This window comes from Microbacterium sp. BLY (assembly GCF_017939615.1).
Classification (GTDB): domain Bacteria; phylum Actinomycetota; class Actinomycetes; order Actinomycetales; family Microbacteriaceae; genus Microbacterium.
Window position 1 is genome coordinate 1,278,003 of sequence record NZ_JAGKSR010000001.1, and the last position, 228,940, is coordinate 1,506,942.

Genomic DNA, 228,940 nt, shown 5'->3' on the forward strand with positions numbered 1-228,940 from the left:
GCGCCAAGATCACCTCGGTCGACGAGATCGCCGCCCTGCCGCTGGTCGGCACGGAGCTCACGATCGGAGACGTCGCGAGCGTGGCCCAGGTGTCCGACCCGGTGACCTCGATCTCCCGCGTCGACGGCGAGGACGCCCTGTCGATCTCGATCACCAAGCTCCCCGCCGCGAACACCGTCGAGGTGTCGCAGGGGGTCATCGCGGCCCTCGGCGAGATCGGGGAGGCCCTGCCGGACGCCGAGTTCACGGTGGTGTTCGACCAGGCGCCGTTCATCGTGCAGTCCATCGACACCCTCGCCACGGAGGGCCTGCTCGGCCTCGTGATGGCCGTCCTCGTGATCCTCGTGTTCCTGATGTCGGTGCGCTCGACCCTGGTCACCGCGATCTCGATCCCGACCTCCGTCCTCATCACCTTCATCGGGCTGCAGGCGTTCGGCTACTCCCTGAACGTGCTGACCCTCGGGGCCCTCACGATCGCGATCGGCCGCGTGGTCGACGACTCCATCGTGGTGATCGAGAACATCAAGCGCCACTACGTGGGCGACGCGGACAAGGGCGATGCGATCCGCCTCGCGGTGCGCGAGGTCGCCGCCGCCATCACCGCGTCGACCATCACGACCGTGGCCGTGTTCCTGCCCATCGTCTTCGTCGGCGACATGGTGGGCGAGCTGTTCCGTCCGTTCGCGATGACCGTCACCATCGCGATGGTCGCCTCGCTCTTCGTGGCCCTGACGATCGTGCCGGTGCTCGCGTACTGGTTCCTCAAGCCCGGCAAGCCGCTGCTCGACGAGGACGGCACCGCGATCGACCCGGAGGACCCGGCCGCCCCGCCGACGCGGCTGCAGCGCGGCTACCGCCCGATCCTCGGCTGGACCCTCAAGCACTCGGGCCTCACCGTGGCGCTCGCCGTGGTCGTGCTCGTCGGGACCCTCGCCGCCGCCCCGCTGATGAAGGTCAACTTCCTCAGCGACTCCGGTCAGAACACCATGACCGTGACGCAGGACCTCGGTCCGACCGCGAGCCTGCAGGCGAAGTCCGACGCGGCCGCCCCCGTCGAGGAGGCGCTGCTCGACATCGACGGCGTCGAGCACGTACAGGCGTCGATCGGCTCGAGCGGCTTCGCCCTTCGTGACGCGTTCTCCGGCGGGGCGGGGATCACCTACTCCGTGCTGACCGACGGCGACGCCGACCAGGAGAAGCTGCGCGCCGAGGTGCAGGACGCGATCGACGGTCTCGGCGACGAGGTGGGCGAGGTCACCGTCGCCGCCTCGGCCGGCTTCGGCTCCAGCGACATCGAGATCACCGTGTCGGCGGCGAACGGCGACGACCTCGCGACGGCGACCTCCGCGGTGGTCGACGAGCTCGACGGCCGGGAGGGCATCGGGCAGGTAACCGACAACCTCGCCGAGGCACTGCCCTACATCGCCGTGGTCGTGGACCGCGACGCCGCCGCCCGGGTCGGGCTGTCCGAGGTCGCCGTCGGGTCGATCGTGTCGAACACGATGCGTCCGCAGCAGATCGGCTCGGTCGAGATCGACGACACCGCGCTGACCGTGTACCTGGTCAACCCGGAGCCGCCGACGACCGTCGCCGCCCTCCAGCAGCTCGCGATCCCCACCGCAGCCGGCATCGTGCCGCTGCAGGACATCGCGACGGTCGAACAGCGCAACGGCCCCACCTCGATCACGACCGAGCAGGGACGCCGCACCGCGACGATCACCGTGCCGCCCGCGTCGGACAACCTCGCGGTCGCCACCCAGTCGGTCACCGAGGCGCTCGCCGCGGCCGACCTCCCGGACGGTGCCTCGGCCGAGGTCGGCGGCGTCGCCTCGCAGCAGGCCGACTCGTTCGCGCAGCTCGGCCTCGCCATGCTCGCCGCGATCCTCATCGTGTACGTGGTGATGGTGGCGACGTTCAAGTCGCTGCGCCAGCCGCTGCTGCTGCTGATCTCGGTGCCGTTCGCGGCGACCGGCGCCATCCTGCTGCAGATCGTGACGGGCGTGCCGCTCGGCGTCGCGTCGCTGATCGGTGTGCTGATGCTGATCGGCATCGTGGTCACGAACGCGATCGTCCTCGTCGACCTCGTCAACCAGTACCGCGAGAAGGGGCTGTCGACCGTCGAGGCGGTGAAGGCGGGAGGGGAGAAGCGTCTGCGCCCGATCCTCATGACCGCGCTGGCGACGATCCTCGCGCTCACGCCGATGGCGCTGGGGATCACCGGGCACGGCGGGTTCATCTCCCAGCCGCTGGCCATCGTGGTGATCGGCGGGCTCGTCTCCTCCACGGTGCTGACGCTCATCGTGCTGCCGACCCTCTACAACCTCGTCGAGGGGGCGCGGGAGCGGCGCCGGGCGCGTAAGGACGACCCGCAGGCGGACGCGGGACCCGTCCCGGTGCACGCGGACGGCACTCCGGTCAGCCGCCGGGAGCTTCGGGAGCAGCACGGCGAGTAGCCGCGCGTTCACAACTCAGGAGAAAGGCCCCGGTCCCGTCCGCAGGACGAGGATCGGGGCCTTTCGGCGTCGGTTCTCCGGAGTTGTGAACCGCGGTCAGGCGAAGGTGAGGCCCCACTCCAGGGTCCAGGTCTCGCCGGGAGCGAGACGGCGCAGGCCCCGGCCGCTGTTGAGCGCGTCGGCCGGCGCGGTCATCGGCTCGATCGCGACCGCGAGCGGGGTACCGGGGTAGTTCGTCGCCGTGTAGACCTGCACGAAGTCGAAGCCCTCGCCCTGCCAGAGGGTGATCGCGCGGCCGTCGGGAGCGGTCAGCGTGTGCCGCACCCGGCCGTCGGCGTCGCGTTCGAGGTCGGTGAAGCCGGTGTCGAGCGCGATGTCGCCGACACGGACGCCCTCTCGCAGGGCGGACTCGGCCGGACGGGTGCCGACCGGCAGCATCCGGTCGTCCGTCTCGAAGGCGGTGTGGGCGGGGACGCGGAGGACGAGGTCGTGCGGATCGACGTCGCCGATCGTCGGGAACGGGTGCGTGCCGAGCGCGACCGGCGCCGCGGAGTCGGACCAGTTCGTGAGCGTGTGCGTCACGTCGATCCCGTCCGCGGTCAGGACGTACGCGACGGACGTCTCGATCAGGTACGGATACCCGGTCTGCGGGAAGACGGTCGCGCGCAGGGTCGCGGCGCCCTCCGTCTGCTCGATCGTGTACGCCGTGAAGCGCAGCAGGCCGTGGCTGGCGTTGTTCGTCTTCGGCTCGGTGACGGCGAGCTGACGGACTGTGCCCTCGTCGTCCCAGCGGCCGTCGCGCACCCGGTTGGGCCACGGCGTCAGCACCACTCCCGAGCAGGAGGGCGTCGGGATGTCGAGCGGGTAGGGCGACACGAGATCGACCTCGCCGATCCGGAGGGCACGCAGCGAGGCGCCGACCTGGGCGATCTGCGCGGTCACGTCGCCGAGGCGGAGGTGCACCTGGGTGCCGGTGGGGGAGACGGAGTTCACCCCGACATCGTAGTGCCGCCGGTGGGCGGCCTGCGGGGGCCTCTCAGGCTCTCCGGGTAGACTGGTGAGGTCGGCTTCGGACGCCCGCGCAGGGCGCGGACGTTTTTCAGTGTGTGAAGTGTGAGTCCAGGGGCCGATGGTGCACGTCGCTCGACGTGAATCAACCATCACAGGAATGGCCCCGGCCGCAGATCGTCCGGACTCCGCTGGATCGGAGTGCTTGCGCGTGCGCGCAGCGCTGTTCTCGTGCGAGAACGCAAGAAGGACACCCGAATGCCCAAGAACAAGAAGCCCCGCGGCGGTCGTGCCGCCGCGAACTTCGAGCCGCGCTACGGCGCGAAGAAGACCTCGTTCCACGACCGGCACCGCCCGGCCGGCGGCCGCGACACCGCCCGTGACGAGCGGCCCGCCCGCGACGGCGACGACCGGCGCGCGAGCAGCGGCTACGACCGTCGCCCCGGCAGCCGCAGCCCCGGGCACCGCGGCTATCGCCCGGAGGAGGCCGAGTCCGGCGCCCCGAAGCGACGCTGGAGCTCGCAGGAGCGTGCCGGCCGCGACGAGGCCCGCGGCATCCGCACCCGTGCGGAGTCGGGACGCCGCGAGGCCCCGCACCGCCGGGACGACCGTGCGGGTGGCGCCCGGTTCGACGAGCGCCCGCGGTCGGGTGACCGCGCCGGGGCCGGTCGGTTCGACGACCGTCCGCGCCGTGACGACCGCGGCGGCTCGCAGCGGCAGGGCTTCCGCGACAACGACCACCGCGACGGTGGACGTCCGCGCTTCGACGACCGTCGGACGGAGCGCCCGCGCTTCGACCGCGACGACCGCCCGCGCTTCGACGACCGCCGGACCGAGCGTCCCCGCTTCGACCGCGACGAGCGTCCTCGCCGCGACGACCGCGGCCGTGCGGGTGACCAGGGAGGCGAGCGTTCGTACGACGCCGCCCGTGCCCGCCGCGCCTTCGACCGCGACCGCACGCAGCGCTCCTTCGAGGGTGGGCGTGAGCGGCCGTCGACCGGAGGTGCCTACCGCACCGAGCGCCCGCGCCGGGACGAGCGGCCTCGGCGGGACGAGCGTCCGACCCGCAACGACTGGAATGCCAAGCCGAAGGCCGCGTTCGAGCAGGCCGACGACGTCGTCCACGAGCGCCTCGAGGCACAGGCCGTGCAGGCCGTCGAGGTCGAGGGTGTCACGTTCGCGGACCTCGGTCTCGGCTCGAACATCACCGAGACCCTGAACAACATGGGGGCGGCGACGCCGTTCCCGATCCAGGCGGCGAGCATCCCCGCCGTCCTCGAGGGGCGCGACGTCCTCGCCCGCGGCCGCACCGGCTCCGGCAAGACGATCGCCTTCGGTGCGCCGCTCGTCGAGCGCGTGCTGCAGTCGCAGGCCGGCAAGCGGCGGGAGTTCGGTCGTGCGCCGCGTGCGATCATCCTCGCCCCGACGCGCGAGCTCGCTCTGCAGATCGACCGGACGATCCAGCCGATCGCCCGCAGCGTCGGTCTGTTCACGACGCAGATCTACGGCGGCGTGCCGCAGGGCCGCCAGGTGGGCGCGCTGAAGAAGGGCGTCGACATCGTCATCGGCACCCCGGGTCGTGTCGAGGACCTGATGAACCAGGGCAAGCTCGACCTCTCCGACTGCCGGATCGCGGTGCTCGACGAGGCCGACCACATGTGCGAGCTCGGATTCGTCGAGCCCGTCCAGCGCATCCTCCGCCGCACGGCCGAGGGCAGCCAGAAGCTCCTGTTCTCCGCGACGCTCGACCGCGAGGTCGCGGCGCTGGTGGACGAGTTCCTCGTCGACCCCGCCGTGTTCGAGGTCGCGGGCGAGGACCAGGATTCCAGCACGATCGAGCACCGCGTGCTCGTGATCGAGCACCGGGACAAGGCCGACATCCTCACGTCGCTCGTCGACCGCGAGGGCAAGACGCTCGTCTTCGCCCGCACCCGTGCGTACGCCGAGATGCTGGCCGATCAGTTCGACGACGCGGGGATCCCCGCGGTGTCGCTGCACGGCGACCTCAACCAGGCGAAGCGCACGCGCAACCTGGAGAAGCTGACCTCGGGTCGGGTGAACGTGCTCGTCGCGACCGATGTGGCTGCGCGCGGGATCCACGTGGACGACATCGATCTCGTGGTCCAGGCCGATGCGCCGGACGAGTACAAGACCTACCTGCATCGCTCGGGTCGCACCGGGCGCGCGGGTCGCTCGGGCCGGGTCGTCACGCTCATCACCCGGCAGCGTCAGCGCCGGATGACCGAGCTGCTCGGTCGCGCCGAGATCGAGGCCCCGTTCGAGCAGGCGCGTCTGGACGACGACGTGATCGAGGAGATCGCCGGGCGCGTGCCGTCCGCGGCCGAGCTCACCTCCTGACCCGTTCGGGATCAGAAAGGCCCCGGAGACTTCGGTCTCCGGGGCCTTTTCGCACTCCGCACCGGGGGGTCAGGGGAGGGTGTGCTCGTGGAGGGACGTCGTCAGGGACGTGCCGTTGAGGTCGAGGTAGAGGACGCGCTCGGTGACCGTGAGGGTCAGGGTGTTGCGGCGGGCGAGGTGCGGTGTGGCGCTGTCGATGAACCCGGGGTCGAAGCTGTAGACCCGGATGTCCTCGGAACGGTGGATGCGCTTGTCGGCCCACGGTGCCATGACCTTGGCCGGGTCGCGGTGTGTGTAGACGACCGTCCGGTCCGCGAGGCGCGAGGCGTGATGCAGCCGCGCGGCGTCGGGAGCGCCCACCTCGATCCAGACCGTCACGCGCCCGGTGAGGTCGCGCACGAGCACCGCGGGCTCCTCGGTATCGGAGACGCTGCCGCCGAACGCGATGCCCTCCGCGAACGCGAGCCCGTAGGCGAGCACCCGCGTGAGCATGTACGCGTCGGTCTCGGAGGGATGCCGGGCGGCCCGGAGCGAGACGTCGTCGTAGACCCCGCGATCGGTGTCGGCCAGCTGCATCTCGAACGTGTGGACTGTCGAACCGATCGCCATGATCCTCGAGCCTACGCGGCGCGGCGGCCTCCGCCCGACCGGGTCAGAACAGCATCGGCTGCGGCGGGGCGGCGGCCGCGCGCCCGCTGGGGGTGAACAGCACCGGACCGCTCGTCGGCGCACCGGTCTGCACATGCCCCTGCCCGGGGCGGAACCCGCGCCGCGGATAGTCGTCTTCGTGCCGGCCGTCGAGACCGTGCATCCGGATGAGGGGACGGGCTCGCTTCGCCAGCCATTGCCGATACGGCTTCGGCGCCTCGACCGATGCTCCGGGATACAGCCCCCGATACGACGACACGAGGTCGGGACGGTTCTCGCCGAGCCACTGGAAGAACCACGGCTTGACGCCGGGACGCAGGTGCAGCGCCCCGTAGATCACGTTCCGCGCCCCGGCGGCCTTGATGCGACGGAGGGCGTCGTCGATCGCGGCGAGGGAGTCGGTGAGGTGCGGCATGATCGGCATGAGGAACACCGTGACGGGGAACCCGGCGTCGGACAGCGCGCGCACGGTGTCGAGACGGGCCTGGGTGTTCGGGGCGCCCGGCTCGATGGCCTTCTGCAGGGCGTCGTCGTACATCGCGATCGACATCTGCACGTCGACCGGGACGCGCCGGGCCGCCTTCTTCAGCAGCGGGATGTCACGCCGAATGAGCGTGCCCTTCGTCAGGATGGAGATCGGGGTGCCGGAGGCGGCGAGCGCCTCGATGATCCCGGGCATCAGCGCATAGCGCCCCTCGGCACGCTGGTACGGGTCGGTATTGGTGCCGAGGGCCACCGTCTCGTGCTGCCAGCTCCCGCGCCGCAGTTCCTTCTCCAGGACCTCGACGACGTTGACCTTGACGACGATCTGCGTATCGAAGTCGGCGCCGCCGTCGAGGTCGAGGTACTCGTGTGTCCCGCGGGCGAAGCAATAGGTGCAGGCGTGCGAGCAGCCGCGATACGGGTTGATGGTCCAGGCGAACGGCATGCGGGAGGCACCGGGGACGTGGTTCAGCGCGGACTTCGACAGGACCTCGTGGAAGGTCATGCCGGCGAACTCCGGCGTGGTCACGGTGCGCAGGACGCTCGACCGGTTCTCGAGTCCGGGCAGCGCCGCCTCGTCGGCGTCCGCGAGCTTCTGTCCCTGCCATCGCATCCTGCTAGTCGAACAAAGAATCGAACAACTGTCAAGCGAGTGTGGGAGAAATGTTCGAGTGGAAGAATGGGGGGATGCCCTCCTCGCCGTACGCTCAGCATGCGGCGCCGCGCTCCCCGATCTTCGGTCCTGCCCTGCCGGTCGGGCTGGCGGTGACCGCGCTGGGCGTGGTGCTCTCGCTCACCGGCGCGGCGGCGACCCCCACGGCCCCCGAGGCCCTGCCGCGTCCTGCCGCCGTGCTGCAGGTGCCCACGATCGAGAACGCGGCGACGCCCGCCGCCGACCCCTGTGCGGAGCCGGCGGTGCAGGCGGCGCTGGACGCGGGCGATGACGACGCCGCCGTCGCCGCGTTCGGCGGGGGTGCGGCCTTCCGCGCCGCGGTGGTCGCGGGGAACGCGCCGTGCATCTCGCTCAGCGACCCCGCCCGGATCTGGGTGGTCGTGAACAAGGGGCGGCCGCTCGATCCGGCCGACTACGAGCCCACCGGTCTCGGGCAGGTGCCGCTGCAGATGACGACGCCGTCCGGCCGGGTGCGTGCGGAGGTCGCGGACGCCGTCGGCCGCATGGCCGACGCGGCGGAGGCGGCCGGGGTCGGACGCCTCGGTGCGAACAACGGCTATCGCTCCTACGGGCTGCAGGTCGCGACGTACGACGCGCACGTGCGGGATCAGGGGCAGGCCGACGCCGATGCCGGCTCCGCGCGCCCCGGCCACAGCGAGCATCAGACCGGTCTCGCCCTCGATGTCGTGGCGTGCGATGCCGGATGCGGGGGTCTGGACGGCTTCGGCGCGACCCGGCAGAGCGAGTGGGTGGCCGCGCACGCCTGGGAGTTCGGGTTCATCGTGCGCTACGAGCAGGTGGGGACGCCGGTCACCGGCTATGCGCCGGAGCCCTGGCACCTGCGCTACGTCGGCCCGGCGCTCGCGCAGGCGTATCACGAGGGCGGCCATCACACCCTCGAGGACTTCTTCGGTCTGCCGGCGGCGCCCGACTACGGTCACTGAGGCATCCCACAAACGCGGAACCCAGTCCCACCGTTGGTGGGATGCATTCTCACAATCGCCTGTCCTGCCCCGTGTTCCCGCCGTAGACTCGCCGGAGCAACGACGCACGACACGTTCGGGAGGACGGCATGGAACGCGACATCTACGAAGAGGATCACGAGGCCTTCCGCGACCTCGTCAAGGACTTCGTCAAGCGCCACGTGACGCACGAGGCGATCGAGAGGTGGGACGCCGCCGGCGAGGTGGACCGCGCCACGATGCGCGCCGCGGGTGAGGCCGGCATCATCGGGCTCTCCGTGCCCGAGGAGTTCGGCGGTGCCGGAATGCTGCAGGACTACCGGTTCCGCGCGATCGTCAACGAAGAGGTCATCGCAGCTGGGGCCGGTTCGCTCGCCGGGGCCTTCGGCATCCAGGACGACCTCGCGGTGCCCTACCTGGTGCACATGGGCACGCAGGAGCAGAAGGAGAAGTGGCTGCCCCGCATGGCCACCGGCGAGGTCGTCGGTGCGCTCGCCATGACCGAGCCCGGTGCGGGCTCCGACCTGCGGGGCATCAAGACCACCGCGAAGAAGGTCGACGGCGGCTACCTCGTCAACGGCGCCAAGACCTTCATCTCGTCCGGCGCGACCGCCGACCTCGTCGTGACCTTCGTCAAGACGGGCGAGGGCAACCGCCCCGACGCGTTCAGCCTCGTCCTCATCGAGAAGGGGATGGAGGGGTTCGACAACGGCAAGAAGCTCTCGAAGATGGGCTTCCACGGCCATGACACCGCCGAGCTGTCGTTCAGCGACGTGTTCGTGCCGGAGGAGAACCTCATCGGCGGCGTCGAGGGCAAGGGCTTCATCCAGCTGATGATGAACCTCCCCCTCGAGCGCCTCTCGATCGCCGTGGCCGGAGCCGCCGCCGCGCAGGCCGCCTTCGACTGGACGGTCGCGTACACGAAGGACCGAGAGGCGTTCGGCGAGCGCATCATCGACTTCCAGAACAGCCGCTTCACCATCGCGGACATGTCGGCGACGGTCGACGCGCTCTGGGCCTTCATCGACCGCGCGCTCCTGGCCTACAAGGACGGCCGGCTCTCGGCCGAGGAGGCCGCGAAGGTCAAGTTCTGGGCGACGGAGCGCGAATGGGACGTGCTGGACGCCGGTGTGCAGCTGCACGGCGGGTACGGCTACATCACCGAATACCCGATCGCCCGCGCCTTCCTCGACGCCCGGGTGCACCGCATCTACGGCGGCACGAACGAGATCATGCGCGAGATCGTCGGACGGCAGATCGCCGGCAAGCGCTGACGTCGGGCCCGCACGGCGGGCCGCAGGAGAGACGCACCCCCGGGACACCCCGGGGGTGCGTTTTCCGTCCGGGGCGGGTGCGCGCGGCCCCACTTGTATCGACGAGTGGCGCCGATCGGGGCGATCCGCGGCGGTGTGCGCCGCCGTCTGCGCAGCACCGCGACAAACAAAAGCCTGGTCGGAAGGGCTAATCCGAAAGTCCGGTCCGGGGGTGGACTTTCTTCCGACTTGTCTCTTCAGGGGATACATGTGCTGGTCCATGATCGATACATGTCCGGACAGGCGATGTCCGGCTCGAGGACGCCGACGTCCTCGCACCCGCTCACCGAAGAGGCCGGAATGTCCACGCTCTCCCTGCCGCAGCTCGACCGCACGTCGACGGCTCCGATCTGGTTCCAGATCATGCGCGCCGTCGAGGGGCAGATCGCCCAGGGTGCCTGGGCGCCGGGCGACCGCCTGCCGAGCGAGAGCGAGCTGCGCGCGCACTTCGCCGCCTCCCGGACCTCGGTCCGCGATGCGCTCTCCCGTCTCGAGAGCGCCGGGATCATCTCCCGGCAGCAGGGCAAGGGCGCATTCGTGGAGCGTGCGCAGGGACCGTCCGCCTGGACGCTGCCCTCCGCGCCGAGCCTGCTCGGCGAGTACAGCGAGGACGGACGCAGCGCCCTGAGCTCCGAGATCCTGCGCGGAGGGATCGAGCCGCTGCCGTCCTGGGCCGCCGCGGTGGTCGGTCGCGACTCGCCCGACGGCATGGGCTTCGTGCTGGAGCGCGTGCGCGCGGTCGGCGCCCGCACCGCCGTCCACGTGATCAACTACCTGCCCACGCGCTTCGTCGGCGTCCTCCCCGACCTCCGCGACCCCCGGGCCAGCCTCTACGCCGCGATCACCCGCGTCACCGGCGTGCGGATCGCGCGCATGCACCGCACGATCGAGGCCGTCTCGGCCGACCGCATGCTCGCGGGACTGCTCGAGGTCGAGCCGGGGCATCCGATCGTCGTCGTCGAGGCCGTCGCCTACGACCAGAGCGGACAGCCCATCGACATCTCCCGCGCCTCCGTGCGGACCGACCGCCTGCGCGTGAGCGTCGACACCGGCTTCGACGCCGCCGGCATCTCGAACGAGACCGCGTCCGGCCGGTATCCGGCCGCGCTCCGCTGACCCCTTCTCCGTCCCTCGATCCCCCGGGAGCCCTGCATGACCGACCACCGCATCCTCGTCATCGGCGACAGCTACATGACCGCCGAGGTCTTCACCCGCGCCTTCCGGGAGCGGGGCATCGACACCGACGCGGTCACGATGACGATCGCGGAGCCCACCTGGGACACCGCCGCGATCCGCGAGTTCGAGGGCGACCCGGCCGAGGTCGCCCGTCTCGCCGCGGGGTACGACGTCGTCGCCTTCCACGCCGCCCCCGTCACCGCCAAGGTCATCGCGGCCCTTCCCGACCTCCGCCTCCTCGGCTGCGCGCGGGGTGGCCCCGTGAACGTCGACCTCGATGCGGCGCGCGGCGCGGGCGTCCGCGTGACGACCACGCCGGGCAAGAACGCCGACGCCGTGGCGGACCTCACCATCGGCTTCCTCATCTCCCTGGTGCGCAACGTGCCGGCCTCGCTGCGGGACGTGGACGAGCGGGTGGCGGACGGACGTCCGCTCGCCGAGTCGACGTTCGAGGGCGCCCGGTGGTTCGGACGCGAGGTCAAGGGGCTGCGCCTCGGGCTCATCGGCTACGGCAACGTCGCCCGGCTGGTCGCCGCCCGCGCCCGCGCCCTCGGCGCCGTCATCACGGCGTACGACCCCTTCGTCGATCCCGCGACGGTGACCGACGCGACGATCGTGGGCGACCTCGACGCGCTGCTCTCCGCCAGCGACGTGGTCAGCGTGCACGCCAGGGCGACCGCCGAGAACCGGCACCTGATCGGCCGGGCGCAGATCGAGCGGATGCCCCGCGGGGCGTTCCTCATCAACACCGCCCGCGAGTCGCTCGTCGATGAGCACGCACTGCTGGACGGGCTGCGCTCCGGACACCTCGCGGGCGTCGCGCTGGACGTCAACGAGCCCGACGGGCCGTGGCGCGAGCTGGTCGCGGAGCCGAACCTGGTCCTCACCCCGCACCTGGCCGGAGCGACGCACGAGACCCTCGCCCGCGGGGCGGACATGCTCGCCGCGGAAGTCGAGCGGTTCCTGGCGGGAGGTGACCTGCGATGGGAGCGCTGACCGACGTCTTCCTGGCGATCGACGCCGGGACCGGCTCCGCGCGCGCCCTCGTCTTCGACATCGAGGGACGGCTCGTGACGCACGCCGCCCGGGAGTGGACCCACCGCGCGATCCCCGGCCACCCGGGCGGCACCGCCTTCGACACCGTGAACGGCTGGGAGGCCATCGCCGGTGCGGTCGCCGAGGTCGTCGCACGGCTGGACGGCCGCCGCGTCGCCGCGGTCGCCGCGTCCAGCATGCGCGAGGGTTTCGTGCTGTTCGACGAGGCCGGCACGGAGATCTGGGCCTGCCCCAACACGGACGGCCGGGCCCGCGCCGAGGCCGACGAGCTCGTGGCGGAGGGCACGGCCGACGAGATCTACCGCACCGCCGGGGACTGGGTGTCGATCACGGCACCGTCGCGGCTGCGCTGGATCGCCCGCCACCAGCCGGAGGTCCTCGCCCGCGCGCGCCACCTCGGCATGCTGAGCGACTGGGTCACCGCCCGGCTCACCGGCGTCTTCGTCACCGAGCCGACCTGCGGGTCGAGCTCCGCCCTCTTCGACCTCCGCGCGCGGGAATGGTCTGCCGAACTCGCCGGCCTCGTCGGCATCGACCGGCGCATCCTCCCCCCGGTCGTCGCGGCCGGCGAGGTCGTCGGCGCCGTGACGCCGGCGGCCGCCGCCGCGACGGGGCTGCCCGTCGGCACCCCGGTCGTCACCGGCGGCGCGGACACCCAGCTCGCCCTCCACGGCATCGCGGCGCGAGAAGGCACCCCCACGATCGTCGCCGGGACGTTCTGGCAGACGACGGCCGTCGTCGCCGACCCCCTCATCGATCCGGACCGTCGGCTGCGCACCCTCTGCCACGTCGACCCCGGCACCTGGATGATCGAGGGCATCGGCTTCCTGTCGGGACTCGCGATGCGCTGGTTCCGGGACGCGATGTGCCCCGACGCGACGGCGCTCGGACGCGCGGAGGGCCGCTCCGCCTTCCGCATCATGGAGGAGTGGGCCGCCGAGGTCCCGGTCGGCGCGAACGGCGTGGTCGCCACGATGGCCAACGTCATGCAGGCCGACGCGTGGCACCACGCCGCGCCCGCGTTCGTCGGATTCGACATCAACGACGCCGCCGGCTCCTCCCGCGGCGCGTTCATCCGGGCGATCGAGGAGTCCGCGGCCATCGTCGCCGGCGCGCACCTCGAGATCCTCTCGGCCCTCACCGCGGGCCGCGCCGTCGCGGACGGCACCGTCACCTTCACCGGCGGGTCGAGCGCCGGGGCGCTGTGGCCCCGGATCATCGCCGGCGTCACCGGACTGGACACGCGCGTCACCCCCGCCCCCGAGGCCACCTCGTACGGGGCCGCCCGGCTGGCCGCCGCCGGCGTCGGCGCCACGCTCCCGCCCATGGGCGACGCCGAGCGGGTCGAACGCGTCGACCCCGCCGAGCACGAGCAGTACCGCGCGGTGACCGAGCGGTGGCACCGCATCTACCGCGACGTCCTGACGATCTCCGGCCCCGACCTCCCCCCGCTCTTCACCCCGCCCGGGGCGGCCCGCGGCCCCCTCGACCCCTCCACCCCCCGCCTCTCGCCCGTGGGCCACATCGGCTGACGACAACACGAAGGAGACCTCCATGGCAGACCTCGACGGCAACGCCGACGCCAAGCAGTTCCACGTCGGGACGCCCGGCGTCCGTTTCACGCAGAACATCCGTGGCGCCGCCAACCTCGACTGGGGCATGCAGAACCGCCTGTCGCGCATCCTCGACCCCGAGACCGGACGCACGGTCATGCTCGCCTTCGACCACGGCTACTTCCAGGGGCCGACGTCGGGACTCGAGCGCATCGACCTCAACATCGCGCCGCTCGCCGCGCAGGCGGACGCGCTGATGGGCACGAGAGGCGCGCTGCGCACCTCCCTCCCGCCGGCGACGCGCGCCGGACTCGTGCTCCGCGCCTCCGGGGGCCCGTCGATTCTCAAGGACCTCTCCGACGAGTACACGGCGATGGCGATGGAGGACGCCGTCCGTCTCAACGCCGACGCCGTGGCCGTGCAGGTCTTCGTCGGCGGCGAGCACGAGAGCCGCAGCATCCGCAACCTCACCACCCTCGTCGACCAGGGGTACGCGGCCGGGATCCCCGTGCTCGGCGTCACCGCGGTGGGCAAGGAGCTGGTGCGCGACGCCCGATACCTCGGACTCGCGACCCGCATCATCGCCGAGCTCGGCGCGCAGCTGGTCAAAACCTACTACTGCGACAAGGGCTTCGAGGATGTGGTGGCCGGATGCCCCGTCCCGGTCATCATGGCGGGCGGCAAGAAGCTGCCGGAGCTCGACGCGCTCACCATGGCCTCCCGCGCCGTGCGAGCCGGGGCGGCCGGCGTCGACATGGGGCGCAACATCTTCCAGAGCGCCGCCCCCGCCGCGATGATGACCGCCGTCCGCGCCGTCGTGCACGACGACCTCGACCCCGCCGACGCGTACGAGCTGTTCCGCGCGGCCACCGAGGCCCCGGTGCCCGCATGAGCGCCGACGTGCTGCGGACCGCCGACGCCGCACTGCGGTTCGGCGACTGGGGTCCGGGATACCTCGCCCAGGCGGAGGACGCGGCCTTCGGCGTCGTCGTGCTCCGCCCGGGAGACGAGTTCGCGAACCACCTCCACGAGCACCACACGGAGTCGTTCGTCGTGATCGAGGGCCGCGCCGAGATCTGGCTGGACCGCGACACGTGCCGTGTCGTCTCCGCCGGGGACGTGCTGCGCGCCGAGCCGCACGAGGAGCACTTCGTCCGCAACCCCTTCGACGAGACCTTCCGTGCGGTCTTCGTCAAGACCCCCTGGGTGGACGGCGACAAGGTCGACCGCCCCTGGACGCCGGACCCCCGATCCGGCGCCTGACGTTCCCCCCCTCTCACCCGAGAAGAACCATCGAAAGGACACCACCATGAGCAGGCAACGACGCCCCTCTCCGACCGCGCGCCTCGTGCGCCGTGCCCTTCCCGTCATCGCCCTGGCATCCACGGCGGGCCTCGTGCTCGCCGGCTGCGGCGGGGACGCGGGAGGCCCCTCCGGCGACGGAGGGGACAAGACCCTGAAGGTCCTCATCGCCGCACCCCAGGAGGGCGCGGGGGCCATCCTCGAGAAGGACTTCGAGGCCGAGACCGGCGTCGAGGTCGAGGTCGAGGTCGTCCCCTACGACCAGATCCAGACCAAGGCGATCCTCGACGCGCAGTCCGGCACCAACAACTACGACGTCATCCAGTACTGGTACACGTCGGTCGGCGCCCTCGCCGACGCCGGGGCGCTCGCCGACATCACCGACTGGGTCGAATCCGACGAGGACATCGACTCCGGCGACTTCATCGAGGCGATCTTCGGGCCGTACTCGCAGTACGAGGACGCCACCTACGGTCTGCCGATCGACGGCGACACGCACGTGCTCTTCTACAACAAGGCGATCTTCGAGCGGAACGGCGTCGAGGTCCCGACCACGTGGGACGAGTACATCGAGGTCTCGAAGAAGATCACCGACGCCGAGAAGGCGAACGGCGTCTACGGCAACGCGCTGCTCGGCTCGAAGAGCGCGTTCAACATCGGCTCGACGTTCTTCAACCGGCTCGCGACGATGTCTCCCGACCCCATCGACCCGCAGATGCCGCAGCTCGACACCGAGTACGCGGTGGCCGCCGCGCAGTCGATGCTCGACGCCGCGCCGTCGGCACTCCCCAGCCCGCTGGAGATCGGGTTCGAGCAGGCGCTGCCCCAGTTCCTGTCCGGGTCGGTCGGGATGATCGAGTTCTGGACCGACCTGGGTGTGTTCGCGCAGGACCCCGAGCAGTCGAAGATCGTCGACGGCTGGGGTGTCGCCCCGCTGCCGGTGGGTCCCGAGGGCAAGGTCTCCGGAGCCCTCAACGCCGGATGGGCGATGGGCATCAGCCCGAACGCGAGCGATGAGGACCTCGCGAAGCAGTTCGTCGCGTTCGCCTCGTCGAAGGAGACGAACGAGAAGCTCATCACGACGACCGGCTCCGGTGTCGACCCCACCCGTACCTCCACCCTGGAGAGCCCGGAGTACGTCGAGTTCGCCCCCGAGGTCTCGGCGGTCGCCGCCGAGGTGCTGCCCAACGCGCAGTCCTGGCCGACCTCGCCGCAGGCGCCGGAGATGATCCAGTCGCTCAGCGACAACCTGGCGCTGATGCTGCAGGGCGGCCTCACCGCCGAACAGGCGATGCAGAACACCTGGGACACCTGGCAGTCCCTGGCCGACTGATCCCCTCGTCGAACCCGAAAGGACCGCTCATGTCGCACCCCGTCACCTCCCGGCGCCGCGCCCGACGCGCGTCGTGGACGGGACGCGCCCTGCTCGCGCCCGCCGTCATCGCGATCGTCATCATCGCGATCTACCCGCTCGGCTACATCATCGCCGCCTCCTTCTCGGAGTCGTCGCTGGGACGGCCGTTCACCGAATGGGTCGGGTTCGACAATTTCGCGGCACTGCTGGGGGACGGGGTCACCCTCCCGTCCCTCGGCAGGTCGCTGCTCTTCGCCATCCCCTCCGCCCTGATCGCGCTGGTGGCGGGGCTGGTCGTCGCCCTGTCGCTGGACGCCGCCGTCAAGGGCGGCCGCGTCATCCGGGTGCTGCTGCTGCTGCCGCTGATGACACCGCCGGTGATGGCGGGCGTCATCTGGAAGCTCATGCTGGCGCCCACCGGCGGACTGCTCAACAACATCGGGCAGTCGTTCGCGCCCGGCTCCGAGCCGTTCCTGTTCCTCGGTTCCAGTCCCGCGGCGATGATCTCCGTGATCCTGGTGGACGCCTGGCAGTGGACGCCGTTCTGCGTGCTGCTCGTGTTCGCCGCGCTGCAGACCCTGCCCACCGAGGTGTACGAGGCCTCCCAGGTCGACGGGGCCGGGGTGTGGCAGACGTTCTGGCGCATCACGTTCCCGCTCGTGCTCCCGAGCCTCATCACCGTGCTGCTGCTCAAGCTCGTCGTCTCGTTCAAGGTCTTCGACCTCGTGTTCATCATGACCAGCGGCGGACCGGGCTTCGACACCACCGTCAGCAGCTTCGAGATCTATCGGACCGGGCTGCAGACGTTCGACGTCGGCGCCGCGGCCGCGCAGACCATCGCCTTCCTGGTGCTGGTCACCATCGTCATCCTGCCGCTCAACGCCGTGCGGCAGCGGCTGCACAGAGAGGGCTGACCCATGTCGCTCACACTCCGCTCCACGGATCGGGTCGACGAGAGCGCGACCGTCACGCTGGTGGTCCCCGACGCCCGGCGCCGCCAGCGACGCCCTCGGACCGCGAGCATCTCCCGACCCGGCCGGCCGTCCGCCGCGGTGACGGCGGTGAAGGCCGTCGTGATCGTCGTCGCGATCGCCCTCGCGCTGCTGCCCGTGCTGTACATGGTGAGCATGTCGTTCAAGAGCCCGGACGACATCCTGTCCACCCGCATCCTCCCGTCCCGCCTCGCGTTCGAGAACTGGGTGGCCGCATTCGAGAACTGGCCGATCCTCACCTATCTCCGCAACTCGATCGGAGCGGCGGTCGGAGCGGTGATCGTCTCCCTGCTCGTGGCGATCCCTGCGAACTACGCGATGGCCCGGTTGCGGGCGGGCGGGAAGCAGACCCTCGGGCTCATCGTCTCCGCGTACGTCGCCCCGCCGATCGTGGCGATCATCCCGCTGTTCGTCCTGGTGCGCACCGCGGGCCTCATGGACTCGGTGATCGGGCTGGGCATCGTGGAGGGCCTGCTGCTCACGCCCGTGGCGGTGTGGCTGCTGGACGGGTTCTTCCGCTCGATCCCGTTCGAGGTCGACGAGGCGGCGCAGATCGACGGGTGCGGTCCGCTGCGCACCCTCTGGGCGGTGATCCTGCCGCTCACGGCCCCCGGCATCGTCGCCGTGTCGATCATCGTGTTCATCCTCGCGTACAACGACTTCCTCATCCCGCTGCTGCTCACGCAGAGCGTGGACTCCCAGACGCTCCCGGTGGGCATCGCGCTCATGCAGGGCGGTCGCGAGGTGATGTTCGGGCAGATGGCCGCCGCGAGCCTCTCCGGCCTGATCCCGATCTACCTGCTGGCGCTGTTCCTGCAGAAGTGGCTCGTCGGCGGGCTCACCCAGGGCAGCGTGAAGTGACCCACCCCGGGACGATGTTCCGGGATCCCGTCTCCGTCTCCGGGCACGACTTCGGAGACTCCTGACGACGCGCCGGGGCGGCGCCGTCCGCCCCGGTGTGTCGTGCCGTGGCTCCGAAGTTGTGCCCGGTCAGGGCGTGAGCAGGGACCGGTCCGAAGTTGTGCCCGGCCTCAGGGGAGGGGCTCTGCGGCGGCCTCGCGGGCGGCCTTCGAGGCGGGGGAGGCCGCACCGATCTTCCAGTAGCCGCAGAAGCTGACCGCGTTCTTGTCGATACCGCGCTCGCCGACGAGGTGCTTGCGGGCGCCGGAGGCCAGGGACTGCTCGCCGGCCGCGTAGGCGTGGAACGGAGCATCCGGCAGGTCGGTGCGGGCGAGGGTGTCCAGCGCCAGGGCCCCGGGCGGGATCTCCTGCGGCCGCACGATCCACACCACCTCGAGGCCCGGCGGATGCGGGAACTCCAGGGCATCCTCCGCCGAAGGGACCTCGATGATGGCCGTGCCGGACGCCTCGACCGGCAGCGAGGCGCTGATCGACGCGATCGCGGGAAGGGCGGTCTCATCGCCGACGAGCAGCACCCGCTCCGTGCCCCGCTGCGGATTGAACGTCAGCCCCTCGTCGATGATGAGCACGTTCTCGCCGGGAGCGCAGGTCTCCGCCCAGCGGGACGCCGGACCGGCGGTGCCGTCGGCCGCGGAGCCGTGGAGGACGAAGTCGACATCGAGCTCGGCACCGCTCTCGGGCGTGGCCGGACGGAACGCCCGCACCGTGTAGTTGCGCATGACCGGGCGTTCACCGTCCGGGATGCGGAGGAACTTGAGGTAGCCGAGCATCCGGTTCGCCTTCGCCGGCACGCGCTCCAGCCCCGCCGCGCCGCCGATCGGCAGGAACAGCCGGAACCACTGGTCGTAGCCCATCGGGCGGAAGCGGTCGATCTCCCCGCCGCCCAGGGTCACCCGCACCCAGTGCGGCGCCAGCCGGGCGGTGCGGAGCACGGTGAGAGGAAGGAGCTCTGCCGACTCCGGCTTGACCATCTTGCTGTATGCCATGGGGCGCCTTTCAGGGGAGCTGCCAGGGGAAGAGGACGACGAAGATCACGGCCGACACGGCGAGCATGATCACGGTGAAGACGGTGTCCCTCGTCCGGAACGGCACGAGGTTGCGTTCGGTCCGGGTCGGATGCGCGCCGAACGCCCGCGAGTCCATCGCGAGCGCGACGCGCTCCGCATGCCGGATGGCGCCCGCGAGCAACGGGACGATGTAGCCCCACCCGCGCGCGATCCGGGCGAACGGACCGCGGCCGCCGTGGGAGCCGCGCACACGATGCGCGGCGCGGATCACGGACAGCTCGTGGCCGAACCGCGGGACGAAGCGGAACGCCGCCAGGGCCGTGTAGCCGATGCGGTACGGCACGCGCAGCTGCTGCACACTCGCGCGCACGAGGTCGGACCCGCTGGTGGTGAGGCCGCCGACGAGCGCGAGTGCGACGATGGCCCCGAGCCGCAGCGCCGTGGCGAATCCGATGCGCGGCGCGCCGCCGTAGAGGGTCCAGTCGCCGATCGTCACGACGGGGGTGGTGTCGGCGACCAGCGCCGCGTCGACCCACAGCGAGAAGCCGACGCCGATCGCGACCATGCCCACGGGCAGCCCGAGCAGGAGCAGCGCGAGCAGCCGTCCGGTGACCCGCGCGCCGACGAGGATCAGCGCGTACGCGAGCAGGAGGAACGCGGCCGGGGTGGCGAGGTCCCGCACGAAGACGAGCAGCAGCATCGCGGGGGCGAAGGCGGCCACCTTCGCCAGCGGATTCAGGCCGTACAGGAACTGCCGGCGGGAGGTGGCGGTCAGCGGCGCGTACGGATCGAGGGCGGGCATCGTCATGGTGCCGCCTCCCATCCGAGCGGCGCGAGCGCGCGCTGGAGGGCGGGCGCCCGCAGCCCCGCCGCGGCGAGGAGCCCGGGATCGGCGAACAGGTCGGCCGTGCGACCGGACGCGTGGACGCGGCCGCCGGCGAGGACGACGGTGTCCGTGCTGTGCTCGGCGACGAGCTGCAGGTCGTGGGTGACGATGACGATCGTCGTGCCGTCCGCCCGCAGGTTCTCCAGCAGCTCGAGGAGTTCGGCGGCCCGCGCCCGATCCTGCCCGAACGTGGGCTCGTCGAGGGCGAGCACCGGCGGCCGCGTGAGGAGGGCCGTGCCGACGGAGAGCCGCCGCTTCTCCCCGCCGGAGAGGAGGAACGGGTGCACGCCGGCCTTGTGCGCCAGCCCGAACCGTTCGAGCATCTCGGCCACGCGCGCGGCCACCTCATCCTCCGGCACGCGACGCAGCCGGAGCCCGTGGGCGAGCTCGTCGAACACCGTCGCCGCGATGAACTGGTGCTCCGGGTTCTGGAACACGAACCCGATGCGCGTCGCGAGATCGCGGGGGGAGGCGAGGCCCGGGTCGATGCCGGCGACGGAGACCCGGCCCTTCGGCGGCGGCACGACACCGGCGAGCGCCTGGATGAGGGTGGTCTTGCCCGCGCCGTTGGCTCCGACGATCGCGGTGAGGCTGCCCGCCGCGATGTCGAGGTCGATCCCGTGCAGGATCTCGGTGCGGCGCCGCGTGACGGTGAGACCACGCGCCCGGATGATCGGCTCCCGGTCGGCGGGCGCAGGCGGCGGCTCGGGGGTCGTCGCCGGTGCGGCCGGGCGTGGTGGCAGGGCGGCGGCGAGGGCCTCGGGGGTGAGCGGCAGCGGGTCGAGGGGCACGCCGCGGTCGCGCAGGCGCAGGGCGGCGAGGGTGGCGGCGGGCAGCCACACCCCCATCGCGACGAGCTCGTCGGCGTGGGTGCGGATGATCTCCGCGGCGGGCCCGTCGAAGGCCACCCGCCCCTCCCGGTCGAGCACGACGGTGCGGGTGACGAAGCGCATCGCGGCGTCGAGGTTGTGCTCGACGAGGAGGATGCCGCGGTCGCCCGCCGCCACGACGTCGGTCAGGGCGGCGTACACGTCGTCGATGCCCTGCGGGTCGAGATTGGCGGTCGGCTCGTCCAGCACGATCAGCGGTGAGCCCATCGCGAGCGCGCAGGCGATGGCGAGGCGCTGCCGCCCGCCGCCGGAGAGGTGGTCGGGGTTGTCGGAGCGGCGCTCCCACAGGCCGACGCGCTGCAGGGCGTCCTCGACGCGGGCGCGCACGGTGTCGAGGGGGAGGAGGAGGTTCTCGGGCCCGAAGGCGACCTCGTCGTACACCGTCCCCGTGACGATCTGGGCGTCGGGGTCCTGGAAGACCATCGCGACGTGCGTGCTGAGCGTCGCGGTGTGTGCGGCGGTGGTGTCGACGCCCCCGGCTTCGACCGTGCCGGTCATCGCCGCGGGCAGCGCGTGCGGGATGAGGCCGTTGAGGGCGAGGGTGAGCGTCGACTTCCCGGAGCCGGAGGGGCCGAGCAGGAGCACGACCTCGCCCGGGTGGATGTCGAAGGTCACGTCACGCGGAGACGGGTGCGCGGCGTCCGCGTGGGTGAGGGTCAGCTCGCGCACGCGGAGGAGGGGTGCGGATGGGCGCACGGCACGTCCCTGGATCGACGGTGGGTGTGCCTCTAACTTAGCTGAGCCTTACCTGCGTCACCAGAACGCCGTGGTCGCGATCAGCGGCGGACGACGCCGGCGGTGCGCAGCGCGGAGCCGATGGCGAGGCCGATCGCGGTCCAGGCCACCGGGCCCAGGACGGAGATCGTCAGGTACAGCAGCTGGGCCCACAGCGGCATGACCGCGAGGTTCGCGGCGAAGAACACCACGACCGCGACCACGATGCCGATGACGACCGCCGAGACGAAGAAGCGCCACGCGCCCCACGACCGGTAGCGGGTGAGGGCGGCGACGCCCTCCTGGATGAGACCGAACAGCAGGGCCGTGCCGACGAATCGCAGCGACCAGGCCGGGTTGAACGCGCTCGCGATGAGGGCCGCGAACACGTGCGTGATGAGGGCCACGAACGGCAGCCGCAGCACCTCCTGCGCGATGATGCCCGGGAGGACGTGCGAGCCGAGCACGAGGCCGTAGAGGAACAGCAGCGGACTCGCGAGCAGGACGGGCGTGACCCATCCGGCGATGCCGCCGAGGATGCCCGTGGCGACGCCGATCGCTGCGCAGATGAGCAGCACTCTGGTCGACAGGACGGAGGAGCGGGCCACCCTTCCAGCTTACTGGCGACCTTCGCCGGGTGCGGCCGCCGCCGACCCTGACCGATCGGCGCGACCGGATGCGACCATCGTTCAGTTCTCGTTCCGGCGCCGATGAGCGGGGCTATCGTGATCCGCGGTGCGGCAAGGACGCCGCACCGTGATCATCGGGAGTGAAAGATGGGTCGAACACCCCTCCGGATGACAGCGGCCGCCACCCTGGCCACGCTGTTCATCGCGTCGACGGCAACCGCAGGCTTCGCAACGACCGGGGAGGTGACGCATCCCGTTCCGGTCGGCGGCACCCCCGGGCACTACATCGTGATCATGAAAGCCGATCCCCTCGCCAGCTACGAAGGCGACGTCAAGGGACTCAAGGCGACGAAGCCCGACGAGGGCGAGCAGCTCGAGACGCAGTCGCAGGACGCGCAGCGCTACGTCAAGCACCTCGAGTCCGAGCAGTCCACCCTCATCAACGACGTCGGCGTCACGCCGGACACGACCTACCAGGTCGTGCTCAACGGATTCAGCGCCGACCTCTCGGGCGAGCAGGTGGACCAGCTCCGCGCCTCGAAGGACGTCCTCGGGGTGTATCCCGACGAGATCCGTCACCCCGATGCGCAGACCTCCACCGACTACCTCGGCCTCGGCGACGACCGCAAGGGCCGCGGCGGGGTGTGGCAGCAGACCGGAGGAGTGAAGAAGGCCGGCGAGGGCGTCGTGGTCGGCGTGATCGACACCGGCATCGCTCCCGAGCACCCCTCGTTCGCGGGCAAGAAGCTCAAGCAGCAGAAGAAGCAGAACAGCCGGCACAAGGGCACCGACCCGTATACCGACGGCACCTACGTGTACTTCGACAAGTCCGACGGCGGGCAGTTCCGTGCCGCGATGGTCGAGGGCCAGGACTGGGACGAGCGGGACTATTCGACCAAGCTCATCGGCGGACAGTACTTCTTCACGGGAGCCCGGGCCGCCGGGTTCGACTTCCAGCACGACTACCTGTCGCCGCGCGACGGCGACGGCCACGGCTCGCACACGGCGAGCACCGCCGCCGGCAACTTCGGAGTGGACGCCGCGGTGGAGGGCGTCGACTTCGGGACGATCTCGGGCGTCGCCCCCGGCGCGAAGGTCGCGGCCTACAAGGCCTGCTACGTCGGGCCGGACACGACCGTGACCACCGATGACATCTGCGCGCTGAGCGACCTCGTGGCCGCGATCGACCAGGCCGTCGCCGACGGCGTCGACGTGATCAACTACTCGATCGGCGGCGGCGCCGCGAGCACCGTGATGGCTCCGGAGGACCTGGCGTTCCTCAACGCCGCCGCCGCCGGCGTCTTCGTCGCGACCAGTGCCGGCAACGACGGCCCCGATCCGGTCACCGCCGACCACGCGTCGCCGTGGTACACGACGGTCGCCGCCTCCACCATCCCGACGTGGGAGGGGACCGTGCAGTTCGACGGCTTCGCGCAGGCCGGGGCCTCGGTGAGCGTGCCGTTCGGCGAGAGCGTCTCTGGGCCCTCCATCGCCGCGGTGGATGCCGCCGCGCCCGGTGCGGCGGATGCGCAGCTGTGCCTGCCGGGCACGCTCGATCCGGCGAAGGTCGCCGGACACATCGTCGTCTGCGACCGCGGCGGCAACGCCCGCGCCGAGAAGTCCCAGGTCGTGAAGGACGCCGGGGGCATCGGCATGGTGCTGGTGAACGTGCCCGGTGGTGCGGACTCCCTCGACAACGACTTCCACGCGGTGCCGACCGTGCACCTGAACGCCGTGCACCGGGAAGCCGTGCTCGCGTACGTGCAGGGCGGCGTCGATCGGCCGATCACCCTCGTGGGCGAGAACACCACCGGTGTGACCACGCCGACGCCGCAGATCGCGGGCTTCTCGAGCCGAGGGCCGGTCCTGGCCGACGGCACAGACGTCCTCAAGCCGGACATCGCCGCTCCGGGCGTCGCGATCCTCGCCGCGACGCACAACGCGCCGGGCGAGGACCCGACCTTCGGAATCCTCTCCGGGACGTCGATGGCCTCCCCGCACATCGCCGGCCTCGGCGCGCTGTACCTGGGGGAGCACCCGCGGGCCACCCCGGCGGAGATCCGGTCGGCCCTGATGACCACCGCGTACGACACCGTGCTCCCCGACGGCTCGAAGAACACGAACCCGTTCGAGCAGGGTGCCGGACAGGTCGACGCGACGCGCTACCTGAACCCCGGGCTGCTGTACCTCAACGGCTTCAAGGACTGGGCGGCGTTCCTCGACGGGAAGGGGCTGTCGGACTTCCCCGGCATCGACCCCATCGACGGCAGCGACCTGAACCAGGCGTCGATCTCGATCGGCTCCCTGGCCAGCGCGCAGACCGTCACCCGCACCGTCACGTCGACCGAGAAGGGCGTGTTCACCGCGAAGGCGTCCGTCCCTGGTGTGAACGTCACCGTCACTCCGTCTCAGCTCGCCTTCGACAAGCCGGGGCAGACGAAGACCTTCACGGTCACGTTCGACAGCACCACCGCGCCGGTCGAGCAGTGGGCCACGGGTTCGCTCACCTGGACGAGCAAGAAGAACACGGTGCGCTCGCCGATCGCGGTGTTCCCGGTCACGGCGGATGCCCCGGCCGAGGTCACCGGCAGCGGCGTCGACGGCAGCACGACGGTGGACATCGTCCCCGGCCTCGACGGCGACCTGGCGCTGGGCGTCTCCGGTCTCACCCCGTTCCAGCTGCTCAGCGACCCGGACAACCCGGTCGAGGGGCACTCCGGGAACGAGAACTCGGGCGACGCGAACAAGGACGTGTCCTGGATCGTCGACGTGCCGGAGGGCGCCACGCTCTCCCGGTTCGACCTCGACTCCTCGGACGACGAGGGCAGCGATCTCGACCTCACCGTCTACCGGGTCGTGAGCCCCGACGACCTGCGCTATTACGAGCGCTGGCAGTCGGCGACGGGCTCGGCCGACGAGCAGGTGACGATCCCCGCACCGACCGCCGGCACGTACCTGGTCGTGGCGAACGTGTACGCGACCACCGGGCCGATGACGTGGGACATGACCTACGCCACCGTGCTCCCGGACGGGGAGGGGGCGTTCACCGCCACGCCGAATCCGATCGCCGCGGTCCGCGGGGAGAAGACGAGCTACGAGCTGAGCTGGTCCGGCCTGACCGCCGGCACCCGCTACCTCGGACTCGTCCAGTACGGCGACTCGGCTGTGCGCACCGTGGTGACGGTCACGACACCCGCGGCCGTCGCCCCGGCCCCCGCGCCGACCCCGGACCCGACCCCGGATCCGGATCCGACGCCGACTCCGACCCCGGACCCGACTCCGGCCCCGACGCCGGATCCGGCTCCGATCCCGGACCCGACCCCGACCCCGGAGGCCGACACCGCCGGCTGATCCCGGAACGGATGCACGACACGGTCACGGCCGCACGAGGGAATCCCTCGTGCGGCCGTGCCGTCGTCTCCAGGTCGTGCAACCGTGCCGACGTGCCGTCGTCTCCAGGTCGTGCAGCCGTGCCGACGTGCGGGCGGTCCGTTCGTCGCACGACCGCCGCCGCTCGTCGCAACGTCCCCCGATCCGGGCGCGACGGCGGGGCGCACTCCCTACCGTGGGGAGACGCAATGATGCGCCCCCAGAGGAGAACCCCATGACCGCACCTTCGTCGCGCCGCCGCGACGGCGCCGGACTCGTCGACGACGAGCCCGTCATCGAGACCGACCCGAACCTCCCACCCGTCGCCCTCTCCGCGGAGCACGAGGCGAAGAGCCGCCGCTGGACCCTGCCGAAGATCCTGCTGTGGACGGCCATCGCCCTCCTCGGCGGTGTCGCCTGGGTGATGCTCGCCATCGTGCGCGGCGAGACCGTGAACGCGATCTGGTTCGTGTTCGCCGCCGTCTGCACCTACCTGATCGGCTACCGCTTCTACTCCAAGGTCATCGAGCGGTACATCACCCGCCCCGACGACCGCCGCGCCACGCCCGCGGAGGTGAAGCAGGACGGCAAGGACTACGTCCCCACCGACCGGCGGGTGCTCTACGGACACCACTTCGCCGCCATCGCCGGCGCCGGACCGCTCGTGGGCCCCGTGCTCGCGGCGCAGATGGGCTACCTCCCCGGCACCATCTGGATCATCGTGGGCGTCGTGCTCGCGGGAGCCGTGCAGGACTACACGGTGCTCTTCTTCTCGATGCGGCGCGGCGGCCGGACCATCGGCCAGATGGCGCGGCAGGAGCTCGGCAAGATCGGCGGCACCGCGGCGATCATCGCCTCGCTGCTCATCATGCTCATCATCGTCGCGATCCTCGCGCTCGTCGTCGTCAACGCCCTCGGTGAGAGCCCGTGGGGCGTCTTCTCCGTCGCGATGACCATCCCGATCGCCCTCTTCATGGGCGTGTACCTCCGCTATCTGCGCCCCGGCAAGGTGACCGAGGTCTCGATCATCGGCTTCGTGCTGCTCATGGCCGCGATCATCGGCGGCGGCTGGGTGGCCGGCACCGAGTGGGGCCAGGCGATCTTCCACCTCGACCGCACCACGATCGCGTGGGGCATCATCGTCTACGGCTTCATCGCCGCGGTGCTGCCGGTCTGGCTGCTGCTCGCGCCCCGCGACTACCTCTCCACGTTCATGAAGATCGGCGTCATCGTGATGCTCGCCGGCGCGATCGTGCTCGTGCGTCCGGAGATCTCGGTCCCCGCGGTCAGCATCTTCGGTGAGAACGGCATGGGGCCGGTGTTCGCGGGTCCGCTCTTCCCGTTCCTCTTCGTCACCATCGCGTGCGGCGCGTTGTCCGGATTCCACGCGCTGATCGCGTCGGGCACCACGCCGAAGCTGGTGGAGAAGGAGCGCCAGACCCGCTTCATCGGGTACGGCGGCATGCTCATGGAGTCGTTCGTCGCGATCATGGCCCTCGTCGCCGCGATCTCGATCGACCAGGGCATCTACTTCGCCATGAACGCCCCGGCCGCCGCGACCGGCGGCACCGTGGAGGGCGCGGTCGCCTTCGTGAACTCGCTCGGCCTGACCGGGGTGAACCTCACCCCCGACATGCTCACCGGCACGGCGGCGGCGGTCGGCGAGGAGTCGATCGTCTCGCGTACCGGTGGTGCGCCGACACTCGCGCTCGGCCTCGCGCACATCATGCAGCAGGCCCTCGGCGGGCAAGCGCTCATGGCGTTCTGGTACCACTTCGCGATCATGTTCGAGGCCCTGTTCATCCTCACGGCGGTCGACGCCGGCACCCGGGTCGCGCGCTTCATGCTGCAGGACTCGATCGGCGCCTGGTTCCCGAAGTTCCGCGACGTCTCCTGGCGTCCCGGGGTGTGGATCTGCACCGCGATCATGGTGGCCGGCTGGGGAGCGATCCTCATCCTCGGCGTCACCGACCCGCTCGGCGGCATCAACACCTTCTTCCCGTTGTTCGGCATCGCGAACCAGCTGCTCGCGGCGATCGCGCTCGCCGTGGTGCTGGCCATCGTCGCCAAGCGCGGGCGCAGCTACTTCCGGTGGCTGTGGATCATCGCGCTGCCGCTCGCCTTCACCGCTGTGGTCACCATCACGGCATCGCTCTACAAGATCTTCTCGCCGGTGCCGGCGATCGGATACTGGGCGAACCACTTCCGCTACCTGGAGGCACTGAACTCCGGTGACACCGCGCTCGGCGAACCGGAGGTGCTGCAGGCCGTCATCCGCAACACCGCGGTGCAGGGAACGCTGTCGATCATCTTCGTGGTGCTCGCGATCATCGTCATCGTCATGGCTGTCATCGCGACGGTGAAGGCGATCCGCAACGGCGGCGGCGAGAACACGGAAGACCCGCCGGTGCCGTCGCGTCGCTTCGCCCCCGCCGGGTTCCTCCCCGACGCGGAGGAGCGCGAGCTGGAGAAGCAGTGGGAGCCGATCCTCGCCGAGGAGCGCGCGGCGGCGCGGCACTGAGATGACCCACGCGATGGATCGGACGGATGCCGCGACCTCCCCGCTGCGGGCGCTGTGGAGCGCCCTCGGCCGGGTCGGCCGCGGCATCCGCTGGTACATGACGACGCTGATGGGCGACACCGCGTACGCCACGTACGTCGCCCATCACCGGCGGCATCATCCGGACGAGGAGCCGCTGACGGAGCGGCAGTTCTGGCGTCAGCGGATGGACGACCAGGACCGCAATCCCGGTGCCCGCTGCTGCTGACCCTTCGACAGGCTCAGGGCCCCAAGGCGGGTCGCTGAGCCTGTCGAAGCACCGAGGTGGGTCGCTGAGCCTGTCGAAGCGTGGGTCGCTGAGCCTGTCGAAGCGTGGGTCGCTGAGCCTGTCGGCGCGTCCCTAGGCTGAGCGCATGAACGACGTCGTCCTCGCCGCGGTCCTCGGCGTGCTCGGCGGCATCGCCCTCACGGCGCTGCTGCTGCTCGCGCGGCGGTTCGCGCGCGGGTCGGCCGATCTCGGCAGTGAGGCGGAGCAGGGGGCGCTGCGGGCGCTGCACCAGGCGAGCCTCGCCGCGCCGCACCTGCGCGGCGGGCTGACCGGTCCGGATGCGGTGAAGGCCGCGCGGCACCTGCGGGTGCTGCTGGGCAGCGCGGCGGTCGCGATCGTCGGTCCGGACGACACGGTCACCCTCGACGGCGCGGCGGACGGGCTCGAATCCGCCGCCGTGCGCATCGCCGCCCAGGTGCGCGCGTCGGGGCGGCGTCAGGTGTTCCCGTCGCCCTCCCGGACGGACGACCTGGAGGCGGTCGGCGCGCCCATCCTCGTCGACGGGGAGACGGTCGGGGTGGTCGTCGCGTTCGCGTCCCCCGTGCGGGCCGCCCTCGTGCGGGCGGCGGAGGAGGTGGCCGACTGGTGTGCGGCGCAGGTCGCCCTCGGTGGGCTCGAGGCCTCGCGCACGCAGCTGGCGGAGGCGGAGCTGCGGGCCCTGCGCGCGCAGATCTCCCCGCACTTCATCTACAACGCGCTGACCGCGATCGCCTCGTTCATCACGACCGATCCCGACCGGGCGCGCGACCTCGTGCTCGAGTTCGCCGACTTCACCCGCTACTCGTTCCGCCGGCAGGGGGAGTTCACCACGCTGGCGGAGGAGCTGGGCAGCATCCACTCGTACCTGGAGCTGGAGCGGGCGCGGTTCGGCGACCGCCTGCGGGTGACGCTGCAGATCGCGCCGGAGACGCTCGCGACGGTCATCCCCTTCCTCTCGGTGCAGCCGCTCGTCGAGAACGCGGTACGGCACGGCCTGGAGCCGGGGGAGGGCGGCGGAGAGATCCGCATCACCTCCCGCGACGACGGCACGCACACCGAGATCCTCGTGGAGGACGACGGTGTCGGCATGGACCCGGAGGGCCTGCGCGCGCTGCTGACAGCGCGCGACGAGGGCGGGCACGTGGGCCTGCGGAACGTCGACACCCGGCTCCGCCAGGTCTATGGCAGCGGGGGCGGTCTGGTCGTCGAGACCAATGCGGGCGCGGGTACCCTGGTGCGCATGCGAGTCCCGAAATCGCAGCCCCTTCATGACCCGGACGACGACTGAGGAGCGGCATGATCGACGTCCTCGTCGCCGACGACGAGCAGCCGGCCCTCGATGAGCTCGTCCATCTGCTGCGCGCCGATCCGCGCATCGGCGAGATCCGCACCGCCGGCAACGGCGCCGATGCGCTCCGGATGCTGTCGGAGCGGGCGGTGCGCATCGCGTTCCTCGACATCCACATGCCGGGACTCCTCGGCACCGACCTCGCCCGCGCGCTCCTCGGGCTCGCAGAGCCGCCGGCGGTCGTGTTCGTCACCGCCGACGAGGCGCGCGCGGTCGAGGCGTTCGAGCTGCGCGCGGCGGACTACCTCCTGAAACCGGTCCGTCGGGAGCGCCTGCGCAGCGCCGTGGACCGGGTGATCGAGCAGGAGGCCGCGCCCCGCGGCGACGACGAGGTGCTGCCGGTGACCGTGGGCGCGTCCGTGCGGTTCGTCCGGCGCAGCGACGTGCGCTGGGTGCGCGCGCAGGGCGACTACGCGCGATTGCACACCGACGACGACGGACCGGGGCACCTCGTGCGCATCCCGATCTCGGAACTCGAGACGCGGTGGGCGCCCGCCGGGTTCCTGCGCATCCACCGGTCCACCCTCGTCCGGGTGGACGCGGTCACCGAGGCGCGGCTGTCGGGAGGGGAGCCCACGATCGTCGTCGGCACGGCGGTGCTGCCCGTGAGCAGACGGCTCGTCGCTGCCGTGCGGGAGGCCCTCGTGCGCGGGGAGGCCGGATGACCGAGGCGCCGAAGCGGGTGCGGGTCACCGCCGACGCGCCGCCGCGTCGCCCGGCGGCAGCGACGCGGGGGATCGCGCTGCCCGGCGCCCCGGTCGCGGAGGCCGACGCCGTCTACGCCCGGGCGCTGATGCGCAGTCAGCTCCGCCTCGCGCTCGGCACCGTCGCCGGGTTCGTCGTGGTCGTCGTCGCCCTGGCACTCGCGATCGCGCTGATCCCCGAGATCGACGCCGTGGTCATCGGCGGGCTCCCGCTGTCGTGGCTGCTGCAGGCGTTCGCGTTCTACCCCGTCATCCTCGTCTTCGCCGTGCTCTACGTGCGCACCGCCGTCCGCAACGAGCGCCGGTACCGCGCGCTCCGGGACCGCGAATGAACGCCGTGCTCGACCTCGTCGGCGTCGCCCTGGTCGTCATCGCCACGCTTCTCATCGGCGTGTACGGGCTGCGGGTGTCGCGGACGACGAGCGACTTCTTCGTCGCGTCGCGGACCGTCCGCCCGGTCTGGAACGCGTCGGCGATCAGCGGCGAATACCTGTCGGCGGGCACCTTCCTCGGACTCTCCGGGCTGGTGCTGCTGGACGGTGCCCGCGGCTTCTGGTTCCCCATCGGCTACGCCGCCGGCTACCTGCTCGTCCTCGTGTTCGTCGCCGCCCCCCTGCGCCGCAGCGGGGCGTACACGATCCCGGACTTCGTCGAAGCCCGCCTCGACTCGACGGCCGCGCGCCGGGTCACGAGCCTCGCGGTGCTCATCATCGGCTGGCTCTACATCGTGCCGCAGCTGCACGGCGCGGGCATCACGCTCGTGGTGGTGGCCGGACTGCCGGAGTGGGTGGGGGCGGTGACCATCGCGGTGCTCGTGGCGGCGGCGGTCGCCGCGGGCGGCATGCGGGCGATCACCTTCGTGCAGGCATTCCAGTACTGGCTCAAGCTGACCGCGCTGCTCGTGCCGGTGGTGTGCATCGCCTTCGCGCTGAGCGGCGGCCCGCACGACTTCGATCCCGCCCTCGTCTTCCCCGCCGAGGCCGGACCGTCCGGGTTCGACGCCTACGAGACCGCGTCGCTGCTGCTCGCGCTGCTCCTCGGCACGATGGGGCTGCCGCACGTCCTGGTGCGGTTCTACACGAGCCCGACCGGAGCGTCCGCGCGGCGGACCACCGTGATCGTCATCGCCATGGTGAGCGCGTTCTACGCCGTGTCGAGCGCGATGGGGCTGCTGGCGCGGATCGCCGCCCCCGACCTCGCGCAGCCGGGGATCGCCGACACCGTGGTGCTGCAGCTCCCGTCGCGGGTGTTCCCCGGACCGGCCGGCGAGCTGCTGACGGCCCTCATCGTCGCCGGGGCCTTCGCCGCGTTCCTGGCGACCTCGGCCGGACTCGTGGTCTCGCTCGCGGGGGTCATCAGCCAGGACGTCTTCTCCGGCTCCGTGCGCTCCTTCCGGCTGTCCGCGGTGCTGTGCGCACTCGTGCCGCTGGGGGTCGCGCTCCTCACGGTTCCGGCGGGACTCGTGTCGAGCGTGGGAGTGGTGTTCGTCGTGGCGGCGTCGACGCTCTCCCCCGTGGTGCTGCTGGGCGTGTGGTGGCGAGGCCTCACCGCGCGCGGGGCGGTCGCGGGCATGGTGAGCGGCGGCGTCGCGACCGGGCTCGCCCTGCTCGTGCACGCCGCCGTGGACGGGGTCGGCGTCGCCGCTCCGTACCTCGCGCAGCCCGCCGCCTGGACGATCCCGCTCGCGACGGCGGTCACGGTCGCCGTGTCGCTGCTCGACCCTCGCGGACCCTCGCCCCGCACGGACCGCTTCCTCGCCCGCGTGCACACCCCCGACCGCGCCTGACCCTCCTTCTTCTTTCCCCTCTCCTGTCCCTCTCCTGTCCCTGTCCCGGCCCCTGCGTCCCGGAGCAGGCGATCGCGCCAAGACAGGCGTGTGGCAGCCAAAAAAGCCTGTCGCAGCGCGAGTGCCTGAGAGCGCGGGCGTGTCCGGGTGGCCGGTTCAGAGGCGCTCCCGCGCGATGCCAGGCAGTCGCGCGGAAGCAGGCAGGCAGGACCGGGAGGGCTTGAACTGGCGGGATTGCCTGAACTGGCCGGGGTGCCTGAACTGGCGGGACGGCCTGAACTGGCCGGAGTGCCTGAACTAGTGGGATTGCCTGAACTGGCGGGATTGCGTGAGCTGGGCGGAAGAGCCTGTGGTGGCGGGATGGCCTGGGCTGGCGAGAGTGCCTGTGTCGGCGGGGCACGGCAACCCGCTCGCGGATGCAGGCAGTCTCGCGAGAACAGGCGAGGAAGACCAGGAGTGCCTGTGCTGGCGGAAGTGCCTGTGCTGGCGTGGCTGCCTGTTCGGGCGCGTCAGCGAGGTCGCGCGCGAGGGCAGGCAGTGGCGCGGGAGCAGGCGGGGACGACCAGGAGTGCCGGAACTGGCGGAAGTGCCTGTGTGGGCGGGAGTGCCTGAATCAGCGGGAGTGCCTGAATCAGCGGGAGTGCCTGAATCAGCGGGAGTGCCTGTCTGGGAGTGGGGTCAGAGGGTGCGACTGCGGGGCATCAGGCGCACGGGTGGGAGCGGCGGCGCGGGGATGCGCTGGTCGTGCCCCTCGACGACGCCGAACCGGGGGGATGCGGCCTCCCAGTCCTCGCGGGCGGTGGCGATCTCATCGTGGGAGCGCCCGGCGAAGTTCCACCACATGACGATCTCGTCCTCGAACGGCTCACCCCCGAGGAGGAACAGCAGCCCGCCTTCGCTGCTGGTGACCTCGACGCCGTCGCGGGAATCGCCGAGGTAGAGCATGTCGTTGCGGGCCATCGCGTGCTCGGGCACCGCGGCGTCGCCCTCGACGAGGAGGATCGCGTGCTCCCACTCCGGTCGCAGCGGCAGGCGCACGGTGGCTCCGGCGGGCACGACGATCTCCGCCCCGACGATCGGCGTGTGCACGGTGGCGGGCGAGTGCACTCCCGCGAACTCGCCGAGCACGACGGTGGCCGTGGCGTCCGGCCCGGTCACGGCCGGGAGGGTCGTCGTCGGCAGGTCGGTGTGCCGCTCGAAGCCGCCGTCGCCGTGGCGTGCGGACTCCGGGAGCACGACCCAGAACTGCAGCGCGTCGAGCGGAACGGAGCCGTCGCCGACGGAGTACTCCGAGTGCGAGATGCCGTTGCCGGCGGTCATGAGGTTGAGCTGTCCGCGCCGGAGGTCGGCGTCACTGCCCAGCGAATCACGGTGCCGGATCTCTCCGACGAGAGGCCAGGTCACGGTCTGCAGACCGATATGCGGGTGCGGCTCGACGCGCATCCGGGTCTCGGCCGGGCCGAAGCGGTCGAGGAAGCACCAGGCGCCGATGGTGGGGAGGTTGCGATGCGGCAGCACTCGCAGCACTTCCATGCCGCGCACACCGCCGAGCGGAACCGCCCGGGGCTCGAGGACGATCCGGCGCTGTCCGATCATTCCGCCCTGCCCGTGGGGTCCTCATCCGCGCCGGACGACTCCTCCTGCACCGGAGCGTCCGCGGTCGAGCCCGGGCGCTGCGGCCAGCGGATCTCGGCGCCGGGGATCTCGTGCGTCTCGAGGTACTTCGCGATGTACGGGCAGAGCGGCACGATCGCGTCGCCCGTCCCGGCGGCATCGGCCAGCGCTGCCGCGGCCAGCTTCCCGGCGAGTCCCTGGCCCTGGAAGGCCGGGTCGATCTCGGTGTGCAGGAAACGGATCGCGCCGGGGCGGGTGTCGTACTCGGCGAACCCGGCCAGCACCTCATCGGAGCGGATCTCGTAGCGGGAGGCCTCGTCGTTGCGGCTCACGGTGATGTCGGTCATCGGATGCTCCTTCCGGCGTCTGGAACCAACCTACGCCCGGGATCGGGGGTGCGGGGCTGTGGAGGTCGAGGTGCCGGTGTCGGCCGGGGTGATTACGCTGGAGGGATGCCGCAGACTCCCCGAGACCCGTACGACGGATGGGTCCGCGAGCCGGACGCGGCAGCCGACCAGCCCTGGGATGACGGGTGGGAGCCGGCCGAGCCGCCGGAGCCGATGGACTGGGAGCCGCAGGGCGCGGGATTCGAGCCGCCGCTGGACTGGGGCCCCGGGCCCGCCACCGCCGTGGCCCCGGCGCCGACCGTCCGTCGAGCCACACCGAGCCGGTACGCGACGGCCCGCGAGGCGCTGCACACCGTCTTCGGCTACGACGACTTCCGCGGCGACCAGGCCGCCATCGTCGAGCAGGTCATCGGCGGCGGCGACGCCGTCGTCTTGATGCCCACCGGCGGCGGGAAGAGCATCACCTATCAGGTGCCCGCGCTCGTGCGCGAAGGCACCGGACTGGTCATCAGCCCGCTCATCGCGCTCATGCACGACCAGGTCGACGCGCTGCGCGCCAACGGCGTGAAGGCCGCCTACCTCAACTCGACCCAGTCGATCGAGGAGCGCCGCGAGGTCGAGCGCGCCTACGTCGCCGGGGAGCTCGACCTCATCTACGTCGCTCCGGAGCGGCTGTCGAGCGCGCAGACGACCTCCCTCCTGCAGCGCGGCACGCTCAGTGTCATCGCGATCGACGAGGCGCACTGCGTGTCGCAGTGGGGCCACGACTTCCGGCCCGACTACCTCGCCCTCGGCGACCTGGGCGAGCGGTTCCCCGGCGTTCCCCGCATGGCCCTGACCGCGACGGCGACGCGGGCCACCCACAAGGAGCTCACCGAGCGTCTGCACCTCGACGCGGCGCAGCACTTCGTGGCGAGCTTCGACCGTCCGAATATCCAGTACCGGATCGTCCCGAAGATCGATCCCCGTAAGCAGCTCGTGCAGTTCATCCGGTCGCAGCCGGAGGGGGCGGCGGGCATCGTCTATGCGCTCAGCCGCAAGTCCGTCGAGCAGACGGCGACGTACCTGGCCGCGCAGGGTCTCGACGCGCTGCCGTACCACGCGGGGCTGCCCGCCGAGGTGCGGGCGGCGAACCAGTCGCGCTTCCTCCGTGAAGACGGCGTGGTGATGGTGGCGACCATCGCGTTCGGCATGGGCATCGACAAGCCCGACGTGCGTTTCGTCGCCCACATCGATCTGCCGAAGTCTGTCGAGGGCTACTACCAGGAGACCGGTCGCGCGGGCCGCGACGGGGAGCCGTCCGTGGCGTGGATGGCGTACGGGCTCGGCGACGTGGTGCAGCAGCGCCGGCTCATCGATCAGAGTCCCGGCGATCGCACGTTCAAGATGCGCATGGGGCAGCACCTCGACGCGATGCTCGCGCTGTGCGAGACGGTGGAGTGCCGCCGGCAGAACCTCCTCGGGTACTTCGGTCAGGACTCGCAGCCCTGCGGCAACTGCGACACCTGCCTCGACGACACGGCCACCTTCGACGGGCTCGTCCCCGCGCAGAAGCTGCTGTCCACGATCGTGCGGCTCAAACGCGAGCGCAATCAGGCGTTCGGGGCGGGCCACCTCATCGACATCCTCCGGGGCGCCTCGACCGAGCGCATCCGCCAGCAGCGGCACGACACCCTGGCGACCTACGGCATCGGCGCCGACCTCTCCGACCAGGACTGGCGGAGCGTGGTGCGCCAGCTGCTGGCCCGGGGCATCCTCATCGCGCAGGGCGACTACGGCACGCTCGCACCGGGCGAGGCGGCCGCCGGGGTGCTGCGCGGCGAGACCGCGGTGCCGCTCCGGAAAGACACGATCGGTCGCGCGTCGTCGCCGTCCCGTGCGCGGAAGGCGAGTGCCGCCGACGCGCTCGACGCCGGAGACCGGGAGCTGTTCGAGGCTTTGCGGGCCTGGCGCGCAGAGACCGCCAGGGAGCAGGGCGTCCCGGCGTACATCGTCTTCGGCGACGCCACGCTGCGCGCCCTCGCCGAGCATCGCCCGGCCTCGCTCGCCGACCTCGACGGCATCACCGGCATCGGCGCCAAGAAGCGCGAGGCCTACGGCGAGGGCGTCCTCGCCGTCATCGCCGCCTCCTGACTCCTCTCGCGCCGACCCACCCCCTTCCGTCCGAGCCACCCCTCTGCGGGCTCCCGCAAGGGGCCGGGACGCACGGAAGAGGGTGGGTCGACGGGCCCGCCGAGGCGGAACCTGTCGCGAGCCGACAAGGCGGGGCGCGGACGGGGCGGCCAGGCGTTGGAGGATGCGGACAGGGCACTTCGTGCCGTTTTGTCGCACACCTACCATGAGAGGCATCCACCTTCGTCTCTCCGAGAGGAACAGTCATGGTCGACGCCGCCGTCCGCCCTTCGACGACACCCGGCCCGCGCGAGAGCGCCAGCGCTCCGCAGATCGATGTCGCCCGCCTGAACGACGCCCTGATGGGCACCTGGGGCGACGTGCGCCGCCAGGCCCGCGAGATGATCAAGGACTCCGCGTTCTGGCGGAAGGACGAGCTCGGCAAGGACGAGCACCGCGAGCGGGTGCTCAGCCAGCTCCACCTCCTCGTTGACAACAAGGCCGTGCACCGGGCGTTCCCGCAGCGCTTCGGCGGCGAGGAGAACAACGGCGGCAACATCGCCGGGTTCGAGGAGCTCGTGGCCGCCGACCCGAGCCTGCAGATCAAATCCGGCGTGCAGTGGGGCCTCTTCGGCTCCGCGATCCTGCAGCTCGGCACCCAGGAGCACCACGACAAGTGGCTGCCCGGCGTGATGGACCTCTCGATCCCCGGCGCGTTCGCGATGACCGAGATCGGCCACGGTTCCGACGTCGCCGCGGTCGGCACCACCGCCACCTATGACCCGGAGACGGAGGAGTTCGTCATCCACACCCCGTTCCGCGGGGCGACGAAGGAGTACCTCGGCAACGCGGCGCTGCACGGCATCGCGGCGACGGTGTTCGCCCAGCTCATCACCAACGGCGTCAACCACGGCGTGCACTGCTTCTACGTGCCCCTGCGCGGCGAGGACGGCGTCGACCTTCCCGGCATCGGCCGCGAGGACGACGGCCTCAAGGGCGGACTCAACGGCATCGACAACGGACGGCTCTCGTTCGACCACGTCCGCATCCCCCGCACGAACCTGCTCAACCGGTACGGCGACGTGGCCGCCGACGGCACCTACACCAGCCCGATCGACAGCCCGGGACGCCGGTTCTTCACGATGCTCGGCACCCTGGTGCAGGGGCGGGTCTCGCTCGACGGCGCGGCCTCGTGGGCCTCCGCGCTCGGCCTGCACATCGCGATCACCTACGCCACGCAGCGCCGGCAGTTCGACGGGGCGGACGGGCAGGAGGTCGTGCTCATGGACTACGGCAAGCACCAGCGCCGCCTGCTCCCGCGCCTGGCCACGACGTACGCACAGATCTTCGCGCACGACGAGTTCCTGCAGAAGTTCGACGGCGTGTTCTCCGGACGGACCGACACTCCGGATGACCGGGAGGACCTGGAGACGCTCGCGGCGGCGCTGAAGCCGCTGTCGACCTGGCACGCGCTGGACACCCTGCAGGAGGCGCGCGAGGCGTGCGGCGGCGCGGGCTTCATGTTCGAGAACCGTCTGGTGGGGCTCCGCCAGGACCTCGACATCTATGTCACGTTCGAGGGCGACAACAACGTGCTGCTGCAGCTCGTCGGCAAGCGGCTGCTGACCGACTACGCGAAGCAGTTCCAGGGCAAGGATGCCGCCGCCCTCGCCCGCTACGCCGTCGGCATGACGGCCGGCAAGGTCTTCCACGGCGCCGGACTCCGTCAGCTCGGCCAGGCCGTGACGGACTTCGGTCAGGTCGCCCGCTCCGTGGAGCGGGGGCTCCGGGAGGAGCAGCAGCACGACCTCCTCGCGGGGCGCGTGCAGCAGATGGTCGCCGACATCGCGTCGCGGCTCCGTCCGGCCGGCAAGGACAAGGTGCTCGGCGCCCGCCTGTTCAACGAGAACCAGGCCGAGCTCATCGAGGCGGCCAGGGCCCACGGCGAACTGCTGCAGTGGGAGGCGTTCACCGACGCTGTGCACGCGATGGACGACCCCGGGACGAAGCGGGTCATGACCTGGCTGCGCGACCTCTTCGGTCTGCAGCTCATCGAGAAGCACCTGGCCTGGCACCTCATCCACGGGCGTCTGTCCACGCAGCGCGCGGCGGCGGTGTCGAGCTACATCGATCGGCTGTGCGCGCGGCTGCGTCCGTACGCCCTCGACCTCGTGGACGCGTTCGGGTACGAGCCCGAGCACGTGCGGGCGCCCATCGCGAGCGGCGCGGAGAAGCAGCGGCAGGACGAGGCGCGTGCGTACTACGCCGACCTCGCCGCCACCGGTCGCGCCCCGATCCTGGAGAAGACGCTGAAGCAGCAGAAGCGCTGAGCGGTCGGCCCGGGCCGACCAGACGGCCCGGGCCCCCGGACAGCGGATTCATCGACGCAGGCGGATAGTCTCGGCGGGTACCGACCCGAGGAGCACCATGTCGACCGTCACCGCCTACGCCGCCCCCGCCGAAGCCGCCCCGCTGGGGAAAACCGTCATCGAGCGCCGGGAGCTGGGGCCGCACGACGTGCTCATCGACATCGCGTTCGCCGGCATCTGCCACTCCGACATCCACACCGTCCGCGGCGACTGGGGCCCGCAGCAGTACCCGCTGGCTCCGGGACACGAGATCACCGGAACCGTCGCCGCCGTGGGCGCGGAGGTCACGGCGCACGCCCTCGGCGATCGCGTCGGCGTCGGCTGCCTGGTGAACTCGTGCCGCGAGTGCGAGTACTGCCGCAGAGGCGACGAGCAGTTCTGCACGCAGGGCGCCGTCGGCACGTACGGCGCGGTCGACCGCGACGGCACGATCACGCAGGGCGGCTACTCCCAGCAGGTCGTCGTCACCGAGGACTTCGTGCTGCGCATCCCGGACGCCCTGCCGCTGGACGCGGCGGCTCCGCTGCTGTGCGCGGGCATCACCACGTACTCGCCGCTGCGGCACTGGAAGGTCGGCCCCGGCACGCGCGTCGCGGTGGTCGGGCTGGGCGGGCTCGGCCACATGGGTGTGCAGATCGCGCACGCCCTGGGCGCCGAGGTGACCGTGCTGTCCCAGACGCTCGCCAAGCAGGACGACGGTCTCCGGCTCGGCGCCGACCGCTACTTCGCCACGAGCGACCCGGAGACCTTCCGTGCGCTGCGCGGCTCCTTCGACGTGATCCTCAACACCGTGAGCGCCGTGATCGACCTGCGCTCCTACCTCGGGCTGCTCGACGTCGACGGCACGATCGTGTGCGTCGGGGCGCCGGCGGAAGCCCTCGCCCTGAACGCGGGGTCGCTGATCGCCGGGCGGCGTTCCATCGCCGGGTCGAACATCGGCGGCATCCGGGAGACCCAGGAGATGCTCGACTTCTGCGCGGAGCACGGCATCACCGCGCAGATCGAGGTGATCCCGGCCTCGGCCATCAACGACGCGTACGAGCGCGTCCTCGCGTCCGACGTCCGCTACCGCTTCGTCATCGACGCCGCCACCCTCTCCGACTGACCCCCGCGCGCCCTCTCGCCGCATGCGGGATGGGAAACGCGCCGGTGCCGGCCCCTCGCGGGCCGTTGGTGATCCCGCGTCCTTGCGAAGGGGGAGGGGGTCGCTACCGTGATGAGCATGACCTCGCTCCTCACGGGCCCCGACGCCCGCATCCGTTGCGCCTGGGTGGGCGACGACGCCGAATACCGCCGGTACCACGACGAGGAGTGGGGGCGGCCGCTGCACGGCGACCGCGCCCTGTTCGAGAAGATGGCGTTGGAGGGGTTCCAGGCCGGGCTGTCCTGGATCACGATCCTGCGCAAGCGTCCGCGGTTCCGGGAGGTGTTCGCGGGGTTCGAGCCCGAGCGGGTCGCGGCGTTCGACGACGAGGACGTCGAGCGTCTGATGGCCGACCCCGGGATCATCCGCAACCGCGCCAAGATCCTCGCGACGATCGGCAATGCCCGCCTCGTGCAGGACATGGCCGACGGCGAGCTGGACGCGCTCATGTGGTCGTTCGCCCCGGCGCCGACGGGGGTGCGGCCGGCGGCCTTCGCCGACGTCCCGGCCGTCACCCCGGAGTCCACCGCGCTGAGCGCGGAGCTCCGGCGCCGGGGCTTCCGGTTCGTCGGGCCGACGACGATGTATGCGCTCATGCAGTCGGCGGGGATGGTGGACGACCACATCGCGGGGTGCTGGCGCGCGTGACCGGGAGAGATGGGGAAAGCTCCCCATCGAGTGATATTCCGGTACATGGTTAGGATGTACCAGAGTTCCGTGGGCCATCGTGCCGCGGTGGAGTCAGAGGGATGTTGACCCTGGGGGGGAACCGGGAATGAAGGCGCTGTCCTGGATGCGGGCGCGACCCAAGACGCTGGCGTCCGCCGCCGGAGTGACCGTCGGCGTCGTCGCGCTCACCACGATGGCCTTCACCTATGAGGGCTTTCCGACGACGAAGGTCGATCTGAACGACGGCGGCGTCTGGATCACCAAGACGTCGAGCCTGCTCGTCGGGCACTTCAACCACGAATCGACGATCCTCGACGGCGGCCTGCGCACGACGAGCGAGGACTACGACATCCTCCAGGACGCGTCGAACGTGCTCGTCGTCGACGAGAGCGCGTCCACCGTCACCGCGGTCGATCCGGCCCGGGTGTCGCTCGGCGACTCCACCCTCATCCCCTCCAGCGCGAAGGTCGCCCTCGGCGGCAACACCGCCGCGATCCTCGATCAGGATTCCGGCGACCTCTGGGTCGTGCCGGTGGAGGGCATCGCCTCCTTCGAGATCGAGGCCGCCGAACCCGTGGTCGAGCTGGGCGACGACTCCGACGTCACGGTCGCCCAGGACGGCACCGTCTTCGGTCTGTCCGGCGAGCGCGGCGAGGTCGTCACCGTCCCGGTCGACGCGGAAGGCACGCCGGGGGACCCGTCCGCGGCCTCGGTCGGCGAGCTCGACGTGACCGCGCGCCCGTCCATCACCGCGGTCGGTCGTACCCCGGTCGTGCTCGACCCGGCGGCGGGCGTGGTCACCTCTCCCGGCGGCTTCCGCACCGAGGTCGCCAACGCGTCCGACGCGGTGCTGCAGCACGCCTCGGCCGACACCGACGCGGTCGCGCTGGCGACCCCGACCGCCCTCGTCCGCGTGCCGTTCGACGGCGGCGAGCCGGAGGAGACCTCCGCCGGTGCCGAGGGCACGGCCGCGGCCCCCGTCTGGCTGCGCGGCTGCACGTACGGCGCCTGGGCGGGATCGGCGACCTTCATCCGCGAGTGCCCCGGCGACGGCGACGATGTGAACGCGCCGATCGATGGCGCCGAGGACTCCGCGAGCCTCACCTTCCGCGTGAACCGCGACGTCATCATCCTCAACGACGCGGTCGGCGGTGCCGCCTGGCTCGCGAACGAGAGCCTGCAGCGGGTCGACAACTGGAACGACCTCACCCCGCCGGAGGGCGAGACGGAGAACCAGGAGGACTCGACCGAGGAGACCGTCGAGACCACGCTTCCCGAGCGCAGCGAGGAGAACACCCCGCCGATCGCCGAGGACGACTCCTACGGGGTGCGCCCCGGGGCGACGACCATGCTGCCCGTGCTCGACAACGACAACGACCCGGACGGCGACGTGCTCGTGGCGGCGCTCGCCGAGGCCCAGCCGTCGATCGGCACCGTGCAGGCCATCAACAACGGCGGAGCGCTGCAGATCGCGGTGGACGAGAACGCCTCGGGCACCGCGAGCTTCACCTACGAGGTCGACGACGGCCGCAAGGGCAAGGACACCGCGGTGGTCACGCTGACGGTCCGCGACTGGAGCGAGAACAAGGCCCCCGAGCCCAAGCGCAAGACCTCGCTGACGGTCGAGACCGGCGGCACCATCTCGTACAACATCCTCCCGGACTGGATCGACCCGGACGGCGACGACATCTACCTCAAGGAGGTGGTCGCCGCCCCCGGCGACGAGGTCGACTTCAGCCGTGACGGGCAGATGACCTACAAGGCGACGGCGAGCCTGCAGGGCCGCAAGGACATCATGGTCACGGTCGCCGACGCCTCCGGCGAGGTGGGCACGGCGTCGATCGCGCTCGACGTCCGGCCGCAGGGGTCGACCAACCCCAAGACAAACGCCGACCACGTCGTCACCCGCGCGGGCGAGCAGGTCACCGTCGCCCCCCTCACGAACGACACCAGCCTGAGCCGGGAGCCGCTGCGGCTGACCCGCGTGCTGGAGACCGCCGGCGCGACCATCGAGCCGAACACCCCGAACAAGACGTTCACGTTCATGGCCCCGAACCCCGGGGTGTACTACGTGCAGTACCAGGTGTCCACCGGGCCGAAGAACGGTGAGGGCCTGGTGCGGGTCGACGTCATGCCGGAGTCGGAGACCGACCTGCCGCCGGTGGCGGTGCGCGACGTGGCGCTCCTGCCGACGGGTGGGGACGTGCTCCTCGGCGTGCTGAACAACGACACCGACCCGGCGGGTGGCATCCTCGTCGTGCAGTCGGTGTCGATGGACCCGAGCACCGGCATCTCGGTCTCGGTGCTGAACCATGAGACGCTCCGAATCACCGATCAGGGCGCGCTGGACGAGCCCGTCCGCATCGGATACCGCATCTCGAACGGCTCGAAGTCGGCCGACGGCGAGGTCGTGGTCATCCCGATCCCGGCGCCGGACGAGATCCTTCCCCCCATCGCGAACCCCGACACGGCCACCGTCCGAGCGGGCGACGTCGTGACGATCCCCGTGCTGGACAACGACACCCACCCCAGCGACGACGTGATGCACGTCGAGCCGGAGCTGGTGGAGACCGTCGACCCCGAGGACGGCGAGGCCTTCGTGTCGCAGGACACGGTGCGCTTCAAGGCCGGCCCCGAGGCGAAGACGGTCTACCTCACCTACGAGGTGTCCGACTCGCGGCAGCAGAAGGCGGCCGGGTACGTCACGATCCAGATCCTCCCGGTCGATGAGGAGACCAACGCGGCGCCGCGTCCGAAGGACCTCACCGCCCGGGCGCTCGCCGGCAGCGACGTGGACATCGCGGTGCCGCTGGACGGGATCGACACCGACGGCGACTCGGTCGAGCTCCTCGGCATCGACTCCAGCCCGACCAAGGGGCGCGTCACGGCGGTCGGACCCAACTACTTCACCTACGAGGCGGGCACCGACGCCGCCGGCGTCGACTCCTTCACCTACCGCGTGCGCGACCGTCTCGGCAAGGAGGGCGTCGCCACCATCCGCGTCGGCATCGCCCCCGCCGAGCAGGTCAACCAGGCGCCGTACGCCGTGAAGGACGCCGTCGTCGTCCGTCCAGGGCGCGAGATCGCGGTGCCCGTGCTCGAGAACGACTCCGACCCCGAGGGCGACAAGATCGCGCTCGTCGAGGACGGTCTGGAGGTGCCGGACAACCTCGAGGCCCGTGTCTCCGGTGACCGGGTGATCGTGACCGCCCCGGACACCGAGATGGAGACCTCGCTGCAGTACACGGTGAGCGACGCCCGCGGCGCCACCGCCACCGCCACCCTGCAGATCACGGTCGATGAGGACGTGCCGCTGCAGGCGCCCGTCGCCAGGGACGACCGGCTGCAGCCCTCCGACCTCAAGGACGGCGGGCTCTCGGCCGACCTGGAGATCCTGAAGAACGACGAAGACCCCGACGGCACGAAGGACCGCCTGGAGGTCGAGGTCGGCGCCGGCGGCACGCTGCTCGAGAACGGCAAGGTGCGCGTCACGGTCACCGACGAGCTCCAGCTGATCCGCTACACGCTCACCGACCCGGACGGGCTGCAGGCGTCGGCGTTCATCTTCGTCCCGTCCCGTGACGGCCTGCGTCCGACGCTCACCTCCACGAAGCCGCTCGAGGTCGTCAGCGGTGAGACCAAGAAGCTGCCGCTGTCGGAGTACGTCACGGTCGCCGGCGGCGGTGACGTGCGCATCACCGAGAAGGCGAAGGTGAGCGCCAACCACGCGGACGGCTCCGACCTGCTGGTCGACGAGAGCACGCTCGTCTACACGTCCGCCAAGGGGTACTTCGGTCCCGACGCGCTGACGTTCGAGGTGACGGACGGCGACGGCCCGGACGACCCCGAGGGGCGCAAGGCGACCCTGAGCATCCCGATCAACGTGCTCCCGCCCGATAACCAGCAGCCGACCTTCATCGCCGGGCAGGTCAACGTCGCCCCCGGGGAGGACGCCAGCGTCCTCGACCTGGCCGCGCTGACCGACGACCCCGATCCCGAGGACAAGGGCAAGCACGAGTACACGTTCGTGGGCGGCGACGGCAACGGCATCTCGGCGCGGGTCGACGGTGACAAGCTGCTCGTCGAGGCGTCGTCGAACGCCAAGAAGGGCACGTCGGCCTCCCTGCAGATCCGCGTGACGGACGGCGAGACCGAACCCGTGGAGGGTACGGTGACGGCCCTGGTGACGGCGTCCACCCGCGCGATGCCGACGGCCAACACCGACACGATCTCCGAGGCCGACGCCGGGCAGACCATCCGGGTGCCCGCGCTCGCGAACGACTTCAACCCCTTCCCGGAGACCCCGCTGAAGATCGTCGGCGCGGTCACCGAGTCGGGCCGCGGGGAGGCGTCGTTCACCGCCGACGAGGTGCAGGTGACCCCGGCGGAGGGCTTCGTCGGAACCCTCGTCGTGCGGTACCGCATCCAGGACGCCACGCAGGACGTCGACCGCGAGGTCAACGGACAGATCGTCGTGACGGTGCAGGACGTGCCGTCGGCCCCGGGCACCCCGGTGGTCACGAGCGTGCAGGACCGCACCGTCGTCGTGTCGTACTCGGCGCCGTCGAACAACGGCGCCGTGATCGAGAAGTACACGGTCAAGTCGGTCGGCGGAAGCGCCTACTCCAAGGAGTGCGCCTCGACGACCTGCACCCTGGACGGCCTCACAAACAACGTCGAGTACACGTTCCAGGTGACCGCGACGAACCGTGTGGGCGAGTCGGAGCCCTCGGGTGTCTCGCAGGTGGCGCGCCCCGACGCCCGTCCGGACACCCCGAACCCGCCGACCCTGAAGTTCGGCGACAAGTCGCTCGACGTCTCCTGGAAGACGCCGAGCACCCCCGGCTCGCCGGTCGAGCGGTACACGCTCGAGATCTCGCCCGCGCCGCCGTCCGGCATCTCCCAGAAGGAGGTCACGGGCAACTCGGTCACGTGGGAGGGGCTGGAGAACGGCTCGGACTACCAGGTGCGCGTCCAGGCGCACAACCGCGCTCCCGAGCCGTCGAGCTGGAGCGGCTGGTCGGCGTCGGAGATCCCGGCCGGGCCGCCGATGGCCGCGGGTGCGCCCGCCACCAAGGAGCTCGAGCCGGTCGGCGGCCAGGCGCAGATGCTCGTGAGCTGGACGCCGCCGAACAACAACGGCGACGCGATCAGCGCCTACCAGCTCCAGGTCCTGGAGGGCGGCTCCGTGTTCCGTACCGTGACTCCCGGTGCACAGGCGCAGAGCCAGGCCGTGACCGTGCCCACCTCCGAGTCCCCGTACACGTACCGCATCCGCGCCTACAACAAGGCCGGCTGGGGGCCGTGGAGCGAGCAGTCGGCGCCGCGCCGCGGGGTCACGCCCCCCGGCGCCCCCACGAGCCTGCGTGTGACGCAGGAACTCGACCGTGCGCTCGAGATCTCGTACCAGCCGGCGTCCCGCAACGGTGCCCGCACGGACGAGATCAGCTACCAGTACCGCCTCAACGGCGGCGGCTGGACGGGCCTCAGCGGCACCCGGATCGGCGGCCTCTCGAACGGCCAGAACTACCGGGTGGAGCTGCGGGCCGTGGCCACGGTCGACGGCGTCACGTACGCGGGCGCGGTCTCGAACGCGGCGAACGGCAATCCGTACGGCCCGCCGGGCACCCCGCAGGCCTCGGCCGGCGGCGGAGCGACCCAGGTCACGCTGAACTGGAACGCCAACGGCACCGCCAACGGCCGCGACATCACCCTCGTCCAGATCTCGATCGACGGCGGCGGCTGGGAGGGCGTCGGCATCTCCGGCTCCCGCACGGTCGGCAACGGCTACAACGAGGGCCACAGCATCCGGGTGCGCGCGCAGGACGCGGCAGGGCAGTGGACGCCGGAGGCCTCGGCGTCGGCGAGCTCCGGCCCGCCGCCCGCGCCGCGCGCCTGGGTCAGCCGGGGCACCTCGGGCTACTGGCCGGGGCAGTGCACCGACGGTACCTGCGCGAAGTTCGTCATCAACACCGCCAACTTCCCCGCGGGGAAGTACCAGGTGTGGTGCAACAGCAACGCCCCGACCGCCGGTCCGCGGTTCGCCGGCGGCAGCAGCTGGAACATCCCCGCGAACGGCGCCATCGAGATCGGCTGCTTCCATGGCGCGGGCGGTCGCGGCTACCAGGTGTGGGTCACGATCGGCGGCACCGACTATGAACGAACGAACTGGTGACGGGCATCCGTCCATCCGAGAGGAAGCAGTGACTCCATGACAATGACCCCCGAGCAGGCCGCCTGGTTCCACGGCACCTTCCAGCGCCTGGTGGAGAACGTCGACAAGGCGGTGCAGGGCAAGCGCGAGATCGTCGGTCTCGTGCTCGCCTCGATGCTGGCGGAGGGGCACGTGCTCCTGGAGGACGCCCCCGGCACGGGCAAGACCAGCCTCGCCAAGGCCCTGGCCGCGACGGTGCAGGGGACGAGCGCGCGCATCCAGTTCACGCCCGACCTGCTGCCGTCCGACGTGACCGGTGTGACGATCTACGATCAGCAGTCGCACCGCTTCGAGTTCCACAAGGGCCCGATCTTCGCCTCGATCGTGCTCGCCGACGAGATCAACCGTGCCTCGCCGAAGACGCAGTCGGCGCTGCTGGAGGTCATGGAGGAGTCGCGCGTCACGGTCGACGGCGTGACGCACGAGACCGGTCGCCCGTTCCTCGTGATCGCGACCCAGAACCCCATCGAGCAGGCCGGAACCTACAAGCTGCCGGAGGCCCAGCTCGACCGCTTCCTCATCAAGACCTCGATCGGCTACCCGGACCTCGCGGTCACGGAGAGCATCCTCGCCGGGGCGTCCGACCGCAACCCGTCCGCGGGACTCTCGGCGATCATCACCACCAGCGCGGTCGCCGACATGGCCGACCTCGCCGCGACGGTGCACGTCGAGCCCGCCGTGCTCCGCTACGTGGCGGAGCTCGCGGAGGCGACCCGCGCCGACAGCGCGATCCGCCTCGGCGTCTCGGTGCGCGGCGCGATCGCCATGGTGCGCATCGCGAAGGTGTGGGCGGCCGCGCAGGGTCGTCACTACGTGCTCCCCGACGACATCAAGGCGCTTGCCCGCCCGGTGTGGCAGCACCGTCTGCTGCTCGATGCGGAGGCGGAGTTCGCCGGCACGAACAGCGAGACCGTCATCGGTCGCGTGCTCGACGGCGTCGCGGCGCCCCAGGCGCGAACGGCGGCCTGATGACCGCGGAGGCCCTGCAGACGCCGCCGGCGTCGGCGGAACGCGACGCCGGATGGCGGGACATCGCGGCCGTCGTCGGCGCGCGCGTGCAGGCGCGCCTCCGCCTCATCGCGTCGGCGGTGCGCCCGCTCGCGTGGGTGCTGATGGTGCTCGCGGTGGGCTTCTGGATCCTCGGGCAGCTCGCCGGCTGGGTGGAGTTCACCGTGGCCGCGGTCGTGATCGCGATGGCGGTCGCCGTGTGCGCCCTGTTCCTCATCGGACGGACCGCGTACGACGTGTCGCTGGACCTGGCGCGCACGCGGGTGGTCGTGGGGGAGCGCGCGGTCGGCGCCCTCACCCTCGCCAACCGCGGCACCCGCGCGATCCTGCCGTCGCGGGTCGTGCTGCCCGTGGGCTCCGGCCGCGGCGAGTTCGGCATCCAGCGGCTCGCCCCCGGGGAGGAGGCGGAGGAGCTCTTCGCGATCCCGACCCACCGCCGCGGGGTCGTGAAGGTGGGACCGGTGAGCGTCGTCCGCGGCGATCCGCTCGGCCTGTTCGAGCGCGCGCACCGGCGCGACGAGCCGGTCGACCTCTTCGTCCACCCGCGCACGGTCCTCTTCGACGGGCAGTCGCTCGGCTACCTGCGCGACCTGGAGGGGCTGCCGGCGGCCGACCTCTCCCGCGACGACGTGTCCTTCCACGCCCTGCTCGAGTACCAGCCGGGCGACGACCTCCGCCACGTGCACTGGCGCTCCACCGCGCGCACGGGCACGATGATGGTCCGGCAGTACGAGGAGACCCGGCGCTCGCACTTCGTGATCGGGTTGTCCCGGTCCGCCGCTGACTACGACACCGCGGATGACTTCGAGCTCGGCATCTCGGCCGCCGGGTCGATCGGGCTCCGGGCGCTGCGGGACTCGCAGCGCGTCGACCTGCGCGTGCAGGGACGCGAGCTGCCGTCCGGCACGGGCAAGCAGCTGCTGGACTCACTGTCCGCGATCGCGCACAGCAAGCCCAGGGAGGGCGGCATCGCCGAGCTCGCCGGTGTCGTGGCCGCCACGATGCCGCTCGCCAGCGTCGTCGTCCTCGTCTGCGGATCGCGCGTGCGTGCCGACGACCTGCGCCTCGCCTGCTCCCGCCTGCCGTTCGGCGCCCGTGTGCTGGCCGTCGTGGCCGACACCACCGCACCGACCCCGTCGCTGCGCCGCATCGGCGAGGCGGACGTCGTGACCGTCGGCGCCCTGGAGCAGATCCCGCTCGCCCTGCAGAAGGTGCTCGCATGACCGCGCCCGCTCTCGCGCCGGGCGGCCTCGCCCTGCGCCGCTGGATCCTCGACCTCGCGGCCACCGTGCTGCTCATGCTCACGGCGCTCGTCGGGTTCTGGCCGACCTTCGCCGGGCCCTCCTTCCTCCCGGCCGCGGTCGGCGGGATGCTGCTGGGCCTCGCGATCGCCGCCGTCGCCGCCTGGCGGCGCTGGGGCATCCTCATCATCGCGGGTCTGACGGTCGGCGCGTACTTCGTCTTCGGCGGCGCGCTGGCCCTGCCGCAGACCGCGCTGCTGGGCGTGATCCCGTCGCTGGAGACGCTGCAGAAGCTCGCCGTCGGGACGGTCACGTCGTGGAAGCAGATGCTGACGACCGTCGCACCGGTCGCCGCGGCCGACGGGCACCTCCTGGTGCCGTTCCTCCTCGCGCTCGTCTTCACCGTGGTGACCGCCTCGCTCGCGCTGCGGCTGGCCCGCGTCGCCTGGGCGCTCATCCCCGCGGGTGTGCTGCTCATGCTCGTCATCGCCCTGGGGACCCCGGAGCCCGCGTTCCCGCTCGTGCAGGGGCTCGTGTTCGCGGTCGCGAGCATCGCCTGGCTCGCGCTGCGCCAGCTCTGGGCTCCGCAGAACATGGCGATCTCGGTGAGCGAGGTCGACCCCGCCCGCGCCGCGCACATGCGCACCCGCCGTCTGCTCGCGGGGGTCGCCGTGCTCGCCGTGGCCGGCGGCGCCGGCATCGCGACGAGCGCGATCGCCTCGCCCGCCCAGCCGCGGCACGTCTTCCGCGACGTGATCATCCCGCCCTTCGACATCCGCGACTATCCGAGCCCGCTGCAGGCGTTCCGCAAGAACGTGCGCGACGACGCCGACAAGACGCTCTTCACGGTGCAGGGGCTGCCCAAGGGAGCCCGCATCCGCACCGCCGTCATGGACCAGTTCGACGGCATGGTCTACAACGTCACCGACGGCGGACCGACGTCGTCGAGCGCGTTCTCCCCGCTGCGGTCGAACATGGCACCCGAGGCCGAGGGCCTCCCCGTCACGCTGAAGATCGAGATCGACGGCTACCGCGGGGTCTGGATGCCCACCGCCGGCGAGCTCGCCGAGATCCGCTTCCAGGGCGATCGCGCCGAAGAGCTGCGTCGCGGCACGTACGTGAACACCGCGACGGGCACCGCCGTCGCCACCCCGACCGTCGGCAAGGGCGACGAGTACGCCGTGGATGCCGTGCTCCCCGTCCAACCCGACGACCGGCAGCTCGCCGAGGTGCCCTTCGGCCACGTCACGATGCCGAAGCCGAGCAACGTGCCGGAGGAGCTGACCTCGCTCGCGGCGGAGACCGTGGCGGGCGCCGAGACCCCGATCGAGCAGGTGCGCGCGCTGGAGAACTTCCTCTCGGAGGGCGGGTTCTTCAGCCACGGGCTCGAGGGTGAGGTGCTGTCGCGCGCCGGGCACACGGCCGAGCGCATCTCGACGCTCGTCGGGGCGGATCAGATGATCGGCGACGACGAGCAGTACGCGGTCGCGATGGCGCTGCTCGCGGGCCAGCTCGACATCCCCGCCCGCGTCGTCCTGGGCTACTACCCGGACGAGGAGCAGGCGGACGCCGTCGTGTTCGAGGCGACGGGCGACAACGTGCACGCCTGGGTCGAGGTGAACTTCGACGGTGTCGGCTGGGTGACGTTCAACCCGACACCGCCGGAGGATCAGGTACCGAACGACCAGAACACCAAGCCGCGCGTCGACCCGAAGCCGCAGGTGCTGCAGCCGCCGCCCCCGCCGCAGGAGCCGGTCGACCTGCCGCCGACGCTGCCGGACGACCGCGAGTCCGAGGACGAGACGCTGAACCTCGCGGAGATCCTCGGGGTGATCCTCCTCATCGGCGGGATCACGCTCGCGGTGATCGCCCTGCTCATGTCGCCGTTCATCGTCATCGGGGCGTGGAAGGCCGCACGACGCCGGTCGCGCCGGTCGGCGCCCCGCACCGCGGACCGCATCAGCGGCGGCTGGGACGAGCTGACCGACCGGGCGGTCGACTACGGCGCCCGTCTGGCCCCGAACGGCACGCGCGGGGAGGAGGCCGCGGTCGTGGCCTCGACGCTGACGGTGCCGCGGGTGACCGGTCTCGCCGCGCGCGCCGACGCCGAGGTCTTCGGCCCGACGGAGCCGACGCCGCAGGACGTGGACGCCTTCTGGCAGGAGGTCGACGAGATCGTCGGCGGCCTCGGTGCGGAGGCCGGGTTCTGGAAGCGTGTGAAGGCCCGCCTGAGCCTGCGTTCGCTGCTGGGCGGGAGCGCCGTCTCGCAGGGCTTCCAGAGTCTGAAGGAGGCCGCGGCCGCCCGCGTGCGCCGCGAACCTGGCACCATCGAGAGCAACAAGGACACGACGCCGTCGTCCTCCGAGAGGGAGACCCCATGACGCAGCCCGCGCTCACGCAGATCGCCCCGATCTCCCGCCGTGCCATCGCGTACCTCATCGATGCCGCCATCGCCGGCGTGCTGGGGGCTCTCCTCGTCGGCGGGCTGGTGCTGGTCGCGCAGTTCTCCGGGAGCCTGGAGGCGATGCTGGGTGTCCTGCTCATCGGCGGGCCGATCGTGGGACTGCTGCTGCTCGCCTGGTTCGTCGTGTACACGGTGATGCAGGCTGGCGCCGGCTCGATCGGCATGCGGACCCAGGCGCTCCGGCTCGTGTCCGCGGCCGACGGCGCGCGGATCGGCTTCGGCCGGGCGCTGCTGCGCAACATCGTGTTCGGGCTCGCCGGCGCGATCGTGGTCGGCTACTTCAGTCCGCTCTTCGACGGCTCCGGACGCTTCCAGGGCTGGCACGACAAAGCGGTGGGCTCGCTGATGCTCGACGCGAAGGTCCCGGCCCCGGAGCCGGAGCCGGAGCCCGCCCCCGTCGAGGAGGCCCCGCCGTTGCTGCCGGCCCCCTCGTTCGAGCGGCTTCCTCCCGCCCCGATGCCCGGGTTCGCCCCGGCGGGCACGGCTGCCGCGCCCGCGCCGACCCCTGCGGCACCCGCCGCCCCGGTCGCGGCCCCGGCGGCGCCCCCGCTCCCCGCTTCGGACTCCGGGATGATCGCGTATGTCCCCGGGATCACGCAGGACTCCCGGCCGGCGCGGACGCCGGCCCCTCCCGCCCCTCCCGCCCCGCCCGCCCCGGCGCCCGCTGCGGCGCCGGCCGCCCCGGCGGCTGCGCCGGCGGCTCCGCCCACTTCGCCCACTCCGGCGGCCGCGCCGGCGGCCCCACCCGCTCCGGTGACTCCGCCCGCGCCCGCTGCCGCTCCCGTCCCGGCTCCGGCCCCCGCCCCGGCGCCCGCGGCGACCGACGACGACGACCTCGAGGAGACGCGCATCAGCATCCCCGGGCACCGGCTCGTGTTCACGTGGGACGACGGCACGCGCATCCCGGTCTCGCGACGGACGGTCTTCGGCCGCAACCCCGCGGTGGAGGAGGGCGCGACGGTCGTGCCCGTGCGTGATGAGACGCTCTCGCTGTCGAAGACGCACTTCGAGGCCGCGTCCGAGACCTCCGGCGGCTGGGTGCTCGACCGGCATTCCACGAACGGCCTGACGATCGTCCGCGACGGGCAGCGCATCGCGTGCCCGCCCGGACAACGGGTCCCGATTCGCCTCGGCGACGTCATCGAGATCGGCGACCGGGTCGTGATGGTCGGGGGCTACGCATGAGCGCCCCGCTGCTGGTCTCCACGGGAGCCGCGACGCACTCGGGCCTGCGTCGTCCTCTCAACGAGGACTCCTACATGGCCTCCGCACCGCTGTTCCTCGTGGCCGACGGCATGGGCGGACACGAGGCGGGGGAGCGCGCCAGCGCGACCGTGATCGACGAGTTCGCCCGCTACATCGGACGGACCAACCTCGAGCTCGACGATCTGCTCGAGGCGCTGGCCCGGGCCCGACAGGCCGTCGAAGAGCTGTCCACCGCGGGGAACGGTCGCGCGGGCACCACGCTCAGCGGGGTCGTCGTCGCGTCGGTCGAGGGCATGGGCTACTGGCTGACGGTCAACATCGGCGACTCGCGCACCTACCGCTTCGCGGACGGCGAGCTGGAGCAGATCAGCGTCGACCACTCCGTCGTGCAGGAGCTCGTCGAGTCGGGCGAGCTGACCGCCGAGGAGGCCGCCACCGACCGGCGGCGCAACATCATCACGCGGGCGATCGGGGCGAGCAGCACCGGCGACGCCGACTACTGGCTGTTCCCCGCCGAGCTGGGCGACCGGATGCTGGTGTGCTCCGACGGGCTCACCACCGAGGTGCCCGACGAGCGCATCCGCCAGATCCTCGCCGCGGAGCCCGACCCGCAGCGCGCCGCCGACGTCCTCATCGACGAGGCCGTGCAGGCGGGCGGCCGCGACAACATCACCGTGGTCGTCGTGGACGCCGTCTCGGTCGCCTCGCGACCGGGGACGCGGCTGCTCTCCGACGACACCGACATTGACGCCGACACGCGCCCGCGCGAGGCCGCAGCAGGAGGGGTTCGCTGATGCAGACGAGTTACCGACCGGGACAGTGGTACCTGATCGTGATCCCCGGCGCCCTGGTGGCGCTGCCGCCGGACGTCTCCGGTGCCACCGTCACCGCGCTGTGGGAGCGTCTGCCCGGCGCGCGCAGCCTCGCGACGGTCATCGACGTGCTCACGACGCAGGCCGGCGGGTCGTTCTCCGCCATGCCCCCGTTCGTGGCGGCGGTGCTGGAGGGGGCGGATGCGCGGGTCGCGGTCCGCGGTCCGCTGACGGTCCGCGTCACGGGGTCCGAGGCGTCGGCCGCCGCCTTCTCCGGCGCTGACGTGACCACCTGGAGCGAGCGCTTCGTGCCCGGCGCCGCGAAGATCGAGCTCACCGTCGAGGAGGACGGCACCGGCACCGCGCTGCCGGTCCAGGCGGGCATCGTGCTCGCCGCGGCGGTCAGTGCCGAGATCGAGCCGGCCGACGCGGACGCGGTCCTCGACGGTGCCGGACCGGCGCCGGTGCTGGACGAGTCCGTGCGCCCGGCGCCGTCCGCTCCGGACGCTGCTCCGTCGGCCCCGGCCCCGGCCGCAGCCCCCACCCCGGCCGCGTCGGGCCTGCCCGCGGCGCCCGTCCCCGGCACCTCCGTGCCGCTGCCGCCTCCGCCGACGCCGGCCGTCGCGCCCCCGCCCTCGGCGGCGACGACCGCCTCCGACGACTCGTCCGCGCCGGAGGAGCAGCCGGACGCGGAGACGCCGGCGACCGACGACGCGGTGATCGAGGCGACGCTGGTGCCGACCGAGGCGACCTTCGCGCCCCCCGTGGACGAGTTCGACCACCTCTGGGGCGAGACCGTGCACACGCCCATCGAAGCCGCCGCGGTGCGCCCCAGCGAGGAGCCGGAGACGGCCGCCGCCGCCGCCCCGACCGCCGCTGAACCCGGCGGCGACCACGACGGCTCGACGATCTCGGCCGCCGACCTGCGCGAGCTCCGGCAGCAGCCCACCGCCGCCCCGGAGGCGGCGACCGAGGTCATCCCGGTCGCCGAGCCGGCGGCGGTGTCAGACGGACGCATCCGCATGTCCACCGGCCAGGTCGTCACGCTGGACCGCACGGTCATCATCGGCCGCCGCCCGCGCTCCACCCGAGCCAGCGGCGCCAACATGCCGCACCTGATCGCCGTCGACAGCCCGCAGCAGGACATCTCGCGCAGCCACCTGGAGGTGCGGCCGGAGGGCGACACGGTCGTCGTGATCGACCTGCACACCACGAACGGCTCGACCCTGCTCCGCCCCGGCGCCGACCCCGTCCGCCTGCACCCCGGCGAGCAGACGCTCGTGCTGTCCGGCGACGTGGTCGACCTGGGCGACGGGGTGACGGTCGCCTTCGAGGACCTCCCGTGAGCCGTCGCCCCTCCCCGCCGCCCGAACTCCCCGGTTTCACGTACGTGGAGCCGCTGGGCACCGGCGGCTTCGCGGACGTCTTCCTGTACGAGCAGGAGATGCCGCGGCGTCGGGTCGCGGTCAAGGTGCTCCTCGCCGACCGCATCTCCAGCGGCGCGGCGCAGGAGTTCGCCGATGAGGCGAACGTCATGGCCATGCTGTCGACGCACCCCGCGATCGTCACGATCTACCAGGCGGGAGTGGCAGGAGACGGCCGTCCCTACCTGGTGATGGAGTACTGCCCGCGGCCGAACCTGCAGATGCGCTCCCGCAAGGAGCCGTTCTCCGTGGCCGAGGCGCTGCGGGTCGGCATCCAGGTGGCCGGTGCCGTCGAGACCGCCCACCGGGCCGGTGTGCTGCACCGGGACATCAAGCCGGCGAACATCCTCGTCACCGAGTACAACCGTCCCGCGCTGACCGACTTCGGCATCGCGTCCACGACGGGCGCGACCGGCGAGTCCTCGGGCATGTCCATCCCGTGGTCGCCGCCGGAGTCCTTCGCGGAACCGCCCCAGAGCGGTCCCCGCACCGACGTGTGGGCGCTCGGGGCGACGCTGTACACGCTGCTCGCCGGCCGGTCGCCGTTCGAGCGCCCCGGGGAGCGCAACTCGAGCGCCGACCTCATCGAGCGCATCGAGCGGGCGGCGCTGCCGTCCCTCGCCCGTCCGGACTCCCCGGAGAGCCTGCAGCGTCTGCTGGAGCGGGCGATGGCGAAGAACCCGGACGACCGGTTCCCGAGTGCGGTCGCGTTCGCTAGGGCCCTGCAGAAGATCCAGATCGAGCTCTCCCACTCCGTCACGCCGATCGACATCGTCGACGACCACCCGCCGGCGGAGGATCTGGAGGACGACAACGACGGCCTCACGCGGGTGCGCGAGATCGTCAGCATCGACCCCGGGATGTCCTCCACCTCGACGCGTCCGTCCGCGGCCACGCAGCCGAAGGGCCCCGCGGTCGTCGTCCCCGACGCTCCGCGGTTCACGCTTCCCGCCCGGGTCGACGACGCCGTGGAGCAGACGCAGCGCCGGGGCGCCGGAGTGGCGTCCGCCGCCGCTGCCCCTGCCCCGCCGACGGCCCCGTCCGCGCCGGCCGGGCCCGGTCCGGACCGCGACGACCGGACGATCCTCCGGCCGCCGCAGGTCGTGCACCCGGAGTCGGCTCCGGCGCCGACGCCCGCACCGGCGCCGGTCGTCGAGGCGCCATCGGCGGCACCGTCCGCGGACGCCGACTCCCCCGCACCCCCGCGGTCCCGACGCGGACTCTGGATCGGCCTGGCCGCGGCGGCGGTCGTCATCGTCGTGGGCGGCATCGTGGGTCTCAACCTCCTCGTCGCCGGGCTCGCGCCGGAACCAGCGCCCGAGACCACCGAGGCGGCGGTCGACCCGCAGAACCCGGTGTCCGATGCGGTGCCGAAGGTGACGCAGCTCACCGGCACCCGCTCCGGCGCGGAGGTCACGTTCACGTGGCAGAACCCGGATCCGCAGGAGGGCGACAGCTACATCTGGACCGAGACCGGCGGAGCCTCCGACGGCGCGGTCAGTCAGGCGGCGGAGGCGACCGTGACGTTCACGCCCGCGTCGCCCGGCGAGGTCTGCGTGGAGGTGATGCTGCGCCGCGGTGACGGGCGCGCATCCGAGCCGGCGAGGGGATGCGTCGAATGAGCGCGGGGGCGCAGGTCACGGTGGAGTTCGCGGGGGAGTACTTCCCGATCGCGCAGGGCAGCCGCTTCATCGTGGGGCGCGAAGGCGACCTCACCCTCGACGACAACCTGTTCCTGCATCGGCACTTCCTGGAGATCAGCGAGAGCGACGGACTGTGGTGGCTCGTCAACATCGGCTCCCGCCTGACCGCCACGGTCACCGACTCCGCGGGCGGGGTGCAGGCCTGGCTCGCCCCCGGTGCCCGCCTGCCGCTGGTGTTCGAGACCACCACGGTGGTCTTCAGCGCCGGCCCCACGACCTATGAGCTCGTGCTGCATGCCGCCGAGCCGGCGTTCCGCGCCACCAAGCGCGACTACGACGACGACGGCATGTCCACGATCGGCGACGTGCCCCTCACCGTGAGCCAGAAGCTGCTGATCCTCGCGCTCGCCGAGCCGCAGCTGCGGCGCGACGGCACGGGCATGAGCGAGATCCCCTCGTCGGCGAAGGCCGCCGAGCGGCTCGGCTGGACGGTGACGCGCTTCAACCGGAAGCTCGACAACGTGTGCGACAAGTTCGACCGGGTCGGGGTGCCGGGCATGCGCGGCGGCCAGCGCAGCTTCGCCACCAACCGGCGGGCACGGCTGGTGGAGCACGTGATCGCATCGCGGCTCGTGACGAAGGACGACCTCCCGCTGCTGGACGCCCCGCAGCCGAGTGAGGCAGAGGGAGACAACGAGTGAAGGTACGGCTGACCCTGCTGCGTCAGGGCGCGGCATCCAGCGACATCGAGGTCACCGCCGAGAGCACCGCGACGATCGGGGAGATCGCCGCGATGATCGTCCGGGCCGATCCCCTCGGGGCGTTCGCGCACGCCGACCCCTCGGCGGTGACGCTGGAGGCCTACAGCTCGGTCGTCGCCGGGGCGGGAGACCTGCTGGCGCCGGAGTCGACGTTCGCGCACGTCGGTCTCGCCCACGGGGCCACGGTCCGCGTGGTTCCGGCCTCGTACGAGCAGCGTCCCGTCGTCGGCCGCATGGAGGTCGGCTCGGGCCCGGGGGCGCGTTCGATCGCCCTGACCCGCGGCACCATCGTGCTGGGACGGGACGAGTCCTGCGACGTCGTGATCGACGACCCGCTCGTGTCGAAGAAGCATGCGCGGCTGGAGATCGGTGACCGGGTCGAGCTCATCGACCTGAACTCCGCGAACGGGATCCTCATCGACGGGGCGTCCGTCGTGCGTCTGGTCGCGGCCGACGGGGAGCTCGCCGTCGTGCTCGGCGACACCCCGGTGCGGGTGAAGGTGGAGACGGGAGCGACCGCTCCCACGACGGCCGAGGCGTCGATCCGCCAGGTCGAATTTGTGCGCTCGCCGCGCGTCGAGGAGCGCTATCTCGGCGAGGAGCTGGACGGCACCGACCTGCCCGTCCCGGCGCGCAAGCAGCCGTTCCCGCTGCTCACGCTCGTCGCCCCGCTGCTCATGGGCGGCGCGATGTACTTCTTCACCCAGAGCATCCTCTCGATCATGTTCGTGGCGTTGTCGCCGCTGCTCATGATCGGCACCTGGCTGACGACGAAGAACCAGCAGAAGCGCGAGCTGGAAGAGGACAAGAAGCGCTTCGAGGAGCAGCTGGAGCGCCTGGACGCGCGGCTGCAGGAGGAGCGGGAGCGCGAGATCGACGTGCGCCGCCGCGAGGTGCCCCTGCTGCGCGAGGTCAGCGACGCCGCGCTCGCCGCCGGTCCGCTGATCTGGACCCGTCGGACGGAGCACTGGTCGTTCCTGCACGTGCGCCTCGGTATCGGCGACACCGCGTCCCGCAGCTCCGTGAAGGACTCGAACGGCCGCGACCGGGCGATCCCCGAGTACGTCGAGAAGCTCGATGCCGTGATCGACGCCACCCGGATCGTGCCGCAGGTGCCGATCCTGGAGGACCTCACGGATGTCGGTGCCCTCGGCATCGCCGGACTCAGCGGCCGCTCGACCGGCTACGCGCGCGCCCTGCTCGCTCAGCTCACGGGGCTGCACGCGCCGGCCGACGTCGGCGTGGTCGGGCTCTGGGGCCCCCGCTGGGGGGCGCAGCTCGCCGACACCAAGTGGCTGCCGCACGCCTGGTCCGCGCAGGCGGTGCTCGGCGTGCAGCCGATCGGCGACGGTCCCACCTCGGCCGGGCAGATCGTCGCCCGGCTGGAGGAGCTCATCGCGACGCGGTCGACCCGCAACGGCGATGCCGTGGAGCTCGGCGCGCTCGAGGCCGAGAAGGCCGCGACGAACAGCGGCTCGAAGGTCGGCGAGGACTCGCGCAGCCGCCACGACGGCGTGCCGAAGCCCGCGATCGTGGTGCTCATCGCGCCGGACGCCCCGGTCGACCGCGGGCGCCTCATCCAGCTCTCCGAGCGCGCCGCGTCACGGGGCATCTTCCCGGTGTGGCTGACGGAGGACGTCGCGACGCTCCCCGCGTCCTGCCGCACCTTCGTCGAGCTCGGTGCGACGGACAGCGCGCACTTCGTGCGTCTCGGCGAGGTCGTCGAGAACCTTGCCGTCGACGAGCTCACCCGCGAGCAGTTCGCCGTGTTCGCTCGGGCGCTGGCGCGCCTGACCGACGCCGGGGAGGTCGCCCTCGATCGCAGCGACGTGCCGCGGACGATCTCGATGCTCCACCTGCTCGGGCGCGACATGGCCACGCAGCCGGAGAGCGTCGTCGACCGGTGGACGCAGAACGACTCCCTGCACTCCCGCCGCAAGAGCGGGTCCGCACGGCGGTACCAGCCCAAGCTCCGCGCCCTCGTCGGCGCGGGGGCCGAGGGTGCGCTGCAGCTCGATCTGCGGCAGCAGGGCCCGCACGCCCTCGTCGGCGGCACCACGGGATCGGGCAAGAGCGAGTTCCTGCAGGCCTGGGTGCTGGGCATGGCGACCGAGTACAGCCCCGAGCGCTTGACCTTCCTGTTCGTCGACTACAAGGGCGGCTCGGCGTTCGCCGACTGCGTCAGCCTGCCGCACTGCGTCGGCATCGTGACCGACCTGAACGAGCACCTCGTGCGCCGCGTGCTGGTGAGCCTCCGCGCGGAGCTGCACTATCGGGAGCACCTGTTCAACCGCAAGAAGGCCAAGGACATCCTGGAGCTGGAGCGCGCGGGCGACCCGCAGGCGCCGCCCGCGCTCGTGCTGGTGATCGATGAGTTCGCGGCGCTCGCCAAGGAGGTCCCGGAGTTCGTCGACGGCGTCATCGACATCGCCCAGCGCGGGCGCTCGCTCGGCATCCACCTGATCATGGCGACGCAGCGCCCGGCCGGTGTCATCAAGGACAACCTGCGGGCGAACACGAACCTCCGCGTCGCCCTGCGCATGGCCGACGAGACGGACAGCAACGACGTCATCGGCACGAAGGACGCGGCGCTGTTCGACCCCGGCACCCCCGGTCGCGGTATCGCGAAGACGGGTCCCGGCCGCATGACGCTGTTCCAGTCGGCGTATTCCGGCGGGTGGAGCCTGGGAGAGGACGAGGGCACGGATGTGACCATCGCGGCCTTCGGCACCACCGACCAGGGGCCCTGGGAGCTGCCGATCGACGAGAACGCGGTCGTCGTGGACGAAGACCTCGGGCCCAACGACCAGCAGCGTCTGGTGAGCACGATGGTGCTCGCGGCCCAGGCCGCGCAGGTCGATCCGCCGCGGCGCCCGTGGCTCGACGAGCTCGCCCCCACCTTCGATCAGCTGAAGCTGCCGCAGCGCACCGATGCGGCGCTGCTGCTCGGCGTGATCGACGAGCCGGAGCGGCAGGAGCAGGTGCCATTCCACTTCCTGCCCGACACCGAGGGCCACATGGTCATCTACGGCACCAGCGGGTCGGGCAAGAGCGCGGCGCTGCGCACACTCGCCGTCTCCGCGGGCATCACCCCGCGGGGCGGGCCCGTGCAGGTGTACGGCCTCGACTTCGGCTCCGGGGCGCTGCGCATGCTCGAGCCGCTGCCGCACGTCGGCTCGGTCATCTCGGGTGACGACGCCGAGCGCGTGGCGCGCCTGTTCGCGACGCTGCGCAGCGAGCTCGACCGCCGGGGCGACGCGTACTCCGCGGTGGGCGCGGCGACGCTCACCGAGTACCGGGCGCTGTCCGGCAAGACGGACGAGCCCCGCATCCTCGTCCTCATCGACGGCTTCGCGGCGTTCCGCAACGACTACGAGGCGGTGATCGGCCGCACCGACACGTACAACGCGCTGCAGGAGGTGCTGTCGGACGGCCGCGCGGTCGGCATCCACGTCGTCCTGTCCGCCGACCGCTTCCAGAGCATCCCCAGCGCGCTGAACGCGATGCTGCAGCGTCGGGTGGTGCTGCGCATGGCCGACACCGACGCCTACAACATCCTCAACGTGCCGAAGGACGTCCTGACGCCGGAGTCGGTTCCCGGGCGGGCCATCGTCGGCGAGAACGAGGCGCAGATCGCGATCATCGGCGGCACGCGCAGCATGAAGGAGCAGTCGCTGGCGATCGAGCGGATGGCGGCCTCGATGTCGCGCCGCGGGGTGCCCGACGCGCCGCCGGTGCGGGCGCTGCCGCTCAGCTACGGTCTCGACGAGATCCCGGCGACGGTGGGCGACCAGCTCGTCGTCGGTCTCGCCGACACCGATCTCGGACCGTTCGGCATCGAGCCGACGGGGACGTTCGTCATCGCCGGGCCGCCCGCGAGCGGGAAGAGCAACGCGCTCGCGGCGATCACGCAGCAGGCGCTCCGGGCCCGCCCCGGCACGCCGACGCTGTTCCTGGGGTCGACGCGCTCGCCGGCGCGGAACGCGGTGGCGTGGACGGCGATGGCGACCGACGGCATCAGTGGCACGGCCGCCGTGAACGAGATCGTCGAGAAGGCCGAGCAGGGCCTCAGGCCCGTCGTGGCCGTCGAGGGCGTCGCGGAGTTCGCGTCGTCGCTGCTGGAGATGCCGCTGTCCGATCTCGTGAAGCGGGCCACCCGGGGCGAGCTCCTGCTGCTCTTCACGGGCGACACGAGCGAGTGGACGAGCAACTTCGGCCTGCTCGGCGAGATCAAGCAGGCGCGTCGGGGCGTGGTGCTGCAGCCGGAGACCATCGACGGCGAGCTCGTGCTCAAGGCGCCGCTGCCGCGCATCGGCCGGGGCGAGTTCCCGGTCGGTCGTGCCGTCCTCGCGCAGCGGGGGAAGATCGTGCGGGTGCAGTTCCCGCTCGTCATCCCGGAGACGGTGTGAGAGGCCGTCGCGGAATCATGGGGAGTTCTCCCCATAGGCAGGGCACATTCCCTTCGTTACTCTCGAAGGACAAGAACACCTCCGGCACCCGCCGGGGCGACCGGAAGGTAACACCATGACGAACCTCAAAGTCAGCTACGCCGACATGAAGGACGCTGCTGGCCGTCTCCGCACGGGCCAGCAGGAGATCGAGACCCAGCTGAAGAACCTGCGTGCGTACGTGTCGCAGCTCGTCTCGGGCGGCTTCGTGACCACGTCCGCCTCGGGCGCGTTCGACGCCTCGTACGCGCAGTTCAACCAGGGCGCGACCGCGACCATCGCCGGTATCGAGGGCATGGCCCGCTTCCTCGACGTCGCAGCCCAGTCGCTGCAGTCGACGGACGAGCAGCTCGCGGCGCAGATCCGCCAGTAAGGCCTCAGCGAGAAGAGGGGATGCCGATCCGGCATCCCCTCTTCTGCGTCTGCGGGCCGTTCAGCGGACGGCGGAGGCCGCGTCCGCGAGGTGCCGCGCGTTGTGGTTCAGCACCTTGACGATGATGCCGTGGCGACGCAGCTCGGCGACCGTCCTGGCACCCTCTTCGCTGTCCCGGCCGAGGGCGGCGATGGTCGCGACGACCAGCACGTCCCCGGGCTGCAGCGTGGCGATGAGCCGGGCGATGCGATCGCTCCAGCTCTCCAGGATGTCGGGTGCCGGGTGACGGAATCCCTCGATCGGGACGCCGAAGCGGGTGAGGTCGGCGCGTTGCTCCACGACGGACGGCATGTCGTCACGGGAGACGACGAGGCCGACGAGGCGCGAGCCATCGGGTCGCGCGAGCCAGAAGTTGCGGTTCTCCTGCAGCTCGGTGAAGCACTTGGGGCACTCGGCCGCGGCATGCGGAAGGTGCAGGGGGCTCGTCAGAGCCTCATCGACGGCGTTCTCCGCCACGGGTTCGATCGTCTCGCTCATCGCGCACCTCCATGTCTATTGTGCCCTGTCCGGGCGACCGGTGCGGCGGTGTCGCGTGTGCGGATCGGCTCAGGGAGTGCCGCCGGTGGCGGCGCTCGTGATCTCGGCCTCCTGGGTCTCGAACGCGGTCGCGGCGTCACGGGCGACGACGCCGGCACCGGCGGTCATGCTCTGCAGCTGCAGCAGCGTGCCCTTGGCCCACAGGGCCCAGGTGTCGGCGGCGGCCGAGACGGCGGAGCTGCCGCAGGCGCCGAGCGCGAGGTCCACCTCGAGGCTCATCGCCCACGCGGTGCTCTGCAGGGTGCTGCCCGTCGCGCCGACGGCACCGGAGTCGAACTGGAGATCGGTCATGACGGCTCCTTCACGTCGTCCGGGGAATAGGTCTCGGTGGGGTCCGGCTGCGGGTCGAAGAGGCCGACGCTGACACCGTCGAGGTCGCACTCCTCGCCGGTCGGAGCGGGTCCGCTGGCCCGGCGGTCGTCGGTGCCGACGACCCGGTACTCCTTGATCTCCCCGACGAGCTCTGCGGGGATCTCGGGCTGGTCGGCGCTGATCTGCCAGTTGGTCGCCTCGCAGACACGGACGACCGCTTGCGTGTCGCTCTCCTCGTCGACCGAGAGGGGGATCATCGGCGTCGGGCCGGGGAACGTCGTGAACTCCTCACGTCCGGCGCGTCCGACCTGCGCGTTGTACACCTGCTCGGGCACCAGGGCCTGCGTGGACGACTCCAGTTCCTTCGAGGAGTAATCGCGAGTCACCCACGCGGTGTTCAGCGCGAGGTCGGAGGCGCGTACGGCCTGCACCCAGGGGCTGTCCTCGAGTTCGCCCGACGGGGCACCGTCCTGCCAGGCCACTTCGGGTGCTTCCACACTCGGGGTCGGGGTGCATCCCACGAGGGCGATGCCGACGATGACGAGCGCTGTCCACGCATACTTCCGCTGCATTCTCAGTGTCCTTTTGCCCACGAGGCATTCGCTTCGACGGCCCGCTGATAGTCGCGGAACCGTTCGCCGGTGAGTTCTTCGATCTGCGATGGAGAGAGGCCCTCGGTCATCCCGAGCTGCTCCAGCATCTGTCTGAACGTCTCGCGGGCCGCCCTCTCCCGGCCGTCGGCGCTGTTCTCCTGCTCCTGCAACAGTACTTCGTGCGTGTTGCCCCACGCGGCTGTGGCCTGTCCGGACCCCCAGTCAGTGATCCCGCCGACGACAGCGCTCTGTGCGATGTCGATCGCGACGTTGCCACCGGCGACCAGCACCTCACCGACCGCGGGGATCGGGATGAGCCCGACGACGGTGCCGACGCCGTCGATCGCCGCCTGCACTGCCGCGTCATGGCGGCTGGCCTCGGCGAGAGCGGAACCGGCGGGAGAGCCGTCGAGCCATCCCTGCAGTTCGATCACGCGCTCCAGGAGGTCCGCTTTCACCTCGCTGCCGGCGGGTGCGAGGTCGGCGATCGCGATGAGGGCGTCCTGATACTGGCTCACCGACTGCGCCATGACCGCAGCGCCGGCGGACGGCGTCTCGCCATCACTCCAGGTTGCGGTGCCCAACAGCTGCGCGAGCACGTTCGGTTCCAGGTTCGGGATCGGGCGGGACACGTCGTCCGTGCCGACCATGATGTTCATCGCGAAGGGACCGTCGCTCGACGTCGCGTTGCTGTCGCTGATGGCCTCGGAGAAGTACGGCATCGACAGTGAGATGCCCTCTGCGAGCCGCACCTGGCCGATGCTGGTCAGGTTTTCCGGCAGGAAGGCATCGTTGCCGGTCAGCGCTGTGACGACCTGCGTCGTCAGGCTCGCCACGCGCTCCCACGTCTCCGGGTTGTACGTGTGCGCGGCGTCCGCGGGGCCGCCGGCGGCCTGCTGGGCTCCTGCCCACAGTGCGCTCGGGCCTTCGAAGCCGTCTCCGGTGGTGTTGGCGCTCCAGTCACGCTCGCCGAACCAGTACTCGATACGGCCGGTGCCGAGGTCGCCGTCGCCGAACGGGTCGGACTCGGTCGAGGTCAGCCAGTCGAGGGCGGCGTCCGGGTAGGTGCCGAGCGTGGAGAAGATGCGGCCGGCGAGGTCGTCGACGCGGTTGCCGTCCAGCCCAGTCTGCTCGCCCTCCAGGAACGCCAGGGTACGACCACCGGCGTTCGGGGAGAAGTCGGTCCAGTTGCCGTACTGCATGCTCGACGGGTCGCGCTCGATGCGGTCGATCTCGTCGGCCATCGCCACGGTGAGGTTCACGCCGAGCGGGTGGTTCTTCTCGTCCGAGAAGAGGAAGCCGATCGCGGCGACCGCGCCGCCGACGCTGGACGAGGCGCCGGTGAGCATGCTCTCGGCGAAGTCTCTCGAGGTGGAGGGCATCCAGATCTGGGATCCGGTCGACAGACCGCCGCGGATCGAGGTCGCCAGGGCGAGGGCGGTCGCGCCGGCGAGACCGTCGACCATCACCGCGTCACCGAGGTTGTCGATCATCGAGACGGTGTTCTCGCCGCCCACCTCGAGGAAGAACTGCGACATGACGAACGTGTCGTCGCCCCACACGTCGAAGAAGTCCTGCATGGCCTGCAGGTTCTCGTCGGTGATGTCGCCCTCGGCGATCTCGTCCGCCACGTTCGCGAAGGCGTCGCCGAGGTTGTCGTAGGTCAGCTCGTCGAGGTCCTCGATGCCGGCGAAGCTCAGCGCCGACTGCATCGCATCCCAGCGCGCCGAGGCGGGCGGGGCGAGGGCGGCGACGAGCGCGTCGTCGGCGGCCTGCCGCTGCGTGGCGAGGGCCTTGAGCTGGTTGGCGGCCTGGCGCATGTCCGCGAGACCCGGCTTGGTGCCGCTGGGCACGAAGAGTCCCGACTGCAGGGTGGGGCTCGGGGCGTTGAAGGTGTAGGTCGACAGCGGAAAGAGGCTGTCCTCCTGCTCGGCCGCCTTCCACGTGGCGTAGCCGGTGGCGTACGCCTGGTGGGCGGCGGTGGTGGCGGCCCGGATGCGGTCGACCTCCGCGGCGTATGCCGAGAGGGCGGACTGCACGGCCGCGAACTCCGTAGTCAGCTCGGTGCACAGCGCCTGCGGCTTGGTGAGCGAGGTGCGGAAGGCGGCCCCGGCGTCACCGGCCCAGATCTCCTCGGTGGTCCCGGTAGCCGCGTTCGACAGCGCCGAACGCACCGTCTCGGTGCCCGTGCTGCGGTTGCCGACGCGTGTCGCCGCATCGTTCACCGCTCCGGTGTTGCCGCGTCCCGGATGCAGATCGTCCCACTGTGCCATGTCGTCGCCCCTCCTCGACGGTGCTCCCGTCCGCAGTCAATCTACCGGGGGTCGGCAAGCCGAGGCGATGGGCAGAACTCCCCATGCGGGGCGCGAGCCGGGTCAGAGCAGGCCGAGGTCGCGGACGGCGTCGCGCTCCTCCTGGAGCTCCGCGATCGACGCGTCGATGCGGGCGCGCGCCCAGTCGTCGATCTCGAGCCCCTCGACGATGCGCCACTCGCCGTCCACGGCCTGCACCGGGAAGGACGACACGAGCCCCTCTGGCACCCCGTATTCGCCGCGGGACACGACCGCGGCCGACGTCCACTCCTCGGTGCCGCGCACCCAGTCGCGCACGTGGTCGATGGTCGCGCTCGCCGCGGAGGCGACCGACGACGATCCCCGCACCTCGATGATCTCGGCCCCGCGCTTGGCCACCCGGGGGATGAAGGTCTGCTCCAGCCAGGCGGGGACGTCGCCGACGATCCGCTCCAGGGCGTCCCGGACGGGCCCGCCCCCGACCGTCGCGTGCGACACGTCCGGGAACTGCGTGGCCGAGTGGTTGCCCCAGATCGGGACGCGGCGGACCGTGTGCACGGGGGCGCCGAGCGTCTGCGCGAGCTGGGCCCTCGCCCGGTTCTCGTCGAGACGGGTCAGCGCGGAGAAGCGGTCGGCGGGGACGCCGTCGGCTGCCGCCGCGGCGATCAGCGCGTTCGTGTTCGCGGGGTTGCCGACCACGGTCACCCGGACGCCGGGGGCGGCGTTCGCGGCGATGGCCGCGCCCTGCGGGCCGAAGATCCCGCCGTTCGCCGCGAGCAGGTCGCCGCGCTCCATGCCGGGACCGCGAGGGCGGGCGCCGACGAGCAGTGCGAGGTCGCAGCCATCGAAGCCGACCGCGGCGTCGTCGGTCACCTCCACGTGCTCGAGCAGCTCGAACGCGCCGTCCTGAAGCTCCAGCGCGGCGCCCTCCGCGGCACCCAGCCCCTGGGGGATCTCGAGCAGCCGCAGCCGCACCTTCTCGTCCGGTCCGAGCATGTCCCCGGCGGCGATGCGGAAGAGGAGCGCGTAGCCGATCTGTCCGCCCGCGCCGGTGATGGTGATCGTGGTGGCCATGTCACGAGCCTACGACCGTCGCGGTGCCACCGTGCGGAGTACCCTCGACGCATGACGTTCAATCCCGATGCCGACCTCTCGGGCAACACCACCCGGCGCCGCGGACGCACCGCCGCCATTGCGGGCGGGACCGGCATCGGCGTGCTCGGCCTGCTCGCGCTCATCGCCGGCCCCCTGCTGGGCATCGACCTCAGCGGTCTCGTGGGCGGCGCCCCCGGCGGCGGAAGCGAGCCGGCGGGAGGGTCCGCCATCGAGAACTGCGACTCCGGGGCCGACGCGAACGCGGACGTCGACTGCCGCATGGCGGGGGCGCAGGTCGCGCTCGACGCCTTCTGGGAGGACAACGTCGACGGCTACCGGGCTCCGCAGCTCATCGTCGTCGACGGAGCGACCTCCACGCAGTGCGGCACCGCCTCCAATGCGGTCGGCCCGTTCTACTGCCCGCCGGAGGAGACCGTCTACATCGACCCGACGTTCTTCCAGCTCATGCAGCAGCAGTTCGGGGCTTCGGCGGGCAACCTCGCGCAGCTCTACATCGTCGGGCACGAGTGGGGCCACCACATCCAGAGCATCATCGGCACGATGGAGCAGTACCCGAACAACGGGACGGGCCCGGGCAGCAACGGCGTGCGCATGGAGCTGCAGGCCGACTGCTACGCCGGCGGCTGGCTCGGCCGCGCGACCGAGCAGACCGACGCCGACGGCGACCCGTACCTGGAGAAGCCGACCGAGGAGCAGATCCGGGACGCCCTGAACGCGGCGGCCACCGTCGGTGACGACCACATCCAGGAGCAGGCCGGGCAGGTGAACCCGGAGACCTGGACCCACGGCTCCAGCGAGCAGCGCCAGCGCTGGTTCGCGGAGGGGTACCAGAACGGGCTCGACGCGTGCGGGCAGGTGTTCACGCTTCCCGCCGACCAGCTCGACCCGTAGGCGCGGTGGTCCCGTCGCTGTCAGATAACGTGGAGTCGGCAGGACCGCACGACCGGTGGGGAGATCGGACATGACGAACACCGAGGGGCTCTATCCGCCCATCGAGCCGTTCGAGACCGGGGTGCTCCTGGTCGGGGACGGGCATCGCGTCGCGTGGGAGGCCAGCGGCAACCCCGATGGCAAGCCGGTCGTCTTCCTCCACGGCGGGCCCGGCAGCGGCACGTCCCCGTGGCAGCGGCAGTTCTTCGACCCGGAGGTCTACCGCATCGTCCTCCTCGACCAGCGCGGGTGCGGACGCAGCACCCCCTCAGCCGCCGAGTCGGACGCCGACCTCCGGCACATCACGACGGCGCACCTCATCGCCGATCTCGAGCTGCTGCGCAAGAACCTCGGCATCGAGCGGTGGCAGGTGTTCGGGGGATCCTGGGGGAGCGCCCTCGCCCTCGCCTACGCGCAGGCCCACCCCGGCGTGGTGACCGAGCTCATCCTGCGGGGCGTCTTCACCCTGCGCCGCGTCGAGCTGGAGTGGTTCTACGAGGGCGGGGCGGCAGCGCTGTTCCCCGACCTGTGGGAGGACTTCCTCGCACCCATCCCGGTGCTGGAGCGCTCACGGCTGATCGAGGCGTACCACCGGCGGCTGTTCGATCCGGACCCGGCGGTGCACGAGCCCGCCGCTCTCGCGTGGGCGGCGTGGGAGGCGGCGACCGTCGGTCTCACTCCCGACCCCGCGCAGATCGCGGCGATGGCCGACCCCCGCCGGGCACTCGCGTTCGCCCGCATCGAGAACCACTTCTTCGTGCATCGCGGCTGGTGGGCGGACGGGCAGCTGCTGGCCGGGATCGACGCCATCCGGCACATCCCAGCCGTGATCGTGCAGGGGCGGCACGACGTCGTCACCCCGATGATGACGGCGTGGGAACTGCATCGCGCCTGGCCGGAGGCCGACTTCCGGGTCGTCGACGACGCCGGGCATTCCGCCGCCGAGCCCGGCATCCGCGCGGCTCTCCGCGCGGCGACCGACCGCTTCCGTCCCGGCGTCTGACGCGCCGTCAGGCCCGCAGGGCCTGCAGCAGGGTCTTCACCAGGCCGAGGACGCCGCCCTCCGCGCGATGGCGGGTGAGCCCCTCGCTCACGGCCGCGCCGGTGCGCGAGGAGACGAACCACGGCGGTGTCGGGAGGATGGTCAGCCGTCCGCCGCCGTTGCGACCGGGCAGGGAGCGCGGGAAGGGCCGGAACGGGCCGCGCAGCACGGAGCGTTCCACGCGGTCCAGGAGCAGGGCGTTGTGGACGACGCCGATGCCGCTGCCGACGTCGGCGATCGTGCCGCCAGGGAAGGCGCCCCACGTGAGCGTCGGGGTGATGAAGCCGAAGGCGGTCCAGCCGTTGATCGCGATCGACCCGTAGTGCAGGGCGGTGAGCGCCCGCTCGAAGCCGCTGCCCAGGGCCTTCTCGGTTGCCGGGTCGATGAGCAGGTTCGCGCCGAGGGTGCCCTGCAGCTTCTCGTTCGCGTGCGCGACGGCCGCGTCGAGGAACTCCTGGCCTGTTCCCGGCAGGCTCACCACGCCGAGCACCGGGGCGAAGTACTCCGTGTTCTCCAGGGCGGCGGCGTCGTCATCGGCGTCGAGCTCGACGAGGATCCGGTCGCCGAGCACGAGGGCGTCGGGGTAGTCGTCCGTCGCCGCGTGCAGGCGGGAGGTGCCGCCGGGGTACCAGACGGGGCGTTCCGGGGCGGTGGCATAGGCGCGGCGCAGCGCCGCACGGAAGTCGTCGGCCTGCTCCCAGTCCGCGGAGAGGAGGACGACCTGCCCGGCGATGCAGTTGTGGCCGCTGTTCTGCAGGCGCATGGTCGCGATGTGCTCGGCCTGATACGTGAGGTCGGCCGCGGTCCACTTCCCCGGCACGACGATGATGGGGGAGACCCCGCCGAGCTCCGCGGTGATGGGCTTCTTCAGCAGGGGGCGGTTCTCGCGGCGGCGTCGCTTCGTGGCCGCCGCCCCCGCGCCCGAGGAGGGGCCCCAGACGATGGTGTCGAACGTGGCGGCCGAGCCGGTGATGTGCACATGGGCGAGCCCCGGGTGCTGGGTGAGATACGCCCCGGCGGCCGGGCCGCCGCGCACGATCCGCAGCAGTCCCGGTTCGATGAGCGGCGCGAGGGCGCGCTTGTAGACGGGGACCAGCGCGTCCTGGGTGGGGTTCACCTTCAGCAGCGCCGTGCGGTTGTGCGCCAGCAGTTCGTAGAGCACGTCGAGCACCGGGATGGAGGTGACGTTGCCCGCGCCGAGCACCAGCCCCACGCCGCCGGAGACCGTGGGGGTGCGCTGCGCCAGGCCCGCCCCGGCCCGTGCCGTGTTCGGGGTGGTGCCCGGTTCGAGCCAGACCTCGCCCGTGAACCCCGACAGCAGGAAGCGGTCGATCCCGGTGAGCGGGAACGCGTGCACGCGCGCCCGGCCGCCCGGTGCCCGGTCGATGCGGACGCCGTCGAGCGGATTCGCGCCGCTCGCGATGCGCGTGAGGGTGGTGATGGAGGCGTCGAGCGCTCCCAGGACGCTGTACGGACCGCTCAGCCACTCCTCGCCGCGGAGCGGATGCCGAGCGTCCAGGCCCTTCGAGGCGGCGGCGATCGTGGCCCAGTCCTCCGCGGTCGCGGCGACGCTCGTGCGCACCTGGCGCAGCAGGGTCGCGCGCTGCGCCACGGTGAGCGCGGTCCACACCGCGGTCCCCGTCTGCAGGTCGGCGACGGCGGCGTCGAGGCGTTCCTTCTCGCCCTCGCCGAGGGCGGGAGCGGGCGCGGTCGTGGGCGCAGAAGTCATCGGCGTCTCCTTCGAACGGGCTTTCAGCTTAGGCGTCCGCGCGGAGATCCGCCGAGAGGGCGAGGACGATCAGATGATCGACAGCTCGCGCAGCTTCGCCTCCACGTCGGCGTTCGACGGCTCCACGTGGTGGGAGGCGTCGGGGTACACCACGACGGGGATATTCGTGCGGCCGGAGATGTCCCTCGCGATGTCCGCGGCGGCGGGGTCGGCGACCAGATCGACGTACGTGTACGCGACGCCGAGCTCGTCGAGCTGCTTCTTGGTGCGGATGCAGTCGCGGCACCAGTCGGCGCCGAACATCGTGATGGTGTCGGAGGCGGGGTTGGTCATGCGTCCAGCCTACGTCCGCGGGGGAGGGGTGGCGCCGAAGAATCCGGTCAGGGCCGCGGCGAGGGCACCCGGGGCCTCCTCCGCCATGTGGTGCCCGCTGTCGATGCCGTGCCCGCGGACGTCGTCGGCCCACTCCTGCCAGATGCGGAGGGGATCGCCGTGCAGGTCCGCGAGGTCGTCGCGCTCCGACCACAGCACGAGCGTCGGCATCCGGAGCCGACGCCCGGCGGCACGATCCGCCTCCTCGTGCGCGCGGTCGATCGTCAGGCCGGCGCGGTAGTCCTCGAGCATCGCCCGGACGACCGCGGGATCTCGGATCGCCCGCAGGAACTCGGCATGGTTCGCCGCGCCCATCGTCGCCGGGTCGGCCTTGGGGGCGTACCAGGCCTCCGGGTCCGCACCGATGACGCGCTCCGGGATCTCGGGCTGGGCGAAGAAGAACCAGTGCCACCAGCGGGTGGCGAAGGCGGCATCGCAGCGGCGCAGATGCTCCGTGATCGGCAGGCAGTCGAGGAGAGCGACCTGCGTGACCGCTTCCGGATGATCGAGCGTGAGGCGGAGGGCGACGTAGCTGCCGCGGTCGTGGCCGACGAGGCGGAAACGGTCGTGCCCGAGTCGTGCGGCCACGGCCCGGATGTCGGCCGCGACCGCACGCTTGGCGTGCGCGGCGTGGTCGGGGGTCGGCGCGGGACCGCGGGAGCGTCCGTAGCCGCGCAGGTCGGGACAGATCACCGTGTAGCCCTGGGCGACCAGGAGAGGAGCCACCCGGTGCCAGGTCGCCGAGGTGCGGGGATGGCCGTGCAGGAGCACCACGGCGGGGCCCGCTCCGCCGTGACGGACGAAGATCTCCGCCTCGTCGGTCGCGACCCGCGTCGTCGCGAAGCCGGGGAAGAACTGCTCGTCGCTTCCGCTCATCGGCCGGGATCCGCTTCGTCGGGCAGCTCCTCGACCGGGATCACCGCCACGTCCTGCACCTTCCAGTCCAGGTCGGTGATCCCCGCGGCGGCGGCGGTGAGGTCGGCGACGCGCACCGTGCGGTGGTGCGGCACGACGAAGGCCTCGATGTGGAACACCTGGCCCTGATCGCGCATGCGGACGGCGGCGCGCTCCACCCACGGGCGGCTGCGCAGGTACGACACGACATCGCGGGCCAGTGGGTGCGGCTCGGTGCTGTCGAAGGTCCGCGCGCGCTGGTCCATGAGGTCGACGATCGCCGTCCTCGTGTTGCGGAAGCCGTCCCAGATGATGCCCAGCGAGATGAAGAGCGCGGCGGCGCCGTCGAGCCACCAGATGCCCGCGCCGACGCCGAGCACGCCTATGATCGAGGCGACCGTCGTCTGCCAGTCGGCCTTGGCCATGTCGGCGTCGGCATAGAGGAGCTTGTTGTGCAGGACCGGGGCGAGCTTCGCCTTCGCGGGCCCGTAGAAGAACACCGGACCGACGATCACGACCGCCATGACGGCCACCATGAGCCAGCCCAGCCAGATCGACTGGCCGAACAGCTGCACGGTGCCGATCGTCGGATGCTCCGCGCGGAGGAGTCCGCCCACGGCCTCGATGGCGAGGTTGAGGCCGACCGCCAGGAGGGCGACCCCGGCGACGAGGTGGCCGACGCCCATCGCGCGGTGCAGGCCGTACGGGTGCGTCCGCGTCGGGCGGCGGCGCACGAACAGCAGCGCGAGGAGGAAGGCGAACTGCGGGATGAGCGACAGCATGTCCTCGATCCATGCGGTGCGCATCGCCTGGGACTCCCCGACGACCAGCGCGATCACCGCGATCGTGATCGAGGTGTAGACGATCGTGAAGATCTCCCAGCGCACCGCCTTCCTGATGGCCTGCGCCTGTTCTTCGGGGAGCTGGGTGCGCCCGAAGCGCGTCGTCTCGGTCATCGCCCGACCTCCTCGTCGAGGGTGGCCTCCAGGGCCGAGAGGAATGCGTTCTCTCCGAGGGGGACCAGCATGACGAGCTCCCGATCGCCCGCCCCCTCGATGCCGGGGTAGCCGCGCGTGACGCCGGCCTTGTCGATCCAGGGCGTGTCCGGGGTCAGGCCGCCGGCCACGAGGTCGAGATCGCCCTCCTCGAGCATGCCCACGAGGGTCTCCTCGGTCGCGACCGTCCACGTGACGTCGGCGTCGATGCGCGCGGCGAAGTCATCGACGAGATCCACGACGGGCCCGCGGGGCTCGCCCTCCTCGACCTCGACGAGGGCGCCGTCCGGCGATGTCCCGACCCGCAGTTCCCCGCCGGTCACGCGGTCCAGGGTGCCGTCGGGGTCGGTCGGGACGCTCATGCCGCATCCGCTGAGGGTGACGGCCACGAGGAAGGCGGTGATGGCGCCGGCGGCTCGTCGGGTGCCGGATCCCCGTCGAATCACGTTGCTGCTCATCCCGTCAGGATGGCGTGCGGCACGGGCGCCGGCAACGGTGTTGACGGGGCCTGACGCCGCGGGCTAGACCCTGATGCCCCTTGCTGGTCCGTGCGTGTGATGTACAGTGAGCTATACGCATAGTTCGCTATACATGGAGGCGTGATGGTTGTTCGCTGGTTCTTCACCGTTCTGATCGGGGTCGTCGTCGCTGCCGTCGTGGGCGTGCTCGCATGGGCACTCTCGCCCGTTGCGCCCGAGGTGTCGGGGATCGTCTTCGCGATCGCGGCCCTCCCCTTCGGGGTGATGCTGGGCTGGATCATCGCCGTGGCACCAAAGACCCTGCCGGCTTCGCCCCACCCCTCCGACACCGCTGAGAGTGCGTGGATGAGCACGGCGCTGGCCGGCACGGCAACAGACCTCGTCGTCGTCGTCGGGCTCGGGCTGGCCGCGATCTCGATCGCACGGTGGGAGCTGCCGACGCAGCTTGTGCTGCTGGGCATCCTGCTCGTCGCATTTGCCTCGACGGCGACGCGTTACTCGATCGTGCGCACCCGCGCAGTCCGGGCATGAAGAACTCGCTGCGAGAGCGCCGTCAGGAAGCCGGCTGGTCGCAGGCCCGCCTCGCTGAACTGGCCGGTGTGACCCGCCTGACCGTGATATCGATCGAGAAGGGCCGCTTCGACCCCAGTCTGCCCCTCGCGTTCCGCCTGGCATCGTTGTTCGGGATCCGCATCGAGGAACTCTTCGACCCAGAGGTCGAAGATTCCCCGCAATAGGAGGAGCCTCAGACGGCTCGCTTGAAGGTTAGGTAAGGCTTACCTATAGTGAAGACATGACCAGCGCGCACGAGCATGTGGACGATCCGGACTGGGAAGCCCTGGAAGGGGCGGTTCTCATCGCGGGCGATGCCGCCGACACGGCGGCGATCGCCCGTGTCGCGGCGCGGCTCCCGGGAGGAGCGCACGGCGTCGTCCTCATCGAGGCCGCCGCTCCGGTCCAGCGCCGACACATCGACGTCCCCGCGGGCGTCTCGGTGCGCTGGCTCGTGCGTGCCGACGGTGCGCACGCGCACACGCGGGGCGAACGTCTCGCGAACGCCGTCTACGCCTGGTGCCTGGAATGGACGTGCGCCGAGCCTCCGGAGCACTGGACGGTCTGGTTGGGCCCGCACACCCCGCCGCACGTGGCGCGCATGGCGCGCAGCCTCCTCGGCGTCGCGAACTGAGGCCCGTCGCCGTCAGCGCGTCGCGCCGACGGCCGGGACGGCGGCGTTCGCGGTGATCGCGTCGAGGGCGCGGCGCAGGGCCGAGCTCGACGTGTGCGCGGTGTACGGGAAGTAGACGACCTCGACGCCCACGGCCGCGAACTCGCTCTCCAGACGCAGGCCCTTCTCGGTGCCGCGCCAGTCGTCGCCCTTGAAGAAGTGCGTGAACTGCACGTCGCGCCACGAGTCCATCTTCGACGGCGTCGTCTCGACGTAGACGTCGTCGACGAAGGAGATGTGCCGCACGATCTCGGCACGCTCCGCGGTCGGGATGACGGGCTCGATCCCCTTGACCTGCCGCAGCATCTCGTCGCTCACGACGCCGGCGATCAGAATGTCGCAGTGCTGTTTGGCGTGCCGCAGCAGATTGAGATGCCCGACGTGAAAAAGGTCGAAAGCTCCGACGGCATAGCCGATACGTGTCCCCATGATCTCCCCAGATCGATCATTCCCCAGTCGAACGGATCCCCACCCGTTCGTCGCGACTCCCACAGCCGCACGGGACACTCTAGCAGCAAGCCGTCCCCGGCCCATAGGAACCCATGAAACGATGGACCCGGAGCAGATGGGGTCGCGGAACGAAGGGGACCACGTGGGGGCAGGGGTCACGGTCATCGTGCCGACGTTCAACGAGCGCGACAACGTCGCCGAACTCGTGCAGCGGACGGCCGCGGCGCTGGCGGGGCGCAACGCCGAGATCCTCTTCGTCGACGACAGCGACGACGACACCACGGCCGAGGTGGCACGCGTCGCCGCCGATGCGCCACTGCCGGTCCGCGTCATCCACCGGACGGACAACATCGGCGGTCTCGGGGGCGCCGTCGTCGTCGGCCTCGGCGCCGCGGACGCCGATGTCTGCATCGTCATGGACGGCGACCTCCAGCATCCGCCCGAGCTGCTTCCGGCACTGCTCGACCGCTACGCGGCGGGCGACGCGGACGTCGTGGCCGCGTCGCGCTACATCGGCGGCGGTGACACCAGCGGACTCGGGACGGCGGTGCGCTTCGGCGTCTCGCGGGCGGCGACCTGGCTCACCCGTGCCATGTTCCCGCGCCGCCTCGCCCGCAGCACCGACCCCATGACGGGGTTCTTCCTCGTGGACCGCCGGCGCCTCGACCTCTCCTCGCTGCAGCCGCGGGGGTTCAAGATCCTCCTCGAGATCCTCGCCCGCACCGACCTGCGGATCGCCGAGGTGCCGATGGAGTTCGCGGAGCGCCGGCACGGCACGTCCAAGGCGAGCCTGCGACAGGGTGCGACGTTCATCGCGCACCTCGCCCGGCTGCGCTTCGGCAAGATGTCGCTGTTCGCCGCGATCGGCGTGCTCGGTGCCATCGCCAACCTGGCGATCATGTGGGCGCTGACCGCGGCGGGCGTGCCCTACGTCTGGGCGGCCATCATCGGCGCCGAGGTCACGATCATCGGCAACTTCCTGCTGCAGGAGCGCTTCGTCTTCGCCGACATGCGCACCGACGCCCGCAGCGCCGGGGTGCGGTTCGCGGCGTCCTTCACGTTCAACAACGTCGAGGCGGCCCTGCGCATCCCCGTGATGGCGCTCATGGTCGAGTCGTGGCACATTTCCAGCGTGCTCGCCACGGCACTGTCGCTCGTCGTGGCGTTCTTCGCCCGGTTCCTGTTCCACTCGCTGGTCGTCTACGCGCCGCGCCGGCGCCGCAAGGAGCGGGAGGCGGCGGGCGAGCCGGAGCCCGACACCGCCACCCTCCGCGTCATCCGCGCGATCGACGCGGAGGCGATGAAGCCGGGCGAGCTCTAGGCGTCCGCGGAGAGATACTCCGCGAGCGCCGCGTCCGCATCCCGCGGCGTCCAGCCGGTGGACCGGATACGGGCGAGCTCGAGGACGCTGTTGCGGGGGCGGGGTGCGATCGGCCCCGCCTGGTCGGCGAAGTACTCCTCGGTGGTCACGGCGGTCACCGCCTCGGCGTCGTGGCCGGTCAGCCGGTAGACGGCCCGGGCGATGTCCGCCCAGGAGTGCGGCTCGCCGTCCCCCGTCACGTTGTAGAGGCCGAACGGCGCGGACACGTCGAGCAGGTGCCGGATGGCCGCCGCGAGATCGGTCGTGAAGGTGAGCCGTCCGATCTGGTCGCCCACCACCCGCGGGGCGATGCCCCGCTCCGCCAGCGAGGCCATCGTCCGGACGAAGTTGCGGCCGTCGCCGATCACCCAGGAGGTGCGCAGGATGTAGTGGCGGGGCACGTTCGCGACGATCGCGTCCGCCGCGGCCTTCGTCTGCCCGTAGACGCCCAGCGGGCGGACGTCGTCGGCCTCCGTGTAGGGCGCGTCCTTCGTGCCGTCGAACACGTAGTCGCTGGAGACGTGCACGAGCGTGAGGCCGTTCTCGGTCGCGATCCGGGCGAGCGCGGACACGCCCGTGACGTTCGCCGCCCACGCGTCCGCGCGTCCCTCCGGGGTCTCCGCGAGGTCGACGGCGGTGTAGGCCGCCGCGTTGATGATCGTCCCGTAGTCGCGCCAGCGTCGGGCCTCCGGCAGGCCGGGGTCGCGCAGGTCGAGGGTCTCCCGGGTCGCATACTCGATGTGCGGCGCCTCACCGAGCGCGGCCCGCAGCGCCAGCCCGAGCTGACCGGCCGCGCCGAGGACGAGGGTCTTCCGCGGACCGATCGGCGTCACAGCGGACAGCCGCGGGTGCGCGCGGTCCTTCGGGGAGATCTCGACCTGATCGAGCGAGATCGGCCACGCGATCGCCGCCGTCTCGTCCGCGAGGTTCAGGAACGAGTAGGCCGCGTCGGGGGACCAGTGGTCGTTCACCAGGTAGGTGTACGCCGTGTCCGGCTCGAGCGTCTGATACGAGTTGCCCACGCCGCGCGGGACGAGGATCGCGCGCGACGGATCGATCTCCGCCGTGAAGACGCGGCCGAAGCTCTCTCCTTCACGAAGGTCGACCCAGGCGCCGAAGATGCGGCCGGTGGCGACCGAGACCCACTTGTCCCAGGGCTCCGCGTGGATGCCGCGGGTCGTGCCGACGGCGTCGTTGAACGAGACGTTGTTCTGGACCGGCCCGAAGTCGGGCAGACCGGCCGCGACCATCTTCTCGCGCTGCCAGTTCTCCTTGAACCATCCGCGGGAGTCCCCGTGCACGGGAAGCTCGACGAGGAGCAGGCCGGGGATCGGCGTTTCGGTGACCGTGAGCGCCTTGCCGAACGCGGTCATCACTGCCCCCGGGCGGCGTAGAACGACTCCGTGGCGTCCTTGGCGGGCGCCCACCAGTCCTCGTTCTCGCGGTACCACTCGATGGTCGACGCGAGGCCCGATTCGAAGTCCGAGAACCGCGGCGCCCAGCCGAGCTCGGCCCGCAGCTTGGAGGAGTCGATCGCGTAGCGCAGGTCGTGACCGGCCCGGTCGGTGACGTGGTCGTAGGCGTCCGCCGGCTGGCCCATCTGCGTGAGGATCAACTCGACGACGGACTTGTTGTCCTTCTCGCCGTCGGCACCGATCAGATACGTCTGACCGATCTCGCCCTTCTCCAGGATCGTGAGGACGGCCGAGGAGTGGTCGTCGGCGTGGATCCAGTCGCGCACGTTCTGCCCGGCGCCGTAGAGCTTGGGCCGGATGCCGCGCAGCACGTTCGTGATCTGCCGCGGGATGAACTTCTCGACGTGCTGGTACGGGCCGTAGTTGTTCGAGCAGTTCGAGATCGTCGCCTGCACGCCGAACGACCGCACCCAGGCCCGCACGAGCAGGTCGCTTCCGGCCTTGGTGGACGAGTACGGCGACGACGGGTTGTACGGCGTCTGCTCCGTGAACCGCGCGGGGTCGTCGAGCTCCAGGTCTCCGTAGACCTCGTCGGTGGAGATGTGGTGGAAGCGGCGCCCGTGGCGCCGGGCGGCCTCCAGCAGCGTGTAGGTGCCGATGATGTTCGTGTCGAGGAACGGCCGGGGGTCGTGCAGCGAGTTGTCGTTGTGCGACTCCGCCGCGTAGTGCACGACCGCGTCGACCTTCGCGAACAGGGCGTCCACGAGTGCGGCATCGGCGATGTCGCCCACCACGAGCTCGACGCGGTCGGCGGGCAGGCCCGCGAGCGAGGCGCGGTTGCCGGCGTAGGTCAGCTTGTCCAGCACGGTCACGTGCGCGTCGGTGTGCGCGACGACGTGGTGGACGAAGTTCGATCCGATGAAGCCGGCGCCGCCGGTCACGAGCAGGCGGGTCATCGCGCGCCCCTTTCGAGGAGTCCGAGCAGGTAGGAGCCGTAGCCCGACTTCACGAGGGCCTCCGCGCGCGTGCGCAGCGCCTCGTCGTCGAGGAAGCCCTGGCGCCAGGCGACCTCCTCCGGCACGCCGATCTTCATGCCGGTGCGGCGCTCCATCGTGCGCACGTAGTCCGCGGCATCGGTCATCTGGTCGAACGTCCCGGTGTCCAGCCACGCGGTGCCGCGCGGGAGGACCTCGACCTGGAGCTTGCCCCGCTCGAGATAGGCACGGTTCACGTCCGTGATCTCGTACTCTCCGCGGGCGCTCGGCGCGAGCGTGCGGGCGATCTCGATGACGTCGTTGTCGTAGAAGTACAGGCCGGGGACGGCGTAGTTGCTCTGCGGTGCGGTCGGCTTCTCCTCGAGGGAGACCGCCTGGCCGTTCTCATCGAACGCCACGACGCCGTAGGCCTCCGGCTCGGCGACCCAGTACGCGAACACCGCGCCGCCGTCGATGTCGGCGAAGCGCTTGAGCTGCGTGCCCAGGCCGGGGCCGTAGAGCAGGTTGTCGCCGAGCACCAGGGCGACGCTGTCGTCCCCGATGAAGTCCGCGCCGATCGTGAACGCCTGGGCGAGGCCGTCCGGCGACTCCTGCTGCGCGAACGAGAGCGAGATGCCGAACTGCGAGCCGTCTCCCAGCAGACGCTCGAAGTGCGCCGCGTCGTGCGGCGTCGTGATGATCAGGATGTCGCGGATGCCGGCGAGCATGAGGGTGGACAGCGGGTAGTACACCATCGGCTTGTCGTAGACCGGGATCAGCTGTTTCGAGACCCCCAGTGTGATGGGGTGCAGCCGCGTCCCCGAGCCGCCCGCCAGAATGATGCCCTTCATGAATCCCCCTTGTGAAACATCGATGCTCGTGGCGGCGTCACAGAGAGGACGGCCATCCCCTGCCGTCCGACGACCCCCACAGTCGTACGCTCGACTCTAGCGGAGAACTCGCCCTTTACACCGCCCGCGTCGAGGTTCATAGTGGCATGGTGGGATCCGAGGACAGCCCGGCGCTGTCCGTCACCTGGGTGCATCGCGCCGAGCAGTCGGCGTCCACCTGGGCGCGCGCACACGCCAGGGGAGAGGTTCCGAGCATCTGGCCCTATGGGCTGGACGCTCTCCGCGATCACGCCCGCGTGGAGGTGGACGAGCTGCCCGATCCGGGTCGGATCGCGCGGCTCCGTGCCCGGGCCGGCGTCGGTCCCCGCCCGCGGGAGGGACTCGCCCTGGTGTGGGACGAGAACACCGCCTACCGCATGCACGTCCTGCGTCCCCGGGCGCACTTCGCCACCGGGGTCATCTGGCTCACGGATCTGGCGGCCGCCGGTGCCGCCCCCGATCGCCTGGTGGCGATGCTGCGGTCCGCCACGGCGCTCTGGGTGCTCAGCGCGGCCCAGATCGCGCCGCTGCGCCGTCTCCTCGGGTCGGACGCACCACGGGTGTTCCTGGTGCCGTTCGGGATCGACCACGAGTTCTTCACCGCGCAGCCGCCCGCGGCTCGCCCCCGGATCGTCAGCGCGGGCAACGATCGCGACCGGGATCCGGCGACCCTGTACGCCGCGCTCGCCCTCGTCCTCGCCGCTCGTCCGGAGGTCGACGTCGTCGTGCAGTCGCCGTCCCCGCTGACGCCTCCGGACGGTGTGCGGCTGGTCCGTCGCCTGCCGCACACCGAGCTGCGCGACCTCTACGCGATGGCGAGCGTCGTGGTGACGGCGACCCGTCCGAACCTGCATGCGTCCGGCATGACGGTGGCGCTCGAGGCCCTCGCGACCGCCCGGCCCGTGGTGGCCACGGACACCCCCGGCATGCGCGACTACGTCAGCCCGCAGACCGGCACGCTCGTCCCTCCCGGCGAGCCGGAGGCTCTCGCCGCGGCGCTCCTTGGCCTCCTCGACGACCCGGATCGCGCCGCCGCCCTCGGACGCCGGGGGCGGGAGGAGGTCGAACGGCGGTTCACCACGAAGACCATGGTCGACGCGCTCGTCCGGGGCGTCCGCGAGGAGCGCTGACGGCCCGGACGGGAATCAGCCGCGGCGGCGACGCTTGACCCGCGCGGCTTCGCGGAAGGCGTCCCGATGCGCGCGGCCCGCGTCCGCCCACTCGCGCCGGGAGAGATCCGGGGTCCCGGTCAGGGCCGATGCGGCTCGCCACGACGTCACGAGCGTGTCCGCGTCGAGGTCGTCGCCGTCGTACATGTGCACCCAGTCGGTGCCGACCTCGCGCGCCAGCGCCTCGTTCGCCTCGTTCCGCGGCACGAGCACCGGGCGTCCCATCGACAGCGCGGCGAGCACGCTGCCGGAGTTGTGCATGAACCGGTAGGCGAGCACGATCAGCTCGGACGACGTGGCCAGCTCCACCAGCTCCGCGTCGCTGAGGAAGTCGAGGTGCAGGTCGACCCCGGGAAGCTCGGCGGTCCGGGCACGGAGATCGTCCGCGAGTTCCGGTGTGGAGGGGCGGCCGCCGATGCGCAGGCTCAGCGCGGGCTCGATCGCCACGGCCTCCCCGTACGCGTCGATGAACCCGTCGAGGCCCTTGTAGCGGCGGATCCCCCCGAAGGAGCCGAGACGTCCGTGGACGCGTTCGGCGAAGGGGAAGGCCGCGTACCAGTCGCGGTAGTGGCCGTGCAGGATGAGGCTGTGCGGCGTGCCCGGGGCGAGCGGTGTGGTCTCGTTGATGACGATCCGGTAATCGGTGTTCCGGTCGATGAAACGCAGCAGCCACAGGCGCGGTGCGTTGTCGTCCGGCAGCTCGAGGTTGTGCACGGTGCGCACGACGGCGATCCGCCGCGAGAGCCGATGCCGGAAGACGAGCGCGGTCGTCAGCGCGAACTTGCCGGCCGACTTCCACCACGTCGATCCGTGCAGCTTGGCCTCGGGCCAGTGCCAGTGGAAGGCGTCGTAGCGCCCGAAGAGCGCGGTCTTCCACGAGAACCGGAGGTGCTCGAGGCCCTCGGTGGAGCCCAGTGCCTCGTCCAGCATCTTGTTGTACGGGTTCGTCGTCGGGCGCGGGGCGCCGAGGGACTGCATCACGCGGATGCGCGCGGTGGGTTCGGTCATCGGGTCTTCCTCCGGAGGGCGACGGTATTCGTCGTAGCGGTGGCCGAGCGCGGCGGCGATGGTGCCGCGGCCGCGGTGGATCAGGCGGGTGCCGCGGGCGTGGTGGGTGATGTTCGAGGTCACGGCGCCGAAGGCACGGCGCAGCGCCCCGACGACGATCCGTGCGATGCCGCCCACGAACGCCCGCACCCGGAGCAGGCCGCGGCGCAGGCGTCCGTTCGTGAGCTTCAGGGCGATGCGGGTGCCGGCGTTCGCCGAGCTGAACGCGCGCTGGGCCGCCCAGGCCCGGGTGAGACGCGCGGCGACCACGAGGTCTTCGGTCTCGGACTCGTTGCACCAGACGATGCGGGCGCCGCGGCCGACGAGCTCGCGGGTGAACAGCGTGTCCTCGCCGCCGCCGAGCCCGAGCGACGGGTCGAAGCGCACCCCGAGCCGGCGCACGGATCGCAGGTCGAGGAGGAGGTTGCCCGCCGCGGCGACCGGCAAAACGGTCCCGGTGGGCCGCGGCGGACGACGGAACGTGCCCGAGGCAAGCAGCCACGGGTCGACGTCGTCATCGAACACGGAGATGACGCGGCCCATGACGGCATCCGCATCGGTGGCGTGCCAGGTGCGGACGAGCTCCGACAGCCAGCCGGGCCGGGGCACCTCGTCGTCATCGATGAAGGCGAGCAGATCACGATCCGCGCATTCGTCCAGCAGACGGTTGCGGGCTGCGACGATCCCCGGCGTCGGCTCGACCACGTAGCGCACCGGAAGCGGGGCGCTCGCGGCGACCGCGCGCGCGGACGCCGCCGGGTCGTTGTCGACGACCAGCACCTCCACGTCCACGCCCAGTCCCGCGCACTCCGCGATCCGGTCGGGGAGCGCTCGCAGCAGGGCCGCCAGCAGCTCCGGTCTCCGATAGGTGGGTACGCCGATCGTCACGGCGATCGCGTCGCCCGTCTCCGGTCCCCTCGTCATCCGCCTCATCCCCATGGCAGTCCTGCGTCTGTGTCCCCGCGCCGGCTCATCGTACCGTGAACGCCGGGTGCGGTGAGCCGGCTCTGGCGTATAGTCGGTGTCCTGGGAGTCGACGCCGGTCGCGACTCTGGGGAATTCGACCGGCGACCCGAAGAGGTCCGTGAGGCGGATCCGGGGGGAGGATCGCGTGTCAATCGTGCACGGACGACTGGCCGTCGTCGTGGTGAACTATGCCTCGGCGCGGCTGCTCGAGCGCAACCTGGTGGTCGTGGAGCGGGAGGCTCGCGCGGTCGACGACGGCGTGCAGGTCATCGTCGTCGACAACTGGGCGGGAGCCGCGGAGCGCGAGGCCGCCACCACCGTGGCGCGAGCCCACGGTTGGACGCTGATCGCATCGGAGACGAACTCCGGATTCGGCGGCGGGGTCAACCTCGGGGTGACGCGGGCCCTGGCCGACGGCGCCACCGACGTGCTCGTCATCAATCCGGACGCGCACATCGACCGCGCCTCGCTGACCCGTCTCGTCGCGGTCACCGCGACCGCGCGGACGACCCTCGCCTCGCCCGTGATCACCGACTCCGATGGGCGGATCTGGTTCGCGGGCATCGACCTCATGCTCGACGACGGCACGATGCGCGCCCGCCGCAAGCGGCAGGACGATCAGCGTCCCTACGAACCGTGGTTGAGTGGCGCCTGCCTGTGGATCACCCGTGAGGTGTGGGATCTCGCCGGCGGCTTCGACGACGAGTACTTCCTGTACTGGGAGGACGTCGACTTCTCGCGCCGCGTGGTGTCCGCCGGCGGCGCCCTCGCGCTCGTCGAGGAGGCGACCGCCGTGCACGACGAGGGCGGCACCCAGCGCGCCGATCCCGAGCTCTCCCGCGCCAAGTCGGAGGGCTACTACTACTACAACATCCGCAATCGCATGCTGTTCGCGGTCCGGCACCTCGACGACGAGGCGGTGCGCCGCTGGCGCCGGACGATCCCCCGTACCGCCCGCGAGGTGATCCTCCGCGGCGGACGACGACAGCTGCTGCAGTCCCCCGCTCCGCTCCGCGCGTACCTCCGCGGCGTGCGGGAGGCGCGGCGCATCGCACGGACGGCCGGCACGGGCCGGAAGGAGACGACATGGTCGTAGACGCCTACCGACAGCTCGCCAGGGCGCAGAAGGGGCACGCGCGCGGCGCCCCCGCCTATTCGGTGTACGTGAACCGGCGGCTCGGCCGTGTCCTCGCCGCCGTCGCCTACCGTCTGGGGCTCACCCCCAACCAGGTGTCGATCATCAGCGCCGTGCATTCGTTCGCCGCGATCGCGCTCATCGCGTTCGCGCCGGTGACCGTGCCCCTCGGGCTGCTCATCGCCCTGCTGCTCGTCCTCGGCTACGCGTGGGACTCGGCCGACGGACAGGTCGCGCGGCTTCGCGGGGGCGGGAGCCCGCAGGGCGAGTGGCTAGACCACTTCATCGACACGCTCAAGATCGCCTCGCTGCATCTGGCCGTGCTCATCGGTCTGTACCGCGTGCTGCCCGACACCCCGGCGCTGCTGCTGATCCCGATCGTGTTCAGCATCGTCGCCTCGACCACCTTCTCCGGCATGCTGCTGAACGACCTCCTGAAGGGCAAGCACGCGGTCGCCTCCACGCACGAGCGCGGCGGTGGCACCCTGCGCCGATCGCTCGTGCTCCTGCCGACCGACTTCGGCCTGGTGTGCTTCGTCTTCGTCCTCTGGGGGTGGACGCCGGGGTTCCTCGTCGCGTACGGGGCCCTCTGTGCCGCAGCGGTGCTCTTCCTCGCGCTCGCCGCGGTGAAGTGGTTCCGCGAGATCGGAAGGCTCGGTGACCCGGCATGACCGACGGCTCGATCCTCATCGTGTGCGCCGCCAACGTGTGCCGTTCGCCGCTGGCCGAGCTCGCGCTGCGGCGGGGGCTGCGGGACGGCTCGGCGCTCTCCGTGCACAGCGCCGGCGTGCGTGCGCACGCCGGCGACCCGATCTGCACGGAGGTCGCGGCGCGGCATGCCGATGCGAGCTGGCAGGAGCAGACGGCCGCGCACCGGGCACGGGAGGTCACGCCGGAGATGCTCGCCGACGCCACCCTGGTCCTCGCCGCGTCGAGGGACATCCGCGGCGAGCTGGTGCGGATGGCTCCGGAGTTCCGGGATCGGATGTTCACGCTGCGCGAGGCCGCGCATCTGGGTGAGGGCTTCCGTTCCGGCGGCACGGACACGGTCCGGGACTACGTCGCCTTCCTCGACCGTGCGCGTACGCGCGCGACGCCGCTCGGGGCCTCCGCGGATCGCGGAGGACGGCTCCGGCGGCTTTTCGGAGGGCGGTCCGGGGGCGATCCGGCGTCGATCGCCGACCGACACGGCAGCCGAGGACACACCGAGACGATCCGCGAGGTCGAGCAGGCCGTCGACGCGCTCGTGGGCCAGCTCGGCGGACAGCGGCGACACTCCTCCTGATCGCGGGGTTGTGGTTTCCCGTCAGTCGCCCTAGGATTAGCCGACGCCGTGTTCTGCACGGTTGGGGGGAACCGAAGCCGAGGGGGCTTCGGCTGGGGAATCTGGGTTCTGGGGAGCTGCAGTGTTCACTGTTTCAGCATGCCGTTCTGGGGACGGCTCTTCGCACGCGAGGCGTGCACTGTTCATCGCGCCCGTCGTGGCGCTCGCGATCGTGTTCGCCGGATGCACGGCGGCACCCGATACGTCGGCCACGCCGGAGCCCGATGGCACCAGCACGACCGACTGGACGCCGCCTGCCGATCCCGACGCGCAAGGGCCCACCGCGGCCCCCGCGCTGACCGAGGAGACCGGCGCGCTGGACGCGGAGATCGCCCTGTCCACCGACATGGTCGTGACCGTCGACGACATCTCGACGACCGAGATCACGCCCAAGACGCCGGGCGAGTACGCCGGCTCCGCCGTCGTGGTCACCGTGAAGGTCGCGAACGACTCGAAGCGGACGCAGAGCATCGACTCCGCCGTCGTGAATCTCGTCACCGACGACGGCGACGTCGGGGTGGCCACCACCGCCGGGCCGAACGAGCCGCTCCACGGGGAGCTGGCCGCCGGCGACGAGGCCACGGGAACCTACGTCTTCATGCTCGACCCGACCAAGGGTCGTGCCGTGAAGATCAGCGTGAACTACGCGGCCGGCGAGCCGGTGGCGGTCTTCGCCGGCAAGCTCTCCTGAGCCGCGGGCGCGACACCTTTCATCGCGTCTCGTACGTGACATTTTCAAAGAAGAAAACTGGGGCTGGGGAGCAACATGGGTAACACATCCACTTCGAGGCGGGCGCTGAGCGCACTCGCGTCGGTCGTGACGGCGGCACTGCTGATCACGGGCATGACCACGCTGGGAGCCACCGGGGCCGCTGCGGCGGACACGCCGTCGACGCCGCCGCCGCTACTCCAGCGCAACGACGACGTCGTGACGTCCGACCCGATTCCGACCGTGCAGATCGACAACGGCTACGTGTGGGCGCAGACGACGATCGGGTCGACCGTGTACGCGGTCGGCAAGTTCGACAACGCCCGCGCCCCGCTGGCTGCACCCGGCACGAGCCTCACCGCGCGGTCCAACGTGCTCGCCTACGACATCAACACCGGGCAGCTGCTCTCGTTCGCCCCGCAGGTGAACGGCGTCATCAAGGCCGTCGCGGCCTCGCCGGACGGCACCCGCATCTACATCGGCGGCTCCTTCAACTCGGTCAACGGCCAGACCCGCTGGAACTTCGCGGCCCTGGACGCCGTGACCGGCCAGCTCGTGCCCGGATTCTCGCCCTCGATCGGCGGCAGCGGCGTGTACGCCCTCGCCACCTCGGGCTCGAGCGTCTACGTGGGCGGTCTGTTCACGCAGGGCAACGCCACCCCTCGGAAGAACCTCGCCGCGTTCTCGGCGACGAACGGCGCGCTGCTCAGCTGGGCACCCCAGAGCGACCTCCAGGTCGACGCGATGGTGATGGACCCGGCGGGTCAGAACGTCATTGCCGCCGGCCGCTTCTCGCAGGTCAACGGCGACCTCACGATGCGCGGCACCGTCGCGCTCGACAAGACCACCGGCGCGGTGGACACCGGCTGGGCGCTGCCGCAGACCGTCAAGAACGGCTCGAACACCGGGTCGAACTCGGGCAAGGCGGGCATCTTCGGCCTCGCCGCGGACGCCAACGCCGTCTACGGCACCGGCTGGGTCTACGCCGACGCCGCCACCGGCAACCTCGAGGGCACCTTCGCGGCCGAGGCCGGGAGCGGTCAGGTCCGCTGGATCGCCGACTGCCTCGGCGACCACTACGGCGTGTACTCGACGGGCAAGGTCGTGTACACGACCAGCCACACGCACGCCTGCAGCACGATGGGTCTGCACCCGGAGCAGAACCCCCGCACGCACCGCTACTCGGAGGCGTACACGGCCGACGCCCGGGGCCTGCTGGGCAACCAGCCGGCAGCCGGCAGCACCTACAAGAACTGGGCGGGCACGCCTGCACCGTCGCCCTACGCCTGGACGCCGGACTGGGCCGTCGGCGTGACGACGGGCATGGGCCAGGCCGGGCTCTCCATCACCGGTGCCGGGAACATGATCTCGATCGGCGGCGAGTTCCGCTCCGTGAACAACGGACGCTTCGAAGGACTCGTCCGCTTCTCCACCAACCCGCCCGGTGGGGCGAAGGACGGCCCTCGCCTGTCCGGGGCGAACTGGACCGGCACGGCCCAGTCCTTCATCCCCGGCCGGGTGCGCGTCGCGATCCCCGCCAACTGGGACCGCGACGACCTGACGCTGACCTACGAGCTGCGTCGCACCGGCACCACCGCGCCGGTGGCCACGACCACGGCCCGCGGCACGTGGTGGGACCGCCCGTCGGTGACTCTCGAGGACAAGACCGCCGCTCCCGGCTCGACGCAGGAGTACACGGTCGTCGCGAAGGACAGCGCGGGCAACGCGGTGTCCAGTCAGGCGATGAGTGTGACCGTCGCCGCCGGCGCCGTCTCGAACTACGTCAACGCCGTGACCGCCGACGGACCGCAGCTCTACTACCCGCTCGGCACGGCGCCGCAGGACTGGGCGGGCGCGAACACCCCGGTGTTCGACTCCGGCGTGACGGCTTCGGCCTCCGGCGTCGAGAACACGGCGACCGGTGCCTCGACCTTCACCGGCACGAGCTCCGGTCGGGTGGCTTCGGGCAGCAAGATCGCCGCCCCCACGGAGTTCTCCACCGAGCTGTGGTTCAAGACCAACACGAACAACGGCGGGAAGCTCATGGGATACGGCTCCGCGCTGTCGGGCGACTCGACGAGCTATGACCGTCATCTCTATATGACGAACAACGGGCGGCTGGTCTTCGGAACGTACAACGGCAGCACGCAGACCGTGCAGAACAACACCGCTCTGAACGACAACGCCTGGCACCACGCCGTCGCGACGCAGAGCGCGGACGGCATGAAGCTCTACGTCGACGGACAGCTCGTGTCGTCGCTGCCGGGGGCGACCACGGCGGAGAACTACACAGGATATTGGCGTATTGGTGGCGACAACCTCTCCGGATGGCCGTCCGCCCCGAGCTCCAAATACTTCAAGGGGTCCCTGGACGAGGTGGCGGTCTACCCGTTCGCCCTCACGCCGACCCAGGTGAAGACGCACTACGGCATCGGCAAGGGCTTCCAGGCCCCGACCGCCGCCTTCACCGCCACGGCGACCGACCTCGCCGTCGCGTTCGACGCCGAGGGCTCCGCGCCGGCGGGCTCGGCGACCATCGCCGGCTACCGCTGGGACTTCGGTGACGACTCCGCGACGGAGACCGGGAAGACCACGACGCACACGTACGAGGAGTCCGGCACCTACACGGTCACTCTCACCGTGACCGACAGCAACGGTCTGGCTAGCACCGCGGAGAAGCAGGTCGTGGTGCAGGCTCCGAACGTCCTCCCGACGGCGTCCTTCGAGACGACCGCGAACGGGCTCTCGGTGTCGGCCGATGCGTCCGCCTCGACGGACCCGGACGGGTCCATCGTCACCTACGCGTGGAACTGGGGTGACGGCACGACCTCGACCGGTCAGGTCGCCACGCACGTCTACGCCACGGCCGGGACCCGCACGGTGACGCTGACCGTCACCGACGACCGCGGCGGCAGCTCCTCGACGACCCGCCAGGTGGTGACGACGCACGCCGACCCGGTCGCCGCCTTCACCGCGACCGCCTCCGGGCTGAACGTCGACGTCTCGGCGGCGGGGTCGAGCGCCTCCGACGGCGCCACGCTGACCTACTCCTGGAACTGGGGCGACGGGTCTCCCGCCGGCTCCGGAGCCACGGCCGCGCACACCTATGCGCAGGCCGGCGCGCGCGACATCACCCTCACCGTGACGGACAGCCTCGGCTCGTCCTCCACCCTCACGAAGACCGTCACCCTCACCGCGCAGGTGTTCGCCGCGTCCGATGCCTTCGGCCGCGTCGTCTCCAGCGGGTGGGGTGCGGCCGACAAGGGCGGCACCTGGGCGCCCATGAGCGGGTCCGCCGCGGTGCTCTCCGTGGGTGACGGCGTGGGCAAGGTGAACCTGACGCCGGGCGAGACGAGGGAGATGCTGCTGCAGGGCACGTCGGTCCTCGACTCCTCCGCACGCATCACGTACACCCTCGCCTCCGGGCCGTCGACCGGCGTCGTCTACGAGGGACTGGGCGCGCGGCGCTCCGGATCCTCCGGATACCGGGCGCTCGCCTGGCACCGCGCCGACGGTACGACCTGGCTCGTGATCCACCGCAACGGCACCGCGATCGCCAGCACCGCCGTCTCCGGACTCACCTGGAGTGCGGGCAGCTCGTTCACGCTCCTGATGGAGACGACGGGGTCGTCGACCACGACCATCCGCGCCAAGCTGTGGACGGCCGGGGCGGCGGAGCCCGCGAACTGGCAGCTCACCACGACGGACGCGACCCCGGCCCTCCAGGTCGCCGGTGCTCCCACGGTGTTCTCCTACCGGGCCGGCAGCGCGACCGGCACCAACCTCGCGAGCTTCGACGACTTCACGCTGAAGAACCTCGGCACCCCGGCTCCGGAGCCCGAGCCGCAGCCCGAGCCCGAGCCCGCCAACGTGGCGCCGACGGCGGCGTTCACCGCGACCGCGACGAACCTGACGGTCGCCGTGGACGGCAGCGCATCGACCGACTCCGACGGCACCATCGCGTCGTACGCCTGGAACTTCGGGGACGGCACGACCGGAACGGGGGCGACCAGCTCGCACGCCTACACGGCGGCGGGCACGTACACCGTGACGCTCACCGTGAAGGATGACAAGGGCGCGACCCACACCACCAGCAAGCCGGTGACCGTGACCGCACCGCCTGTGGACCCGCAGCCCGAGCCCGAGCCCGAGCCGCAGCCGGCTCCGGTGGCGGACGACGGCTTCGACCGCACGGCGGGCCCCGGCTGGGGCACGGCGACGGTCGGCGGGGCATGGACGATCGCCGGCGGCTCGCAGGCGGCGACCACCGTCGCGGACGGCCAGGGGAAGATGAACCTGATCGCGGGGGACACCCGCCACGCGACGCTCAACACGACGTCCGTCGCGGACGCGGTGCTGGAGACGCAGTTCCGCGTCGACCAGGCGCCCGCGGCGGGTGGCGCCTACATCGGTGTGATCGCGCGGCAGTCGGCGGCCGGGAAGTACTTCGTCCGCGCCTGGCTGCGCCCCGACGGCACCGTCTGGCTGGTCGTCCACCGGGAGGGCACCGTGCTGCGCACGCAGGCCGTTCCCGGGCTCGTCTGGGCCGCGAACACCTCGTACAACCTCGAGGTGTCCGTCACCGGGACCACATCCGCCACCCTGTCCGCGAAGTTCTGGCCGACGGGCACGACGAAGCCGACGGCGTCGCAGATCACCACGACGGACGCGACGCCGCTGGCGGCGGGAGCGGTGGGTCTGAGCGGAAACCGCTCCGGCAGCTCGACCGCGCCGCTGGGCGTGTCGTTCGATTCGTTCCGCGTCACCGCACCACAGTAAGATCCTGACGCATGGCCACTGCTGTACCGATCGCGCTCCTCGCCATCGGCGGAATCGCGGCAGTGGCCATCGTCGTGTTCGGGCTCCGTTTGCTTCCTCGTACCGCGTTCGTGGTGTGGGCCTGTGTGCTGTTCTTCGTCCCCCTCTGGGTGGGGGTGAACATCGGCTTCTACTGGGCAGCGATCACTCTCCTGACCATCCTGCTCATCGTCGTGAACTGGTCGGTCGTCCCCTTGCGGGCGGGCGACGCCTGGGTCGCGGCGTTCGTCCTCGTCGTCGTCGGGCTCTACGGATTCGGGACGGTCGATCTCGCCTCCCTGGTGGCGGCGCTCCTGGAGTGGGTCGTCCCGTACATCTGGGGGCGGGTCGTCCTCGCCCGCGTGGCACCGGAGTGGGTCACGTCGACGATCGCGGTGGTGGCGATCGTGGCCGCTGCGCTCGCGGTCGTGGAGTTCGTGACCTCGTTCAACCCCTTCGTCCTGATCCCGGGTTCCGGTGTCGTCTACGAGACCTGGAGCCCGCTGCAGGAACGCGGCGGCGTCCTCCGTGCGGAGGGCGCCTGGGGCCATTCGATCGCCCTCGGTGCGGCGCTGGCGATGTCGTCGGCCTTCGTGGTCGCGACGCGATGGCGGCTCTTCCCGAAGATCGCCGGTGTCGTGATCATCGCGGTCGCGACGGTGCTCACCTTCAGCCGGGCCGGCCTGCTGACGCTCGTGCTCACGCTCGTGCTGTCCACCTTCCTCATCGTCGGAGTCTCCACCCGCTTCCGGGTGACGGTGGCGGCCGCGGGCGTGATCGGCGCGGCCATCGTGATCCCCGTCATCGACACCGTGTTCGGGGCGGCGGGGGAGGAGGCGGGTGGCAGCGCCGACTATCGGACCGATCTCCTCGTGCTCCTGGAGCAGGTGCAGCTGTTCGGCAATCCGGGTGACTGGCATTCGCTCGTCTCCGGTGACTACTACCTGGGCTACTTCGCCCGTTCGGTCGACAACGCCCTGGTCCTCACGCTGCTCCGCTACGGCTATGTGCCGACGCTGCTCATCATGGCGGCCGTCGTCTGCGCGGCGCTGATGGCCGTTCGCCGGTCGACGAGGAGTCCCGCTGCCCTCGCGGTGGTGGGCCAGCTGCCGAGTCTGGTCGTCGTCGCGCTCATCACGCAGTACAGCATGTTCCTCTGGTTCTGCGTCGGCCTCGCGATCACCTGGGCCCGGGATGCCGGCGCGCGGTCGGCGCCCGATGAGCAGCTGTTCCTCCGCGACACGCCGATGTCGACGGCTCCGACGCCGCCGACCGGAGCCGCTCCACAGGAGCGGCGGACGTGAGGGTGTCGTGCAGGTTGCTCCTCTAGAATCGAGACCTCAGGGGGAATGGGGAGTCATGGGCGAGAGCCGGGTCAGTCTGCGTATGATCGCAGGCTCACTGCGTAAGTTCTGGTGGTTGATCGTGCTGTGCGGCGTCGTTGGCGCCGCCGGATCGTACGGGTACGCGTCGTTGCAGACCCCGCTGTTCCAGGCGACTACCTCGCTGTACTTCGCGCTCAACCAGGGGACGAGCGCCTCGGACCTCAATCAGGGGTCGGTGTACACGCAGAGCCAGATGCTCTCCTTCGCCCAGCTGGCGACGAGCTCCCGGGTCCTCGAGCCGGTGATCGAGGAGCTCGATCTCGACACCACTCCGCGGGCGCTCGCTCGCGATATCGAGGTCACCATCCCGCAGAGCACCGTGACCCTGCGGGTGACCGGCATCCAGGACGACCCGGAGGCCGCCGCCGCGCTGGCGAACGCCGTCGCCGATCAGCTCATCATCACCGTCAAGGACGTCGCGCCGAAGGATCCTCAGGGGGAATCGACCATCACCGCCGAGGTGATCGACGACGCCGTCGTGCCCGAGTTCCAGTTCACCCCGAGCAAGCCGCGGGACGCCCTGCTCGGCGGATTCCTCGGCGGGGTCCTCGGTCTCGCGGCGGCCGTCCTCATCGGGGTGCTGGACACCCGGGTCCGCAACGAGGAGACCCTGGCGCAGGCCGGAGGCGACCCGGTGCTCGGCGTGGTCTCCAAGTCTCCGCTGCTGGCGGAGCGCGGGATCGCGGTGGCCCAGGAGCCGCTCGGCCACACCTCCGAGGAGTTCCGGCGCATCCGGTCCGCGCTCGCCTACGCGAACGTGTCGAGCCGCGTGAAGGTCCTGCTGGTCACATCGGGCATGCCGGCGGAGGGCAAGTCCACGGTGTCGGTGAACCTCGCCATGACGCTCGCCGCACTGCGCAACTCCGTCCTTCTCATCGACGCCGACATGCGTCGTCCGCGGGCCCACGAGCACGCGGGCATCGACGGGTCGGTGGGGCTCACGAGCGTCCTGCTGGACGAGGTGGGCTTCGAGGTCGCCAAGCACCGTGTCGCGGACACCACGCTGGACATCCTCCCGGCCGGCACGATCCCGCCGAACCCGGCGGAGCTGCTCACGTCGGCCCGCATGACGCAGCTGCTCGACTTCGCCGCCGCGGAGTACGACTACGTCGTGATCGACTCACCGCCCACCCTCAGCGTGGCGGACGCCAATCTCTTCGCCACGCAGACGGACGGGGTGATCCTCGTCGTGGATGCGACGAAGACTCGCCGTGCGGCGCTGACGAAGAGCATCAAGTCGCTGGAGTCGGGGGGCGCGCGCATCCTCGGGACCGTCCTCAACCGTGCCCGGCCCGACCGGCATCGCAGCGAGTACTACAGCGAGTGAGTGCGGCATGCACGGTGCGGGTCAGCCGCCGCGCGGGCACGTAGCATATCGGTCGCGACCGTCGAAACGTTTGCCTTCGCCTGAACTGGCGGTTATTCTTCATGGGTTGCGAGGGGGGCTCGCTCTTTGTCGCCGGGGTTGAAACTGCGGCGAAGCGTGGGTGATCGTGTAATCCGCCCCAGAAACGGTGACATCGTGTCCTTTCCGTTCCCTGCCCATCCCGTATCGCACAGCGCTCCGCGCCAGCCTCGTCGGCTCCTCGCCGCCGCCCTCGGCGTCGCGGTCGCCCTCTCCGGTGCCCTCGTCGCCACGCCCGTGGCGGCGGCGACCGGGGCCGCCTCCGTCATCCGACCGGCGGCAGCCGCCGCTCCCGCTCCTCTGCTGTCCGATCCCATGAACCGCACCGTCGCCTCCGGGTGGGGTGCGTCTCCCGTCGGCGCCTGGCGCGTCATCGAGGGCGTCTCGAGCGTCTCGAACGGCCGGGCGATGCTCGCCAGCCGCAAGCCGGGCATCACCGCCCGGGCGACGGTCGCCGGGGTGAGCGCCGCCGACGTGAACAGCCGATTCACCCTCTCGGTCCCGGCGCTGCCGGTCGGCGGCCCGCTGTATCTCGCGCAGGCCGTCCGCATCACCGGCAAGGACTCGTACGGCGTGCGCGTGCGCGTGCACCCGGACGGTTCCGCCTATGTGTCCCTGGTCCGGATGACCGACCTTACCGCGGTGCAGAGCCTGAGCGAGCGCCGACTCCCGTTCACGGTCAAGGCAGGCATGACCGTGGGTGTGGCGCTGGGCGTCACGGGGACGAACCCGGTGTCGCTCGGCGCGAAGGCCTGGGTGAACGGGGCCGCCGAACCGTCCGCGTGGCAGGTCACGCACACCGACTCCTCGGCCACGCGGATCCCGTCGGCCGGCGGCTACGGGTTCGCCCTCTACACGTCTTCGGGCGCGAAGGCCGCCGTTCCGGTGGCGATCGACGACGTGGTCGCCGCCGCTCCGGCTCCTGCTCCCGCGCCTGCTCCGGCCCCGGCGCCCGCTCCTGCTCCGGCCCCCGCTCCTGCTCCCGCTCCCGCCCCGGCTCCCGCACCGGCTCCCGCTCCGACTCCCGCTCCGGTCACGCCGACGACGCCGGCGACCCCCGCCGGCGTCCGCGGCGCGCCGGGTGCCGCGGCCCCCGGCTCGCTCTCCTATGCCGCGCCGGCCACGGCCGTCTACGCGTCGCCGACGGGCTCCGACGGTGCCTCGGGGACGAAGTCCGCTCCGGTGCGCACCATCGCCGCCGCCCTCCGGCTCGTGCCGAACGGCGGTACGGTCGTCCTCCGCGGCGGCACCTACCACGAGGAGGTCATCGTCCCCGCGCAGAAGCGCGTGACGATCCAGCCCGCCCCGAACGAGGCGGTGTGGATGGACGGAGCCAAGGCCGTCACCGGCTGGAAGCCCTCCGGCAGGACATGGGCGGTCGACGGCTGGGATGTCGCCCTCGACTCGAGCCCCACCTACACGAAGGGCGCCCCCGACAACACCCAGCCGGAATGGCGCTTCGTCGACCCGGCGCATCCGATGGCCGCTCACCCCGACCAGGTCTGGGTCGCGGGCGCGCAGCTGCGGGAGGTGCGTTCTGCGGACGAGGTGGTCGCGGGCACCTTCTTCGTCGACGATCGCGCCAAGCGCCTCGTGATCGGCACGGATCCGACCGGCAAGACGGTGGAGGCCAGCGTCCTCACGCAGGCGCTGTCGATCCGCTCCGCGGGGTCCGAGGTGCGCGGTATCGGGGTCCGCCGGTATGCGACGAGCGTCCCGCAGATGGGCACGGTGATCGCGGCGGCGAACGACGTCACGCTCACGGACGTCACCATCCGCGACAACTCGACGACCGGTTTCTACTCGTGGGCGCAGCGCACGACGCTGACGCGGGTCTCGCTGATCGGCAACGGTCTCCTCGGCGGCGGCGCGTCGCAGGCCGACGGGATGAAGGTCACCCAGATGCTCTCGGTCGGCAACAACGCGGAGCACTTCAACCACGCGCCCGTGTCCGGCGCGTTCAAGGTCACGCGCACGCAGGGCGTGACCGTGACCGACAGCGCCTTCACCGGCAATGCGGGTCGGGGTCCGTGGTTCGACGAGTCGGTCATCGACATCGTGTTCACGGGCAACGACGTCATCGGCAACGCGGGCCACGGGGTCCTCGTGGAGCTCTCGGAGCGTGCTGTCGTCGCGGACAACATCATCGCCCGCAACGGAGATTTCGGGCTGTTCGTCCTGAACTCCGGCAACGTGAAGATCTGGAACAACACGTTCGTCGGCAACGGCGACCGTAACGTCAGCATCGGGCAGGACGACCGCCGGGCCTCCGACCCGAACGCGGCCGGCCACGACCCGCGCACCCGGTTCGCGCCGCTCGCGCCGTGGATCGTGCGCAACACCGTGATGTCCAACAACGTGATGGCCGAGAGCGCCGGCAACTGCCTGGTGTGCGTGCAGGACTTCTCGCAGACGTTCACGGGTGCGCAGATGATGTCGAGCACCAACGGCAACTTGTACCACCGTGCCTCCGCCAGCGCTCCGCGATGGTTCTCGGCCTGGTCGAGGGGCTCCGTCTCGCGGGACCCGGCGGTCGCCGACACCCTCGCCGCGTTCACCGCGGCGACCGGGCAGGACCGGCGCTCGCAGCTCGTGCAGGGGGCGTCGGTGGTGTCCTCGACCTACGTGCTGATCCCCGCGCAGGCACAGCGTCAGGCCGCCATCGCGGTCCCGGTCCCGTCGGATGTGGCATCGGTATCGCGACTCCCCGGCAACAGCGCGACCCTGGGGGCCCTGCCGCGGTGACGATCTAGGTATGGGTTCTCTTCTCGCTGTCGGCGCCCGCGCGCTGACGATGGTCATCGCGCTGGTCTGCGGCGTTCTCACGACACGGATGATCATCGGGGACGCGGGCGTCGGCAGCTTCGCCCTCTATACGCTGCTCACCACCATCCCGTCGCTGCTGACCTTCACCGACCTCGGCAGCGGCGCGGTCCTCGTCAACGCGGTGGCGACCAGCGACGACGTCCGGACCGACGAGAAGCTGCGGTATCAGCTCACGTCGGTCGGTCGGGTTCTCCTGATGTTCGCCGCCTCGGCGATGGCGGTCAACACGGTGCTGCTCGCCACCGGGGCGTGGGAGGTGGTCTTCGGCGACGCCGGGGGCGAACCGGGGGCGTCCCTGGCGGCGTTCTTCTGCGTCACGATCTTCTGCCTCGGGATCCCGTTGGGCATCTGGGCGCGGATCATGCTCGGCCAGCGCAAGAACCACATCGTGATCCTGCTGCAGGGGCTCATCTCGCCCCTCACCCTGGCCGGGGTCTGGCTGCTGCTCACGTTCGGAGGCGAGAACCTCCACTCGTACGTCGCGATCGCCTCGTTCGCGGCATCGCTCATCGTGTCGATCCTGGGCGTTCTCATCACGGCGCGCACGACGTCGCCGCTCATCCCGTCGGCGGCGCGTATGGTCCTCCGGCCACGTCGGTTCCCCGGCGTTCGGGTGATGGACGTCGGGTGGCCCATGCTGGCCCAGATGGTGACCTATCCGATCGCCGTGGGGTCGCAACGGTACGTGATCGCCCAGCTCGGGGGGCCGACGGATGTCGCCGAGTACGGCGTGGCCGGACAGGTCTTCTTCGCGCTCAACGGGCTCGTGATGGCCGGTGGCCTCGCGCTGTGGCCGCACTTCGCCCGGATGCGGCACCAGGGCGACCTGCGTCGCGGGCCGTTCCTGCTCTCCGCGCTGTTCGCCATCGCGGTCGCGCTCGCCACCGTGTTCGTTTGGCTCATCGGCCCGTGGCTGTTCGGCTTCATCACGCAGGGGGAGCTGGTGGTCCGCCCGACCACCATCTTCGCGTTCGGCCTCATGATCATGCTCACTGCCGCCGTCTACCCGCTCGGGATGTTCATCATGGACAAGCCCGGCATCCGGTTCCAGGTGATTCCGACCCTCAGCATGGCGGCCGTCGGGATCACGCTGGCGTTCGTGCTCACGCCGATCCTGGGGATCGTCGGTCCGCTCCTCGGCGTCGCTTTCGCGCTGCTGGTCTGCCAGCTGATCCCGTTCTCGATCTACATCGTCCGCAACCGCGCCCGGCTCACCGCCGACTCCGCCGCCGCCGTCTGACCTGGGCTTCCGTCTCCGCATGGTCGGCGCGAGCCTGAGGACGCCCGGCCACGGGTCCGCGCCGCGCCGACGCAGGGCCGTCGGTGTGGCAGTGGGGCCCGGTCAGTCCAGGACGCCGGTGGCGACGGCGGTGCGGTAGACGGCGGGAGCGTGACGGCGCTGCGCCTCGTCGCGGCTGTCGGCGACGCCGGCCACGAGCTCGTCCCAGCGCGTACGGACGTCGTCGAGCGCGGCGGCGATCGCGGCGGGGTCATCCGGTGTGACGAGCTGGGCGGTGGCGTAACCACCCGCTGCCTCCCGGAGGCCGCTGCTGTCGCTGGCGATGACGGGGCGCAGCGCGAGGACGCCCTCGACTGCCGTGTTCCCGAACGGTTCGTCCACCCGGGACGGCACGACCAGGACATCGGCGTCGGCGAGGAAGGGCCAGATGTCCGCGTGGAACCCGGCGAAATGGACCGGGACCCCCGTCTCGTCGGCACGGCGACGAAGGTCCTGCTCGAACCACTCGTACCCCTCGAAGACGGCGCCCAGCAGGGTGACGTCGACGGCACGCCCGGCGGCGCGGAGCCTGGCGGCCGCGTCGATGATCAGGTCAGGACCCTTCCGCGGGGAGAGCCGACCGACGTAGAGCACGCGCAGGGCGCCGTCGATGCGGGGGCGCGGCGGGGTGGGCTCGGCTGGCGACGCGACGCCGTTGAACACGATGCGCGTGCGGTCGGCCAACGCGGGCAGGGCCCGCCGGATGGTGTCCAGGCTGAACCGACTGTTCACCAGCGTCCGCGTGGACGCGAGGTGAGGCGCGTAGAGCAGGCGATTCACCAGCGTGTTGCCCGAAGCCTCGGCCTCGTGCACGTGGCTGACGGCCCGGGTGCCGCGGGCCCGGGCGATGAGCGGCCACTGCGGGATGATGATGGTCGACACGTACACGGCGTCGGGGCGAAGTCGCCCGATCAGCCGCCAGGCGGCGCCGAGGCCGCGGAACATGTCGCGGAAGAGGCGGGGGAGACCACGCGGGGTGAGCAGCACCTTGCGGAGGACGAGCATCGGCACGATGACGACCTCGGCACCCGCGGCGCGCAGCGGCGCGACCAGGAGGCCCGTGCTGGGCAGGGCGACGACGACACGGGCGCCCGCATCGACGAGGCCGGCCGCGCTCTCCAGCAGCATCCGGTCGGAGCCGAACATCTCGGCACCCGGGTGGACGAGCAGCACCGTCTTCCGGCGGTCTCCGGCGGTCATCGTGCCGTGTCCGCGGGTGCGGGCGTCCAGTCCGTGCTCCGCCGACGCGCGCGCCGAGCGGATCGGTGGATGCTGGAGCCTTCCGCCAGGCGGCGGGCGAGGCTCTCGTACTCGTCGGCGACGTCGTCCCAGCGGAAGCGGGTGCGCGCGATCTCCTGGACCGCGGCGGCGTGCGCCTCACGGGTGGCGGGATCGGCTTCCGCGGCCTCCACGTGCGTTGCGACGTCGTCCGCGGCGGCGAAGAACCAGCCGTTCCCGTCGAGCACCTCCCGGTTGAACGGCACTTCGAACCCGATCACCGCGGTGCGGGCGCCCATGGCGCGCAGCAACGACGGGTTGGTGCCGCCGACGGAGTGGCCGTGCAGGTACGTCGCGGCGTGCGCGTAGAGCGCGTCGAGGAGGTCCTGATCGTAGACGCCGCCCACGAGGCGGATCCGCTCGTCGCCGGCGGCCGCGTCGTGGATCTCCTGGATGTATCCGGCGGAGTAGGGGGCGGAACCCACCACCACGAGGGGCAGCCGCGCGGAGCTCGCGCGGTAGCCGCGGACGATCTCGAGCACGTGGTTCTCCGGCTCGAACCGCGCGACCACGAGGTGGAAGCCGTCGGGCGTGAGGTCCATCTCGGCGAGACGGTCGGTCGACGGCTCGTCCAGGATCGGCGCGCCGTAGCGGATGAGCTCGGTGGGCACGTCGAACTGGTGGCGGTAGTAGTCGGAGATGCCCGGGGCGTCGGCGATGAGCGCGTCCCCGGTGCGGACGCCGAACTGCTCGGCCCAGCGGTAGTAGGCCTTACCACGCGGTCCCCACTTCGAACGTCGCCACTCCAGTCCGTCCATGTGGAGGGCGACGGGCGCCCGACGCAGACGGAGCAGCGGCAGGAACGGCGAGTTCGCCGCGTTGAAGACGAACGTGGCGTCGGGGCGACGGTGGAACAGGAGGTGCAGAGCCGACAGGCCGGTGTGACTGAGCGTCTCGACCTGCTTCACCGGGACGGCGGGAAGGTGCACCACCCGCATTCCGAGGTACTCCTTCTCGCGGTGTTCGGACCCGCGCGTGTACACGACGACGTCGTGCCCGCGGTCGGCGAGTCGGCGGCCCACCTCTTCGATGGCCGTCTCGAACCCGCCGTAGGCGGCGGGCACGCCGCGGGTCCCCACCATCGCGATCGTGAGGGGTGTCGTATTACTCATCCGCTCAGTATGCCCCGCTCGGCTGCGCCATGACCTTGGCGGTGCGCCACATGATCTGGAGGTCGTTCATGACGGACCAGTTCTCCACGTACCGGAGGTCGAGGCGCACGCTCTCGTCCCACGACAGGTCGCTGCGCCCGGAGACCTGCCACAGGCCCGTGATGCCGGGCTTGATGTACAGGCGACGGAACACCGTCCCGTCGTACGCGGTGACCTCACTCGGCAGCGGCGGACGAGGGCCCACGACGCTCATGTCGCCGACGAGGACGTTCCAGAACTGCGGGAGCTCGTCGAGGGAGAGCTTGCGCAGCACCTTGCCGACGCGCGTGACCCGCGGGTCGTCCTTCATCTTGAAGAGGAGGCCGGCGCCCTCGTTGTGCTCCTTGAGCGCGGCCAGCTGCTTCTCCGCGTCGGTGCGCATGGAGCGGAACTTGACCATCTTGAACGTGCGCCCGTCACGACCGACGCGCTCCTGGAAGAAGAACACCGGTCCCGGCGAGTCGAGCTTGATGAGGGCGCTGAGCACGGGCGTGAGCAGCGCGATCGGGATCAGTGCGATCGTGGCGACCACGATGTCCAGGGCACGCTTGAGCAGGTGCACCCCGCCCTCATAGGTCGGGATCTTCACCTGGATCAGCGGAAGGCCGTCGACCTGCCGCAGCGAGATGCGGGGGCCCGCGACGTCCGTCAGGCGGCTGGAGAGCACGAGCTCGGCGGCTGTGCCCTCGAGCTGCCAGCTGAGCTGCTTGACGAAGTCGGGGGACCCCTCGGGGCGGCTCGCCACGATGATGGTGTCCGCCCCGAGCTGTGCCGCCGCCGCGGCGACGGTGTCCACATCGCCCACGACCGGGTAGATGCTCTCCCCGATCCTGAGCGCGCCGGCCGTGCGATCCAGCAACGTCGTCCCCACGACGTGATAGCCGTTCTCCCCGCCCTTCTGCAGGGAGTCGATCACATATTCGACGTCCTCGGTGGCGCCGACCACCAGTGTCCTCGACGCGAACCGCCCGGACAGGCGCTGCCGCTGCAGCCAGCGGCGCCATGTCCAGCGGGCGAAGAGGAGGCCGAGCATGCCGACCGGAAGTGCGATGAAGAACAGCGGCTGCAGTCCTTCCCACTCCAGGAGCACGCCCGCGATGGCGGTGATGCCGAAGGCGAGACCGGCCGCGTGTGCCACGCGGCGGTACTCGGTGGCCCCGGACCCGAAGATGGCGGCGGCTCGGCTGTTGAGCGCCGACAGCATCAGGTACCAGGCGAGGCTCAGCAATGCGGCGTTGCGCACAGCCTCGGTCACCGCGACGCCGGTGACCAGTTGGACCGCCGCCGTCAGTGCGACGGCGATCAGGATGACAGCCGCATCCGTGATCCGCAGCCGCATCCGATAGCGACGCTCCCACTGGAGGCGTCGTTCGAGCGTCGCCGACACGCGCGGCGTGCTCGCCGCCGGCGTCACCGACGCGGTCGCTCGCGGAGCCGTGATCGGCGTGAAACCCGTACGAGCGATGCTCAGAGCATCCTCGACGGAAGTCATGCCGAGGCCCCTTGAGCCGTGAATGTACGCAGATAACCCCAGTGCGCCATCGTTTCCCCAGTTTTCCCCAGACCGTGAACCCCACGTTCACGGACACGTCTGCGTCCCGACCCCTCGGGTCCTGCTGATGCTTCGCGATCCCACATCGCGAAGGGCGTCCTCATCGTCCCAACCGATGAGGCGTGCAGCAGGCACTGCAGACGTCCAACACTGTAGCGGATCCCGGCGGCGGACGGAAGCGCCCGCCGGGGATTGGTCGCGAATCGGATCCGGAATACTGCATGACGGTGCGTGCGCGGGGCTAGTCTGTCGCGGTGACCGTGCCGTCCTCCTCGAGTCCTCGCTTCCGCCTGCGCGCCATGGTGCCGCGCGATCCCGCGCAGCCGCATCGCACCGCGAGCCCGCTGGAGCTCTTCTTCGACCTGGTGTTCGTCGTGGCGGTGAGCATCGCCTCGGCCCAGCTGCACCACGCCCTCAGTCACGGGGAGTTCGTGCACGGGGTCACGTCCTACGCGATGCTGTTCTTCGCGATCTGGTGGGCCTGGATGAACTTCACATGGTTCGCGACCTCGTTCGACACCGACGACTGGCCGTATCGGATCGCCACGTTCGTCCAGATGGCGGGGGTCCTCATCCTCGCCGCCGGGATCCCGGCGGCGTTCGAGCACGGCGACTTCACCCTCCCCGTGATCGGCTACGTCGTGATGCGCGTCGCGATGGTGACGCAGTGGCTGCGCGCCTCCCGTACCGCGGGCCCGCTCCGCGGCGTCGCGCTCCGGTACGCGGGAGGGATCGCCGTGGTGCAGGTGCTGTGGATCCTGTTCCTGCTGATCCCGTCCGGACCCGTCCAGCTCACCGCGTTCGTCGTGTTCGCTGTCATCGAGATCTCCGTCCCGGTGTTCGCCGAGCGACGGGGGCAGACGCCCTGGCACCCCCATCACATCACCGAGCGCTACGGACTCTTCACCCTCATCGTGCTCGGCGAGAGCCTCCTCGCCTCCGCCAACGCCATCATCGACGCGCTCGACGAAGTGGAGCGACTGGGGCCTCTGCTGGCGATCTCCGCGCTCGCGTTCGTCGTCACGGCGTCGCTGTGGTGGATCTACTTCTGGCCGCCGCACCACCGGGCGATCGCGAGCCTGGGCCGGTCGCTGCGGTACGGCTACACGCACTACTTCGTGTTCGCGGCGGCCGCGGCGTTCTCCGCCGGAGTCGAGGTCGAGCTGGACGTGATGACGGGGGAGAGTCACCTGTCGCCGGTGGCCGCCACCTTCACGGTGTCGATCCCGATCGCCGTCTTCCTCCTGGGGATCTGGTGGATCGCGATCCGCGACAACGCCGACCGGATCGTGAACACGGTGATCCCGCTCGGTGCCCTCGTGGTGCTGCTCGACCCGTTCGTCCCGGTCCCGGTCGCGCTCACCGCAGCGGTCATGGTCGCGATCGTCGTGGTGCTCGTCCGGCATCCCCCGGTCCTCCGCGCAGCCGCGCGACCGGACGCGTGAGCCGGTGCGTCAGACGCAGGCGGCGAAGAGGTCGAGGCAGTCGCGGCGCAGCCGGTCGATCGCATCCGCGTCACCACGCAGGTGGCGGATGAGCGCGTGCTGCATCATTCCGTCCGTGAGCGCGTAGGCGAGGAGCGGGGGGAAGCGGCTGGGGCGCCCGCAGAGCTCCGTGTAGCGTTCCACGACGGTCCAGATCGCCTGCTGCAGCTGGGCCTCGACCTCCGCGATCGTGTCACCGAAGCCGGACTCGAAGAGGGCCTGGTTGCGCAGGTCATACCAGAGGCGGTGCAGCGGTGCGTCGTCGCGCACGCTGCGGGCGAGTTCATCGGCGACGGCCGCGGCCAGGCCCTCGGCAGTGTCCGCTTCGGCGAGGACGGCCAGGTACCGGTCGCCCAGCCCGTGCTTCGAGATCCGCACCGCCTCGGCGATGAGGTCGTTCTTGTCGGTGAAGTAGTAGTGCAGCGAGCCGTGGGAGAGCTCCGAGTGCTGAGCGATCTCGCGGAGTCCCGTCCGGGCGAATCCGCGCTCGGCGATGGTCTCGAGCGCGGCCTCGGCCAGGGCGCGCCGGCGAAGGGCGAACTTGTCCGTGCCCGCGCGTTCCGCTCTCTTGGTCGCTGTCGTCATCGTGCTACCCCCGGTCTCGTCCCCTTCGGGATCGGTGCGGGCAATGCTATGGCATCACGCGCGTTCTGGACAGGTGGCCAGGAAAAACTTGACAGGTGGCCAACTCCGTGTTCGACTGGATGTGCACGGCCGTGTCTGTCCCCCCAGCCGGTCGTCGTCGTGGCCGCGAGAGCGACTCCCCCTCGCTCCGGCCCGCGCTGTCGCCGATTTCTCGTGCCGCAGCGTCGCAGAGCGGAGCGGTGTCCCCGCACCCTCCGCTCTGCTCTCGCTCCCTCATGATCTTCATCGGTCCGGCATAGCCTCCTGACTGGTGCCGCACGCATCATGGTCGCATCGCCGAGCCCGCTCGAGAGGAGCGCACCATGAACCGTATCCCGCAGCCCACGCCGACGCCGGACGGTCCGACCTACGAGGGACGACCGCTGGATCGCGCCGACGAGGAAGTGGTCGACCAGGGAGTGGCGTTCGATCTCCGGACGCTGATGAGTCGACGGGGCCTGCTGATCGGTGGAGGCCTGGGACTCGGCGCCGTCGTGCTCGCCGCCTGCACGCCGTCCGCCACCGGCTCGGCGAGCTCGACCTCCGCCCCGACGCCCGGTGCCACGACCGCGGCGACCGATACCACCGTGGCGGAGATCCCGGATGAGACGGCAGGGCCGTACCCGGGTGACGGCTCGAACGGTCCGGACGTGCTCGAAGAGGCGGGGATCATCCGCCAGGACATCCGGTCCTCCCTTGACGGCGGCGCCGTCGCCGAAGGGGTGCCGCTCTCTCTCGAGCTGCAGATCCTCGACCTCGCGAATGGCGGAGCGCCGTTCGCGGGCGTCGCCGTCTATGCCTGGCACTGCACCGCGCAGGGGGAGTACTCGCTGTACTCGGCGGGGCTGGAGGACGTCTCCTACCTCCGTGGCGTGCAGGTCGCGGATGAGGACGGGCGCGTGTCGTTCACGTCCGTCTTCCCCGGGTGCTACTCGGGGCGGTGGCCGCACGTGCATTTCGAGGTCTACCCGGACGCCGCCTCGATCACGGATGTCTCGAACGCGATCGCCACCTCGCAACTCGCGCTTCCCGAGGACGCGTGCCGAGCGGTGTACGCGGAGGCGGCGTACGCCGGGTCTGCGGAGAACCTGGCGCGGATCTCGATGGCCACGGACAACGTCTTCGGTGACGACGGGGGCGCCACTCAGGTCGCGACGACGACGGGAAGCGTCGCCGGCGGGTACGCCGCAACGCTCGTGGTGGGCGTGGACACGACGACGGCCCCGAGCGGCGGCTCCGCGCCCGGAGGAGGGGGTGCGCCGGGCGGTGCCCCGCCCGGCGCGTGAGGCGCCGGAAGGCGGAACCGGGTGATCTGCTAGACTGATCGAGCAACGTGTGCGTTTCGCCCCCTCTCGGCCGCCTCGTCGCCACTGATCAGGGCCATCCACGGACCACGCACATCGACGCGCGCGGAATCCGCCCTCGGTCTCTCGACATGCGGAGCGCGACAGCGCGCCCGCCCCACAGCAATGAGCATCAGCATGAGTACCACCACTGTCCCTCCGTCCGACCCTCTCACCTGGAAGCAGGCCGACGTCGACGTGCACGTCGCCACCCGTGACGGGGAATTCGCCGGCTTCGTCGAATTCGACGGCTCCGCCCACCGCCTCCATGACCAGCGCGGCACCGACCTCGGGTCCTTCCCCGTGCTCGACGACGCGTTCCGGGCCCTCGCCGCCGCGCAGGAACCCGCGCGCCCCGGTGTCTCGCCGAAGAGGGCGCGGCCACGGCGTCGGCACCTGCGCCGCGCCCGCGCCTGAGTCGTATGCCGCCTCGCGTATGCGAGCGCGGTTAGTGTGGCCACAGCGATCGGCATCCGCCCTTGCTTCTTCAGCTCCAGGGCTCCGAACGGCAGGAGAGCATCATCTCTCTCACTCCCTCCCCGTCCGTCACCGCCACGCTCGGCCCGGTCCGTCAGACCTATGCCGGGAACGCCGACTTCCCTCCTCTCACCCGGGCCTACCGCGACGTCCAGCAGGTCGTGAAGGAGACCGGGCTCCTGCAGCGCACGCCCGTGTTCTACTCCCTCGTCGGGGCGGCTCTCGTCGTCGCGTTCGCCGGTTGCGTCGCCGGCTTCCTGCTCCTGGGTGACAGCTGGTTCCAGCTGCTGATCGCCGCCGCGCTCGGCATCGTCTTCACGCAGGTTGCTTTCCTCGCGCACGAGGCCGCCCACCGGCAGATCCTCTCCACCGGTCCGGCCAACTTCCGGCTGGCCCGCGTGCTCGCCGGCATCATCGGCATGAGCTACCACTGGTGGGACACCAAGCACACGCGTCATCACGGCAACCCGAACCAGGTCGGCAAGGACCCGGACATCCAGGTCGACACCATCTCCTTCCTCGAGACCGACGCGGCACAGTCGCGCGGGATCGTCCGTCTCATCACGCGGAAGCAGGGGTGGCTCTTCTTCCCCCTGCTGACGCTCGAGGGACTCAACCTCCACTACCTCGGCCTGAAGCACCTGCTCACCCGGCGCAACGTGAAGGGGCGCTGGATCGAGCTCGGCCTCATCGTGCTCCGCTTCGCCGTCCTCCTCGTCCCGCTGTTCCTGCTCCTCCCCGTCGGCATGGCCTTCGCCTTCCTCGGGGTGCAGCTCGCCGTGTTCGGTGTCTACATGGGAGCCTCCTTCGCACCGAACCACAAGGGGATGCCGGTCATCGCGCCCGACGCCAAGCTCGACTTCTTCTCGAAGCAGGTGCGCACCTCCCGCAACATCAATGGCGGATGGTGGGTGACGTGGCTGATGGGCGGGCTCAACCACCAGGTCGAGCACCACCTGTTCCCGAACATGTCGCGCCTGCACCTGTCTCGGGCGCGCGAGATCGTGCGGGACTACTGCGCGGCGCAGGGTGTGCCGTACACGGAGACCAGCCTCGCGCGCTCCTACGCGATCGTGATCGCCTACTTGAACCGGGTGGGGCTCGCGGCGCGCGACCCGTTCGACTGCCCGGCGGCGGCGCAGCTCCGCCGCGCCTGAGCGACACGGAGAACGCCGAAGGCGCGAGCAGCGATCTGCTCGCGCCTTCGGCGTTCCGGTGGGCGGGTTACCGCTTCGAGTCGTCCGTCTCGACGACGTCGATCGTGATCTTCTCCAGCGGACGGTCGTCGTCCAGCTCGTCGTCCAGCACCTCATCGCCGAGGAAGGTCTCGACGGCGGTGTCCTCGACGTCGTCCTCGTCCTCGTCCTCGTCGATCGTGGCTTCGGTCACCGCGATCTCGGACGGCACGCCATCGTCGCTGAAGATGCCGTCGGGGCGGATGAGCTCGCGCACCTCGGCCATGAAGCTCGTGAGCTGCTGCTGCTGCCACCGGAGCTGGCGGGCGCGGTCCTCCGCGTCGCGGAGCACCGCAGAGGTGTGCCCGGTGACCGAGTCGACGATCTTCTGCGACTTCACCCGGGCGCGGTCGAGGATCTCGCGCGCGCGGACCTGCGCGTCGGCCTCGATCGCCTGCGCCTGGGAGCGCATCAGCTTCTCGTAGCCGTCGGCCTTCGCGGAGATGCGCTGGGCGTGCTCCAGCGACGCCGTGACCTGCTCGTTCGCGTCGGAGGTGATGCGCTCGGCGTGAGCGACGGCCTGGTTGTGCAGCACGAGGAACTCCTGCTGCGCGTCGTCCTGGCGACGGGTGAGCGTCTCCTCGAACTCGAGCACGCGGGCATTCATCTCCCGCACTTCGCGCTCGGCGTCCGCGCGGAGCTGCGTGGTCTCCCGGGTGACGAGCGACCGCAGCGCGGCGGCACCCTTCTCCGCCTCCGTGCGGATGGCCGTGGCCTCCTGCGACGCCTGGTTGACCTTCTCGGCGGCGTGCGCCGCCTCGCGCTCGATCCGCGCCTCGTGGGCCGTGTACTCGGTCTCCATCTTCAGACGCACCTGATCGGCGTCACGCTGCGCCTGCGACGTGATGCGCTCCGCGTCGGCCTCGGCCTCGGCGCGCTGGGCGGCGACCTCTTCGCGCGCGGCGGCCATCAGACGGTCGGCCTGCACGGCGGCGTTCTGGATGAGGACGTTCGCCTGCTCCTCGGCCACTCGCAGGATCGCCTCGAACTGCTGCCGCGAGGGTGCTTCCTCGCCGTCGGCCTGCGGGGTGTCGACCAGCTCGGAGGTGAGCGTCGCCACCTGCTGCTCCGCGTCGGAGGCCTTCGCGTTGGCGGCGGCGAGTTCGGCTTCGAGGGCTTCGCGCGCCTCGCGCTCCTCGGCCTTGATCGCCTCGATGGCCTCGGCCTCGCGGGCCTTCGCCTCCGCGGCCTCGTCCGCGGCCTGCTGGAGCTGCGCGCGCATCGACGCCAGTGCGGCGTCGACCTCACCCTTGTCGTAGCCGCGGAATCCGATGGTGAACGCCGCAGCGGAGTTCGCGGAGGTGTCGCGAGGCGTCGTCTCGATCAGCTGGTCGAAGAAGTCCGGCGACCGCTCGTCGTCGCGGGGAGTGCCCGTGGAATCGCTCATGGGTTCAAGCCTTTCTGGCATGTCCACGGCACGAAGCGGGGCTCCGTTCAGTGGACGGGGTCGCATGCGCGGGGGAGGAGGCCGCCCGGCATACGCCGTGACCGGGTCCTCGACGGAGGTCCTGCGGGGCGCGGCGCGGGTCCTAGCCTAATTGCGCCGCCTGTGAATCGTCGCCCCTGTTTTCCCGGTGAGGGAACGGGGGAATCGTCAGGGCAGCCGCGTCCACCGGGCGTTCCGGTCGTCGAGAAGCGGTCCGCGTTCGAAAGCGGATGCCGGCCCGTCGGTCACCGCGATCCCGTGCGCGGCGGCCTCCGCCGTCACGAGGGCGCGCAACTCCTTCCACTGCGGTGCCGTCTGCGGGAACCCGAGGTAATCGCGGAACGTCTCGACCCGCAGCAGGGCGCCTGCGGGGTCGGGTGCCACCCGGACGATCGTGTCGTCCGTCTCCACGAAGCGGATGCCGATATCGCCGTCCGCCAGACGCGTGAAGTCCTTGCCGCGTGCAGCGGCGGCCGCGCGCAGCAGATCCGCCGCGACCGCCGGTGACGCGCGGATCACGAGAGTGGCACCGAGCTCGTCGAGGATCTCCCGCATCCGGGCCGAGGTGAAGCGCGCGCCGGCCCGTCGACCCGCCACCGCCGCCCGGCGCCGCACCCAGCCACGCAGGAAGACGCCGATGACGATGAGGCCGACGATGAGCAGCCCGAGGACGAGGACGAGAGGGGTCTCCATGGAGCGCATCGTTCCGGCGTGTGCGGGCGTCAGTGAGGCCCGGCGAGATGGTCCAGCACCAGTTCACCCGAGGCGTTCAGGGCCTGCATCAGCTCCTGGATGCGGTGCGGCTCGATCGTCGGCGGCTCGGCGCTGTCGAACCCGAACTGCAGGGGGATCGCGGGGTGGATCCAGACGCTCGCGCGTCCGTCGACGCCGCCCTCGAGCGGCCGCCACGTCATCATGAAGCTCTCCTGGCGGCGGAGCTTCGTCGCGATGACGATCTTGAGATGCGCGAGCGTCTCGTCTTCGATCACGATCGGGTCGGAGTGCCCGTCGTACCGGAGTCTTCCCATACTGCTGACCGTACACCTCGCGCACGTGCGCCGCGGGTCCCGGATGCGACGGACGGGAACCGACGCACAGGGGTGGCGTTGGCGGTGCACGGCGCGTGCGCTTGGTACGGTGACGGCGGAGGACATCACGTCCCTGGGGCCACCGAGCAAGAGAGAACTTCGAGATGAAGCGCACGTCCCGCTTGCGTCTTGGCCGCATCGGGATCGTCGCCGTGCTCGCGATCGTGCTGGGCTCACTCGCTCCCGCCCTCACCTCGTCCGGCTCCGCGGTCGCCGCATCGGACGGATACATGGTCTACCCGGCCTCCGGGAACATCCAGTCGAAGGTGGGGGATGGCTGTCTCGGGAACTACCGCGCACATGACGGCATCGACATCTCGCGCAACGGAGGGACACCGATCCTCGCGGCCTACGACGGGGTGATCAAGAGCCGCACGTCCAACGGCGGCTACGGCAACTACGTCGACGTGCAGCACCCGGGCGGCTACGTCACCCGCTACGCGCACATGGCGGCACCCGGGTGGTATGCCCCGGGCACCAAGGTTCTGCGCGGGCAGCAGATCGGTGTCGTGGGGAACACCGGGAACTCGGCCGCGTACCACCTGCATTTCGAGGTGTGGCTGAACGGCACGGTCTACTCGCAGATCAATCAGGGCTTCACCTGCCTGGCCGACGTCACACGCGGCGGGACCATTCCGCTGTTCTTCCCTGGCCTCGGCAACGGTGACCCCGCGGGGATCAGCTCCGCCGATTTCACCGGCGACGACAATGCCGATCTCCTCATCGTGGCCGGGAACGGCGATCTGCGGCTGCGGGCGGGTAACGGCCGTGGCGGTCTCGGGGCGCCGACCACCCTGTTCGGTGCGGACTGGGGGAACACCCGACGACACATCACCCATGCGGACTTCAACGGCGACGGCAACGCCGACCTCTTGGTGGCGCGGTCGGACGGAGTCCTGGAGTTCTACGCGGGGAATGGCGCCGGCGGGTTCCGACCGGCGACGACACCGGGGGCGGGCTGGTACAGCATGCGACATGTCGCCTCGGGTGCGGACTTCACCGGTGACGGGCGGCAGGACGTGATCGGTGTGTCCGAGGGCGGTGTGCTCACGGTGTACCGGGGTAATGGGGCGGGCGGGTTCAGCACACCCCACATCACCTACGGTGGCGGGTGGGACAAGTTCCACTACCTCGTCGCCGGCGACTTCGACGGCGACGGGCGCGGCGACATCATGGCGGTCACCGGAACCGGTGCGCTGGTGCTGTACACGGGGGCATCAGGGCTCCGCTCCTCGCGGCAGGTCGGTATCGGATGGCAGGAGTTCACCGAGGTGACCGGCGGCGTGGACTACAACGGCGACGGCCGCGCCGATCTGATCGGGCGGACGGCCGCCGGTCAGCTGTACCTCTATCCGGGCAACGGCAGCGGCGGCTTCGGCGCCAAGATCCTCATGGCTTCGGACGCCGCGGACTACCTGGCGATCGAGTAGGCCGGGTCGAGCCCGCGTATCGTGGGCGCATGGCCGCTCCGACCCTCGATGACATCGCGGCGGCGCTGTACGCCGGACCGCCCGACGAGTTCACGACCGCCCGGAACGCCCAGGCCAAGGAGCTCGACGACCGAGCGCTCTCTGCGGAGGTGAAGGCCCTCCGCAAGCCGTCGGTCGCCGCCTGGGTCGTCAACGTGTTCGCACAGGAGCGCGCGGCGCAGCTGGGGGAGGCTCTGGCGCTCGCCGCGGAGCTGCGCGAGGCGCAGGACGACCTGGACGCCCCGGCACTGGCGAAGCTCGGCCGGGAACGCCGGGCGCTGACCCGACGGCTCGCCGAGACCGCCGCAGACCTCGCCGGCTCCCGCGGAGAACGGGTGACGCCGGCGACGCGCGATGCGGTCGAGCAGACGATCTCCGCGGCGTTCTTCGATCCGGATGCCGCGGCCGCCGTGGCGTCCGGTCGGCTCATCCGCGCGCTGGAGCCGTCGGGGTCGACCGACGACATCCGCGATGCGGTGGCCGGGACGCTCCCCACCCTCGGACCCCCGCCGGAGCGGCCGGCGGACGAGCTTCAGGAGCGACGGAGGCGCCGGGACGCGGAGCGGCAGGTGGCGGCTGCTGAGAAGGATCTCGCGGCGGCGGAGCGCGCGCTCGCGAAGGAGGACGACGCGGTGCAGGCGCTGAGCGCTCGCGCCGAGGAGCTGGCCGACGGCATCGCCGAGCTGGAAGCACAGCTGGAGAAGCTGCACCAGGAGGCCGACCGCGTCGAGCGCGACCGTCCCGCCGCCGAGAAGAGGCGCACGGCGGCCGCGGAGAGGAAGGACGCCGCTGTGGACGCCGTGGAAGCGGCGCGCGAGGCCCTCGACGACCTCTGAGCGGGCTCAGCTCCCGGCGGCGGCCTTCTCCTCGTCGGAATTCGGCGTCCATCCGAACCAGCCGTCGTCGGACGGGATGACGCTCCAGTCGCCGCAGACGAAGACGGTCTTCGCCTCGTAGGCGGACGGGCCGTCGTCCAGTGTCCACGTCGGGGCGGAGGTCCGCTCCGTCTCTGTGCAGTCGTCCGGCAGCGCTTTCGTGCTCGTCAGCAGGAGGACGGCGTCGCCGGCGTCCTCGATGGTCGATGTGCGGAGCGTGAGAGCCGTCGCGTCGTCCGGAACCCAGTCCGCGTCGACCGGCGCATCCGCCCGGAACGCATCGGCGTCGTCGAACGTCCGGGTCGATTGCTTGTGCACGAGACCCTCCACGGCGGCGCATCCGCCGAGCAAAAGGGTGCCGCCGAGGAGCAGGGCGGCAGCGGGGAGGAGGTGTCGTCGTGTCATACCTCCACTCTGCTCGCGGGCCCAGCGAGCGGCGTCCGTCGCGGGAGGTATCCCCCGTCACCCGGAGGAGTGATCTCTGGCGGGGAGGCCTCCGATAGCCTCGGAGGATGCGCGAGGAAGTCCTGGAAGGCGGCAACGCCAGCGGGCCCGTCGTGCGGGTCGGGGACACCGTCCGCAAGACGTGGACACCGGCGACTCCGCACGTCATCTCGTATGTGCAGGCGGTGCGCGACGGTGGTGTCGATGCGCCCGAGCCGCTCGGCAGAGACGCGCAGGGGCGGCAGATCATCGAGTTCATCCCCGGCACGCTTGCGATGGACTCCGCGCCCCTCTCCGCCGCCGAGCTGGGTCGCGTGGGCGGGATGGTGCGCCGGATCCATGACGTATCGGCGCGCTATGTCCCCGCCGCTGATGCGGTGTGGGAATCGCCCCTGTCGGCGCCGGCGGGCGATCTCATCTGCCACAACGACCTGGCACCGTGGAACCTCATGCTCGGCGACCGCTGGGTCTTCATCGATTGGGACGGCGCCTCCCCGGGCAGCCGGTCGTGGGACCTCGCCTTCTCGGCGCAGACGTTCGCGCTTCCCGATCCGACCAGGGACCCGCAGCGCTCCGCCGAAGACCTCGCGGCGTTCGTCGACGGCTACGGCGCCGATGAGGACCTTCGCGCGGTGCTCCCGGACATGATGCGTCGGCGCACGCAGGCGATGCTCGACCTGCTGCGCTCGTCCGCGGAGGTGGGTCGCGAGCCGTGGGGGACGATGTACCGCACGGGTCACGGGGCGCACTGGGCGTCGGTGCTCGACTACGTCACCGCGCACCGGGATGTGTGGCAGCGCGCGCTGGAGTGAACTCCCGCCCGGGGCAATTCGCCTAGGGTGATCGACATGAGTGACGACCTCGGCCGCGCAGTGGTTGCGGATCTCTGCCGGATCCCGAACCCGGAGTCGATCGACCGGACGGAGTCCGTCGAACTCGGCGGTGTCGTCCAGTTCGTCTCGATCCGTGGCCGCAGCACGCGGCACCCCGTGCTCATCGTCTGCCACGGTGGTCCGGCCCTGCCGTCGCTGCCCTCGTCGTGGGTCTGGCAACGAGGCGTGGAGGACTACTTCACGGTCGTCAACTACGACCAGCGCGCGAGCGGCAAGTCCGCGGGCTCCGTGCCCGACGGCATCGATCTCAGCGTCGACCGGTATGTCGACGATCTCGTGGAACTGATCGGGTGGCTTCAGGGGGAGCTGGGGGTGCAGAAGGTCGGGGTGCTCGGGCACAGCTGGGGGACGGTCCTCGGGCTCACTCTGGCCCGGCGGCGCCCCGACCTGCTGTGGGCCTACATCGGCGTCGGCCAGGTCATCTCCGGTCCCGAGAACGAGGAGGAGAGCTTCCGCCACGCGATGCGGAGTGCGGTCGCGGACCGGAACGAGCGGGCGATCTCCGAGTTGCAGGCACTCGGGGAGTACCCCGGTGAGGAGCCGTTGACCGTCGAGCGGATCGTGACCTGCCGGAGATGGGCGCAGTACTACGGCGGGCTCTCGGCCTATCGCTCCGACTTCGCATACTTCACCGAGTCGCAGGAGCTGTCTCCGTACTACACGGACGCCGACCTGGCTCTCATCGGCGTCGGGCAGCGGGCGACCATGCCCGAGGTGCTGCCGGCCCTGCTCGGCTTCGACGCCCGCGATCAGACGGCGTTCGAGGTGCCGATGCTCCAGTTCCTCGGGCGCCACGACTGGACGACGCCCACGGCACCCGTCACGCGGTGGCTGGAGAACGTGACGGCACCCTCGACGCACGTCGTCTGGTTCGAGAACTCCGCGCACCTGTGCATGTTCGAGGAGCCCGGGAAGTTCCTCGTGAGCCTCGTGACCCACGCGCTGCCGCATGCGGTCGCCGCTGGGGACACGAGCAAGGGCGGATCGACGGAATCCCCCGTGCCGACATAGGTCTGCGGGCCCACTCCCGATGGCACGATCCTCGTTAGGGGGTCAGAGATGGATGGGCCCGGGGGAGGGAACCGCTGTCGGCAGTCCACCATCGAGGATCCGCTGGACCATGCCGATAGCGCGATCGCTGAGACCGTCGCCCGGGTAGTAGTCCTCGTAATGAGCCTCCGCCGCCTCCAACGTTGTGATGCCGCAGAGGGCGAGCAATTGCCGAATGTCGTCCACGTCGCGTCCTGGGCGGTTGGCGCGGAGCTTCATGGCGAGAAGCGCGTCCTTGGAGGCGACCTGGATGATGACGCCGTCTCGGTCGTAGATCGTCTCCCATTCGACGGCTCGACGCCCGAATGTGGGCACCGAATCGGCGTGCTCCACAGCGAAGTTGAACCAGCTGGCGCTCCACCCTCGCCGGTCTCCCACGCGCGAGGCCGCGGCGAGGACGGCTTCGTCACTCCCGGGGTTGATGTGAAGGGAATCGAGGTCTCCGGTGGCGCGGCGGTCGAAGTACCTGATGACGAGCGCAGCACCACCGACAAGTCGGATGCCTGCGATTTCGCCAGCGGTGTGAAGCTCTCCGACCAGGTCGCGGAGGCCGGCGATGATGTCGTCGCGGTTCAGGGCGTCAGCCATCAGACGCTCGTCAGCGTGTCTTGCCAGACAAGGACACCACGCTCGAGGAACTCCGTGGGCACGTCGTCGGGCGCCGGGATCGGATCCGCCGGATCGACGTCCAGGGTTCGGGGTACCTGGACCCTCCTGTTCGGGCCGTCGACCCACGCCGGGGTGGGGAGCCCCTCCTCGCGGAGGCGAAGATCCACGAGCGCTGCCAGGGCGGCATCCCAGACGCGGTCACCGGTCGGCTCGGGTTCCGCGAGACCGAGAACCCCGCGTACGAGGCCGTGCTCGGCGTTGAGGTTGTCGCTCAGCTGGATGAACTCGCGAAGCGCGCTGTGCTTGTCGCCCGCTCGCAGGTACCCGCGGATCGCCGCCGCGATGGTCGCCGCGTCGTCCCGTCGCGTTGGTGCGGAGTACAGGCGATAGCCGGCGCCACGGAGGAAGCGTTCGACTGTGCTGAACTCAGCCTCGCGGCCACCTTCCACTCGAGATACGCGGCCTTGATCGACGTTGGTTCGCTCGGCGAGATCCTTCTGCGTGAGCCCGCTGCTCTTCCGCGCAGCGCGCACGAGCACTGATGCGTTGGTCACGTCGCCTCCCCATAAAAATGTCCTCTGAGCCATATTCTACGTCGGCGGGGATCAGGATGCGACGCCTCAGGTCCGGGAAGCCGCGTCCTGTTCGTTCCAGGGCAAAGCAAAACCCCCGCCATGTAGAAGCTAGGCGAGGGTTTCTGGGCTGATTGTAATGATCAGCCTTGTGGCTCCGACCGGCATCGATCCGGTGACCTTTCGATTTTCAGTCGAACGCTCTACCAACTGAGCTACAGAGCCGCGCGACGATGATGCTGCCGCGTCCTAGACGAAGAGCCCTCTCCGAAGAAAGAGCTCATCGCACGGAGCGACCCTGACGGGACTTGAACCCGCGACCTCCGCCGTGACAGGGCGGCACGCTAACCAACTGCGCTACAGGGCCATACTGGTGTTTTCAATTGTATCGGATGGAGTGACCCCAACGGGATTCGAACCCGTGCTACCGCCGTGAAAGGGCGGCGTCCTAGGCCGCTAAACGATGGGGCCGAGTCAGTCCCAGGGGACTTCCTTGCCGACGCTCAAGCATAAGGGATCATTCGGGCAAATCGCGAATCGAGCACGGGATGCGCTTCCCCCGGGCGTGTTCGAGCGGGACCATGGAGGGGTCGGGATGCCTTCGCATCCGCGCCAGGACGCTGGTGCGCGTGTGAAAGTTGTTGTTAGTGTGGCAGCTGTGAAACCGGCGGAAGGGGCCGTGTGAACGACAAGACCATCCGGGATGCGGCGCTCGCCGCATCCGAGGACTGCGGGTGTGCGCCCAGCCCGACGGAGCGCCGTACCCTCTTCCGTGACGGCATCAGCCGCCGCGGCGCCCTCGGCCTCGGCGCGCTCAGCGTCGTCGCCCTCAGCGCGTTCGGCATCACGTCCGGAGTCACGGCCGCCCACGCCGCGTCGTACCCGAGCTGGGACGACGTGCAGAAGGCGAAGCAGAACGAGGCCTCCAAGGCCGCCGAGGTGAAGCGCATCGAGGGGCTCATCCAGTCGCTCACGCAGAAGGTCTCCGAGACGCAGGCCGCCGCCGAGGTCGCCTCGACCGAGTTCTACAACGCGCAGCAGGCATACTTCGCCGCCATCGCGGAAGCCGACTCCCTGCAGGACAAGGCGGACGCGCAGGCCGCCGTCGCCGACGAGTCGGCCCGCAAGGCGGGACAGGTCGCCGCGCAGCTCTACCGCAACGGCGGGGACGACACCTCCCTCGAACTCTTCTTCGCGGGCTCCGCGAGCAACGCCGACGAGCTCCTCGCCCGCCTCGGCTCGATGGACAAGCTCCTCGAGTACAACCGGACCATCTACGACGATGCGGTCGCCGCGCGCAACTCCGCCCAATCCCTCAGCGACCAGGCCGTCGTCGCGCGTGACGAACGCGACCGCCTGCAGAAGATCGCCGAGGAGAAGATGGTGGCGGCGCAGCAGGCCGCCGACGCGGCGCAGGCCGCCCTCGACGAGCAGTCCGCGAACCTCGCCACGATGCAGGCGCAGCTCGCCGCACTCAAAGACACGACCGCGACCACCGTGGCCGGGTATCAGAAGGGCGTCGAGGAGCGAGAGAAGGAGCGCAAGCGTCGGGAGGCCGCCGAAGCCGCCGCGAACGCCGGTGGCAATAGCGGCGGCGGTGGCACACCGGGCAGCGGCGGATGGGTGCGCCCGCACGGCGGGTATCGCAGCTCCGGCTACGGTCCGCGCTCGCAGCAGTGCAACGCCAACGGCTGCTCGTCCAGCTGGCACTACGGCGTCGACCTCGCCAACGGGTGCGGCGCGGCGATCTACGCCGCCCACTCCGGCACCGTCGACGCGGCCTTCTACAACGGCGGCTACGGCAACTACGTGCGCATCCAGCACGGCGGCGGCATCGCCACCGGGTACGCCCACATCAAACCCGGCGGATTCGCCGTCCGCAACGGCCAGTGGGTGCGAGCCGGACAGGTCATCGCCTACGCCGGCAACACGGGCGGTTCCTTCGGCTGCCACCTGCACTTCGAGGTGTACATCAACGGGCGCTACACGAACCCCATCGACTTCATGGCGAGCAAGGGCATCTCCGTCTGACCTGCGCCACACAGGGAAGCCCCCCGGCCACCGCAGTGGCCGGGGGTCTTCGCTTCGACAGGCTCAGCGACCCAGGGCGGGTCAGCGACCCAGGGCGGGTCAGCGACCCAGGGGCTCAGCGACCCTGGGGGTCAGTGGCCCTGTTCGCCGAAGCGGACGATGGCCTCGTCGAGGATGCGCTGCGCCTCGGCGGCGTTGCCCCACTCGTCGACCTTGACCCACTTGTTGGGCTCCAGGTCCTTGTAGTGCTCGAAGAAGTGCGCGATCTCCTTCTTCGTGTACTCGGGCACATCGTCGATGTCCTGGATGTGGGCCCAGCGCGGGTCCTTCGAGAGCACCGCGACGAGCTTGTCGTCGCCGCCGGCCTCATCGCTCATCTTCAGCACGGCGACGGGGCGGACCTCGACGACGACGCCCGGGTAGATGGCGTGGTCGAGGAGCACCAGGACATCCAGCGGGTCGCCGTCCTCGCCGAGCGTGTTGTCGAAGTAGCCGTAGTCGGCCGGATACCCGAAGGTCGTGTAGAGCACGCGGTCGAGGTGCACTCGCCCGGTCTCGTGGTCGACCTCGTACTTCACGCGGCTGCCGCGCGGGATCTCGATGACGGCGTCGTGTGCGCCCATACGTGTGCTCCTCAGGAAGATCGGTTGGATGCCGCCGACCAGCCTACTCGCGGGCGGTCCCGTCCGAGTCCGTCGGAGCGAGCGACGGTGCCCTACCGTGGAGAGGTGCCGTCCCTCGCCCCCGCCATCGCCGAGATCCGCCTCGCCGTGCGCATCGCGCTCGCCGATCTCCCCGAAGGGGCGACCGTGCTCGTCGCCGTCTCGGGCGGGGCCGACTCCCTCGCGCTGGCCGCCGCCACCGGATTCGAGGCCGCCAAGCGCGACCTGCGAGCGGCAGCGCTGACGGTCGACCACGGGCTGCAGGACGACTCCGCCGCAGTCGCCGCGCAGGCGGCCGCCGCGGCCGGACGCCTGGGACTCGACGCGCTCGTCGTCCGCGTCGAGGTCGACGGCGACGGCGGTCCGGAAGCCGCAGCGAGGCAGGCCCGATATCGGGTGCTGCGGGACGCGGCACGCGACATCGGAGCAACCGCCGTGCTCCTCGGCCACACCCTCGACGACCAGGCGGAGACCGTGCTCCTCGGACTCGCGCGCGGCTCGGGAGCCACGAGTCTGCAGGGCATGGCACCCGTCCGCGAGGACGACGACGGGCTCCGGTGGCTCCGTCCGCTGCTCGGGGTGCGCCGTGAGACGACCCGTGCGTTCTGCGCCGCCGCAGACCTGCAGCCGTGGGACGACCCGCACAACGACGACGACCGCTACACCCGGGTCCGTGTGCGGCAGCGCGTCCTTCCGGTGCTGGAGACGGAACTCGGTCCCGGTATCGCCGAAGCGCTCGCCCGCACGGCCGAGCAGCTCCGCGAGGACGCCTCCGCCTTCGACGAGATGATCCACGAGACCATCGAGGACATCGTCGAGCACGCGGAGGCCGGGATCTCGGTGAGCGTCGCCGCCCTCGCCGCCAACCCCGCCGCTCTGCGCAACCGCATCATCCGCCTCGTCGTCGACAGCGAGTTCGGCGTCAGCCTCACTCGCGCGCAGACGATCGAGGTGGCCCGCCTGGTCACGGACTGGTCGGGCCAGGGGCCGATCGACCTCCCGGGGTGCGCGGCGGCACGCCACGGCGGACGGATCGTGTTCACGGCGGCGACCCGCTGAATCCGCTGGTCGGTCCTCGAGCCGCTACTTCCTGCCGCCGAAGAGCCCGCCGAGGATGCCGCCGAGATCGATCCCGCCGCCGGAGCCGCCCTGTCCTCCGCCGAGAAGACCGCCCAGCACGTCGCCGATGCCGCCGCCGGAGCCCTGGTTCCCGCCGCCGAGGATGCCGCCGATGACATCGCCGATGCCGCCCGTGCCCTCGTCCGCGGTGCTCGACGGCGACGACTTGTCCTTGGTGGCGTTGGCGATCAGGCCCATCACGATCGGTGCGAGGATCGGGAGCAGCTTCCCGAAGTCGATCCCGGGCGTCGCCTTCGACTCCGTCAGCTCCTTCGTGACCTCCTTCTCCTTGCCGCCGAGGATGTGGGAGACGATCTTGCCGCCGTCGGCCTCGTCGATGTCGTCGACGGTCGCGGGCGGCGTCGCGCCCTGATGCTTGCCGAGGGCCTTCTGGATCGCGGCCGACCCCTCCGCGGTCTCCGCGTTCTTGGCGAGACCGCCGAGGAGGACCGCGCCGCCCTGTTCGACCGCGACCTTGGCCTCATCGCGGGACACCCCGAGCTTCCGGGCGATGTCGTCGAGCGGGACCTGGCTGAGGATGTCGTCGAGAGCCATGAGTGTTCCTTCCATCGGTCGCAGGGGCCTGCGTCAACGCTCACAGTAATGCGCAGCGGAGCACATGGGGAGATCTGCCCATCGCCGTCGTCCGGCCCGCCCTCTATCGTGGGAGCCTCCGGGGGGAAGGACCGAGGAATGACCGATCTCGACGTGCAGCGCGATGCGCTCGATGCGGCGAAGGCGCGACTCACCGCCGCCGGTGCGCCCGTGATCACCTCCTGCCTGTCCTTCGGAGGGATCGGGTCGCCGGCCGTCGAGTCGGCGCTCGGCGAGGCGGAGGCGCTGGTGACGCAGATCCTGACGGCTCTCGGGCAGACCGCCGCGAACTCCGCCGCCGACGCGGCCGGGGTCGCCAGCACCTGGACCGCCTCCGACGATGCCCTCGCGGAGGCGGCACGATGAGCCTCCCGGGACTGATCGACGACCCCGCGAAGGGGGACGTCGGCGCGGTGAACGGCGCCGCCACCGCCTTCACGACCCGCGCCGGATCGTCGCGGGAACGCAAGGCGGACGCGGATGCCGCGCTCGCCGATCTCACCGCGATGACCTCGTCGGCGGCCGATGCGATGGGGGCCCGCGTCCTGCTGCTCGCGCAGCGGATGGGCGAGGCGGCGGAGGGCCTGGACGGCATCGCCGCCGCGATCACGGCGTACGCGAACGACCTCGAGGTGCTGAAGGCCGATGCGGCGCGGCGGCTGCGGGCCGCCCAGAACGCCTACGACCACATCTTCGTGCGGCGGGCCGAGGCCCTGAACGCCGCGAGCGAGTTCGTGACCGGATGGGCCCTGCCGTGGGATGCCGTGCTGCCCTCCTGGATGTACCTCGACGACCCGGGGTACCTGCAGCGCTGGCAGAACGCGATCGACGCCTATCGCACTGCGAGGGACGCCTACAACGCTCTGGAAGAGGAGCGCCGGACGATCGACCAGCGGGCCGTGGGCGCGCTCGCGGCCGTCCCCCTCATCACCGCGGTCACCCAGGGCGGGAAGGTGGGGCTGTCCGGTTTCGCGGCCGCGAGCCTCATCTGGGCCGGAGACGTGAACGCGATCACCGCGGAGTCCCTCGCCGGGCTCGGTGACCCGGACATCATCCGCGAGACGTGGAACGCGATGGACGAGGAGACGCGGGCCGCCCTCCTCATCGCGTCGCCCCTGATCCTCGGCAACCTGAACGGCATCCCGATCCGCGACCGCGTCACGGCCAACCACACCAACATCCGCGACGAGATCGCCCGTCGTGAGGCCGAGATCGCGCGACTCCAGGCGCTCGTCGACAGCCTGAAGACGGGTGACCGTGCCGACGCCTGGGAGGCCAAGGGCCATCTGGACGAGATCGCGAAGCTGCGCGAGCCCATCGACTACTGGCAGAGCCTGCTCGACCAGGACTACACATGGTGGGACGAGAGCGGACGCAAGCACACCGACGAGAAGGCCGGCGCGCGCGTGGTCGTGTTCGATCCCGGGGCCGATGCGGTGGCCACCTATCACGGCCCGATCGATGACAAGACCGGCGACATCCCCGCGTGGATCCGCAACGTCGCCGTGTCCGTCCCCGGCACCACGACGACCATGACGAACTTCGGCGACGGCACCGGCGCGCAGCTCTACCGGTCGGCCGGTCCGGACACCGCGGTCTTCCAGTGGGCGGGCGGGACGTTCCCCCAGCTGACGATCCCCGGTCCGACGGACGCCTCCTTCTCGAAGGACCTCGCCCCCAAGCTCGTCGACTTCGTCGCGGGCATCGACAAGCCGGCCGGCTCGTCGCTGACGGTCCTCGGCCACAGCTACGGCGGAGCGACCGTGGGGCTCGCCGAGAAGGCCGGCCTGGTCGCCGACCGCATCCTCTACGTCTCGGCCGCCGGCATGGGGGCGGGGGTGAGCGGGATCGAGGACTTCCCGCACACCGCCGACGTCCCGCACTACTCGATGATGGCGCGCGGCGACCTCGTCGTCGGCCTCATCCAGGGCAACGGCCCCGACCAGATGCACGGACAGTCCCCGCTCACGGCTGATGGTGTGACCCGCCTGGAGACCGGGTGGATCAAGGACGCCGACGGGGGACGCCTGGTCGACCTCGAGGACTACAACGTCGAGGGAAACGGCACACCGCGCGGCATCGACAGCCACAGTTCGGTGTACGACCCGCGGTCGGTGGCGTTCGACAACATCATCGCCGTGATCACCGGCGGCGATGCCATGCTCTTCGCGCCCGACGACGTCTACAACCCGCGGCCGATCGTGGTCCCGGGAGCGGGGCCGATCGTGCAGGCTCCGGTGCGCACCGACGGCATCGACAAATCGGATTTCGAGCCGGAGTACGCGAGGATCGAGTGATGAAGAAGACCGCTCGCGCCGTCGCGCTGATGGCCGGCGCGCTCGTCGCCCTGACGCTGGGAGGATGCACGATGACGACCGAGGTCGACAGCCGCGTGGACGAATACCGGGCCGAGGCGGAGGCGCTGGCGGACGAGGTCGTCGCGCTCATCCCCGCCGACCTCGCGCCCCCGTCGGCACCCGACGTCGAGTCCCGGGGCCGCATGGTGCAGAACCCGGTCTCCGCCGACCCGTCGCCCGAGGACTCGGTCTGGTGGCAGGTCGACGTGTACGTCGAGCCCGTCCAGCGCCCCGCCGCCTCGGAGGACGCGGCGACGGCCATCGCCGCCGGTCTCCGCGACGACGGCTGGGAGCACACGGACGCGCGGGAGACGGCCGAGGGGCGTCGCACGGCGGACGCCTGGTCGAAGGACGACTGGTACGTAGAGGTGACGTGGGTGCGGTCGGAAGAGGGCAAGTACGAGACGGTCGAGATCGCGGTGCTCAGCCCGCGGACGATGCGCGGGGACCACGACGAGATCCACTCCTGACCGGCGTTCGGCGGCCTGGACGGAAGCACCCGGTCGCGTCGCCTAAAATCGATCCATGCGCGCCGCGGAGATCCAGGACGACCTTGCACAGATCCTCGTCACCGAGGAGGAGATCCACGCCAAGCTCGACGAGCTCGCCGCGCAGGTCGCGAAGGACTACGAGGGCAAGGACCTCCTCCTCGTCGGCGTGCTGAAGGGCGCGGTCATGGTCATGGCCGATTTCGCGCGAGCGCTGCCGTTCCACGCTCCGATGGACTGGATGGCGGTGTCGAGCTACGGCGCCAGCACGAAGTCGAGCGGTGTCGTCCAGATCCGGAAGGATCTCGACACCGATCTGCACGGCAGGCACGTGCTGATCGTCGAGGACATCATCGACTCGGGCCTCACGCTGAGCTGGCTGCTGGAGAACTTCGAGTCCCGCGGAGCGGAGTCCATCGAGGTCCTCGCGCTGCTGCGCAAGCCGGAGGCGGCGAAGGTCGAGATCGACTGCAAGTACGTCGGCTTCGACATCCCCGTGGAATTCGTCGTCGGCTACGGACTCGACTACGCCGAGCGCTACCGCAACCTGCGCGACGTCGCGGTGCTGGCGCCCCACGTCTACAGCTGACGCTTCGACAGGCTCAGCGACCCAGCATCGGGGCGTTGCGCCGTGGGTGAACGCACAGCGGCCGCCTAGCACAGAGGCGATACGCTGATCCGACCATGGATGTGAAGAAGCTCACCCGCAATCCGCTGATCTACGTCGCCCTGATCGGCGTGCTGCTCTTCGGCGGATTCCTGCTGATCTCGAACCTCGGCGCGCCGAAGCAGATCACGACGCAGGAGGGGCTCGAGCTGCTCTCGGGCAAGACCGTGACCGAGGTGGTCAACACCGACGGCGATCAGCGGGTGGACATGACCCTGTCCAAGCCGTTCGAGGGCTCCGAGAACGTCCAGTTCTACTACGTCGAGGCCCGCGCCGACGAGGTGGTCTCCGCGATCGATACAGCCGCCCCGAAGGACGGCTTCAACGACGCCGTCCCGCGCGCGACCTGGTTCGACGGCTTCCTCTCCCTGCTGCTCCCGCTGGTGCTGCTCGGCCTCCTCTTCTGGTGGCTCCTGTCGTCCATGCAGGGCGGTGGCGGCAAGGTCATGCAGTTCGGCAAGTCCAAGGCCAAGCTCGTCAGCAAGGAGACCCCGACGGTCACCTTCGCCGATGTGGCCGGCGCCGACGAGGCGATCGAAGAGCTCCACGAGATCAAGGAGTTCCTCCAGGACCCGGCGAAGTTCCAGGCCATCGGCGCCCGCATCCCGAAGGGCGTGCTGCTGTACGGCCCTCCCGGAACGGGTAAGACCCTCCTGGCCCGCGCCGTCGCCGGCGAGGCCGGTGCCCCGTTCTACTCGATCTCGGGTTCCGACTTCGTCGAGATGTTCGTCGGTGTCGGTGCCTCCCGCGTGCGTGACCTGTTCAGCCAGGCCAAGGAGAACGCGCCGGCCATCATCTTCATCGACGAGATCGACGCGGTCGGCCGTCACCGTGGCGCCGGCATGGGCGGCGGCAACGACGAGCGCGAGCAGACGCTGAACCAGATGCTCGTCGAGATGGACGGCTTCGACCCGAACGCGAACGTCATCGTGATCGCGGCCACCAACCGTCCCGACATCCTCGACCCCGCGCTCCTGCGCCCGGGCCGCTTCGACCGGCAGATCGGCGTCGACGCCCCCGACCTCAAGGGGCGCCAGAGGATCCTCGAGGTGCACAGCAAGGGCAAGCCGCTGTCGAAGAACGTCGACCTCGAGGTCGTCGCCCGCAAGACCCCCGGGTTCACCGGAGCCGACCTGGCGAACGTGCTGAACGAGGCGGCGCTGCTGACCGCCCGCTCGAACGCGCAGCTCATCGACAACCGGGCGCTCGACGAGGCGATCGATCGCGTGATCGCCGGCCCGCAGCGCCGCACGCGCGTGATGAAGGACAAGGAGAAGCTCATCACGGCGTACCACGAGGGCGGACACGCGCTCGCGGCGGCGGCGATGAACTACACCGACCCCGTGACGAAGATCACGATCCTGCCGCGTGGCAAGGCGCTCGGCTACACGATGGTGCTGCCGCTGGACGACAAGTACTCGGTCACCCGCAACGAGCTGCAGGACCAGCTCACCTACGCCATGGGTGGCCGCGTCGCGGAGGAGCTCGTCTTCCACGACCCCACCACCGGCGCTTCGAACGACATCGAGAAGGCCACGTCGATCGCCCGCAAGATGGTCATCGAGTACGGCATGACGACGCAGGTCGGTCCCGTCAAGCTCGGCACCGAGGGCGGTGACATGTTCGTCGCACGCGACATGGGCCGTGGCCGCGAGTACTCCGAGAAGGTCGCCGAGCGGGTCGACGCCGAGGTGCGCGCCCTGATCGAGCAGGCGCACAACGAGGCCTACGCTGTGCTCAGCGAGAACCGCGACATCCTCGACCGCCTCGCCCTCGCGCTCCTCGAGGAGGAGACCCTCGACCACAACCGCATCGCCGAGATCTTCACCGAGGTGAAGAAGCTGCCGGAGCGTCCGCTGTGGCTGTCGAGCGAGGACCGCCCGGTGTCGGAGCGCCCGCCGATCCAGGTCCCCAAGAAGGACGTGTCGCTGGCCGCCTCGGTCGAGGCGCCCACGACGAGTCCGCGCCCGCAGCAGGGCTCCGCCGGGGCGGGCAACCCGCGTCCCGCGACGGCGTGACGTGACCGTCGACAAGGAACGCGTCGAACGGCTCACCCGGGAGCTCCTGGAGGCCATCGGCGAAGACCCCGATCGTCCCGGCATCAAGCAGACGCCGTCGCGCATGGCGGAGCTCTACGCGGAGTTCTTCGCCGGCGTCGGGGAGGACCCGGCAGAGCCCCTCGCGCACACGATCAGCGTGACCCGAGGTCCTGCGCCGGACACCCTGCCGTCCGGCGCCGTGCTCCTGCGCGACATCCGCTTCCGCTCCGTGTGCGAGCATCACCTCCTGCCCTTCGCGGGGCATGCGCACATCGCTTACCTGCCGGGAGAGCAGGTCGTCGGCCTCGGTGCGCTCGTCCGCGTCGTCGAGATCCTCGCCGCGCGCCCGCAGGTGCAGGAGCGGCTGGGGGAGCAGATCGCCGACACGATCGCGGACAACCTCGATGCCCGGGGTGTGCTCGTGGTGCTCGATGCCAGCCACGGCTGCGTGACGATGCGGGGCGGGCGGCAGACCGAGGCGTCGACCCTGACGATCGCGGCGCGCGGCGTCTACACGGACCCGGTGGCGCGCGCGGAGCTCGTGACCCTGATCGGCATGGCGGTGCCCGGCGCCGGATCGGCGCGCGCATGACCGGCATCTGGGGCATCGTCAACATCACCCCCGACTCCTTCAGCGACGGCGGCCGGTACTTCGACACGGACCGGGCGGTCGCCCACGGCCTCCGCCTGTGGGCCGAGGGGGCGTCGGTCCTCGACGTGGGCGGGGAGTCGACCAGGCCGGGTGCGGAGCGCGTGGGCGCGGAGGAGGAGCAGCGTCGTGTGCTCCCCGTCGTCGAGCAGCTCGCGGCGGCCGGCGTGCCGGTCAGCATCGACACCGTGAACGCCGCGACCGCGGCGGCCGCGGTCCGCGCGGGAGCCCGCATCGTGAACGACGTCTCCGGCGGGCTCGCCGATCCGGAGATGCGCGCCGCCGTCGCCGAGTCGGGAGCCGACTTCGCCATCGGGCACTGGCGCGGCTTCTCCGCCGACATGTACGCGAACGCCGACTACCGCCGCGTCGCGCGCGAGGTCGCCGGGGAGCTGCGTGAGCGCATGGGAGAGGCCGCAGCGGCGGGCATCGCGCCGTCCCGCCTCATCGTCGACCCCGGGATCGGTTTCGCCAAGCGCGGCGCGCAGAACTGGGACGTGCTGCGCGGGCTGGACGAGATCGTCGCCCTCGGACCGCGCGTGCTGATCGGCACGTCCCGGAAGCGGTTCCTCGCCGAGGTGCTGCAGGCTGCGGCCCCGGGCGGCGACGACGCGTCCGAAGCGCGCCGCGACCTCGCGACCGCCGTCACCAGCGCGCTCGCGATGCGGGCAGGCGTCTGGGCGGTGCGGGTGCACGACGTCGCGGCCACGCGGGACGCGCTCGCGATCTCCCGCGCCTGGGAAGGCTGAGTGCGGCGTCCGGCCCTCGCCGTACGCTAGAGGCATGGACTTCCTCGACGAGATCGTGCTGACCGGGCTGACGGTGTTCGGACGCCATGGCGTCTACGCGCACGAGCGGGAGGAGGGGCAGGAGTTCACGGTCGACCTCCGCCTGCGCCTCTCCCTCGAACAGGCCTCGGCCTCCGACGATGTCGCCGACACCGTGCACTACGGCGAGCTGGCGGAGCGCGTGGCCGCGGTCGTCGCGGGCGAGCCGGTGAACCTCATCGAGACGCTGGCCGAGCGCATCGCCGCCGTGGCGCTCGACGATCGTCGCGTCCAGCAGGTGTCGGTGACGGTGCACAAGCCGCACGCCCCGATCCCGCAGAACTTCGCCGACGTCGCCGTGACGGTGCACCGCACACGGGCGCCGGAGTCACTGGAGGACATCACCGCATGAGCCGCAACCTCACGCGCCCTCCGGAGGCCCCGGCACCGCGGGCCCCGCGGCCGGAGACGGTCGCGGTCGTGGCGCTTGGCGCGAACCTCGGCGACCGGGAGGAGACGATCCGGGCCGCGGCCGCGCGCCTCGCTCGGCTGCCGCTCGTGTCGGATGTGCGGCTCTCGCGGCTCTTCGAGACGGTGGCGCTGCGGCTGGACGGGCCCGACCCGGATGCGCCGGGATACGTCAACGCCGTGGCCCTCGTGACCACGCGGCTCGCCCCCGAGATCCTGCTCGGCATGCTGCACGCCATCGAGGACGAGTACGGCCGGGTCCGGGAGGAGCGCTGGGGTGACCGCACCCTCGACCTCGATCTCATCGCCTACGGCGACGTCGTCTCGGACGATCCGCGTCTCGAGCTCCCCCACCCGCGGGCGGCGGAGCGTCTCTTCGTGCTGGAGCCGTGGCTCGACGTCGATCCGGACGCGGAGCTCGCGGGGGCCGGCCGGGTCGCCGACCTGGCGGCCGGTCTGCGCGCGCGGGGCGAGGGATGAAGCGCACCTCCGCCGGGCTGCTCGCGGTCCTCGCCCTCATCGGTGCGGGCGCCGGGTTCGCCCTCGACCAGATGCTCACGGCGACGGGACGCGCCACCTTCACGCCGTCGCTGCTGCTGCCCGTCCTGCTCGTGCTCATCGCCGCCGCCGCGCTCGCGGTCGCCTGGCCGGTGCGTCGGAGCGTGCGCTCCGGCGTGCGCATCGACCCGTTCCGGGCGCTGCGAGCGGCGACCCTCGCGCGGGCGTCGAGCCTGCTCGGGGCGATCATGGCGGGGTTCGGGGCGGGGCTGCTGGTCTTCCTCCTCACGCGCCCCATCGATCCCCCGATAGGGTCGACTGTGGCGATGGTGGCGCTGATCGCGAGTGCGCTCGTGCTCGTCGTCGCCGCTCTCGTCGCCGAACAGTTCTGCACCCTGCCGAAGGATCCTGATGACTCAGAACCCAGAGACCGCGCCCCTGAACCCGGCGGAGGGCACTGACCTCGGCGCCCTCGACCAGGGCACCTACACGCGACTGCGCACGGCGCGGAACGAGGCGCGGCTGGAACTCGACGGCACCTGGCACCAGATCTCCCCGCGGTACGTCGTGTCGCAGATCGTGCAGAACGCCATCTTCCTCGCCCTCGTCGTGGCCGCCGCCGTCGTGCTCAACGTCGTGCTCGAGCAGGACTGGGTGTGGATCCCGGCCGGGGTCATCATCCTGATCACTCTCGTGACGCTGATCATCCTCCCGCGTCAGGCCAGGGCGATCGGCTACATGCTCCGCGCCGACGACATCGTGTTCCGCAAGGGCATCCTCTGGCAGCGCATGATCGCGGTGCCCTACGGGCGCATGCAGCTCGTCGACATCACGCAGGGCCCGCTCGACCGCGCCTTCGGCGTGTCCCAGCTCAAGATGGTCACGGCGGCCGCGACCACCGGCGTGCAGATCCCCGGGCTCACGCAGGCGGCGGCCGAGGCGCTCCGCGACACGCTCATCCAGGTGGCCGAGACCCGTCGGACCGGCCTGTGAGCGAGTCGCAGCTTCCCCCCGCGCCCGTGGGACAGGCACCCGCCGGCGTGCCGTCGACGAATCTCGCGGACGGCGAATGGCACCGGATGCACCCGCTGACCCCGCTGTTCAAGGGGGGCCTGGCGCTCATCATCGTCGGCGGCATCGTGATCGCGAACATGCGCGATCGTCTGATCGCCTGGCTGGTCGGACAGTTCGCGCCCGAGGAGGCGCACTACGACGAGTACGCCGGCGGCGACCCCGTGGACTGGGTTCTCGCCAACAATCTCGCCCTCATCGCGTTGCTCGGTGTGCTCGGTCTCGTCGCGGTTCTCGTGGCGATCTTCTGGTTCGTCTGGCGCTTCCAGCAGTTCCGGATCACCGGCGACCACGTCGAGGTGCGCAAGGGCATCATCTTCCGCTCGCACCGCCGCGCGCCGCTCGATCGCGTGCAGGGCGTGAACCTCACCCGTCCGTTCCCCGCACGCATCATCGGGCTCGCGAAGCTCGAGGTCGTCGGTGCCGGCACCGACGCGAACGTCGCCCTCGAATACCTGGCGACGGCCCGCGCGGAGGGCGTCCGCGCCGAGATCCTCCGGCTCGCCTCCGGTGCGCGCGCCGCCCGGCACGCCGCACTCAACCCGGGCGCGCCCGGGGTACCCGCAGCGCCGAACCCGTCCGCCCCCACGTCCACCAGGGCGCAGCTCGTGGGCTCGATGAACGAGGGCGTCAACGGACTGCTCGCGGGCGTCGACCTGCAGGACGTGGTCCCGGAGAGCGTGGTCAAGATTCCCGCCGGGCGCCTGATCGGATCGCAGATCATCTCCGGGCTGCTCTGGCTGGTGTTCTTCGGCGTGATCTTCGCGATCGCGCTCGGCAGCACCCTCATCGGCATCCTCGTCGACGGAGACCCGGACGGCGGCATCGTGCTCCTCGGCATCGGTCTGGGCATGGGAGTGCCGATGATCATCGCGGTGGTCGGCATCACCTGGGCGCAGATCTCGAAGTCGCTCCGCTACTCGATCGCGCCGACGCCCGACGGCGTCCGCATCACCTACGGTCTGCTCACCACCGTCACCGAGACCCTTCCGCCGGGGCGCATCTTCGCAGTCGAGGTGTCGCAGTCGCTGCTGTGGCGGCCGTTCGGCTGGTGGACCATCAAGATCAACCGCATGAGCGGCAAGAGTGCCGCGCAGCAGTCGTCGGGCAGCGGCCAGCAGTTCAACGTCGTGCTGCCCGTGGGCAAGCGTGCCGATGTCGAGCGCGTGCTCGCGCTGGTGCTGCCGGATGTCCCGGCCGAGAGCATCCCGGCGCTGTGGGAACAGGGCGTCGTCGGTCCCACCGACGCCGACCCGTACCGGACGATGCCGCGTCGGGCATGGTGGCGACGGCCGTTCTCCTGGAAGCGGCACGGGTACACGGTGACTGCGGACGGCCTGCTGCTGCGTCGGGGCATCGTCTGGCGCAAGCTCGCGGTCTTCCCGCTCGCGCGTCTGCAGGGTGTGTCGCTCAGCCAGGGTCCGATCGACCGCCTGCAGCGGGTCTCCGGCGCGCAGGTGCATTCGGTGCCCGGGCCCATCACGGGGTACCTGGCGGGTCTCGAACGTGCCGACGCGCTGTCACTCCTCAATGACGTCACCGCCGCCGCCGCGGAGGCCGCGTCGCGAGACCGCACTCACCGCTGGAGCGAGCACGCGGCCGTCGACGTCGTTGCCCCTCCGGCTCCTCCGGCTCCTCCCGTGTTCGGCGGTCCGGTTTCCGCGCCCGTCGCGCCGCCCGTCCCTCCGGCCGCTGCTCCGCCGGCTCCGCCCACGGGGCCCGCCGCACGGCTCGCTCCACCGGTGTTCGGGCGACCGGCGCCCGCGCCGGTCGCGCCGCCCTCGGCGCCGCCAGCGCCACCGCCGGCCTCGCCGGTCACGCCTCCTCCGGTGACCCCGCCTCCCGTTCCTCCGGTGACGCCACCCCCGGTCGCGCCACCCCCGGTCGCGCCGCCGCCGGTTCCGCCGGTGACGCCGCCGGTCGTGCCCCCGCCGGCTCCTCGGACGGCGGCTCCCGCGGCGCCCCCTGCTCCGCCCGCGGGCCCGCCTGCGTCGGCGGAGCGACCCGAAGGGCCGAGCGAGCAGTGACGGTGGCGCGCGACGGCCGGCTCGGCATCGGCATCGTCGGAGCCGGCCGTGTGGGTCCCGTCCTGGGGGCGGCGCTGGCGGGAGCAGGACACGCGGTCGTCGGGATCACCTCGGGTTCGGACGACGAACGCGCGTCCGCGGTGCTCCCGGGTGTGCCGGTGCTCGACACCCAGGAGGTGGTGCGGCGGGCGGAGCTGGTGATCCTCGCCGTCCCGTCCGATCAGCTCGCCTCGTTGGTCGCCGGCATCGCCGAGGTCGGCGGGTGGCAGATCGGGCAGCTCGTCCTGCACACCGACCCCGCCCAGGGGATCGAGGTGCTGCGGCCGGCGGCGGAACGGGGTGCCATCCCGCTGGCGGTCCATCCGGCGATCACGTTCACGGGCACCTCGATCGATCTGCGGCAGCTGCAGGCGGGCTTCGCCGCGGTCACCGCTCCCGCCGCGGTGCTGCCCATCGCGCAGGCGCTGGCCGTGGAGATGGGCTGCGAGCCGGTCGTCATCGCCGAGACGGATCGTGCGGCCTATGCCGATGCGATCGCGACGGCCACGGAGTTCTCCCGCTCGATCATCGGGCAGTCCACGTCGCGGCTCCGCGACATCGGTGTCGAGAACCCGGGGGGATTCCTCTCCGCCCTCGTGCAGTCGACGGTGGAGCGGGCGTTGCGTGACGCGTCCGATCCTCCTCCGCTGATCTGACCCGGGGGAGGTCCGGCCGCGGATCAGCGCCCGCCGGAGAATCCGCCTCCGCCGCCCCCGCCGGAGAACCCTCCGCCGAAGGACCCACCCGTGCTGGACGAGGTCCCCGTGGACGGAGCCGAGTACGTCGCCGCCGCCGTGGACGAGCTCATGAAGGCCACGAGGGTGGCGCGGAGTGCGAAGGATCCGGGGTCACCGATCCAGTCCGGGCCGTGCGCCGCCCGCGTGTAGGCGTTCTCGAGCACGCGACCCCACTCGTCCTCCATGCCGAACAGCATCGCGTAGGGGAGCAGGCGTTCGTAGACGTGGATGACGTCGGCACCGTCGACGGCACGGCGTTCGGCTCCCGTATAGGACTGGAGCATCTGCAGGCGGTCCTCTTCGGCGACGCGGATGAACTCGCGCACTCCTTCCAGGTACTCGAAGGCCTTCGCCCCTTCCGGCGTGAGGACCGTGTGCCGGGAGAAGGTGAAGAAGCTCGAGACGAGGACGAGCAGCGTGCCGATCGAGATGGCGAGGAGCCCGGGGCCCGCCGCGAGGCGTCCGGAGGCGACGGCGCCCACGGCCACGATGAGGCCGACGCCGGCGACGGCGATCGCGACCCCCTGGAGGATCATCGCGGCGCGGTTGCGGGCCTTCGTGGTGAGTCCGCGTCGGCGGGCCTCCTTCTCGCCCTTCGCCGTGAGCGCGGTCATCCGGGCGGCGAACTTCTCGCTGGCGGTCGGCAGATCCACGACACCGTCGGCGGTGGCGCCCGCGAACAGGGCCGACAGGGCGGCCTCGTCGAGCGGGCTGGGCGGCGTCCCCTGCGGATTCCGACGCAGTCGCGGCGCTTCCGCCGACGCCCCCTCCTCGATCCGCATTGCGCCGCGCACGGCGAGGTGCACGATCTCTGCGGGCACGACGTTCTTCGCCCCCGGGATGAGGGCGGCGGCGAGCAGCGGCGGCTGGTCGTCGGGCACGTCGTACTGCGCCACGATGATGCCGGTGGCACGGCGGCTGCGGCGGGTGGCGGCCACCGCCGCTGCCCAACCGGCCGCGGAGAGACCGACGGCGCCGACCGCTGCGGCGACCGGACCGACGTCGGCGATCGGGTTCGGCGTCCGGGCGGCGGGCTGGGTGACGGTGCCCGGGTCGAAGCCGATGGCGACGGTCACGCCGTCCCCCGCGGAGAGCGCGGCGGATTCCACGCGGAACGCTGTGTCGTCGCCGTCCGAGAGCGGTCCCTCGAGGTCGCAGGGATCGGTCGCGCCCGACGGCCCGGTGTAGCACTTCGTCGCCCCGGTGAGGTGGGCGCTCAGCGCGGCGTCGAAGCGGATGTCGGCGTGGAACGCCTCGATCGGCTGAGTGCTGTCGAGCGGGAGGAGGTCCCAGTAGAACTCGTCGGCCGAACGGGAACCGGTCGCGTCGGGCGCGCTGCCCACGATGACGTCGCTCATCTCGTATTCGATGACGTAGGTCGTGAGGCCGCGGACGAAGTCGTCGTCGCCGGTGAGGACGAAGAGCGTGCCGTCGTCCTCGTCCGTCTCGTATGGGACGGCGGCGCCGTTCTCATCGGTGACCGCGAGCACGCGCGTGTCGATCCCCGCTCCCTTGTAGGTGGTCGCCAGGCCGCGCACGATCCCCCGGTTCTGGTCGGCGTCGGGGAACCGGGCGACGAGGGTCTCGGTCACGTGCATGCGCGCCCGCCCTTCGTCGTCGAGGCCGACGTCGTAGACCGCGTCCCATGTGGCATACGAGAAGTCGTCGACGTCGGCGGCCGCCGCAGCGATCGGACGCTCGGCGGCGTGTGCCCCTCCCGGCAGGAGGACGGCGAAGAGAGTGACGGCGAGGACGGCGCTCGCTCGGATGATCCGGGTGGGGGCCATGCCTCGAGGCTACCGACGCCGGCGCGGAAGCGAGAACCGGCGGCGCCCGTCGTGCGGCGACCCGGCCGGAGGTGCCCGCCCCATCTCGGTAAACTGGATCCGACTTCCAAGGAGCCCCGCACATGACTGACGCGCCCGCCGCGCCCGAAACGGCCTCGGCCGCCTCTTCCCCCGAAGAGGACATCCACGAGCAGAAGGCCGTTCGCCTCGCCAAGCGCGAGCGTCTGATCGAGAAGCGCGCGGACGCCGGCGGCGGCGCCTTCCCCGTCGCTGTTCCCGTGACGCACACGATCCCCGCTCTGCGCGCGGAGTACGGAGACCTCGAGGCCGGAGCCGAGACCGGCGTGATCGTCGGCGTGGCCGGTCGTGTGGTGTTCAGCCGCAACACCGGCAAGCTCTGCTTCGCCACGCTGCAGGCCGGCGACGGCTCGCGGATCCAGGCGATGATCTCGCTCGCCAACGTGGGGGAGGAGTCGCTGGCGGACTGGAAGGAGTACGTCGACCTGGGTGACCACGTCTTCGTGCACGGCGAGGTCATCTCCAGCCGCCGCGGGGAACTGTCGATCATGGCGGACGACTGGGCCATCGCGTCCAAGGCGATCCTCCCGCTGCCCAACGCGTACGCCGAGCTCAGCGAAGAGGGCCGCGTCCGCAGCCGATACCTCGACCTCATCGTGCGTGAGCAGGCCCGCACGACCGTCCGTGCCCGCGCCGCGGTGAACGCGAGCCTGCGGGCGACCTTCGCCAGCCACGGATACCTCGAGGTGGAGACGCCCATGCTGCAGGTGCAGCACGGCGGCGCCTCGGCCCGCCCCTTCGTCACCCACTCCAACGCGTTCGACACCGAGCTCTACCTCCGCATCGCCCCGGAGCTGTACCTCAAGCGTGCGGTCGTCGGGGGCATCGAGCGCGTGTTCGAGATCAACCGGAACTTCCGCAACGAGGGAGCGGATTCGACGCACAGCCCCGAGTTCGCGATGCTCGAGGCCTATCAGGCCTACGGTGACTACAACCAGATGGCGGCGCTGACGCAGGAGCTCGTGCAGCAGGCGGCGATCGCGGTCGCCGGCTCGACCACCGTGACCTGGGCCGACGGCACCGAATACGACCTGGGCGGTGAGTGGGACCGGATCTCGATGTACGAGTCGCTCTCGGCCGCGGCGGGCCGGACCGTCACGCCGGAGGACTCCGTCGAGGACCTCATCGCGTTCGCCGAGGCGAACGGCGTGGACGTGCCGCCCCAGGCCACCCACGGCAAGCTCGTCGAGGAGCTCTGGGAGCACTTCGTGAAGGGCGACCTCGTGCGCCCGACCTTCGTCATGGACTTCCCCGTCGACACCTCGCCGCTCGTCCGTGAGCACCGCTCCATCGAGGGCGTCGTGGAGAAGTGGGATCTCTACATCCGCGGGTTCGAGCTGGCGACGGGCTACTCCGAGCTCGTGGACCCGGTGATCCAGCGGGAGCGCTTCGTGGAGCAGGCGAAGCTCGCCGCCCGCGGTGACGTCGAGGCGATGCCGATCGATGAGGAGTTCCTGCGTGCCCTCGAGCACGGCATGCCGCCGTCCGGTGGGATGGGCATGGGGATCGATCGCCTGCTCATGGCGATCACGGGGCTCGGCATCCGCGAGACCATCCTCTTCCCGCTCGTCAAGTAGCAGCGCGGTCATTCGCTCCGCCGCCCCCGGAACGCCCATTCTGGGAGGACCGCGCCGGAGATCAGGGTGTCGAGCAGCAGCGCGAGGCTGTAGGAGGGGTCGATCTCGCGCGCGAGGTCGAGATAACGGCCGGCATGGGTGGCGCGGCCGAGAGCCCAGGACAGCCAGGCGGCGACCGTGAGGGGGCCGGGACGCGCCGCCCGCGGTGCGCGCGCGGCGGCATGCCGGACGGCGAGCAGCGCGGCACGCAGTCGGTCGCCGTCCGGTGCCGCGCCGCGACCCAGGAACACGTGCGCGATGTCGTCGGGCACCCGCGCGCCCTCGGTGGCGAAGGCGAGTTGGGCCTCCATGGTCCGGATGCCCCGGCGATGGTCGGTGGCCCATTGCGCGATCGCGGTGTCGCGCACCGGCGGACGGCCGAGGCACCAGACCAGCGCCGCGACGGCCACGGCCGGCAGGGAATCCGGCGCGTCGAGCACCGACTCGAGGAACGCCGGGATGTCCTCCATCAGGACGGATGCCGCGATGACCTGCGGGTCGTGGGAGCGGGACGCGGACCTTCCGCCGAGCGCGCCGTCGAGACCCCGGAGCACGCGCGCGACCTGACGGCTCTCGCCCGCGGGCGCGGAGGGGAGCCCCGCGCCGGAGAGCTGATCGCCGGAGACGTCGCCGAGCGCGGTCGCCCCGGGTGGGGGGACGATCTCCGACAGTGAGTGCAGCACCGGCTCGGTGTCGTCGTAGCGGCCCCAACCGTCCGGCGTCACGCACAGCGCCTCGATCACCCGCAGCCCGGCCCCCTCGGCGCAGGCGAGCAGGGTGTCCACGGTGACGGCCTGCGGAAGGACGACGCCGTCGGGCGTGTGCTGCGGGTGCTCGTCGGTGTACACGACGACGGCCAGCGCGTCGGTCGCGGGGACGCGGACCACCAGCTCGACGGCGGCCGCGGCGTAGCGCGTCAGCGGGAGCGCGGCGTCCGGGAGATCGAGGCGCATCGCGCCGTCGCTGCGGGTGCCGCGGAAGGGGAGCAGGGCGATGCTCTCGCGCGGCGTGAAGCCGGCGAGAGCGGGCACGATGCCGAGGAACTGGGCGGAGTCGGAGGCGCGGAGCACGGTTGTCATGAGGAGAGGGTCGCGCGCCGCGGTGGTTCGCCACCCGCTTGAGGAGCGATGTGGACGAGAATCCTGGGAAGCGTCGCCTGTGCACGATGAGTCGCTCGCGTACGATGGATGCATGGACAACTTCTGGCTCGCCGCGGCATGGTCGCTCCTGCCGACGGTCGGCGTCAGCATCGTCTTCTTCGTCGTGCTCCGCGGCATCCTCCGGTTCGACCGCACGGAGCGCAAGGTCCACGCGCAGATCGAGGCCGAGGAGCGCGCCGCGCGCGGCCTGCCTCCGCGGGCCTGAGTCCGACCCATCCGCTACTGTGAAGCAAGCGCCGGCTGCGGTGCGCCCCAGGGTGATCATCCCTGGCGTGGGTGAGGGGGCGTGATGACCGCGGAATCCTGGGGATGGTGGGTCGCCGCCTTCGTCCTGGTGCTCGACATCATCATCCGTGTCACCGCCGTGATCGTCATCCCGCGCAACCGTCGTCCGACGGCGGCGATGGCCTGGCTTCTCGCCGTGTTCTTCATCCCGGTGGTCGGCGTCTTCCTGTTCCTCCTCATCGGCAACCCCCGGTTGCCGCGCGCGCGGCGCCGCAAGCAGGAGCAGATCAACGAGTACATCGCGGAGACGAGCGAACACCTGCATTTCGGCACGCTCCGCCCGAACGCGCCCGCGTGGTTCGGGCCGATCGTCCAGATGAACCAGCGTCTCGGCGCCCTCCCGCTCTCCGGAGACAACGGCGCGCACCTGATCTCCGACTACCAGGAGTCGCTCGACGAGATGGCCGAGGCCATCCGCACCGCGCAGGACTACGTGCACGTCGAGTTCTACATCCTCCAGTCGGACGACTCGACCGACAACTTCTTCCGCGCGCTCGAGGAGGTCGCGGCCCGCGGGGTCGCGGTGCGCGTGCTCCTCGACCACTGGGCGAACCGGGGCAAGCCGCGGTACCGGCAGACCATCGCCCGTCTCAACGAGATGGGCGCGGAGTGGCACCTGATGCTGCCCGTGCAGCCGCTCAAGGGCAAGATGCAGCGCCCCGATCTGCGCAACCACCGCAAGCTCCTCGTGGTCGACGGCAACATCGCCTTCCTCGGCTCGCAGAACATCACCGACTCCACCTACAACCTGCCCAGGAACATCCGCCGCGGCCTGCACTGGGTCGACCTGATGGTGCGGTTGGACGGGCCCGTGGTGCTGAGCGTGAACGCGATCTTCCTCAGCGACTGGTACAGCGAGACCGATGTGGTGCTCGAGGAGATCGACATCTCCCATGCCAACATCGGCTCGGGCGACCTCGACTGCCAGGTGGTGCCCTCGGGTCCGGGTTTCGAGGTCGAGAACAACCTGCGCCTGTTCCTCGCGCTGCTGTACGCGGCGAAGAAGCAGATCATGATCGTCAGCCCGTACTTCGTCCCGGACGAGGCGTTGCTGCTCGCGGTCACCGCCGCCGTCGACCGCGGCGTCGAGGTCGAGCTCTTCGTGTCGGAGGAGGGCGACCAGGCGATGGTCTACCACGCCCAGCGCAGCTACTACGAGGCGCTGCTGCGCGCGGGCGTGCGGATCTGGATGTATCGCAAGCCCTACATCCTGCACACGAAGAGCCTCACGATCGACGACGAGGTCGCGGTGATCGGCTCCAGCAACATGGACATGCGCTCCTTCGGTCTGAACCTCGAGGTCTCGATGCTCGTGCGCGGTGAGGAGTTCGTCGCCGAGATGCGCGAGGTGGAGGACAAGTACCGGTCGCTGAGTCGCGAGCTCACGCTCGAGGAGTGGATGCAGCAGCCGCTGCGCTCGACCGTGCTGGACAACCTCGCACGGCTCACCTCCGCCCTGCAGTGACGACGGGGCGCGTCAACCCCCGTTTCGGTCGGAGGACCGCGCGGGTACCCTGAGGGGCATGACTCCCCGCAGGCTCGTGCTCGCCGTGTCCTCCGCGCTCGCCGCGGCACTCGTCCTCGCCGGCTGCACCGTCGGCCCGGGCGGCGCTGCGCCGCATTCGACCTCGGACCCGTCCAGCGGGCCCGGGAACGCCGGCACCGGCGACGACCAGGACGACATGGACGGCGTCCTGCTCGATGACGGTCGGATGTTCGCCATCGTGAGCTGGGGCTCGTCGACCTGCGTCCCGCAGATCGAGGACGTCTCCGCGGACGGACAGCGGGTGTCGGTCACCCTCGTCGAGCCGGAGGCAGACGGAGCCACGGAGCAGGCGTGCACGGCGGATCTCGCCCCCCGCGCGAGCCTCGGAGCACTGCCGGAGGGCGTCGATCCGACCAAGGACGTGACGCTCGTGGTGACCGCCGCCGACCTGATCGACGAGATCGACGTGGAGGGCGACCCGGACGCCACCGCCGCACCCGGGTCCTCGACCGAGTACCAGCCCTCGGCCGCCTGGTTCGACGACGGCGGGCTCGTGCTCCTCACCTGGGGCTCGTCCGGGTGTCCCCCGGTGGTCGAGTCCGCAGAGGCCGACGGAAGCACCGGCACGGTGACGTTCGTCACGGACGAGAACCAGGCATGCACGATGGACATGGCGCCGCGGGGCACCGTCATCGAGTTCCCCGAGGACGACGTCGACGACGACGCGCCGTTCCAGCTGACGCTCGTCGGCGGCGGCCTCGACGGCACGGTCGAGGTGCGCTGACCCTGGAAGCCTCCGTCAGAGGATGTGCACGGGGTGGCCGGCCGGCAGCGCCAGCAGGAGCGCGCCCGGGTCGGCCCGGCACGTCACACGCACCGCGGCGCCGAACTCGTCGCCGTCGAGTTCGACGGGAACGGGGCCGGGAGCGGCCGCTTCGGCGCGTGTTCCCCGGAAGTAGTGGACCGAGGCGTCCGACCCGCGGCGCTCGAGCACGATCCGCCCGGCGCGGAACCGGCGGAGCACCGAGTTGTCCCACCAGATCTTGCGCCAGACGCCGAGCCAGCCCAGCACGCCCGTCGGCTGGATGACGGCGACGTCCAGCGTCGCGTCCGTGATGGAGGCGTCCGGGATGAGGGAGATGCCCGCGGGGAGGGTGCCGCAGTTCGCGAAGAGGATACTGTGCACCTTCGTCGAATGCAGTCGTCCCGTTCCGATCTGGTACACCGCGCGGAACGGCCGAGCGCGCGGCAGCGAGCGGGCCGCGCCGTCGACATAGGCGATCCACCCGACGGACTTCTTCAGATCCGCACGGGTGTTCGCGATCATGTCGGCGTCGAGGCCGATGCCGGCGAGCACGACGAACGCGTGCTCCTCGGCGGTGCCGTCCTCGCGGGTCAGGCGCGCCCACCCGATGTCGATGGGATGCCGGAAGTCGCCGAGGGCGGCCCGGATCATCTCGGCGGGGTCGGTGAGGGAGAGCCCCAGGTTCCGCGCGAGGAGGTTCCCCGTGCCGCTCGGCAGGATCGCGAGGGGGACGCCCGTGTTCGCCATGGCCTCCGTGACCGCGCGCACGGTGCCGTCCCCGCCCGCCACGAGCACCACGTCGACGCCGCGCGCCAGGGCCTCGGCGGTGGCCCCCTGCCCCGCGTCCTCCAGGGTCGTCGGGTAGAACGCGGGGTGCGCCCACCCGGCCTCGCGGGACAGATCACGGACCTGGGTGCGCAGTCGCTTGCCGTCGACCTTCACCGGGTTGTACACGAGTGCCGCCTGCTGCAGGACGGGAGGACTCGTGGTCATGGCGCTACTCTAGACCGGCATCATGCGAGGCGACCCCTGTCGGGTGAGGGGCCAGGGTGAGGTGAGGGATCGCCGCTGACCACCTCATGGAGGACGACGACGGCGAGGGCGCGGTGCGGCATCCCCGCGCTCCGGCACCCCCGCGCACACCTCGTAGACTTGCGGCATGATCGACCTCGCACTCCTCCGCGAAAACCCGGAGATCGTCCGCCGTTCGCAGGCTGCCCGTGGCAACGACCAGAGCACCGTCGACGTCGCACTCGAGGCCGATCGATCGCGTCGGGCCGCGCTGGCCGCCTTCGAGGAGCTGCGGGCCGAGCAGAACGCCTTCGGCAAGCAGGTCGCGAAGGCGCCCAAGGAGGAGAAGGCCGCCCTGGTGGCACAGGCCAAGGACCTCGCCGACCGGGTGAAGCAGGCCCAGCATGCGGCGAACGAGGCGGCCGAGGCCGCGTCCGCGGCGCTCGCCCGCATCGAGAACGTCGTCATCGACGGGGTGCCCGCCGGTGGCGAGGCCGACTTCGTGGAGCTGCGCCGCGTGGGCGAGGTGCCCGCCTTCGACTTCGAGCCGAAGGACCATCTCGAACTCGGCGAGATGCTCGGAGCCATCGACATGGAGCGCGGCGCGAAGGTCTCCGGCGCGCGCTTCTACTTCCTGCGCGGGATCGGGGCGCGTCTCGAGATCGCCCTCATGAACCTGGCCCTCGACAAGGCCCTGCAGAACGGTTTCGTCCCGCTGATCACGCCCACGCTGGTGCGCCCCGAGATCATGCAGGGGACGGGCTTCCTCGGCGAGCACGCCGACGAGGTCTACCACCTGGACAAGGACGACGACCTCTACCTGGTCGGCACGAGCGAGGTCGCCCTCGCCGGCTACCACAAGGACGAGATCGTCGACCTCTCGCGCGGCGCCCTCCGCTACGCCGGATGGTCCACCTGCTACCGGCGGGAGGCCGGATCGCACGGCAAGGACACCCGCGGCATCATCCGCGTGCACCAGTTCAACAAGCTGGAGATGTTCGTCTACACCACCGCCGAGGACGCCGAGGCGGAGCACCTGCGCCTGGTCGCCCTGCAGGAGGAGATGCTGACCTCGCTCGGCCTCGCCTACCGCGTGATCGACGTCGCCGCGGGCGATCTCGGGTCGAGCGCCGCGCGCAAGTACGACATCGAGGCCTGGGTGCCCACGCAGGGGGCCTTTCGCGAGCTGACCTCCACGTCGAACTGCACGACATACCAGGCGCGGCGGCTGGACGTGCGCTACCGTCCTGCGGCCGAGGACGGCGCCGCGGCGCCGAAGACCCAGCACGTCGCGACGCTCAACGGCACGCTGGCGACCACGCGCTGGATCGTCGCCCTGCTCGAGACCCACCAGCAGGCGGACGGCTCGGTGCGTGTTCCCGAGGTCCTGCGCCCCTACCTCGGCGGACTCGAGGTGATCCGCCCGCTCGCCGACGAGGGGAGCGCCCGATGACGGCCCCCTGGCTGATCGGCCTGGACGTCGACGGGACCATCATCCTGCAGGACGAGACGATGAGCCCCGGGGTGCCGGAGGCCGTCGCCCGCGTCCGGGACGCCGGGCACCTGGTGACCATCGCGACCGGGCGCAGCTGGATGGCCACGCGCCGCTACGTGGAGGAGCTCGGCCTCACGGCCGATCACGTCGTGTGCTCGAACGGAGCCGTGACGATGCGCCGCCACGGAGACGACTGGGAGCGTTGGCACGTCGAGACGTTCGACCCCACTCCCGTGCTGGAGCTGCTGCGCGATCGGCTACCCGATGCCCGCTACATGGTGGAGCTCGGTTCCGGGCAGCGTCTGTTCACCGAGCAGCTCGACGACTGGACCCTCGACGGCGGACGCCAGGTCGACTTCGACGAGCTCGGCGCCCTCCCCGTCTCCCGCATCGTCGTCGTCTCGCCGGGGCACGACGAGGACGACTTCCATCGACTCGTCGCCGACGCCGGTCTCAACGAGGTCTCGTACGCGATCGGGTGGACCGCCTGGCTGGACATCGCGCCTCAGGGCGTCGACAAGGGCACGGCGCTGGAGCGCGTGCGGGCCGAGCTCGACCTCGATCCCGCGCGGGTGCTGGTCGCCGGCGACGGGCGCAACGACATCGGGATGTTCGGCTGGGCGCGCCGTGGTGGCGGTCGTGCCGTGGCCATGGGGCAGGCGCCGGCGGAGGTGAAGGACGCGGCGGGGGAGATCACCGCCGATGTCGAGCAGGGCGGTCTCGCGACGGCTCTCGACACGCTTCCAGCGCCCGTCCAGGTCGACGCAGGAGAATAGAACTCGGCTAGACTCGCGCCTGGTCGGCAGGAGTTCCTGTCGGGAGGGTTGTCCGAGCGGCCGATGGAGCTGGTCTTGAAAACCAGTGGGCAGAGATGTCTCGTGGGTTCGAATCCCACACCCTCCGCTTCCTGAGCGCGGTCCCCCCGCCGTCGCCGAATTCGAAAGGGCCCGAGTGAGCGAGAACACCCGCCGCCGACGCACCGTCGCGCGACACGGCCAGCTGCGCTCGCCGGGGCCGGTCAGTCAGCTCCTGAAGTTCCTCTCGATCGCGATGGCCGTGGTCCTCATCAGCGGCATCGGCGTCGCCGCCTACGTGTACGTCGATCTGTCCAGCACGGTCTCCGCGAATGCCGTGGACCTCGACGGGCAGGAAGACCTCCCGCCGGACATCAGCGCCTACAAGGGCGGCTTCAACCTCGTCCTCACCGGTGTCGACACCTGCGAGGACGACTACAAGCAGTACTTCGGCGATCGCTGCTCCGGCGACGACGCCGAGGGCAATCTGAACGACGTGAACCTGCTCGTCCACGTGTCCGAGGAGCCGCGACGCATCACCGTCGTGAGCTTCCCGCGCGACCTCATGATCCCGATCCCCGAGTGCGAGGACGAGAACGGCAACGCGACGGCGGCGATGAGCAAGCAGCCGCTGAACGTCGCGTACTCGGACGGCGGGCTGAACTGCGTCGTCCGCACGATCTCGGCCCTGACCGACCAGGAGGTCCAGTTCGCGGCCTCCGTGACGTTCGGCGGCGTCATCGAGATCACGAACGCGATCGGGGGCGTCGACGTCTGCCTCGCCAACCCGATCCGCGACCGGTACACCGGCCTCGACATGGCCGCCGGCACGCACACCGTGCAGGGCCTGGAGGCCCTCCAGTTCCTCCGCACGCGCCACGGCGTCGGCGACGGCAGCGACCTGGGCCGCATCGGCAACCAGCAGCAGTACATGTCCAGCCTCGCCCGCAAGCTCATCAGCGGCGAGGTGCTGGGCAACGTGCCCGTCATGCTGAAGCTCGCCAACACGGGCATCCAGAACCTCGAGACGAGCACGTCGCTCGCCGACCCGATGATGATCGTGCAGATCGCGCTCGCCGTGAAGTCGGTGCCGTTCGAGGACATCGTCTTCGTGCAGTACCCGACGCTGACCGACTGGGACAACCCCAACAAGGTCGTGCCGAACGACGAGGCCGCCGCCACCCTCTGGGACGCGATCGAGGCCAACGCGCAGCTGCAGATCACCCACCAGAACAACAGCAATGACGGTGTGGTCGTGCAGGAGCCTGCCACGCCGACGGAGCCGGCCACGCCGACGCAGGAGGCATCGCCCGCCCCCACGACCTCTCCCGATGTGGTCGCCCTGCCCGACTCGATCAAGGGCAACTCGGCCGCTCAGCAGACCTGCTCGAACGGCAACGTGCGCTGATCGACCCTCAGGCGCTTCGCGGACGGTAGACCGTGGGCGAGTCAGGCGAGTCAGGCGAGTCAGGCGAGTCGCCTGATCCGAGCGGTGAACCGGTCGATCGTCACGGTGAAAGCGGGCTCTTCCGGGCGGTTCAGATGGCCGTGGGTGGTGCCCGGTTCCACGACGGTCGTCACATCGACTCCCGCAGCGCGGAGCGAGTCGGCGAAGGCCTCACCGGAAACCCGCAACTCATCGGTTTCATCGTTGACCATGATCGTCGGCGGGAAGTCGGCAAGGGCCTCGGGCTCCGCCGTCCCGGGAATGGCATAGGCGTCGGCGGCGGCGATGTCGCCGCCGAGATAGTTCTCGTACATGCCGCGGACGAACGCCGGCGGGAACACGTCGGCCTCCGGCGCGGCGTCCAACAAGGTGCGCAGCTCCACAGGAGGAGCGGCTTGCACGGCGTGGAGCGTGGGGTAGGCGAGCACTGCGAGGGACGGCCTCGGGCCGGGGTCGTGGGACAAGCGAAGTGCCGCGCCGGCAGCGAGGTTTCCCCCGGCGCTGGCGCCACCGATCGCCCAGCCGCGCGTCGCTGGCCTCGATGACACGGCCCAGCGGAACGCCGCGACCACCTCGTCATGAGCGATCGGGTACGACGCGCCTTCCCGCTCGGGTGTGCCGAGTCGTGCGCTCCACTCCGCTGTCACGGGTGCTCGTGCATAGTCCACGCTCGCGACGAGGATCCCGCGGTCCGCGAATGCCCGCGCCACCGCATCGGCCTCCGGCATGTCCAGGTCGCCGCCCGCGAAACCGCCGCCGTGCGCCCAGACGAGTCCATGACCGGTCGGCGAGTGCGGCGAGTACACACGGATCCGGAGGGGGCCATGCGGTCCTTCGAGGATATGGTCCTCACGGGGCGACGTGCTCATCCGACTCAGAGTAGCGGTGCGGCTCAGGTCGGCGTCGATGTGCGGCGCTGCGCGCTCGCACCGCGCATGATCCGGGCGACCGCCGTGATGAGGAAGAACTGTCCGGTGATGCCCTCGGCGACGGCGATGCCCTGGACGCCCGGCGCGACCGGGACGAGGTTGCCGTACCCCGTCGTGGTGAGGGCGGTGAACGAGAAGAAGAGCTGATTGCCGAGCGAGTCGCTCGCGGTGTCGCCGAAGAGCGGGGTGGCGAGCAGCAGTGAGAGCAGGTTGTAGACGAAGGCGAAGAACATGCCGACGAGGATGTAGGCCGTCACGGCCGCGAGGAGCGCCTCGACGTCGAGCCCGCGCCGGGTAACCTGATGGGCGATGATCGCCCACGGAGAGATCAGCAGGGTGATCATCGATGCCGCGGACAGTGCGACGGCGAGGGCGGGGCTGTCCGTGGCGAAGAACGCGGCGAGGAGGGCGGCCACGCCGGCGACCGAGAGCACCACCCAGGACACGCGCTGCACGAGGGCGCGCGCCCTCGTGACCCGGAAGACGATCGCCACGGTGATCAGCATCGCCAGGAACGCCCAGGGGCTGGGAATGGTGCTGGGTTGTGCGGCGCACAGGCCGTAGCTCACGGCGAGGAGCAAGAGGACGGTGGCGTACCCGATGGCCCCGCGTCTCGGGTCGGCCGGTGCGACGAGGGGTGTGCGGGCGTGCGCTCCGGAAGTCTCGGACATGGTCTCTCCTCTCGCGCCCGCGGGGGCGGACCCCGGAACGTGCGGACAGTATCGCAGGGTGATCGGCCTGCGCGGAGGACCCCTCGGGGCCGGCGGTTCGTGACCGTGCGCCGGACCCGTTATGATGGTGGGGTGCATCCGTGCTTTCGGGTCGGATGCCTGGAGACGTCGCATAGTCCGGCCTAGTGCACCACCCTGCTAAGGTGGAGTCCCCTTACGGGGACCAGGGGTTCAAATCCCCTCGTCTCCGCACGGAGAAGCCCCGACGAGTCCGCTCGCCGGGGCTTTCGTGTTCCCGGACGCGGGCGGGCCCTCCTCACGCCCTCGTCTGCGGTGCCCAGGCAGGCTCGGGCGAGAGTGCGGCGGAGATCTTCCGGCTGGCCGTGCCGAGCTGCCGTGCCTGCGCCGGGGTCAGGGTGTCGAAGACGACGCGGCGGATGAGGGCCTGGTGTGCGGGAGTCGACTCCTCGACCTTCCGGTGCCCCGCCTCCGTGAGGATGCCGAGGGTGAAGCGCCCGTCCTCCCCATCGACCTCGCGACGGACCCAGCCTTTCGCCTCCAGGCGGGTGATCGCGCGAGAGAGCCGGGACAGCGTGCTGTTCGCGTAGCCGGCGAGGACGCTGAGCCGGAGCGTGCGCTCCGGTGCCGCATCGAGGGCGAAGAGGAGGCCGTGTTCGAAGTGGGTGAGTCCGCTGTCCCGTTGCAGCTGCGCGTCGAGGGCGGCGGGGAGGCGCTCGAGGAGGGTCGCGAGCGCCGACCAGACGTCCAGCTCATCGGCACTCAAGGGGGCGGAGGAGGATGGCGACATTCCTCCACCGTAGCGGTCGAGCCGTGCTCTTCGCTTGCGTGGGAAAGTGATCGCTGGCTAGTATGACTTGCTCAGGCAAGTAAAGCGGATGCGACCGCGCGATCGGAAGAGGGACAGATGGAACTGGGGCTGCGCGGCACGAGGGCGTTCATCAGCGGATCGAGCCAGGGGATCGGCTTCGCCATCGCCTCCGCGCTGGCGGCCGAGGGCGTCGACGTCGTCCTCAACGGCCGCGACGAGCGCAAACTCGATGCCGCCGTCGACCGGCTGCGCGCCACCCATCCGGAGGTGGCCGTCTCCGGGCTCGCCGCGGACTTCACCGATCCCGGTCAGGTGGCCGACCTGACGCAGCGGCTCGGTGCCGTCGACATCCTCGTCAACAACGTCGGCCTCTTCGGGCTCGCCGACTTCGCGGACATCGCCGACGAGGACTGGACGCGCTACTTCGAGGTGAACGTGATGAGCGGCGTGCGCCTCTCCCGGGCCCTCCTGCCGCGGATGCGGGAGCGCGGCTGGGGGCGCATCGTCTTCGTCAGCAGCGAGTCCGGCGTGAACATCCCGGCCGACATGGTGCACTACGGCGTGACGAAGGCGGCGATGATCGCCCTCGGGAATGGGGTGGCCAAGCTCACCCGCGGTACCGGGGTGACGGTGAACACCGTCCTGGGCGGACCGACCTATTCGGAGGGCGTCGCGGCGAGCGTCGCGGCGGTCGCCGACGCCCGGTCCGTCTCCGTCGAGGCGATGAAGCAGGCGATCATCGGGCAGAACGCGACGACACTGCTCGAGCGCTTCCTCGACCCCTCCGAGATCGCCGACCTCGTCGTGTATCTGGCCAGCACCCGCTCATCGGCGACCAACGGCGCGGCTCTGCGTGCCGATGGAGGAGTGCTGACGACGGTGCTGTGAGGGCGGTCGAAGAGTCGCCCGGGAATGCCCGTTCGGGTATCCTCGCGGGCATGCCTGAACCCACCCAGACGCCGCAGCGCGAAGCCTTCGGCTCCCGGAACGTGTTCATCCTCTCGGCCATCGGCTCGGCCGTGGGGCTCGGGAACATCTGGCGCTTCCCGTACGTCGCCTACGAGGGGGGCGGCGGCGCCTTCCTCATCCCGTATCTGTGCGCACTGCTGACCGCCGGCATCCCGCTGCTCTTCCTCGACTATGCGATCGGCCACCGCTTCCGTGGCTCCGCGCCGCTCGCCTTCCGGCGCCTGCACCGGGCCGCCGAGCCCCTGGGATGGTGGCAGGTGCTGATCTGCGTCGTCATCGCGGTGTACTACGCGGTGATCGTCGCGTGGGCGGGCATGTACACCTGGTTCTCGGCGCAGCTCACCTGGGGTGCGGGCAACGAGAACGACTTCTTCTTCGTCGACTTCCTGCAGTCGGCCGACGTCGCGGAGGTCGGCCTGTCCGGGGAGTTCGTGCCGCAGGTGGGCCTGCCGCTGATCGCGGTGTGGCTGATCGTCATCGTCATCATGGCACTCGGCGTCAAGCGCGGCATCGGCCGCGCCAACATGATCCTGATGCCGCTGCTCACCCTCATGTTCGCTGTGCTCGTGGTGCAGGCGCTCTTCCTCCCCGGCGCCCTGGACGGTCTCAACGCGTTCTTCACGCCGAACTGGGAGGCCCTCGCCGACCCGGCCGTCTGGGCCTCCGCCTACGGGCACATCTTCTTCTCGCTGTCCGTCGCATTCGGGATCATGGTCACCTACGCCTCGTACCTGAAGCGGAAGACCGACCTCACCGGCTCCGGGCTGGTGGTCGCGTTCGCCAACTCCGGGTTCGAGATCCTCGCCGGCATCGGCGTCTTCGCGGCCCTGGGCTTCATGGCCCAGGCGCAGGGCACCGACGTCTCCGGCGTCGCGACCTCGGGCATCGGTCTCGCGTTCGTCGCCTTCCCGACCATCGTGTCGCAGGCGACCGGCGGCTCGATCATCGGTGTGCTGTTTTTCGGGGCCCTCGTGTTCGCGGGCATCACCTCGATGATCTCGATCCTGGAGGTGATCGTCGCGGCGCTGCAGGACAAGCTCGGCTGGGCGCGGGTGCGCACCACCCTCGTCGTCTCGATCCCGCTGGCGATCATCTCCGCCGCGCTGTTCTCCACCACCACCGCGCTGTCGGTGCTCGACACCACCGACGCCTTCGTCAACGCTTTCGGCATCATGGCCGTCGCCCTCGTCGCGGTGATCGTGGTGGCCTGGGTGCTGCACCGGCTGCCGCAGCTGCAGGAGCACCTGAACCGCCGGTCGAGCTTCCGAGTCGGTCTGCTGTGGCGCCTCCTCGTGGGCGTGCTGGCCCCGCTCGTGCTCGGGTACCTGCTGGTCTCGGAGCTCCTGGCCAAGATCGCCGAGCCGTACAGCGGCTATCCCGGCTGGTTCCTCGGCGTCTTCGGCTGGGGCATGGTCATCGCGCTGGTGATCGGGGGCGTGCTGCTGTCGCTCGTGCCGTGGAGCCGGCGATCGCGAGCGAAGGACGACGTCGGGTACGACGACTTCCTCGATCAGGAGGACTACGACGCCGATCCGGAGACGACGAGCATCGCCGTCCCGGCCGCGCAGACGAAGGGAGCGGGAGCATGACCACCACCGCGATCGTCATGATGATCATCGCCATGGTCACCGTGTGGGGCGGTCTCCTCGCCGCCGTGGTGAACCTCGCCCGGCACCCCGAGGTGGAGGACACGGAACCGGCGGTCCCGGTCGAGCTCTGACCGGTCGGCCGACCGCATCGGACCGGAACGATCGGGTGCGATCGGGGGCCGCGGCGACACGATGAGGGGGAAAGGAGGATCCCCGTGATCGGCACGCTCAACGCCCTGGTCGACCTCGTGGACGCGGAAGGCGGACAGGAGATCGACATCGCCGCGTTCGCCCGCGCGCACGGCACCACCGAGTACCACCTGCGCCGGATGTTCTCGGCCTTGGCCGGCATGTCGGTGACCGAGTACGTGCGCCGTCGCCGGATGACGCTCGCGGGCGCCGAGCTCGCCGCCGGGGCGCCGAGTCTGCTCGACGTGGCCGTCCGGCACGGCTACGGCTCGACCGAGGCTTTCGGCCGGGCGTTCCGCGCCGTGCACGGCATCGGACCGGCCGACGCGCGTCGACACGGGGGTCCTCTCCGCACACAACCCACGCTCCGGTTCCGCCTGAGCGTCGAAGGGAGTACCCCGATGGACGTCACCATCACCCGCCGTCCCGCGTTCGTCCTCGCCGGCCATGCCGCCGAGGTCCCGCTCATCCATGTCGGCGTCAATCCGCACATCCAGGAGCACATCGCCGGCATCCCGCCGGAGGAGCACGCCCGCCTCAAGGCGCTCGGCGACGAGGAGCCCGCGGGCATCCTCGCCGTGACCGCCGACATCGACCCGGACGCCCCCGAGGGGACGCCGCTGACCTACCTGCACGGCGTGGCCGTCCGCCAGGGGACGGCGGTCCCGGACGACCTCGACACCCTTCCCGTGGTCGAGGGAGCGTGGGCCGTGTTCGCCGCGAGCGGGCCCTTCCCCGAGACCCTGCAGGAGCTCTGGGCCGCCACCGCCACCGAATGGTTCCCCTCGAATCCGTGGCGGCTGCGCCCCGGACCCTCGATCGTCCGCTACCGGGAGTTCACCGGCGACACGGCCTCCTGCGAGCTCTGGCTGCCGGTCGAGGAGGGCTGACGGCGACATCGGGTCGGGTCCTCCGGACTCGACCCGATGTCGGTGCCCGGTGGCACACTGAGCGAACCGGCGGATGAACGCGAGAGGCAGACCCATGGCGGCGATCGATCCCAAGAGGACACTCGACGCGTACCAGGCGAAACGAGGGGCCTTCCGCACCCTCGAGGTGCCGCCGCTGACGTATCTCATGGTCGACGGCGCCGGCGACCCGAACACCGCTCCTGCGTTCTCCGACGCGGTCGCGGCGCTCTACCCCCTGGCGTACACCCTGAAGTTCACCACCAGGGCCGAGCTCGGGATCGATCAGGTCGTCATGCCCCTGGAAGGGCTCTGGCATGCCCCCGACATGGCCTCGTTCACCACCCGACGGGACAAGTCGACGTGGCTCTGGACGCTCATGATCATGGTCGGGGATCACGTGACCCCTGCCTTCTTCGACCGCGCCGTCGAGACGGTCGCAGCCAAGGCCGCGAAGAAGGGGGAGGAGCTTGCCGCCCTGACGGCGGTCCGCCGGGAGGTGCTCGACGAGGGCCTGTGCGTGCAGACGCTGCACGTCGGACCGTTCGACGATGAGGGTCCCGTGCTGGAAGAGCTGCACGAGCGCTTCGTCCCGGAGCACGGACTGCGGATGCGCGGGCGACATCACGAGATCTACCTCAGCGACCGCCGTCGGACGGCCCCGGAGAAGCTGCGCACCATTCTGCGCCAGCCGGTGGAACGGATCGCCTGAGCGCTGGCGCACCGTGCGCGCGGAAAGCAACCCCCTGATCGGGAATGCGCGCGGCGGATACCCTTCGAGCATGAGCAGCGTCAAGCACGCGGCGCGGGTGGCGAAAGACTCGACCGCGTTCCGCCGGACCGCCCGCGCGGGTTTCGTGGTCCTCGGCATCATCCACATCATCATCGGCGCGATCGCCATCACGATCGCCGCGGGCGGGTCGGGGGACGCCGACCAGGACGGCGCGATGGAGCAGGTGCGCAACAACCCGATCGGCGGGCTGCTGCTGCTCGCGATCGCCGTCGGGCTCCTCGCGCTCGCGGTGTGGCAGGTGGCGAGCGGCTTCCTCGCCGCCGACCCGGCCGAGACGAAGAAGTGGGGCAAGCGGCTCAAGCTCTTCGGCATCTCCGGTACCTACCTCGTGATCGCCGGTCTGGCGCTGGTCTACGCCGTCGGTGGGAGGGCGGAGTCCTCCGACGCCTCGAAGACCCTGAGCCAGGTGGTCCTCGCCGCACCCGGCGGGGTGGCGCTGCTCGTGGTGATCGGTCTCAGCGTCATCGGTGTCGGCATCGGCTTCATCATCGGCGGGATCATGCGCTCCTTCCGCAAGCTCATCGACGTGCCGACCGGAGCCGCCCGCGCCGGCGTGATGGCGCTCGGCATCGTGGGCTACATCGGCAAGGGCATCGCGGTGGGCGTGACGGGCGTGCTGTTCGTGGTCGCCGCCGTGACGCAGGATCCGGAGAAGGCCGCGGGTCTCGATGCCGCTCTGCACAGCCTGCTCTCCCTGCCGTTCGGCCGTTTCATCCTCGGGGCGGTCGGCGTCGGCTTCGCGCTGTACGGCGCCTTCTGCATCGCGCGGGCCCGCCTCGCCCGCATGTCCTAGCCCCTCCCGCGCACGACTTCGGAGATCGCCCGCCGACGCGCCGTCCCGCGGCCGTACGGCCCGGGGAGTCTCGTCCCGCCTCCGAAGCTGTGCTCGCCCGGAGCCGGACCCCGGTCGCCCGGAAGATGGGAGACTGGAACGATGAGCGCTTCTCCCGGAGTCGACGTGATCACCCCGCTGACCGAGACCGAGGTGCAGCGGATCCGTGAGGACTTCCCGATCCTGCACGCCCGCGTCAACGGGCACCCTCTCGCGTACCTCGACTCGGGGGCGACGTCACAGCGCCCGGCGTCGGTGCTCGACGCCGAACGGCGCTTCGCGACGACCATGAACGCGGCGGTCCACCGGGGCGCCCACACGCTGGCCGCCGAGGCGACCGAGCTCTTCGAGGACGCCCGCAGCACCCTCGCCCGGTTCGTGGGGGCCGATGACGAAGAGATCGTCTGGACCTCGAACGCCACCGAAGCCGTGAACCTCGTCGCCTACGCGCTCTCCAACGCCTCGCTCGGCCGGGGCGGAGCCGCCGCCGAACGACTGCGGCTCCGCGAGGGCGACGAGATCGTCACCACCGAGATGGAGCATCACGCCAACCTCATCCCGTGGCAGGAGCTCGCGGCCCGCACGGGTGCCACGCTCCGCGTCATCCCCCTCGACGATGACGGCGCGCTCCGTCTCGACGTGGCCGCGGAGCTCATCTCCGAGCGCACTGGCCTGGTCGCCTTCACCCACGTCTCGAACGTGCTCGGCGTGATCAATCCCGTCGAGGACCTCGTCGCGCTCGCCCGCGAGGTGGGCGCGCTCACGCTGCTCGACGCCTGTCAGTCCGCGCCGCACCTGCCGCTGGACGTGCACGACCTCGGCGTGGACTTCGCGGTCCTGTCCGGCCACAAGATGCTCGGGCCGACCGGGATCGGCGCCCTGTACGGCCGGCGCGAGGTCCTCTCCGCGATGCCGCCGTTCCTGACCGGTGGCTCCATGATCACCACGGTCACCACGACCGAGGCCGAGTACCTCCCCCCGCCCCAGCGCTTCGAGGCCGGGACGCAGCGGGTCTCGCAGGCGATCGCGCTCGCCGCCGCCGTCGATTACCTCTCCGGAGTGGGCATGGAGCGCATCGCGGCGCACGAGGCCGCGTTCGGGCGCCGTCTCGTCGACGGGCTGAGCGCGATCGACGGCGTCCGAGTCCTCGGGGCGGGGATCGCGCTGCCGCGGGTGGGGCTCGCGAGCTTCGACGTCGCCGGCATCCACTCGCACGATGTCGGACAGTTCCTCGACGACCAGGGCATCGCGGTCCGGGTCGGGCACCACTGCGCGCAGCCCCTGCATCGCCGGCTGGGGGTGACCTCGTCGACCAGGGCGAGCACCTATCTGTACACGACCGTGTCCGAGGTGGACGCGGCCATCGACGCGGTCGCCGGGGCGATCGCCTTCTTCCGGAGGGGCGCATGAGCGACCTGCAGAACCTGTACCAGGAGCTGATCCTGGACCACTCGCGCACGCCGCACGGGTTCGGTCTCCGCGAGGAGATCCCGGCGCAGTCGCACCAGCTCAACCCCACCTGTGGGGACGAGGTCACCCTGCAGGTGCATCGCGGTCCGGATGGCGGTGTCGAGGCGATCGCCTGGGAAGGGCACGGCTGCGCGATCTCGCAGGCGTCCGCCTCCCTCCTGGCCGAGCTCGCCGAGGGACTCACGGTGGAGGAGCTCGAGATGCGCATCGCTGCGTTCCGGGAGGCGATGCGCTCCCGCGGCCGGATCGAACCCGACGAGGAGCTCCTCGGCGATGCCGCAGCGCTCGGCGGGGTGTCGCGGTACGTGGCCCGCGTGAAGTGCGCCATGCTCGCCTGGGTGGCGGCCGAGGACGCGCTCACGCGCCTCTGACCGCGAGGCTTCGCGCAGCTCCCCGCCGGGAATAGCCTCGCGCCGCAGACGTTGGGGCGAGCATGACAACTCTCGGAATCATCGGAGCAGGCAACATCGGCAGCCAGATCGCCCGGGTGGCGGTGGCGAACGGCTATGACGTGGTGATCGCGAACTCGCGAGGACCGGAGACGCTCGCCGACCTCGTCGCCGAGCTCGGGCCGAAGGCCCGGGCGGCGACCGCGGAAGAGGCGGCCGCCGCCGCGGACGTCGCCGTGGTGACCGTGCCGCTGCACGCGATCGATCGGCTCCCGGCCGCACAGCTCGCCGGGAAGATCGTGCTCGACACGAACAACTACTACTTCGAGCGCGACGGGCACATCGAGGCACTGGACAAGGGCGAGACCACGACGTCCGAGCTCGTGCAGGCGCAGCTGCCCACGTCGAAGATCGCCAAGGCCTTCAACCACATCTACGCCGCGGACATCACGACGGACGGCGCTCCGGCCGGTGCCCCGAACCGGCGGGCCCTGGCCACGGCCGGCGACGACGCGGACGCGGTGGCGTTCGTGACGCGCTTCTATGACGAGGCCGGTTTCGACACGGTCAACGTCGGTCCGCTCAGCGAGTCCTGGCGCGTCGAGCGCGACCGCCCGGCCTATGTCGTGCGCCAGAACGCCGAGGAGCTCACCGCGAACCTCGCACGCGCGAACCGGCGTCCCTGAGGCCCCGCACTTCCGCCCGGTCTGGGATACCAAAGTTGGCCGATCCCAGGCCGGGATGCGACAATGCCCAGATGGCGGGGGCTATAGGGGCGAGCGGGGAACTCGAGTCGGTCAGGGTCACGAGGATCCTCCGGGACGACATCGTGCTCGGTCGGCGCGCTCCCGGGTCGCGGCTCGTGGAGCGGGACATCGCCGCCGAGCTGCACGTGTCCCGTCTGCCGGTGCGCGAGGCCATCCGCACCCTCGTCGCGGAGGGCGTGGTGGTGGCACGTCCGCGCACCTGGGCCGTGGTCCGGGAGTTCACGCATGACGACATCCGCAACTTCGCGGAGGTGCGGGAAGCGATCGAGACGCTCATCTTCGTGTTCGCCGCCGAGCGGCACGATGCGGCGGGGCTCGCGCGGCTGCGGGCGACGTACGAGCGCGAGCTCGTCGCGGCTCGATCCGGGGACGGCGAGGCGGCGCGCAGCGCGGCGGCCGCGTTCCACGAGGTGGCCGTCGACCTCGCGGGCAACGAGATGCTGGGCGAGCTGATCTCGGTGTTCCTCACGCGGTTGCGCTGGCTGTTCGGTCAGCACGACGATCTGGAGGCGATGGCGGAGGAGCACCGGGTCATCCTCGATGCCGTCGCTGCGCGGGACGTCGCGACGCTGCGCCGGATCGTCCCGCTGCATCTGGCCAGTGGCCAGGCCGCGGCCGAGAACCGGCTGGCGCGCAGCGCCGGGCGCTGACGCGAGGCGCCCGCCAAGACGACCCCGGCGCGCGGCGCTCCGGTTGTATCCTTGTCCGGTCGGAGTCGGTCCGGTCTGTTCGCGTTGTCCTGGGGAGCGAGATGCGAAGTCTTGCTGTCGTCGTCGGGGGGATCCTCCTGCTCGGTGGCGCCGCCCTCGTCGTGGTGGCCGACCAGCAGCGGGCCGCCGACCTCGCGGCGGTGAAGGCCGAGATCGCCCGGATCGAGCTGGTGCTCGAGGAGTCGCAGAGCGACAACCTCGCCCTGGCCGAGCGGCTCACCGACCTCCGCTCCCGGATCGCCGAGCAGGACGCCGAGCTGTCCGACACGACGGGCTTCCTGAAGTGATGCGTCGCGCGCTGGCGGTGGTGGTGGCGGCGGCCGTGCTGCTCGCGGCATCCGTGACCGCGCGGGCGGAGGGGCTGGAGCACGAGCGCGCGGAGGCGCTGGCGGAGCTCGCCGTCGTCGCGGCCCGCTCCCAGGACGCCGCGCAGCGCACCGATCATCTGTCGGGTGCGATCGCGCAGGCCGAGCAGGACACGGCCGATCGGGCGGCGGTCCTGGCGGTGCGGCCCGCTTTCCTGAACGAGCTGTCGACCCTGGCCGCGGCGCTCCGGAACGCGGACGGCAAGGTCGACACGGCGGTGCAGCTCGCATCGGCGCGTTCGGCACAGGAGACGGTGCGCGCCGAGCGCACGGACCCGGACACGGTGGTCGCGGCGACGGCGACCCTGCGCGCGCTCACGCAGAAGGTCGGCACCGAGGTCGCCGGTTGGCAGGCCGCGCAGACGGCCGGCCCCGGCGGTCCTCCGTGGTCGTCGAGCGGGCCCGACGGGTACGCGCGCGTGCGGGCGGCCCTGGACCGGGTGGGCGGGGGTGGCGTCGGGCTGTACGAGTCGTCGTCGTGCGCGGGCGGCACGGCTCCCGCGTGCGCCAACAGCAACGGCTACATCAAGTACCGCGCCGACATCGCGGGATGGAGCGAGGGGCGGCTGAACTGGGCGATGGCACACGAGCTCGCCCACATCTACCAGTTCCGCGTCTGGCGCACCCTGACCTCGTCGAACGCGTACGCCGCGATGTTCGGCGGCGACCCGGAGTTCCTCGCGAACTGCATGGCGGTCGTCCGGGGGTTCCCCGGCTCGGTGGGCTGCTCGGGGGAGCAGCAGACGTGGGCGTCGGGGATCTGGGTGGGCGTCGTCGGCTGACCGCGAGCCGCCGCCACTCGCGGATGTCGGAGGTCTGCGAGATGCTGATCGGGAGCCGTTCCGGCCGAGACTGCGCGGCACCGATACCGGTACGCTCGAAAGGAGGAGGTGCCGGTGGGACGGACTGCGGATGCCATCGCCGAAGGCGTCGCGATCGCGACGGCCGCTGCGCGCCTCGCCGTGAAGAATCACATCCTCATCGGCACGATCGCGGAGGGCGGCGTCTTCGACCTCGACAAGTACGTCGAGGATGCCCGTGCCGCCCTCGGGGCGATGGCGGAGGAGTCCGAGGAGGCGGCTGCCACGGTCACGGCGCTGCGGAAGCGGGCACGGGGCCGGCACTCCGATCCGGTCGGCACGCATGACTACCGGGATCGCGACGTGCGCAACCTGCGACGCCGGGCGAAGCAGTCGCACGGCGTCGCCCAGCGGCTGCGCGAGATGATGGACGACCGCGCCCAGCTCGAGGGCATCGTCGAGGAGGCGCGGGCGGCGGCCTGGGCCGACGTGCGGCACAATCTGGACCGCCGGCTGCGCGTCGAGGGCATGCGACCGGATCAGGACCCGGACTACGCGCGTATGCGTGAGGCGCGGATGCAGGCGCTGCGACTGGTCGATCTCCAGGCGCTCTCCTCGGAGCAGCGGGCGAAGGAGAAACGGCGCAAGAAGCAGGAGAAGACGGCCGCCAAGGCGGACTGAGGCCTCGTTTCGCTTTCCGCTCTCGTCTGTTGTAGGCTGGTCGTCGGCCCGCTGGGCGGTAAAACACCGCGGGTCCTGCGCCTCTAGCTCAATGGATAGAGCATCTGACTACGGATCAGAAGGTTGGGGGTTCGAGTCCCTCGAGGCGCACACTGTGTTGAGACAGTACAAGAACCCCCGTCGCGGAAGCGGCGGGGGTTCTTGCTGTTCCCGGGCGAATCCTCCGGTCAGAGCAGGCTGGTGATCGCGGGGTCGCGCTCGGCGAGGTCGGCCGCCGTGGCCATGATGGCGGTGCGCATCGCCGACACCGCGACCGCGGGGGTGACGTCGGAGCGGTGGGCGAGGCTGATCGTCCGCGACATCGCGGGGTGGGCGAGTCGCGCGGACCGCAGCGCGGGGCGTTCGAACAGCACCATCGCCGGGACGACCGCCACACCGACACCTCGTTCGACGAAGCGCAGCACCGCATCCATCTCGGCGCCCTCCAACGCGAGGGTCGGGGTGAGGTCGGCGGCCCGGAAGGCGGCGTCCATCGCGGCCCGCAGCTCGTAGCTCTCGTCGAACTGGATGAGCGGGAGAGTGGCGAGGTGCGCCAGGCTCACGGACGGGCCATGGGTGACCGGAGGCGCGGACGCCGACGAGATCACCACGAGTTCCTCGGCGAGCAGCGGGACGTGGGTGAGGCTGACCCCCGCGGGCACCGGACCCTCGGACTGGGTGACGAGGGCGATGTCGACGGCGCCGACCGCGAGCTGCTCGACGAGCAGCCGGGAGCCGCCCTCGGTGAGGTGCAGGTCGATGCCGGGGTGCGCGGCGTGGAACGAACTGAGGGCTTCCGCCACGAGGCTGATGCAGAGGGTGGGAGGCGCACCGAGGCGCACGCGGCCGCGGCGGAGCCCCGCGAGCTCGGCCACCTCGTCGCGGATGGCGTCGGCCTCCGCGAGCATGCGCTGGGCGCGGGGGAGCAGGGTCTCGCCCGCGGCGGTCAGGGCGATGTGCCCGCGCGCCCGGTGGAACAGCTCGGCGCCGAGCTCCCGCTCGAGCGTGGAGATCTGGCGGCTCAGCGACGGCTGGGCGAGATGGAGGTGCTCGGAGGCGCGGGTGAAGTGTCCGAGGCGGGCGACTTCGACGAACCCGCGGAGCTGCTCGAGGTTCATATCCATAGCGTACCCGCATGGTTTCCAGACGAACTATGCATTGGAGTTATTAGGATCGCCTAACTAGCGTCGAGAGCATGAATGCACCCGAACGACAGATCTCCACCACGGTCCTCGTGATCGGCACGGGAGGCTCCGGGCTCCGCGCCGCGATCGAGGTCGCCGAGCACGGCGTGGACGTGCTCGCCGTCGGCAAGCGCCCGCGGCAGGACGCCCACACGTCGCTCGCGGCCGGCGGCATCAACGCGGCGCTCGGCACGATGGACGCCGAGGACAGCTGGCAGCAGCACGCCGCGGACACCATCAAGGAGAGCTACCTCCTCGCCAACCCCCACACCGTCCAGATCGTCACCCAGGGCGCCGAACGCGGCATCCGCGACCTCGAGCGCTGGGGCATGGACTTCGCCCGCGAAGGGGACGGCCGCATCTCGCAGCGCTTCTTCGGCGCCCACACCTACCGCCGCACCGCCTTCGCCGGCGACTACACGGGCCTCGAGATCCAGCGGACCCTCGTCGCCCGCGCCGAGCAGCTCGACGTGCCCATCCTCGACAACGTCTACATCACCCGCCTCCTCGTGCGCGACAACGTCGTCTTCGGCGCCTACGGGTTCGACCAGGCGGACGGCACGCGCTACCTGATCCACGCGGACGCGGTCATCCTCGCCGCCGGCGGACACAACCGCATCTGGCGGCGCACCTCGTCGCGGCGCGACGAGAACACCGGAGACTCGTTCCGGCTCGCGGTCGATGCGGGCGCGCGACTCCGCGATCCCGAGCTGGTGCAGTTCCATCCGTCCGGCATCATCGAGCCCGAGAACGCCGCGGGGACGCTCATCTCGGAGGCGGCGCGCGGCGAAGGCGGCATCCTGCGCAACGCGCTCGGGGAGCGCTTCATGGAGAGGTACGACCCCGAGCGGATGGAGCTGTCGACGCGCGATCGCGTCGCCCTCGCCGCCTACACCGAGATCCAGGAAGGACGCGGCACCGAGAACGGCGGCGTCTGGCTCGACGTGTCGCACCTGCCCCGCGAGACGATCATGACCCGGCTGCCGCGCGTCTATCAGACGATGATGGAGCTGCAGATGCTCGACATCACGGCGGAGCCGATCGAGATCGCACCGACCGCGCACTACTCGATGGGCGGTGTGTGGGTGCGGCCGGACGACCACCGGACCGACGTCGAAGGGCTGTACGCGATCGGGGAGGCGTCGAGCGGACTCCACGGGGCGAACCGTCTCGGCGGCAACTCCCTCATCGAGCTGCTCGTCTACGGGCGGATCGTCGGCCAGGCGGCCATGGCGCATGCGGCGGGGCTGGACGCGCAGCGCCGTTCCGCGGAGGCCGTGGCGGCGGCGCGGGCCGAGATCGACGACCTCCTCGCCGCCGAGGGGCGGGAGAACGTCCGGGCGCTGCAGCGCGCGATCCGCAACCTCATGACCGAGTACGCCGGTGTGGTGCGGTCGGAAGAAGGGCTGAAGGCGGGCCTCGCCGACCTCGACATGATCGAGGGGCGGATGGAGGACATCGGCATCCACCCGGACATCGCCGGATTCCAGGACCTCGCCCATGCGTTCGACCTCAAATCCTCCGCGCTCGCCGCCCGGGCGACGCTGGAGGCGGCCCGGGAGCGTCGGGAGACCCGCGGCTGCCACAACCGCAGCGACTTCCCGGACACCGATCCCACCCTGCAGGTGAACCTCGTCTGGTCGCCGACCGCCGGCGTGACGCGCGAGGAGATCCCCGCGATCCCGGCCGAGATCGCCGAACTCATGCGCGACGTCGACACCACCGGCAAGCTCGTCGAGTAGTCCTCCGAGACCCCGCCGACGCGCCGAGACCCCGCCCAGCAGACGTCTGCAGGGCGGGGTCTCGCGGAGGAGTCAGTCGACGCCGAGGCCGACCGCCTCGTGATCGGGCTCGGGGTCGTCGCGCTTCGGGGCCTTCGGCTCCTCGCCGGGGGACTTCTCGGTGCTGGGCTCCTCCAGCTCCTCGGTGCTCGGCACCTCGGCGGGGTCGGCGTCTTCGGGGGAGTCCGCCTGCTCCGGCGTCGTCGCCTCGCCCTCCGAGGTGTCGGAGGCCGGTGTCGGCGTCGGGGTCTGCGCCTCTGCGGAGAGGTCGTCGTTCGCGGTCGGTTCGGGAGTGCTGTCGGTCATGATCGTCCCTTTCTGCGATGTCGTCCGCCCAGCCTGCCTCCGTCTCCGCGCGAGATGAAGGGCCTTGACGCGGGCGCACCCGCTGCGCGGTTAGTCGCGGTGAACCGGAGTCCGGAAGTCGGCGTAGCCTGGAGGGGTGACTGCGTACGTCTCGGCCTTCGACCTGTTCTCCATCGGGGTCGGTCCGTCCAGCTCGCACACCGTCGGCCCCATGCGGGCCGCACTCGACTTCGCCCGGCGGCTCTCGGCCTCCGGGGAGCTCGCCCGCGTCGGCGGCGTGGAATGCACCCTGTACGGCTCCCTCGGAGCGACCGGCATCGGCCACGGCACGCCCGACGCGGTGGTCGCCGGGCTTCGGGGCCTCGAACCGGAGACCTGCGACCCGGCGGACGTGCGCGCGGCCTGGGCCGCCTACCCGGAGGGCGAGGGCCTGCGGATCGACGGCGCCCACACGGTGCCGTTCCGGAAGGACGACATCGTCTTCGCGCCGCGCACCCGTCTGCCCGGCCACCCGAATGCGATGACGCTCATCGCCCGGGACCGCGACGGCCGGACGCTGTTCGAGCAGACGTACTACTCGATCGGCGGCGGGTTCATCCGGCGCGAGGGGGAGGAGGCGCGCCTCGCCACCGGCGCCTTCCCGCACCCGTACGCCGACGCCGCCTCCCTGCTCGCCCTGTGCGATGAGCACGGACTCTCCATCGCCGAGGTCGCGCGACGCAACGAGACCGCGCTGCGCAGCGAGGAGGAAGTCGCCGCCGGTCTCGACGCGATCTGGGATGCGATGGCGGGCTGCGTGGACGCGGGCCTCCACGCGGACGGCGTCCTCCCCGGCATGCTGCAGGTGAAGCGTCGCGCCGGCACGATCCGCGCGCAGCTCGAGGCTGTCGAGGCCGACGGCCATCGGGAGCTCCCGGGCGAGTGGCTCGGGGCGTTCGCCCTGGCCGTGAACGAGGAGAACGCGGCCGGTGGCCGCGTGGTGACCGCCCCCACCAACGGCGCGGCCGGCATCCTCCCCGCGGTGGCCATGTACTGGTGGCGCTTCCTCGCCGACTCGGGGCTGGGAGCGGGGAACGCGGTGACCCCCTACGGCGAGCTCGTGGGCAGTGCGCTGCTGGGGTTCGACGGGGGCGCGCCGTCCGCCGCGGCTCTCGACGGGGAGGACGCGGAGATCGCCGAGGCCAACCGGCGCCGCGGCATCCGACGGTTCCTGCTGACGGCGACGGCCCTGGGCTCGCTGTTCAAGGCCAACGCCTCCATCTCGGGGGCGGAGGGCGGTTGCCAGGCGGAGGTCGGGTCGGCCTGCGCGATGGCGGCGGGCGGTCTCACCGCCGTGATGGGCGGGACGAACCGGCAGATCGAGAACGCGGCGGAGATCGCGATGGAGCACCACCTCGGCCTCACGTGTGACCCGATCGGCGGTCTCGTGCAGATCCCCTGCATCGAGCGCAACGCGATCGCCGCCTCGACCGCGGTCACCGCCGCCCGGCTCGCTCTCCGCGGTGACGGCAGTCACTATGTCTCCCTCGATGCGGTCGTCGAGACCATGCGGCAGACCGGTGCCGACATGTCGACGAAGTACAAGGAGACCAGCGAGGGCGGTCTCGCCGTCAACGTCATCGAGTGCTGACCGAGCCGACCCACCCCCTTGTGTGCGTCCCGGCCCCCTGCGTGCGGACGGAAAGGGGTGGCTGGCACGGAAAGGGGTGGGTCGGCTGAGGCCGGAGGCGCATAATTCATCGCATGAGCAATGACTCCGCGGTGGAGATCGCGCGGCTGCGCGTAAGGCGCGGGGCGGTGTCGGTGTTCGACGGCATCGACCTCGCCATCCCGCGCGGCCAGATCACGGGCCTGCTGGGGCCGTCGGGATGCGGCAAGACCACGCTCATGCGGGCGATCGTCGGCGTGCAGCGGATCGCGTCCGGCAGCGTCACCGTCCTGGGCGAGCCCGGGGGTTCCCGGCAGCTGCGTCACCGCGTCGCCTACGGTACGCAGGGTGCCGCCGTCTACGGCGATCTCAGCGTGCGGCAGAACCTCTCGTACTTCGCGTCGCTCCTGAAAGCGCCCCGGGGCGCTGTCGATCGGGTCATCCAGGAGGTCGGCCTCGGGGCACAGGCCGCGCAGCGCGTCGAAGCCCTGAGCGGGGGCCAGGCGACGAGGGTGTCGCTCGCGGCGGCGCTGATCGGCGCCCCCGAGCTCATCGTGCTGGACGAGCCGACCGTCGGCCTCGACCCCGTGCTGCGCGCCGACCTGTGGACCCTGTTCCGCGGCCTCGCCGATCGCGGGGTGACGCTCATCGTCTCCAGCCATGTGATGGACGAGGCGGTGCGCTGCGATCGGCTGCTTCTGCTGCGGGAGGGAAGGATCATCGCGGACACCACGCCGTCCGCGCTGCTCGCCGACACCGGGACGAACGACGCCGACGCCGCGTTCCTCGCACTGATCGAGCGCGACCGGAGAGCAGCGCCGGGAGACACCAGGCGCGCGCGGCGCGACGCGCACCTGCCGGACGACGAGGCCGGGCGATGAACGGGCGTCGGCTGTTCGCGACCGCCGGCCGGGTGCTCCGACAGCTCCGGCACGATCCGCGGTCGATCGCCCTGATGCTCGTCGCCCCGAGCCTGCTCGTCGGACTCTTCGCCTGGCTGTTCAGCGACCAGGACGGCGTGTTCGACCAGTTCGGCGGGGCGATCCTGGCGCTGTTCCCGTTCATCGTGATGTTCCTCATCACGTCGATCACCACCCTGCGCGAGCGACGTTCCGGCACCCTGGAACGTCTGATGACCACGCCGCTCGAGAAGGCCGACTTCATCCTCGGGTACGCCCTCGCCTTCGGACTGATGGCTCTGCTGCAGGCGCTGATCACCGTGTCGTTCGCGGTCGGGGTGTGCCGCCTCGACGTCGACGGGCCGCTGTGGCAGCTGGGCCTCGTCGCGGTCGTCGACGCGCTGCTCGGCACGGCGCTGGGGCTGCTGGCGAGCGCGTTCGCCCAGACCGAATTCCAGGCGGTGCAGTTCATGCCCCTGCTGGTGTTCCCGCAGATCATCCTCGGCGGTCTGTTCATGCCGCGCGACGAGATGCCCGACGTGCTGTACGCGATCTCCGATTGGCTGCCGCTGAGCTATGCGATCGACACGATCAATGCGGTCACGGCAGGGGACTCCGGCAGGGACGTGTTCGGTCCGCTGCTCGTCGTCGCCGCCTTCGCGGTCGGTGCTCTGATCCTCGCCGCGCTCACGCTCCGGCGGCGCACGCGCTGAGCCGGAGACCCGGGGCTGCGGGTCAGGGGGCCGCGCGCTTCTTGGTGTGTCGCGTCGGCACGGCGGCCCAGGGATCCTCGGGCCAGGGGTGGCGGGGGTAGCGTCCGCGCATCTCGGCACGCACCTGCGCGTAGGGACCGGACCAGAATGAGGCGAGGTCGTCGGTCACGGCGAGCGGACGCCCCGCCGGTGACAGCAGATGGAAGAGCACGGGCACGCGTCCGTCCACCAGGCGAGGCGTCTCGGCCCAGCCGAAGCACTCCTGCAGCTTCACCGCGACGACGGGCCGTGCGGTGGGGCCGTCGTCGGGCTCCGGGTAGGTGATGCGCACACGCGATCCGCTGGGAACCTCGAGGCGCTCAGGGGCGAGCGTGTCGAGATGCACGGCATCGGGCCAGGGCAGCAGGCGGCGAAGAGCGGACGAGAGCTTCAGCCGTCCGGCGGGGGTGCCCGACGCGAGCAGCTCGAGCTCCGGCGCGAGCCACACGTCGAGCGCCTCGACCAGGCCGGCGTCCGAGACGTCGGGCCACGGGTCGCCGAGCTCGCGCCGCAGCAACGCCAGTCGACGGCGCAGGGCGTCCGCACCCTCAGACCAGCGGAGCAGGCGGAGCCCGTCCCGGCGGAGCGCCCGCCCGACGGCCTCTCGCCCCTCCGAGGCCGTGGCCTTCACCGGGGCGGACGCGCGCACGATCGCGCCGATCCGCCGCTCCCGCCGGGCCTGCACACGACCTCCGACGAACTCGGCCTCGACCCGCTCGGTCATCAGGTGCCCGGCGGCGTCCTCCATCTGCGCCTCGGTGAGAGCCGCCGCCGACCGGATGATCGCGCCCGAGCCGGCACTCGCCCGTGACGAGGCACGGGCGACGTCCGCCACGGCGAGCCGTTCCTCGGCGGCGAGGGGGCCGCTCACCCCGGCCCGAGTACCCGAGGCGAGCAGGAAGGTCGCTCCCGATGCGGTGCGCTCGACGCGCTGGGCGACGCGTTCCGGGAAGGCCAGCGCGATGACGAGACCCACGCCGTCGAGACCAGTCCGGGTGTCGGGTACCGGGTCGACCAGGCGCTCCAGGCGACGCGCGTCGTCGCGCCAGCGGCGAGCCTCCGGTGTCCCGCCGCCCCGCACGGTGACGAGGGCGCGTGCGGCGTCGGCCTCCGGCACCCGCTGATCACCGTCGAGAAGCGCGACGATCTCGGCCGCGAGCCGGCTCCCCACCCTCAGGCTCCCGTCGCGGAGAGCCCTGGCCAGCCGCGGATCGGCCGGGATGCGGGCGAGCGCGCGTCCCTCGGCCGTCGCGCGACCGTCCTCGTCGATCGCCCCGAGACCGCGCAGCACCGCGACGGCATCCGCGAGGCGGTCGGCACGCAGCGGTTCGATCATCCGGAGTCCGGTGCCGCCCGGAGTTCCCCAACATGCGAGCAGCAGTGCCGCGTCGGCGAGGTCGGTCGCGGCGATCTCGGGGATCGGGCGCGCGGGAGCCGCCGCGTAGGTCCGCTCGTCGACGCAGCGGATCACGGTGCCCTGGCCCTGGCGGGTGGCGCGGCCGGCACGCTGTACGCACGAGGAACGCGACGCCGCGGTGGTGACGAGGCCGGTCATCCCGCGGGCAGCGTCACGCTGCGGCTGCCGCGACAGGCAGCTGTCGACGACGAGTCGCACTCCGGGCACGGTGAGCGACGACTCGGCGAGGGAGGTCGTGATGATGATGCGGGGAGGGTCCTCCCGCGTCCGGCCGCGGATCACGGCATCCTGGTCGGCCGACGGGATCCGGCCGTGCAGTTCGCGCACGTCGAAGGCGTCGGTCAGCGTGCGGACACGGCGAGCGATCTCCGACACCTCGCGGGCGCCGGGGGCGAAGACCAGGACGTCGGCTCCGGGGTCGTCCCGGACGAGGCCGGTGGCGGCGGTGACCGTGACGCTCGCGACATGGTCGAGGAATCCTCGGGTGACGCCCCGGTCGTCGAGGCGGGGCGCGGGGCTGGGCGCCCAGCGCTCGGTGAGGGGGAAGGCCGGGACGTCGTGGTCGACGATCGGCGCGGGCGACTCGTCCGTGCCGAGGACGGCGGCGATCCGCGCGGCGTCGAGGGTGGCGGACATCGCCACCACGACGAGGTCGTCCCGCAGCTCCCGCACGTCGGAGAGCAGGCCGATCAGGAGGTCGGTCTCGAGGGCGCGCTCGTGCACCTCGTCGATGACGACCGCGTTGACGCCGTCTAGTCCGGGGTCGTCGAGCATCCGGCGCAGGAGGATTCCGGCCGTGACGAACTCGACCCTCGTGTCCGGCCCCGCCCTGTGCTCGCCGCGGACGGTGAAGCCCACGCGCGAGCCGAGGGCCGACCCGTCGAGGTGTGCCAGGCGCCGGGCGGCGGCGCGCGCGGCGACGCGGCGGGGCTGGGTGACGATCACCCGACCGGGGCCTCGTGAGGAGAGGAGAGGCGGCACGAGGGTGGTCTTGCCCGTCCCGGGCGGCGCGGTCACGACGACCGCTGGGCTCGTGTCGAGAGTGGCGGAGAGTTCGTCGACGGCGTCCGCGAACGAGAGACCGGCGCCGATGGCGGCGAGGTCGAAGGCGGCGCGCGTCATCCGTCCAGTCTGCCCGGTCGTTCGAGGCGCGAAGCCGTTCACAACTCAGGAGATTCGGGGTGATCCGGCCGAGAGGGCCGGATCACCGTGTCCGTGCGTGCCGATCTCCTGAGTTGTGAACAGCTTGTCGTGTGCTGCTTACTCCGCCGTGGGCGCCGGAGGCGCGGGCGGCGGCGGGGTGGTGGGCGTCGAGACGCGCGGAGCTGGGGCGGGAGCCGACGTCTCCGCCGTCCCGGCGCCGAACGCCCGTCCGACCGCCTGGCCCTGGATGATGCCGGCGAGGTCGAGCCCGGTCGCGGCGTGCACGCTGTCGAAGACCGAGCGCATGGCCTTCGCGCTGTCGGCGCCGACCACCTGGGAGGCCCCGTCCTCGCCCGAGCCGCCCACGATCGACACGTTGCCGATCGCGGCGTAGCCCTTCGCGAACTCCGACATGATCGACGGCAGCACCTCCAGCACGCGCTGCGAGAGGAATGCGTCCTGGTTGGAGGCGATGGCCTTGGCCTCGGCCTCCACAGCGGCGGCCCGTGCCTCACCCTCGGCACGGATCGCTTCGGCCTCGGCGTTGGCCCGGAGGCGACGGGCTTCGGCCTCAGCCTCGGCCTGGGCGCGCAGGGCATCGGCGTCACCGGTGGCCTTCGCGATCGCGGCCGCGGCCTCACCGTCGGCGCGCGCCTTGTCGGCTTGGGCCTGCTGCTCGGCGATGCGAGTGCGTGCCTCGGCCTGCTTGACCTGCTCGATCGCCGCTGCTTCGGCGGCCCGCTCACGCGTGTACAGCTCGGCCTGCGCCCGCGTCTCCGCCTCGTATCGCTGCGCGTCGGCGACGCGCTTGACGTCGGCGTCCAGCTGCGCCTGCTTGTTCTCCGCCTGCTGCTGGAGGACGGCCTGCTCGGCCTGGGCCCGGGCGAGCTGCTCGGCCTGCTCGGCCTCGGCGCGCGCACGGCCGATGCCGGCGTTGGCGTTGGCGGTGTTGGTGTCGAGCGCGGTCTGCTCGACGAGGTTCGCCTCCTGGTTGGCGATGTTCTTCTGGTTGATCGCGCGGTCGGCGTTGGTCTGCGAGATCTCCGCCGCCTGCCGCTTCGCCTGGATCTCCGGCGCCCCGAGGGACTGAATGTAGCCGACCTTGTCGGTGATGCCCTTGATCTGGAAGGAGTCGAGGATGAGTCCCTGCTCAGCGAGCTCCTGGGAGACGTCGGCGGCGATCTGGTCGGAGAACTTCTTGCGCTCCCGCATGAGCTCGACGACGGACAGGGTGGCGACGATGCCGCGCAGGGCGCCCTCGAGCTGCTCGGTGGTGAACTGCTCGATGGCCTTGTCCTGGGACGCGAAGCGCTCGGCCGCCCGGCGCACCAGCAGCGGGTCGGAGCCGATCTTGACGATCGCGACGCCATCGACGTTGAGCGTCACGTTGTCGAGCGACTGCGCCTCTGCGTTGAGCGACACCTGACGAGACCGTAGAGAGATGATCTCGTGACGCTGCGTGATCGGGTTGACGAGCGACTTCCCGTTCACGATGACGGTGACGGGCGACTCCGACATCTCGGAGCTGCTGGTGCCGTCGGCGCCGATCACCGCGCGCTGCACCTTCTGTTTGCGTCCGGAGATGACGAGTGCTTCGTCGGCTCGAGCGACCTTGATCCAGCTGCGTGCGAACAGCAGCAGGATCAGCAGGACGATGATCGCGGCGACGACCGCGATCCCGATGACGATGAGGATGCCGACGATTCCGGCGATCTCCATGAATGACCTCCCTGGTTCCCCCCGCGGGGGCGGTCCGATATGCCCACGGTCGGTGTGGGCGTGCGCAACCCACCCTGCCAGAAAACGGGCACCGGTCATCGGCCGGACATCGTCATCCGCCGGTCTGTAGAGAGGGCGTTCGCGGGGAGACCTGTGGAGGAGGCGCGGATCAGCGCGTGCGCAGCTTCTCCGCGAGGTCGCGGAGCAGGCGCAGCTCGGCGTCGTCGAGGCGGGACATCCGGTCGGCGATCGATCGTCCGTGCACGGTCGCGAGCGCGCGGAAGGCCCGGGCGCCTTCGTCCGTGGCGCGGATCAGGGCGCCGCGCCCGTCATCGGGGTCGGCGCACTTGGCGACGAGTCCCCGCGTCACCATGCGATCGACGAGACGGGAGACGCTCGGCTGGCTGATGAGCATGTTGGCGGTGATGTCGCGCAGGCGGGCGGTCATATCGGGCGAGCGGGTGACCGTGAGCAGCACGTCGTACTCGGCCTGCGTGATGTCGCCGTCGTCGAAGTCCGCCGTCATCTCGGTGAACAGTTCGTGCTGCGCGCGGAACAGGCTTTCCCAGGCCTCCAGCGCGAGCTTCCGATCGGTCATCCTCACAGAGTACCGGGCGCAGTAAAGGGCCGGTCGGAGAAGCTCCCGACCGGCCCTTGTCCCTTGCACCAAGAGTGTCCTGCAATCACATGCGGTGGATGCCACAGCAAACATTCACCGTGCGATCACTGTATAACGGCGAGGTAACGAATGCAACGGTTTGATCACGATGAATCTGCGAACACGTGTCCGGTCAACCGATCGCGGTGGGGGCTTTGTTCTCGGTAACATGACACGGAGCGGCGGAGGGAGGCGCGCATGGTCAACGTCGGCTCCGACAAGCCCAACATCCGTCAGGTCGCGACGATCGCCGGTGTCTCCCACATGACGGTGTCGCGCGTGCTCAACGACCACCCGAACATCAAGCCCGACACCAGGCGCCGCGTGCTCGAGGCGATCGAGGAGCTCGACTACCGCCCCAACCTCGTCGCCCGGGCGCTGGCCACGCAGCGCACACGACGCATCGGCGTCATCGTCGAGAGCGCGGTCGCGCACGGGCCCACGAGCGTGCTCCGGGCGGTCGAGCTGTCGGCGCGGGCGGCCGGATACTCGGTGACGTCGATCGCCCTGCACGAGGGGGATGCGATCTCTCCGCAGGAGGCGGTCGACAACCTCACCACGCAGGGGGTCGACGCGCTGTGCGTGATCGCCCCGCGCTCCTCGTCGGTCGCGGCCCTGCGTCGTATCGCGATCACCGTGCCGATGCTGGTCGTCAAGGCCGACGCCGACCCCAGCTTCCTCACCGTGTCGATCGACCAGCACGCGGGGACGACGCTCGTGGTCGACCATCTCGTCGCGCTCGGCCACCGCGACATCCTGCACCTGTCCGGTCCCCTCGACTGGCTCGACGCCCGCGCCCGCGAGCGGGCCTTCCACTCCCGGGCGAAGTCGTGGGGGATCCGGGAGCGGCCCATCGTCGTCGGCGACTGGTCGGCCGACTTCGCGTACGACTTCGCGAAGGGCCTCACGAGGCTGCCCGACTACACGGCCATCTTCGCCGCGAACGACGACATGGCCATCGGCCTCATCCACGGACTCCACGACCGGGGGTTCGAGGTGCCCACCGATCTGAGCGTGGTCGGCTTCGACGACATCCCCCTCGCCCGGCACTTCCTCCCGCCCCTCACGACCGTGCGCCAGGACTTCGGGGCTCTCGGGGTGGCGGTGGTCGAGATGCTGCGGGCCGCCATCGAGGGACGGGACATCCCGGCCCTCACGCGCATCCCCACCGAGCTCGTCGCCCGAGCGTCCTCCGCCGCGCCCCGGGAGCAGCGATGACCCTCGCCCGTGATGCCGAGCCGGTCGTCCGGCTCGCCGGCATCACGGTCGACTTCCCCGGGGTCCGCGCCCTGGACGCGGTCGACTTCCGGCTCTTCGCGGGCGAGGTGCACGCGGTGATGGGTGAGAACGCGGCCGGCAAGTCGACCCTCGTCGCCGTCATCACCGGCACCGTCGTGCCCGCGCAGGGGGCTGTGGTCGTCGACGGCGAGCCGCGCCGCTTCACCGGCGTCGCCGACAGCAGGGCCGCGGGCATCGCGACCGTCTTCCAAGAGGCGCAGCTGAGTCCGAACCTGAGCGTCGCGGAGAACGTCATGCTGGGCCGGGAGCGGAGGGGGCGTCTCGGCATCGACTGGCGACGCACCAGGGCGGACGCCGCCGAGGCGCTGGCGTGGCTGGGGCTCGACGACCTCGATCCGCGCACGCCGCTGGCGCTGCTCACGCCCGCGCAGAAGCAGCTCGTGGCCCTGGCGCGCGCCGTGGTGGACGAGCCCCGCGTGCTGATCCTCGACGAGCCGACCTCGAGCCTCGATGCGGCCGAGGTCGCCACCCTGATGCGCGTCATCCGCGGGCTGCGCGCACGCGGGGTCGCCATCCTGTTCATCTCGCACTTCCTCGAGCAGGCCTTCGCGATCAGTGACCGCATGACGGTGCTGCGCGGCGGGGTGTGCGTGGGGGAGTTCGCGACCCGCGATCTCGAGCGCGTCGACCTGATCTCGAAGATGCTCGGCAAGGACATCGACAGCCTCCGCGCGCTCGGCTCCGAGCGCAAGGCGCACCACTACGCGGGAGACGGGGAGCCCGCGATGCAGGCGTCGGGGGTGGGTCGGCGCGGAGAACTGGAGCGCATGGACATCGAGGTCCAGCGCGGGGAGATCGTGGGTCTGGCAGGACTGCGCGGGTCGGGACGCACCGAACTCGCCTCGCTGCTGAGCGGCGCGGTCAGGGCCGACAGCGGCGAGCTCTGGGTCGACGGCGAGCGGGTGAACCTGCGCAGTCCGTCCGCGGCGTTGCGGCACCGGATCGCCCTGTCGGCGGAGAACCGGGGCACGCAGGGGATCATCGGCGAGCTCACGGCGCGCGAGAACATCCTCCTGTCGTTGCAGGCGCTGCGCGGGTGGACCCGGCCGATCAGTGCGGCGGAGTCGGCGGCGCTCGTGGAGACCTATGTCGACGCGCTCCATCTCGACCCTCGCGACCTCGACAGGCCGGTGGGGCTGCTGTCGGGCGGCACGCAGCAGAAGGTGCTGCTGGCCCGCGCTCTCGCCGTCCGGCCCCATGTGCTGATCCTCGACGAGCCCACCCGTGGCATCGACATCACGGCGAAGGTCGAGGTGCAGCGCCGGATCAGCCAGCTGGCCGGCGACGGCGTGGCGGTGGTGTTCATCTCGTCCGAGCTGGAAGAGGTGGTGCGGCTCAGCGACCGCATCGTGGTGCTGAAGGACCGGGAGAAGATCGGGGAACTCAGCAACGGGCCGGGGGTCACGGTCGACACGGTGGTCGAGATGATCGCGGCAGAACTGGAGTCCGCCGATGAACTGTGATCGGTAACAGGAACGTTATCGTCTGAGACGCCCGGTTTTGGGGGAAGCTCTTGCGGTTCCAAAATTGTTCCCGGTAACATCACGGCAGGACCCCACGTCGGTGTCCTGCATTCACGACCGGGCCCGGGGGGCCCACCACCGCCGGACTGACCGCCGGCATCTCAAAGGAGAGAGAAATGTCCGCGAAGAAGCGCACCCGCATCGCGTTCGGACTGGCAGCAGTCGGCGCACTCACCATCGGCCTCGCGGCCTGCTCGACCGGCGACTCGGACGCCGGCGACGGCGGCGGCTCGGACGAGATCACGACCGTCGGCTTCGTCGCCGTCGGGCCCGAGGGGGCGTGGCGTGAGGCGAACGAGCAGAACATCCAGGACACCTTCACCGAGGAGGCCGGATACAACCTGAAGTACGCGCCCGCCACCAACCTCGACCAGAAGTCGCAGATCGACGCGTTCACGTCGTTCGTCGACGAGGGCGTCGACGTCATCCTGCTCTCCGCCACCGAGGCGTCCGGCTGGGAGGACTCGCTCAAGCGGGCCCAGGAGGCGGAGATCCCCGTCATCCTGCTCGACCGCGGCATCGAGCCCGACGACGACAGCCTGTACGTCACCCGCATCGCGCCCGACAACGTCGAGGTCGCCAAGGAGGTCGGCAGCTGGGCCGCCGCGACCTTCCCCGACGGCGGCAACTACGTCGTCCTCGAGGGCCCGGCCGGCGTCGGCGTGGTCAACGAGCGCAACACCGGCTTCGACGAGGGTCTGGGCGACTCGTCGCTGAAGAAGGTCGACGCGCAGACCGCGAACTGGTCGGCCGAAGAGGGCAAGAGCGTCTTCGAGACGATGCTGAAGGCATCGAACAACGACATCCAGCTCGTGTTCGCGCAGAACGACGAGATGGGCCTCGGCGCCGCGCAGGCCGCGGAGGAGGCCGGGCTCGTCGTCGGCGAGGACGTGAAGATCGCCACGATCGACGGCACCAAGAACGCCATGCAGGCGCTCGCCGACGGTCAGCTCAGCTACGTGCACGAGTACAACCCGCTGTTCGGCGAGACGGCGCTCGAGGTCGTCGAGAAGACGCTCGCCGGCGAGGATGTCGACTCCTACATCGTGGTTCCCAGTGAGGCGTTCGACTCGGCGGAGGCCGCGCAGGCCGTGCTGGCCGACCGCAAGTACTGATCGAGCAGAGAACCCGACGCCGGAGCGATCCGGCAGCGAGCCCGGGTGGCGCAGGCGACCGCGCCACCCGGGCCCCGCGGACGGAGAGACAGCGATGAATGACGCACTGCCCATCGTGGAGATGCGCGGGATCTCGATCGAGTTCCCCGGGGTGAAGGCCCTCGACGGAGTCGACTTCCGGCTCCTCCCCGGCGAGGTCCACGCCCTCATGGGCGAGAACGGCGCCGGCAAGTCGACGCTCATCAAGGCGCTGACGGGCGTCTACCGGATCGATGCCGGATCGATCGTCGTGACCGGTCAGGAACGCAGCTTCAGCGGCGCCGGGGACGCGCAGGACGCCGGGATCTCGACCGTCTACCAGGAGGTCAACCTCGCCCCGAACCTGTCGATCGGCGAGAACGTCATGCTCGGTCACGAGGTGCGCGGCGCGCTCGGCATCAACTGGACCGCCACGCACCGCGCGGCGTCCGAGGCGCTCAGCCGTCTCGGACTCGGCCATCTCGACACCCGGACGCCCCTGTCGACCCTGTCGATCGCCCTGCAGCAGCTCGTCGCGATCAGCCGGGCGATGGCGATCAAGGCCAAGGTGCTCATCCTCGACGAGCCGACCTCCAGTCTCGACGCCGCCGAGGTCGAGGGGCTCTTCACCGTCATCCGCTCCCTGCGCGATCAGGGCGTCGCCATCCTCTTCGTCTCCCACTTCCTCGATCAGGTGTACGCGATCAGCGACCGGCTCACGGTGCTGCGCAACGGCCGGTACGAGGGGGAGTACCTCACGCGCGACCTCGACCGGCACGGTCTGATCTCGAAGATGATCGGCAAGGATCTCGACGCCCTGAAGTCCCTCGGCGGCAACCGACGCCGCGCCCAGCGCGACGCCGACGAGAAGCCGCTGCTCTCGGCATCGGGCATCGCTCGCCGGGGAGCCGTCGAGGCGACCGACCTCGACATCAAGCCGGGCGAGGTCGTCGGATTCGCCGGCCTGCTGGGGTCGGGACGCACGGAGCTCGCCCGGCTGCTCTACGGCGCGGATCGGGCCGACGAAGGCACGATCGAGCTGCACGGGCGGCCGGTCGAGCTGAAGTCCCCGTCCGACGCGCTGCCGCGACGCATCGCGTTCTCGACCGAGAACCGGCGGGACGAGGGGATCGTCGGCGACCTCACCGTGCGGGAGAACATCATCCTGGCCGTCCAGGCCGAGCGCGGCTGGGCGCGGCCCATGAGCCGCAAGGAGCAGGATGCGATCGTCTCCCGCTACATCGAGCAGTTCAACGTCCGCCCCGCCGATCCCGATCGGATGATCAAGAACCTCTCGGGCGGCAACCAGCAGAAGGTCCTGCTCGGCCGGTGGCTGGCGACGACCCCCGAGCTGCTGATCCTCGACGAACCGACCAGAGGGATCGACGTCGGTGCGAAGGCCGAGATCCAGGAGGCGGTGGCCGAGCTCGCCGAGCAGGGCGTCGCCGTGGTCTTCATCTCCTCGGAACTGGAGGAGGTCGTGCGGCTCTCCGAGCGGATCGTCGTGCTGAAGGACCACCGCAAGATCGGCGAGATCCAGAACGGCCCCGACGTGAGCGCCCAGGTGATCGTCGACGTGATCGCCGCGCACGGCGTCGAGGCCGCCGCGGAGACCCTCGACGACACCGAGGGAGCCGTGCCCGACGGCGTCACCCCCACGACCGACAAGGAGGCCACGCGATGACCGCGTCCGCCGACACCGCCGTCTGGCGGAACCTCATCCACAAGCCGTTCTTCTGGGGCATCGTCGCGATCCTCGCGCTCCTCGCGCTGAACACGATCAAGGACCCCACCTACCTCGCACTGTCCATCAACCCGAACAACGGCAATCTCGTCGGCAACCTCGTCGACATCCTGCGCCAGGCGGCGCCCATCATGATGATCGCGATCGGCATGTCCCTCGTGATCGCCACAGGGGGCATCGACCTCTCGGTCGGCTCGCTCATGGCCGTCGCCGGCGCGGTGTCGATGGAGTTCCTCCGCGCGGCCGGGGATTCGTTCGGCGCCGCGCTCGCCGCCGTGGGACTCGCCCTGGTGATCACCGGCATCCTCGGTGCGGTCAACGGCGTCCTCGTGGCGTATGTCGGCCTGCAACCGTTCATCGCCACGCTGGTGCTGATGCTCGCCGGACGCGGCATCGCCAAGGTGATCACGGGCGGCCAGAACACGACCGCCTCCAACGACTCCTTCCGCTGGATCGCGAACGGCTTCGTCTTCGGCATCCCCGTGGTGTTCCTCCTCGCGGTGCTGATCGTGATCGCCGTCGGATGGGTGGTCCGGCGCAGTGCGCTCGGCCTCATGATCGAGGCGATCGGCATCAACCCGCGAGCCAGCCGGATGGCGGGCATCAAGCCGAAGGGCCTGCTGCTCACCGCCTACATCATGAGCGGCATCCTCGCGGGTATCGCCGGAGTGATGTCGGTCGGCAGCGTCATGACGGTCGACATCTCGCGGACCGGGTATCAGCTGGAACTCGACGCGATCCTCGCGGTCGTCATCGGCGGCGCCTCGCTCTCGGGCGGCAAGTTCTCGCTCAGCGGGGCCTTCGTGGGGGCCCTGCTCATCGCGACGCTCGACAAGACCGTGCTGTACCTCGGCGTCTCGTCCTCGGCGACGCCGGCATTCAAGGCCATCGTGATCGTCGTGCTCTGCCTGCTGCAGTCGCAACGCGTGCGCGACTGGTTCCGCTCCCGACGCCGGCCCCCACGCGCAGACCGCGCCCAGACGAAGGAAGAGGTGGCCGCATGAGCGCCGTGACCGCGACCCCCGCGTCGCAGACGAGCGAGACCGTCACGGACCGCATCCGCCGGATGATCTCCGCCAACCCGTCGGTGCTCCCCACGATCGCGTCCGTGGTCATCTTCGTGGGCATGGTCATCTTCGGAGAGATCGCCTACGGGCGCATCGTGCAGTTCAACACGCTGTCGAACCTGCTCATCAACAACGCCCACCTCATCGTGCTCGCCGTCGCCCTCACCTTCGTGATCCTCACCGGCGGCATCGACCTGTCGGTCGGCTCGATCATCGCGGTGTCGTCGGTCGCGGGGGTGATGCTCTCGAACGCGGGCTGGAACGCCATCGCGGTCATCGTCGCCATGATCGGCATCGGCGTGCTGTTCGGCATCGTCTCGGGAGTGCTGATCCGGTACTTCAACGTGCAGCCGTTCATCGCGACGCTGGCGATGATGTTCCTCGGACGCGGTCTCGCCTCGCTGCTCAGCACCAAGCCCGAACGCCTGGGGGAGGACTCCCCCATCCGCTGGATCGGGACGCAGCTGAAGATCATCGACGGTCCCAAGGTGAACGACCTCGTGATCACGCCGGCCGTGCTCATCGCGGTGATCGTCGTGGTCGCGGCGTTCTTCGTGCTGCATCGCACGCGCACGGGCAGAACCGTCTACGCGATCGGCGGCTCCGAGAGCTCCGCGCTGCTGATGGGCCTTCCCGTCCCGCGCACGAAGGTCCTCGTGTACGTGATCAGCGGCGCGCTCGCCGGCCTCGCGGCCGTGCTCTACACGGCGCGACTGGGCACGGCGCAGAACATCACGGGCATCGGCTGGGAGCTCGACGCGATCGCCGCGGCCGTCATCGGCGGCACGGTGCTGACCGGGGCGTACGGCTACGTGCTCGGCTCGGTGGTCGGCGCGCTCGTGCTCGGACTGATGAACGTGCTCATCACCCGCGACGGCGGCATCCCGCCCGAGATGACGACGATCATCACGGGCGGCATCCTGCTCGTGTTCGTGCTGCTGCAGCGGGCCGTCACCCGGAAGCGGGAGTGACTGTCGTGACCACCGAGACCCCTCTCTTCTCCGCCGAGGTCGACGCCGCCATCCGGACCGTGCGGGAGGACGTCGCCCGCCTGCACGCGGAACTCGTCCGCTACGGACTCGTCGTCTGGACCGGCGGCAACGTGTCGGGCCGCGTGCCCGGGGCCGATCTGTTCGTGATCAAGCCGTCGGGCGTCCGCTACGACGCCCTCACCGCCGAGGACATGATCCTCTGCGACCTCGACGGCACGGTGGTCCCCGGCACCGCCGGCAGCCACCGGTCGCCGTCGAGCGACACGGCGGCGCACGCCTACGTGTACCGCCACATGCCCGAGGTCGGCGGCGTCGTGCACACGCACTCGACGTTCGCCGTCGCCTGGGCCGCCCGCGGCGAGGAGATCCCCTGCGTCATCACGGCGATGGCCGACGAGTTCGGCGGACCCATCCCGGTCGGACCGTTCGCGATCATCGGCGACGACTCCATCGGCCGGGGGATCGTGCAGACGCTCCGTGGGCATCGCAGCCGCGCCGTTCTCATGCGCAACCACGGACCGTTCACCATCGGCGTCGACGCCGAGGACGCCGTGAAGGCGGCCGTGATGGTCGAGGACGTCGCGCGCACGGTCCACCATGCCCGCGAGGCCGGTCCGCTGCTGCCGATCCCGCAGGAGGCGATCGACAGCCTGTTCGCCCGCTACCAGAACGTCTACGGACAGCGGACGGATGCCCGACGATGAGCGACACGACCCCCACGACCGCTCGGGACGACATCGTCGCCGGACGCACGAGCCTGGGCATCGAGCTCGGCTCCACCCGCATCAAGGCGTGCCTGATCGGCGCGGACGCCACGGACGTGCTGGCCACCGGCTCCTTCACCTGGGAGAACCGCCTCGAGAACGGCCTGTGGACATACGCGATCGACGACGTCTGGACCGGCCTGCAGGCGGCCTACGCCGCGCTGGGCGCTGACGCCGCGGAACGCCACGGGGTACGCCCCGCGACCTTCGGCGCGATCGGGATCTCGGCCATGATGCACGGCTACCTGGCATTCGATGCGGCGGGGCGGCTGCTCGTGCCGTTCCGCACCTGGCGCAACACCCACACCGGGGCGGCCGCGGAGGAGCTGACCGCCCTGTTCGGGGTCAACATCCCGCTGCGGTGGTCGATCGCCCATCTGCACCAGGCCGTGCTCGATGACGAGGCGCATCTGCCGGAGCTCGATGCCGTCACGACACTCGCCGGCTACGTCCATGCGAGGCTCACGGGGGAACGCGTGCTGGGCGTCGGCGACGCCTCCGGCATGTTCCCGATCGACCCGGCGACCGGCGACTACGACGCACGGATGGTGCACGCCTACGACGCCCTCGCCGCGGGCCGCCTTCCGGTCGGCCTCACCGACCTCCTGCCGACCGTGCTGCCCGCCGGCGCTCCGGCCGGCACGCTCACCGACGAGGGGGCGCGGCTGCTCGATCCGACGGGCACGCTCGCCGCCGGGATCCCGCTCTGCCCGCCCGAGGGCGACGCGGGCACCGGCATGGTCGCGACCAACTCCGTCTCGCCGCGCACCGGCAACGTCTCCGCGGGCACCAGCATCTTCACGATGGTCGTGCTCGAACGCCCGCTCATCGGCGTGCACCACGAGGTCGACCTCGTGACCACTCCCGCCGGCGATGCCGTCGCGATGGTGCACTGCAACAACGGCGCCAGCGAGCTCGCCGCCTGGGCGGGGCTCTTCGCCCGCTTCTCGGCCGTCGCCGGGCGCCCGCTCGACGACGACGCGGTCTTCGATGCGCTCTTCCGCGAGGCCCTCGACGGGGAGGCCGATGCGGGCGGCCTGCTCGCGTACAACCATCTCGCCGGCGAGCCGATCGCCGGTCTCACCGCGGGGCGGCCGCTCTTCGTCCGCACACCCGACAGTGCCTTCACACTGCCGAACTTCATGCGCGCGCAGCTCTACGGCGTCTTCGGCACGCTCGCACTGGGGATGCGCGTGCTGGAGACCGAGGGCGTCGTGATCGACCGCATGTTCGCGCACGGGGGGCTGTTCCGCACCGCCGGAGCCGCGCAGCGCTTCCTCGCCGGAGCCCTCGGCGCCCCGGTCGCCGTGGGGGAGCTGGCCGCCGAGGGCGGTGCCTGGGGGATCGCGGTGCTCGCGTCGTACCTCGCACACGCCGAGACGCGCACCCTGGGCGAGTACCTCGATCACTCGATCTTCGCCACCGCCGCCCTCACCGTCGCCCCGCCCGACCCCGCGGACGTCGCGGGCTTCACGGTCTACCTCGACCGCTACCGCGCGGGCCTCGCCGTCGAGGCCGTCGCGACCACCGCACTCTGACCCCGACCCGTCACACCGAAGGACCCCTCATGCCCCGCACCCCGCTCTCCACCTCGCTCGACGGCTACGAGGTCTGGTTCCTCACCGGCAGCCAGCACCTCTACGGCCCCGAGACGCTCGCGCAGGTGGCCGCGCAGTCCCAGGAGATCGCACGGATCCTGGACGAGGCCGGCGAGGTGCCGGTGAGGATCGTCTGGAAGCCGGTGCTCACCGATTCCGCCGCCATCGCGCGCACCGCGCTCGAGGCCAACGCGGACGACAGGGTCATCGGACTCATCGCCTGGATGCACACGTTCAGTCCCGCGAAGATGTGGATCGCCGGGCTGGACGCCCTGCGGAAGCCGCTCGCCCACCTGCACACGCAGGCCAACGTCGAGCTGCCGTGGGCCGACATCGACTTCGACTTCATGAACCTGAACCAGGCGGCGCACGGCGACCGGGAGTTCGGCTACATCCAGACGCGTCTCGGGGTGCCGCGCAAGACCGTCGTCGGTCACGTGAGCGACCCGCGCGTGCGGCGGGAGATCGCCACGTGGCAGCGTGCGGCCGCCGGACTCGCGGCGGCGCGATCGCTCAGGCTCGCCCGCTTCGGCGACAACATGCGCTTCGTCGCCGTCACCGAGGGCGACAAGACCGAAGCCGAGCTGCGCTTCGGCGTGCAGGTCAACACCTGGGGCGTGAACGACCTGGCCGCCGCGGTCGCCGCGGTGACGGACTCCGCCGTCGACGCCCTCGTGGCCGAGTACGAGGAGCTCTACGACGTCGCCCCCGAGCTGCGCCGGGGCGGCGAGCGCCACCGATCCCTGCGGGACGGGGCGGCGATCGAGATCGGGCTGCGCTCCTTCCTCGAGGAGGGCGGCTTCGGCGCCTTCACCACTTCCTTCGAAGACCTCGGTGCGCTGACGCAGCTGCCGGGCCTCGCGGTGCAGCGGCTGATGGCGGAGGGATACGGCTTCGGGGCCGAGGGCGACTGGAAGACGGCCATCCTCGTGCGCGTCGCGAACGTCATGGGCGCGGGCCTCCCCGGGGGAGCGAGCCTCATGGAGGACTACACCTACGACATGACCCCGGGGGACGAGTTGATCCTCGGTGCGCACATGCTCGAGGTCTCACCGTCGCTCACGACCGCGAAGCCGAGCCTCGAGATCCATCCGCTCGGCATCGGCGGCAAGGACGACCCGGTGCGCCTGGTCTTCACGGCCGATCCCGGGCCGGCGATCGTCGTCGCGCTCAGCGACATGCGCGACCGGTTCCGCCTCACCGCGAACGTCGTCGAGAACGTCGAACCCCGTGCCGCGCTGCCGAAGCTCCCGGTGGGGCGCGCCGTCTGGAAGCCGGCCCCCGACTTCACCACGAGCGCCGCCGCCTGGCTGACGGCGGGGGCGGCGCACCACACCGTCATGTCGACGGCCGTCGGTCTCGAGGCCTTCCGCGACTTCGCCGAGATGGCCGAGGTCGAGCTGCTGGTGATCGACGAGTCGACGACGCTGCCGGAATTCCAGAAGCAGGTGCGCTGGAACCAGGCGTACTACCGCTTGGCGCAGGGCCTGTGACGGGGGAGGCTGTCGCAGGTCCGCGCCCCCGGTCCGGGCGGCAGCGGACGATTGCCGGTCACGGCTACGAAGCCGTGATCGCGAGTGTGGGGGCGACCCTGCGCAGCCTGACGTTCGAGGGACGGGATCTCGTCGTGCCGTTCGCCGCCGGGGAAGTGCGTCCCGCCTACCGGGGAGCGACGCTCGCGCCGTGGCCGAATCGCATCGTCGACGGGCGGTATGCGTTCGGCGGCGTCGAGCACCGGCTCCCGCTCACCGAGCCCGCGCGGTCACACGCCCTGCACGGACTCGTCCTCTGGACCGAGTTCGCCGATCGGGTCGTCGCCGATGATTGTGTCGTCCTGGCCGGGACGATCGAGCCGCAGACGGGATATCCGTTCCGCGTGGAGGTCGAGGTCGAGTACCGCATCGACGAGGGCGGTCTCCGCCAGGCCGTCACCGGCCGGAACCTCGGGCCGGACGCCGCGCCCTGGGGGACGGGACCGCATCCGTATCTCGTGGCGGCCCCCGGGGAACGCGTCGATGCCTGGACGCTCACGCTGCCCGCCGCGGAGGTGCTCACGGTCACCGCCGACCGGCTGAGCCCGATCGTCGTCGAGCCGGTGACCGCACATCCCGAATGGGATTTCCGTGCCCCCCGCGTCCTCGGCGATGTGTTCATCGACCACGCGTTCACCGCGCTGTCGCGTGCGGACGGCATCGCGGAGGTGCGGGTGCAGTCACCGGCCGGCACCGGCGTCGCCATCGCGTTCGACGAGGCCTGCCCCTGGGTGCAGGTGCACACCGCCGACACCCCGGACGCGGCGACCGACCGCCTCGGCCTCGCCGTCGAGCCGATGACGTGTCCGCCCGGCGCGTTCGCCTCGGGCATCGACCTCGTCGTGTTTCCGCCGGGCGGCGTGCACACGGCATCCTGGCGTCTCTTCGCGCTCTGACAGGGCTCTGGTCATACTGGAGGGGACGGTATCGAGAGCCCCGCCTCCGCACCGCGCGGCAGCCTCTCGAACGCCAGGAAGAAGATGCTCATGAAAGCTCTCCGTTACGTCGAGATCGGCAAGCCCCCGGTGGTCGTCGATATCCCGATTCCGAAGCCCGGACCCGGTCAGGTGCTCCTGAAGATCACCGCGGGCGGCGTCTGCCACTCCGACGACTACGTCATGGGTCTCTCCGAGAAGGACTACCACGAGCAGGGCTACCCGCTGCCGTTGACGCTCGGTCACGAGGGCGCCGGCATCGTGCACGAGCTCGGCGAGGGCGTCGAGTCGACGCTCAAGGTCGGGGACGCCGTGGCCGTGTACGGCCCCTGGGGCTGTGGCCGCTGCCACAACTGCGCGATGGGCAAGGAGAACTACTGCACCAACGCCGCCGCCGAGGGCATCCGTCCTCCGGGGCTGGGCAGCCAGGGATCGATGGCCGAGTACATGATCGTCGACGACGCGCGCCACCTCGTCCCGCTGGGTGATCTGGATCCCGTGCAGAACGTCTCTCTGACCGACGCGGGTCTCACGCCGTACCACGCGATCAAGAACGCCCTCCCGAAACTGGGTGCGGGCACGTACGCGGTCGTGATCGGCACCGGAGGTCTCGGACACGTCGGCATCCAGATCCTGAAGGCGATCTCGGGGGCCACGGTAATCGCCCTCGACGTCAACGACGAGAAGCTGAAGCTGGCGACCGAGGTCGGCGCCGATCACGTCCTGATCAGCGACGCGTCCGCCGCCGAGAAGATCCGCGAGCTCACCGGCGGCCTCGGCGCGAACGCCGTGTTCGACTTCGTCGGCGCGAACCCGACGATCGCGCTGGCGCAGAGCGTGGCCGCGCTCGAAGCCGACATCACGATCGTCGGCATCGGCGGCGGAAGCATGACGCTCGGTTTCGGGTCGATCGCCTACGACGCCGCCGTGCGCATCCCCTACTGGGGCTCGCGCGCCGAGCTGATCGAGGTGCTCGATCTCGCCCGCGCCGGGAAGATCCACGTCCAGACCGAGAGCTACTCGCTCGACGACGGTCCGAAGGCATACGAGGACCTCGCGTCGAACAGCATCCGCGGACGCGCCGTCATCGTTCCCTGACATCGGCAGGGGAGCGCCCGGGAGGGATCACCTCCCGGGCGCTCTTCGTGTCGGTGCTCGCCCGGACGGCCTCAGTCGCGCCGCCGGTCGGTGAGGAGGGCGAGGGCGGCGTCGATCGCACTCGCCGCGGCGTCGGGGGCGACGCGGACGAGGGCGAAGGCGGACACCACCAGTCCGGTGCAGGCGTCGGCGAGGGTCGCGGCCTCCGTGGGCGCGAGGTCGGGGCGGGCGGCCGCGACGCCCCGCGCGAAGGCCGCGCGGAGCTCGGCGCGATAGGACGCGACGACCCGGGCCACGGCGTCGTCGGTGCCGATGGGCGCGGCGGCGGTGTTCACCAGGAGGCAGCCGCTCGTCGCGGGGAGGCTCCCGGTGGTGAGCAGTGCCGCACGCAGCCCCGTGAGGTACGCCTCCAGGGCGCCCGGTTCCACGCTCTCCCTGGTGAGGGGAGCGAGGCGCGGGCGGATGACCTCGTCCAGGTAGCTCTCGACGGCGGCATCGAAGAGGCCGCGCTTCGAGCCGAAGGCGTGATAGATGCTGGAGCGGCTGAGGCCGGTCGCGCGTTCGAGTTCCGGCAGCGGCGCGCCCTCGAAGCCCTGCTCCCAGAACACGCTGCGCGCCGCCCGGACCGCCTCGGCGGTGTCGAAGGTCTGTGTGCGCCCCATGCGCCTGCTCCTGCCCTTTTGTGAATCGCTCGATCCAGTATATATTGGAACGACCGATACACAATCCGCGGCCCGGCCGCGGGAAGGGGGACCGACATGATCATCGCCGGACTCGTGCTCGCGGGCCTCGCTGCGCTCGTGCACGTCTACATCTTCTGGCTCGAGTCGTTCGCCTGGACGAGCGAGCGCGCGCGCCGCACGTTCGGCACCGGCACGGCCGACGAGGCCGCACGACAGAAGGACCTCGCGTTCAACCAGGGTTTCTACAACCTGTTCCTCGCGATTGCCGTCCTCCTCGGCATCGTCCTCTTCGCCACCGGCGCGACGGCCGTGGGCGCGACCCTCGTCTTCACCGGCGCCGGGTCGATGGTCGCCGCCAGCCTCGTGCTGCTGCTGTCGAGCCCGGACAAGGCGTCCGCCGCCCTGAAGCAGGGCGTCATCCCGGCGCTCGGCGTCATCGCGCTCGCCATCGGCCTCCTCGTCTGAGCCGACCGCGTCACCCCCCCCAGATCCTCACGAAGGAGAGAAATGTCCCACGCCACCAGCACCCAGATCCAGCTCGCCCGCCGGCCCGAGGGATGGCCCACGCACGACGACTTCCGCACCGTCCAGGTGGAGTACGCCGATCCCGCGCCCGGCGAGGTGCGGGTGGCCAACGAGTTCGTCTCCGTCGACCCCTACATGCGGGGGCGGATGAACGACGTGCGCAGCTATGTCGCGCCGTACGCTCTCGGCGAGGTCATCGCGGGCGGCGCCATCGGCCGGGTCGTCGCCTCCGCGTCCGACGACCTCCCGGTCGGGACGGTCGTGCTGCATCAGCACGGCTGGAGCGACGTCGTGCAGGCGGACGCATCGACCTTCCGGCCCGTCCCCGAGGTGCCGGGGGTGCCCCTGTCGCTGCGGCTGCACATCCTGGGCATGACCGGTCTCACGGCGTACGTCGGACTCACCGCGATCGCCGACCTCGCGCCCGGTGACACGGTCTTCGTGTCGGGAGCGGCCGGCGCGGTGGGCACCGCGGTCGGACAGATCGCCAAACTCCTCGGCGCGGGTCGGGTCATCGGCTCGGCAGGATCCCCGGAGAAGGTGGCCCTGCTGACGGAGAAGTACGGCTACGACGCCGCGTTCAACTACAAGGACGGGCCGGTGCGCGAGCAGCTCGCCGCGCTGGCTCCCGAGGGCGTCGACGTGTTCTTCGACAACGTCGGCGGCGACCACCTCGAGGCCGCCCTCGATGTGATGAACGACGGCGGCCGCATCGCCCTCTGCGGCGCGATCACCGGCTACAACACCACCGAACGCGTCCCCGGCCCGGACAACATGGCCAACATCATCACCCGGGCGCTCCGCCTCCAGGGCTTCACGCTCGCGAAGTACCTGCACCTCTCGCCGGAGTTCAGCGAGAAGATGGCCGGCTGGTTCGCCGAGGGGCGCATCGCCTACGACGAGACGATCGTCGACGGCATCGAGAACACGGTCGACGCCTTCCTCGACATGATGCGGGGCGCGAACACGGGGAAGATGCTCGTCCGGGTCGGCCGGGACACCTCGGCCTGAGTCCCGAGGGCCGGTCGGGGCGGGCGGGGCCGCCGGATGAGATATATTGCTTGAGACGTAGAATTTCACTCTCCATGACCCCCACTGGAGGCAGTGTGACACTCTCTGGCGGCCCCCTCGAACGCCGGTCCATGAGCGATGAGGCTTTCGTGCGCCTGCAGGATGCCATCATCAGCGGCGAGCTTCAGCCGGGCGAGCGCCTGCGGGACTACGAGCTCGCGGAGCGCCTGGGCACCTCGAAGACCCCGATCCGCCACGCGCTCGACCGTCTGGCCGACAACGGCCTGGTCGAGATGCAGCGCAACCGGTACACCCGTGTCGCCCCCATCGACCTGGAGCGCGTGCGCAACGCCGTCGATCTCTTCGGAGACATCTGGATCGGCTCGGTCCGTCACGTCATCCCGGTGATCCAGGACGACGACGTGTCCTACCTCGTGGAGCTCGCCGACGACATGGCCGCGGCGGTGCAGGAGCGGGACATCGTCGCCTTCGGTGCCGCGCTGCGCGGCGCGGCGACCGGATTCGCGCGGATCGAGGGCAACGCCACCCGGGCCAACTCCATCGACCGACTCGGCCCGCAGATCCGCCGGTTCACGCAGCACGCGAAGGACGCGGTGGACTGGGCCGCCGTCGAGGAGTTCGTCGGCGCCATCCGCGAGGCGACGTCCGCGCGCGACGCGGTGCGGATCCGCGCCGTCCTGGTGAGCTTCTTCGACGAGGTCCTCCCGGCGATCATCGATCGCGCCGAGCAGGCGGGATGGGTCGAGACAGGCGAGTAGACCCGCATCGCAGACGAACGAGGGCGACCGCCGACCGCGGTCGCCCTCGTCGTCTCTTCGTTACGGGGTGAGGCGGTGGAGGTCGCGCGGGAACAGCGTCACCTCGCGGACGTTCGCCGCCTCGACCAGGCGGCCCACCCAGCGCTCCAGGCCGATGGCGAAGCCGCCGTGCGGTGGCATCCCGTGCGCGAACGCCTCGAGATAACCGGCATAGGCCGACGGGGATTCCCCTCGCGCCTCGATCGCGGCGACCACCTCGCTGTGTCGATGCAGACGCTGGCCGCCCGTCACGAGTTCCAGCCCGCGGAACAGGAGGTCGAAGCTGTTCGTCGACCCCTCGTCGTCCGGTTGCGGGTGCGTGTAGAACGGGCGCTTGCGCAGGGGATACCCCTCGACGGCGAGCACGTCGCTGCCGAACTGCTCCTTGGCCCAGGCCCCGAGGGCCCGCTCGTGCGCGGGGGAGAGGTCGTCCTCGTCCGCTGGGGCGCCGACCCGGCGGAGCGCGTCGCGGAAGTGCACGACGGGGATCTCCTCGGGGATGACGGGCAGGGGGACGTCGAGCAGTGCGAGCTCCTCCGCGGCCTCGGCGCGCAGGCCGTCGAGCATGCCGCGCAGCACCGTCCCCAGGAGGTCCAGCACATCGCGGTGGTCGCGGATGAAACCGAACTCGACGTCCAGCGACACGTACTCCGACAGATGCCGCACGGTGTCGTGCGGTTCGGCACGGAACACCGGACCGACCTCGTACACGCGCTCGAAGACCCCCACGAGCTGCTGCTTGTAGAACTGCGGGCTCTGCGCGAGGTAGCCGGTCCTGCCGAAGTAGTCCACGGGGAAGACGTTCGCCCCCGACTCGGTCACGGTGTCGACGATCTTCGGCGTCTGCACCTCGGTGAAGTCCGCGGCGTCCAGCACCCGTCGGAACGCACGGACGCTCGCCGCGGCGAGCTGCCACGTCGCCCGGCGGGCGGGGTGCCGCCAGGTCACCGCCGCGTGGTCGAGCAGGGTCGGCAGACTCGTCTCGAGCGTCGGCCGCCACAGCTCCACGACCGGCGGGGCCGCCGGTTCGGAGAGGTACTCGATCTCCGGGTCGACGAGTTCGACGCCTCCGGGGGCCTGCGGGTTCGCGGCGACGGTCCCCGTGACGCGCACCACCGTCTCCTCGGGAGGCAGCCCGTCGCGCGGCGCCTGGCCGGGACGGACGACGACCTGCGCCCGTCCCGAACGGTCCCGGACGATGAGGAAGGCGACGGTGGCGAGTTCCCGCCGCCGGTGGACGTGGCCGAGCAGGGCGACACGGGCGCCCGGTGTGGCGTGTGCGAGCTCCGCGGCGAGGGTGCGGGCGGGGTCGGGTGATCTCATTTCTCCTCCAGGTTGTGGGAGCCCTGGAGGTGTGGGCGGGGGCCAGATCGCGGTGCCACCACACCTTCGCCGGTGAGAAGCCGGCCTCTCGTCGGTACGCCGGACGCGCGGGGACCACCTGCCCGGAGGCCGGGGGTCGTCACGCCCCGGCGGTCACCGTGTCCAGTCTACGAGGTCCTCTCGGCAGATCCACAGAATCCTGCGGTCGCCGTCTCGTACCCTGGATTATCCAAGGGGAGTACTCCGACACGGTCGGGTCGTCATTACGGATGCCTCGCATCCCGGCCCACCGGTCCCGCTCGACGGGATGGGGAAGACTTTGGCGCTGTTCGATCACGCCCGAGTCTGGAGTACCCGTTGGAAATCACCCCCTTGATCTGGGTCATCACGATCGCGGTCACCATCGCGTTCTTCGTGTACGAGTTCTTCGCGCACGTCCGCAAGCCGCATGAGCCGAGCATCGGCGAGTCCGCGCGCTGGTCGATCTTCTACATCAGCCTCGCCCTCCTCTTCGGGGTGGGCATCGGCATGGTGTCCGGCTGGACGTACGGCGGCGAGTACTTCGCCGGGTACCTCACCGAGAAGGCGTTGTCGATCGACAACCTCTTCGTGTTCCTCATCGTGATGACGGGCTTCGCGGTGCCGAAGATCTACCAGCAGAAGGTGCTGATGATCGGCATCGTGATCGCGCTGATCCTCCGCGGCATCTTCATCGCCGTCGGCGCGACCCTCATCGAGAACTTCTCCTGGATCTTCTACGTCTTCGGCGCGTTGCTGCTCTTCCTCGCGTACCGTCAGGCCTTCAGCAGCCACGAGAGCAACCCCGCGAACGGCCGCTTCATGACATTCGTCCGTCGCCACCTCCCGGTCAGCGAGGAGTACAACGGCGACAAGCTCACGGTCGTCCAGAAGGGCAAGCGCTACGTCACGCCCATGCTGCTGACGATCATCGCGATCGGCTTCATCGACCTGGTGTTCGCGGTCGACTCGATCCCGGCCATCTACGGCCTCACCGACGAGGCGTACATCGTGTTCACCGCGAACGCGTTCGCCCTCATGGGTCTGCGGCAGCTCTACTTCCTCATCGGCGGACTGCTCGAGCGCCTGGTCTACCTGGCTCAGGGCCTCGCCGTCATCCTCGCGTTCATCGGTGTGAAGCTGGTGCTGCACGCCCTGCACGTCAACGAGGTGCCGTTCATCAACGGCGGTGAGCCGATGCTGTGGGCTCCCGAGATCCCGATCTGGTTCTCGCTGCTCTTCATCGCCGCGACCATCGCGGTCGCCACCGTCGCGAGCCTGATGAAGACGCGCCGGCACGGCAACGCCGTCTCTTCCTCGACCGATCCCACCCCCACCATCGACAAGGAGCACTCGTGAGCGCGCAGCGCTGTTCTGACTCTTCGGACTCTGACAGTACGGGCACCCGGTTCATCCCGGGTGCTCACCCCGCCACCGAGGAGGTCGCCCGCTGATGGGCGATCTGCTCTGGAACATCGCCCTCGTCCTGCTCTTCGTGCTGATCGGCGGTGTCTTCGCTGCGACGGAGATGGCCCTGGTCACGCTGCGTGAGAGCCAACTCAACGCGATCGCCGCCCGCGGTCGCCGCGGGGCGAAGGTCGCCGCCCTGGCCCGCAACCCCAACACCTTCCTCTCGGCGGTGCAGATCGGCGTGACGGTGGCGGGCTTCGCGTCCGCCGCCTATGGCGCGACCTCGATCGCGCCGTCCGTCGCGCCGCTGCTGGAAGGGTGGGGCGTCGCGCCGCCGCTCGCGATGACCCTCGCGACGATCGTGCTGACGCTGATCATCGCGTACCTGTCGCTCGTGCTCGGCGAGCTCGTGCCCAAGCGGCTGGCGATCCAGCGCAACGCGCAGTTCGCCTACGCCGTGGCACCGGCCCTCAACGGCTTCGCGAACGTCATGCGCCCGGTGATCTGGCTGCTGTCGGTCTCGACCAACGCGCTGGTGCGCGTGCTCGGCGGCGACCCGCACAAGACCAGCGACGAGCTCACCGACGAGGAGGTGCGTGACATCGTGGCGACCCACCAGGGGCTGCCCGACGACGAACGCCGCATCCTCGACGACGTGCTCTCGCTGCGCGGACGCCAGGTGAGCGAGGTCATGCGGCCGCGGCCGGAGGTCGTGGCGCTCGACGAGGCGGCCACCGTGGGTGCCGCGATCGAGCAGGTGCGCGAGCTGCCCTTCTCCCGCTACCCGGTGTCGCAGACGTCCATCGACGACATCACCGGCTTCGTGCACGTACGCGACCTGTTCGAGGCCGCGGGGGACGACCCCGACCGGCCCCTGCAGGGGCTCGTCCGCGACATCCCCTACATCCCGTCCACGGCGCGCGTGCTGCCGACACTGACCCGCATGCGGGCGGAGGGGCACCACATCGCGGTCGTCGTCGACGAGTACGGCGGCACCGACGGCCTCGTCACCCTGGAGGACCTCGTGGAGGAGGTCGTCGGCGAGATCTTCGATGAGTACGACGCCGAGGTCTTCGTCTCCGCCGACGACGGGCTGGACGGACGCCTCAACCTGCAGGACTTCGAGGAAGCCACGGGGCTCGCCATGCCCCGCGGCTCGTCCGACACCATCGCCGGATTCGTGACGGAGCAGCTCGGTCGGCTCGCCGTGGTCGGCGACACGGTGGAGGTGCCCGGTGCGACGATCCAGGTCGCGGAGGTCGACCGGCGGCGCATCGCCCGGGTGCGCGTCTCGCTGCAGACCGATCCGGAAGCCGGACGCGGCGTCGACGACTGATCGGCGACCGGGCGGCGGGGTGTCCGCTGCCCGGCCGCCGACGGCGTCCGACATCGGATGCGGTCAGCGGATGGCGGAGACGGCGCTGCCGACCAGGACCGCCACGACCGTCGTCCAGCCGATGATCGCGACCGCCTGCCAGAGGAGGATGCGGCCCTTGCCGATCCCGGAGGCCGCCAGCATCGTGGCCGTGAAGTGCGTCGGCAGCAGCAGCGGCCCCAGGAGGCTGACGCCGGGCACGCCGTAGCGCTCGAAGGCGCGCTGGAACTTCTCGCGACGTGCGGATCCGCGCCCGGTGTCGGCCGGGACGGCGTCCTCGGTCGGGCCGGTGCCGCCGCCCACCGTGACCGCCTGCTTCGCCCGCGACCGGTCGACGATGGCGCGGCGGGCGCCGGCGCTCGCGAGCACCAGGATGGCGACGCACAGGAAGTTGCCGATCATCGCGGCGACCGCCGCGATCACCGGGGGGATGCCGCCGATGATGCCGATGCCGGCCGCTCCCTCGCCCTCGATGAACGGGACGGCCCCGGCGAGGGAGACGATGAGCGGCTGGACGAGGTCGGGGACCTGGGCGACGAGATTCTGGAAGGTCTCGATGAGGTTCATGGGGGAGGCTCCGGGTGTCGGTGCGGACGGACTCTCCGTCGCGATGACCCCAGTCCAGTCGATGCCCGCCCGCGGCGGCAGTGCCGGGGCGTCACCCGTCTGCATGCGGTTCGCAGGCGCACCCCGTGACATGTGTCACGCCTCTATCGTGGGAGCGTGCGCACCCCGTTCCCCGCCCCCTCCGACCCCGGTCCCGGTGCTCGCCAGCTCGCGCGGGGCATCACCGCCACCTGGTGGTACACCGTCAGCGCGGTGGTCTTCATCGAGCTCATGCTCGCCGGGGCATGGACGGGCATCGCGCTGGCCCTCGACCGCACCGGCGCCGCCCTGCTCGTGGTGGGTGTCGGCGGCATCCTCTGGACCACGTCGACCCTGTTGCAGCTGTACGACTACCGCCATCGTGCGGACGCCGCGCCCCGTGTAGCGTGGGCGCGGCTGACCGTCCCCGTCGTCGTCGCCGTGGCGTACGGGGCCACCGCGGGAGCGGTCGTCGGCAGCTGGCAGCTCGCCGCGATGCCGGTGGTGCAGGTCTTCGTGCTGGTGAGCTGGCCACGGGGGATCCGGGTGCGGGTCGTCGCGGCCGCGACGCTGATCCTCATCGTCCTCGCTCTGATCGATTCGACGACGTCTTTCGGCTGGGGGGTCCCGTGGTGGGTGCCCGTGATCTACGGCGCCATGCTGCCCGGGATGACGGTGAGCTCGCTGTGGTGGTGGGACGTGCTGGTGACCCTCGACCGGGCGCGCACGTCCGAGGCGCGACTGGCCGCGACGCAGGAGCGTCTGCGCGTCGCGACCGACGTGCACGACCTGCAGGGGCATCACCTCCAGGTGATCGCGCTGCAGCTCGAGCTGGCCGAGCGCCTGCTCCCCACCGATCCGGAGGCGGGGATGGCGCAGCTCCGCGCGGCACGGGTGAGCGTGGACGACGCGCGCCAGGGCACCAGGGACCTCGCGACCCGGTTCCGGTCCGTGCCGCTCGGCGACGAGCTGGCGAACGCCCGCGATCTGCTCGCCGCCGCGGGACTCGCCGTGGACGCGCGCATCCACCCCGATGCGGACGCGGCACCCGCGGCCGATCTCGGTCCGGTGATCAGGGAGACCACCACCAACGTGCTGCGCCACGGCGGTGGCGGTCGTGCGCGGCTGGTCCTCGACCGGACCGCGGACGCCTGGCGGTACGAGATCGCCAATGACGCCGATCCGGCGGCCCCGGACGGGACGGGCGGATTCGGTCTCGACGGCGTGCGGCGGCGGATCGGCGACGCGGGCGGCACCTTCGAGCAGCGACGAGGTGCCGATGAGTTCGTCGTCACGGTCACCGTGCCCGCCCGTGCGGAGGCCGCGCGATGATCCGGGTGCTGCTCGCCGACGACGAGGGCATGATCCGCTCCGCGCTCGCCGCCCTGCTCCGGCTCGAACCCGACATCGATGTCGTCGCCGAATGCGCGGACGGCGAGGAGGCCGTCGCGGCCGCCGTGCGCCTCGTGCCCGACGTGTGCCTGCTCGACCTGGAGATGCCCGGCCTCGACGGGGTGCAGGTCGCCGAGAAGCTGCACCGGACGATCGCGACCCGCTGTATCGTCGTCACCCGCCATGCCCGCCCCGGCGTGCTCCGGCGGGCACTCGCCTCCGGCGTCGCGGGATTCCTGCCCAAGTCGCGGGGCGCCGACGAGCTCGCCGCGATCATCCGCCGGGTCGCCGCCGGCGCCCGGTACGTCGATCCGGAGATCGCCGCCGACGCGCTGAGCGACGAGCGCTCGCCGCTCACCGACCGCGAACTGGACGTGCTCCGGGCCGGGCGCCGCGGGGAGACGACGGGGCAGATCGCGCGGTCCCTCGCCCTGGCGCCGGGAACCGTGCGCAACCACATCTCCGTCATCCTCGGGAAGCTCGCGGTGAGCACCCGGCAGCAGGCGGTCCTGCTCGCGGAGGAGCGCGGCTGGATCTGACCGCTATGCTGACGGCCATGGGAACAATAGGCATGGCGCCCGTGATGGGGCGCACTCTCGTGTTCCGCGACCGCCGCTCCTGACGGCGCGCTCGCGTTCCGCACGGCTCCGCGCGCCGTCCACCGAGATGTCATCGCACCTCGGGACGGGCTCTCTTCGTCGACCTTTCTGACGCGTTCCTCCCCGAGGTGCTCCGATACTTCCTCCGGAGCGCACCATGCCTCGCACCCACCCGCATTCGATTCACGGCGGCCGCCATGAACTCGGCCAGAACTTCCTCACCCATCGCCCGACGATCGGGCGCATCATCCACCTCGTCGATCGCACCACCGGGTCGATCCTCGAGCTCGGCGCCGGTGACGGCGCCCTCACCCGTCCGCTGGCGCGGCTCGGGCGACCCCTCACCGCGATCGACATCGACGAGCACCGCATCCGCCGGCTGCGCCCTGCGCTCCCCGGCGTCCGCCTCGAGATCGCCGACGCGACGCGGCACCCGCTGACGACGGACGTCGTCGTCGGCAACGTCCCCTACCACCTCACGACCCCGATCCTCCGCCGGCTGCTCTCGCACGGATCGTGGCGCGACGCGGTGCTCCTCACGCAGTGGGAGGTGGCCCGCAAGCGCGCCGGCGTGGGCGGGGGCACGCTGATGACCGCCCAGTCCGCACCCTGGTTCTCGTTCTCGCTGGAGGGAAGGGTGCCCGCCTGGGGCTTCTCGCCGCGGCCCAGCGTGGACGGGGGACTCCTCACCATCGCGCGGCGGGACGCCCCTCTCGTCGCGGTCGGCGAGCGTCGCGCCTACGAGGCGTTCGTCCGCAGCGTGTTCCAGGCGGGCGGAAGCGGACTGCCGGGCGTCGTGGCGAGAGCGTGCCGCATCGATCGCCGACGGGCTCAGCGGGCGCTCGCCGCGGTGGGCGCGAACGGGTGCCGGCTCCCGCGCGATCTCCAGCCGTCGCACTGGGCGGGGCTCTGGGACCGCGTCGGGCGGGGGTGAGCGTCGTCACGCGTCCATCGCGGTCCTCGCGGCCTGCGAGAATGGAGGCGCCGAGTCCCGAGCCGAGGAGCACACGTGCCGTTCATCTCCACCCGCGGCGGTATGCAGCCGCAGTCGTTCAGCGAGACGCTGCTGGAGGGCCTCGCCCCCGACGGCGGCCTGGCCGTCCCCGACGTCATGCCTGAGGTCGACGGCGAGACGCTCGAACGCTGGCGGGCGCTCACCTACCCGCAGCTCGCCACCGAGGTGCTCGGGCTCTTCGCGACCGACATCCCGCGCGCGGATCTCGCGCGGATGACGGCGGCCGCCTACGCGGACTTCCCGGACGTCGTGGTGCCCCTGCGGCAGGTGGACGACGACCTGACGCTGGTCGGTCTCTCGGAAGGACCGACGCTGGCGTTCAAGGACATGGCGATGCAGTTCCTCGGACAGGTGCTGGAGTACACGCTCGAGCGTCAGGACTCGGTCCTCAACATCCTCGGCGCCACGTCGGGCGACACCGGCTCGGCGGCGGAGCACGCGCTGCGCGGCAAGGAGCGGGTGGCGGTCTTCATGCTGTCGCCGCAGGGGCGCATGAGCGCGTTCCAGCGGGCGCAGATGTTCTCGCTCGACGACGCGAACGTGCACAACATCGCGGTCGAGGGTGTCTTCGACGACTGCCAGAACCTCGTGAAGAAGCTCGCCGGCGACCTCGACTTCAAGCGCGCACAGCACCTCGGCGCCGTCAACTCGATCAACCTCGCCCGGATCACCGCGCAGACCGTCTACTACTTCTGGGCGTGGCTGCGGGCGACCGATGCCGGCGGCTGGGCCGAGGTGTCGTTCACGGTCCCGTCGGGCAACTTCGGCAACATCCTCTCCGGGTTCTTCGCGAAGCAGATGGGACTGCCGATCCGGCGCCTCGTGCTGGCCGCGAACGAGAACAACGTGCTCGACGAGTTCTTCCGCACGGGCGTGTACCGCCCCCGCAGTGCCGCCCAGACGCTCGCGACCTCGAGCCCGTCGATGGACATCTCCAAGGCCTCGAACCTCGAGCGGTTCATCTTCGAGCTCGTGGACAGGGACCCGGCGCGCGTCGTCGGAGCCTGGGACGATCTGGAGGCGCAGGGCTTCTTCGATTTCTCCGCGGAGAAGGACCGCTTCGCCGAGGAGTTCGGGATCGTGAGCGGCACCTCGACGCACGAGGACCGGCTGGCGACGATCCGGGACGTCTACGAGGCCTCCGGCGAGGTGATCGACCCGCACACCGCCGACGGCGTGAAGGTCGCCCGCGAGTACGTGGAGCCCGGGGTGCCGATGCTGGTGCTCGAGACCGCCAAGCCCGAGAAGTTCGCCGAGACCATCCACGAGGCCATCGGGGTGGAGCTGGCGTACGCCCCCGAGCTACGCGCCATGCTCGACGCCCCGCAGCACGTGACCGAGATGCCCGACGACGAGCGCGCCCTCCGCGCCTTCATCGAGGCGAACGCCCTGCACTGATCCGCGAGAGCCGCTTTCGCGCCGAGACCCCCTGTCGCCCACGTCGGAGGCAGGGGGTCTCGCCGCGTAAGCGGGGTCTCGGCGCGTGTGCGGGGTGTCGGCGCGTGTGCGGGGTGCACAGGGAAGCGGGGGATCAGGGCGTAATGCACATGTCGGGGGCCCTGTGGCGGAGGCTACGGTGGCGACAACCCGTTCCCTCCTCCCGAAGGACTCCCATGGCACGCACGGCGCACGCAGACGACTTCGCGCTCTCCCGAGTGACCCCCGAGGCCCGCAAGCCCTGGTTCGGAATCGCCGTCCAGCGATTCGGACAGGTCTCGGCCCTCTCCCAGTTCCTCCTCGGCGCAACCCTCGGTTACAGCATGACCTTCGGCGAGGCCGTCCTCGCCTTCCTGTTCGGCTCGATCATCCTCGAGGTGATCATGTGCGTGGTCGGCTTCATCGGCCAGCGCGAAGGCCTCAACACCGCCCTCCTCGCCCGGTGGACCGGGTTCGGGGAGATCGGCGCCTCGCTGGTCGGCCTCGCGATCGGCATCAGCCTCATCGGCTGGTTCGGCATCCAGTCCGCCATCTCGGCGCAGTCTCTCGACGCGCTCATGCCCGGTGCCCTGCCGGTCTGGGCGTGGAGCCTCATCTTCGGCCTCGCCGTCACCGCGATCGTCGCCTTCGGCTTCGTCGGCATGCAGTGGCTCGCCAACATCACGGTGCCGCTGTTCCTCGTCCTCGTCGGCTGGTCCGTCATCTCCGAGCTCACGCGTCACGACATCGGCGAGCTGCTGACCGGTCCGGCTCCCGGTCCGACCATGAGCGTCTGGGCGGGAACGGGCATCGTGGCCGGCGGCCTCATCGTCGGCGCCATCATCACCGGCGACATGACCCGGTTCAACCGCTCCCGCGCCGACGTCGTCAAGCAGACCGTGCTCGGTGTCTCCCTCGGCGAGTTCGTGATCGGCCTGGCCGGCGTGCTCCTCGCGCATGCCGCAGCGACCGGCGACATCGTCGCGATCGTGACCTCGTCGGTCGGCTTCATCGGTCTGTTCATCGTCCTCACCGGCACGCTGAAGATCAACGACTGGAACCTGTACTCCTCCACGCTCGGGCTCGTGAACTTCATCTCCACAGCTTTCGGCAAGAACCTCCACCGCGTCACCACCACCATCGTCCTCGGCGTCGTCGGCTCGGCTCTGGCCGCGGTCGGCATCCTCGGGCAGTTCACCGAGTTCCTCGTCGTGCTCAGCGTCGCCTTCCCGCCGATCGCCGGGATCATGGTCGCGGAGTACTACGTGGTGCGCCGCTGGCGCCCCGAGCTCGACGCGACCAGGGACGCCGGGACGCTGCCGGCCACCGCACCGCGCATCGTTCCCGCCACGATCGTCGTCTGGCTGGTCTCCTCCCTCGTCGGGTACTTCGTCACCTGGGGCATCCCGTCGCTGCTCAGCCTCTTCCTGTCGATGGTGCTCTACATCGTCGCCGGCAAGCTCGGCTGGGTGCGCGGCGTCGGCGTCGCCAGCACCCGGCAGGCGAGCCCGGTCGACAGCGCCCCTGCCGCGGTCTGAGCAGACGCGACGGACAAGAACCACCTCCACGAAAGCGAGCACCATGCACATCGGCATCGACGTCGGCGGCACCAACACCGACGCCGTCCTCATGGACGGCACCCGCACCCTGGCCGGAGTGAAGCACTCCACGACCCCGGACGTGACGAGCGGGATCGTCCAGGCGATCGAAGACCTCCGTGCGGGGCACGCCTTCGAGGGGAGCGACATCGACGCGGTGATGATCGGCACGACGCACTTCATCAACGCGCTCGTGCAGGCGAGCCGGCTCGCCCCGGTCGCGGCGCTCCGGCTCGGCCTCCCCGCGACGCGCGCGCTGCCGCCGCTGATCGACTGGCCCGAGGTCCTCGTCGCGGCGACGCAGGCGCGCAGCTACCTGGCGCACGGCGGCTACGAGTTCGACGGCCGCCCGATCTCGCCGCTCGACCCCGACGAGATCCGCGCGCACGCCGAGGACATGAAGGCGCACGGCATCCGGTCCGTCGCCATCTCCTCGGTGTTCAGCCCGGTCAACCACGACCTCGAGGTGCAGGCCGCCGAGATCGTGGCGTCGGTGCTGGGCGAGGAGGCCGCCATCTCGCTGTCGCACGAGATCGGCCGCATCGGACTGCTGGAGCGCGAGAACGCGACGATCATCAACGCCGCCCTCCGCGAGCTGGCGTCGGAGATCGTCGACGGACTCACCTCTGCGGTCCGCGCCCAGGGCATCGAAGCACCGATCTTCCTCAGCCAGAACGACGGCACGCTCATGGACGAGGACTACGTGCGCCGGTACCCGGTCGCGACCTTCGCCTCCGGCCCGACCAACTCGATGCGCGGGGCGGCGGCCACCAGCGGTCTCGTCGACTGCGCCGTCATCGACGTGGGCGGCACCACGGCCGACATCGGTCTGCTCATCAACGGCTTCCCGCGGGAGACGGCCAACGAGGTGAAGGTGGCCGGCATCCGCACGAACTTCCGCATGCCCGACGTGCTGTCCCTCGGCATCGGCGGCGGCAGCATCGTCGACGAGGAGACGGCGGAGGTGGGACCGGCTTCGGTCGGGTACAAGCTGACGACGGAGGCGCTCGTCTTCGGCGGCTCGACCCTGACGGCGACCGACATCGCCGTCGCCGCGGGCCGTGCCGAGGTGGGAGACCCCGCCAAGGTCGCGCACCTCGACCCCGCCTTCGTGGAGCGCGTGCTCGCCCGGATCGCGGAGCGCGTGGCGGAGGCGGTGGACCGCATGCGGACGTCGCCCGAGCCCATCGCGGTCGTGGCCGTCGGCGGCGGCTCCATCCTGCTGCCGGATGAGCTGCCGCTGTTCGGCGCCGTGCACCGCCCGGAGAACTACGCGGTCGCGAACGCCATCGGCGCCTCGATCGCGCAGGTCGGCGGCGAGATCGACAAGGTCTACGCGATCGAGCCCGGTCGTCGCGACGAGACGCTCGCCGAGGTGCGTGCGGAAGCCGTCGACAAGGCGATCGCCGCCGGCGCCAAGCCCGCGACCGTGTCGATCATCGACTTCGACGAGGTCCCCATCCCGTACCTGCCCGGCAACGCCACGCGCATCCGCGTGAAGGCCGTCGGCGACCTCGACATGGGGGCCTGACATGAGCACGACGATCACCACCGCCGACATCGACGGCCTCGCCCGCGGCGCGGCTGTGCTGGGCACCGGCGGGGGCGGCGACCCCTACATCGGCGCGCTCCTCGCCCGGCAGGCGCTCACCTCCGGGGACGTCACGGTCGTGGCGCTCGACGACGTGCCCGACGACGCGCTCGTCCTGTTCGTGGCGATGATGGGAGCCCCCACCGTCATGGTGGAGAAGCTGCCGAGCCTCGCCGAGGTGATCGAGCCGGTCAGGGCGCTCGGCATCCACCTCGGCCGCCCCGTGACGCACATCGCGTGCGCCGAGGTCGGCGGGGTGAACTCCACGATCCCCATCGCGGCGGCGGCCGCGCTGGGCCTCCCGCTCGTCGATGCGGACGGCATGGGGCGTGCGTTCCCCGAACTGCAGATGGTGCTCCCGACGCTCTCCGGCGTGACGGCCTCGCCCCTCGCGTTCAGCGACGAGAAGGGGAACACCGGGGTGCTGCAGACGGCCGACAACTCCTGGACCGAGCGCATCGCCCGCGTCGCCTGCGTCGAGATGGGCTGCTCCGTCATGATCTCGGGCTTCTTGATGACCGGCGTCGAGGCGCGGGAGTCGCTGGTGGCGGGGTCGCTGTCCCGGTGCATCGCGATCGGTCAGCGGATCGCGGAGGCACGGGAGGCGAAGACCGATCCGGTCGCCGCGGTCGTCGGCCTCCTCGGCGGTCGCGAGCTGTTCGGCGGCAAGGTCGCCGACGTGAATCGGGCGACGACGACCGGCTTCGCCCGTGGTCGCGCACGGATCGACGGGGACGGCGGGGCGTCGTTGACGCTGCAGTTCCAGAACGAGCACCTCGTGGCTGAGGCGGACGGCCGGGTGCTGGCGACCACGCCCGACCTCATCATGGTGCTCGACGGCGAGTCGGGGGAGCCGATCACGACGGAGGGGCTGCGCTACGGGCAGCGGGTCCGCGTGATCGCGGCGCCGGCCGATGAGCGCTGGCACTCCGACGCGGCCCTCGCGATGGTCGGTCCCGGCTACTTCGGCTACGACATCCCGGCGCACCGGTTCGACGGGACGGTCTCGACGGGGCGCGCGACGGCGGGAGCGGTGGCATGAGCTGGGAGCTCACGGCGGCGGACCTCCCCGACCTCGCACGCGGGGCGACGCTGCTGGGTACCGGTGGCGGTGGCGACCCCTACATCGGCAAGATGCTGGTGGAGCGGGTGCTCGGCGACGGCAGCATCACGATCCTCGACCCGGACGAGCTGCCGGACGATCTGTTCGTCATCCCGACGGCCCAGATGGGGGCGCCGACCGTGATGGTCGAGAAGATCCCGGCCGGCACGGAGCCCACCCTCGCCCTGCGCACGCTCGAGGATCACCTCGGTCGCCGCGCGGATGCGACCATGCCGATCGAGTGCGGCGGGATCAACTCGATGATCCCGCTCATCGTCGCGGCCGAGACCGGGCTCCCGGTCGTCGACGCGGACGGCATGGGGCGGGCGTTCCCCGAGCTGTCGATGGAGACCTTCGCGGTGTACGGCGTGCACGGTTCACCGCTCGCCCTGGCCGGCGAGCGCGGGGAGCGTGTGGTCATCGACACCGGCGATGATGATCGGCAGATGGAGTGGCTCGCCCGCGGGATCACGATCCGGCTGGGCGGCGTCGGCCATATCGCGGAGTACGCGATGAGTGGCGCGGATGTGCGGCGGACCGCGGTGCCGCGCACCATCTCCATGGCCCTCGCGCTGGGCCGGGCGATCCGGATCGCCCGGGAGGAGCACCGTTCCCCGTTCGCGGCGATCGCCGAGACCCTGGCGACCACGCTCTACCCGCATGTGCGCGAGTTGTGCGTCGGGAAGGTCATGGACGTCGAGCGGCGGACGACCGAGGGTTTCGCCAAGGGCAGGGCCGTCATCGCCCCGCTCGGCGCCGCGGAGGACGACACGTTCGAGATCGCCTTCCAGAACGAGAACCTCACGGCGCGGCGGGGCGGACGACTTGTCGCGATCGTGCCCGACCTCATCTGCGTCGTCGATCATGAGACGGCCGAGCCCATCACCACGGAGGGCCTCCGTTACGGCCAGCGAGTCCGGGTGCTCGGCATCTCGACACCCGCGATGATGCGCACCCCCGAGGCTCTCGCGACCTTCGGCCCGCGGGCCTTCGGGCTCGCGGAGGACTTCGCCCCGGTCGAGGGCGCCGCCGCGTCCTAGGCTGGATCGTATGAGGCTGGAGCGGGACGACCTGAAGGCGCTCGCCCGCGGATATGCGCTGCTGGGATCCGGTGGCGGGGGCTCCACGACGATGCTCGAGCTCATCCTCGACACGACGGCGCGATGGCCCATCGACGTGGCGCCGGTCGACTCCCTCGCTCCGGAGACGCCGTGCCTCGGGGTCGCGTTCGTGGGGTCGACGATGCTGCTCGGCGAGCGGATGCCCGGCGCCGCGCCGTTCGCCCCGCTGCTCGCCGCGGTCGAGCGGTGGCTCGGCCACTCCGTCCCCGCCGTGTGCTCCCTCGAGGGCGGAGGGATGAACGGCCTCGCTCCGCTCACGCTGGCCGGATCGCACACCGTCGTGGACGCGGACTGCACGGGGCGTGCAGTGCCGGGGCTCGACCAGATGTCGCTGTTCGTCGACCGCGTACCGGGGCTGGTGTTCGCGTGCGAGACGGGGGCCGGCGGCGTGGCGCTCGTGGAGGCGACGAGGGCGATCGATGCCGAGCGCGTGGTGCGTTCGGCCATCATCCAGGCCGGCGGGGTCGGCTGCGCCGTGCTCGCCGGATTCACCGTGGGCGACCTCCGCGAGCACGCCATCGAGGACCACCTGGCGCGTGCCCTCACCCTCGGCCGCAGTTTCCTCGCGCACCTCACCGCCCCGCTGCCGGTGGTCGCGGAGCTGCTCGGCGGGGTCCTGCTCGCCGAGGGCCGCATCGTGTCGGCGGCGCCGTCGCGCACGGATCCGCACGTGAACGCGGTCGAGATCACCGGGCTGGCCGGAGCGGTGCATCGCGTGGTCACGAGGTCCGAGACGCTCGCGGTGCTCACCGACGGCGTCCTCGTCGCCGCTGCTCCCGAGATCATCGTGCTCCTGGACGCGGTGTCCCGTGAGGTGCTCGAAGTCACCGAGCTCGCCCCCGGCCGGACGGTGGCGGTCATCGCGCTGCCGGCACCGGCGTGGTGGAATGCGCGCCCGGAGCGGCGGGCGCGGGTCGTCCCGTCCGCCTACGGCCTCGCCGAACTGGACGTCGCGTGAACGAGGGACTGCAGCTGCGTGCGCTCCTGGCGCAGGAGGAGAACGGCGACCTCCGTCCGGTCGCCGGCCCCCGCGAGACCGGATGGGACGCGGTCGTGGTGGAAGCGGCGGAGGCCGATCTTCCCGCGGACGGCGACTCCCGGCTCGCGATCCTGACGACGGGAGCACCGACGACGACCTGGCAGCAGGACGCGATGCTGCGCCGCGTCCGCGATCGGGGGTTCACGGGCCTCGCCCTGCCCGGCGCTGCCGGTCTCGATGCCGGTGCCCTCCGCCTCGCGGACCGGATCGGGCTCACCCTTCTCGACGTCGCGCGGCCCGTGCAGCTGGCTCGGGCATGCTGGATGCTCATCGAGGCCAGGGACGCTCTCACCCTGACACGCGTGCGCAAGGTCGCGCAGTCGTTCGAGTACGCCGCCGACGACCTCGGCGATCTGCTCGGGCATCTGGCGGCGAACCTCGGAGTCGGCGTCGCCCTCATCGATGCGGCAGGCGTGCTCCGTGAGGCCGGCGGACGCCTCGACCCCGACTTGCACGCCGCGATCCGGTTCGACACCTGGAGCGATGGGGCCCGCGCGGGGGAGGGGGCGGCCGCGTCGGTCCGCGTCGACAGCCCGGGACGGTCCGGTCTCCGCCTCGTCCTCTTCGGCAGCGGCTTCGGGGAGGCGCAGCTGCAGTCGCTCATGGTCGCCGCGGAGGTCGCGATGCCCGCCGTGGCGGCGCGCATCCTCATCGACGAGATCGCGGCCGTGAACGACGTCGCCGCCTCGTCGGGGCTGCTGCGCGACTTCGTCGACCTCCGTGGTGCCGCCGACGCCGATGTCGAGCGGCGCATGGCGGAGCGCGGGTGGCGCACCGGCGGGCATCACCTCGGCTTCCGCATGGTCGCCCGGGGGCGGGTGGATCCGCTCGCTCTGCTGCGCGCGCTCCGGCCCCGCCTCAGCGCGATCGACGCCGAGGCGCACGCGACGACGGCCGGCCGGGGCATCAGCGGGTGGCTCTCGTTCCCGGAGGTCCCGGGTCCGGATCGGGTGGAGAGGGCCGTGGTCGCGCTGCGGGAGCTCCACCTCGCGGCGCTGCGCGACTTCGCGGTGGCGACAGGCGTGGGCTCGGCGCAGACCGGGCCGGAAGGACTGGCGGCGACCCTCGACGAGGCCGGCGACGCCGCACGGATCGCTGCGGCCCGGTCGGCGACCGGATGGTTCGTCCGCGTCGACAGCCTCGGGCTCGAACAGCTCCTGCTCGCCTGGACCGGCAACGACACCTTCGTCCCGGCCGCACAGTCGCTGCTCGCCCCTCTGGCCGAGGGGAACGGCGAGCTGCTCAGGACTCTGTCGGCGTACCTCGACCACGAGTCCGGCATCGCGGCCACCGCGACCGCTCTCGGGCTGCACCGCAACACGGTCGCCGTGCGGATCCGGCGGGTCCAGGAGCTCCTCGGGATCGACATGACCGACCCCGAGGCGCGGCTGGCGCTGCATCTCGCGTGCCGGGCGGTGCTGCCGCGCTGAGCCCGGCGCTCACGGCCCGGTGATCACACCGGGCTCCGGGGTCGTGAGCGGCGCATGCATCTCCTGGTGGAGTCGACTGCGGGAAGACCCCCGCCCCTCCTCAGTCAGCGCGCGTCGGCACCGCGTCGGCAAGCCATTCCGCGAACGTCTGCGTCCCGCGCACCGCGTCTGGTCCCGGCAGTGCCTTCCCCTCGCGCATCCCCGCCATCTGCGGGCCGGGCACGTTCAGCGCCGGGATCCAGCCGCGGTACCCGATGCGCCGCGCGTACGCCCGCACCATGTCGGCGAGCTGCTCTTCGCGGGGGCCGGCGAAGTCAGGCACTCGACCCTGCGCGTCCCCGATCGCGAGCGTGACGAGCCGCTCCGCGACCTCGCGGGCCGCCACCGGCTGCGTGCGCGCACGCGGGGCGAGATGCAGCGGCCCCGCCTTCGCGCGCGCGAACATCTGCGCGGCGAACTCGTGGAACTGCGTGGCTCGGAGGATCGTGGAGGGGACGGCGGACGCGGAGACCAGCTTCTCCTGGGCCACTTTGCCCGCGTAGTAGTCGTAGGGGATCCGGTCGATGCCGACGATGGAGAGCAGGACGACGTGTCCCACGCCGGTGGCCGCGGCGGCGGCGAGGAGGTTCCCGGTGGCGGCGGTGAAGAACTCGATCGCCGTGCTCGCCTTCAGGGTCTCGACGCTCACGACATCGATCACGGCATCGGCTCCGGTCAGCGCCGCCTCCAGCCCGCGCCCGCTGACCAGATCGACGCCGTGCGAACGACTGAGCACGACGGCCTCATGACCGGCGCCCCGGACGGCCTCCACCGTGGGCGTGCCGACGACACCAGTCCCTCCTGCGACGACGATCCTCATGCGTCGATCCTCACTCCCGATCCAGCCCGAAAGTGCGCTTCACGAGCGCCTGCACGTCACGGTCAAGCCCGTCGATGCGGACGTTGACGCCGTCGATGCGCGTGCCGACCGCGTCGAAGCGGGTGTTGACCGCATCGAAGCGCGCGGTCATCTCGTTCCGCAGGCCCCCGATCTCGCTGCGGAGGACGCGGATGAACAGCGTCGAGACGACCGTGAGCATGCCCATCATCAGCGCCGTGAACGCGCCGATCATGGTCCAGACCTGCGCACCGTCCATGGTTTCCATCCCCTCATCGTGGCACCGGATCCTTCAGCCTGCCAGCATCCTGGCGGACGCCACGCCCGGCGACTCGCGCTCTGTGGAGACACCGGAAATCGCGCGGATTGGGGAGGAAGGGCTGGGCGAGGATCAGCCTCGCCCGGCCCTCCGTCAGTCGCCCTTCACGTTGACGAGCTGGCGCAGCGTATGACGGATGCGCACGAGGCTCGCCGCGTCCTCCATCACACGATCGATGGGCTTGTACGCCTGGGGGATCTCGTCGATGAAGGCGTCCGTGTCCCGGAACTCGATGCCGGTCATCGCCTCCCGCAGCTGCGCGTGCGTGAAGGTGCGTCGCGCCGCCGACCGCGAGTACTCGCGTCCGGCGCCGTGGGGTGAGGAGTTCAGCGACAGCGGGTCACCGAGCCCCTCCACCACGTAGGACGCCGTGCCCATCGATCCGGGGATGAGTCCGGGGCGGCCCGCGTCCGCCTGGATCGCACCCTTCCGCGACACCCAGACCCGCTTGCCGAAGTGCATCTCCGACTCCGTGAAGTTGTGGTGGCAGTTGATCCGCTCCTGCTCCGCGACCGCGCTGCCGAGGAACTCGGACACCTGCCGGATCACGCGGTCCATCATCTCCTCGCGGTTCAGCAGTGCGAAGTGCTGCGCCCACCGGAGCTCACGGATGTAGCGCGTGAACTCCGGTGTGCCTTCGACGAGGTACGCGAGGTCGGGGTCGGGCAAATCGATCCACCACTGCTTCGCCAGCCGCTGCGCGACCGCGATGTGATGACCGGCGATCCGGTTGCCGACGCCGCGCGAACCGGAGTGCAGGAACAGCCAGACGCGGTCGAGCTCATCCGTCGACACCTCGATGAAGTGGTTCCCCGAGCCGAGCGTGCCGAGCTGGAGCCGCCAGTTGCTCGCGTAGCTCTCGGGGTCGAAGTCGGCCTCGGCCGCCCTCTCCTCGAGCGCGGCGATGCGCGGCTCGGCCGTCGCGACGACCTTCTTGTTGTAGCGCCCGGCGGACAGCGGGATCGCGCGCTCGATCTGCTCGCGGAGGCCGGCGAGGTCGCGCCTGGTGAGGTCGTCCCTCCGGAACTCGGTGCGGACGGCGATCATGCCGCAGCCGATGTCGACGCCGACCGCGGCGGGGATGATCGCGCCCAGCGTCGGGATGACCGATCCGACCGTCGCCCCCTTGCCGAGGTGCGCGTCCGGCATCAGCGCCAGGTGCGGGTGGATGAACGGCATGCGCGAGGTGGTGTGCGCCTGATCGAGCGTCTTCTCGTCGATCAGGGACGCCCACGACAGCAGCCGTGCGGAGAGCCTCTCCATGATTCCTTTCCTTGTGGTGGTGTTCCGGCCACAGGTCGAAGGAGTCCTCTGAGGGAGAACGCCCCGGACCTGACGGTGCGGGGCGTTGCGAGAGCGGGTGCTGTCACACGGCGCGCGCCGGAGGGTACGACTCGTCACGGCTATTGCGCTTCTGCGGAAGCGGCAATGCCGTGATCGGGGAAAGAGTCCGCTGCGCGGTCATCCGTCGTCTCCTCGGCTGGCATCCGGCGCCGGTCGGCGCGGACTTGCCACCATAGGACGCGACACGCCCGGGCGTCAAGCGTCCTTGGGCGGGTTGTGCATGAACTCGATGCGGATGCCGTCGGCATCCTCGACGAAGGACGCGTAGTAGCGCGCGCTGTATCGCGGATACTCCTTGGGGCCCCGGATCGCGCTCCATCCGGCCTCCACCGCGAGGTCGTGCAGCCGGTCGACGTCCGCGCGGGACGGGACGGCGAACGCCATGTGCTGCCAGCCGATGCGTCCGTGACGATGCGGCTCGGAGTCCTCATCCCAGCTGTAGAGGATGATCTCGGTCTCGTCGCCCGCGTGCCACGAGACCGAGTGGTCGTCCTCTCCGCCGCGCTCGTAGCCGAGCGCCGTGAGAATCGGGTCGAACTGCGTGCGTCCGCGGGCGAGGTCGCCGACGGTGATGCCGAGGTGATCGAGGAGTGCCATGCGTCCAGTCTGTCAGCGCAGCGGGGCGGGTGTCAGTGCGGGGCGTGGTACTCCGCCTCCCCGCGCTTCCAGTACCCCTTCACGACGGCGCCGGCGCTGTCCACGCCCCAGCGCGCGAGCAGCGCCCGACCGGGCTTCACGATGGACTGCTCGGCGGCGATGAAGACGAACGGGTCGTGCCCGACGGCGTCGCCCGCGGTGAGCGCGTCGAGGAACGAGGCGAGCGCGGAGCCGGCGGGTGCGTCGCCGCGGTGCAGCCACTCCACCGGCACCGGAGCGTCGATGTCGATCTCCCGGCCCGCGGCCACGGTCTCGACGACGATGCGCGCCGGCGTGCCCGCGGGGATCAGGGCGGCGAAGCGGCGGATCGCAGGGATCGCCGTCTCGTCGCCCGCGAGGAACCAGGATCCGGGATCGCCGACGATGACGGCGGCGCCGCGAGGACCGCCCACTCCGATGACGGAGCCCAGCGGGGCGGTCGCGGCCCACGGGGCGGCGACCCCTTGGTCGCCGTGCACGGCGAACTCGACGTCGAGCCAGTCCTCGCCCCAGGCGAGCGGGGTGTACTCGCGGCTCGGGGCGGCGCGCATCTCCTCCACCGTGTCGACGGGCCCGCTCGGGAAGAAGAGCCGCATGTGATCGTCGGCACCGGGGGAGTCGAAGCCCGCGAGCTCGGGGCCGGACAGGCGCACGCGAACGAAGTCCGGCGCGAGCCACTCGCGGGCGCTCAGCGAGACGCGGCGGAAGCGCAGCTCGAGGCCGCGACGCTCGATCGTGAAACCGGATTTCGTATCGCTCATAAAGTAAGGCTAACCTAAAAAACGACGCGGCCGGCTGGTCCCCGCGTCTGACCGGCGCCCTCCCCGAGGGGGCGAACACCCCCGCAGAACAGGAGTCTCTCCATGTCCGTGCCCAGAACCCTCTCCGCCACGAGCGTCGCCCTCGTCGGCCTCCTCGCCCTCTCCGGTTGCGCCTCCGGCGCCGACGCCGAGCCCGACGAGAAGGCGACCGCGTCAGGCACGGTGACCATCGAGGACAACACCGGCACGCACGAGATCACCACGCCGCCGACGTCGGTCGTGGCCCTGGACAACCGCACGTTCCAGACCCTCGCCGACTGGGGCATCGAGCTGTCCGCCGGCGCCGTCTCCCTCATGCCGGAGACGGTGTCGTACGTGAAGGACGAGGACGTCGTCGACATCGGCCTGCACACCGAGCCCGACCTCGAGGCCATCGTCGCCGCGGACCCCGACCTCATCATCAGCGGGCAGCGCTTCACCCAGCACAACGACGCGATCGCCGATCTCGTCCCGGACGCGACGATCATCGACCTGGAGCCGCGCGACGGCGAGCCGTTCGACGAGGAGCTCAAGCGCCAGACCACGGTGCTCGGCGAGATCTTCGGCAAGGAGGACGAGGCCGAGAAGCTCATCGAGGAGTTCGATGCGGCAGTGGATCGCGCGAAGGCCGCCTACGACGACAGCGAGACCGTGATGGCGGTGAACACCTCGGGCGGGCAGATCGGCTATCTCGCGCCGACGGTCGGTCGCTCGCTCGGCCCGATCTACGACATGCTCGGTCTCACGCCCGCGCTCCAGGTGGACGACGCGACAGACGACCACCAGGGCGATGAGATCTCGGTCGAGGCGATCGCCGCCTCGAACCCGGACTGGATCCTGGTGCTCGACCGCGACGCCGTGTTCGCGGCGGAGACGCCGGACTACGTCCAGGCGGCGGAGATCATCGAGGACTCCGAGGCGCTCGCCGGCGTGACCGCGGTGAAGGACGAGCAGATCGTCTACATGCCCACGGACACCTACCTCAACGAGAGCATCCAGACCTACACGACCTTCCTCAACGATCTCGCCGACGCGCTCGAGAAGAGCGCCGACAAGTAAGGGCCGGGCGGCGGCGCCTCGACCGGGGCACCGCCGCCGGCATCCCCCCATGACCTCTCCCGTCCTCACCTCGACCCGGCGGTCGTCCGCCCGGCTGTTCGATCCGACGCTGCTCATCGGCGTCGTCGTCGTGGCGGCGCTCCTGGCGATTTCACTCTTCACCGGCGTGTACGACATCGCTGGCGCCGATGACGGCGCGCAGATGTTCCAAATCACCCGCGTCCCCCGCACGATCGCGCTCGTGCTCGCCGGCGCGGCGATGGCGATGGCCGGGCTCGTGATGCAGCTGCTCACGCAGAACCGCTTCGTCGAGCCGACCACCACCGGCACCACCGAGTGGGCCGGGCTCGGGCTCCTCGCCGTGATGGTGCTCGTGCCGCATCCGTCCCTTCCTCTGCGCATGGCAGGCGCCGTGTTCGCCGCGTTCATCGGCACGATGGTGTTCTTCGCGTTCCTCCGCCGGGTCGCACTGAAGTCGTCGCTCATCGTGCCCATCGTCGGCATCATGCTGGGGGCCGTGGTCGGCGCGGTCACGACCTACTTCGCCCTCGTCACCAACTCCCTGCAGATCATCGGCGTCTGGTTCGCGGGCAGCTTCACCTCGGTCATGCGCGGCCAGTACGAGATGCTGTGGATCGTCGCGATCATCGGCGTCGTCGTCTTCCTCGTGGCCGACCGGCTGACCATCGCCGGGCTGGGGGAGGAGATCGCCACCAACGTCGGGGTGAACTACAACCGGATGATCCTGCTCGGCACCGCGCTGATCGCCGTGACGACCGGCGTGGTCACCGTCGTCGTCGGCAACCTCCCCTTCCTGGGGCTCATCGTCCCGAACATCGTCTCGATGGTCCGCGGCGACGACCTGCGCAGCAACCTGCCGTGGGTGTGTCTGCTCGGCATCGCGATCGTCACCGTCTGCGACATCATCGGCCGGACGATCATCATGCCGTTCGAGGTGCCGGTGTCCCTGATCCTCGGCGTCGTCGGCGCCGTCGTCTTCGTCCTTCTCCTCCTGCGGCAGCGTCGACGTGGCTGAGCAGACGATGACGGTGACGGAGACCCCCCGGACGACGCGGTCGGCCGGGGCGTTCACGACCGCGCGGGCGCGGCGTCGGTACCTCGTCGTGCTGGTGGTGCTCGGTGTGATCGCGCTCGGCTCCGCCTTCGGTCTGCTCGCCTGGGACAACCCGCTGCCGGTCGGCACCCCCGGGTTCTGGCGCATCGCCCAGCACCGCGCCACCGCCGTGGCCGTGATGGCGCTCGTCGCCGTCGCCCAGGCGGTCGCCACGGTCAGCTTCCAGACGGTCACGAACAACCGCATCATCACGCCCTCGATCATGGGGTTCGAGTCGCTGTATCGCGTCGTCCAGACCGCCACCGTGTACCTCTTCGGCGTCGCGGGGCTCGTGGCGATCCAGGGCGTCGGCCAGTTCGCGCTCCAGGTGCTCATCATGGTCGGGCTCGCCGTCGTCCTCTACGGGTGGCTGCTCTCCGGCCGCTACGGCAACCTCCAGATCATGCTGCTCGTGGGCATCGTGATCGGGGGAGGCCTCGGGGCGATCGCCACCTTCCTGCAGCGGCTGCTCACCCCCAGCGAGTTCGATGTGCTCGCCGCCCGGCTGTTCGGCAACGTGTCCAACGCCGACCCCTCGTACCTCCCGCTCGCGATCCTGCTCGTGATCGCGGCCTCGACCCTGCTGTGGCTGCGCTCGCGGCGGCTGAACGTGCTCGCGCTGGGCCCCGATGCCGCGCGATCGCTCGGGCTCGACCATCGCCGGGAACAGTTCCTGGTCCTGACGCTCGTCGCCGTGCTGATGGCCACCTCCACCGCCCTGGTCGGACCGATGACGTTCCTCGGCTTCCTCGTGGCCACGCTCGCCTACCAGTTCGCCGACACGCACGACCACCGGCTCATCTTCCCGGTCGCCGTCCTCACCGCGTTCTCGATCCTGGCCGGGGCGTACTTCGTCATGAAGAACGTCTTCTACGCGCAGGGCATGGTCTCGATCCTCATCGAGATCGTGGGCGGCACCGTGTTCCTCATCGTCATCCTCCGAAAGGGCAGACTGTGATCGCACTCGACGGCGTCCGCCGTGACTACAGCAGCGAGGTGGCGATCGGCCCCGTCGACCTCCGCATCCCGACCGGCGGGATCACCGCGCTCATCGGGCCGAACGGTGCAGGCAAGTCGACGCTGCTGACCATGATCGGCCGGCTCAACGGGATGGACGCGGGGGCCATCGAGATCGCGGGCCTCGACGTCGCCTCGACGAAGTCGAAGGACCTGGCCAAGGTGGTCTCGATCCTCCGCCAGGAGAACCACTTCGTGACGAGGCTCACGGTGCGGCAGCTCGTGGGCTTCGGGCGCTTCCCGCACTCCCAGGGCCGGTTGACGAGGGCCGACGAGGAGGTCATCAGCCAGGCGATCGACTTCCTCGATCTGGGTGCGCTGGAGGGACGCTACCTCGACGAGCTCTCCGGTGGTCAGCGGCAGCGCGCCTATGTGGCGATGGTCCTCGCGCAGGACACGGAGTTCGTGCTGCTGGACGAGCCCCTCAACAACCTCGACATGCGGCATGCCGTGCAGATGATGAAGCACCTCCGGCGGGCGGCCGAGGAGCTCGGGCGGACGATCGTTATCGTGCTGCACGACATCAACTTCGCCGGACACTACGCCGATCACATCTGCGCCATGAAGGACGGCCGGGTGGTGGAGTTCGGTCCGCCCGCCGAGATCATGACCGACGACGTGCTGAGCCGGGTGTTCGACACCCCGGTGCAGGTCGTGGACGGACCCTCCGGTCCCCTCGCCGTCTACTACTGACGGGCGTCAGAGCTCGACGCCGTGGTCCTCGTCGTTCACGCCCGCGTTGTGACCGCGGCGGGACTCGTAGCCGAGGAACCAGCCGAACCACACGATCGCGGCGAGCAGCACGCCCAGCCAGACGTTCTGGAAGATGAGGCCGAGGACGACGCCGGCGATCAGCAGGCCGACCGTGACGAAGATGCGCAGGGCGGTACGGGACATGCGCTCAGCATACGTCGGCCGCGGCGATGACGGATCGGTCAGCGCCGACGATGGTCCTCGGGCGCGAGCCGGGGTCCGCGCCGTGCCTCGGCGACGCCGCTCGCGAAGATCAGCCGGATGACGCGCTGCCGGTGGCCGGCCCACGGGGCCAGCAGTTCGATCATGCCGGCATCGTCCGTGCGGTGCCCGGTCAGGGCATGCCCGACCTCGTGCGCCAGGTGGTAGTCGCCCACGCTGACCGCATCGGGGTCGCCGAGGGCGCGGATCCGCGTCTCCGCAGCGGTCCAGATGCCGACTCCGGGCAGGCTCGTGAGCACGCGGTCACGCTCAGCGCCGGTCGGGGCCGCCCGCACGGCAGCAGCGATGCGGTCGCCGCGCTCCGCGGCCCGCACAATGGTCTTCGACTGCGGCGGCTCCACTCCGGCGCGATGCCACGCCCAGGACGGGATGCGTCGCCACTGCGCCGCCGTGGGGGCGACGGCCATCGGTCGCGGCGTCGGCCCCGGCGCCGGGTCGCCGTAGCGCGACACGAGGTACCTCCAGGCACCGAAGGCCTGCATGGAGGTGACCTTCTGCTCGAGGATGCCGCAGGCGAGGGCATCGAAGACCTCGTCCGTCCGTGCGAGCCGGATGCCGGGGTGCCGCCGGGCGGCCTCCGCGATGAGGGGATGCCGTGAGGCGTCGAAGCCGGTCGGGTCGTCGCTGGCACCGCACAGCGCCGGCACGAGGGCGAGGGCGTGCTCGGCGCCCGGACCCCAGGCGGTCGCCCTGACCTCGTTCCCCGACATCCGCAGGGCCAACGTCGACGGACCCTGTGGGGTGCGGACCGCGCGCCAGATGACGGGGCCGTCGAAGAGCATCGTCGGATCGGTGCCGCCGCGGCGCAGCATGCCGACGGTGCGCCGGAGATCGAGCGGGTGCGGCGGGCGGTACGTCGTCTCCCGCGGAGACTCCGCGCGGGCGGCGCCCGCCGTCGCGGGGGCAGCGGCGAGGGTCATGCGCCCACCCTACGCGCGGCTCCTGACACCGGCCTCCGGTGTTGAGCGGGAGCGGGTCAGAAGCGGTCCGGCGACGGGGTGCCGTGGCCGTAGCGGATGACGACGTCGGCGTGACGGTCGAAGCGGTAGCCGATGCCGCGCACCGTGCGGACGATGTCCTCGTAGCGGCCGAGCTTCGCCCGCAGCCGGCGCACGTGCACGTCGATCGTGCGCTCGCCCGGGGTCTCGTCGTCCTGGGCCTGCCAGAGCGCGGCGACGAGCTCGCTGCGCTCGATCGTGCGGCCCTCGCGGAGGACGAGGTACTGCAGCAGCTCGAACTCCTTGTACGTGAAGGCCGCGGACTCGCCGTCGATGAGCACGCGCTTGCGGGAGATGTCGACGGTGACGCCGGACTCCTCGGGCGTGGTCTCCTCCTCGGCGGCGGCCTTGGTGCGGGCGATCGCGCCGGGCTCCTGCAGGGCGAGACGCACGACGTCGAGGTCTCGGCCGCCGGAGCCATGCGGGGCGAGGGCGACGGTGGCGTGGGTCTCGGCGCCGGGCGCGAGCTCGGCCAGCGTGCGGCGGAGGGCGTCGACGAGCAGCGGAAGGCTCACACCGGCTTCGGCGGCCTTGATCTCGTCCAGGCCGACGTAGAGGGCGAAGCCGCGGGGCGAGCGGACGGCGGGGAGGTCGGCGCCGGCCGGGGCCAGCGGCGCCGACGACTCGGCGGCGGGGCGGGCGGGGGCGGTGACGGCGGGACGCTCGAGAAGGGCGGAGTTCGACATGATGATGGGTCCTCAGGACGTGAGCCCGACGGGAAGGGGCTCGGATGCGTTGCACGATGACCGGCGGAGCCGGGGAAGCGAGCACGGGTGTGCGCTCGGGACGCTGCTCTCGCAGATGGCGAGGAGTCAGGTCAGGCGGGGTGGCTGTTCGTTCAGCGACACATTCGGCAACACATGTCAACGCGACCGGGCATCATCATCCCGGCAGTCCCGTTCGCCTCCTGGGCGGACAAAGGGCGTGCGTTGATGGTCATGGGGGGATTATGTCGGAACGTGACGGCCGATGTCAAAACGCCCGGGCGCGTCGCGAGGGGCGTAACGTGGCGGAGATGACGATCTCGCACACCGTCGGCGGCTTCATCCTGACCGACGAGAAGGACGCATCACGGTACACGCTCACGCGCGACGGGAAGCTCGTCAGCGTGCTCGACTACCGGGACGACGGCCGCACCGTCGCCCTCACCCGCGCCTACACGGTCCCGGCATTCCGCGGAAACGGGTACGCGGGAAAGGTGGTCGAGGGGGCCGTGGCCGACATCGCGGAGCGCGGCGATCGCAAGGTCGACGCCGTCTGCTGGTACGTCGCGGAATGGTTCGCTGCGCACCCCGAGCAGGCGGATCTGCTCCGCTCGCGCTGACGCGCCCGCTGTATGACGAAGTGTGACGGCGGCGGCCTGCGAGGATGAGGGCATGAGACTCGCCGAAGCCCTCGCCGCCCGCGCCGACCTGCAGCGCCGCATCGAGCAGCTGCGAGCGCGCATCGTCGCGAACGCCCGGTACCAGGAGGGCGAGGAGCCGGCGGAGGACGCGGCGGCGTTGGTCGAGGAGGCCGACGTCGCGCTGACCCGGCTGCAGGGCCTCATCCGCCGCATCAACGTCACCAACGCCCGCCTCGACCTCGGCGCGGACGGGACGATGACCGACGCACTGGCCGCGCGGGACGTGCTGCGCCTGCGCCACGCCGTGCTCACGGAGGCGGCGGCCGCGGCCTCGGGGGCCAATGAGCAGTACCTGCGGCAGATGCGCTCGGAGCTGCGGCAGGTGTCGGCGCTGCCCGTCGCCACGCTGCGGGCGCGGGCGGACGCCGTCGCCCAGGAGCTCCGCGAGCTCGACAACCGGATCCAGCAGGCGAACTGGTCGCACGACCTCGAGGAGGAGAGCGGAAGTCGGTAGTCGCGACGGAGCGGGCACAACCCTCAGCCGGCGGGGCAAGCCGGCCCCTGTGGGCGGAGGGCAGCCCTGATCTCGCATCGCGCAGCCCCGCACGCCGCACAGGTGAAGGTGCACAGCGCATCTCGCATCACCACGTGCCGGTCGTCGCGACGAGGGTGGGTCAGGGGACCTTCCGCCTCTTCCTCGGGCGTCGGGAGACGGCGGGCGCGGCACGCCTCGGCCGGAATGTCCGAGGGGGTTCGTACCGTGGGGGTATGCGTATCCTGCACACCTCCGACTGGCACATCGGCCGGACCTTCCATGGCAACTCCACCATGGATGCGCTCGCCGAGGTGCTCGCCGCCCTGACCGCGCAGGTCAAGGAGCACGAGGTCGACGTCGTGGTCGTCGCCGGAGACGTGTTCGATTCCGCGACCCCCGCCGCCGGCGCCTACACGCTGCTCGGTGACGCCCTCGTCGCGCTGCACGAGACCGGCGCGCGGGTGGTCGTCACCAGCGGCAACCACGACTCCGCCGCACGCCTGGGGTTCCAGGCCCGGCTCCTGCGCGACGGCATCCACGTCCTCACCGACCCCCTCGCAATCGGCACCCCGGTCACGATCGACGACGCCCACGGTCCGGTGCACTTCTTCGGGATCCCGTACCTCGAGCCGGCCATCGTCCGCCAGTACTGGCCGGACGGGGACGCGGAGGGGCGACAGTTGCGCACCCAGGCGCAGACCATGAGCCACGCGATGTCCCTGGTGCGCGCGGGCATGCAGGACCACGCGGGGCGGTCGGTCGCGATCGCCCACTGCTTCGCCGCGGGGGTGGAGGCGACGGACGGCCTCGAACGCGAGGTGCGGCAGGGAGGACTCGACGTGGTGCCGCTGAGCGCGTTCGACGGGCCGGACTACGTCGCGCTGGGCCACATCCACGGCCGCCAGCAGGTGAGCGAACGCGTCCGGTACGCGGGTGCCCCGCTGCACTACAGCTTCGGTGAGCAGCACAAACCGCGCGGCTCCTGGCTCGTCGACCTCGACGCGGACGGGCTCTCCGGCGTCGAGTGGCTGGAACTGCCGGTTCCCCGCCGCCTGGTCACCCTCACCGGCACCTTCGAGGAGATCCTCTCCGCCGAGAACATCGCCGCGCACGCCGATGCCTGGGTATGCGCGGTGTACACGGATGCCGTGCCGCAGACGGAGCCCATGCGCCGGCTGCGGGAGGTCTTCCCGCACTGCGCCATGGTGCAGCACCAGCCCGCCGTCGTCGGCGAGGACCGCGACCGTTCCTACGGGGAGCGGCTGCGCGCGGCGGTGACCGATGCCGACCGGATCGAGGCGTTCCTCGAGCATGTGCGCGCCGGCCAGGGCGCGAGTGAGATCGAACGCGAGCTGATCCGCGAAGTGCTCGACGACCGCGTGCGTGCCGAGGCCCTCGTCTAGTGCGCCTGCATCGTCTGGAGGTCGAGGGCTTCGGGCCGTTCCGCGCCCGGCAGACCGTCGACTTCGACGCTTTCGCCGACGACGGGATCTTTCTCATCGCGGGTCGGACCGGCGCGGGGAAATCGAGCATCCTCGATGCGGTGTGTTTCGGTCTCTACGGCGGGGTGCCGCGGTACGACGGCGGCGAGAAACGACTCCGCAGCGACCACAGCGAGCCGGACGACCCCTCCGAGGTGATCGTCGAGTTCAGCACGCCGTCGGGGCGTTACCGGGTCACGCGTTCCCCCGAGTACCTCCGTCCGGCGCGGCGCGGCGGCGGGCTGACGAAACAGGCGGCGGCGGTCTCCCTGGAGGAGTTCACCGAGGGCGGATGGGTCGGGCGCGCGGCACGGGCGGTCGACGTCGCGCACGAGCTCGACGGCATCCTGCAGCTGAGCAGGGAGCAGTTCCTGCAGGTGATCCTCCTCGCACAGAATCGCTTCTCCGAGTTCCTCCTGGCCGGGAGCCGTGACCGCCAGGCTCTGCTGAGGCGGCTGTTCGGCACGGAGCGCTTCGAAGACCTGCAGGCGCGGTTCGAGGAGCGTCGTCGCCGCGCCGAGCAGGGACTCGGCGCGCGTCTCGCCACCGTGTCCGCACGGCTGGACGAGGCGGAGCGCCTCGTGACGGATGCAGACCTCGGGCCCGAGGGCGTAGACGATGGGGCGATCGCGGTGGAAGGGAGGGGGCGGACCACCGCTGACCGGCTCGCCGAGGTCGACCGGGCGCGGTCCCGCGCCGACTACCGCGCCGAGCGGCGCGCCGCCGACCGGCTCGACGCCGAGAAGCGCTCGGAAGCGGCCGATGCGGCGCTGGCGGCCGCGCGCGAGGAGCAGCGGGCGCAGAGCGAACGGGATCGCGCCCGTGCCGCGCTCGCTCGTCTCGACGACGAAGAGGGGGCGATCGCGCACGCCAGGGCGGAACTGGCCGCGGCGCGCGCGGCCGAGTCGCTCCGTTCGCCGATCGCGGCGGCCGCTCGCGCCACGGCAGCCGCGACGGAGGCGGCCGCGGCGGAGGAGTCGGCACGCGCGGCGTGGGAGCAGTACGGTGTCGCGACGGACGATCTGGACGGGTGGATCGCGGACCGCACGCGGGAATCCGGCGTCTGGGAGCGCGCCGCGGAACTGGAGGCGCAGGGGCCCCTCCGGGCTGCCGAGCGCGCCGCGGCTGCCGAGGCGGTCGCCACGGCAGAGCGTCTCTGTGCGGAGGGAGAGGCGGAGCGCGCGGCACTGCCCGCACGGATCACCGCTGCCACGGAGGAACGCGACGAAGCCCGTCGGCTCGCGGATCGCCTCCCGGCGCTGGAGGACGCGCGTGCGGCAGCGGAGGCCCGGCGTACTGCTGCGGAAGAGGTCGAGCGCCTCCAGCAGGAGTGCACGGCCGCGGACAGGGTGCTCGCCGACGCGACGACCCTCCACGCCGCCGCGCTGACGGCGCTCGCCGACCTGCGTCGACGCCGCATGGACGGCATGGCGGGCGAGCTCGCCTCCGGCCTGGTGCCGGCCGAGCCGTGCCCGGTGTGCGGGGCGCGGGAGCATCCGGCCCCCGCCGCCCACGTCGATCCGGTGTCGGCTGACGACGTCGCGAGCGCGGAGGAGCGCCGTGACGAGGCCGCGCGCATCGAGCGGGAGGCGGCATCGACCTGCACGGGACTGCAGGTCGAACTCGCCGCCGCCACCGCACGGGCCGAGGGCCGGGACGTCGCGACGGCCGCACAGGAGCAGGACGCCGCGCGTACCGCGGCGGCGGACGCCGTCGCGGCAGCGGAGACCGTGCGCCAGCGGGACGCCCTGCTCGTCGAGCTGACGGGGTTGCGGGATCGGCTCGAGGAACGACGCGTCCGCGACGAGGCCGCCCTCGCCACCGCGCGCGAACAGCTCGCGCTCCTCACGCAGAGCGACGAGGCCGCCGAGGCGTCGATCGCCGAGGCCCGCGCGGACTTCCCGTCCGTCGCGGAGCGGATCGCGGAGGCGGCCGGTCAGATCGCGGCGGCGCGTCGCCTGCTCGATGCTGCCGCCGAGCGCACCCGACGGCATCAGGCGGCGGTGGAGGCCACCGCCGAACAGGACGCCGCGCTGGCCGCCTCGGAGTTCCCGGACGTCGCCACGGCAGAGGAAGCTTTGCGCACACCGGCGGTGCAGGCGGACCTGGAGCAGCGGATCACCCATCATGCCGTGCAGCGGGAGAAGGAGCGCGCCCTGCTGTTCGATCTCGAGCTGCGGACGCTGCCGGAGGAGCCGATCGACCTCGCTCCGGCCGAGCGGGCCGCGCTCGACGCGAGGGCAGCCTGGTCCTCCGCCGTCGACGCCGCCACCAGGGCGTCGGGTGACGCCGTGCGGCTGGCCGGGCTCATCGACGCCGCGAAGGACGAGCACGCCCGCACGGCAGAGGATGCCGCGGCGTTCGAGGTGCTGCAGGACCTCGCGGACACCATCGCCGGACGCGGGGCCAACACCCACAAGATGACGCTGGAGACGTTCGTGCTCGCCGCCGAGCTCGAGGAGATCGTCGACGCCGCGAACCGGCGGCTGCACGACATGTCGGAGGGGCGCTACCGCCTGCAGCACTCCGACGCCCTGGCTGCGCGCGGTGCCGCGTCCGGGCTGGGCATCGTGGTCGCGGACGCGTTCACCGGGCAGACCCGACCGCCGCAGTCGCTCTCCGGGGGTGAGACGTTCCTCACGTCTCTCGCCCTCGCCCTCGGGCTGGCCGAGGTCGTGACGGCGCGCGCCGGGGGCATCCGCCTGGACACGCTCTTCATCGACGAGGGATTCGGGTCGCTCGACGGCGACACGCTCGACGTCGCAATGCGCACGCTCGACGAGCTGCGCCAGGGCGGGCGCACGGTGGGCGTGATCAGCCACGTAGAGGCCATGCAGGAGCAGATCCCCGCGCAGCTCACCGTCCGCGCGCTGCCGAACGGGCCGAGCGTCATCGAGACGCGCTGAGGTCACACCCCGTACTCGGCACGGATCACCTCGCGCAGCTCGATGCTGCACCGGGCGATCGCCTCGCGGAAGTCGGCGAGGGCGCCGTCCTCCGCCTGGTCGGAGACGGCGCGGAAGGCGCGGATCGGCACGCCGAACTGCCCGGCGACCCAGATATACGCGTAGGTCTCCATGTCGACGAGCGCGGCCCCCATCGGCCGGATCACAGCGGTGACCTCGGCGTCCTCCACGAAGTGGTCGCCGGTCGCGATGAGCACGCCGTCGCGACCCGTGCTCACCTGCGCGGGCAGGGAGACGTGCCGCCCGACGACCCCCTCGAGGTCGATCACGTCGTGCTGCACCGCCGTCGCGATCTCGTGCACCGCGTACGGACGCCCCTTCTCGATGGAACCCGCGGTGCCGACGACGACGACCTCGTCGTAGGTCTTCGCGTCGAGGGCCCGGGTCAGCGCGTAGGTCGCCGGCAGCTTTCCGGGACCGGTGACCAGACGGTCGAACCCGTCGAGCTCCTCGGGGAAGGCGGACAGTTCGGACTCGAGGGCGGCGACGAGGAGCTTCACCGCTTCAGTCTCTCAGGTCGGGACGGGATCCCGCGTCGGTGCGCGGTGGTGTGACCCGCACGAAACACGGAGGGGGGATACTGGAGCCAACCGATGAGCGGAGGATCACGTGTCGTTGCAGAAGCAGATCGCGGAAGACCTGGGTGTCCGGCCCGACATCGATCCCGAGGCGGAGGTGGAGCGCCGAGTCGGCTTCCTCGCCGACTACCTGCGCACCACGGGAGCCAAGGGCTTCGTCCTCGGCATCTCCGGCGGGCAGGACTCGACGCTGGCGGGACGCCTGGCCCAGCTGGCGGTCGAGCGCGTGCGCGCCGAGGGCGGCGAGGCGAGCTTCCTCGCGGTGCGCCTGCCCTACCGCGTGCAGCACGACGCGGACGACGCGCAGGCCGCGCTGGAGTTCATCGCGCCGGACTCGTCGATCGAGGTGAACATCCAGAACGGCGTCGAGGGGGTCGAGAAGGACATCGAGTCCGCCGTCTCCAGCGACATCAGCGACTTCAACCGCGGCAACATCAAGGCCCGGCTCCGCATGGTCACCCAGTACGCCCTCGCCGGGCATGAGGGACTGATCGTCCTCGGTACCGACCACGCCGCCGAGGCCGTCACCGGCTTCTACACGAAGTTCGGCGACGGGGCCGCCGATGTCCTCCCGCTCGCGGGGCTCACGAAGAGGCAAGGGCGTTCTCTGCTCCAGTTCCTCGACGCCCCGGAGCGTCTGGCCTTCAAGGTTCCCACCGCCGACCTCCTCGACGATCAGCCCGGGCGCACCGACGAGGACGAGCTCGGACTGACGTACGAGCAGATCGACGACTTCCTCGAGGGTCGTGCGGTCGACCCCGAGGTCGCCGGACGCATCGAGGCGCGGTATCTCGCGACGCAGCACAAGCGCCACCTCCCCGTGACGCCCGACGACACCTGGTGGCGCTGAGCGGAGGAGTCCTCGCGGGACCGCCCGCTTTTCGCCGTGTCGGATGCCGCGGATAGTGTCGAAGCAGCCGACAGAACGGGAGAATCGTGCGGATCGACACGGAGGCGCAGCGAGTCATCTGGAGCGCGAGCGACCTCAAGGCGGCCGCCGAGTGTGAGTTCGCCTGGGCGCGGGCGATCGATGCGAAGCTGGGCCGGGTCCCGGCGGTCGAGGAGCCCGAGGACGCGACGCTGCTACGCGCCGCGCAGCTGGGGGACGTGCATGAGCAGAACGTGCTCGATCGGTACGTCCGAGAGCTCGGCGAGGAGCGGGTGCACCGGATCGCGAAGGTGTCGTCGAGCGATCCGGAGGCCTTGGCCTCCGCCGTGGAGCAGACGCTGCGCGCACTGAGATCTGATGCGCAGGTCGTCTTCCAGGCGGCGTTCGCGACCGACGAGTTCGTGGGCTTCGCAGACTTCCTGCGTCGGGATCACGACGGGCGCTGGCGTGTGCAGGATTCCAAGCTCGCCCGGAAGGCGCGCGTCACGGCGCTCATGCAGCTCGCGGCATATGTCGATCAGCTCGACCGGCTCGGCATTCCGCGGGCGGACGAGGTCGACCTCATCCACGGCGACAACAGCGTCAGCACGCATGCCGTCGACGACCTGCTGCCGCTGTTCCGCGTCCGCCGGGCACGCCTCCGCGCCCTCATCGCCGATCGTGCGATCGCCGACGGCGTTGCGGGCCTGCCGCTCGCCTGGGGGGACGACCGGGGCGACCTCCGCGTGGTGGCCTGCGGGCGCTGTGCCACGTGCGAGGAGCAGGTGCTGGCGCACCGCGATCTGCTCATGGTCGCCCGGATGCGCCCCGTGCAACGGGCGCGTCTGCGCGCCACCGGGATCGTCACGATCGACGATCTGGCGGCAGCGACGGAGCCCCCGGAGGGGATGAACGTCGACACGTTCGAGAATCTCCGCGCGCAGGCCCGGGTGCAATTGCGCGCCGACGCCGAGGGGGCGCCCACCTACGACGTGCACTACGCCGCGGCGATCCACACGCTGCCGGTTCCCAGCCACGGCGACATCTTCTTCGACTTCGAGGGCGACCCGCTCTACACCGAACCCGCGCCCGACGGCGAGGCGGAGTGGGGCATCGACTATCTGTTCGGCTGGGTCGACAACGCCGACCAGTACACCGCGCTCTGGGCGCACACGTTCGCGGAGGAGCGTCGGGCGCTGGAGACGTTCCTCGACTTCGTCGCGGTGCGTCGCGCCGCGCATCCGGGGATGCACATCTATCACTACGCCCCGTATGAGACATCGCACCTGGTCGCGATGGCCGCCCGTCACGGGGTGCGGGAGGGGGAGGTCGACCGGCTGCTCCGCGAGGGCGTGTTCGTCGACCTCTATCCACTGGTCCTGCGTACCGTGCGCGTCGGTTCGCGCTCGTACTCCATCAAGAAGCTCGAACCGCTCTACATGGGGGAGGACGTGCGCACGAGCGACGTCCAGAAGGGCGACGACTCGATCGTGCAGTACGTCGCGGCACGCGAGCTCGCGGCAGCGGGTGCTCAGGCCGAGGCCGACGCGGTACTCGCCGACCTCGCCGACTACAACCGCTACGACTGCGTCTCGACCCGGCGGCTGCGCAATTGGCTCATCGACATCGCGCGCGCGGAGGGCGTCACGCCGGCGCCGCCGGATGACGCCGACGAAGTCGTCTACGAGCCGTCCCCGCGCTCACTGGCTCTCCTCGGGGACGCCGAGCGGTCGGTGCAGGCCGGCGGCGACGGGCTCGTCCACCGCATCGCGGCGGCCGCGATCGACTACTTCCCGCGGGAGGCGAAGAGTTTCTGGGTATCGCATTTCCAGCGGCTACGCGAGCCCGTCACGATGTGGGACGGCACGCGGGACGTGATCAAGGTCGACGCGACCCGCACCCGTGTCCGCCGCGACTGGAGCATCGGCGAAGGCCGGCGGGTGATGTCGCGGGAGCTTGAGATCCGCGGGGAAGTCTCCCCGGGGACGACGCTGGGGCCGGGGGCCCAGCCGTTCGCGTTGTACGACGCTCCCGCTCCGTTCGACACCGAGGTGCCGTCGCGTGCGGTGCACGTGCCTCACGGCGTCACGGTCGTCGAGGTGCTCGACGACGGGTATCTCGTGGCCGAGTCCGCCGTGCAGGGGCAGACCTGGGACGATTTCCCCGTCGCGCTCACACCTGCCGCGCCGCCGCGGGTGGTGTCTCTGCAGCAGGCGATCGACGAATGGGCCGACGCGGTGCACGCGGCCGCCCCGGACTTCCCCGAGGACGCGGCGACCGACATCCTGCGACGCCTGCCCCCGCGGACGGCATCGGGGGCGGGGCTCCCGCCTGCGGGAGACGACCCGATCGATGCGATCGTGCGCGGCATCCTCGACCTCGACCGCAGCTACGTCGCGGTGCAGGGTCCCCCGGGCACGGGGAAGACCTACACCGGGTCGCAGGTGATCGCCCGGCTCGTCAACGAGCACGGCTTCCGGATCGGTGTCGTCGCCCAGTCGCACGCGATCATCGAGACGCTCCTCGAGCGTGTCGTCGCCGACGGCGTCGCTCCCGGACAGGTGGCGAAGTGCCCGAAGGACGCGGACGCGGATCCCGCATACACGGTGATCCCGAAGACCGGCATGGCGGCCTTCCTCGCCGAGCATGCGCAGGACGGGGCCGTCGTGGGTGGCACCGCGTGGGATTTCAGCAACACGCAGCGGGTCGCCAGGGGAGAGCTCGACCTCCTCGTGATCGACGAGGCCGGGCAGTTCTCCCTCGCCTCGACCATCGCGGTCGCCGCCGGTGCGCAGCGGCTGTTGCTCCTCGGCGATCCGCAGCAGCTGCCGCAGGTCAGCCAGGGCGCCCACCCGGAGCCGGTGGACACCTCTGCGCTCGGTTGGGTGATGGACGGCGATCCCGTCGTGCGTCCGGAGTACGGCTACTTCCTCGCCCGGTCCTGGCGGATGCACCCGTTCGTGGCCGCCCCGGTCTCGAAGCTCGCCTACGCCGGGAAGCTCGCGTCTGCGCCGGGGACGGAGCAGCGTGCCGTCGAGGGCGTCGATCCGGGACTGCATGTGGTGCCGCTGCGGCACCGCGGCAACGCGACCCAGTCGCCGGAGGAGGCGGCCGAGGTCGTGCGGATCGTCCGCGACCTCGTCGGTCGCACCTTCCGCGACAACGGCGCCGCCGGTACCGTGCGACCGCTGACGCCGGAGGACATCATCGTCGTGGCTCCCTACAACGCGCAGCGGCAGCTCGTGCATGATGCGCTCACGGCAGCGGGCTTCGCCGGTGTGCCGGTCGGGACCGTCGACAACTTCCAGGGCAAGGAAGCGGTCGTCTCGATCACGTCGCTCGCGGCGTCGAGCGGGAGGGATGCCCCGCGGGGCCCGGAGTTCCTGCTGCTGCAGAACCGTCTCAACGTCGCGATCTCCCGAGCGCAGGTCGTGGCCTACCTCATCCATTCGCCGGCGCTGCTCGATGACCTGCCGTACACACCGGAGGGTGTCGCACGACTCAGTGCCTTCGCGCGGCTGGTGGGTGCTGCCGAAGAGGAGGACGCATGACGCCGACGGTCTCCGCACCGCGTGCCGACGGTCCCCCGACCGAGGCGGAGGTGCTCCGCGCCGCCGCCGGGTGGGCATGGTTCCCCCGTGGCAGCGAGCATGTGCGCGACGAGCTGCTCCTCGTGCGCTACCCGGAGCGGTTCGGGGGCGGCGTCCGCGGCTCGCAGGTGACGTCGACGCGGCCCGCCGCCGAGGTGCTGGACGGAGCGCTGGCGCGCACCCGTGCGTGGGGCGAGACGGTGTTCACGTTCTGGACGAACCCCGCCGACGCCCCGGACCTCGAGGATGAGCTCCGGTGCCGCGGTGCCGTGCACTTCGACACCGTCACGGTCTTCGCGCGGCCGACCACCGGAGCCGCGGTCGACGTGCCGCCAGGGGTCACCGCCGAGGTCGTGCGCACGAGGGCCCAGCTCCGCGAGGTCGATGCGATCAACGTCCCCGTCTGGGAGCAGCAGCCGCTGGACGAGGACGGTCTGGACGCGGAGTTCGACGAACTGACCGCAGCCCTGAGCACGGGGGAGGGCTTCCGGGTCCTCGGGCGCATCCACGGACGCGCGGTGAGCACCGGTGGGTGCACGATCGTCGACGGGTTCGCTCGATTGTGGGGAGCGGCCACGCTCGATGCCGACCGCGGTCGCGGTGTCTATCGGGCGGTGCTCGCGGAGCGCCTGCGACAGAGTGCCGCGCGCGGTGCCGGAACGGCACTCGTCAAGGGCCGCGTCGCGACATCGGCGCCGATCCTCGCGAGGGCCGGCTTCACGCGCTACGGCGAGGAACGCGGCTATCGCCTGACCCTCTGACGAGAGCCGAGCGCACCGGCGGGGTCAGACGGTGCCGTACAGGCGGTCACCCGCATCGCCGAGGCCGGGCACGATGTAGCCCTTCTCGTCGAGGCGCTCGTCGAGGGCTCCGAGGACGAGGGTCACGTCGCGGTCGCCGGCCATCGCCTCGATCGCCGCGACTCCTTCCGGGGTGCCCAGCAGGCAGATCGCGGTGACGTCCTTCGCGCCGCGGTCGAACAGGAACTGGATGGCCGCGGCCAGCGAGCCCCCTGTCGCGAGCATGGGGTCGATCGCGAAGCACTGACGGTCGCTGAGGTCGTCGGGCAGGCGCTCCGCGTAGGTCGTCGGCTCGAAGGTCTCCTCGTCGCGCACCATGCCGAGGAACCCGACCTCGGCCGTGGGGAGGAGCTTGACGAGGCCTTCGAGCATGCCGAGGCCCGCGCGGAGGATCGGCACGACGATGGGGCGCGGCTCGGAGATCTTGACACCCGTGGTCGTGGTGACCGGCGTCGTGATCTCGATCGGCGTGACCTTGACGTTCCGGGTCGCCTCGTATGCGAGGAGGGTGACGAGCTCCTCGGTCAGCTGTCGGAAGACGGGCGAGGGGGTGCGCGCGTCGCGCAGCACCGAGAGCTTGTGGGTGACGAGAGGGTGGTCGGCGACGTGAACACGCATGGATACAGGCTAATGCGCCCTGCGGCCGCGCACGACATCGGTCCCTGGCGGCCACCCGGTGCTGCCGTAGGCTCGAGAGCATGACCGCCGCCGACCGCCTCGCGATGCAGCGCGCGCTCGTGCTCGCCGCCGAGGCCGCCGAGGCGGCGGAGATCCCCGTGGGGGCGGTCGTCCTCGATGCCGACGGGCGGGTCGTCGCCGAGGGGCGGAACACGCGCGAGGCCACGCATGATCCGACGGGTCATGCCGAGATCGAGGCGATACGAGCCGCGGCGGCCGTCCGCGGGTCGTGGAACCTCGACGGCTGCACGCTCGTCGTCACGCTGGAGCCCTGCGTGATGTGCGCCGGCGCGATCCTGCAGGCACGCATCGGCCGCGTGGTCTTCGGCGCGTGGGACGACAAGGCCGGGGCGGCGGGATCGATGTACGACGTGCTGCGCGACCGCCGGCTGCCCTATCGCGCCGAGGTCATCGGTGGCGTCGGCGAGGACGACGCCGTCGCGCTGCTGCGCGCGTTCTTCGAGGACCGTCGCTGACCGCTCAGTCCGACGACTTGAGCACGAACACGTCCGTCGAGGGTTCCGGATCGATCGCCGGCCGGTAGACGTCCGGCTCGATGTACACGACCCGGGCGACCGGCACCGCGGCGCGGATGCGGGCCTCGATCTCGTTGATGTCGTCCGCGACCTCCCGCAGCGGCTTGTCGGCACTGAGGGCGATCTTCGCGGCGACCATCAGCTCGTCCGGCCCCAGGTAGAGGGTCTTCATGTGGATGATCTTCTCGATCTCCGGGCCATCGTTGATGGCGTCCACGATCCGGTCGTGGTCGGCGGGGGTCGCGCCCTCGCCGACGAGCAGGCTCTTGGTCTCGACACCCAGCACGATCGCGATGAGCACGAGCAGCACGCCGATCATCACCGTGCCGAGGGCGTCGAAGACCGGGTTGCCGGTGAGGAGCGTGAGGCCGACGCCGAGCAGGGCGAACGTGAGTCCGGTGAGGGCTCCCACGTCTTCGAGGAGGACGACCGGAAGCTCCGGCGCCTTGGACCGCCGGACGAAGGAGAACCAGGACTGCCCCTTCTCGCGGACGACGTTGCTCTCGCGCACGGCGGTGCGCAGCGAGAACGACTCCAGGCCGATCGCGATGAACAGCACGACGAGCGGGAGCCACCACCAGGTCTGGTCGATCTCGTGCGGGTGGGTGAGCTTCTCCACGCCCTCGTAGATCGCGAAGAGCCCGCCGACCGAGAAGAGGATGATCGACACGACGAACGCGTACACGTAGCGTTCGCGACCGTAGCCGAACGGGTGCGAGCGGTCCGCGTGGCGTTGCGCCTTGCGCCCGCCGAGCATCAGCAGGAGCTGGTTGCTCGAGTCGGCGACGGAGTGGATCGCCTCGGCGAGCATCGATGCCGAGCCGGAGAGTGCCCACGCGAGGAACTTCGCGAGGGCGATGCCCAGGTTCGCCAGGAACGCCGCGACGATGGCCTTGCTGCCTCCGGATGCACTCATGCGACGAGTCTAGGACGGCGACCCGGCCGGCACAGGAGCGCCCGCCGTAGGATGACGACATGGCTGATGCGCTCCCGTCCCTCGCGTTCCTCGGTGCCGGTTCGATGGGAGGAGCGATCCTCCGCGGCGTGCTCGCCTCCGGCGTCCCGGTGGACGGAGGGATCACGGCGACGAACCGCACGCCGGAGAAGGCGGAGGCGTTCGCCGGTCTCGACGGCGTCACGAGCATCGCCCTGTCCGCGTGTCCGGAGGGCAACGCGGAAGCGGTCGCCGGGGCCCGTGTCGTGCTGGTCGGGGTGAAGCCGGCCATGGTTCCCGACCTGCTCCGGGAGATCGCCCCGCACCTGTCCCCGGAGACGGTCGTGGTCAGCCTCGCCGCCGGTGTGACGCTGCAGACCTTCGCCGACGTCCTCGGCGCGGAGGCGCGCGTGATCCGCTCGATGCCCAACACCCCGTCGACGATCCGCAAGGGCGTGACGGGACTGGCGGCGGGGGCGGCGGCGACGGCGCAGGACTCGGCCCTGGTGCGGCGTCTGTTCGAGACGGTGGGTGCCGTGGTGGAGGTCCCCGAGTCGCAGATCGATGCCCTCTCGACCATCTCGGGTTCCGGGCCCGCCTACGTGTTCCTGCTCATCGAGCAGTTCACCGCGGCGGCGCGGGAGATGGGGTTCGCGGATGCGGACGCACGACTGCTCGCCGAGCAGACCTTCATCGGCGCGACCGCCCTGCTGGACTCGACGGGGGAGGACCCCGCCGAGCTGCGCCGTCGGGTGACGAGCCCGAAGGGCACGACGGAGCGCGCGGTCGCCGTGCTCCAGGACGCCCATCTGTCTGAGACGTTCACGGAAGCCGCCGCCGCTGCTCTCGCCCGGGCGAAAGAGCTCGCCGCCGGCGCCTGATCCCGCGCGCCCGTTCTCATCCGGTCGCGCGCCTGCACCTCGCGAGAACAGGCGATCACCCCGGCGCAGGCAGCCAGCATGCCTGGGGCCTGAACCCGCGCGAGTGCCTGTTGCGGCGAGAGGGCGGGGGACCAGGCGGCCACGCGAGTCCAGGCAGCCGGTGCTCCTGGAGCCTGAACCCGCGCGAGTGCCTGATCCCGCGAGGGGCCTGCGGTTAGGCGTCGCTGGCGACTTCGGCGAGCACCTCGGGCCACCGACGCTGGAGCGTCCGACCGCCGAGCACGGTCCCGCCCCACAGCGCGAGGCCGCCGAGGATGGCGGCGGCCGCGAGGCTCGCCCAGCCGAGCGGCGGAATCCAGATCGACGCGATCGCGAAGCCGAGCGCGGGGCCGCCGAGCAGCAGGGTGATCGGCGACATGATGAGCATCGCGAGGAACGACTGCGCACCGCCCGACGACCCGCGTCCGAAGGGATTGGCCTCGGGAGCCGGGGCCCGTCCCGGAAGGAACGCGCCCACCCACGAGCCGGCACCGGCCGACACCGCCATGAGGCCCAGGGCCGCCCCGAGACTGCCCGGAAGCAGATCCGGTCGCCCCGCCAGCAGGCACGTCGCGACGCAGAGGAGGACGGTGATCGGCACACCGATCAGCCCGAAGCCGAGGAGCCGTCCCGCGCGATCGGCGGTCCCGCTCACTCCGGTGAGGATGTGCAGCGCGACCGCGTCGTTGTCGTAGGCGATCGCCATCTGGACGATGCTGCCGGTGAGGAGGGCGTTGATCGCCGGGATGAGGGTGATCGCGGGCGCGAACCCGACCGCGTCCTGCTGGAGCCCGTTCATCAGCGCGAGGCCGAGGAAGATCGCCGGCAACAGCAGGAGCATCACGATGTTGACGACCTGTCGCGGGTCGCGGCGGAAGTAGCGGAGCGTGCGTCCGGCGACCGCGCCGACGGGGCCGGCGGGCAGCATCCGGTCGAGGAGACCGCCCGAGCGCACGCGCCCGCCGCCGCTCGACTGCAGGGGCGCGACGAGGCGCGCATCGAGCATCCGGCGCGCGGCGATCCAGAAGACGACGAGCGTCGCGGCGGCGATCAGCAGCCGGAGGAGCGCGGCGAGCAGGTCGCCCTGTGCCAGGGCGGCGGGGACGCCGAAGGCGGCGGCGAGCGGGGTCCAGGCGGCGGTGTCCGCGATGGCGGTGACGGCGCCACCGACATCACGCACGGTGGAGAGCGCCTGGATCCCGATGTTCAGGAGGAGGCCGGACGAGGCGACCAGGACGACCCCGAGCGTGAGGACGAGGTCGCGCGTGCGCCGTCGGGCGAGCCATCCCGCGAGCAGACCGCTGACGACGCGCGCGCCGAGCACGCAGGTCGCGAGCGCGACCGGGACCATGAGGATCGCCGCGAGGAGTGCGGGCACGCTGACCGACCAGCCGACGAGCATCAGCAGCAGGGCCACGGCGGTCCCGATGCCGCCGATCGTCGTCATCCCCGCGACGACGAGGCCGGGAAGAAGGGTCCGCGCGGTCACCGGGAGCAGGGCGAAGCGCTCCGGGGCGAGGGAGTCGTCGGCGCTCACGAGGATCGAGCCGATCCACCACCCGAGCACGACGACGGTGCCGGTGAGTACCATCGCCGTCACCGCCGCGTCCGGCGCGCCGACGCGCAGGGCGATCAGCCCGACGGTCAGGAGCGCCAGCATGCCCAACGCGAACAGCCCCACGATCGCGAGCGTCACGATCATCCACGGGTTGCGGGTGAGCTGATGTCCGAGCTGGCGCAGCCGCAGCCTTACGAGGAGCGCAACCACGCGAGCGTCTCCGTTCCGAGGTCGTGGGCACCCACGAGCGTGAGGAAGCGCTCCTGGAGGGTGAGGCCGGCTCGCACCTCGTCCAGCGCGCCGTGGGCGAGCAGCCGCCCCTCCGCCACGATGGCGACGCGGTCGCACAGCGATTCGACCAGTTCCATGACGTGGCTGGAGAGGACGACGGTCCCACCGCCGTCGACGAAGGAGCGCAGGATCTGGCGGATCGTCTGTCCGGAGACGGGGTCGACGGCCTCGAGGGGCTCGTCGAGGATGAGCAGGCGCGGTGCGTGGATGAGGGCGCAGGCCAGCCCGATCTTCTTCTTCATGCCGGCCGAGTAGTCGACGACGAGGGTGTCCCGAGCCTCGGTCAGGCCGAGGGCGTCGAGGAGTTCGCCGGAGCGGGAGACGACCTCCGCCTCCGGCATGCTCCGGAGCAGTCCGGTGTACCGCAGCAGCTCCGCGCCGGTGAGGCGGTCGAGCATGCGGATGCCGTCGGGGAGCACGCCCATGCGCGCCTTCGCCGCGGCCGGGTCCTGCCAGACGTCGGCGCCGAGCACCCAGGCTGTCCCCGCGTCCGGGCGCAGGAGGCCCGTGGTCATGGCGAGCGTGGTCGTCTTGCCGGCACCGTTGGGTCCCAGCAGCCCCAGCATGGAGCCGGCGGGGACGTCGAGCGACAGGGAGTCGACGGCGACCTTCGGGCCGAACTGCTTGCGGAGCCCGCGGAGGGCGAGGACGGGCGGTGCCGTGGCGTGATCGCTCATGCCACCATCCCACCATGCCGGTCCCGGGGGCGCATCCGTCGCGGGGAGGACCCCGGGCCGCGGTCGGCTCAGCGGTCGAGGGCGGCGAAGCGCTCGATATCGCTGTTCGTCCCGGAGACGATGATGAGGTCGTGGTTGGTGACGATGGTGTTGGCCTCGGCGTAGCGGAACGGCTTG

At 71.1% G+C, this 228,940-nt stretch carries 200 protein-coding genes and 6 tRNA genes (2 of these 206 only partly in view); 139 read left to right on the forward strand and 67 right to left on the reverse strand.

The window, feature by feature from the left end; genetic code table 11:
- Positions 1-2,453: the 3' portion of an efflux RND transporter permease subunit gene (locus KAF39_RS06455; protein ID WP_210676493.1), read on the forward strand. The gene continues 688 nt to the left of window position 1, outside the view; only the last 2,453 of its 3,141 coding nucleotides appear in the window; its start codon lies off the left edge, out of view; its stop codon occupies positions 2,451-2,453.
- Between the two features lie 96 nt (positions 2,454-2,549).
- Here the strand turns inward: KAF39_RS06455 and KAF39_RS06460 are convergent, their stop codons facing one another.
- Positions 2,550-3,446: an aldose 1-epimerase family protein gene (locus tag KAF39_RS06460; protein WP_210676494.1), complete on the reverse strand. Its 897-nt coding sequence runs from the start codon at positions 3,444-3,446 to the stop codon at positions 2,550-2,552.
- Between the two features lie 273 nt (positions 3,447-3,719).
- On the opposite strand from KAF39_RS06460, the gene KAF39_RS06465 reads away from it, so the two are divergent.
- Positions 3,720-5,819, forward strand: a complete 2,100-nt coding sequence (locus KAF39_RS06465; protein WP_210676495.1) for a DEAD/DEAH box helicase — start codon at positions 3,720-3,722, stop codon at positions 5,817-5,819.
- Between the two features lie 69 nt (positions 5,820-5,888).
- Here KAF39_RS06465 and KAF39_RS06470 read toward each other — a convergent pair whose 3' ends face one another.
- Both KAF39_RS06470 and KAF39_RS06475 read right to left on the reverse strand, forming a co-directional pair.
- Positions 5,889-6,428, reverse strand: a complete 540-nt coding sequence (locus KAF39_RS06470; RefSeq protein ID WP_210676496.1) for a YaeQ family protein — start codon at positions 6,426-6,428, stop codon at positions 5,889-5,891.
- Positions 6,429-6,471: 43 nt separating this feature from the next.
- Positions 6,472-7,563, reverse strand: a complete 1,092-nt coding sequence (locus KAF39_RS06475) for an Rv2578c family radical SAM protein (protein WP_210676497.1) — start codon at positions 7,561-7,563, stop codon at positions 6,472-6,474.
- Between the two features lie 74 nt (positions 7,564-7,637).
- Here KAF39_RS06475 and KAF39_RS06480 point away from each other — a divergent pair, with 74 nt between their 5' ends.
- The 10 genes from KAF39_RS06480 (at position 7,638) to KAF39_RS06525 (ending at position 18,192) form a co-directional block, all read left to right on the forward strand.
- Entirely contained in the window at positions 7,638-8,567 is a 930-nt protein-coding gene (locus KAF39_RS06480; protein ID WP_210676498.1) for a M15 family metallopeptidase, read from the forward strand.
- 128 nt (positions 8,568-8,695) lie between these two features.
- The gene (locus KAF39_RS06485; protein ID WP_210676499.1) at positions 8,696-9,859 is read left to right on the forward strand and encodes an acyl-CoA dehydrogenase family protein; all 1,164 of its coding nucleotides are present in this window, start codon (positions 8,696-8,698) and stop codon (positions 9,857-9,859) included.
- A 339-nt stretch (positions 9,860-10,198) separates the two neighbouring features.
- A complete protein-coding gene (locus tag KAF39_RS06490) occupies positions 10,199-11,014 on the forward strand; it encodes a GntR family transcriptional regulator (RefSeq protein ID WP_210676500.1) in 816 nt (271 codons plus the stop codon).
- Between the two features lie 36 nt (positions 11,015-11,050).
- Complete coding sequence (locus KAF39_RS06495) at positions 11,051-12,070, forward strand: NAD(P)-dependent oxidoreductase (RefSeq protein WP_210676501.1); 1,020 nt, start codon at positions 11,051-11,053, stop codon at positions 12,068-12,070.
- Positions 12,058-13,662, forward strand: coding sequence for an FGGY family carbohydrate kinase (locus KAF39_RS06500; protein WP_210676502.1), 1,605 nt, complete (start codon positions 12,058-12,060; stop codon positions 13,660-13,662). Before KAF39_RS06495 ends, KAF39_RS06500 begins: the two co-directional genes overlap by 13 nt.
- Positions 13,663-13,684: 22 nt before the next feature.
- Positions 13,685-14,575 carry a 3-hydroxy-5-phosphonooxypentane-2,4-dione thiolase gene (lsrF, locus tag KAF39_RS06505; protein ID WP_210676503.1) on the forward strand — a complete coding sequence of 297 codons (891 nt, stop codon included), beginning with the start codon at positions 13,685-13,687 and terminating at the stop codon, positions 14,573-14,575.
- Positions 14,572-14,946 carry a cupin domain-containing protein gene (locus KAF39_RS06510; protein ID WP_126894278.1) on the forward strand — a complete coding sequence of 125 codons (375 nt, stop codon included), beginning with the start codon at positions 14,572-14,574 and terminating at the stop codon, positions 14,944-14,946. Before lsrF ends, KAF39_RS06510 begins: the two co-directional genes overlap by 4 nt.
- A gap of 46 nt (positions 14,947-14,992) precedes the next feature.
- The gene (locus KAF39_RS06515) at positions 14,993-16,318 is read left to right on the forward strand and encodes an ABC transporter substrate-binding protein (protein ID WP_210676504.1); all 1,326 of its coding nucleotides are present in this window, start codon (positions 14,993-14,995) and stop codon (positions 16,316-16,318) included.
- A gap of 29 nt (positions 16,319-16,347) precedes the next feature.
- A complete protein-coding gene (locus tag KAF39_RS06520) occupies positions 16,348-17,253 on the forward strand; it encodes a carbohydrate ABC transporter permease (RefSeq protein ID WP_210676505.1) in 906 nt (301 codons plus the stop codon).
- 3 nt (positions 17,254-17,256) lie between these two features.
- Complete coding sequence (locus KAF39_RS06525; protein ID WP_210676506.1) at positions 17,257-18,192, forward strand: carbohydrate ABC transporter permease; 936 nt, start codon at positions 17,257-17,259, stop codon at positions 18,190-18,192.
- Positions 18,193-18,362: 170 nt separating this feature from the next.
- On the opposite strand, the gene KAF39_RS06530 is transcribed toward KAF39_RS06525, so the two are convergent.
- The 4 genes from KAF39_RS06530 to KAF39_RS06545 form a co-directional block, all read right to left on the reverse strand.
- Positions 18,363-19,238, reverse strand: a complete 876-nt coding sequence (locus KAF39_RS06530; RefSeq protein WP_210676507.1) for a siderophore-interacting protein — start codon at positions 19,236-19,238, stop codon at positions 18,363-18,365.
- 10 nt (positions 19,239-19,248) lie between these two features.
- Positions 19,249-20,067: an energy-coupling factor transporter transmembrane component T gene (locus KAF39_RS06535; RefSeq protein WP_210676508.1), complete on the reverse strand. Its 819-nt coding sequence runs from the start codon at positions 20,065-20,067 to the stop codon at positions 19,249-19,251.
- Positions 20,064-21,731 (reverse strand): ABC transporter ATP-binding protein, encoded by a 1,668-nt coding sequence (locus tag KAF39_RS06540; protein ID WP_210676509.1) that lies wholly within the window; start codon positions 21,729-21,731, stop codon positions 20,064-20,066. Before KAF39_RS06540 ends, KAF39_RS06535 begins: the two co-directional genes overlap by 4 nt.
- 80 nt (positions 21,732-21,811) lie before the next feature.
- Positions 21,812-22,357, reverse strand: a complete 546-nt coding sequence (locus tag KAF39_RS06545; RefSeq protein WP_210676510.1) for an ECF transporter S component — start codon at positions 22,355-22,357, stop codon at positions 21,812-21,814.
- A gap of 189 nt (positions 22,358-22,546) precedes the next feature.
- On the opposite strand from KAF39_RS06545, the gene KAF39_RS06550 reads away from it, so the two are divergent.
- From KAF39_RS06550 to KAF39_RS06580, 7 genes are all read left to right on the forward strand, one after another.
- Positions 22,547-25,729 carry a S8 family peptidase gene (locus KAF39_RS06550; protein ID WP_210676511.1) on the forward strand — a complete coding sequence of 1,061 codons (3,183 nt, stop codon included), beginning with the start codon at positions 22,547-22,549 and terminating at the stop codon, positions 25,727-25,729.
- 253 nt (positions 25,730-25,982) lie between these two features.
- A complete protein-coding gene (locus KAF39_RS06555; protein ID WP_210676512.1) occupies positions 25,983-28,268 on the forward strand; it encodes a carbon starvation CstA family protein in 2,286 nt (761 codons plus the stop codon).
- Position 28,269: 1 nt separating this feature from the next.
- On the forward strand, positions 28,270-28,515 hold the full coding sequence (locus KAF39_RS06560) for a YbdD/YjiX family protein (protein ID WP_083391627.1): 246 nt from the start codon (positions 28,270-28,272) through the stop codon (positions 28,513-28,515).
- Between the two features lie 145 nt (positions 28,516-28,660).
- On the forward strand, positions 28,661-29,842 hold the full coding sequence (locus tag KAF39_RS06565; protein ID WP_210676513.1) for a sensor histidine kinase: 1,182 nt from the start codon (positions 28,661-28,663) through the stop codon (positions 29,840-29,842).
- An 8-nt stretch (positions 29,843-29,850) separates the two neighbouring features.
- Positions 29,851-30,567 (forward strand): LytTR family DNA-binding domain-containing protein, encoded by a 717-nt coding sequence (locus KAF39_RS06570; RefSeq protein WP_210676514.1) that lies wholly within the window; start codon positions 29,851-29,853, stop codon positions 30,565-30,567.
- Positions 30,564-30,938, forward strand: a complete 375-nt coding sequence (locus KAF39_RS06575) for a heavy metal transporter (protein WP_210676515.1) — start codon at positions 30,564-30,566, stop codon at positions 30,936-30,938. The genes KAF39_RS06570 and KAF39_RS06575 overlap by 4 nt, the downstream gene beginning before the upstream one ends.
- The gene (locus KAF39_RS06580) at positions 30,935-32,392 is read left to right on the forward strand and encodes a cation acetate symporter (RefSeq protein WP_210676516.1); all 1,458 of its coding nucleotides are present in this window, start codon (positions 30,935-30,937) and stop codon (positions 32,390-32,392) included. Before KAF39_RS06575 ends, KAF39_RS06580 begins: the two co-directional genes overlap by 4 nt.
- A gap of 678 nt (positions 32,393-33,070) precedes the next feature.
- On the opposite strand, the gene KAF39_RS06585 is transcribed toward KAF39_RS06580, so the two are convergent.
- The gene (locus tag KAF39_RS06585) at positions 33,071-33,988 is read right to left on the reverse strand and encodes a pirin family protein (RefSeq protein WP_210676517.1); all 918 of its coding nucleotides are present in this window, start codon (positions 33,986-33,988) and stop codon (positions 33,071-33,073) included.
- A complete protein-coding gene (locus KAF39_RS06590) occupies positions 33,985-34,353 on the reverse strand; it encodes a GNAT family N-acetyltransferase (RefSeq protein ID WP_210676518.1) in 369 nt (122 codons plus the stop codon). Before KAF39_RS06590 ends, KAF39_RS06585 begins: the two co-directional genes overlap by 4 nt.
- A 105-nt stretch (positions 34,354-34,458) precedes the next feature.
- Here KAF39_RS06590 and recQ point away from each other — a divergent pair, with 105 nt between their 5' ends.
- The 15 genes from recQ to KAF39_RS06665 all read left to right on the forward strand — a co-directional run bounded on the left by recQ (position 34,459) and on the right by KAF39_RS06665 (position 62,241).
- On the forward strand, positions 34,459-36,486 hold the full coding sequence (gene recQ, locus KAF39_RS06595) for a DNA helicase RecQ (protein WP_246878247.1): 2,028 nt from the start codon (positions 34,459-34,461) through the stop codon (positions 36,484-36,486).
- Between the two features lie 245 nt (positions 36,487-36,731).
- A complete protein-coding gene (locus KAF39_RS06600) occupies positions 36,732-38,795 on the forward strand; it encodes an acyl-CoA dehydrogenase (RefSeq protein ID WP_210676519.1) in 2,064 nt (687 codons plus the stop codon).
- A gap of 97 nt (positions 38,796-38,892) precedes the next feature.
- Positions 38,893-39,939, forward strand: a complete 1,047-nt coding sequence (locus KAF39_RS06605) for an NAD(P)-dependent alcohol dehydrogenase (RefSeq protein WP_210676520.1) — start codon at positions 38,893-38,895, stop codon at positions 39,937-39,939.
- A 117-nt stretch (positions 39,940-40,056) separates the two neighbouring features.
- Positions 40,057-40,626 carry a DNA-3-methyladenine glycosylase I gene (locus KAF39_RS06610; protein ID WP_210676521.1) on the forward strand — a complete coding sequence of 190 codons (570 nt, stop codon included), beginning with the start codon at positions 40,057-40,059 and terminating at the stop codon, positions 40,624-40,626.
- Between the two features lie 127 nt (positions 40,627-40,753).
- A complete protein-coding gene (locus KAF39_RS06615; RefSeq protein WP_210676522.1) occupies positions 40,754-46,822 on the forward strand; it encodes an Ig-like domain-containing protein in 6,069 nt (2,022 codons plus the stop codon).
- 36 nt (positions 46,823-46,858) lie between these two features.
- Positions 46,859-47,830: a MoxR family ATPase gene (locus tag KAF39_RS06620; protein ID WP_210676523.1), complete on the forward strand. Its 972-nt coding sequence runs from the start codon at positions 46,859-46,861 to the stop codon at positions 47,828-47,830.
- Positions 47,830-49,092, forward strand: a complete 1,263-nt coding sequence (locus KAF39_RS06625) for a DUF58 domain-containing protein (RefSeq protein ID WP_210676524.1) — start codon at positions 47,830-47,832, stop codon at positions 49,090-49,092. Before KAF39_RS06620 ends, KAF39_RS06625 begins: the two co-directional genes overlap by 1 nt.
- The gene (locus KAF39_RS06630; RefSeq protein WP_210676525.1) at positions 49,089-51,491 is read left to right on the forward strand and encodes a transglutaminase domain-containing protein; all 2,403 of its coding nucleotides are present in this window, start codon (positions 49,089-49,091) and stop codon (positions 51,489-51,491) included. The genes KAF39_RS06625 and KAF39_RS06630 overlap by 4 nt, the downstream gene beginning before the upstream one ends.
- Positions 51,488-52,759 (forward strand): RDD family protein, encoded by a 1,272-nt coding sequence (locus tag KAF39_RS06635; RefSeq protein WP_210676526.1) that lies wholly within the window; start codon positions 51,488-51,490, stop codon positions 52,757-52,759. The genes KAF39_RS06630 and KAF39_RS06635 overlap by 4 nt, the downstream gene beginning before the upstream one ends.
- A complete protein-coding gene (locus KAF39_RS06640; protein WP_210676527.1) occupies positions 52,756-53,574 on the forward strand; it encodes a PP2C family serine/threonine-protein phosphatase in 819 nt (272 codons plus the stop codon). Before KAF39_RS06635 ends, KAF39_RS06640 begins: the two co-directional genes overlap by 4 nt.
- Positions 53,574-54,938 (forward strand): FHA domain-containing protein, encoded by a 1,365-nt coding sequence (locus KAF39_RS06645; protein WP_210676528.1) that lies wholly within the window; start codon positions 53,574-53,576, stop codon positions 54,936-54,938. Before KAF39_RS06640 ends, KAF39_RS06645 begins: the two co-directional genes overlap by 1 nt.
- The gene (locus tag KAF39_RS06650) at positions 54,935-56,638 is read left to right on the forward strand and encodes a serine/threonine-protein kinase (RefSeq protein ID WP_210676529.1); all 1,704 of its coding nucleotides are present in this window, start codon (positions 54,935-54,937) and stop codon (positions 56,636-56,638) included. Before KAF39_RS06645 ends, KAF39_RS06650 begins: the two co-directional genes overlap by 4 nt.
- Positions 56,626-57,360, forward strand: coding sequence for a hypothetical protein (locus KAF39_RS06655; protein ID WP_210676530.1), 735 nt, complete (start codon positions 56,626-56,628; stop codon positions 57,358-57,360). The genes KAF39_RS06650 and KAF39_RS06655 overlap by 13 nt, the downstream gene beginning before the upstream one ends.
- Positions 57,357-61,829 carry an FtsK/SpoIIIE domain-containing protein gene (locus tag KAF39_RS06660; protein ID WP_210676531.1) on the forward strand — a complete coding sequence of 1,491 codons (4,473 nt, stop codon included), beginning with the start codon at positions 57,357-57,359 and terminating at the stop codon, positions 61,827-61,829. The genes KAF39_RS06655 and KAF39_RS06660 overlap by 4 nt, the downstream gene beginning before the upstream one ends.
- Positions 61,830-61,944: 115 nt before the next feature.
- Entirely contained in the window at positions 61,945-62,241 is a 297-nt protein-coding gene (locus KAF39_RS06665; RefSeq protein WP_210676532.1) for a WXG100 family type VII secretion target, read from the forward strand.
- Positions 62,242-62,301: 60 nt separating this feature from the next.
- On the opposite strand, the gene KAF39_RS06670 is transcribed toward KAF39_RS06665, so the two are convergent.
- From KAF39_RS06670 to KAF39_RS06690, 5 genes are all read right to left on the reverse strand, one after another.
- Positions 62,302-62,778, reverse strand: a complete 477-nt coding sequence (locus KAF39_RS06670) for a recombinase family protein (protein ID WP_210676533.1) — start codon at positions 62,776-62,778, stop codon at positions 62,302-62,304.
- Between the two features lie 69 nt (positions 62,779-62,847).
- Entirely contained in the window at positions 62,848-63,129 is a 282-nt protein-coding gene (locus KAF39_RS06675; RefSeq protein ID WP_210676534.1) for a hypothetical protein, read from the reverse strand.
- Complete coding sequence (locus KAF39_RS06680) at positions 63,126-63,722, reverse strand: hypothetical protein (RefSeq protein WP_210676535.1); 597 nt, start codon at positions 63,720-63,722, stop codon at positions 63,126-63,128. Before KAF39_RS06680 ends, KAF39_RS06675 begins: the two co-directional genes overlap by 4 nt.
- Positions 63,723-63,724: 2 nt before the next feature.
- Complete coding sequence (locus KAF39_RS06685) at positions 63,725-66,016, reverse strand: hypothetical protein (protein WP_210676536.1); 2,292 nt, start codon at positions 66,014-66,016, stop codon at positions 63,725-63,727.
- A gap of 102 nt (positions 66,017-66,118) precedes the next feature.
- Positions 66,119-67,108, reverse strand: coding sequence for a malate dehydrogenase (locus tag KAF39_RS06690; RefSeq protein WP_210676537.1), 990 nt, complete (start codon positions 67,106-67,108; stop codon positions 66,119-66,121).
- A gap of 51 nt (positions 67,109-67,159) precedes the next feature.
- On the opposite strand from KAF39_RS06690, the gene KAF39_RS06695 reads away from it, so the two are divergent.
- Positions 67,160-68,041 carry a neutral zinc metallopeptidase gene (locus KAF39_RS06695; protein ID WP_210676538.1) on the forward strand — a complete coding sequence of 294 codons (882 nt, stop codon included), beginning with the start codon at positions 67,160-67,162 and terminating at the stop codon, positions 68,039-68,041.
- Positions 68,042-68,111: 70 nt separating this feature from the next.
- Positions 68,112-69,083: a prolyl aminopeptidase gene (gene pip, locus KAF39_RS06700; protein ID WP_210676540.1), complete on the forward strand. Its 972-nt coding sequence runs from the start codon at positions 68,112-68,114 to the stop codon at positions 69,081-69,083.
- A gap of 7 nt (positions 69,084-69,090) precedes the next feature.
- Here the strand turns inward: pip and KAF39_RS06705 are convergent, their stop codons facing one another.
- The 5 genes from KAF39_RS06705 to KAF39_RS06725 all read right to left on the reverse strand — a co-directional run bounded on the left by KAF39_RS06705 (position 69,091) and on the right by KAF39_RS06725 (position 73,570).
- Positions 69,091-70,851: an aldehyde dehydrogenase family protein gene (locus tag KAF39_RS06705; RefSeq protein ID WP_210676541.1), complete on the reverse strand. Its 1,761-nt coding sequence runs from the start codon at positions 70,849-70,851 to the stop codon at positions 69,091-69,093.
- 69 nt (positions 70,852-70,920) lie between these two features.
- The gene (locus KAF39_RS06710; protein WP_210676542.1) at positions 70,921-71,184 is read right to left on the reverse strand and encodes a glutaredoxin domain-containing protein; all 264 of its coding nucleotides are present in this window, start codon (positions 71,182-71,184) and stop codon (positions 70,921-70,923) included.
- Positions 71,185-71,193: 9 nt separating this feature from the next.
- Positions 71,194-72,099 (reverse strand): alpha/beta fold hydrolase, encoded by a 906-nt coding sequence (locus tag KAF39_RS06715; protein ID WP_210676544.1) that lies wholly within the window; start codon positions 72,097-72,099, stop codon positions 71,194-71,196.
- On the reverse strand, positions 72,096-73,073 hold the full coding sequence (locus KAF39_RS06720) for a cation transporter (protein ID WP_210676545.1): 978 nt from the start codon (positions 73,071-73,073) through the stop codon (positions 72,096-72,098). The genes KAF39_RS06715 and KAF39_RS06720 overlap by 4 nt, the downstream gene beginning before the upstream one ends.
- Entirely contained in the window at positions 73,070-73,570 is a 501-nt protein-coding gene (locus tag KAF39_RS06725) for a hypothetical protein (protein ID WP_246878248.1), read from the reverse strand. Before KAF39_RS06725 ends, KAF39_RS06720 begins: the two co-directional genes overlap by 4 nt.
- Positions 73,571-73,714: 144 nt before the next feature.
- Between KAF39_RS06725 and KAF39_RS06730 the strand changes: the two genes are divergently transcribed.
- Genes KAF39_RS06730 through KAF39_RS06740 form a run of 3 tightly spaced genes read left to right on the forward strand, consistent with a single transcriptional unit; the run spans position 73,715 to position 74,777 of the window.
- Positions 73,715-74,122, forward strand: coding sequence for a hypothetical protein (locus tag KAF39_RS06730; RefSeq protein ID WP_210676546.1), 408 nt, complete (start codon positions 73,715-73,717; stop codon positions 74,120-74,122).
- Positions 74,119-74,328: a helix-turn-helix transcriptional regulator gene (locus tag KAF39_RS06735; protein ID WP_210676547.1), complete on the forward strand. Its 210-nt coding sequence runs from the start codon at positions 74,119-74,121 to the stop codon at positions 74,326-74,328. Before KAF39_RS06730 ends, KAF39_RS06735 begins: the two co-directional genes overlap by 4 nt.
- Positions 74,329-74,384: 56 nt before the next feature.
- A complete protein-coding gene (locus KAF39_RS06740) occupies positions 74,385-74,777 on the forward strand; it encodes an SIP domain-containing protein (RefSeq protein WP_210676549.1) in 393 nt (130 codons plus the stop codon).
- Positions 74,778-74,789: 12 nt separating this feature from the next.
- Here the strand turns inward: KAF39_RS06740 and KAF39_RS06745 are convergent, their stop codons facing one another.
- The gene (locus tag KAF39_RS06745; RefSeq protein WP_210676550.1) at positions 74,790-75,245 is read right to left on the reverse strand and encodes an adenylyltransferase/cytidyltransferase family protein; all 456 of its coding nucleotides are present in this window, start codon (positions 75,243-75,245) and stop codon (positions 74,790-74,792) included.
- A 136-nt stretch (positions 75,246-75,381) separates the two neighbouring features.
- Between KAF39_RS06745 and KAF39_RS06750 the strand changes: the two genes are divergently transcribed.
- The gene (locus KAF39_RS06750; RefSeq protein WP_374093871.1) at positions 75,382-76,587 is read left to right on the forward strand and encodes a glycosyltransferase; all 1,206 of its coding nucleotides are present in this window, start codon (positions 75,382-75,384) and stop codon (positions 76,585-76,587) included.
- Here the strand turns inward: KAF39_RS06750 and KAF39_RS06755 are convergent.
- Genes KAF39_RS06755 through rfbA form a run of 3 tightly spaced genes read right to left on the reverse strand, consistent with a single transcriptional unit; the run spans position 76,584 to position 79,866 of the window.
- Positions 76,584-77,999, reverse strand: coding sequence for a bifunctional dTDP-4-dehydrorhamnose 3,5-epimerase family protein/NAD(P)-dependent oxidoreductase (locus KAF39_RS06755; protein ID WP_210676553.1), 1,416 nt, complete (start codon positions 77,997-77,999; stop codon positions 76,584-76,586). The genes KAF39_RS06750 and KAF39_RS06755 overlap by 4 nt on opposite strands.
- Positions 77,999-78,997: a dTDP-glucose 4,6-dehydratase gene (gene rfbB, locus KAF39_RS06760; protein ID WP_210676554.1), complete on the reverse strand. Its 999-nt coding sequence runs from the start codon at positions 78,995-78,997 to the stop codon at positions 77,999-78,001. The genes KAF39_RS06755 and rfbB overlap by 1 nt, the downstream gene beginning before the upstream one ends.
- Complete coding sequence (rfbA, locus tag KAF39_RS06765) at positions 78,994-79,866, reverse strand: glucose-1-phosphate thymidylyltransferase RfbA (protein ID WP_210676555.1); 873 nt, start codon at positions 79,864-79,866, stop codon at positions 78,994-78,996. The genes rfbB and rfbA overlap by 4 nt, the downstream gene beginning before the upstream one ends.
- Positions 79,867-80,012: 146 nt before the next feature.
- Between rfbA and KAF39_RS06770 the strand changes: the two genes are divergently transcribed.
- Positions 80,013-81,035, forward strand: a complete 1,023-nt coding sequence (locus KAF39_RS06770) for a glycosyltransferase (protein WP_246878249.1) — start codon at positions 80,013-80,015, stop codon at positions 81,033-81,035.
- Between the two features lie 15 nt (positions 81,036-81,050).
- Here KAF39_RS06770 and KAF39_RS15955 read toward each other — a convergent pair whose 3' ends face one another.
- Positions 81,051-83,045, reverse strand: coding sequence for a glycosyltransferase (locus KAF39_RS15955; protein ID WP_246878250.1), 1,995 nt, complete (start codon positions 83,043-83,045; stop codon positions 81,051-81,053).
- A gap of 187 nt (positions 83,046-83,232) precedes the next feature.
- Here KAF39_RS15955 and KAF39_RS06785 point away from each other — a divergent pair, with 187 nt between their 5' ends.
- From KAF39_RS06785 to KAF39_RS06825, 9 genes are all read left to right on the forward strand, one after another.
- Entirely contained in the window at positions 83,233-84,183 is a 951-nt protein-coding gene (locus KAF39_RS06785) for a glycosyltransferase family 2 protein (RefSeq protein WP_307805113.1), read from the forward strand.
- Positions 84,174-84,893 (forward strand): CDP-alcohol phosphatidyltransferase family protein, encoded by a 720-nt coding sequence (locus KAF39_RS06790; RefSeq protein ID WP_210676556.1) that lies wholly within the window; start codon positions 84,174-84,176, stop codon positions 84,891-84,893. The genes KAF39_RS06785 and KAF39_RS06790 overlap by 10 nt, the downstream gene beginning before the upstream one ends.
- Complete coding sequence (locus KAF39_RS06795) at positions 84,890-85,507, forward strand: hypothetical protein (protein ID WP_210676557.1); 618 nt, start codon at positions 84,890-84,892, stop codon at positions 85,505-85,507. Before KAF39_RS06790 ends, KAF39_RS06795 begins: the two co-directional genes overlap by 4 nt.
- A gap of 196 nt (positions 85,508-85,703) precedes the next feature.
- Positions 85,704-86,237, forward strand: coding sequence for a DUF4352 domain-containing protein (locus tag KAF39_RS06800; RefSeq protein WP_210676558.1), 534 nt, complete (start codon positions 85,704-85,706; stop codon positions 86,235-86,237).
- A 75-nt stretch (positions 86,238-86,312) separates the two neighbouring features.
- Positions 86,313-91,034 carry a PKD domain-containing protein gene (locus KAF39_RS16125; protein WP_282595485.1) on the forward strand — a complete coding sequence of 1,574 codons (4,722 nt, stop codon included), beginning with the start codon at positions 86,313-86,315 and terminating at the stop codon, positions 91,032-91,034.
- Between the two features lie 11 nt (positions 91,035-91,045).
- Positions 91,046-92,356: a hypothetical protein gene (locus KAF39_RS06810; protein ID WP_210676560.1), complete on the forward strand. Its 1,311-nt coding sequence runs from the start codon at positions 91,046-91,048 to the stop codon at positions 92,354-92,356.
- 82 nt (positions 92,357-92,438) lie between these two features.
- Positions 92,439-93,764: a polysaccharide biosynthesis tyrosine autokinase gene (locus KAF39_RS06815; protein ID WP_246878251.1), complete on the forward strand. Its 1,326-nt coding sequence runs from the start codon at positions 92,439-92,441 to the stop codon at positions 93,762-93,764.
- 195 nt (positions 93,765-93,959) lie between these two features.
- A complete protein-coding gene (locus KAF39_RS06820) occupies positions 93,960-96,587 on the forward strand; it encodes a right-handed parallel beta-helix repeat-containing protein (RefSeq protein WP_307805114.1) in 2,628 nt (875 codons plus the stop codon).
- Between the two features lie 10 nt (positions 96,588-96,597).
- Positions 96,598-97,908, forward strand: coding sequence for a hypothetical protein (locus tag KAF39_RS06825; protein ID WP_210676562.1), 1,311 nt, complete (start codon positions 96,598-96,600; stop codon positions 97,906-97,908).
- A 102-nt stretch (positions 97,909-98,010) separates the two neighbouring features.
- Here the strand turns inward: KAF39_RS06825 and KAF39_RS06830 are convergent, their stop codons facing one another.
- The 3 genes from KAF39_RS06830 to KAF39_RS06840 are packed head-to-tail and all read right to left on the reverse strand — an operon-like array spanning position 98,011 to position 101,868.
- Positions 98,011-99,147 carry a glycosyltransferase gene (locus KAF39_RS06830; protein ID WP_210676563.1) on the reverse strand — a complete coding sequence of 379 codons (1,137 nt, stop codon included), beginning with the start codon at positions 99,145-99,147 and terminating at the stop codon, positions 98,011-98,013.
- Positions 99,144-100,337: a DUF1972 domain-containing protein gene (locus tag KAF39_RS06835; RefSeq protein ID WP_210676564.1), complete on the reverse strand. Its 1,194-nt coding sequence runs from the start codon at positions 100,335-100,337 to the stop codon at positions 99,144-99,146. The genes KAF39_RS06830 and KAF39_RS06835 overlap by 4 nt, the downstream gene beginning before the upstream one ends.
- A 4-nt stretch (positions 100,338-100,341) precedes the next feature.
- Complete coding sequence (locus tag KAF39_RS06840; RefSeq protein ID WP_210676565.1) at positions 100,342-101,868, reverse strand: sugar transferase; 1,527 nt, start codon at positions 101,866-101,868, stop codon at positions 100,342-100,344.
- Positions 101,869-102,227: 359 nt separating this feature from the next.
- On the opposite strand from KAF39_RS06840, the gene KAF39_RS06845 reads away from it, so the two are divergent.
- Positions 102,228-103,373 (forward strand): low temperature requirement protein A, encoded by a 1,146-nt coding sequence (locus KAF39_RS06845; protein ID WP_210677979.1) that lies wholly within the window; start codon positions 102,228-102,230, stop codon positions 103,371-103,373.
- A 9-nt stretch (positions 103,374-103,382) separates the two neighbouring features.
- Here KAF39_RS06845 and KAF39_RS06850 read toward each other — a convergent pair whose 3' ends face one another.
- A complete protein-coding gene (locus KAF39_RS06850) occupies positions 103,383-103,997 on the reverse strand; it encodes a TetR/AcrR family transcriptional regulator (RefSeq protein ID WP_210676567.1) in 615 nt (204 codons plus the stop codon).
- 362 nt (positions 103,998-104,359) lie between these two features.
- Here KAF39_RS06850 and KAF39_RS06855 point away from each other — a divergent pair, with 362 nt between their 5' ends.
- The 3 genes from KAF39_RS06855 to KAF39_RS06865 all read left to right on the forward strand — a co-directional run bounded on the left by KAF39_RS06855 (position 104,360) and on the right by KAF39_RS06865 (position 107,013).
- Entirely contained in the window at positions 104,360-105,322 is a 963-nt protein-coding gene (locus KAF39_RS06855; RefSeq protein WP_210676568.1) for an intradiol ring-cleavage dioxygenase, read from the forward strand.
- A gap of 195 nt (positions 105,323-105,517) precedes the next feature.
- A complete protein-coding gene (locus KAF39_RS06860; RefSeq protein WP_210676570.1) occupies positions 105,518-105,796 on the forward strand; it encodes a hypothetical protein in 279 nt (92 codons plus the stop codon).
- A 101-nt stretch (positions 105,797-105,897) separates the two neighbouring features.
- Positions 105,898-107,013, forward strand: coding sequence for an acyl-CoA desaturase (locus tag KAF39_RS06865; RefSeq protein WP_210677980.1), 1,116 nt, complete (start codon positions 105,898-105,900; stop codon positions 107,011-107,013).
- A gap of 67 nt (positions 107,014-107,080) precedes the next feature.
- Here KAF39_RS06865 and KAF39_RS06870 read toward each other — a convergent pair whose 3' ends face one another.
- The 3 genes from KAF39_RS06870 to KAF39_RS06880 form a co-directional block, all read right to left on the reverse strand.
- Positions 107,081-108,478 (reverse strand): cell division initiation protein, encoded by a 1,398-nt coding sequence (locus KAF39_RS06870; protein ID WP_210676572.1) that lies wholly within the window; start codon positions 108,476-108,478, stop codon positions 107,081-107,083.
- A gap of 207 nt (positions 108,479-108,685) precedes the next feature.
- Positions 108,686-109,210: a hypothetical protein gene (locus KAF39_RS06875; protein ID WP_210676574.1), complete on the reverse strand. Its 525-nt coding sequence runs from the start codon at positions 109,208-109,210 to the stop codon at positions 108,686-108,688.
- Positions 109,211-109,239: 29 nt separating this feature from the next.
- Entirely contained in the window at positions 109,240-109,545 is a 306-nt protein-coding gene (locus KAF39_RS06880) for a hypothetical protein (RefSeq protein WP_210676575.1), read from the reverse strand.
- Positions 109,546-109,709: 164 nt separating this feature from the next.
- On the opposite strand from KAF39_RS06880, the gene KAF39_RS06885 reads away from it, so the two are divergent.
- Together KAF39_RS06885 and KAF39_RS06890 are read left to right on the forward strand one after the other, a co-directional pair.
- A complete protein-coding gene (locus KAF39_RS06885; RefSeq protein ID WP_210676577.1) occupies positions 109,710-111,035 on the forward strand; it encodes an FG-GAP-like repeat-containing protein in 1,326 nt (441 codons plus the stop codon).
- A 29-nt stretch (positions 111,036-111,064) separates the two neighbouring features.
- Positions 111,065-111,910, forward strand: a complete 846-nt coding sequence (locus tag KAF39_RS06890; RefSeq protein WP_210676579.1) for a transposase — start codon at positions 111,065-111,067, stop codon at positions 111,908-111,910.
- Between the two features lie 6 nt (positions 111,911-111,916).
- Here KAF39_RS06890 and KAF39_RS06895 read toward each other — a convergent pair whose 3' ends face one another.
- On the reverse strand, positions 111,917-112,354 hold the full coding sequence (locus tag KAF39_RS06895) for a hypothetical protein (RefSeq protein ID WP_210676581.1): 438 nt from the start codon (positions 112,352-112,354) through the stop codon (positions 111,917-111,919).
- 107 nt (positions 112,355-112,461) lie between these two features.
- On the opposite strand from KAF39_RS06895, the gene KAF39_RS06900 reads away from it, so the two are divergent.
- Both KAF39_RS06900 and KAF39_RS06905 read left to right on the forward strand, forming a co-directional pair.
- Complete coding sequence (locus KAF39_RS06900) at positions 112,462-113,205, forward strand: phosphotransferase (protein WP_210676582.1); 744 nt, start codon at positions 112,462-112,464, stop codon at positions 113,203-113,205.
- Between the two features lie 36 nt (positions 113,206-113,241).
- Positions 113,242-114,297: an alpha/beta hydrolase gene (locus KAF39_RS06905; protein ID WP_210676584.1), complete on the forward strand. Its 1,056-nt coding sequence runs from the start codon at positions 113,242-113,244 to the stop codon at positions 114,295-114,297.
- 42 nt (positions 114,298-114,339) lie between these two features.
- On the opposite strand, the gene KAF39_RS06910 is transcribed toward KAF39_RS06905, so the two are convergent.
- The 5 genes from KAF39_RS06910 to KAF39_RS06930 form a co-directional block, all read right to left on the reverse strand.
- On the reverse strand, positions 114,340-114,924 hold the full coding sequence (locus KAF39_RS06910) for a hypothetical protein (protein WP_210676586.1): 585 nt from the start codon (positions 114,922-114,924) through the stop codon (positions 114,340-114,342).
- Positions 114,924-115,499, reverse strand: a complete 576-nt coding sequence (locus tag KAF39_RS06915) for a helix-turn-helix transcriptional regulator (RefSeq protein WP_158698513.1) — start codon at positions 115,497-115,499, stop codon at positions 114,924-114,926. The genes KAF39_RS06910 and KAF39_RS06915 overlap by 1 nt, the downstream gene beginning before the upstream one ends.
- Before the next feature lie 170 nt (positions 115,500-115,669).
- Positions 115,670-115,742, reverse strand: a tRNA-Phe gene (locus tag KAF39_RS06920).
- 68 nt (positions 115,743-115,810) lie between these two features.
- A tRNA-Asp gene (locus tag KAF39_RS06925) sits at positions 115,811-115,884 on the reverse strand.
- A gap of 31 nt (positions 115,885-115,915) precedes the next feature.
- Positions 115,916-115,988: transfer RNA gene (locus KAF39_RS06930), tRNA-Glu, on the reverse strand.
- 210 nt (positions 115,989-116,198) lie between these two features.
- Between KAF39_RS06930 and KAF39_RS06935 the strand changes: the two genes are divergently transcribed.
- Entirely contained in the window at positions 116,199-117,548 is a 1,350-nt protein-coding gene (locus KAF39_RS06935) for a M23 family metallopeptidase (protein ID WP_210676588.1), read from the forward strand.
- Between the two features lie 131 nt (positions 117,549-117,679).
- Here the strand turns inward: KAF39_RS06935 and ppa are convergent, their stop codons facing one another.
- Positions 117,680-118,171 carry an inorganic diphosphatase gene (ppa, locus tag KAF39_RS06940; protein WP_210676590.1) on the reverse strand — a complete coding sequence of 164 codons (492 nt, stop codon included), beginning with the start codon at positions 118,169-118,171 and terminating at the stop codon, positions 117,680-117,682.
- Between the two features lie 105 nt (positions 118,172-118,276).
- Here ppa and tilS point away from each other — a divergent pair, with 105 nt between their 5' ends.
- Entirely contained in the window at positions 118,277-119,269 is a 993-nt protein-coding gene (gene tilS / locus KAF39_RS06945; protein ID WP_210676592.1) for a tRNA lysidine(34) synthetase TilS, read from the forward strand.
- A 24-nt stretch (positions 119,270-119,293) separates the two neighbouring features.
- On the opposite strand, the gene KAF39_RS06950 is transcribed toward tilS, so the two are convergent.
- Positions 119,294-119,884 carry a DUF937 domain-containing protein gene (locus KAF39_RS06950; protein ID WP_210676593.1) on the reverse strand — a complete coding sequence of 197 codons (591 nt, stop codon included), beginning with the start codon at positions 119,882-119,884 and terminating at the stop codon, positions 119,294-119,296.
- 138 nt (positions 119,885-120,022) lie between these two features.
- Here KAF39_RS06950 and KAF39_RS06955 point away from each other — a divergent pair, with 138 nt between their 5' ends.
- The 13 genes from KAF39_RS06955 to KAF39_RS07015 all read left to right on the forward strand — a co-directional run bounded on the left by KAF39_RS06955 (position 120,023) and on the right by KAF39_RS07015 (position 131,649).
- Complete coding sequence (locus KAF39_RS06955) at positions 120,023-120,289, forward strand: hypothetical protein (protein ID WP_210676594.1); 267 nt, start codon at positions 120,023-120,025, stop codon at positions 120,287-120,289.
- Positions 120,286-122,220, forward strand: a complete 1,935-nt coding sequence (locus KAF39_RS06960) for an alpha/beta hydrolase (protein WP_210676595.1) — start codon at positions 120,286-120,288, stop codon at positions 122,218-122,220. The genes KAF39_RS06955 and KAF39_RS06960 overlap by 4 nt, the downstream gene beginning before the upstream one ends.
- Positions 122,220-122,750 (forward strand): hypothetical protein, encoded by a 531-nt coding sequence (locus KAF39_RS06965; RefSeq protein ID WP_210676596.1) that lies wholly within the window; start codon positions 122,220-122,222, stop codon positions 122,748-122,750. The genes KAF39_RS06960 and KAF39_RS06965 overlap by 1 nt, the downstream gene beginning before the upstream one ends.
- Before the next feature lie 55 nt (positions 122,751-122,805).
- Positions 122,806-123,357, forward strand: coding sequence for a hypoxanthine phosphoribosyltransferase (gene hpt / locus KAF39_RS06970; RefSeq protein ID WP_210676597.1), 552 nt, complete (start codon positions 122,806-122,808; stop codon positions 123,355-123,357).
- 95 nt (positions 123,358-123,452) lie between these two features.
- A complete protein-coding gene (ftsH, locus tag KAF39_RS06975) occupies positions 123,453-125,453 on the forward strand; it encodes an ATP-dependent zinc metalloprotease FtsH (RefSeq protein ID WP_210676598.1) in 2,001 nt (666 codons plus the stop codon).
- A 1-nt stretch (position 125,454) separates the two neighbouring features.
- Positions 125,455-126,066: a GTP cyclohydrolase I gene (folE, locus tag KAF39_RS06980; RefSeq protein WP_210676599.1), complete on the forward strand. Its 612-nt coding sequence runs from the start codon at positions 125,455-125,457 to the stop codon at positions 126,064-126,066.
- Positions 126,063-126,872, forward strand: a complete 810-nt coding sequence (folP, locus tag KAF39_RS06985) for a dihydropteroate synthase (protein WP_210676600.1) — start codon at positions 126,063-126,065, stop codon at positions 126,870-126,872. The genes folE and folP overlap by 4 nt, the downstream gene beginning before the upstream one ends.
- Positions 126,873-126,906: 34 nt before the next feature.
- A complete protein-coding gene (folB, locus tag KAF39_RS06990; protein ID WP_210676601.1) occupies positions 126,907-127,302 on the forward strand; it encodes a dihydroneopterin aldolase in 396 nt (131 codons plus the stop codon).
- Complete coding sequence (folK, locus tag KAF39_RS06995; RefSeq protein WP_210676602.1) at positions 127,299-127,838, forward strand: 2-amino-4-hydroxy-6-hydroxymethyldihydropteridine diphosphokinase; 540 nt, start codon at positions 127,299-127,301, stop codon at positions 127,836-127,838. Before folB ends, folK begins: the two co-directional genes overlap by 4 nt.
- Entirely contained in the window at positions 127,835-128,317 is a 483-nt protein-coding gene (locus KAF39_RS07000; protein ID WP_210676603.1) for a DUF3180 family protein, read from the forward strand. The genes folK and KAF39_RS07000 overlap by 4 nt, the downstream gene beginning before the upstream one ends.
- On the forward strand, positions 128,268-128,849 hold the full coding sequence (locus KAF39_RS07005; RefSeq protein WP_210676604.1) for a PH domain-containing protein: 582 nt from the start codon (positions 128,268-128,270) through the stop codon (positions 128,847-128,849). Before KAF39_RS07000 ends, KAF39_RS07005 begins: the two co-directional genes overlap by 50 nt.
- 26 nt (positions 128,850-128,875) lie before the next feature.
- Positions 128,876-130,954 (forward strand): PH domain-containing protein, encoded by a 2,079-nt coding sequence (locus KAF39_RS07010; protein WP_307805116.1) that lies wholly within the window; start codon positions 128,876-128,878, stop codon positions 130,952-130,954.
- 2 nt (positions 130,955-130,956) lie between these two features.
- Positions 130,957-131,649 carry a DUF2520 domain-containing protein gene (locus tag KAF39_RS07015; RefSeq protein ID WP_210676606.1) on the forward strand — a complete coding sequence of 231 codons (693 nt, stop codon included), beginning with the start codon at positions 130,957-130,959 and terminating at the stop codon, positions 131,647-131,649.
- 23 nt (positions 131,650-131,672) lie between these two features.
- Here KAF39_RS07015 and KAF39_RS07020 read toward each other — a convergent pair whose 3' ends face one another.
- Positions 131,673-133,517, reverse strand: a complete 1,845-nt coding sequence (locus tag KAF39_RS07020; protein WP_210676607.1) for a DUF2207 domain-containing protein — start codon at positions 133,515-133,517, stop codon at positions 131,673-131,675.
- 122 nt (positions 133,518-133,639) lie between these two features.
- Here KAF39_RS07020 and lysS point away from each other — a divergent pair, with 122 nt between their 5' ends.
- Positions 133,640-135,172, forward strand: a complete 1,533-nt coding sequence (lysS, locus tag KAF39_RS07025) for a lysine--tRNA ligase (protein WP_210676608.1) — start codon at positions 133,640-133,642, stop codon at positions 135,170-135,172.
- Positions 135,173-135,180: 8 nt separating this feature from the next.
- Here the strand turns inward: lysS and KAF39_RS07030 are convergent, their stop codons facing one another.
- A complete protein-coding gene (locus tag KAF39_RS07030; RefSeq protein ID WP_210676609.1) occupies positions 135,181-136,290 on the reverse strand; it encodes a DUF4192 family protein in 1,110 nt (369 codons plus the stop codon).
- A gap of 112 nt (positions 136,291-136,402) precedes the next feature.
- Here KAF39_RS07030 and KAF39_RS07035 point away from each other — a divergent pair, with 112 nt between their 5' ends.
- The 3 genes from KAF39_RS07035 (at position 136,403) to KAF39_RS07045 (ending at position 138,926) form a co-directional block, all read left to right on the forward strand.
- Positions 136,403-136,576, forward strand: coding sequence for a hypothetical protein (locus KAF39_RS07035; protein WP_167627854.1), 174 nt, complete (start codon positions 136,403-136,405; stop codon positions 136,574-136,576).
- 84 nt (positions 136,577-136,660) lie between these two features.
- Positions 136,661-138,121: a cardiolipin synthase gene (gene cls / locus KAF39_RS07040; protein ID WP_210676610.1), complete on the forward strand. Its 1,461-nt coding sequence runs from the start codon at positions 136,661-136,663 to the stop codon at positions 138,119-138,121.
- A gap of 58 nt (positions 138,122-138,179) precedes the next feature.
- Complete coding sequence (locus KAF39_RS07045) at positions 138,180-138,926, forward strand: hypothetical protein (RefSeq protein ID WP_210676611.1); 747 nt, start codon at positions 138,180-138,182, stop codon at positions 138,924-138,926.
- 15 nt (positions 138,927-138,941) lie between these two features.
- On the opposite strand, the gene KAF39_RS07050 is transcribed toward KAF39_RS07045, so the two are convergent.
- Positions 138,942-139,940, reverse strand: a complete 999-nt coding sequence (locus tag KAF39_RS07050) for a diacylglycerol kinase family protein (protein ID WP_210676612.1) — start codon at positions 139,938-139,940, stop codon at positions 138,942-138,944.
- Between the two features lie 166 nt (positions 139,941-140,106).
- Between KAF39_RS07050 and serS the strand changes: the two genes are divergently transcribed.
- From serS to KAF39_RS07070, 4 genes are all read left to right on the forward strand, one after another.
- Positions 140,107-141,411, forward strand: a complete 1,305-nt coding sequence (serS, locus tag KAF39_RS07055; protein WP_210676613.1) for a serine--tRNA ligase — start codon at positions 140,107-140,109, stop codon at positions 141,409-141,411.
- The gene (locus KAF39_RS07060; RefSeq protein ID WP_210676614.1) at positions 141,408-142,229 is read left to right on the forward strand and encodes an HAD family hydrolase; all 822 of its coding nucleotides are present in this window, start codon (positions 141,408-141,410) and stop codon (positions 142,227-142,229) included. Before serS ends, KAF39_RS07060 begins: the two co-directional genes overlap by 4 nt.
- Before the next feature lie 42 nt (positions 142,230-142,271).
- A tRNA-Ser gene (locus KAF39_RS07065) sits at positions 142,272-142,356 on the forward strand.
- Positions 142,357-142,404: 48 nt separating this feature from the next.
- A complete protein-coding gene (locus tag KAF39_RS07070) occupies positions 142,405-143,655 on the forward strand; it encodes an LCP family protein (RefSeq protein ID WP_210676615.1) in 1,251 nt (416 codons plus the stop codon).
- A 59-nt stretch (positions 143,656-143,714) separates the two neighbouring features.
- On the opposite strand, the gene KAF39_RS07075 is transcribed toward KAF39_RS07070, so the two are convergent.
- Together KAF39_RS07075 and KAF39_RS07080 are read right to left on the reverse strand one after the other, a co-directional pair.
- Complete coding sequence (locus tag KAF39_RS07075; RefSeq protein ID WP_210676616.1) at positions 143,715-144,563, reverse strand: alpha/beta hydrolase; 849 nt, start codon at positions 144,561-144,563, stop codon at positions 143,715-143,717.
- A 23-nt stretch (positions 144,564-144,586) separates the two neighbouring features.
- A complete protein-coding gene (locus KAF39_RS07080) occupies positions 144,587-145,294 on the reverse strand; it encodes a two pore domain potassium channel family protein (protein ID WP_210676617.1) in 708 nt (235 codons plus the stop codon).
- 161 nt (positions 145,295-145,455) lie between these two features.
- Here KAF39_RS07080 and KAF39_RS07085 point away from each other — a divergent pair.
- Positions 145,456-145,544: transfer RNA gene (locus KAF39_RS07085), tRNA-Ser, on the forward strand.
- Between the two features lie 66 nt (positions 145,545-145,610).
- On the opposite strand, the gene KAF39_RS07090 is transcribed toward KAF39_RS07085, so the two are convergent.
- The gene (locus KAF39_RS07090) at positions 145,611-146,102 is read right to left on the reverse strand and encodes a MarR family winged helix-turn-helix transcriptional regulator (protein ID WP_210676618.1); all 492 of its coding nucleotides are present in this window, start codon (positions 146,100-146,102) and stop codon (positions 145,611-145,613) included.
- A 117-nt stretch (positions 146,103-146,219) separates the two neighbouring features.
- Between KAF39_RS07090 and KAF39_RS07095 the strand changes: the two genes are divergently transcribed.
- The 14 genes from KAF39_RS07095 to KAF39_RS07160 all read left to right on the forward strand — a co-directional run bounded on the left by KAF39_RS07095 (position 146,220) and on the right by KAF39_RS07160 (position 156,735).
- A complete protein-coding gene (locus tag KAF39_RS07095; RefSeq protein WP_210676619.1) occupies positions 146,220-147,011 on the forward strand; it encodes an SDR family NAD(P)-dependent oxidoreductase in 792 nt (263 codons plus the stop codon).
- 50 nt (positions 147,012-147,061) lie between these two features.
- Positions 147,062-148,681: a sodium-dependent transporter gene (locus KAF39_RS07100; RefSeq protein WP_210676620.1), complete on the forward strand. Its 1,620-nt coding sequence runs from the start codon at positions 147,062-147,064 to the stop codon at positions 148,679-148,681.
- Positions 148,678-148,812, forward strand: coding sequence for a methionine/alanine import family NSS transporter small subunit (locus tag KAF39_RS07105; RefSeq protein ID WP_083391612.1), 135 nt, complete (start codon positions 148,678-148,680; stop codon positions 148,810-148,812). The genes KAF39_RS07100 and KAF39_RS07105 overlap by 4 nt, the downstream gene beginning before the upstream one ends.
- 84 nt (positions 148,813-148,896) lie before the next feature.
- Positions 148,897-149,760, forward strand: coding sequence for an AraC family transcriptional regulator (locus KAF39_RS07110; protein WP_210676621.1), 864 nt, complete (start codon positions 148,897-148,899; stop codon positions 149,758-149,760).
- A 94-nt stretch (positions 149,761-149,854) separates the two neighbouring features.
- The gene (locus KAF39_RS07115) at positions 149,855-150,490 is read left to right on the forward strand and encodes a GyrI-like domain-containing protein (protein ID WP_210676622.1); all 636 of its coding nucleotides are present in this window, start codon (positions 149,855-149,857) and stop codon (positions 150,488-150,490) included.
- A 70-nt stretch (positions 150,491-150,560) separates the two neighbouring features.
- Positions 150,561-151,364, forward strand: coding sequence for a DUF1206 domain-containing protein (locus KAF39_RS07120; RefSeq protein ID WP_210676623.1), 804 nt, complete (start codon positions 150,561-150,563; stop codon positions 151,362-151,364).
- Positions 151,365-151,505: 141 nt separating this feature from the next.
- Complete coding sequence (locus KAF39_RS07125; protein WP_210676624.1) at positions 151,506-152,813, forward strand: aminotransferase class V-fold PLP-dependent enzyme; 1,308 nt, start codon at positions 151,506-151,508, stop codon at positions 152,811-152,813.
- The gene (gene sufU / locus KAF39_RS07130) at positions 152,810-153,244 is read left to right on the forward strand and encodes a Fe-S cluster assembly sulfur transfer protein SufU (protein WP_210676625.1); all 435 of its coding nucleotides are present in this window, start codon (positions 152,810-152,812) and stop codon (positions 153,242-153,244) included. Before KAF39_RS07125 ends, sufU begins: the two co-directional genes overlap by 4 nt.
- 62 nt (positions 153,245-153,306) lie before the next feature.
- On the forward strand, positions 153,307-153,948 hold the full coding sequence (locus tag KAF39_RS07135) for an NADPH-dependent F420 reductase (protein WP_210676626.1): 642 nt from the start codon (positions 153,307-153,309) through the stop codon (positions 153,946-153,948).
- 71 nt (positions 153,949-154,019) lie between these two features.
- Positions 154,020-154,679 carry a GntR family transcriptional regulator gene (locus KAF39_RS07140; RefSeq protein WP_210676627.1) on the forward strand — a complete coding sequence of 220 codons (660 nt, stop codon included), beginning with the start codon at positions 154,020-154,022 and terminating at the stop codon, positions 154,677-154,679.
- A 101-nt stretch (positions 154,680-154,780) separates the two neighbouring features.
- Positions 154,781-155,026 (forward strand): hypothetical protein, encoded by a 246-nt coding sequence (locus KAF39_RS07145; RefSeq protein WP_210676628.1) that lies wholly within the window; start codon positions 154,781-154,783, stop codon positions 155,024-155,026.
- Positions 155,026-155,886, forward strand: coding sequence for a hypothetical protein (locus tag KAF39_RS07150; RefSeq protein WP_210676629.1), 861 nt, complete (start codon positions 155,026-155,028; stop codon positions 155,884-155,886). Before KAF39_RS07145 ends, KAF39_RS07150 begins: the two co-directional genes overlap by 1 nt.
- A gap of 114 nt (positions 155,887-156,000) precedes the next feature.
- On the forward strand, positions 156,001-156,585 hold the full coding sequence (locus tag KAF39_RS07155) for an asparagine synthase (protein ID WP_210676630.1): 585 nt from the start codon (positions 156,001-156,003) through the stop codon (positions 156,583-156,585).
- Positions 156,586-156,662: 77 nt separating this feature from the next.
- Positions 156,663-156,735, forward strand: a tRNA-Arg gene (locus KAF39_RS07160).
- Positions 156,736-156,812: 77 nt separating this feature from the next.
- On the opposite strand, the gene KAF39_RS07165 is transcribed toward KAF39_RS07160, so the two are convergent.
- Positions 156,813-157,748, reverse strand: coding sequence for a LysR family transcriptional regulator (locus tag KAF39_RS07165; protein WP_210676631.1), 936 nt, complete (start codon positions 157,746-157,748; stop codon positions 156,813-156,815).
- Positions 157,749-157,819: 71 nt separating this feature from the next.
- On the opposite strand from KAF39_RS07165, the gene KAF39_RS07170 reads away from it, so the two are divergent.
- Positions 157,820-159,550, forward strand: coding sequence for an L-aspartate oxidase (locus KAF39_RS07170; protein WP_210676632.1), 1,731 nt, complete (start codon positions 157,820-157,822; stop codon positions 159,548-159,550).
- Between the two features lie 72 nt (positions 159,551-159,622).
- Here KAF39_RS07170 and KAF39_RS07175 read toward each other — a convergent pair whose 3' ends face one another.
- Entirely contained in the window at positions 159,623-159,895 is a 273-nt protein-coding gene (locus KAF39_RS07175) for a hypothetical protein (protein WP_210676633.1), read from the reverse strand.
- A 136-nt stretch (positions 159,896-160,031) separates the two neighbouring features.
- Here KAF39_RS07175 and KAF39_RS07180 point away from each other — a divergent pair, with 136 nt between their 5' ends.
- From KAF39_RS07180 to KAF39_RS07190, 3 genes are all read left to right on the forward strand, one after another.
- Positions 160,032-161,525 carry an L-serine ammonia-lyase, iron-sulfur-dependent, subunit alpha gene (locus KAF39_RS07180; RefSeq protein ID WP_210676634.1) on the forward strand — a complete coding sequence of 498 codons (1,494 nt, stop codon included), beginning with the start codon at positions 160,032-160,034 and terminating at the stop codon, positions 161,523-161,525.
- A gap of 113 nt (positions 161,526-161,638) precedes the next feature.
- Positions 161,639-162,424, forward strand: a complete 786-nt coding sequence (locus KAF39_RS07185; RefSeq protein WP_210676635.1) for an ABC transporter ATP-binding protein — start codon at positions 161,639-161,641, stop codon at positions 162,422-162,424.
- Entirely contained in the window at positions 162,421-163,155 is a 735-nt protein-coding gene (locus KAF39_RS07190) for an ABC transporter permease (protein ID WP_210676636.1), read from the forward strand. The genes KAF39_RS07185 and KAF39_RS07190 overlap by 4 nt, the downstream gene beginning before the upstream one ends.
- 22 nt (positions 163,156-163,177) lie before the next feature.
- Here the strand turns inward: KAF39_RS07190 and hrpB are convergent, their stop codons facing one another.
- From hrpB to KAF39_RS07205, 3 genes are all read right to left on the reverse strand, one after another.
- Positions 163,178-165,733 (reverse strand): ATP-dependent helicase HrpB, encoded by a 2,556-nt coding sequence (hrpB, locus tag KAF39_RS07195; RefSeq protein WP_210676637.1) that lies wholly within the window; start codon positions 165,731-165,733, stop codon positions 163,178-163,180.
- 138 nt (positions 165,734-165,871) lie between these two features.
- Positions 165,872-167,473 carry an SPFH domain-containing protein gene (locus tag KAF39_RS07200; RefSeq protein ID WP_210676638.1) on the reverse strand — a complete coding sequence of 534 codons (1,602 nt, stop codon included), beginning with the start codon at positions 167,471-167,473 and terminating at the stop codon, positions 165,872-165,874.
- A 169-nt stretch (positions 167,474-167,642) separates the two neighbouring features.
- Positions 167,643-168,071: a MarR family winged helix-turn-helix transcriptional regulator gene (locus KAF39_RS07205; protein ID WP_210676639.1), complete on the reverse strand. Its 429-nt coding sequence runs from the start codon at positions 168,069-168,071 to the stop codon at positions 167,643-167,645.
- A gap of 258 nt (positions 168,072-168,329) precedes the next feature.
- Between KAF39_RS07205 and KAF39_RS07210 the strand changes: the two genes are divergently transcribed.
- From KAF39_RS07210 to KAF39_RS07260, 11 genes are all read left to right on the forward strand, one after another.
- Positions 168,330-169,349 carry a LacI family DNA-binding transcriptional regulator gene (locus tag KAF39_RS07210; protein ID WP_210676640.1) on the forward strand — a complete coding sequence of 340 codons (1,020 nt, stop codon included), beginning with the start codon at positions 168,330-168,332 and terminating at the stop codon, positions 169,347-169,349.
- Positions 169,346-170,893 (forward strand): sugar ABC transporter ATP-binding protein, encoded by a 1,548-nt coding sequence (locus KAF39_RS07215; protein ID WP_210676641.1) that lies wholly within the window; start codon positions 169,346-169,348, stop codon positions 170,891-170,893. The genes KAF39_RS07210 and KAF39_RS07215 overlap by 4 nt, the downstream gene beginning before the upstream one ends.
- 176 nt (positions 170,894-171,069) lie before the next feature.
- A complete protein-coding gene (locus KAF39_RS07220) occupies positions 171,070-172,068 on the forward strand; it encodes a substrate-binding domain-containing protein (RefSeq protein WP_210676642.1) in 999 nt (332 codons plus the stop codon).
- Between the two features lie 94 nt (positions 172,069-172,162).
- Entirely contained in the window at positions 172,163-173,770 is a 1,608-nt protein-coding gene (locus KAF39_RS07225) for a sugar ABC transporter ATP-binding protein (protein WP_210676643.1), read from the forward strand.
- Positions 173,767-174,834, forward strand: a complete 1,068-nt coding sequence (locus tag KAF39_RS07230; protein ID WP_210676644.1) for an ABC transporter permease — start codon at positions 173,767-173,769, stop codon at positions 174,832-174,834. Before KAF39_RS07225 ends, KAF39_RS07230 begins: the two co-directional genes overlap by 4 nt.
- On the forward strand, positions 174,831-175,868 hold the full coding sequence (locus KAF39_RS07235; RefSeq protein ID WP_210676645.1) for an ABC transporter permease: 1,038 nt from the start codon (positions 174,831-174,833) through the stop codon (positions 175,866-175,868). Before KAF39_RS07230 ends, KAF39_RS07235 begins: the two co-directional genes overlap by 4 nt.
- Positions 175,869-175,873: 5 nt before the next feature.
- Positions 175,874-176,593: an L-ribulose-5-phosphate 4-epimerase gene (locus KAF39_RS07240; protein WP_210676646.1), complete on the forward strand. Its 720-nt coding sequence runs from the start codon at positions 175,874-175,876 to the stop codon at positions 176,591-176,593.
- Complete coding sequence (locus KAF39_RS07245; protein ID WP_210676647.1) at positions 176,590-178,191, forward strand: xylulokinase; 1,602 nt, start codon at positions 176,590-176,592, stop codon at positions 178,189-178,191. The genes KAF39_RS07240 and KAF39_RS07245 overlap by 4 nt, the downstream gene beginning before the upstream one ends.
- Before the next feature lie 29 nt (positions 178,192-178,220).
- The gene (gene araA, locus KAF39_RS07250) at positions 178,221-179,744 is read left to right on the forward strand and encodes an L-arabinose isomerase (protein ID WP_210676648.1); all 1,524 of its coding nucleotides are present in this window, start codon (positions 178,221-178,223) and stop codon (positions 179,742-179,744) included.
- Positions 179,741-180,679: an aldose 1-epimerase family protein gene (locus tag KAF39_RS07255; protein WP_210676649.1), complete on the forward strand. Its 939-nt coding sequence runs from the start codon at positions 179,741-179,743 to the stop codon at positions 180,677-180,679. The genes araA and KAF39_RS07255 overlap by 4 nt, the downstream gene beginning before the upstream one ends.
- Positions 180,680-180,769: 90 nt before the next feature.
- On the forward strand, positions 180,770-181,816 hold the full coding sequence (locus tag KAF39_RS07260) for an NAD(P)-dependent alcohol dehydrogenase (protein WP_210676650.1): 1,047 nt from the start codon (positions 180,770-180,772) through the stop codon (positions 181,814-181,816).
- Positions 181,817-181,887: 71 nt separating this feature from the next.
- Here the strand turns inward: KAF39_RS07260 and KAF39_RS07265 are convergent, their stop codons facing one another.
- Positions 181,888-182,478 (reverse strand): TetR/AcrR family transcriptional regulator, encoded by a 591-nt coding sequence (locus KAF39_RS07265; RefSeq protein WP_210676651.1) that lies wholly within the window; start codon positions 182,476-182,478, stop codon positions 181,888-181,890.
- Between the two features lie 96 nt (positions 182,479-182,574).
- Here KAF39_RS07265 and KAF39_RS07270 point away from each other — a divergent pair, with 96 nt between their 5' ends.
- The 3 genes from KAF39_RS07270 to KAF39_RS07280 all read left to right on the forward strand — a co-directional run bounded on the left by KAF39_RS07270 (position 182,575) and on the right by KAF39_RS07280 (position 184,814).
- The gene (locus KAF39_RS07270; protein ID WP_210676652.1) at positions 182,575-182,964 is read left to right on the forward strand and encodes a DUF1304 domain-containing protein; all 390 of its coding nucleotides are present in this window, start codon (positions 182,575-182,577) and stop codon (positions 182,962-182,964) included.
- Positions 182,965-183,006: 42 nt separating this feature from the next.
- Complete coding sequence (locus KAF39_RS07275) at positions 183,007-184,035, forward strand: NADP-dependent oxidoreductase (RefSeq protein ID WP_210676653.1); 1,029 nt, start codon at positions 183,007-183,009, stop codon at positions 184,033-184,035.
- Positions 184,036-184,166: 131 nt separating this feature from the next.
- The gene (locus tag KAF39_RS07280; protein ID WP_210676654.1) at positions 184,167-184,814 is read left to right on the forward strand and encodes a GntR family transcriptional regulator; all 648 of its coding nucleotides are present in this window, start codon (positions 184,167-184,169) and stop codon (positions 184,812-184,814) included.
- 60 nt (positions 184,815-184,874) lie between these two features.
- Here KAF39_RS07280 and aspS read toward each other — a convergent pair whose 3' ends face one another.
- Positions 184,875-186,176 carry an aspartate--tRNA(Asn) ligase gene (gene aspS / locus KAF39_RS07285; RefSeq protein ID WP_210676655.1) on the reverse strand — a complete coding sequence of 434 codons (1,302 nt, stop codon included), beginning with the start codon at positions 186,174-186,176 and terminating at the stop codon, positions 184,875-184,877.
- 357 nt (positions 186,177-186,533) lie between these two features.
- Here aspS and KAF39_RS07290 point away from each other — a divergent pair, with 357 nt between their 5' ends.
- A complete protein-coding gene (locus tag KAF39_RS07290; RefSeq protein ID WP_210676656.1) occupies positions 186,534-187,553 on the forward strand; it encodes a TerC family protein in 1,020 nt (339 codons plus the stop codon).
- 94 nt (positions 187,554-187,647) lie between these two features.
- Positions 187,648-188,940 carry a hemolysin family protein gene (locus tag KAF39_RS07295; protein ID WP_210676657.1) on the forward strand — a complete coding sequence of 431 codons (1,293 nt, stop codon included), beginning with the start codon at positions 187,648-187,650 and terminating at the stop codon, positions 188,938-188,940.
- A 63-nt stretch (positions 188,941-189,003) separates the two neighbouring features.
- Here KAF39_RS07295 and KAF39_RS07300 read toward each other — a convergent pair whose 3' ends face one another.
- Positions 189,004-189,546 carry a small multidrug efflux protein gene (locus KAF39_RS07300; RefSeq protein WP_210677981.1) on the reverse strand — a complete coding sequence of 181 codons (543 nt, stop codon included), beginning with the start codon at positions 189,544-189,546 and terminating at the stop codon, positions 189,004-189,006.
- Positions 189,547-189,702: 156 nt separating this feature from the next.
- Here KAF39_RS07300 and KAF39_RS07305 point away from each other — a divergent pair, with 156 nt between their 5' ends.
- The 10 genes from KAF39_RS07305 (at position 189,703) to KAF39_RS07350 (ending at position 201,867) form a co-directional block, all read left to right on the forward strand.
- Positions 189,703-190,896: a histidine kinase gene (locus KAF39_RS07305; protein ID WP_307805120.1), complete on the forward strand. Its 1,194-nt coding sequence runs from the start codon at positions 189,703-189,705 to the stop codon at positions 190,894-190,896.
- Positions 190,893-191,495 carry a response regulator transcription factor gene (locus KAF39_RS07310; protein ID WP_210676658.1) on the forward strand — a complete coding sequence of 201 codons (603 nt, stop codon included), beginning with the start codon at positions 190,893-190,895 and terminating at the stop codon, positions 191,493-191,495. Before KAF39_RS07305 ends, KAF39_RS07310 begins: the two co-directional genes overlap by 4 nt.
- A 217-nt stretch (positions 191,496-191,712) precedes the next feature.
- Entirely contained in the window at positions 191,713-192,489 is a 777-nt protein-coding gene (locus tag KAF39_RS07315) for an rRNA adenine dimethyltransferase family protein (RefSeq protein ID WP_210676659.1), read from the forward strand.
- Between the two features lie 75 nt (positions 192,490-192,564).
- On the forward strand, positions 192,565-193,968 hold the full coding sequence (thrC, locus tag KAF39_RS07320; protein ID WP_210676660.1) for a threonine synthase: 1,404 nt from the start codon (positions 192,565-192,567) through the stop codon (positions 193,966-193,968).
- A 215-nt stretch (positions 193,969-194,183) separates the two neighbouring features.
- Positions 194,184-195,524, forward strand: a complete 1,341-nt coding sequence (locus KAF39_RS07325; RefSeq protein WP_210676661.1) for a cytosine permease — start codon at positions 194,184-194,186, stop codon at positions 195,522-195,524.
- Positions 195,525-195,567: 43 nt separating this feature from the next.
- Positions 195,568-197,115, forward strand: coding sequence for a hydantoinase/oxoprolinase N-terminal domain-containing protein (locus KAF39_RS07330; protein ID WP_210676662.1), 1,548 nt, complete (start codon positions 195,568-195,570; stop codon positions 197,113-197,115).
- A 1-nt stretch (position 197,116) separates the two neighbouring features.
- The gene (locus tag KAF39_RS07335) at positions 197,117-198,217 is read left to right on the forward strand and encodes a DUF917 domain-containing protein (protein ID WP_210676663.1); all 1,101 of its coding nucleotides are present in this window, start codon (positions 197,117-197,119) and stop codon (positions 198,215-198,217) included.
- A complete protein-coding gene (locus KAF39_RS07340) occupies positions 198,214-199,317 on the forward strand; it encodes a DUF917 domain-containing protein (protein ID WP_210676664.1) in 1,104 nt (367 codons plus the stop codon). The genes KAF39_RS07335 and KAF39_RS07340 overlap by 4 nt, the downstream gene beginning before the upstream one ends.
- A 10-nt stretch (positions 199,318-199,327) precedes the next feature.
- Entirely contained in the window at positions 199,328-200,356 is a 1,029-nt protein-coding gene (locus tag KAF39_RS07345; RefSeq protein ID WP_210676665.1) for a DUF917 family protein, read from the forward strand.
- Positions 200,353-201,867, forward strand: a complete 1,515-nt coding sequence (locus KAF39_RS07350) for a helix-turn-helix domain-containing protein (protein ID WP_210676666.1) — start codon at positions 200,353-200,355, stop codon at positions 201,865-201,867. Before KAF39_RS07345 ends, KAF39_RS07350 begins: the two co-directional genes overlap by 4 nt.
- A 100-nt stretch (positions 201,868-201,967) precedes the next feature.
- Here the strand turns inward: KAF39_RS07350 and KAF39_RS07355 are convergent, their stop codons facing one another.
- The 5 genes from KAF39_RS07355 to KAF39_RS07375 form a co-directional block, all read right to left on the reverse strand.
- Complete coding sequence (locus KAF39_RS07355; protein ID WP_210676667.1) at positions 201,968-202,726, reverse strand: SDR family oxidoreductase; 759 nt, start codon at positions 202,724-202,726, stop codon at positions 201,968-201,970.
- Between the two features lie 10 nt (positions 202,727-202,736).
- The gene (locus KAF39_RS07360) at positions 202,737-203,012 is read right to left on the reverse strand and encodes a hypothetical protein (protein ID WP_210676668.1); all 276 of its coding nucleotides are present in this window, start codon (positions 203,010-203,012) and stop codon (positions 202,737-202,739) included.
- Between the two features lie 144 nt (positions 203,013-203,156).
- A complete protein-coding gene (locus tag KAF39_RS07365) occupies positions 203,157-204,326 on the reverse strand; it encodes an RtcB family protein (protein ID WP_210676669.1) in 1,170 nt (389 codons plus the stop codon).
- 276 nt (positions 204,327-204,602) lie between these two features.
- Positions 204,603-205,004: a VOC family protein gene (locus KAF39_RS07370; RefSeq protein WP_210676670.1), complete on the reverse strand. Its 402-nt coding sequence runs from the start codon at positions 205,002-205,004 to the stop codon at positions 204,603-204,605.
- Positions 205,005-205,036: 32 nt separating this feature from the next.
- On the reverse strand, positions 205,037-205,804 hold the full coding sequence (locus tag KAF39_RS07375) for a siderophore-interacting protein (RefSeq protein WP_210676671.1): 768 nt from the start codon (positions 205,802-205,804) through the stop codon (positions 205,037-205,039).
- A gap of 102 nt (positions 205,805-205,906) precedes the next feature.
- Between KAF39_RS07375 and KAF39_RS07380 the strand changes: the two genes are divergently transcribed.
- From KAF39_RS07380 to KAF39_RS07395, 4 genes are read left to right on the forward strand one after another with little or no spacing between them, the layout of a single operon-like run.
- Positions 205,907-206,902 (forward strand): siderophore ABC transporter substrate-binding protein, encoded by a 996-nt coding sequence (locus KAF39_RS07380; protein WP_210676672.1) that lies wholly within the window; start codon positions 205,907-205,909, stop codon positions 206,900-206,902.
- A gap of 49 nt (positions 206,903-206,951) precedes the next feature.
- On the forward strand, positions 206,952-207,938 hold the full coding sequence (locus tag KAF39_RS07385) for an ABC transporter permease (protein ID WP_210676673.1): 987 nt from the start codon (positions 206,952-206,954) through the stop codon (positions 207,936-207,938).
- Positions 207,939-207,945: 7 nt separating this feature from the next.
- Complete coding sequence (locus KAF39_RS07390; RefSeq protein ID WP_210677983.1) at positions 207,946-208,974, forward strand: iron chelate uptake ABC transporter family permease subunit; 1,029 nt, start codon at positions 207,946-207,948, stop codon at positions 208,972-208,974.
- Positions 208,971-209,726, forward strand: coding sequence for an ABC transporter ATP-binding protein (locus KAF39_RS07395; protein ID WP_210676674.1), 756 nt, complete (start codon positions 208,971-208,973; stop codon positions 209,724-209,726). The genes KAF39_RS07390 and KAF39_RS07395 overlap by 4 nt, the downstream gene beginning before the upstream one ends.
- 6 nt (positions 209,727-209,732) lie before the next feature.
- Here KAF39_RS07395 and KAF39_RS07400 read toward each other — a convergent pair whose 3' ends face one another.
- Genes KAF39_RS07400 through KAF39_RS07410 form a run of 3 tightly spaced genes read right to left on the reverse strand, consistent with a single transcriptional unit; the run spans position 209,733 to position 211,692 of the window.
- Entirely contained in the window at positions 209,733-209,930 is a 198-nt protein-coding gene (locus KAF39_RS07400) for a hypothetical protein (RefSeq protein ID WP_025104487.1), read from the reverse strand.
- Between the two features lie 38 nt (positions 209,931-209,968).
- A complete protein-coding gene (locus tag KAF39_RS07405; protein WP_210676675.1) occupies positions 209,969-210,928 on the reverse strand; it encodes a DNA-3-methyladenine glycosylase in 960 nt (319 codons plus the stop codon).
- Positions 210,929-210,984: 56 nt separating this feature from the next.
- The gene (locus KAF39_RS07410) at positions 210,985-211,692 is read right to left on the reverse strand and encodes a winged helix-turn-helix domain-containing protein (protein ID WP_210676676.1); all 708 of its coding nucleotides are present in this window, start codon (positions 211,690-211,692) and stop codon (positions 210,985-210,987) included.
- A gap of 329 nt (positions 211,693-212,021) precedes the next feature.
- Between KAF39_RS07410 and KAF39_RS07415 the strand changes: the two genes are divergently transcribed.
- The 4 genes from KAF39_RS07415 to KAF39_RS07430 all read left to right on the forward strand — a co-directional run bounded on the left by KAF39_RS07415 (position 212,022) and on the right by KAF39_RS07430 (position 217,273).
- A complete protein-coding gene (locus tag KAF39_RS07415; protein ID WP_210676677.1) occupies positions 212,022-212,330 on the forward strand; it encodes a GNAT family N-acetyltransferase in 309 nt (102 codons plus the stop codon).
- Positions 212,331-212,382: 52 nt separating this feature from the next.
- On the forward strand, positions 212,383-212,865 hold the full coding sequence (locus tag KAF39_RS07420) for a DIP1984 family protein (RefSeq protein ID WP_210676678.1): 483 nt from the start codon (positions 212,383-212,385) through the stop codon (positions 212,863-212,865).
- A gap of 254 nt (positions 212,866-213,119) precedes the next feature.
- Positions 213,120-214,289: an exonuclease SbcCD subunit D C-terminal domain-containing protein gene (locus KAF39_RS07425; RefSeq protein ID WP_210676679.1), complete on the forward strand. Its 1,170-nt coding sequence runs from the start codon at positions 213,120-213,122 to the stop codon at positions 214,287-214,289.
- Positions 214,289-217,273 carry an AAA family ATPase gene (locus KAF39_RS07430; protein WP_210676680.1) on the forward strand — a complete coding sequence of 995 codons (2,985 nt, stop codon included), beginning with the start codon at positions 214,289-214,291 and terminating at the stop codon, positions 217,271-217,273. The genes KAF39_RS07425 and KAF39_RS07430 overlap by 1 nt, the downstream gene beginning before the upstream one ends.
- A 2-nt stretch (positions 217,274-217,275) precedes the next feature.
- On the opposite strand, the gene KAF39_RS07435 is transcribed toward KAF39_RS07430, so the two are convergent.
- Positions 217,276-217,833 (reverse strand): nucleoside phosphorylase, encoded by a 558-nt coding sequence (locus KAF39_RS07435; protein WP_210676681.1) that lies wholly within the window; start codon positions 217,831-217,833, stop codon positions 217,276-217,278.
- A 109-nt stretch (positions 217,834-217,942) separates the two neighbouring features.
- On the opposite strand from KAF39_RS07435, the gene nadE reads away from it, so the two are divergent.
- From nadE to KAF39_RS07450, 3 genes are all read left to right on the forward strand, one after another.
- Positions 217,943-218,761: an ammonia-dependent NAD(+) synthetase gene (nadE, locus tag KAF39_RS07440; protein ID WP_210676682.1), complete on the forward strand. Its 819-nt coding sequence runs from the start codon at positions 217,943-217,945 to the stop codon at positions 218,759-218,761.
- An 86-nt stretch (positions 218,762-218,847) separates the two neighbouring features.
- Positions 218,848-222,330 (forward strand): bifunctional RecB family nuclease/DEAD/DEAH box helicase, encoded by a 3,483-nt coding sequence (locus tag KAF39_RS07445; protein WP_210676683.1) that lies wholly within the window; start codon positions 218,848-218,850, stop codon positions 222,328-222,330.
- The gene (locus KAF39_RS07450) at positions 222,327-223,130 is read left to right on the forward strand and encodes a GNAT family N-acetyltransferase (protein WP_210676684.1); all 804 of its coding nucleotides are present in this window, start codon (positions 222,327-222,329) and stop codon (positions 223,128-223,130) included. Before KAF39_RS07445 ends, KAF39_RS07450 begins: the two co-directional genes overlap by 4 nt.
- A 24-nt stretch (positions 223,131-223,154) precedes the next feature.
- On the opposite strand, the gene upp is transcribed toward KAF39_RS07450, so the two are convergent.
- Positions 223,155-223,787, reverse strand: coding sequence for a uracil phosphoribosyltransferase (gene upp / locus KAF39_RS07455; RefSeq protein WP_210676685.1), 633 nt, complete (start codon positions 223,785-223,787; stop codon positions 223,155-223,157).
- A gap of 80 nt (positions 223,788-223,867) precedes the next feature.
- On the opposite strand from upp, the gene KAF39_RS07460 reads away from it, so the two are divergent.
- A complete protein-coding gene (locus KAF39_RS07460) occupies positions 223,868-224,323 on the forward strand; it encodes a nucleoside deaminase (protein ID WP_210676686.1) in 456 nt (151 codons plus the stop codon).
- 4 nt (positions 224,324-224,327) lie between these two features.
- Here the strand turns inward: KAF39_RS07460 and KAF39_RS07465 are convergent, their stop codons facing one another.
- Complete coding sequence (locus KAF39_RS07465) at positions 224,328-225,299, reverse strand: cation diffusion facilitator family transporter (protein ID WP_210676687.1); 972 nt, start codon at positions 225,297-225,299, stop codon at positions 224,328-224,330.
- Positions 225,300-225,358: 59 nt separating this feature from the next.
- Here KAF39_RS07465 and proC point away from each other — a divergent pair, with 59 nt between their 5' ends.
- Complete coding sequence (gene proC / locus KAF39_RS07470) at positions 225,359-226,198, forward strand: pyrroline-5-carboxylate reductase (protein WP_210676688.1); 840 nt, start codon at positions 225,359-225,361, stop codon at positions 226,196-226,198.
- A gap of 214 nt (positions 226,199-226,412) precedes the next feature.
- Here the strand turns inward: proC and KAF39_RS07475 are convergent, their stop codons facing one another.
- From KAF39_RS07475 to KAF39_RS07485, 3 genes are all read right to left on the reverse strand, one after another.
- The gene (locus tag KAF39_RS07475; RefSeq protein WP_210676689.1) at positions 226,413-228,005 is read right to left on the reverse strand and encodes a hypothetical protein; all 1,593 of its coding nucleotides are present in this window, start codon (positions 228,003-228,005) and stop codon (positions 226,413-226,415) included.
- Positions 227,987-228,763: an ABC transporter ATP-binding protein gene (locus KAF39_RS07480; protein ID WP_210676690.1), complete on the reverse strand. Its 777-nt coding sequence runs from the start codon at positions 228,761-228,763 to the stop codon at positions 227,987-227,989. Before KAF39_RS07480 ends, KAF39_RS07475 begins: the two co-directional genes overlap by 19 nt.
- Before the next feature lie 68 nt (positions 228,764-228,831).
- Positions 228,832-228,940, reverse strand: the 3' end of a protein-coding gene (locus KAF39_RS07485; protein WP_025104470.1) for a TrkA family potassium uptake protein. It continues 563 nt past the right edge of the window; only the last 109 of its 672 coding nucleotides appear in the window; its start codon lies off the right edge, out of view; its stop codon occupies positions 228,832-228,834.

Excerpts from the sequence above, each read along its gene's own strand:
- KAF39_RS06465 (WP_210676495.1), top strand. The coding sequence starts at position 3,720 with ATGCCCAAGAACAAGAAGCCCCGCGGCGGTCGTGCCGCCGCGAACTTC.
- KAF39_RS06470 (WP_210676496.1), bottom strand. The coding sequence starts at position 6,428 with ATGGCGATCGGTTCGACAGTCCACACGTTCGAGATGCAGCTGGCCGAC.
- KAF39_RS06475 (WP_210676497.1), bottom strand. The coding sequence starts at position 7,563 with ATGCGATGGCAGGGACAGAAGCTCGCGGACGCCGACGAGGCGGCGCTG.
- KAF39_RS06480 (WP_210676498.1), top strand. The coding sequence starts at position 7,638 with ATGCCCTCCTCGCCGTACGCTCAGCATGCGGCGCCGCGCTCCCCGATC.
- KAF39_RS06485 (WP_210676499.1), top strand. The coding sequence starts at position 8,696 with ATGGAACGCGACATCTACGAAGAGGATCACGAGGCCTTCCGCGACCTC.
- KAF39_RS06490 (WP_210676500.1), top strand. The coding sequence starts at position 10,199 with ATGTCCACGCTCTCCCTGCCGCAGCTCGACCGCACGTCGACGGCTCCG.
- KAF39_RS06495 (WP_210676501.1), top strand. The coding sequence starts at position 11,051 with ATGACCGACCACCGCATCCTCGTCATCGGCGACAGCTACATGACCGCC.
- KAF39_RS06500 (WP_210676502.1), top strand. The coding sequence starts at position 12,058 with ATGGGAGCGCTGACCGACGTCTTCCTGGCGATCGACGCCGGGACCGGC.
- lsrF (WP_210676503.1), top strand. The coding sequence starts at position 13,685 with ATGGCAGACCTCGACGGCAACGCCGACGCCAAGCAGTTCCACGTCGGG.
- KAF39_RS06510 (WP_126894278.1), top strand. The coding sequence starts at position 14,572 with ATGAGCGCCGACGTGCTGCGGACCGCCGACGCCGCACTGCGGTTCGGC.
- KAF39_RS06515 (WP_210676504.1), top strand. The coding sequence starts at position 14,993 with ATGAGCAGGCAACGACGCCCCTCTCCGACCGCGCGCCTCGTGCGCCGT.
- KAF39_RS06520 (WP_210676505.1), top strand. The coding sequence starts at position 16,348 with ATGTCGCACCCCGTCACCTCCCGGCGCCGCGCCCGACGCGCGTCGTGG.
- KAF39_RS06525 (WP_210676506.1), top strand. The coding sequence starts at position 17,257 with ATGTCGCTCACACTCCGCTCCACGGATCGGGTCGACGAGAGCGCGACC.
- KAF39_RS06530 (WP_210676507.1), bottom strand. The coding sequence starts at position 19,238 with ATGGCATACAGCAAGATGGTCAAGCCGGAGTCGGCAGAGCTCCTTCCT.
- KAF39_RS06535 (WP_210676508.1), bottom strand. The coding sequence starts at position 20,067 with ATGACGATGCCCGCCCTCGATCCGTACGCGCCGCTGACCGCCACCTCC.
- KAF39_RS06550 (WP_210676511.1), top strand. The coding sequence starts at position 22,547 with ATGACAGCGGCCGCCACCCTGGCCACGCTGTTCATCGCGTCGACGGCA.
- KAF39_RS06555 (WP_210676512.1), top strand. The coding sequence starts at position 25,983 with ATGACCGCACCTTCGTCGCGCCGCCGCGACGGCGCCGGACTCGTCGAC.
- KAF39_RS06560 (WP_083391627.1), top strand. The coding sequence starts at position 28,270 with ATGACCCACGCGATGGATCGGACGGATGCCGCGACCTCCCCGCTGCGG.
- KAF39_RS06565 (WP_210676513.1), top strand. The coding sequence starts at position 28,661 with ATGAACGACGTCGTCCTCGCCGCGGTCCTCGGCGTGCTCGGCGGCATC.
- KAF39_RS06570 (WP_210676514.1), top strand. The coding sequence starts at position 29,851 with ATGATCGACGTCCTCGTCGCCGACGACGAGCAGCCGGCCCTCGATGAG.
- KAF39_RS06575 (WP_210676515.1), top strand. The coding sequence starts at position 30,564 with ATGACCGAGGCGCCGAAGCGGGTGCGGGTCACCGCCGACGCGCCGCCG.
- KAF39_RS06580 (WP_210676516.1), top strand. The coding sequence starts at position 30,935 with ATGAACGCCGTGCTCGACCTCGTCGGCGTCGCCCTGGTCGTCATCGCC.
- KAF39_RS06585 (WP_210676517.1), bottom strand. The coding sequence starts at position 33,988 with ATGATCGGACAGCGCCGGATCGTCCTCGAGCCCCGGGCGGTTCCGCTC.
- KAF39_RS06590 (WP_210676518.1), bottom strand. The coding sequence starts at position 34,353 with ATGACCGACATCACCGTGAGCCGCAACGACGAGGCCTCCCGCTACGAG.
- recQ (WP_246878247.1), top strand. The coding sequence starts at position 34,459 with ATGCCGCAGACTCCCCGAGACCCGTACGACGGATGGGTCCGCGAGCCG.
- KAF39_RS06600 (WP_210676519.1), top strand. The coding sequence starts at position 36,732 with ATGGTCGACGCCGCCGTCCGCCCTTCGACGACACCCGGCCCGCGCGAG.
- KAF39_RS06605 (WP_210676520.1), top strand. The coding sequence starts at position 38,893 with ATGTCGACCGTCACCGCCTACGCCGCCCCCGCCGAAGCCGCCCCGCTG.
- KAF39_RS06610 (WP_210676521.1), top strand. The coding sequence starts at position 40,057 with ATGACCTCGCTCCTCACGGGCCCCGACGCCCGCATCCGTTGCGCCTGG.
- KAF39_RS06615 (WP_210676522.1), top strand. The coding sequence starts at position 40,754 with ATGAAGGCGCTGTCCTGGATGCGGGCGCGACCCAAGACGCTGGCGTCC.
- KAF39_RS06620 (WP_210676523.1), top strand. The coding sequence starts at position 46,859 with ATGACAATGACCCCCGAGCAGGCCGCCTGGTTCCACGGCACCTTCCAG.
- KAF39_RS06625 (WP_210676524.1), top strand. The coding sequence starts at position 47,830 with ATGACCGCGGAGGCCCTGCAGACGCCGCCGGCGTCGGCGGAACGCGAC.
- KAF39_RS06630 (WP_210676525.1), top strand. The coding sequence starts at position 49,089 with ATGACCGCGCCCGCTCTCGCGCCGGGCGGCCTCGCCCTGCGCCGCTGG.
- KAF39_RS06635 (WP_210676526.1), top strand. The coding sequence starts at position 51,488 with ATGACGCAGCCCGCGCTCACGCAGATCGCCCCGATCTCCCGCCGTGCC.
- KAF39_RS06640 (WP_210676527.1), top strand. The coding sequence starts at position 52,756 with ATGAGCGCCCCGCTGCTGGTCTCCACGGGAGCCGCGACGCACTCGGGC.
- KAF39_RS06645 (WP_210676528.1), top strand. The coding sequence starts at position 53,574 with ATGCAGACGAGTTACCGACCGGGACAGTGGTACCTGATCGTGATCCCC.
- KAF39_RS06655 (WP_210676530.1), top strand. The coding sequence starts at position 56,626 with ATGCGTCGAATGAGCGCGGGGGCGCAGGTCACGGTGGAGTTCGCGGGG.
- KAF39_RS06665 (WP_210676532.1), top strand. The coding sequence starts at position 61,945 with ATGACGAACCTCAAAGTCAGCTACGCCGACATGAAGGACGCTGCTGGC.
- KAF39_RS06670 (WP_210676533.1), bottom strand. The coding sequence starts at position 62,778 with ATGAGCGAGACGATCGAACCCGTGGCGGAGAACGCCGTCGATGAGGCT.
- KAF39_RS06675 (WP_210676534.1), bottom strand. The coding sequence starts at position 63,129 with ATGACCGATCTCCAGTTCGACTCCGGTGCCGTCGGCGCGACGGGCAGC.
- KAF39_RS06680 (WP_210676535.1), bottom strand. The coding sequence starts at position 63,722 with ATGCAGCGGAAGTATGCGTGGACAGCGCTCGTCATCGTCGGCATCGCC.
- KAF39_RS06685 (WP_210676536.1), bottom strand. The coding sequence starts at position 66,016 with ATGGCACAGTGGGACGATCTGCATCCGGGACGCGGCAACACCGGAGCG.
- KAF39_RS06690 (WP_210676537.1), bottom strand. The coding sequence starts at position 67,108 with ATGGCCACCACGATCACCATCACCGGCGCGGGCGGACAGATCGGCTAC.
- KAF39_RS06695 (WP_210676538.1), top strand. The coding sequence starts at position 67,160 with ATGACGTTCAATCCCGATGCCGACCTCTCGGGCAACACCACCCGGCGC.
- pip (WP_210676540.1), top strand. The coding sequence starts at position 68,112 with ATGACGAACACCGAGGGGCTCTATCCGCCCATCGAGCCGTTCGAGACC.
- KAF39_RS06705 (WP_210676541.1), bottom strand. The coding sequence starts at position 70,851 with ATGACTTCTGCGCCCACGACCGCGCCCGCTCCCGCCCTCGGCGAGGGC.
- KAF39_RS06710 (WP_210676542.1), bottom strand. The coding sequence starts at position 71,184 with ATGACCAACCCCGCCTCCGACACCATCACGATGTTCGGCGCCGACTGG.
- KAF39_RS06715 (WP_210676544.1), bottom strand. The coding sequence starts at position 72,099 with ATGAGCGGAAGCGACGAGCAGTTCTTCCCCGGCTTCGCGACGACGCGG.
- KAF39_RS06720 (WP_210676545.1), bottom strand. The coding sequence starts at position 73,073 with ATGACCGAGACGACGCGCTTCGGGCGCACCCAGCTCCCCGAAGAACAG.
- KAF39_RS06725 (WP_246878248.1), bottom strand. The coding sequence starts at position 73,570 with ATGAGCAGCAACGTGATTCGACGGGGATCCGGCACCCGACGAGCCGCC.
- KAF39_RS06730 (WP_210676546.1), top strand. The coding sequence starts at position 73,715 with ATGGTTGTTCGCTGGTTCTTCACCGTTCTGATCGGGGTCGTCGTCGCT.
- KAF39_RS06735 (WP_210676547.1), top strand. The coding sequence starts at position 74,119 with ATGAAGAACTCGCTGCGAGAGCGCCGTCAGGAAGCCGGCTGGTCGCAG.
- KAF39_RS06740 (WP_210676549.1), top strand. The coding sequence starts at position 74,385 with ATGACCAGCGCGCACGAGCATGTGGACGATCCGGACTGGGAAGCCCTG.
- KAF39_RS06745 (WP_210676550.1), bottom strand. The coding sequence starts at position 75,245 with ATGGGGACACGTATCGGCTATGCCGTCGGAGCTTTCGACCTTTTTCAC.
- KAF39_RS06750 (WP_374093871.1), top strand. The coding sequence starts at position 75,382 with ATGGGGTCGCGGAACGAAGGGGACCACGTGGGGGCAGGGGTCACGGTC.
- KAF39_RS06755 (WP_210676553.1), bottom strand. The coding sequence starts at position 77,999 with ATGACCGCGTTCGGCAAGGCGCTCACGGTCACCGAAACGCCGATCCCC.
- rfbB (WP_210676554.1), bottom strand. The coding sequence starts at position 78,997 with ATGACCCGCCTGCTCGTGACCGGCGGCGCCGGCTTCATCGGATCGAAC.
- rfbA (WP_210676555.1), bottom strand. The coding sequence starts at position 79,866 with ATGAAGGGCATCATTCTGGCGGGCGGCTCGGGGACGCGGCTGCACCCC.
- KAF39_RS06770 (WP_246878249.1), top strand. The coding sequence starts at position 80,013 with ATGGTGGGATCCGAGGACAGCCCGGCGCTGTCCGTCACCTGGGTGCAT.
- KAF39_RS15955 (WP_246878250.1), bottom strand. The coding sequence starts at position 83,045 with ATGACGAGGGGACCGGAGACGGGCGACGCGATCGCCGTGACGATCGGC.
- KAF39_RS06790 (WP_210676556.1), top strand. The coding sequence starts at position 84,174 with ATGGTCGTAGACGCCTACCGACAGCTCGCCAGGGCGCAGAAGGGGCAC.
- KAF39_RS06795 (WP_210676557.1), top strand. The coding sequence starts at position 84,890 with ATGACCGACGGCTCGATCCTCATCGTGTGCGCCGCCAACGTGTGCCGT.
- KAF39_RS16125 (WP_282595485.1), top strand. The coding sequence starts at position 86,313 with ATGGGTAACACATCCACTTCGAGGCGGGCGCTGAGCGCACTCGCGTCG.
- KAF39_RS06810 (WP_210676560.1), top strand. The coding sequence starts at position 91,046 with ATGGCCACTGCTGTACCGATCGCGCTCCTCGCCATCGGCGGAATCGCG.
- KAF39_RS06815 (WP_246878251.1), top strand. The coding sequence starts at position 92,439 with ATGATCGCAGGCTCACTGCGTAAGTTCTGGTGGTTGATCGTGCTGTGC.
- KAF39_RS06825 (WP_210676562.1), top strand. The coding sequence starts at position 96,598 with ATGGGTTCTCTTCTCGCTGTCGGCGCCCGCGCGCTGACGATGGTCATC.
- KAF39_RS06830 (WP_210676563.1), bottom strand. The coding sequence starts at position 99,147 with ATGACCGCCGGAGACCGCCGGAAGACGGTGCTGCTCGTCCACCCGGGT.
- KAF39_RS06835 (WP_210676564.1), bottom strand. The coding sequence starts at position 100,337 with ATGAGTAATACGACACCCCTCACGATCGCGATGGTGGGGACCCGCGGC.
- KAF39_RS06840 (WP_210676565.1), bottom strand. The coding sequence starts at position 101,868 with ATGACTTCCGTCGAGGATGCTCTGAGCATCGCTCGTACGGGTTTCACG.
- KAF39_RS06845 (WP_210677979.1), top strand. The coding sequence starts at position 102,228 with ATGGTGCCGCGCGATCCCGCGCAGCCGCATCGCACCGCGAGCCCGCTG.
- KAF39_RS06850 (WP_210676567.1), bottom strand. The coding sequence starts at position 103,997 with ATGACGACAGCGACCAAGAGAGCGGAACGCGCGGGCACGGACAAGTTC.
- KAF39_RS06855 (WP_210676568.1), top strand. The coding sequence starts at position 104,360 with ATGAACCGTATCCCGCAGCCCACGCCGACGCCGGACGGTCCGACCTAC.
- KAF39_RS06860 (WP_210676570.1), top strand. The coding sequence starts at position 105,518 with ATGAGTACCACCACTGTCCCTCCGTCCGACCCTCTCACCTGGAAGCAG.
- KAF39_RS06870 (WP_210676572.1), bottom strand. The coding sequence starts at position 108,478 with ATGAGCGATTCCACGGGCACTCCCCGCGACGACGAGCGGTCGCCGGAC.
- KAF39_RS06875 (WP_210676574.1), bottom strand. The coding sequence starts at position 109,210 with ATGGAGACCCCTCTCGTCCTCGTCCTCGGGCTGCTCATCGTCGGCCTC.
- KAF39_RS06880 (WP_210676575.1), bottom strand. The coding sequence starts at position 109,545 with ATGGGAAGACTCCGGTACGACGGGCACTCCGACCCGATCGTGATCGAA.
- KAF39_RS06885 (WP_210676577.1), top strand. The coding sequence starts at position 109,710 with ATGAAGCGCACGTCCCGCTTGCGTCTTGGCCGCATCGGGATCGTCGCC.
- KAF39_RS06890 (WP_210676579.1), top strand. The coding sequence starts at position 111,065 with ATGGCCGCTCCGACCCTCGATGACATCGCGGCGGCGCTGTACGCCGGA.
- KAF39_RS06895 (WP_210676581.1), bottom strand. The coding sequence starts at position 112,354 with ATGACACGACGACACCTCCTCCCCGCTGCCGCCCTGCTCCTCGGCGGC.
- KAF39_RS06900 (WP_210676582.1), top strand. The coding sequence starts at position 112,462 with ATGCGCGAGGAAGTCCTGGAAGGCGGCAACGCCAGCGGGCCCGTCGTG.
- KAF39_RS06905 (WP_210676584.1), top strand. The coding sequence starts at position 113,242 with ATGAGTGACGACCTCGGCCGCGCAGTGGTTGCGGATCTCTGCCGGATC.
- KAF39_RS06910 (WP_210676586.1), bottom strand. The coding sequence starts at position 114,924 with ATGGCTGACGCCCTGAACCGCGACGACATCATCGCCGGCCTCCGCGAC.
- ppa (WP_210676590.1), bottom strand. The coding sequence starts at position 118,171 with ATGGGCGCACACGACGCCGTCATCGAGATCCCGCGCGGCAGCCGCGTG.
- KAF39_RS06950 (WP_210676593.1), bottom strand. The coding sequence starts at position 119,884 with ATGGCTCTCGACGACATCCTCAGCCAGGTCCCGCTCGACGACATCGCC.
- KAF39_RS06955 (WP_210676594.1), top strand. The coding sequence starts at position 120,023 with ATGACCGATCTCGACGTGCAGCGCGATGCGCTCGATGCGGCGAAGGCG.
- KAF39_RS06960 (WP_210676595.1), top strand. The coding sequence starts at position 120,286 with ATGAGCCTCCCGGGACTGATCGACGACCCCGCGAAGGGGGACGTCGGC.
- KAF39_RS06965 (WP_210676596.1), top strand. The coding sequence starts at position 122,220 with ATGAAGAAGACCGCTCGCGCCGTCGCGCTGATGGCCGGCGCGCTCGTC.
- hpt (WP_210676597.1), top strand. The coding sequence starts at position 122,806 with ATGCGCGCCGCGGAGATCCAGGACGACCTTGCACAGATCCTCGTCACC.
- ftsH (WP_210676598.1), top strand. The coding sequence starts at position 123,453 with ATGGATGTGAAGAAGCTCACCCGCAATCCGCTGATCTACGTCGCCCTG.
- folP (WP_210676600.1), top strand. The coding sequence starts at position 126,063 with ATGACCGGCATCTGGGGCATCGTCAACATCACCCCCGACTCCTTCAGC.
- folB (WP_210676601.1), top strand. The coding sequence starts at position 126,907 with ATGGACTTCCTCGACGAGATCGTGCTGACCGGGCTGACGGTGTTCGGA.
- folK (WP_210676602.1), top strand. The coding sequence starts at position 127,299 with ATGAGCCGCAACCTCACGCGCCCTCCGGAGGCCCCGGCACCGCGGGCC.
- KAF39_RS07000 (WP_210676603.1), top strand. The coding sequence starts at position 127,835 with ATGAAGCGCACCTCCGCCGGGCTGCTCGCGGTCCTCGCCCTCATCGGT.
- KAF39_RS07005 (WP_210676604.1), top strand. The coding sequence starts at position 128,268 with ATGACTCAGAACCCAGAGACCGCGCCCCTGAACCCGGCGGAGGGCACT.
- KAF39_RS07020 (WP_210676607.1), bottom strand. The coding sequence starts at position 133,517 with ATGGCCCCCACCCGGATCATCCGAGCGAGCGCCGTCCTCGCCGTCACT.
- lysS (WP_210676608.1), top strand. The coding sequence starts at position 133,640 with ATGACTGACGCGCCCGCCGCGCCCGAAACGGCCTCGGCCGCCTCTTCC.
- KAF39_RS07030 (WP_210676609.1), bottom strand. The coding sequence starts at position 136,290 with ATGACAACCGTGCTCCGCGCCTCCGACTCCGCCCAGTTCCTCGGCATC.
- KAF39_RS07035 (WP_167627854.1), top strand. The coding sequence starts at position 136,403 with ATGGACAACTTCTGGCTCGCCGCGGCATGGTCGCTCCTGCCGACGGTC.
- cls (WP_210676610.1), top strand. The coding sequence starts at position 136,661 with ATGACCGCGGAATCCTGGGGATGGTGGGTCGCCGCCTTCGTCCTGGTG.
- KAF39_RS07045 (WP_210676611.1), top strand. The coding sequence starts at position 138,180 with ATGACTCCCCGCAGGCTCGTGCTCGCCGTGTCCTCCGCGCTCGCCGCG.
- KAF39_RS07050 (WP_210676612.1), bottom strand. The coding sequence starts at position 139,940 with ATGACCACGAGTCCTCCCGTCCTGCAGCAGGCGGCACTCGTGTACAAC.
- serS (WP_210676613.1), top strand. The coding sequence starts at position 140,107 with ATGATCGACCTCGCACTCCTCCGCGAAAACCCGGAGATCGTCCGCCGT.
- KAF39_RS07060 (WP_210676614.1), top strand. The coding sequence starts at position 141,408 with ATGACGGCCCCCTGGCTGATCGGCCTGGACGTCGACGGGACCATCATC.
- KAF39_RS07075 (WP_210676616.1), bottom strand. The coding sequence starts at position 144,563 with ATGAGCACGTCGCCCCGTGAGGACCATATCCTCGAAGGACCGCATGGC.
- KAF39_RS07080 (WP_210676617.1), bottom strand. The coding sequence starts at position 145,294 with ATGTCCGAGACTTCCGGAGCGCACGCCCGCACACCCCTCGTCGCACCG.
- KAF39_RS07090 (WP_210676618.1), bottom strand. The coding sequence starts at position 146,102 with ATGTCGCCATCCTCCTCCGCCCCCTTGAGTGCCGATGAGCTGGACGTC.
- KAF39_RS07095 (WP_210676619.1), top strand. The coding sequence starts at position 146,220 with ATGGAACTGGGGCTGCGCGGCACGAGGGCGTTCATCAGCGGATCGAGC.
- KAF39_RS07100 (WP_210676620.1), top strand. The coding sequence starts at position 147,062 with ATGCCTGAACCCACCCAGACGCCGCAGCGCGAAGCCTTCGGCTCCCGG.
- KAF39_RS07105 (WP_083391612.1), top strand. The coding sequence starts at position 148,678 with ATGACCACCACCGCGATCGTCATGATGATCATCGCCATGGTCACCGTG.
- KAF39_RS07115 (WP_210676622.1), top strand. The coding sequence starts at position 149,855 with ATGGCGGCGATCGATCCCAAGAGGACACTCGACGCGTACCAGGCGAAA.
- KAF39_RS07120 (WP_210676623.1), top strand. The coding sequence starts at position 150,561 with ATGAGCAGCGTCAAGCACGCGGCGCGGGTGGCGAAAGACTCGACCGCG.
- KAF39_RS07125 (WP_210676624.1), top strand. The coding sequence starts at position 151,506 with ATGAGCGCTTCTCCCGGAGTCGACGTGATCACCCCGCTGACCGAGACC.
- sufU (WP_210676625.1), top strand. The coding sequence starts at position 152,810 with ATGAGCGACCTGCAGAACCTGTACCAGGAGCTGATCCTGGACCACTCG.
- KAF39_RS07135 (WP_210676626.1), top strand. The coding sequence starts at position 153,307 with ATGACAACTCTCGGAATCATCGGAGCAGGCAACATCGGCAGCCAGATC.
- KAF39_RS07140 (WP_210676627.1), top strand. The coding sequence starts at position 154,020 with ATGGCGGGGGCTATAGGGGCGAGCGGGGAACTCGAGTCGGTCAGGGTC.
- KAF39_RS07145 (WP_210676628.1), top strand. The coding sequence starts at position 154,781 with ATGCGAAGTCTTGCTGTCGTCGTCGGGGGGATCCTCCTGCTCGGTGGC.
- KAF39_RS07150 (WP_210676629.1), top strand. The coding sequence starts at position 155,026 with ATGCGTCGCGCGCTGGCGGTGGTGGTGGCGGCGGCCGTGCTGCTCGCG.
- KAF39_RS07165 (WP_210676631.1), bottom strand. The coding sequence starts at position 157,748 with ATGGATATGAACCTCGAGCAGCTCCGCGGGTTCGTCGAAGTCGCCCGC.
- KAF39_RS07170 (WP_210676632.1), top strand. The coding sequence starts at position 157,820 with ATGAATGCACCCGAACGACAGATCTCCACCACGGTCCTCGTGATCGGC.
- KAF39_RS07175 (WP_210676633.1), bottom strand. The coding sequence starts at position 159,895 with ATGACCGACAGCACTCCCGAACCGACCGCGAACGACGACCTCTCCGCA.
- KAF39_RS07185 (WP_210676635.1), top strand. The coding sequence starts at position 161,639 with ATGAGCAATGACTCCGCGGTGGAGATCGCGCGGCTGCGCGTAAGGCGC.
- KAF39_RS07190 (WP_210676636.1), top strand. The coding sequence starts at position 162,421 with ATGAACGGGCGTCGGCTGTTCGCGACCGCCGGCCGGGTGCTCCGACAG.
- hrpB (WP_210676637.1), bottom strand. The coding sequence starts at position 165,733 with ATGACGCGCGCCGCCTTCGACCTCGCCGCCATCGGCGCCGGTCTCTCG.
- KAF39_RS07200 (WP_210676638.1), bottom strand. The coding sequence starts at position 167,473 with ATGGAGATCGCCGGAATCGTCGGCATCCTCATCGTCATCGGGATCGCG.
- KAF39_RS07205 (WP_210676639.1), bottom strand. The coding sequence starts at position 168,071 with ATGACCGATCGGAAGCTCGCGCTGGAGGCCTGGGAAAGCCTGTTCCGC.
- KAF39_RS07210 (WP_210676640.1), top strand. The coding sequence starts at position 168,330 with ATGGTCAACGTCGGCTCCGACAAGCCCAACATCCGTCAGGTCGCGACG.
- KAF39_RS07215 (WP_210676641.1), top strand. The coding sequence starts at position 169,346 with ATGACCCTCGCCCGTGATGCCGAGCCGGTCGTCCGGCTCGCCGGCATC.
- KAF39_RS07220 (WP_210676642.1), top strand. The coding sequence starts at position 171,070 with ATGTCCGCGAAGAAGCGCACCCGCATCGCGTTCGGACTGGCAGCAGTC.
- KAF39_RS07225 (WP_210676643.1), top strand. The coding sequence starts at position 172,163 with ATGAATGACGCACTGCCCATCGTGGAGATGCGCGGGATCTCGATCGAG.
- KAF39_RS07230 (WP_210676644.1), top strand. The coding sequence starts at position 173,767 with ATGACCGCGTCCGCCGACACCGCCGTCTGGCGGAACCTCATCCACAAG.
- KAF39_RS07235 (WP_210676645.1), top strand. The coding sequence starts at position 174,831 with ATGAGCGCCGTGACCGCGACCCCCGCGTCGCAGACGAGCGAGACCGTC.
- KAF39_RS07245 (WP_210676647.1), top strand. The coding sequence starts at position 176,590 with ATGAGCGACACGACCCCCACGACCGCTCGGGACGACATCGTCGCCGGA.
- araA (WP_210676648.1), top strand. The coding sequence starts at position 178,221 with ATGCCCCGCACCCCGCTCTCCACCTCGCTCGACGGCTACGAGGTCTGG.
- KAF39_RS07260 (WP_210676650.1), top strand. The coding sequence starts at position 180,770 with ATGAAAGCTCTCCGTTACGTCGAGATCGGCAAGCCCCCGGTGGTCGTC.
- KAF39_RS07265 (WP_210676651.1), bottom strand. The coding sequence starts at position 182,478 with ATGGGGCGCACACAGACCTTCGACACCGCCGAGGCGGTCCGGGCGGCG.
- KAF39_RS07270 (WP_210676652.1), top strand. The coding sequence starts at position 182,575 with ATGATCATCGCCGGACTCGTGCTCGCGGGCCTCGCTGCGCTCGTGCAC.
- KAF39_RS07275 (WP_210676653.1), top strand. The coding sequence starts at position 183,007 with ATGTCCCACGCCACCAGCACCCAGATCCAGCTCGCCCGCCGGCCCGAG.
- KAF39_RS07280 (WP_210676654.1), top strand. The coding sequence starts at position 184,167 with ATGAGCGATGAGGCTTTCGTGCGCCTGCAGGATGCCATCATCAGCGGC.
- aspS (WP_210676655.1), bottom strand. The coding sequence starts at position 186,176 with ATGAGATCACCCGACCCCGCCCGCACCCTCGCCGCGGAGCTCGCACAC.
- KAF39_RS07295 (WP_210676657.1), top strand. The coding sequence starts at position 187,648 with ATGGGCGATCTGCTCTGGAACATCGCCCTCGTCCTGCTCTTCGTGCTG.
- KAF39_RS07300 (WP_210677981.1), bottom strand. The coding sequence starts at position 189,546 with ATGAACCTCATCGAGACCTTCCAGAATCTCGTCGCCCAGGTCCCCGAC.
- KAF39_RS07310 (WP_210676658.1), top strand. The coding sequence starts at position 190,893 with ATGATCCGGGTGCTGCTCGCCGACGACGAGGGCATGATCCGCTCCGCG.
- KAF39_RS07315 (WP_210676659.1), top strand. The coding sequence starts at position 191,713 with ATGCCTCGCACCCACCCGCATTCGATTCACGGCGGCCGCCATGAACTC.
- KAF39_RS07325 (WP_210676661.1), top strand. The coding sequence starts at position 194,184 with ATGGCACGCACGGCGCACGCAGACGACTTCGCGCTCTCCCGAGTGACC.
- KAF39_RS07330 (WP_210676662.1), top strand. The coding sequence starts at position 195,568 with ATGCACATCGGCATCGACGTCGGCGGCACCAACACCGACGCCGTCCTC.
- KAF39_RS07335 (WP_210676663.1), top strand. The coding sequence starts at position 197,117 with ATGAGCACGACGATCACCACCGCCGACATCGACGGCCTCGCCCGCGGC.
- KAF39_RS07340 (WP_210676664.1), top strand. The coding sequence starts at position 198,214 with ATGAGCTGGGAGCTCACGGCGGCGGACCTCCCCGACCTCGCACGCGGG.
- KAF39_RS07345 (WP_210676665.1), top strand. The coding sequence starts at position 199,328 with ATGAGGCTGGAGCGGGACGACCTGAAGGCGCTCGCCCGCGGATATGCG.
- KAF39_RS07355 (WP_210676667.1), bottom strand. The coding sequence starts at position 202,726 with ATGAGGATCGTCGTCGCAGGAGGGACTGGTGTCGTCGGCACGCCCACG.
- KAF39_RS07360 (WP_210676668.1), bottom strand. The coding sequence starts at position 203,012 with ATGGAAACCATGGACGGTGCGCAGGTCTGGACCATGATCGGCGCGTTC.
- KAF39_RS07365 (WP_210676669.1), bottom strand. The coding sequence starts at position 204,326 with ATGGAGAGGCTCTCCGCACGGCTGCTGTCGTGGGCGTCCCTGATCGAC.
- KAF39_RS07370 (WP_210676670.1), bottom strand. The coding sequence starts at position 205,004 with ATGGCACTCCTCGATCACCTCGGCATCACCGTCGGCGACCTCGCCCGC.
- KAF39_RS07375 (WP_210676671.1), bottom strand. The coding sequence starts at position 205,804 with ATGAGCGATACGAAATCCGGTTTCACGATCGAGCGTCGCGGCCTCGAG.
- KAF39_RS07380 (WP_210676672.1), top strand. The coding sequence starts at position 205,907 with ATGTCCGTGCCCAGAACCCTCTCCGCCACGAGCGTCGCCCTCGTCGGC.
- KAF39_RS07385 (WP_210676673.1), top strand. The coding sequence starts at position 206,952 with ATGACCTCTCCCGTCCTCACCTCGACCCGGCGGTCGTCCGCCCGGCTG.
- KAF39_RS07390 (WP_210677983.1), top strand. The coding sequence starts at position 207,946 with ATGACGGTGACGGAGACCCCCCGGACGACGCGGTCGGCCGGGGCGTTC.
- KAF39_RS07400 (WP_025104487.1), bottom strand. The coding sequence starts at position 209,930 with ATGTCCCGTACCGCCCTGCGCATCTTCGTCACGGTCGGCCTGCTGATC.
- KAF39_RS07405 (WP_210676675.1), bottom strand. The coding sequence starts at position 210,928 with ATGACCCTCGCCGCTGCCCCCGCGACGGCGGGCGCCGCCCGCGCGGAG.
- KAF39_RS07410 (WP_210676676.1), bottom strand. The coding sequence starts at position 211,692 with ATGTCGAACTCCGCCCTTCTCGAGCGTCCCGCCGTCACCGCCCCCGCC.
- KAF39_RS07415 (WP_210676677.1), top strand. The coding sequence starts at position 212,022 with ATGACGATCTCGCACACCGTCGGCGGCTTCATCCTGACCGACGAGAAG.
- KAF39_RS07420 (WP_210676678.1), top strand. The coding sequence starts at position 212,383 with ATGAGACTCGCCGAAGCCCTCGCCGCCCGCGCCGACCTGCAGCGCCGC.
- KAF39_RS07425 (WP_210676679.1), top strand. The coding sequence starts at position 213,120 with ATGCGTATCCTGCACACCTCCGACTGGCACATCGGCCGGACCTTCCAT.
- KAF39_RS07450 (WP_210676684.1), top strand. The coding sequence starts at position 222,327 with ATGACGCCGACGGTCTCCGCACCGCGTGCCGACGGTCCCCCGACCGAG.
- upp (WP_210676685.1), bottom strand. The coding sequence starts at position 223,787 with ATGCGTGTTCACGTCGCCGACCACCCTCTCGTCACCCACAAGCTCTCG.
- KAF39_RS07460 (WP_210676686.1), top strand. The coding sequence starts at position 223,868 with ATGACCGCCGCCGACCGCCTCGCGATGCAGCGCGCGCTCGTGCTCGCC.
- KAF39_RS07465 (WP_210676687.1), bottom strand. The coding sequence starts at position 225,299 with ATGAGTGCATCCGGAGGCAGCAAGGCCATCGTCGCGGCGTTCCTGGCG.
- proC (WP_210676688.1), top strand. The coding sequence starts at position 225,359 with ATGGCTGATGCGCTCCCGTCCCTCGCGTTCCTCGGTGCCGGTTCGATG.
- KAF39_RS07480 (WP_210676690.1), bottom strand. The coding sequence starts at position 228,763 with ATGAGCGATCACGCCACGGCACCGCCCGTCCTCGCCCTCCGCGGGCTC.